General features: G+C 61.9%; 238 protein-coding genes, 5 tRNA genes and 4 pseudogenes (1 of these 247 cut by a window edge). 89 read left to right on the top strand and 158 right to left on the bottom strand.

Features of this window, described 5'->3' with window-relative positions; genetic code table 11:
- From EPO61_10095 to EPO61_10075, 5 genes and pseudogenes are all read right to left on the bottom strand, one after another.
- Window positions 1-168 (bottom strand): annotated as a pseudogene (locus EPO61_10095) (hypothetical protein) (it extends 234 nt beyond the left edge of the window).
- Window positions 169-178: 10 nt separating this feature from the next.
- Window positions 179-1,261, bottom strand: a complete 1,083-nt coding sequence (locus tag EPO61_10090) for an AI-2E family transporter (GenBank protein TAJ08441.1) — start codon at window positions 1,259-1,261, stop codon at window positions 179-181.
- Between the two features lie 44 nt (window positions 1,262-1,305).
- Entirely contained in the window at window positions 1,306-2,580 is a 1,275-nt protein-coding gene (locus EPO61_10085; GenBank protein TAJ08440.1) for a TIGR03862 family flavoprotein, read from the bottom strand.
- A 10-nt stretch (window positions 2,581-2,590) separates the two neighbouring features.
- On the bottom strand, window positions 2,591-2,911 hold the full coding sequence (locus tag EPO61_10080) for a hypothetical protein (protein TAJ08439.1): 321 nt from the start codon (window positions 2,909-2,911) through the stop codon (window positions 2,591-2,593).
- A complete protein-coding gene (locus EPO61_10075; protein TAJ08438.1) occupies window positions 2,908-3,129 on the bottom strand; it encodes a DUF433 domain-containing protein in 222 nt (73 codons plus the stop codon). Before EPO61_10075 ends, EPO61_10080 begins: the two co-directional genes overlap by 4 nt.
- A gap of 149 nt (window positions 3,130-3,278) precedes the next feature.
- Here EPO61_10075 and EPO61_10070 point away from each other — a divergent pair, with 149 nt between their 5' ends.
- Window positions 3,279-3,584, top strand: a complete 306-nt coding sequence (locus EPO61_10070; protein TAJ08437.1) for a hypothetical protein — start codon at window positions 3,279-3,281, stop codon at window positions 3,582-3,584.
- 15 nt (window positions 3,585-3,599) lie between these two features.
- On the opposite strand, the gene EPO61_10065 is transcribed toward EPO61_10070, so the two are convergent.
- Window positions 3,600-4,439, bottom strand: a complete 840-nt coding sequence (locus tag EPO61_10065; protein TAJ08436.1) for an aldo/keto reductase — start codon at window positions 4,437-4,439, stop codon at window positions 3,600-3,602.
- A gap of 1,086 nt (window positions 4,440-5,525) precedes the next feature.
- Between EPO61_10065 and EPO61_10060 the strand changes: the two genes are divergently transcribed.
- From EPO61_10060 to EPO61_10050, 3 genes are all read left to right on the top strand, one after another.
- A complete protein-coding gene (locus EPO61_10060) occupies window positions 5,526-6,692 on the top strand; it encodes a hypothetical protein (GenBank protein TAJ08435.1) in 1,167 nt (388 codons plus the stop codon).
- 244 nt (window positions 6,693-6,936) lie between these two features.
- A complete protein-coding gene (locus tag EPO61_10055) occupies window positions 6,937-7,185 on the top strand; it encodes an AbrB/MazE/SpoVT family DNA-binding domain-containing protein (GenBank protein TAJ08434.1) in 249 nt (82 codons plus the stop codon).
- Window positions 7,152-7,598 (top strand): putative toxin-antitoxin system toxin component, PIN family, encoded by a 447-nt coding sequence (locus EPO61_10050; protein ID TAJ08433.1) that lies wholly within the window; start codon window positions 7,152-7,154, stop codon window positions 7,596-7,598. The genes EPO61_10055 and EPO61_10050 overlap by 34 nt, the downstream gene beginning before the upstream one ends.
- A 691-nt stretch (window positions 7,599-8,289) precedes the next feature.
- On the opposite strand, the gene EPO61_10045 is transcribed toward EPO61_10050, so the two are convergent.
- The 9 genes from EPO61_10045 to EPO61_10005 all read right to left on the bottom strand — a co-directional run bounded on the left by EPO61_10045 (window position 8,290) and on the right by EPO61_10005 (window position 12,547).
- The gene (locus tag EPO61_10045; GenBank protein TAJ08432.1) at window positions 8,290-9,180 is read right to left on the bottom strand and encodes a hypothetical protein; all 891 of its coding nucleotides are present in this window, start codon (window positions 9,178-9,180) and stop codon (window positions 8,290-8,292) included.
- A 79-nt stretch (window positions 9,181-9,259) separates the two neighbouring features.
- Entirely contained in the window at window positions 9,260-9,769 is a 510-nt protein-coding gene (locus EPO61_10040) for a hypothetical protein (GenBank protein ID TAJ08431.1), read from the bottom strand.
- Window positions 9,750-9,974 (bottom strand): hypothetical protein, encoded by a 225-nt coding sequence (locus EPO61_10035; GenBank protein ID TAJ08430.1) that lies wholly within the window; start codon window positions 9,972-9,974, stop codon window positions 9,750-9,752. Before EPO61_10035 ends, EPO61_10040 begins: the two co-directional genes overlap by 20 nt.
- A 10-nt stretch (window positions 9,975-9,984) precedes the next feature.
- Window positions 9,985-10,200: a hypothetical protein gene (locus EPO61_10030; GenBank protein ID TAJ08429.1), complete on the bottom strand. Its 216-nt coding sequence runs from the start codon at window positions 10,198-10,200 to the stop codon at window positions 9,985-9,987.
- Between the two features lie 364 nt (window positions 10,201-10,564).
- Window positions 10,565-10,744 (bottom strand): hypothetical protein, encoded by a 180-nt coding sequence (locus EPO61_10025; GenBank protein TAJ08428.1) that lies wholly within the window; start codon window positions 10,742-10,744, stop codon window positions 10,565-10,567.
- Between the two features lie 24 nt (window positions 10,745-10,768).
- The gene (locus EPO61_10020) at window positions 10,769-11,008 is read right to left on the bottom strand and encodes a hypothetical protein (GenBank protein ID TAJ08427.1); all 240 of its coding nucleotides are present in this window, start codon (window positions 11,006-11,008) and stop codon (window positions 10,769-10,771) included.
- Between the two features lie 426 nt (window positions 11,009-11,434).
- Entirely contained in the window at window positions 11,435-11,752 is a 318-nt protein-coding gene (locus tag EPO61_10015) for a type II toxin-antitoxin system RelE/ParE family toxin (protein TAJ08426.1), read from the bottom strand.
- Entirely contained in the window at window positions 11,728-11,925 is a 198-nt protein-coding gene (locus EPO61_10010) for a hypothetical protein (protein ID TAJ08425.1), read from the bottom strand. Before EPO61_10010 ends, EPO61_10015 begins: the two co-directional genes overlap by 25 nt.
- Window positions 11,926-12,187: 262 nt before the next feature.
- Window positions 12,188-12,547 carry a hypothetical protein gene (locus EPO61_10005; GenBank protein ID TAJ08424.1) on the bottom strand — a complete coding sequence of 120 codons (360 nt, stop codon included), beginning with the start codon at window positions 12,545-12,547 and terminating at the stop codon, window positions 12,188-12,190.
- A gap of 176 nt (window positions 12,548-12,723) precedes the next feature.
- Here EPO61_10005 and EPO61_10000 point away from each other — a divergent pair, with 176 nt between their 5' ends.
- From EPO61_10000 to EPO61_09960, 9 genes are all read left to right on the top strand, one after another.
- Entirely contained in the window at window positions 12,724-13,005 is a 282-nt protein-coding gene (locus tag EPO61_10000) for a type II toxin-antitoxin system Phd/YefM family antitoxin (protein ID TAJ08423.1), read from the top strand.
- The gene (locus tag EPO61_09995) at window positions 12,995-13,369 is read left to right on the top strand and encodes a type II toxin-antitoxin system RelE/ParE family toxin (protein ID TAJ08422.1); all 375 of its coding nucleotides are present in this window, start codon (window positions 12,995-12,997) and stop codon (window positions 13,367-13,369) included. Before EPO61_10000 ends, EPO61_09995 begins: the two co-directional genes overlap by 11 nt.
- Window positions 13,370-13,457: 88 nt before the next feature.
- Window positions 13,458-14,039: a TetR/AcrR family transcriptional regulator gene (locus tag EPO61_09990; protein TAJ08421.1), complete on the top strand. Its 582-nt coding sequence runs from the start codon at window positions 13,458-13,460 to the stop codon at window positions 14,037-14,039.
- Window positions 14,040-14,245: 206 nt separating this feature from the next.
- Window positions 14,246-14,719 (top strand): VOC family protein, encoded by a 474-nt coding sequence (locus EPO61_09985; GenBank protein ID TAJ08586.1) that lies wholly within the window; start codon window positions 14,246-14,248, stop codon window positions 14,717-14,719.
- Between the two features lie 96 nt (window positions 14,720-14,815).
- Window positions 14,816-15,412, top strand: a complete 597-nt coding sequence (locus tag EPO61_09980; protein TAJ08420.1) for a DUF1579 domain-containing protein — start codon at window positions 14,816-14,818, stop codon at window positions 15,410-15,412.
- A gap of 54 nt (window positions 15,413-15,466) precedes the next feature.
- Complete coding sequence (locus EPO61_09975; GenBank protein ID TAJ08419.1) at window positions 15,467-15,838, top strand: nuclear transport factor 2 family protein; 372 nt, start codon at window positions 15,467-15,469, stop codon at window positions 15,836-15,838.
- Window positions 15,839-15,881: 43 nt separating this feature from the next.
- Window positions 15,882-17,045 (top strand): glycosyl hydrolase, encoded by a 1,164-nt coding sequence (locus tag EPO61_09970; GenBank protein TAJ08418.1) that lies wholly within the window; start codon window positions 15,882-15,884, stop codon window positions 17,043-17,045.
- A 2-nt stretch (window positions 17,046-17,047) separates the two neighbouring features.
- On the top strand, window positions 17,048-17,308 hold the full coding sequence (locus tag EPO61_09965; GenBank protein TAJ08417.1) for a MoaD/ThiS family protein: 261 nt from the start codon (window positions 17,048-17,050) through the stop codon (window positions 17,306-17,308).
- Between the two features lie 31 nt (window positions 17,309-17,339).
- A complete protein-coding gene (locus EPO61_09960; GenBank protein TAJ08416.1) occupies window positions 17,340-17,930 on the top strand; it encodes a hypothetical protein in 591 nt (196 codons plus the stop codon).
- Window positions 17,931-17,938: 8 nt separating this feature from the next.
- On the opposite strand, the gene EPO61_09955 is transcribed toward EPO61_09960, so the two are convergent.
- Window positions 17,939-19,219, bottom strand: a complete 1,281-nt coding sequence (locus tag EPO61_09955; GenBank protein ID TAJ08415.1) for a serine/threonine protein kinase — start codon at window positions 19,217-19,219, stop codon at window positions 17,939-17,941.
- Between EPO61_09955 and EPO61_09950 the strand changes: the two genes are divergently transcribed.
- From EPO61_09950 to EPO61_09935, 4 genes are all read left to right on the top strand, one after another.
- Window positions 19,138-19,824: a TfoX family protein gene (locus EPO61_09950; GenBank protein ID TAJ08414.1), complete on the top strand. Its 687-nt coding sequence runs from the start codon at window positions 19,138-19,140 to the stop codon at window positions 19,822-19,824. The genes EPO61_09955 and EPO61_09950 overlap by 82 nt on opposite strands.
- A gap of 10 nt (window positions 19,825-19,834) precedes the next feature.
- Complete coding sequence (locus EPO61_09945; GenBank protein ID TAJ08413.1) at window positions 19,835-20,803, top strand: hypothetical protein; 969 nt, start codon at window positions 19,835-19,837, stop codon at window positions 20,801-20,803.
- Window positions 20,793-21,356 (top strand): DUF488 domain-containing protein, encoded by a 564-nt coding sequence (locus tag EPO61_09940; protein TAJ08585.1) that lies wholly within the window; start codon window positions 20,793-20,795, stop codon window positions 21,354-21,356. Before EPO61_09945 ends, EPO61_09940 begins: the two co-directional genes overlap by 11 nt.
- A 77-nt stretch (window positions 21,357-21,433) precedes the next feature.
- Window positions 21,434-21,715, top strand: coding sequence for a hypothetical protein (locus EPO61_09935; GenBank protein ID TAJ08412.1), 282 nt, complete (start codon window positions 21,434-21,436; stop codon window positions 21,713-21,715).
- On the opposite strand, the gene EPO61_09930 is transcribed toward EPO61_09935, so the two are convergent.
- Window positions 21,716-22,417, bottom strand: a complete 702-nt coding sequence (locus EPO61_09930; GenBank protein ID TAJ08411.1) for a Crp/Fnr family transcriptional regulator — start codon at window positions 22,415-22,417, stop codon at window positions 21,716-21,718.
- A gap of 91 nt (window positions 22,418-22,508) precedes the next feature.
- On the opposite strand from EPO61_09930, the gene EPO61_09925 reads away from it, so the two are divergent.
- Window positions 22,509-23,900 (top strand): hypothetical protein, encoded by a 1,392-nt coding sequence (locus EPO61_09925; protein TAJ08410.1) that lies wholly within the window; start codon window positions 22,509-22,511, stop codon window positions 23,898-23,900.
- Window positions 23,901-23,905: 5 nt separating this feature from the next.
- Here EPO61_09925 and EPO61_09920 read toward each other — a convergent pair whose 3' ends face one another.
- From EPO61_09920 to EPO61_09895, 6 genes are all read right to left on the bottom strand, one after another.
- Window positions 23,906-24,415 carry a DoxX family protein gene (locus tag EPO61_09920; GenBank protein TAJ08409.1) on the bottom strand — a complete coding sequence of 170 codons (510 nt, stop codon included), beginning with the start codon at window positions 24,413-24,415 and terminating at the stop codon, window positions 23,906-23,908.
- On the bottom strand, window positions 24,412-25,188 hold the full coding sequence (locus tag EPO61_09915) for a hypothetical protein (protein ID TAJ08408.1): 777 nt from the start codon (window positions 25,186-25,188) through the stop codon (window positions 24,412-24,414). Before EPO61_09915 ends, EPO61_09920 begins: the two co-directional genes overlap by 4 nt.
- Window positions 25,172-26,017 carry a DUF692 domain-containing protein gene (locus tag EPO61_09910; GenBank protein ID TAJ08407.1) on the bottom strand — a complete coding sequence of 282 codons (846 nt, stop codon included), beginning with the start codon at window positions 26,015-26,017 and terminating at the stop codon, window positions 25,172-25,174. The genes EPO61_09915 and EPO61_09910 overlap by 17 nt, the downstream gene beginning before the upstream one ends.
- A 14-nt stretch (window positions 26,018-26,031) precedes the next feature.
- Complete coding sequence (locus EPO61_09905) at window positions 26,032-26,271, bottom strand: DUF2282 domain-containing protein (GenBank protein ID TAJ08584.1); 240 nt, start codon at window positions 26,269-26,271, stop codon at window positions 26,032-26,034.
- A gap of 671 nt (window positions 26,272-26,942) precedes the next feature.
- Window positions 26,943-27,506 (bottom strand): carboxymuconolactone decarboxylase family protein, encoded by a 564-nt coding sequence (locus EPO61_09900; GenBank protein ID TAJ08406.1) that lies wholly within the window; start codon window positions 27,504-27,506, stop codon window positions 26,943-26,945.
- A gap of 37 nt (window positions 27,507-27,543) precedes the next feature.
- Window positions 27,544-27,765, bottom strand: coding sequence for a 4-oxalocrotonate tautomerase family protein (locus tag EPO61_09895; protein TAJ08405.1), 222 nt, complete (start codon window positions 27,763-27,765; stop codon window positions 27,544-27,546).
- A gap of 279 nt (window positions 27,766-28,044) precedes the next feature.
- Between EPO61_09895 and EPO61_09890 the strand changes: the two genes are divergently transcribed.
- A complete protein-coding gene (locus EPO61_09890; GenBank protein ID TAJ08404.1) occupies window positions 28,045-28,257 on the top strand; it encodes a hypothetical protein in 213 nt (70 codons plus the stop codon).
- A complete protein-coding gene (locus EPO61_09885) occupies window positions 28,251-28,598 on the top strand; it encodes a hypothetical protein (GenBank protein ID TAJ08403.1) in 348 nt (115 codons plus the stop codon). The genes EPO61_09890 and EPO61_09885 overlap by 7 nt, the downstream gene beginning before the upstream one ends.
- Window positions 28,599-28,673: 75 nt before the next feature.
- On the opposite strand, the gene EPO61_09880 is transcribed toward EPO61_09885, so the two are convergent.
- From EPO61_09880 to EPO61_09870, 3 genes are read right to left on the bottom strand one after another with little or no spacing between them, the layout of a single operon-like run.
- Complete coding sequence (locus EPO61_09880; protein ID TAJ08402.1) at window positions 28,674-29,138, bottom strand: carboxymuconolactone decarboxylase family protein; 465 nt, start codon at window positions 29,136-29,138, stop codon at window positions 28,674-28,676.
- On the bottom strand, window positions 29,047-29,313 hold the full coding sequence (gene merF, locus EPO61_09875; GenBank protein ID TAJ08401.1) for a mercury resistance system transport protein MerF: 267 nt from the start codon (window positions 29,311-29,313) through the stop codon (window positions 29,047-29,049). Before merF ends, EPO61_09880 begins: the two co-directional genes overlap by 92 nt.
- A gap of 31 nt (window positions 29,314-29,344) precedes the next feature.
- The gene (locus EPO61_09870; protein ID TAJ08400.1) at window positions 29,345-29,815 is read right to left on the bottom strand and encodes a heavy metal-responsive transcriptional regulator; all 471 of its coding nucleotides are present in this window, start codon (window positions 29,813-29,815) and stop codon (window positions 29,345-29,347) included.
- Window positions 29,816-30,059: 244 nt separating this feature from the next.
- On the opposite strand from EPO61_09870, the gene EPO61_09865 reads away from it, so the two are divergent.
- From EPO61_09865 to hflC, 6 genes are all read left to right on the top strand, one after another.
- The gene (locus EPO61_09865; protein TAJ08399.1) at window positions 30,060-31,289 is read left to right on the top strand and encodes a methyltransferase domain-containing protein; all 1,230 of its coding nucleotides are present in this window, start codon (window positions 30,060-30,062) and stop codon (window positions 31,287-31,289) included.
- A 65-nt stretch (window positions 31,290-31,354) separates the two neighbouring features.
- Window positions 31,355-32,392, top strand: coding sequence for a radical SAM/Cys-rich domain protein (locus EPO61_09860; protein ID TAJ08398.1), 1,038 nt, complete (start codon window positions 31,355-31,357; stop codon window positions 32,390-32,392).
- A gap of 5 nt (window positions 32,393-32,397) precedes the next feature.
- Entirely contained in the window at window positions 32,398-33,531 is a 1,134-nt protein-coding gene (locus EPO61_09855) for an inorganic phosphate transporter (GenBank protein ID TAJ08397.1), read from the top strand.
- A gap of 63 nt (window positions 33,532-33,594) precedes the next feature.
- On the top strand, window positions 33,595-34,650 hold the full coding sequence (locus EPO61_09850) for a hypothetical protein (protein ID TAJ08396.1): 1,056 nt from the start codon (window positions 33,595-33,597) through the stop codon (window positions 34,648-34,650).
- 164 nt (window positions 34,651-34,814) lie between these two features.
- Window positions 34,815-35,849, top strand: coding sequence for an FtsH protease activity modulator HflK (gene hflK, locus EPO61_09845; GenBank protein TAJ08395.1), 1,035 nt, complete (start codon window positions 34,815-34,817; stop codon window positions 35,847-35,849).
- Window positions 35,846-36,706, top strand: a complete 861-nt coding sequence (hflC, locus tag EPO61_09840) for a protease modulator HflC (GenBank protein ID TAJ08394.1) — start codon at window positions 35,846-35,848, stop codon at window positions 36,704-36,706. The genes hflK and hflC overlap by 4 nt, the downstream gene beginning before the upstream one ends.
- Before the next feature lie 84 nt (window positions 36,707-36,790).
- Here the strand turns inward: hflC and EPO61_09835 are convergent, their stop codons facing one another.
- The 3 genes from EPO61_09835 to EPO61_09825 all read right to left on the bottom strand — a co-directional run bounded on the left by EPO61_09835 (window position 36,791) and on the right by EPO61_09825 (window position 40,007).
- Window positions 36,791-38,479, bottom strand: coding sequence for a formate--tetrahydrofolate ligase (locus EPO61_09835; protein ID TAJ08393.1), 1,689 nt, complete (start codon window positions 38,477-38,479; stop codon window positions 36,791-36,793).
- 91 nt (window positions 38,480-38,570) lie between these two features.
- A complete protein-coding gene (locus EPO61_09830) occupies window positions 38,571-39,629 on the bottom strand; it encodes a M23 family metallopeptidase (GenBank protein TAJ08392.1) in 1,059 nt (352 codons plus the stop codon).
- 6 nt (window positions 39,630-39,635) lie between these two features.
- Window positions 39,636-40,007, bottom strand: a complete 372-nt coding sequence (locus tag EPO61_09825; GenBank protein ID TAJ08391.1) for a divalent-cation tolerance protein CutA — start codon at window positions 40,005-40,007, stop codon at window positions 39,636-39,638.
- Window positions 40,008-40,132: 125 nt separating this feature from the next.
- Here EPO61_09825 and EPO61_09820 point away from each other — a divergent pair, with 125 nt between their 5' ends.
- Complete coding sequence (locus EPO61_09820; protein ID TAJ08390.1) at window positions 40,133-40,456, top strand: rhodanese; 324 nt, start codon at window positions 40,133-40,135, stop codon at window positions 40,454-40,456.
- 55 nt (window positions 40,457-40,511) lie between these two features.
- Here the strand turns inward: EPO61_09820 and EPO61_09815 are convergent, their stop codons facing one another.
- The 10 genes from EPO61_09815 to EPO61_09770 all read right to left on the bottom strand — a co-directional run bounded on the left by EPO61_09815 (window position 40,512) and on the right by EPO61_09770 (window position 51,417).
- Window positions 40,512-41,435: an NAD-dependent epimerase/dehydratase family protein gene (locus EPO61_09815; GenBank protein TAJ08389.1), complete on the bottom strand. Its 924-nt coding sequence runs from the start codon at window positions 41,433-41,435 to the stop codon at window positions 40,512-40,514.
- On the bottom strand, window positions 41,432-42,406 hold the full coding sequence (locus EPO61_09810) for an NAD-dependent epimerase/dehydratase family protein (protein ID TAJ08388.1): 975 nt from the start codon (window positions 42,404-42,406) through the stop codon (window positions 41,432-41,434). Before EPO61_09810 ends, EPO61_09815 begins: the two co-directional genes overlap by 4 nt.
- Window positions 42,407-42,414: 8 nt before the next feature.
- Window positions 42,415-43,176 (bottom strand): TlyA family RNA methyltransferase, encoded by a 762-nt coding sequence (locus tag EPO61_09805; protein ID TAJ08387.1) that lies wholly within the window; start codon window positions 43,174-43,176, stop codon window positions 42,415-42,417.
- Between the two features lie 92 nt (window positions 43,177-43,268).
- Window positions 43,269-43,532, bottom strand: a complete 264-nt coding sequence (gene xseB, locus EPO61_09800; protein ID TAJ08386.1) for an exodeoxyribonuclease VII small subunit — start codon at window positions 43,530-43,532, stop codon at window positions 43,269-43,271.
- Between the two features lie 61 nt (window positions 43,533-43,593).
- A complete protein-coding gene (locus EPO61_09795; GenBank protein ID TAJ08385.1) occupies window positions 43,594-44,943 on the bottom strand; it encodes an exodeoxyribonuclease VII large subunit in 1,350 nt (449 codons plus the stop codon).
- Window positions 44,944-44,984: 41 nt separating this feature from the next.
- Window positions 44,985-45,764, bottom strand: a complete 780-nt coding sequence (locus EPO61_09790) for a TIGR00282 family metallophosphoesterase (GenBank protein TAJ08384.1) — start codon at window positions 45,762-45,764, stop codon at window positions 44,985-44,987.
- Window positions 45,765-45,862: 98 nt separating this feature from the next.
- Entirely contained in the window at window positions 45,863-47,431 is a 1,569-nt protein-coding gene (rny, locus tag EPO61_09785; GenBank protein TAJ08583.1) for a ribonuclease Y, read from the bottom strand.
- 620 nt (window positions 47,432-48,051) lie between these two features.
- Window positions 48,052-48,408: a cell division protein ZapA gene (locus tag EPO61_09780; GenBank protein ID TAJ08383.1), complete on the bottom strand. Its 357-nt coding sequence runs from the start codon at window positions 48,406-48,408 to the stop codon at window positions 48,052-48,054.
- A gap of 274 nt (window positions 48,409-48,682) precedes the next feature.
- A complete protein-coding gene (gene zapB, locus EPO61_09775; GenBank protein TAJ08382.1) occupies window positions 48,683-48,952 on the bottom strand; it encodes a cell division protein ZapB in 270 nt (89 codons plus the stop codon).
- A gap of 83 nt (window positions 48,953-49,035) precedes the next feature.
- Window positions 49,036-51,417: a tetratricopeptide repeat protein gene (locus EPO61_09770; GenBank protein TAJ08381.1), complete on the bottom strand. Its 2,382-nt coding sequence runs from the start codon at window positions 51,415-51,417 to the stop codon at window positions 49,036-49,038.
- A gap of 71 nt (window positions 51,418-51,488) precedes the next feature.
- Here EPO61_09770 and rlmN point away from each other — a divergent pair, with 71 nt between their 5' ends.
- The 4 genes from rlmN (at window position 51,489) to larE (ending at window position 56,258) form a co-directional block, all read left to right on the top strand.
- Window positions 51,489-52,610, top strand: a complete 1,122-nt coding sequence (gene rlmN / locus EPO61_09765) for a 23S rRNA (adenine(2503)-C(2))-methyltransferase RlmN (GenBank protein TAJ08380.1) — start codon at window positions 51,489-51,491, stop codon at window positions 52,608-52,610.
- Window positions 52,611-52,645: 35 nt separating this feature from the next.
- The gene (locus EPO61_09760; GenBank protein ID TAJ08582.1) at window positions 52,646-54,028 is read left to right on the top strand and encodes an insulinase family protein; all 1,383 of its coding nucleotides are present in this window, start codon (window positions 52,646-52,648) and stop codon (window positions 54,026-54,028) included.
- On the top strand, window positions 54,028-55,428 hold the full coding sequence (locus EPO61_09755; protein ID TAJ08379.1) for an insulinase family protein: 1,401 nt from the start codon (window positions 54,028-54,030) through the stop codon (window positions 55,426-55,428). The genes EPO61_09760 and EPO61_09755 overlap by 1 nt, the downstream gene beginning before the upstream one ends.
- 83 nt (window positions 55,429-55,511) lie before the next feature.
- A complete protein-coding gene (gene larE / locus EPO61_09750) occupies window positions 55,512-56,258 on the top strand; it encodes an ATP-dependent sacrificial sulfur transferase LarE (protein TAJ08581.1) in 747 nt (248 codons plus the stop codon).
- A 66-nt stretch (window positions 56,259-56,324) separates the two neighbouring features.
- Here larE and atpF read toward each other — a convergent pair whose 3' ends face one another.
- The 4 genes from atpF to EPO61_09730 all read right to left on the bottom strand — a co-directional run bounded on the left by atpF (window position 56,325) and on the right by EPO61_09730 (window position 58,258).
- Window positions 56,325-56,834: an ATP synthase F0 subunit B gene (atpF, locus tag EPO61_09745; GenBank protein TAJ08378.1), complete on the bottom strand. Its 510-nt coding sequence runs from the start codon at window positions 56,832-56,834 to the stop codon at window positions 56,325-56,327.
- 137 nt (window positions 56,835-56,971) lie between these two features.
- Window positions 56,972-57,202 carry an ATP synthase F0 subunit C gene (gene atpE / locus EPO61_09740; protein TAJ08377.1) on the bottom strand — a complete coding sequence of 77 codons (231 nt, stop codon included), beginning with the start codon at window positions 57,200-57,202 and terminating at the stop codon, window positions 56,972-56,974.
- 65 nt (window positions 57,203-57,267) lie between these two features.
- On the bottom strand, window positions 57,268-58,020 hold the full coding sequence (locus tag EPO61_09735; GenBank protein ID TAJ08376.1) for a F0F1 ATP synthase subunit A: 753 nt from the start codon (window positions 58,018-58,020) through the stop codon (window positions 57,268-57,270).
- Between the two features lie 19 nt (window positions 58,021-58,039).
- Window positions 58,040-58,258 carry a hypothetical protein gene (locus EPO61_09730; GenBank protein TAJ08375.1) on the bottom strand — a complete coding sequence of 73 codons (219 nt, stop codon included), beginning with the start codon at window positions 58,256-58,258 and terminating at the stop codon, window positions 58,040-58,042.
- Window positions 58,259-58,431: 173 nt separating this feature from the next.
- On the opposite strand from EPO61_09730, the gene EPO61_09725 reads away from it, so the two are divergent.
- The 3 genes from EPO61_09725 to EPO61_09715 all read left to right on the top strand — a co-directional run bounded on the left by EPO61_09725 (window position 58,432) and on the right by EPO61_09715 (window position 61,764).
- Window positions 58,432-59,970: an anthranilate synthase component I family protein gene (locus EPO61_09725; protein TAJ08374.1), complete on the top strand. Its 1,539-nt coding sequence runs from the start codon at window positions 58,432-58,434 to the stop codon at window positions 59,968-59,970.
- 80 nt (window positions 59,971-60,050) lie between these two features.
- Window positions 60,051-60,911 (top strand): branched-chain amino acid aminotransferase, encoded by an 861-nt coding sequence (locus EPO61_09720; GenBank protein ID TAJ08373.1) that lies wholly within the window; start codon window positions 60,051-60,053, stop codon window positions 60,909-60,911.
- A 40-nt stretch (window positions 60,912-60,951) separates the two neighbouring features.
- Window positions 60,952-61,764, top strand: coding sequence for a lytic transglycosylase domain-containing protein (locus EPO61_09715; protein ID TAJ08372.1), 813 nt, complete (start codon window positions 60,952-60,954; stop codon window positions 61,762-61,764).
- 347 nt (window positions 61,765-62,111) lie between these two features.
- On the opposite strand, the gene nadB is transcribed toward EPO61_09715, so the two are convergent.
- On the bottom strand, window positions 62,112-63,797 hold the full coding sequence (nadB, locus tag EPO61_09710; GenBank protein TAJ08371.1) for an L-aspartate oxidase: 1,686 nt from the start codon (window positions 63,795-63,797) through the stop codon (window positions 62,112-62,114).
- Complete coding sequence (locus tag EPO61_09705; GenBank protein ID TAJ08370.1) at window positions 63,794-64,300, bottom strand: hypothetical protein; 507 nt, start codon at window positions 64,298-64,300, stop codon at window positions 63,794-63,796. The genes nadB and EPO61_09705 overlap by 4 nt, the downstream gene beginning before the upstream one ends.
- 335 nt (window positions 64,301-64,635) lie before the next feature.
- Between EPO61_09705 and EPO61_09700 the strand changes: the two genes are divergently transcribed.
- The 3 genes from EPO61_09700 to EPO61_09690 all read left to right on the top strand — a co-directional run bounded on the left by EPO61_09700 (window position 64,636) and on the right by EPO61_09690 (window position 66,822).
- Window positions 64,636-64,731: an AURKAIP1/COX24 domain-containing protein gene (locus EPO61_09700; GenBank protein ID TAJ08369.1), complete on the top strand. Its 96-nt coding sequence runs from the start codon at window positions 64,636-64,638 to the stop codon at window positions 64,729-64,731.
- 30 nt (window positions 64,732-64,761) lie between these two features.
- Window positions 64,762-64,980, top strand: a complete 219-nt coding sequence (locus EPO61_09695) for a hypothetical protein (GenBank protein ID TAJ08368.1) — start codon at window positions 64,762-64,764, stop codon at window positions 64,978-64,980.
- A 96-nt stretch (window positions 64,981-65,076) separates the two neighbouring features.
- Window positions 65,077-66,822 carry an ABC transporter ATP-binding protein gene (locus EPO61_09690; GenBank protein TAJ08367.1) on the top strand — a complete coding sequence of 582 codons (1,746 nt, stop codon included), beginning with the start codon at window positions 65,077-65,079 and terminating at the stop codon, window positions 66,820-66,822.
- 76 nt (window positions 66,823-66,898) lie between these two features.
- Here EPO61_09690 and EPO61_09685 read toward each other — a convergent pair whose 3' ends face one another.
- The 4 genes from EPO61_09685 to EPO61_09670 all read right to left on the bottom strand — a co-directional run bounded on the left by EPO61_09685 (window position 66,899) and on the right by EPO61_09670 (window position 70,967).
- On the bottom strand, window positions 66,899-67,570 hold the full coding sequence (locus tag EPO61_09685; GenBank protein ID TAJ08366.1) for a hypothetical protein: 672 nt from the start codon (window positions 67,568-67,570) through the stop codon (window positions 66,899-66,901).
- Between the two features lie 140 nt (window positions 67,571-67,710).
- Entirely contained in the window at window positions 67,711-68,343 is a 633-nt protein-coding gene (gene maf / locus EPO61_09680) for a septum formation protein Maf (protein ID TAJ08365.1), read from the bottom strand.
- A gap of 3 nt (window positions 68,344-68,346) precedes the next feature.
- Entirely contained in the window at window positions 68,347-69,519 is a 1,173-nt protein-coding gene (locus EPO61_09675; GenBank protein ID TAJ08364.1) for a tRNA-dihydrouridine synthase, read from the bottom strand.
- Window positions 69,516-70,967 (bottom strand): DUF692 family protein, encoded by a 1,452-nt coding sequence (locus tag EPO61_09670; protein TAJ08363.1) that lies wholly within the window; start codon window positions 70,965-70,967, stop codon window positions 69,516-69,518. Before EPO61_09670 ends, EPO61_09675 begins: the two co-directional genes overlap by 4 nt.
- A 115-nt stretch (window positions 70,968-71,082) precedes the next feature.
- Between EPO61_09670 and EPO61_09665 the strand changes: the two genes are divergently transcribed.
- Both EPO61_09665 and EPO61_09660 read left to right on the top strand, forming a co-directional pair.
- On the top strand, window positions 71,083-71,970 hold the full coding sequence (locus tag EPO61_09665; GenBank protein TAJ08362.1) for a phosphoesterase: 888 nt from the start codon (window positions 71,083-71,085) through the stop codon (window positions 71,968-71,970).
- Window positions 71,971-72,052: 82 nt separating this feature from the next.
- On the top strand, window positions 72,053-72,787 hold the full coding sequence (locus EPO61_09660) for a rhomboid family intramembrane serine protease (GenBank protein TAJ08361.1): 735 nt from the start codon (window positions 72,053-72,055) through the stop codon (window positions 72,785-72,787).
- Between the two features lie 27 nt (window positions 72,788-72,814).
- Here the strand turns inward: EPO61_09660 and EPO61_09655 are convergent, their stop codons facing one another.
- Entirely contained in the window at window positions 72,815-74,029 is a 1,215-nt protein-coding gene (locus EPO61_09655) for an alpha/beta fold hydrolase (protein TAJ08360.1), read from the bottom strand.
- Between the two features lie 454 nt (window positions 74,030-74,483).
- Between EPO61_09655 and EPO61_09650 the strand changes: the two genes are divergently transcribed.
- Window positions 74,484-75,215, top strand: coding sequence for a hypothetical protein (locus EPO61_09650; protein TAJ08359.1), 732 nt, complete (start codon window positions 74,484-74,486; stop codon window positions 75,213-75,215).
- A 338-nt stretch (window positions 75,216-75,553) separates the two neighbouring features.
- Here EPO61_09650 and EPO61_09645 read toward each other — a convergent pair whose 3' ends face one another.
- A complete protein-coding gene (locus EPO61_09645; protein TAJ08358.1) occupies window positions 75,554-76,726 on the bottom strand; it encodes a 5-(carboxyamino)imidazole ribonucleotide synthase in 1,173 nt (390 codons plus the stop codon).
- Window positions 76,727-76,745: 19 nt separating this feature from the next.
- A complete protein-coding gene (gene purE / locus EPO61_09640) occupies window positions 76,746-77,291 on the bottom strand; it encodes a 5-(carboxyamino)imidazole ribonucleotide mutase (protein TAJ08357.1) in 546 nt (181 codons plus the stop codon).
- A gap of 198 nt (window positions 77,292-77,489) precedes the next feature.
- On the opposite strand from purE, the gene EPO61_09635 reads away from it, so the two are divergent.
- The 5 genes from EPO61_09635 to EPO61_09615 all read left to right on the top strand — a co-directional run bounded on the left by EPO61_09635 (window position 77,490) and on the right by EPO61_09615 (window position 84,989).
- On the top strand, window positions 77,490-78,926 hold the full coding sequence (locus EPO61_09635) for an HlyD family secretion protein (GenBank protein ID TAJ08356.1): 1,437 nt from the start codon (window positions 77,490-77,492) through the stop codon (window positions 78,924-78,926).
- Window positions 78,927-79,078: 152 nt separating this feature from the next.
- Window positions 79,079-80,563: a TolC family protein gene (locus EPO61_09630; protein ID TAJ08580.1), complete on the top strand. Its 1,485-nt coding sequence runs from the start codon at window positions 79,079-79,081 to the stop codon at window positions 80,561-80,563.
- A 21-nt stretch (window positions 80,564-80,584) separates the two neighbouring features.
- On the top strand, window positions 80,585-82,276 hold the full coding sequence (locus tag EPO61_09625) for an ATP-binding cassette domain-containing protein (protein ID TAJ08355.1): 1,692 nt from the start codon (window positions 80,585-80,587) through the stop codon (window positions 82,274-82,276).
- Between the two features lie 155 nt (window positions 82,277-82,431).
- Window positions 82,432-84,108 (top strand): ABC transporter ATP-binding protein, encoded by a 1,677-nt coding sequence (locus tag EPO61_09620; GenBank protein TAJ08354.1) that lies wholly within the window; start codon window positions 82,432-82,434, stop codon window positions 84,106-84,108.
- Between the two features lie 89 nt (window positions 84,109-84,197).
- Window positions 84,198-84,989 carry a hypothetical protein gene (locus tag EPO61_09615; GenBank protein TAJ08353.1) on the top strand — a complete coding sequence of 264 codons (792 nt, stop codon included), beginning with the start codon at window positions 84,198-84,200 and terminating at the stop codon, window positions 84,987-84,989.
- A 9-nt stretch (window positions 84,990-84,998) separates the two neighbouring features.
- Here EPO61_09615 and EPO61_09610 read toward each other — a convergent pair whose 3' ends face one another.
- The 8 genes from EPO61_09610 to EPO61_09575 all read right to left on the bottom strand — a co-directional run bounded on the left by EPO61_09610 (window position 84,999) and on the right by EPO61_09575 (window position 91,903).
- Window positions 84,999-85,709 carry a pseudouridine synthase gene (locus EPO61_09610; protein ID TAJ08579.1) on the bottom strand — a complete coding sequence of 237 codons (711 nt, stop codon included), beginning with the start codon at window positions 85,707-85,709 and terminating at the stop codon, window positions 84,999-85,001.
- Window positions 85,710-86,095: 386 nt separating this feature from the next.
- Window positions 86,096-87,022 (bottom strand): agmatinase, encoded by a 927-nt coding sequence (gene speB / locus EPO61_09605; protein ID TAJ08352.1) that lies wholly within the window; start codon window positions 87,020-87,022, stop codon window positions 86,096-86,098.
- A gap of 8 nt (window positions 87,023-87,030) precedes the next feature.
- Window positions 87,031-87,606, bottom strand: coding sequence for an arginine decarboxylase, pyruvoyl-dependent (locus tag EPO61_09600; protein TAJ08351.1), 576 nt, complete (start codon window positions 87,604-87,606; stop codon window positions 87,031-87,033).
- A 204-nt stretch (window positions 87,607-87,810) separates the two neighbouring features.
- Entirely contained in the window at window positions 87,811-89,247 is a 1,437-nt protein-coding gene (locus tag EPO61_09595; GenBank protein ID TAJ08350.1) for an aldehyde dehydrogenase family protein, read from the bottom strand.
- Window positions 89,248-89,291: 44 nt separating this feature from the next.
- Window positions 89,292-89,570 carry a hypothetical protein gene (locus tag EPO61_09590; GenBank protein TAJ08349.1) on the bottom strand — a complete coding sequence of 93 codons (279 nt, stop codon included), beginning with the start codon at window positions 89,568-89,570 and terminating at the stop codon, window positions 89,292-89,294.
- Between the two features lie 88 nt (window positions 89,571-89,658).
- Window positions 89,659-90,255, bottom strand: a complete 597-nt coding sequence (locus EPO61_09585) for a hypothetical protein (GenBank protein TAJ08348.1) — start codon at window positions 90,253-90,255, stop codon at window positions 89,659-89,661.
- Window positions 90,256-90,388: 133 nt separating this feature from the next.
- Entirely contained in the window at window positions 90,389-90,757 is a 369-nt protein-coding gene (locus tag EPO61_09580; GenBank protein ID TAJ08347.1) for a peptide chain release factor-like protein, read from the bottom strand.
- A 48-nt stretch (window positions 90,758-90,805) separates the two neighbouring features.
- Window positions 90,806-91,903: a deoxyhypusine synthase gene (locus tag EPO61_09575; GenBank protein ID TAJ08346.1), complete on the bottom strand. Its 1,098-nt coding sequence runs from the start codon at window positions 91,901-91,903 to the stop codon at window positions 90,806-90,808.
- 176 nt (window positions 91,904-92,079) lie between these two features.
- Between EPO61_09575 and EPO61_09570 the strand changes: the two genes are divergently transcribed.
- Window positions 92,080-93,447, top strand: a complete 1,368-nt coding sequence (locus EPO61_09570; protein ID TAJ08345.1) for a DUF3365 domain-containing protein — start codon at window positions 92,080-92,082, stop codon at window positions 93,445-93,447.
- An 89-nt stretch (window positions 93,448-93,536) separates the two neighbouring features.
- Here the strand turns inward: EPO61_09570 and EPO61_09565 are convergent, their stop codons facing one another.
- The 16 genes from EPO61_09565 to EPO61_09490 form a co-directional block, all read right to left on the bottom strand.
- Entirely contained in the window at window positions 93,537-93,776 is a 240-nt protein-coding gene (locus EPO61_09565; GenBank protein ID TAJ08344.1) for an RNA-binding protein, read from the bottom strand.
- Window positions 93,777-93,928: 152 nt separating this feature from the next.
- Window positions 93,929-94,120: a hypothetical protein gene (locus EPO61_09560; GenBank protein TAJ08343.1), complete on the bottom strand. Its 192-nt coding sequence runs from the start codon at window positions 94,118-94,120 to the stop codon at window positions 93,929-93,931.
- Between the two features lie 115 nt (window positions 94,121-94,235).
- Window positions 94,236-94,649 (bottom strand): hypothetical protein, encoded by a 414-nt coding sequence (locus EPO61_09555; GenBank protein TAJ08342.1) that lies wholly within the window; start codon window positions 94,647-94,649, stop codon window positions 94,236-94,238.
- A 35-nt stretch (window positions 94,650-94,684) separates the two neighbouring features.
- Window positions 94,685-95,011 carry a hypothetical protein gene (locus EPO61_09550; GenBank protein TAJ08341.1) on the bottom strand — a complete coding sequence of 109 codons (327 nt, stop codon included), beginning with the start codon at window positions 95,009-95,011 and terminating at the stop codon, window positions 94,685-94,687.
- A 385-nt stretch (window positions 95,012-95,396) separates the two neighbouring features.
- Window positions 95,397-95,660, bottom strand: a complete 264-nt coding sequence (locus EPO61_09545) for a hypothetical protein (GenBank protein TAJ08340.1) — start codon at window positions 95,658-95,660, stop codon at window positions 95,397-95,399.
- Window positions 95,661-96,258: 598 nt separating this feature from the next.
- Complete coding sequence (locus tag EPO61_09540) at window positions 96,259-97,353, bottom strand: chemotaxis response regulator protein-glutamate methylesterase (protein ID TAJ08339.1); 1,095 nt, start codon at window positions 97,351-97,353, stop codon at window positions 96,259-96,261.
- 54 nt (window positions 97,354-97,407) lie between these two features.
- Window positions 97,408-100,599: an EAL domain-containing protein gene (locus EPO61_09535; protein ID TAJ08338.1), complete on the bottom strand. Its 3,192-nt coding sequence runs from the start codon at window positions 100,597-100,599 to the stop codon at window positions 97,408-97,410.
- A 12-nt stretch (window positions 100,600-100,611) separates the two neighbouring features.
- The gene (gene cheD, locus EPO61_09530) at window positions 100,612-101,340 is read right to left on the bottom strand and encodes a chemoreceptor glutamine deamidase CheD (protein ID TAJ08337.1); all 729 of its coding nucleotides are present in this window, start codon (window positions 101,338-101,340) and stop codon (window positions 100,612-100,614) included.
- The gene (locus EPO61_09525; protein ID TAJ08336.1) at window positions 101,286-102,101 is read right to left on the bottom strand and encodes a protein-glutamate O-methyltransferase CheR; all 816 of its coding nucleotides are present in this window, start codon (window positions 102,099-102,101) and stop codon (window positions 101,286-101,288) included. The genes cheD and EPO61_09525 overlap by 55 nt, the downstream gene beginning before the upstream one ends.
- 81 nt (window positions 102,102-102,182) lie before the next feature.
- Window positions 102,183-103,991, bottom strand: a complete 1,809-nt coding sequence (locus EPO61_09520) for a methyl-accepting chemotaxis protein (protein ID TAJ08335.1) — start codon at window positions 103,989-103,991, stop codon at window positions 102,183-102,185.
- Window positions 103,992-104,123: 132 nt separating this feature from the next.
- Entirely contained in the window at window positions 104,124-104,624 is a 501-nt protein-coding gene (locus tag EPO61_09515) for a DUF420 domain-containing protein (GenBank protein TAJ08334.1), read from the bottom strand.
- A 553-nt stretch (window positions 104,625-105,177) separates the two neighbouring features.
- Window positions 105,178-105,687: a purine-binding chemotaxis protein CheW gene (locus EPO61_09510; GenBank protein TAJ08333.1), complete on the bottom strand. Its 510-nt coding sequence runs from the start codon at window positions 105,685-105,687 to the stop codon at window positions 105,178-105,180.
- Between the two features lie 97 nt (window positions 105,688-105,784).
- The gene (locus EPO61_09505) at window positions 105,785-108,001 is read right to left on the bottom strand and encodes a chemotaxis protein CheA (GenBank protein TAJ08332.1); all 2,217 of its coding nucleotides are present in this window, start codon (window positions 107,999-108,001) and stop codon (window positions 105,785-105,787) included.
- A 79-nt stretch (window positions 108,002-108,080) separates the two neighbouring features.
- The gene (locus EPO61_09500) at window positions 108,081-108,452 is read right to left on the bottom strand and encodes a response regulator (GenBank protein TAJ08331.1); all 372 of its coding nucleotides are present in this window, start codon (window positions 108,450-108,452) and stop codon (window positions 108,081-108,083) included.
- Window positions 108,453-108,546: 94 nt separating this feature from the next.
- Complete coding sequence (locus EPO61_09495) at window positions 108,547-109,689, bottom strand: hypothetical protein (protein ID TAJ08330.1); 1,143 nt, start codon at window positions 109,687-109,689, stop codon at window positions 108,547-108,549.
- 263 nt (window positions 109,690-109,952) lie between these two features.
- Window positions 109,953-110,771, bottom strand: a complete 819-nt coding sequence (locus EPO61_09490; GenBank protein TAJ08329.1) for a response regulator — start codon at window positions 110,769-110,771, stop codon at window positions 109,953-109,955.
- A gap of 285 nt (window positions 110,772-111,056) precedes the next feature.
- Between EPO61_09490 and EPO61_09485 the strand changes: the two genes are divergently transcribed.
- The 5 genes from EPO61_09485 to higA all read left to right on the top strand — a co-directional run bounded on the left by EPO61_09485 (window position 111,057) and on the right by higA (window position 117,299).
- On the top strand, window positions 111,057-111,830 hold the full coding sequence (locus EPO61_09485; protein ID TAJ08328.1) for a LuxR family transcriptional regulator: 774 nt from the start codon (window positions 111,057-111,059) through the stop codon (window positions 111,828-111,830).
- A 48-nt stretch (window positions 111,831-111,878) separates the two neighbouring features.
- Window positions 111,879-113,111: a hypothetical protein gene (locus EPO61_09480; protein TAJ08327.1), complete on the top strand. Its 1,233-nt coding sequence runs from the start codon at window positions 111,879-111,881 to the stop codon at window positions 113,109-113,111.
- 36 nt (window positions 113,112-113,147) lie between these two features.
- Window positions 113,148-116,126: a PAS domain S-box protein gene (locus EPO61_09475; protein ID TAJ08326.1), complete on the top strand. Its 2,979-nt coding sequence runs from the start codon at window positions 113,148-113,150 to the stop codon at window positions 116,124-116,126.
- 560 nt (window positions 116,127-116,686) lie between these two features.
- A complete protein-coding gene (locus EPO61_09470) occupies window positions 116,687-116,965 on the top strand; it encodes an excinuclease ABC subunit A (GenBank protein ID TAJ08325.1) in 279 nt (92 codons plus the stop codon).
- 13 nt (window positions 116,966-116,978) lie between these two features.
- Window positions 116,979-117,299, top strand: a complete 321-nt coding sequence (higA, locus tag EPO61_09465; protein TAJ08324.1) for an addiction module antidote protein, HigA family — start codon at window positions 116,979-116,981, stop codon at window positions 117,297-117,299.
- A 124-nt stretch (window positions 117,300-117,423) separates the two neighbouring features.
- On the opposite strand, the gene EPO61_09460 is transcribed toward higA, so the two are convergent.
- The 3 genes from EPO61_09460 to EPO61_09450 all read right to left on the bottom strand — a co-directional run bounded on the left by EPO61_09460 (window position 117,424) and on the right by EPO61_09450 (window position 119,233).
- A complete protein-coding gene (locus EPO61_09460; GenBank protein TAJ08323.1) occupies window positions 117,424-117,828 on the bottom strand; it encodes a PIN domain-containing protein in 405 nt (134 codons plus the stop codon).
- Window positions 117,825-118,064: an AbrB/MazE/SpoVT family DNA-binding domain-containing protein gene (locus tag EPO61_09455; GenBank protein ID TAJ08322.1), complete on the bottom strand. Its 240-nt coding sequence runs from the start codon at window positions 118,062-118,064 to the stop codon at window positions 117,825-117,827. The genes EPO61_09460 and EPO61_09455 overlap by 4 nt, the downstream gene beginning before the upstream one ends.
- A gap of 212 nt (window positions 118,065-118,276) precedes the next feature.
- Window positions 118,277-119,233, bottom strand: coding sequence for a DUF4365 domain-containing protein (locus EPO61_09450; protein TAJ08321.1), 957 nt, complete (start codon window positions 119,231-119,233; stop codon window positions 118,277-118,279).
- Window positions 119,234-119,491: 258 nt separating this feature from the next.
- Here EPO61_09450 and EPO61_09445 point away from each other — a divergent pair, with 258 nt between their 5' ends.
- The 4 genes from EPO61_09445 to EPO61_09430 all read left to right on the top strand — a co-directional run bounded on the left by EPO61_09445 (window position 119,492) and on the right by EPO61_09430 (window position 122,084).
- Window positions 119,492-119,875, top strand: a complete 384-nt coding sequence (locus EPO61_09445) for a type II toxin-antitoxin system RelE/ParE family toxin (GenBank protein TAJ08320.1) — start codon at window positions 119,492-119,494, stop codon at window positions 119,873-119,875.
- Complete coding sequence (locus tag EPO61_09440) at window positions 119,814-120,218, top strand: XRE family transcriptional regulator (GenBank protein TAJ08319.1); 405 nt, start codon at window positions 119,814-119,816, stop codon at window positions 120,216-120,218. The genes EPO61_09445 and EPO61_09440 overlap by 62 nt, the downstream gene beginning before the upstream one ends.
- Before the next feature lie 328 nt (window positions 120,219-120,546).
- The gene (locus EPO61_09435) at window positions 120,547-121,674 is read left to right on the top strand and encodes a hypothetical protein (protein TAJ08318.1); all 1,128 of its coding nucleotides are present in this window, start codon (window positions 120,547-120,549) and stop codon (window positions 121,672-121,674) included.
- A 65-nt stretch (window positions 121,675-121,739) separates the two neighbouring features.
- Window positions 121,740-122,084 carry an XRE family transcriptional regulator gene (locus EPO61_09430; GenBank protein ID TAJ08317.1) on the top strand — a complete coding sequence of 115 codons (345 nt, stop codon included), beginning with the start codon at window positions 121,740-121,742 and terminating at the stop codon, window positions 122,082-122,084.
- Between the two features lie 103 nt (window positions 122,085-122,187).
- On the opposite strand, the gene EPO61_09425 is transcribed toward EPO61_09430, so the two are convergent.
- The gene (locus EPO61_09425; protein TAJ08316.1) at window positions 122,188-122,403 is read right to left on the bottom strand and encodes an AbrB/MazE/SpoVT family DNA-binding domain-containing protein; all 216 of its coding nucleotides are present in this window, start codon (window positions 122,401-122,403) and stop codon (window positions 122,188-122,190) included.
- 779 nt (window positions 122,404-123,182) lie between these two features.
- Between EPO61_09425 and EPO61_09420 the strand changes: the two genes are divergently transcribed.
- Both EPO61_09420 and EPO61_09415 read left to right on the top strand, forming a co-directional pair.
- On the top strand, window positions 123,183-124,181 hold the full coding sequence (locus EPO61_09420; protein TAJ08315.1) for a replication initiation factor domain-containing protein: 999 nt from the start codon (window positions 123,183-123,185) through the stop codon (window positions 124,179-124,181).
- 99 nt (window positions 124,182-124,280) lie between these two features.
- On the top strand, window positions 124,281-125,351 hold the full coding sequence (locus tag EPO61_09415; GenBank protein TAJ08314.1) for a hypothetical protein: 1,071 nt from the start codon (window positions 124,281-124,283) through the stop codon (window positions 125,349-125,351).
- A gap of 79 nt (window positions 125,352-125,430) precedes the next feature.
- On the opposite strand, the gene EPO61_09410 is transcribed toward EPO61_09415, so the two are convergent.
- A tRNA-Glu gene (locus EPO61_09410) sits at window positions 125,431-125,508 on the bottom strand.
- A 99-nt stretch (window positions 125,509-125,607) separates the two neighbouring features.
- On the opposite strand from EPO61_09410, the gene EPO61_09405 reads away from it, so the two are divergent.
- Window positions 125,608-125,940, top strand: a complete 333-nt coding sequence (locus EPO61_09405; protein ID TAJ08313.1) for a hypothetical protein — start codon at window positions 125,608-125,610, stop codon at window positions 125,938-125,940.
- Window positions 125,941-126,061: 121 nt separating this feature from the next.
- Here the strand turns inward: EPO61_09405 and EPO61_09400 are convergent.
- The 3 genes from EPO61_09400 to EPO61_09390 all read right to left on the bottom strand — a co-directional run bounded on the left by EPO61_09400 (window position 126,062) and on the right by EPO61_09390 (window position 128,056).
- Window positions 126,062-126,135, bottom strand: a tRNA-Gln gene (locus EPO61_09400).
- 38 nt (window positions 126,136-126,173) lie between these two features.
- The gene (locus EPO61_09395; protein ID TAJ08312.1) at window positions 126,174-127,595 is read right to left on the bottom strand and encodes a glutamate--tRNA ligase; all 1,422 of its coding nucleotides are present in this window, start codon (window positions 127,593-127,595) and stop codon (window positions 126,174-126,176) included.
- Between the two features lie 47 nt (window positions 127,596-127,642).
- Window positions 127,643-128,056, bottom strand: a complete 414-nt coding sequence (locus EPO61_09390) for a 2Fe-2S iron-sulfur cluster binding domain-containing protein (GenBank protein ID TAJ08311.1) — start codon at window positions 128,054-128,056, stop codon at window positions 127,643-127,645.
- A 214-nt stretch (window positions 128,057-128,270) separates the two neighbouring features.
- Here EPO61_09390 and EPO61_09385 point away from each other — a divergent pair, with 214 nt between their 5' ends.
- Genes EPO61_09385 through iscX form a run of 7 tightly spaced genes read left to right on the top strand, consistent with a single transcriptional unit; the run spans window position 128,271 to window position 133,702 of the window.
- Window positions 128,271-128,747: an Rrf2 family transcriptional regulator gene (locus tag EPO61_09385; GenBank protein TAJ08310.1), complete on the top strand. Its 477-nt coding sequence runs from the start codon at window positions 128,271-128,273 to the stop codon at window positions 128,745-128,747.
- The gene (locus EPO61_09380; GenBank protein ID TAJ08309.1) at window positions 128,744-129,961 is read left to right on the top strand and encodes an IscS subfamily cysteine desulfurase; all 1,218 of its coding nucleotides are present in this window, start codon (window positions 128,744-128,746) and stop codon (window positions 129,959-129,961) included. The genes EPO61_09385 and EPO61_09380 overlap by 4 nt, the downstream gene beginning before the upstream one ends.
- 39 nt (window positions 129,962-130,000) lie before the next feature.
- Window positions 130,001-130,387, top strand: a complete 387-nt coding sequence (iscU, locus tag EPO61_09375; protein TAJ08308.1) for a Fe-S cluster assembly scaffold IscU — start codon at window positions 130,001-130,003, stop codon at window positions 130,385-130,387.
- A gap of 26 nt (window positions 130,388-130,413) precedes the next feature.
- The gene (locus EPO61_09370; protein ID TAJ08307.1) at window positions 130,414-130,770 is read left to right on the top strand and encodes an iron-sulfur cluster assembly accessory protein; all 357 of its coding nucleotides are present in this window, start codon (window positions 130,414-130,416) and stop codon (window positions 130,768-130,770) included.
- A 21-nt stretch (window positions 130,771-130,791) separates the two neighbouring features.
- Window positions 130,792-131,589, top strand: coding sequence for a Fe-S protein assembly co-chaperone HscB (hscB, locus tag EPO61_09365; GenBank protein TAJ08306.1), 798 nt, complete (start codon window positions 130,792-130,794; stop codon window positions 131,587-131,589).
- A gap of 35 nt (window positions 131,590-131,624) precedes the next feature.
- On the top strand, window positions 131,625-133,445 hold the full coding sequence (gene dnaK, locus EPO61_09360; protein TAJ08305.1) for a molecular chaperone DnaK: 1,821 nt from the start codon (window positions 131,625-131,627) through the stop codon (window positions 133,443-133,445).
- 47 nt (window positions 133,446-133,492) lie between these two features.
- Window positions 133,493-133,702, top strand: a complete 210-nt coding sequence (iscX, locus tag EPO61_09355) for a Fe-S assembly protein IscX (GenBank protein TAJ08304.1) — start codon at window positions 133,493-133,495, stop codon at window positions 133,700-133,702.
- Window positions 133,703-133,827: 125 nt separating this feature from the next.
- Here the strand turns inward: iscX and EPO61_09350 are convergent, their stop codons facing one another.
- Complete coding sequence (locus EPO61_09350) at window positions 133,828-136,188, bottom strand: PBP1A family penicillin-binding protein (protein ID TAJ08303.1); 2,361 nt, start codon at window positions 136,186-136,188, stop codon at window positions 133,828-133,830.
- 254 nt (window positions 136,189-136,442) lie between these two features.
- On the opposite strand from EPO61_09350, the gene typA reads away from it, so the two are divergent.
- From typA to EPO61_09330, 4 genes are all read left to right on the top strand, one after another.
- Window positions 136,443-138,311 (top strand): translational GTPase TypA, encoded by a 1,869-nt coding sequence (gene typA / locus EPO61_09345; protein TAJ08302.1) that lies wholly within the window; start codon window positions 136,443-136,445, stop codon window positions 138,309-138,311.
- Between the two features lie 39 nt (window positions 138,312-138,350).
- Complete coding sequence (locus tag EPO61_09340) at window positions 138,351-139,112, top strand: hypothetical protein (protein ID TAJ08301.1); 762 nt, start codon at window positions 138,351-138,353, stop codon at window positions 139,110-139,112.
- Window positions 139,113-139,258: 146 nt separating this feature from the next.
- The gene (locus EPO61_09335) at window positions 139,259-139,732 is read left to right on the top strand and encodes a peroxiredoxin (GenBank protein ID TAJ08300.1); all 474 of its coding nucleotides are present in this window, start codon (window positions 139,259-139,261) and stop codon (window positions 139,730-139,732) included.
- A gap of 80 nt (window positions 139,733-139,812) precedes the next feature.
- Window positions 139,813-140,148, top strand: coding sequence for a thioredoxin (locus EPO61_09330; GenBank protein ID TAJ08299.1), 336 nt, complete (start codon window positions 139,813-139,815; stop codon window positions 140,146-140,148).
- Window positions 140,149-140,165: 17 nt separating this feature from the next.
- Here EPO61_09330 and EPO61_09325 read toward each other — a convergent pair whose 3' ends face one another.
- From EPO61_09325 to EPO61_09295, 7 genes and pseudogenes are all read right to left on the bottom strand, one after another.
- Window positions 140,166-140,981 carry a 6-pyruvoyl tetrahydropterin synthase gene (locus tag EPO61_09325; GenBank protein TAJ08298.1) on the bottom strand — a complete coding sequence of 272 codons (816 nt, stop codon included), beginning with the start codon at window positions 140,979-140,981 and terminating at the stop codon, window positions 140,166-140,168.
- A gap of 110 nt (window positions 140,982-141,091) precedes the next feature.
- The gene (gene erpA, locus EPO61_09320) at window positions 141,092-141,412 is read right to left on the bottom strand and encodes an iron-sulfur cluster insertion protein ErpA (protein ID TAJ08297.1); all 321 of its coding nucleotides are present in this window, start codon (window positions 141,410-141,412) and stop codon (window positions 141,092-141,094) included.
- 52 nt (window positions 141,413-141,464) lie between these two features.
- Window positions 141,465-142,067 carry a redoxin domain-containing protein gene (locus tag EPO61_09315; protein ID TAJ08296.1) on the bottom strand — a complete coding sequence of 201 codons (603 nt, stop codon included), beginning with the start codon at window positions 142,065-142,067 and terminating at the stop codon, window positions 141,465-141,467.
- Window positions 142,068-142,347: 280 nt separating this feature from the next.
- Entirely contained in the window at window positions 142,348-142,905 is a 558-nt protein-coding gene (gene rfbC, locus EPO61_09310; protein TAJ08295.1) for a dTDP-4-dehydrorhamnose 3,5-epimerase, read from the bottom strand.
- A gap of 35 nt (window positions 142,906-142,940) precedes the next feature.
- The gene (thrH, locus tag EPO61_09305) at window positions 142,941-143,561 is read right to left on the bottom strand and encodes a bifunctional phosphoserine phosphatase/homoserine phosphotransferase ThrH (GenBank protein TAJ08294.1); all 621 of its coding nucleotides are present in this window, start codon (window positions 143,559-143,561) and stop codon (window positions 142,941-142,943) included.
- A 168-nt stretch (window positions 143,562-143,729) separates the two neighbouring features.
- Window positions 143,730-144,008 (bottom strand): annotated as a pseudogene (locus EPO61_09300) (hypothetical protein).
- A gap of 40 nt (window positions 144,009-144,048) precedes the next feature.
- Window positions 144,049-144,885, bottom strand: a complete 837-nt coding sequence (locus EPO61_09295; protein ID TAJ08293.1) for a YkgJ family cysteine cluster protein — start codon at window positions 144,883-144,885, stop codon at window positions 144,049-144,051.
- A gap of 228 nt (window positions 144,886-145,113) precedes the next feature.
- Between EPO61_09295 and EPO61_09290 the strand changes: the two genes are divergently transcribed.
- Window positions 145,114-145,479, top strand: a complete 366-nt coding sequence (locus EPO61_09290) for a hypothetical protein (protein TAJ08292.1) — start codon at window positions 145,114-145,116, stop codon at window positions 145,477-145,479.
- Window positions 145,480-145,684: 205 nt separating this feature from the next.
- Here EPO61_09290 and EPO61_09285 read toward each other — a convergent pair whose 3' ends face one another.
- A complete protein-coding gene (locus tag EPO61_09285) occupies window positions 145,685-146,497 on the bottom strand; it encodes a YdcF family protein (GenBank protein ID TAJ08291.1) in 813 nt (270 codons plus the stop codon).
- A gap of 147 nt (window positions 146,498-146,644) precedes the next feature.
- Here EPO61_09285 and EPO61_09280 point away from each other — a divergent pair, with 147 nt between their 5' ends.
- Window positions 146,645-147,118: an EVE domain-containing protein gene (locus tag EPO61_09280; GenBank protein TAJ08290.1), complete on the top strand. Its 474-nt coding sequence runs from the start codon at window positions 146,645-146,647 to the stop codon at window positions 147,116-147,118.
- Window positions 147,119-147,183: 65 nt separating this feature from the next.
- Here the strand turns inward: EPO61_09280 and EPO61_09275 are convergent.
- The 4 genes from EPO61_09275 to EPO61_09260 form a co-directional block, all read right to left on the bottom strand.
- Window positions 147,184-147,259 (bottom strand) — tRNA-Lys (locus tag EPO61_09275).
- Window positions 147,260-147,327: 68 nt separating this feature from the next.
- Window positions 147,328-147,403 (bottom strand) — tRNA-Arg (locus tag EPO61_09270).
- A gap of 55 nt (window positions 147,404-147,458) precedes the next feature.
- Entirely contained in the window at window positions 147,459-148,085 is a 627-nt protein-coding gene (locus EPO61_09265; protein ID TAJ08289.1) for a hypothetical protein, read from the bottom strand.
- The gene (locus EPO61_09260) at window positions 148,082-148,669 is read right to left on the bottom strand and encodes a hypothetical protein (GenBank protein ID TAJ08288.1); all 588 of its coding nucleotides are present in this window, start codon (window positions 148,667-148,669) and stop codon (window positions 148,082-148,084) included. Before EPO61_09260 ends, EPO61_09265 begins: the two co-directional genes overlap by 4 nt.
- Window positions 148,670-148,979: 310 nt before the next feature.
- On the opposite strand from EPO61_09260, the gene EPO61_09255 reads away from it, so the two are divergent.
- Window positions 148,980-149,267, top strand: a complete 288-nt coding sequence (locus EPO61_09255) for an HU family DNA-binding protein (GenBank protein TAJ08287.1) — start codon at window positions 148,980-148,982, stop codon at window positions 149,265-149,267.
- A gap of 109 nt (window positions 149,268-149,376) precedes the next feature.
- On the opposite strand, the gene EPO61_09250 is transcribed toward EPO61_09255, so the two are convergent.
- Window positions 149,377-149,649: a hypothetical protein gene (locus tag EPO61_09250; GenBank protein ID TAJ08286.1), complete on the bottom strand. Its 273-nt coding sequence runs from the start codon at window positions 149,647-149,649 to the stop codon at window positions 149,377-149,379.
- A gap of 286 nt (window positions 149,650-149,935) precedes the next feature.
- Here EPO61_09250 and EPO61_09245 point away from each other — a divergent pair, with 286 nt between their 5' ends.
- Entirely contained in the window at window positions 149,936-150,148 is a 213-nt protein-coding gene (locus EPO61_09245) for a hypothetical protein (GenBank protein ID TAJ08285.1), read from the top strand.
- A gap of 33 nt (window positions 150,149-150,181) precedes the next feature.
- Here EPO61_09245 and EPO61_09240 read toward each other — a convergent pair whose 3' ends face one another.
- The 5 genes from EPO61_09240 to EPO61_09220 all read right to left on the bottom strand — a co-directional run bounded on the left by EPO61_09240 (window position 150,182) and on the right by EPO61_09220 (window position 154,390).
- Entirely contained in the window at window positions 150,182-150,418 is a 237-nt protein-coding gene (locus EPO61_09240; GenBank protein TAJ08284.1) for an allantoinase, read from the bottom strand.
- A 72-nt stretch (window positions 150,419-150,490) separates the two neighbouring features.
- Window positions 150,491-151,285, bottom strand: coding sequence for a cyclase family protein (locus EPO61_09235; protein TAJ08283.1), 795 nt, complete (start codon window positions 151,283-151,285; stop codon window positions 150,491-150,493).
- Between the two features lie 114 nt (window positions 151,286-151,399).
- Complete coding sequence (locus tag EPO61_09230) at window positions 151,400-151,831, bottom strand: hypothetical protein (GenBank protein TAJ08282.1); 432 nt, start codon at window positions 151,829-151,831, stop codon at window positions 151,400-151,402.
- Between the two features lie 111 nt (window positions 151,832-151,942).
- Window positions 151,943-153,760, bottom strand: a complete 1,818-nt coding sequence (locus EPO61_09225) for a hypothetical protein (protein ID TAJ08281.1) — start codon at window positions 153,758-153,760, stop codon at window positions 151,943-151,945.
- A 330-nt stretch (window positions 153,761-154,090) separates the two neighbouring features.
- Window positions 154,091-154,390, bottom strand: coding sequence for a twin-arginine translocase TatA/TatE family subunit (locus EPO61_09220; protein ID TAJ08280.1), 300 nt, complete (start codon window positions 154,388-154,390; stop codon window positions 154,091-154,093).
- Window positions 154,391-154,487: 97 nt separating this feature from the next.
- On the opposite strand from EPO61_09220, the pseudogene EPO61_09215 reads away from it, so the two are divergent.
- A pseudogene (locus tag EPO61_09215) lies at window positions 154,488-154,565 on the top strand (twin-arginine translocase TatA/TatE family subunit).
- 10 nt (window positions 154,566-154,575) lie between these two features.
- Here EPO61_09215 and tatA read toward each other — a convergent pair.
- Window positions 154,576-154,734: pseudogene (gene tatA, locus EPO61_09210) on the bottom strand (twin-arginine translocase TatA/TatE family subunit).
- Between the two features lie 180 nt (window positions 154,735-154,914).
- Window positions 154,915-156,351 carry a class I SAM-dependent methyltransferase gene (locus EPO61_09205; protein ID TAJ08279.1) on the bottom strand — a complete coding sequence of 479 codons (1,437 nt, stop codon included), beginning with the start codon at window positions 156,349-156,351 and terminating at the stop codon, window positions 154,915-154,917.
- Window positions 156,352-156,517: 166 nt separating this feature from the next.
- On the opposite strand from EPO61_09205, the gene EPO61_09200 reads away from it, so the two are divergent.
- The 4 genes from EPO61_09200 to EPO61_09185 all read left to right on the top strand — a co-directional run bounded on the left by EPO61_09200 (window position 156,518) and on the right by EPO61_09185 (window position 160,089).
- On the top strand, window positions 156,518-157,111 hold the full coding sequence (locus EPO61_09200) for a hypothetical protein (protein TAJ08278.1): 594 nt from the start codon (window positions 156,518-156,520) through the stop codon (window positions 157,109-157,111).
- 122 nt (window positions 157,112-157,233) lie between these two features.
- A complete protein-coding gene (locus tag EPO61_09195; protein TAJ08277.1) occupies window positions 157,234-157,992 on the top strand; it encodes a glycosyltransferase in 759 nt (252 codons plus the stop codon).
- A gap of 72 nt (window positions 157,993-158,064) precedes the next feature.
- The gene (locus EPO61_09190; GenBank protein ID TAJ08578.1) at window positions 158,065-158,364 is read left to right on the top strand and encodes a lipid A biosynthesis protein; all 300 of its coding nucleotides are present in this window, start codon (window positions 158,065-158,067) and stop codon (window positions 158,362-158,364) included.
- A gap of 3 nt (window positions 158,365-158,367) precedes the next feature.
- On the top strand, window positions 158,368-160,089 hold the full coding sequence (locus tag EPO61_09185; protein TAJ08276.1) for a glycosyltransferase family 39 protein: 1,722 nt from the start codon (window positions 158,368-158,370) through the stop codon (window positions 160,087-160,089).
- A gap of 16 nt (window positions 160,090-160,105) precedes the next feature.
- Here the strand turns inward: EPO61_09185 and EPO61_09180 are convergent, their stop codons facing one another.
- The 18 genes from EPO61_09180 to EPO61_09095 all read right to left on the bottom strand — a co-directional run bounded on the left by EPO61_09180 (window position 160,106) and on the right by EPO61_09095 (window position 180,074).
- Window positions 160,106-161,125, bottom strand: coding sequence for a phosphatase PAP2 family protein (locus EPO61_09180; protein TAJ08275.1), 1,020 nt, complete (start codon window positions 161,123-161,125; stop codon window positions 160,106-160,108).
- Window positions 161,126-161,204: 79 nt separating this feature from the next.
- Window positions 161,205-162,338 (bottom strand): hypothetical protein, encoded by a 1,134-nt coding sequence (locus EPO61_09175; GenBank protein ID TAJ08274.1) that lies wholly within the window; start codon window positions 162,336-162,338, stop codon window positions 161,205-161,207.
- Window positions 162,325-164,559 (bottom strand): M1 family peptidase, encoded by a 2,235-nt coding sequence (locus EPO61_09170; protein TAJ08273.1) that lies wholly within the window; start codon window positions 164,557-164,559, stop codon window positions 162,325-162,327. The genes EPO61_09175 and EPO61_09170 overlap by 14 nt, the downstream gene beginning before the upstream one ends.
- Before the next feature lie 7 nt (window positions 164,560-164,566).
- Entirely contained in the window at window positions 164,567-165,496 is a 930-nt protein-coding gene (gene ftsY, locus EPO61_09165) for a signal recognition particle-docking protein FtsY (GenBank protein TAJ08272.1), read from the bottom strand.
- Window positions 165,497-165,511: 15 nt separating this feature from the next.
- Window positions 165,512-165,994 carry an rRNA maturation RNase YbeY gene (gene ybeY, locus EPO61_09160; protein ID TAJ08271.1) on the bottom strand — a complete coding sequence of 161 codons (483 nt, stop codon included), beginning with the start codon at window positions 165,992-165,994 and terminating at the stop codon, window positions 165,512-165,514.
- A 138-nt stretch (window positions 165,995-166,132) separates the two neighbouring features.
- Window positions 166,133-167,107, bottom strand: a complete 975-nt coding sequence (locus EPO61_09155; protein TAJ08577.1) for a PhoH family protein — start codon at window positions 167,105-167,107, stop codon at window positions 166,133-166,135.
- A gap of 208 nt (window positions 167,108-167,315) precedes the next feature.
- On the bottom strand, window positions 167,316-168,107 hold the full coding sequence (locus tag EPO61_09150; GenBank protein ID TAJ08270.1) for a hypothetical protein: 792 nt from the start codon (window positions 168,105-168,107) through the stop codon (window positions 167,316-167,318).
- A gap of 250 nt (window positions 168,108-168,357) precedes the next feature.
- Complete coding sequence (locus EPO61_09145) at window positions 168,358-172,380, bottom strand: hypothetical protein (GenBank protein ID TAJ08269.1); 4,023 nt, start codon at window positions 172,378-172,380, stop codon at window positions 168,358-168,360.
- Between the two features lie 60 nt (window positions 172,381-172,440).
- The gene (locus EPO61_09140; GenBank protein ID TAJ08268.1) at window positions 172,441-172,788 is read right to left on the bottom strand and encodes a hypothetical protein; all 348 of its coding nucleotides are present in this window, start codon (window positions 172,786-172,788) and stop codon (window positions 172,441-172,443) included.
- Between the two features lie 13 nt (window positions 172,789-172,801).
- Window positions 172,802-173,443, bottom strand: coding sequence for a hypothetical protein (locus EPO61_09135; GenBank protein ID TAJ08267.1), 642 nt, complete (start codon window positions 173,441-173,443; stop codon window positions 172,802-172,804).
- Complete coding sequence (locus EPO61_09130) at window positions 173,440-174,654, bottom strand: hypothetical protein (protein ID TAJ08266.1); 1,215 nt, start codon at window positions 174,652-174,654, stop codon at window positions 173,440-173,442. The genes EPO61_09135 and EPO61_09130 overlap by 4 nt, the downstream gene beginning before the upstream one ends.
- On the bottom strand, window positions 174,474-175,013 hold the full coding sequence (gene pilV / locus EPO61_09125; protein TAJ08265.1) for a type IV pilus modification protein PilV: 540 nt from the start codon (window positions 175,011-175,013) through the stop codon (window positions 174,474-174,476). The genes EPO61_09130 and pilV overlap by 181 nt, the downstream gene beginning before the upstream one ends.
- Entirely contained in the window at window positions 174,989-175,486 is a 498-nt protein-coding gene (gene gspH / locus EPO61_09120) for a type II secretion system protein GspH (GenBank protein TAJ08264.1), read from the bottom strand. Before gspH ends, pilV begins: the two co-directional genes overlap by 25 nt.
- 261 nt (window positions 175,487-175,747) lie before the next feature.
- Window positions 175,748-177,271, bottom strand: a complete 1,524-nt coding sequence (locus tag EPO61_09115) for a hypothetical protein (GenBank protein TAJ08263.1) — start codon at window positions 177,269-177,271, stop codon at window positions 175,748-175,750.
- 13 nt (window positions 177,272-177,284) lie between these two features.
- Entirely contained in the window at window positions 177,285-178,016 is a 732-nt protein-coding gene (locus EPO61_09110; protein TAJ08262.1) for a hypothetical protein, read from the bottom strand.
- Between the two features lie 3 nt (window positions 178,017-178,019).
- Window positions 178,020-178,523, bottom strand: coding sequence for a prepilin-type N-terminal cleavage/methylation domain-containing protein (locus tag EPO61_09105; protein ID TAJ08261.1), 504 nt, complete (start codon window positions 178,521-178,523; stop codon window positions 178,020-178,022).
- A gap of 12 nt (window positions 178,524-178,535) precedes the next feature.
- Window positions 178,536-178,976 carry a hypothetical protein gene (locus EPO61_09100; protein ID TAJ08260.1) on the bottom strand — a complete coding sequence of 147 codons (441 nt, stop codon included), beginning with the start codon at window positions 178,974-178,976 and terminating at the stop codon, window positions 178,536-178,538.
- A 312-nt stretch (window positions 178,977-179,288) separates the two neighbouring features.
- A complete protein-coding gene (locus tag EPO61_09095; GenBank protein ID TAJ08259.1) occupies window positions 179,289-180,074 on the bottom strand; it encodes a prepilin peptidase in 786 nt (261 codons plus the stop codon).
- A gap of 232 nt (window positions 180,075-180,306) precedes the next feature.
- Here EPO61_09095 and EPO61_09090 point away from each other — a divergent pair, with 232 nt between their 5' ends.
- On the top strand, window positions 180,307-180,591 hold the full coding sequence (locus EPO61_09090; protein ID TAJ08258.1) for a response regulator transcription factor: 285 nt from the start codon (window positions 180,307-180,309) through the stop codon (window positions 180,589-180,591).
- On the opposite strand, the gene rlmB is transcribed toward EPO61_09090, so the two are convergent.
- From rlmB to EPO61_09030, 12 genes are all read right to left on the bottom strand, one after another.
- Window positions 180,578-181,333, bottom strand: coding sequence for a 23S rRNA (guanosine(2251)-2'-O)-methyltransferase RlmB (gene rlmB / locus EPO61_09085; GenBank protein ID TAJ08576.1), 756 nt, complete (start codon window positions 181,331-181,333; stop codon window positions 180,578-180,580). The genes EPO61_09090 and rlmB overlap by 14 nt on opposite strands.
- 10 nt (window positions 181,334-181,343) lie before the next feature.
- Window positions 181,344-182,819, bottom strand: a complete 1,476-nt coding sequence (locus tag EPO61_09080) for a cysteine--tRNA ligase (protein TAJ08257.1) — start codon at window positions 182,817-182,819, stop codon at window positions 181,344-181,346.
- Entirely contained in the window at window positions 182,813-183,646 is an 834-nt protein-coding gene (gene surE / locus EPO61_09075; GenBank protein ID TAJ08256.1) for a 5'/3'-nucleotidase SurE, read from the bottom strand. The genes EPO61_09080 and surE overlap by 7 nt, the downstream gene beginning before the upstream one ends.
- 207 nt (window positions 183,647-183,853) lie before the next feature.
- Window positions 183,854-183,930 (bottom strand) — tRNA-Pro (locus tag EPO61_09070).
- Window positions 183,931-183,992: 62 nt separating this feature from the next.
- On the bottom strand, window positions 183,993-184,343 hold the full coding sequence (locus tag EPO61_09065) for a MerR family transcriptional regulator (GenBank protein TAJ08255.1): 351 nt from the start codon (window positions 184,341-184,343) through the stop codon (window positions 183,993-183,995).
- 55 nt (window positions 184,344-184,398) lie between these two features.
- Window positions 184,399-184,677, bottom strand: coding sequence for an integration host factor subunit alpha (locus EPO61_09060; protein ID TAJ08254.1), 279 nt, complete (start codon window positions 184,675-184,677; stop codon window positions 184,399-184,401).
- A gap of 163 nt (window positions 184,678-184,840) precedes the next feature.
- The gene (locus EPO61_09055; GenBank protein TAJ08253.1) at window positions 184,841-186,430 is read right to left on the bottom strand and encodes a citramalate synthase; all 1,590 of its coding nucleotides are present in this window, start codon (window positions 186,428-186,430) and stop codon (window positions 184,841-184,843) included.
- Window positions 186,431-186,437: 7 nt separating this feature from the next.
- A complete protein-coding gene (locus EPO61_09050) occupies window positions 186,438-187,664 on the bottom strand; it encodes an aspartate kinase (GenBank protein ID TAJ08252.1) in 1,227 nt (408 codons plus the stop codon).
- A gap of 17 nt (window positions 187,665-187,681) precedes the next feature.
- Complete coding sequence (locus EPO61_09045; GenBank protein ID TAJ08251.1) at window positions 187,682-188,926, bottom strand: phosphoglycerate mutase; 1,245 nt, start codon at window positions 188,924-188,926, stop codon at window positions 187,682-187,684.
- A 53-nt stretch (window positions 188,927-188,979) separates the two neighbouring features.
- Entirely contained in the window at window positions 188,980-190,038 is a 1,059-nt protein-coding gene (locus tag EPO61_09040) for a threonine synthase (GenBank protein ID TAJ08250.1), read from the bottom strand.
- Between the two features lie 62 nt (window positions 190,039-190,100).
- A complete protein-coding gene (locus EPO61_09035) occupies window positions 190,101-191,426 on the bottom strand; it encodes a homoserine dehydrogenase (protein ID TAJ08249.1) in 1,326 nt (441 codons plus the stop codon).
- Complete coding sequence (locus EPO61_09030) at window positions 191,423-192,610, bottom strand: alanine transaminase (protein ID TAJ08248.1); 1,188 nt, start codon at window positions 192,608-192,610, stop codon at window positions 191,423-191,425. Before EPO61_09030 ends, EPO61_09035 begins: the two co-directional genes overlap by 4 nt.
- 278 nt (window positions 192,611-192,888) lie before the next feature.
- Between EPO61_09030 and EPO61_09025 the strand changes: the two genes are divergently transcribed.
- From EPO61_09025 to mutS, 7 genes are all read left to right on the top strand, one after another.
- Window positions 192,889-193,602, top strand: coding sequence for a pyridoxine 5'-phosphate synthase (locus EPO61_09025; protein TAJ08247.1), 714 nt, complete (start codon window positions 192,889-192,891; stop codon window positions 193,600-193,602).
- 91 nt (window positions 193,603-193,693) lie between these two features.
- The gene (locus EPO61_09020) at window positions 193,694-194,080 is read left to right on the top strand and encodes a holo-ACP synthase (protein TAJ08246.1); all 387 of its coding nucleotides are present in this window, start codon (window positions 193,694-193,696) and stop codon (window positions 194,078-194,080) included.
- A 70-nt stretch (window positions 194,081-194,150) separates the two neighbouring features.
- Entirely contained in the window at window positions 194,151-195,713 is a 1,563-nt protein-coding gene (locus EPO61_09015) for an NAD(P)H-hydrate dehydratase (GenBank protein ID TAJ08245.1), read from the top strand.
- On the top strand, window positions 195,676-196,338 hold the full coding sequence (gene tsaE / locus EPO61_09010) for a tRNA (adenosine(37)-N6)-threonylcarbamoyltransferase complex ATPase subunit type 1 TsaE (GenBank protein ID TAJ08244.1): 663 nt from the start codon (window positions 195,676-195,678) through the stop codon (window positions 196,336-196,338). Before EPO61_09015 ends, tsaE begins: the two co-directional genes overlap by 38 nt.
- Window positions 196,335-196,952, top strand: a complete 618-nt coding sequence (locus tag EPO61_09005) for an HIT domain-containing protein (protein ID TAJ08243.1) — start codon at window positions 196,335-196,337, stop codon at window positions 196,950-196,952. Before tsaE ends, EPO61_09005 begins: the two co-directional genes overlap by 4 nt.
- On the top strand, window positions 196,949-197,302 hold the full coding sequence (locus tag EPO61_09000; protein TAJ08242.1) for a LapA family protein: 354 nt from the start codon (window positions 196,949-196,951) through the stop codon (window positions 197,300-197,302). The genes EPO61_09005 and EPO61_09000 overlap by 4 nt, the downstream gene beginning before the upstream one ends.
- Window positions 197,295-199,964 carry a DNA mismatch repair protein MutS gene (gene mutS / locus EPO61_08995; GenBank protein ID TAJ08241.1) on the top strand — a complete coding sequence of 890 codons (2,670 nt, stop codon included), beginning with the start codon at window positions 197,295-197,297 and terminating at the stop codon, window positions 199,962-199,964. The genes EPO61_09000 and mutS overlap by 8 nt, the downstream gene beginning before the upstream one ends.
- A 54-nt stretch (window positions 199,965-200,018) precedes the next feature.
- Here mutS and EPO61_08990 read toward each other — a convergent pair whose 3' ends face one another.
- From EPO61_08990 to EPO61_08920, 15 genes are all read right to left on the bottom strand, one after another.
- Entirely contained in the window at window positions 200,019-200,693 is a 675-nt protein-coding gene (locus EPO61_08990) for a hypothetical protein (GenBank protein ID TAJ08240.1), read from the bottom strand.
- Between the two features lie 66 nt (window positions 200,694-200,759).
- A complete protein-coding gene (locus tag EPO61_08985; protein ID TAJ08239.1) occupies window positions 200,760-201,251 on the bottom strand; it encodes a hypothetical protein in 492 nt (163 codons plus the stop codon).
- 287 nt (window positions 201,252-201,538) lie between these two features.
- Window positions 201,539-202,792, bottom strand: a complete 1,254-nt coding sequence (locus tag EPO61_08980; GenBank protein ID TAJ08238.1) for an insulinase family protein — start codon at window positions 202,790-202,792, stop codon at window positions 201,539-201,541.
- A 14-nt stretch (window positions 202,793-202,806) separates the two neighbouring features.
- Window positions 202,807-204,915 (bottom strand): polyribonucleotide nucleotidyltransferase, encoded by a 2,109-nt coding sequence (pnp, locus tag EPO61_08975; GenBank protein ID TAJ08237.1) that lies wholly within the window; start codon window positions 204,913-204,915, stop codon window positions 202,807-202,809.
- Window positions 204,916-205,058: 143 nt separating this feature from the next.
- The gene (locus EPO61_08970; protein TAJ08236.1) at window positions 205,059-205,328 is read right to left on the bottom strand and encodes a 30S ribosomal protein S15; all 270 of its coding nucleotides are present in this window, start codon (window positions 205,326-205,328) and stop codon (window positions 205,059-205,061) included.
- Between the two features lie 78 nt (window positions 205,329-205,406).
- A complete protein-coding gene (gene truB, locus EPO61_08965) occupies window positions 205,407-206,465 on the bottom strand; it encodes a tRNA pseudouridine(55) synthase TruB (GenBank protein ID TAJ08235.1) in 1,059 nt (352 codons plus the stop codon).
- The gene (rbfA, locus tag EPO61_08960; protein ID TAJ08234.1) at window positions 206,449-206,817 is read right to left on the bottom strand and encodes a 30S ribosome-binding factor RbfA; all 369 of its coding nucleotides are present in this window, start codon (window positions 206,815-206,817) and stop codon (window positions 206,449-206,451) included. Before rbfA ends, truB begins: the two co-directional genes overlap by 17 nt.
- A 1-nt stretch (window position 206,818) precedes the next feature.
- The gene (locus EPO61_08955) at window positions 206,819-207,100 is read right to left on the bottom strand and encodes a DUF503 domain-containing protein (GenBank protein ID TAJ08233.1); all 282 of its coding nucleotides are present in this window, start codon (window positions 207,098-207,100) and stop codon (window positions 206,819-206,821) included.
- Window positions 207,101-207,152: 52 nt separating this feature from the next.
- Window positions 207,153-209,801, bottom strand: a complete 2,649-nt coding sequence (locus EPO61_08950) for a translation initiation factor IF-2 (GenBank protein ID TAJ08232.1) — start codon at window positions 209,799-209,801, stop codon at window positions 207,153-207,155.
- Window positions 209,802-209,819: 18 nt separating this feature from the next.
- Entirely contained in the window at window positions 209,820-210,989 is a 1,170-nt protein-coding gene (gene nusA / locus EPO61_08945) for a transcription termination/antitermination protein NusA (protein ID TAJ08231.1), read from the bottom strand.
- A gap of 55 nt (window positions 210,990-211,044) precedes the next feature.
- Entirely contained in the window at window positions 211,045-211,560 is a 516-nt protein-coding gene (locus EPO61_08940) for a ribosome maturation factor RimP (protein ID TAJ08230.1), read from the bottom strand.
- A gap of 216 nt (window positions 211,561-211,776) precedes the next feature.
- Window positions 211,777-212,607: a D-amino-acid transaminase gene (gene dat / locus EPO61_08935; protein ID TAJ08575.1), complete on the bottom strand. Its 831-nt coding sequence runs from the start codon at window positions 212,605-212,607 to the stop codon at window positions 211,777-211,779.
- Between the two features lie 20 nt (window positions 212,608-212,627).
- Complete coding sequence (locus tag EPO61_08930; GenBank protein ID TAJ08229.1) at window positions 212,628-212,978, bottom strand: hypothetical protein; 351 nt, start codon at window positions 212,976-212,978, stop codon at window positions 212,628-212,630.
- Window positions 212,979-212,994: 16 nt separating this feature from the next.
- A complete protein-coding gene (locus EPO61_08925) occupies window positions 212,995-213,318 on the bottom strand; it encodes a hypothetical protein (GenBank protein TAJ08574.1) in 324 nt (107 codons plus the stop codon).
- 76 nt (window positions 213,319-213,394) lie between these two features.
- Window positions 213,395-213,898 carry a DUF192 domain-containing protein gene (locus EPO61_08920; GenBank protein TAJ08228.1) on the bottom strand — a complete coding sequence of 168 codons (504 nt, stop codon included), beginning with the start codon at window positions 213,896-213,898 and terminating at the stop codon, window positions 213,395-213,397.
- A gap of 201 nt (window positions 213,899-214,099) precedes the next feature.
- On the opposite strand from EPO61_08920, the gene EPO61_08915 reads away from it, so the two are divergent.
- Both EPO61_08915 and EPO61_08910 read left to right on the top strand, forming a co-directional pair.
- Window positions 214,100-214,447, top strand: a complete 348-nt coding sequence (locus EPO61_08915; protein ID TAJ08227.1) for a 4Fe-4S dicluster domain-containing protein — start codon at window positions 214,100-214,102, stop codon at window positions 214,445-214,447.
- Between the two features lie 198 nt (window positions 214,448-214,645).
- Window positions 214,646-214,975 carry a hypothetical protein gene (locus EPO61_08910; GenBank protein ID TAJ08226.1) on the top strand — a complete coding sequence of 110 codons (330 nt, stop codon included), beginning with the start codon at window positions 214,646-214,648 and terminating at the stop codon, window positions 214,973-214,975.
- Between the two features lie 101 nt (window positions 214,976-215,076).
- On the opposite strand, the gene EPO61_08905 is transcribed toward EPO61_08910, so the two are convergent.
- The 3 genes from EPO61_08905 to EPO61_08895 all read right to left on the bottom strand — a co-directional run bounded on the left by EPO61_08905 (window position 215,077) and on the right by EPO61_08895 (window position 217,890).
- The gene (locus EPO61_08905; GenBank protein TAJ08225.1) at window positions 215,077-215,556 is read right to left on the bottom strand and encodes a hypothetical protein; all 480 of its coding nucleotides are present in this window, start codon (window positions 215,554-215,556) and stop codon (window positions 215,077-215,079) included.
- Between the two features lie 235 nt (window positions 215,557-215,791).
- Window positions 215,792-217,411 carry a methyltransferase domain-containing protein gene (locus EPO61_08900; protein ID TAJ08224.1) on the bottom strand — a complete coding sequence of 540 codons (1,620 nt, stop codon included), beginning with the start codon at window positions 217,409-217,411 and terminating at the stop codon, window positions 215,792-215,794.
- Between the two features lie 68 nt (window positions 217,412-217,479).
- On the bottom strand, window positions 217,480-217,890 hold the full coding sequence (locus EPO61_08895) for a CBS domain-containing protein (GenBank protein ID TAJ08223.1): 411 nt from the start codon (window positions 217,888-217,890) through the stop codon (window positions 217,480-217,482).
- 238 nt (window positions 217,891-218,128) lie between these two features.
- Between EPO61_08895 and EPO61_08890 the strand changes: the two genes are divergently transcribed.
- Window positions 218,129-219,457 (top strand): UDP-glucose/GDP-mannose dehydrogenase family protein, encoded by a 1,329-nt coding sequence (locus EPO61_08890; GenBank protein ID TAJ08222.1) that lies wholly within the window; start codon window positions 218,129-218,131, stop codon window positions 219,455-219,457.
- Window positions 219,458-219,464: 7 nt separating this feature from the next.
- On the opposite strand, the gene EPO61_08885 is transcribed toward EPO61_08890, so the two are convergent.
- From EPO61_08885 to EPO61_08865, 5 genes are all read right to left on the bottom strand, one after another.
- On the bottom strand, window positions 219,465-220,181 hold the full coding sequence (locus tag EPO61_08885) for a HEAT repeat domain-containing protein (GenBank protein TAJ08221.1): 717 nt from the start codon (window positions 220,179-220,181) through the stop codon (window positions 219,465-219,467).
- A 44-nt stretch (window positions 220,182-220,225) separates the two neighbouring features.
- Window positions 220,226-220,996 carry a HEAT repeat domain-containing protein gene (locus EPO61_08880; protein TAJ08220.1) on the bottom strand — a complete coding sequence of 257 codons (771 nt, stop codon included), beginning with the start codon at window positions 220,994-220,996 and terminating at the stop codon, window positions 220,226-220,228.
- A complete protein-coding gene (locus EPO61_08875) occupies window positions 220,989-222,092 on the bottom strand; it encodes a HEAT repeat domain-containing protein (GenBank protein TAJ08219.1) in 1,104 nt (367 codons plus the stop codon). Before EPO61_08875 ends, EPO61_08880 begins: the two co-directional genes overlap by 8 nt.
- 6 nt (window positions 222,093-222,098) lie before the next feature.
- Entirely contained in the window at window positions 222,099-223,181 is a 1,083-nt protein-coding gene (locus EPO61_08870; protein ID TAJ08218.1) for a HEAT repeat domain-containing protein, read from the bottom strand.
- Window positions 223,182-223,227: 46 nt separating this feature from the next.
- Window positions 223,228-223,798 (bottom strand): hypothetical protein (locus EPO61_08865; protein TAJ08217.1); only part of this gene is annotated, 571 nt, incomplete at its 5' end.

The raw sequence follows: 223,798 nt of genomic DNA, 5'->3' as shown, positions 1-223,798 counted from the left end.
CTTCAGAAGCCGGCGGACGTGATCGGTTTCGGACCAGAGGCGCGGATCGTCGGCGGAGATACCAAGTCGATGCGCCGCTTGCCTGGCCTGCCGGTAGCTCACCCCTGCGAGGGTCGCCACCGCGGCGATTCCACAGCCCGTTCGCTCTGCTTGCACGACCGGCTTCATAGGAGCGGAGCTAGGTTCCTGCGGATGGGGACGCCCCTTCGCCATACTCTTCGCGGTAGATGTGGATGGCCGTGTGCAAGAGCCCCACGATGATCGGCCCGAGGAACAACCCGACGATGCCGTAGACGGTCAGCCCGCCCACGATGCTGAAGAACATGAAGAGGACCGGAATCTGGGCGCCCTGCCCGATCAGCCAGGGTTTCAGCACCGTGTCCACCGTGGTCACGATGCCCACGCCCCAGGCCAGCATGACCAGGGCCTTCCACAGGGGTCCCACCCACCAGAGATAGAAAACGACCGGCACCCAGATCAGCGCCGTGCCGCCGACCGGCAGAGGCGCGAGCACCATCGTTAGCGCGGTCAGGAACATCGGGAACGGGACCCCGAGCACCGCATAGGCCAGCCCCGCGGCGAAGCCCTGGGCGACCGCCGCGACCAGGATGCCCTTGACGACCGCTCTCAGGGTCCTATCCAGCCGGGAAAAAATCCGCGTCTTGTGCGACCGGTCGAGCGGCACCATCCGGTAGAAGGCCTCGAACAGTTTCGCCCCGTCCTTGAACAGGAAGAACAGCACCAGGATCATGACGAGGAAATTGACGCCGAGCAGGAAGACGTTCGTAACGACGCCGGTGAACTCATCCACGAGAAACTGCTTGAGAGCTTTGGCGCTGCCCAGGAGGAGCTCGTCCAGGTTGCCCTGCGCCACGACGAACCACCCGACCCATTCCTGCGCCCGCTCCCCCATCAACGGCAGCGTGGCCAGCTGTTCCGGCAACCGCTGGACGCCGCCCGATTGGATCCAGGCGGTGATCGTCGTCTGCGCCGCCTGGACTTCATGGACCAGCAGAATCCCCATCGCGACGAGCGGCACCACCACCAGGAGCATGATGCCGACGGTCAGCAGGGAGGCCGACACAGCGACGCGCCCCTTGCAGAGGGTCGTCAGCCGGCCGTGCAGCGGAAACATCAGATGCGCCAGGATGATCGCCCAGACGGTCGGCAGCAGGAACGGCCGGAACATCAGCGCAATCTGCCAGAGCAGGACGAGCAGGACAGCGAAGAATCCGATGGTGAAGAAGTTCCGCTGGTTCATGGGGCCATCATGGACATGATTCACGGAAAAAATCCAGAGCCTTGTCACGTCTTGCGGGAAGAGCTGAGCCAGGCCGATGCCCCGGCGCCGGCCACCCTCCCGCTGGCAAAACAGGCGGTGAGGAGATAGCCGCCGGTCGGCGCCTCCCAATCCAGCATCTCCCCCGCGCAGAAGACCCCTGGCAGATCACGGATCATCAGCCGTTCATCCAGCGCCTCGAAGGCCACGCCGCCGGCCGTGCTGATGGCTTCCTCCAGCGGACGAGGTGCGACGAGCCGCAGCGGCAGCGCTTTGATGGAAGCAGCCAGACGAGCCGGGTCCGCAAAATCCTGTTTCGGCGCCACTTCACGGAGAAGCCCAGCCTTCACGCCGGTCATTCCAGCCCGGCTCTGGAGCTGTTTGGCCATCGAACGTTTGCCGCGCGGCTGCGACAGGTCTGCGATGAGGCGCGGCAAGTCCCGGTCGGGCGTCAGATCGAGGCGGATCGCCGCCCAGCCCTTGGCCTGAATTGCGTCGCGCAAGCTTGCGGAGAGGGCATAGACGACGCCGCCCTCGATGCCTGTCTCCGTGATCACGAACTCGCCCTGCTGCCGTCGCTCGATTCCCTCCGTGTCCGTCACGACGACGGCCACCGACTTCACCGGATGCCCGGCGAACTTCGCGCGAAAGTGGTCGGTCCATCCGATTGTTCCGACTTGGCCGATTGTTCCAACTTGGCCGGCTTGCCCCACGTCGAAGCCGCAGTTTGCCGGTTGCAGCGGCGCAATGGAGACCCCGCGCCCGGCGAGCAACGGCGCCCAGGCACCGTCGGAACCGAGCTTGGGCCAACTGCCGCCGCCCAGCGCCAGGATCACCGCATCGGCCTTGACCCTATGAGGGCCCTGTGGCGTGGCAAAGCGCAGGGCGCCGTCTTCATCCCAGCCGCACCAGCGGTGACGCACGTGGAACCGCACGCCGGCCTGGCGCAACCGGCGCAGCCAGGCGCGCAACAGAGGCGCGGCCTTGAGGTCGGTGGGGAACACACGTCCGGAGGTGCCCACGAAAGTCTCGACGCCAAGCCCCTCAGCCCAGGCGCGCAGTTCCTCCGGACCGAACGAAGCCAGCAGCGGAGCGATCTGCGCGCGACGCGCGCCATAGCGAGCCAGAAACGGCTCAATCGGTTCGGAATGGGTAAGGTTCAGCCCGCCCTTGCCGGCCAGCAGGAACTTGCGACCGACCGAGGCCATGGCATCGTAGAGATCAACGTGCGCCCCGGCGGCACCGGCCGTTTCCGCGGCCATGAGCCCTGCCGGTCCTCCGCCGATAATGGCAATCTTCAAGAAAACGCCTCTACTGGCGCACCCGGCGCACTTCTCCCTTGGGAGCCAGTGACAGCATCTGTTGAAGTTGAGGCAGCAAGGGGCGCAGGTCTTTCAATCGATTGGTCGGTGCCTCAAGTACGATGACAGCGATCGTGAAGTGCGGCAGGTGTTGTTGGAACGAAAGGTTGCGATCGGCGGTGATGAAGACATCAAACCGTTCTTGCGCGAGTCTGAGCAGGTCCCCATTCTTGATACCGGCCCAGCCGGCTTGCGGCACGGTGACCACGTCATGGCCCTCAATATCCTTGGCCAGGCGACGGTCGATGCATTCGTCGAGGAGCACTCTCACGAAGCGACGGCCACCATGCGGGCCTTGGCTTCTTCAAGGAAGGCAATCACTTGCTCACGGGTGACAGTCGGAAACCCTTCGAGGAAGTCGTCGATCGTCTGGCCTCCCTCCAAATATTCGATGAGGGTCTGCACGGGCACCCGTGTTCCACGAAAGACCGGCGTGCCGCCCAGAACGTCAGGGGTGGAGGTGATGAGAGGTTGTTTCTGCGCAGCCATAACGCATCCTGTAGGCCTGCGGAATTCTATGCCAGTAGGCGTGAGAAAGCAACGCGCAGCCACGGCGACCCACTGCAATCTTCATGGTTTGTGTCCGGTGAGGCAGCTCCGCTATCATACGAGCACCATGACGGCACTCAAGGTTTCCCATGTCGCTTGAACGCTCGTCCCATCTGCCGGGCGGGTTTCAGATCAGGCACCGCACCCTAGGGATTTACCAGGGGAGCGCGATCGAGCTGGCGTTCTGGCACCCTGCGTCCGGGATGCCCGAGTATGGCTTGTGCCGGTTTGCGACGGAAGGGAAGGCGCAGGCGCTCGTCGACTTTCTCTGCTCGCCCGCCTGTGCGGAGCCGATGGACCGGGCCGAGCTGACGATCGAGCCCTACGACCTCGCCGAGCATGAGCGGCTGATCAGCGAACACCCCTCCTCGTCCGCCTGGGAAATGCCCACCTAAAGCGAAGGGTTCACGCTACATCCCGATCGTTTCGATCAACCGGACGTCTTCCGGCGTGAGGGTGAGCTGTTCGACCCGGAGGTCTTCGGCCATGTGCTGGAGGTTCGTGGTGCCGGTCAAGGGAAGCATCCCGATCTGCATGGCAAACCGGAAGATAACTTGCGCGACTCCGGTTCCCAACCGCCGGGCAATGGCCCGCACGTCCGGCTCGACCAGGACTTCCCGATTGGCGGTCAACAGGGAAAAGCCTTGATAGATGATGCCCTGGGCCAGGCAAATCTCCCGCACCTCCTGGTCCCACCCAAACGCGGCATAGCAGCGGTTTTGCACCACCATGGGCTTCACCGTCGCCTGCGCGCAGAGCTGCGTCAGCTGGTCGGCCGTGACGTTGCTGATGCCGATCATTTTGGCTTTGCCCGATTGATAGAGCCCTTCCATGGCTTCCCACACCTCTCGATCCGCCTCCCCCAAGCCATAGCGGGAATAGGGCCCGTGGAGGACATAGGAGTCCACATAGTCCGTGTGCAGATGGGCCAACGAGCTGGCGAAGGACTGGCGAACCTGCGTGGTGAGGTCGGCCTTGGCATCATAGGGGGTGCGGTGGTCCTGGCCGTTGACCGGCGTAAACTTGGTTTGGAGAAACAGAGTCTCCCGCGCGATCCCCTGCTGCGCGAGCGCCAGCAGAGCCTCCCCCACCAGCGCTTCCTGGTAATGGATCAGCTGATTGGCCGTGTCGATGGCCCGGAAGCCGGCCGCCACGGCCTGCTGGACAAGCTGCGCCGTCGCCTCTTTTTTCCACGCCGTCCCATACATGAACGACGGCATCGTCACCTGGTTATAGGCAGTCACGGACATGATGGCTCCTCCCGGGCCTATGACTTACCCGGTGTCCCTGCCCCCTGTCCAGTCACCGGCGAGAAACCCATGCCGGTTCCGCCTCATTGCGTCACGGGCCCATTCGTGGTACAGTGCATCTCGATCGCGTAAGACCTCTTGTGCTCGGGGGCGGCAGTCTCCCGGAAACCAGGAAGTCTGACGCGATTTTTTATTCCCAGCTGTCGTAGCACGCACCGCCGAGTCGGCGCCGAAAGCGCCACCGTTTTTCACTCGCATTGCAACCCAACACAGCCGTAGGAATCGTTCCGTACAACTCTCAAGAGGTGCATCGTTGTTTCAAGAATCCTGGTCATCGGTCCGAACCCTCCTCCGCGACGCCGCGGGGAGTCTCTATCACATCGCCATCGTCGCCCTGAGCGCAGGCATTGCGCTCTTACTCCCGGCGGGGGCCAAACAGTTCCTGTCGTTCTGGTCTCGCGTGGAGCATGACAAGTTCTCGCTCATCGCCGTGGAAATGACGGCGGCGGTCGTGCTGATCGTCGGCCTCAACTACATCCATCGCAGCATCCGGGACCGGGCCCTCGCCTCGGCGGCGGCCGGAGCCGGCCTCGTTTCCTTTTTCCCCACGCGCACGCGCGCGGCCCACAAGCACATCAAGACGCTCAAGGAAGAACAGGGCACGGGCCGCACCATCATGGTGATGGGGTCCAGCGGCTACAGCACCTTCGTGGACCAGGTGGGCGACCTGTCGTCGGTCCTCGACAAGTGCCTCGGCGCAAAGATCATGCTGGTGAACCCCTACAGCCGGGAAGCCAGCCGGCGCATGCAGGCCATCGCCCATCCCGGGTACACGCTGCCCGCCTTTCGGGAAGAAGTCCGGCAGAGCATCGCGCTGCTCAAGCGGCTGAACGCCATGGGGAAGGCCGTCAAACTCAAGCTCTATTCGGACCCCCCGTTGATCAAAATGGTGATTCTCGGGGATTACCTCTGGCTCCAGCATTACCATGCCGATCTGGACGTGCAAACCATGCCGGAGTACGTCCTGCGGCACAACCGCAAGGACCACGGTCTCTACACCCTCTATGCCCACTATTTCGTGCAGCGATGGAAGAACCCCGAGATTCCGGAATACGATCTCGAGACGGACGAACTGGTCTATCGCAACGGAAGCGGCCACGAGATCCGAAGGGAGCGGTTTGCAATCGAGGCGGCGCCGGAAGAAGCAAAGGCCCTGGCAGAGTCGCTCGACCTCACCATCGAACCGGTTCACATCGGCTAAACCGGCATGACCGAGCGACGCACTTGACTGTCCGGCACCGGCCGGTCCGGTCTGGCGCTCGCCCCCTCTCCTCGGCTACACTCACCGGACTGGAACGGGAGAGACCGATGAAGGAAGAACGGCAGATCAACTATTACTCGGTGCTCGAGATCGCGCGGACCGCCACGGACGCGGACATCAAAAAAGCCTGGCATGAACAGATCCAGGTCTGGCATCCGGACCGCTTCAGCCATTCGCCGGCCCTGCACAAGAAGGCGGAAACCCGCACCCAACTGATCAACCAGGCCTATCAAACCCTCAGCGACCCGGCGTCGCGCGCCCGCTACGATGCCACCGCGCCGCCGGCCCCTTCCGCCGCGCCGCCCCCGCGCCCGGCCCAACACACATCCGCACACACGACCCCGCCGCCCCGTCCCCAGCCGGCCCAACGATCCCGCAGCGGCCCCCGCGGGCCCCAGGCGGCCGTGACCCTCTCCCGGGAAGGGCACCCCGTCGTCATGGTGCCGGCCTGCAACCTGCTCGTGGACCCCAAGGAGAACCTCCCCTACACGTTCGAAGGGTTCAGCCGGATCGCCGGCACCACCAGGCAAACCATCCCGGCGGGCGACTATATCATCGAGGAAGCCCCGGACATCTTTTGCGTCTTGCGCAAGCGGGTCGAAGAAGTCATGACGGCCTTCTCGAACCCCTCCGGCAATCGCGGGCGGTTTCTGGCGGAACTCAACCCGCTCCGCTCCTACCCGCACCGGTTTCTGGTGATCGAAGGGACGCTCCAGCACAACAAATCCGGGGGGCTGCTGGGCCAATATCAGAAAAACGGCTTGATGGATTTCCTGGACGCCATCACGGCGCGCTACGGCATCCAGATCATCTATACGGACAGTCGTGAGGAGGCGGAGGAACGGGTGGCGAACCTCGCGGCCATGCACTATGCCTACTACTTCGCCGAACAACAGAAACTGGGGCGCTGCCTGAAAGAAGACGACCTATAAAGGTAAGAGCGTATGGCTGATAGCTAATGGCGTATGGCCCAGATGGAAGAGCGGAGATCGTGACGCGCAACAAGTGATCGGCGGTCGGTTGACCGTGCCCAGTTTCCGGAACCGACCACTGAACACGGTTCACTGCAAGCGCCCCTCCCGCGCCTCGCGACCGACGACCATCGCGCACGCCTACTCTCTCCGCCTTGCCAAGATTCCTGGAAGTAAGGTATCCTTACTTCATTGTGAGGTGACCATGCTGGCGAAAAAGACGTCGAAGAATCAAGTCACGTTGCCCAAAAAGGCGCTGCTGGAGATTCCCGAGACCGACTACTTCGATGTGACGACCGAGGGCGGGGTGCTCATTCTCAGGCCGGTCACCGTGACGGAGCCCGGCTCTCGGCTGGCCACCGTGCGGAAGAAAATGAAAGCGCTCGGCATCGAGACGAAAGACGTGGAGCGCGCCATCGTCTGGGCGAGAGGACGCCGAGGACGCCGCCGGTGATCCGAGCCGTCCTCGACACGAACGTCGTCATCTCCGCGCTGCTCTTCTCCGGCCCCCCGTCGCAACTCGTCTCAGCCTGGCAATCCGGCCGACTCCGGCCGGTCGTCTCCGGTCCGATCTTCGACGAATACCTTCGCGTGCTGGCCTACCCGAAGTTCGAGCTGACACCAGCCGAGATCCGAGGCTTGGTCGAAGAAGAGCTCCTGCCCTTCATCGAAACCGTCACCGCGCTCCCCGCCGCCGTTCCCAAGCTGCGGGACCAGGACGATGCCAAGTTCATCGCCTGCGCAACGACCGCCGGGGTGCGCTGGCTCGTCAGCGGGGACGACGATCTCCTGAGCCTGCGCCGCATCAAATCGGTCGAGATCGTCTCCGTCAACGCATTCCTCCAGCATCTCAAGCGCAAACCGTAGAAAGCCGGCGGCTGACGAAGAGAAGGACGGAGGCACGAGGCCTCTCGCTTCCGCGCCTCTCGCGGCACCTCTTCCACGGCAGTCCGGCGTGGAGCCTTCTGGAATTCCCGCAGCCGTGCTCTGACGAGCACGGTGCTTTGGTCAGTTCCAGCTTTCCTTCGCCGGATGCCGGGTGAGGGCACCGCCGCTCCGGCGAACGTCGCTCGCCGCCCACATGCCTCCTGTGGGTACTATTGATCCAAGCTTATAAAAACTAGAAAGGCGACAGGCCGCTCATAGGCCTGTCGCCTTTAACGCTTCGCCACGTGTGATGGGCCGCTAGTTGTGCCGCATCGAAGATGATCGACGCGTGAAGCTCAGAAGAGACTCCCGCCACTCAACCCTTGGTCGCGTCCACCTTGACGAGCGGTGTGGTGGGTTTGCGTTGTGCGCGCTTCTCTTGCCTGGCGCTTTGCTTGAGCTTGGGCTTTTTGGGCACTTGGTATTTGTAGGTTTTCATCGCGTCTCCTTGGTGAGTGATTTGATTCATACTAGAACCATGGACGCGGATTGTCCATGTATCATTTGACACCGGCATCACTATTCAACGGCACATCGAAGATGATTGATGCCTAGTGAGAGGAAAATGTAGCGGTCAGCTTCTTGGCAGGCTCAACGCGTGCGTGGCTTCAAAACGGTTCCTGATACCTTACTATCTCCCATTAAAATGAACTCTATACGCCTGGTGGAGCCTATTTAGATCATCGCCATCAATGGTGCCGAAATAAATGGGCGTGCCTCCTATAGCTTTACCTAGAGCATATGCTTCCAGTTGTGATGTAATACTCTCATCAATTTTCCCGTGATACACGACAAAGAAGACTTGCGCAGCGCTTCCAACTAAACGTCCTATTTGGTCACCATTTTTCCCCATCTTGCTCGGTGTGAGGGTGCCTTGCGTTCCTCGGCCCTTTAAAGCGAACGCTGCCGTTCTACGCTTTCCTTTGTATTTAAGTTTATTGGTGTATAGATCGTTTTTTTCACCACCCCAATCGTTGAAATCATGTGTCTCGCCAAGAATGCTTTTCAATGCGGCTTTTATCTTACTTTCTGCCATGTTTCCAAGTCGCAGGGCTTCGTCATTGCCTTTAACTTTTCGGACGCCACTAAATGAGTCAACGTCATCAACTGTAATTGGGGTAACCTTAGGCTTCCTCCCGGGAACCTCTATTTTGTATGTAGTGGATGACGTGCGTGGAGATTGCTTGGTCGGATACCGAGATGCCTTGCTTGGGTTGTCAAGGATTGCCAATATTTTGTTCTTGTGAGCCGTATATATTTGCACCTTCCTATATGCAGTCCTATCGTCTTGCTTTATCTTTTCAACAATTTGATTGGCGTGAAGCGTACCTCCTTCCTGAAGAACTCTCATCCTCTTGAGGCCCGTCACCATGCAAATATCATCAACGGTCTTAACCTCTTTCTTGCCTCGATAGATGGCCTCAAATACCTTCCGGCGGTCTTTAGACTTTCCAATTATAGTTGCTGCGTGAAGAATGTTTTCGTTTAGGTTGGCGCGTATATCTGCAACGTTGATCGTCACAAGGCTATCCCCTGCTATTAACCGTCACGGGAATCCCCCGACTCACACCTTCGCAGTTTTTGGTCTTGGGTAGCTGTTTCTAAAGTTTCGTGTTGATGTGTAATGCGAGCGTGGCGATCTCCCGCTTTGCCGTTCGGCAATCTTCACGAGTAATACAAGGAAACATGTGAGAATATAAATTGCGTACTTTTTTAATTACTTCCATATGGCCCAGAAAGAACTCTATGGTTGGGAATAATTGCGGAATACAATCAGACTTGTATGCCTTAACGATCTCCTCCAATTGCCCAAGCGTTATAAGATGAATCCTTAGTATTTGAACTTTGGCTGATGCACCAATCCACGGCATAGAGTACCGTCTCGTCTCTTGATCCTCTGCATACTTATAAATTCCAGGTAACCGTACTTTAAGCGACAGATTCCACCAGTCTGCTCCATAACAAGTGATGAGAAATTTATTCACTGCGAGTCTCAAGCCATTTTCAAACTGAAAAAGTGACGGGAACAGCACATTGCCAAATTCGACGGCCTCAAGATACTCTCTAGGAACCTTGACGATTCTACGGATATTATTTCTTTTTCTTGCCATAAGGCTTCTTCTTCAGCATATGCCGCGCATTTCTTACAGCCTGTACTGCGCTGTCACATATTATTGCGATTTCAGCATCTCGAAAGTTAAACCGATCAAGGATTTGAACCTTTCTACTCAAACTTGCTTCCGACTCCTTGGCGATACAAAGGTAACCCAACATCAATCGAATAGCTGCGTCAGCATCTTTGTTATCATCCATCATCACACCCTCCTCAGCGTTTGCTTTTCTTTTTGAGATCAGATTTCACTGTACTAACGGTTCCTGATGTCGTATCACAAATCGCGGCAATCTCTGCATTCCCATAGCCCAGACGACTAAGAACTCTGATGCGATCAGGAAGAGTCTGAAGTTCTTTAACGGCGATGTATCCAAACACTAAGGCGAGACTTGGAAGGCCATGTTCTTCGGCTTTGTCTTTTTTAGCCATGAGTTATCCTTTCCATACAATAGTCTGCAGGAATTGTGTTGGGGCAGAATTTAGAATGGGCGCGGATTGGAGCAAACTTCGGCGAAGGCGTTGCAGTATATGATATCTCGTCGTTAAGACTCGACCTTGAGCCTAACGCAGCAATAGGTATCAACCTTCGCCTACCTTCCCAAGTCTATTTTTTTGATCTTGGTGGCCGGGATTATTTTTCGAACGGCACCAGCATGCATATCTAAGGCTAATGCAATTTCTTCAGATGTCGCCCCCAGCTTTAGCAAAAGTAGAATGAGGAGCCGCTTAATTGCTTCCAAGTCTTGATCTGGCTGCTCTGCCATATTGTCCTCCGTTCTACCCTATATCTTGATCATGCATCTTTCTTTTTCGTGAAAAACTTGGCTATTCCATTTACTCGATTAATACTCACTCCGATTACTTTTCGGATCTCTGCCTGAGGCGCACCAGTTTTTGCAAGTTCGACGATCAAAAGATCTCTGAGCAGTTCTGCTACTTCGTTCTTGTCTTTCTCATTTTTCTTGTTTGCCATGACCGCTTCTGCCTTGCTCCTGCCTTATTGTTTTGTTTTATTGGCTTTCTTGACCGCCTTTGCTTTTCTTATGGCTACAAGCTCAACCCTAACTGTGTTGCTACTAGTCCCTAATAATTCGGAAATGTCTTTAGGCTGAAATCCAGCCTGGCTCAAGAGTGCTATTTGTTCACGCTGCCTTAAACCTTTGGTAGCAAAAACTGCGATCAGACGGAGAAGTCCATTCAGTTTTCCAAGAATCAAGTCTTCGGTAGTTGGTTTCATGCGCGTACCAAGATGAGAAAGGCTACTTTTTCTATGCAATTGTGTCAACCAGCCGAGGGTAGGCAAGCCAAAAACAAGGGGCCAGGCTTGTGAGCGGCCTGGCCTCGTCGCTCCTCTTTTTAGCCGTGGCTGGTATCTCCGAGCGGGAACGGGTCCATGAGCGACGCGTTCCCGCCACCCTCTCTTTTTTTACGCGGATGGAACGGATGCGGGCCGAGGTGCGCGGTGTGGCGGAACCTGCCTGTCGGAAGCCGTGAGAGTGCCGCGAGCCGTTCTGCTTATCCGGTCAGGCGAGCGGCCAAGAGAGGGATTCGACGCAGCAGCCTGATACCAACGCATCACGCCGCCACCGAGCGCACGTACCGTTCGTCATCCGCGCCCTCTCCGGTTCTGCGAGCACAGGGCGGCCTCCGAGGACATTCTTGTTCATTCCTCAATCACCCACGGCTCACGCTCAGCCAGCGCAGCGAGGTTTCGTGCGCCATGCACCACACGGAGCACTATTATGGCTTCATCCTTGAGCAGATAGACGAGCCGGTATCCCTTGAAAAGCACTTCACGGATATCCGGACGCTCGAACTCCGGTACGACCCGTCCGACCTGCGGGGATTGTTGCAATTTTTCTGTGGATTTGATCAGCCGATCAATGAAATTGACGGCATGGAGAACGGAATCGCGGGCGATGAAATCTTCGATCTGTTGGAGGTCGTGACCGGCGGTCAGCGACCAGCGGACTTCCGCCATCGAGCGAGTCTTTCTTTCAGCTCTTGGTGGGTCAGGACTCGCCCCTCCGCCACATCCTGCAATCCTTTGTCCACCTGCTGCTTGAAGTACAGCTCTTCCATGATGGCATCGGTCGTCACATTGTCAGGCAGCTTGCGAATCAGCTCCAGTGCTTCTGTCTTCGGCTGTCCCATCGGCACCCTCCTCGGACCGCTATGCCCGCCTGCTCTCAACGGGATATAGTATAGCCCGTTTTCTTTTGGACGGGAAGCTCCCTGCACCCCGGCGGCCCATGCATGGAGCGAGCACCGTTTTTCAATGCTCCTTCCAAGCTTGCTCGTTTCTCTCTTCAAGGGGTGGACTGGTAGGTCCCTAACCGCGCGCATCGAGGGAGCACATTCTCTAATCGTGCGGCCTCTGCGAGCGAAAGGGACCACCAGGCCTCCCCGCCCCCCCTCACGTTTCCATCATCTCGAGCCGGGCATCGAACTCATGCCCGCAGACCGTGCAGCGGATGACATCCGATTCCACCGCCATTTCATCCGACCTGATCCCCATGCCGCCGCAATCCGGGCACCGGGCGAGGTGGACTTTGCGGTTGTCCACGGTCTCGTATTGCGAGCCATGGAGACAATAGACCGGCTTTCCGTCGAGCAGCCACGGCCGGCCCTGCTTGTCCGTCACCGGCAACGCGAGATAATGATGGTTCGCATAATCCTCGATGGCTTGCCGGCCCGCAAACCCGGCCTTGATCAGCTTGCCCCCCACCGCCTCATAGAGCGCGTGCTCTTTCACGATCGCCTTGGTCGGGCCCATGTCCCACCTCCTGTCGCTCGTGGATCGAGACCGGGAATAGCATCTGAAGCAGGCTACGTCTTGCAGGGAAGGGTGTCAACCAGCCGAGGGCACGCACCGTTCGTCAGCTTCCTTGCCACGAACCAGAGTTGACAGGATTTTGTACAAAATTTATACTCCTTGCCACGGAGGCGCCCATGGCCATTTCATCCAAAGACATCGTGCCCCTCTCCAAAGCCCGCGCCACCCTCACCGAACTGTGCGATGAGGTGACGTCCGAAGGCCATGAGAAAATCATCACCAAGAACGGCGAGAGTTGCGTGGCGCTGATCGACGCCAAGAGGCTTGACCACTACCACCGCTTGGAACGGGAGCATATTCACCTGACGCTCCTGGAAGAGGCCCTGCAGAGCCTCGACGATCTGAAAGCCGGCAAGACCTTGACGCTGGCTCAATTGAAATCCCGACATGGCCGGTAAACGGCCGATCTTCACCGAAAACTTCTCCACCAACCTCACCGTCGCGCAGACGTTTCTTGGCCCGGAGGGGACTGCTGCCTTCGAGCGACTCTTGGATCGCCTGTTCGACGACATTGTCCCGACCCTGTGCCGGTTCCCCTTGTCCGGCCGGGCCTTCCTCGCCCACCCGGTGCGATCCGCCGAAGCCAAAGCCCTTGTGAAGCAATTACGCCATCGCTTCCAGCCTGGCGAGGCGCTTCGCGAGTTTGTCGTAGACGACCACCTCGTCCTCTACCTCGTCCGAGGCAGGAGCCTCGCGTTCCTCTCCATCAAGCACCACCGCCAACTGTCCTTCGACTTTCGCCGGTTCTGGCAGGAATCCTAGCCGGACGCGCATATCGAGCGACCACCAATTTACATTCTTGACCGACCATTCCAATATATGATATTCAGTTCGCCGCACTGAAATTGCAATGGCCAGACCAAAAGAATTTGACCCCGATCAAGCCCTCGATAGAGCGACGGAAGTATTCTGGCGTCGGGGCTATGAGGCGACCTCGATCGAGGACCTCACGACGGCCATGGGCATCAACCGCGGGAGCCTCTACGATACGTTCGGCGGGAAGCAGAAACTGTTTCTGGCCTGCATGGATCGCTACTGTCACGGGACGGTTGCCAGCCGGCTCTCCATGCTCAACCACCCGGGCTCCGCTCTGGAGACGATTCGCACCTTCATTCAGATGATGCTGGAACTCGGCCTGTCCTATCCCGAAAGGAAAGGCTGCTTGATCGCCAACACCGTGATGGAGTTGGGGCCGCGCGAGCAGGAGATCGGCAACCGGACCGCCAAAGCCATGGGCGACCTCGAAGAGACGTTTTTCAAGACGTTGACGCGTGCCAAGGCACAGGGCGAGCTGCGGAGCGGCAAAGACCCGCGGTCGCTGGCCCGGTTCCTGACCACCATGATGCAAGGCGTGATCGTCATGTTGAAAGCCGGCACCCCGGCCGACGCGTTGCGCGACACGGTGCGAACCGGGCTGTCGGTGTTGGACTGAGGACGCTCTTTTTTTGGCTCATTCTGGAACGATCGGTCCACATACCAATCGGAGGAGGGCACGCATGACCGCGCACAATCATGCTCCCTGGCTCCGCCGCGTCCTGCGCGGCAACGCAGGACCGCCGCGCAATTGCGGAACTGGCTCGCGAAGGGGCTGGACCTCGCGGCGACTTGCCGCCGGTGAAACGAGAGGGGCATACCATGATGCAAAGAATCACCCCGTTCTTATGGTTCGACCATCAAGCCGAAGAGGCGGCGAAGTTTTATGCCTCGATTTTTAACAATTCGACGATCGGGCCCGTCACTCGTTATGGGGACGACGGGCCAAAACCGAAGGGAACGGTTATGACCGTTCCATTTCAGCTCGATGGGCAGGCCTTCGTCGCTTTGAACGGCGGGCCGGAATTCAGATTCACCGAGGCCGTCTCGTTCGTGGTGAACTGCGAGACACAGGAAGAAATCGACTGGTTTTGGGAGAAGCTGTCCGAGGGTGGGCAGATCGTCGAATGCGGCTGGATCAAAGACAAATTTGGGGTATCGTGGCAGATCGTCCCGACAGTGTTGAGCCAGATGTTGCAGGACAAAGATCCGGAGAAGACCAATCGAGTCATCAAGTCCGTCCTGAACATGAAGAAACTCGACGTGGCGCGCCTGCAACAAGCGTATGAGCGAGCATAGGTCGGCCTGGCCTATCGATTCCGGGATACACAGTGCGGCTATCGGGCAAAATCCGACTGGGGCTAGTCAACCGTAACTGACTACAAGGAGGGGACCATGCGTGTCATACAGCTCGCCATTACCACATTGTGCCTCATGCTGACCGTGTCGCCGGTCTTGGCCAAGGGCAAGAAGGCGGAGAAGCCGATAGACCAACAGGCGATGATGGAACTGTGGAAGAAACTGGCCATGCCCGGCGAGCCGCACAAGCTGTTCGCCGGCCTGGCCGGCAGTTGGGCAACGAGCACCAAAGAGTGGATGGAACCAGGCAAGCCCCCGACGGAATCGGCCGGCACGGCGGAGATGAAGATGCTGCTGGAGGGACGCTTTCTCTACCAGGAATACCACGGCCAGATGATGGGACAACCCTTCTCGGGCATCGGCATCGACGCCTACGACAACATGACCAAGAAATATGTCACGGCCTGGATCGATACGATGGGCACGGGGATTTTCATGATGGAAGGCACGGCCAGCGCCGACGGCAAGACCATCACGCTGAAGGGCTCGCACCCTGAACCGGGTGGCGGCCGGATGTCGCATCGCGCGGTCTGGGCCATCCTCGACAACAATACCCAGAGGTTCGACATGTACGGAGCGCACCACGGCGGCAAGGAATCGAAAATGCTGGAGATCACCTATGTACGGAAGTGATGCGGCGCCCACGGGCATGTTTCCCTACACCGCCGCTTCGAGGAGGGCTTCATCGTGACGGCTCAGGAAATCGGGAACGAACTGGTGGCCCTGTGCCGGCAGGGCAAGAACATGGAGGCCATCGAGAAATTCTACAGCCCCGCCATCGAAAGCGTGGAGGCCCTCGACCATCCCCAGGTCGGGAAAGTGCAGAAAGGCCTCGACGCGGTCAAGGGGAAGAACCGCTGGTGGGTGGACAATCACCAGATCCACAAGGCCGAGGCCGGCGGGCCGTTCGTCAACGGCGACCGGTTCATCGTCCACTTCACCTACGAGGTGACGCCCAAGCAGACGGGCCAGCGCATGACGATGTCGGAAACGGGGCTGTACCAGGTGCGGGACGGGAAGATCGTCAAGGAGGAATTCTTCTATGCGATGTGCAAATGACGAATCGCAGACTATCAAGTAGCCATCAGGAGGGAGAAGAATCATGGCACGATCGGTGACACCCGCACAGCGGCAGCGCGCCGCCGGTGCGGTCGGACTTCTCATCGGCACCCGCAAGGGCGCCTTCTTTCTGCGCGGCGACCGTTCCCGTCGAACCTGGAAACTGTCGCACCCGCTGTTCCTCGGCCAGATCGTGCATCACCTCGTGCTCGATCCGCGCGACCGGCGGACGATGCTGATGGCCGCGCGTACGGGCCACCTGGGACCGACGATCTTTCGCTCGACCGATACGGGCAGAACCTGGACGGAAGCGAAAACCCCGCCGGCCTTTCCGAAAGTGCCGGAAGGGCAGAACGGCCGGGTGGTGGATCACGTGTTCTGGCTCACGCCGGGGCACGCGAGCGAGCCGGGCGCCTGGTATGCGGGGACCTCGCCGCAGGGCCTCTTCCGCTCCGAGGACGGAGGCGCCACGTGGGCGCCCTTCTCCTACATCAACGACGATCCTCAGTACCGGGCCTGGATGGGCAGCGTGCAGGACGGCACGCCGGACGGGCCCAAACTGCACTCGATCCTCGTCGACCCGCGCGATCCCGCCCACCTCTACTTCGCCATGTCCGGCGGCGGAGTGCACGAATCGGTGGACGGCGGCAACGCCTGGACGACCCTCGTGCAAGGCCTCGACGTGGTCGAGGGGTTCGACCCGGTCAATGTCGCCTTCCACGACCCCCATTGCGTCCGGCTCTGTCCGAGCCATCCGGACCGGTTGTACCAGCAGAATCACTGCGGCATCTACCGGCTCGACCGGCCGTCGAACCAGTGGGTGCGCATCGGAAAGAACATGCCGGCACGCATCGGCGATGTCGGGTTTCCCATGGTGCTGCATCCGCGCGATCCGGATACCGCCTGGGTATTCCCGATGGACGGCACAGGCGTGTGGCCGCGCGTGAGCCCGGGCGGCAAACCCGCGGTTTACAAAACGCGCAATGCCGGAAAGACCTGGGCGCGGCTGAGCCGGGGCTTTCCGAAGGCGCAGGCCTGGTGGACCGTGAAGCGCCAGGCCATGACGGCCGACGCGCACGAACCGGTCGGCCTCTACTTCGGCACGACCAGCGGCGAGGTCTGGGCGAGCCGCAACGGCGGATCGAGCTGGACTTGCCTGGCCCGGCATCTGCCGGAAATCTACTCCGTGGAAGCGGCGGAGCTCTGATCGTGACCGTTCACATCCCCAGCGCGCTGCGTTCCTATACGGGGCAGAAGAGCCAGGTGGAGGCCGAAGGCCGGACCCTGGCCGAGGTCCTGGCGGCGCTGGAGCGGTGCCATCCAGGCCTGCGCTTCCGCATCGTCACCGAACAGGACCAGATCAGACCGCACATCCGGATCTTCGTGAACGAGACGCAGGTCCATGCACTGGAGACGGAACTCGAGCCCGACGATCAGATCCATATCGTCTGCGCGTTGAGCGGCGGATAACGGACACCGTTCTGTAGAGGAGGGCTTGCGCATGCGGAAACCTCTCATCCTCGGCGGGCTGTTCGGCGGGCTCGCGCTCTTCGTGTGGGGCGCGATTTCTTATATGGCTCTCCCCTGGCACGGCATGATGTTGGAGAAGTTCACCGACGAAGCGGTCGTCGCGCAGGCGCTCACGGCCAATGCGAGCCGCTCAGGCATGTATATCCTGCCGAATCCGCACAAGCATGAGCCCGGCATGACGGCGGCGCAACAACAAGCCGCCGAGGAGGGGGCCAAGGCGCGCATGATGAGCGGGCCGTTCCTGTTCGCCTCCGTGAGCCTTGGCGGCACGCGCGACATGGGCCAGGCGCTGCTGCTCAACGTGCTGAGCGACATCCTGGCTGCCGCACTCGCGACCTGGCTGCTGCTCCAGACCGCACACGTGAGCTATTGGCGCCGGGTCGGCTTCGTCGTCGTCATGGCGCTGACCGCCGGCGTGGTCGCCCACGTCCCCTCCTGGATTTGGTGGACGTTTTCGACGAGCTTCACGCTCGTCGAGTTCGCCGATCTGCTCATCGGTTGGGGCTTGGCCGGGCTGGTGATCGCCAAGGTCGCGGGGTCGTTGAAAGCGGGGCCTGGCTGAGGCTTCTCCTAAGCCCGGTCCTTCAGGGGCCCTTTGCCGGACGACGGTTCGACTTGGTAGGGCGGCGGCCAGACCGCCGGACGGCTGCCGGGCTTCTCCCCCGCCGCCTTCATCCGCAGACGCAGCGTGGTCAGTCGGAAGGTCCGTTGCGATTCCCTCTCCGGCGCCGTTCGCTCCGGCGTTCGGCACCGCTCACCGAGGTGTGGCGCGGTACGCGCCGCACCGGACATCACCCCCTTGGCCTGCTGGCCCACGTGCCGGGCCAACGGCGCCTCCAGGGTCCCCGGCGGGGCCTGGTCGAAGGGGGCGCGGGCCGGCGCGGCGAAGCCGCCCGTCAGGCTGGGATCGTCGTCAAGCAGGGCGTTGCGGAATTCGGCCACGTGTTGGGGGCGCCGCTGATCGTCCGGGTCGAGCGCCCAATCGATCGCCGTGAGCAACCCCGCCCCGTACTCCTTGAGATTGGCTGCTGCCGTGGCCGGCAGCAGCGGGTCGGTCGTGATGCGCGCCGGCGCGTCGACCGGCTTCCGGCCGGTGACCATGTAGTACATGACCGCGCCGAGGGAATAGAGGTCGTTCCAGGGGCCCAGCCGGCCCTCATCGTGGTACTGTTCGTACGGCGCATAGCCAGGGGTCAGAATCGTCGTGATCAGCCGGCCCCCGTCGGTCGTGAGGCGCCGCGCCGCGCCGAAATCCAGGAGGACCGAACTGCCGTCCGGTCGGATGACGATATTCGACGGCTTCATGTCCAGATGCAGAAACCCGGCGGCATGCACGGCTTCCAGCCCGTTCAGCAACTGCATGACAATCTCCAGGACCGTGCGACGATCGGGACAACCCCGCCCCGTTACCCACCGGAAGAGCGATTCGCCCTCTTCATACTCCATGACCATGTAGGCCGTACCGTTGGTTTCGAAGAAGCGGCGGACGCGCACGATGTTCGGGTGCCGGAACGAAGCCAGCGTCCGCGCCTCGGCCATAAACTGCTTCAGCCCGGTCCGGAAGGGGCCGCACCACGCGCTGGCCTGGGGATGCACGGCCTGATCGCGGGTGCGCGTCACGAGGCTGGGCGGGAAAAATTCTTTGATCGCGACCTTGCAGTCCAGGTTGAGGTCCTGGGCCAGGTAGGTCATGCCGAACCCCCCGCTTCCCAGCACCGAGAGGATGCGGTACTCGTGCAGGGTCGTGCCGGCCGGCAGTGCGCGGACCGATGCCTGGGGGTCCGCCTGGGCGCCCACGGGAGCTTCGTCCGTCGGGAGGCGAAGCGTGCGCGAGGGTTCCGATTGATTCATGCCCCAACCCCCGGGATGCCGTTACTTTCCTTCCAGGCCCAGCCTTGCATGCAATCGAACCTACTGCCCAACGTCGAGATTGCCTCCCAGATCATCATTCGTCTTATGCACTATGCAAGAAGCATGGTCAACCGGCGGCAAGGTCTGGAGATGTAGGGGACTTAATAGCCACGGGCGGTCTCGAGAGTTACCCCTCATGGATTCTCGCATCGGCTTGCGCAATGAACGTCCACTTTGACAAAATTCGTCCCTCACGGACGGCCCATGAAGCCATGAAGCATGACTCGTTCAAAGACTTCGTGCTGGATCAGCTGGACGGGCTCACCGCTGTGACCTGCCGTTCCATGTTCGGCGGCTACGGGCTCTACCGGGACGAGGTGTTCTTCGGGATCATCCACAAGGGCCGGCTCTACTTCAAAACGGACGAGGCGGCCCGGCAGGCCTACCGCGATCGGGGCATGACACCCTTCCGGCCCAATGCCAAGCAGCAACTCACGAGCTACTATGAAGTGCCGGTTGACATCCTCGAGGATCAGGAGCAGCTTACCGCTTGGGCCGAGCAGGCGATGCGGAGCCAGGGATCGGGACGCGGGCCACGCCCATGAGGGACTTGCCATGACCATCATGCTGCGCCGGTACAGCTGGATCGCCGTCCTGGGGTTGCTTTTCTCCACGGCCGGCTGCGACTCGCTGGCAATCCGCTTTGCGCCGGAGAAAACGGCGGATCCGGCGCCGACCTCCCTATCCAAACAGGCCAAGGACTTGTTCTGGGAAGCCCTGCACGGCGGACACTATGACCGCCTGCCGGAGGTACGGCGGCTCCTGACCGCCGCCTATCTGGAAAACCCGAGAAACCCGGAGATCAGCCTGCTCCTGGCCCATGCCCACCTCTGGACGATTGCCGAGCGGACCAGGCTGGCGGACGTGCCCCCGGGCATCACCGACCATGCGATCCTGGCGGAGAAATATTTCACGGAAGCCCACCGACTGAATCCCGGCGACGACCGGATTCCCGGTTGGCTGGGCGGCGTCAAGCTGGCCCTGGGCCAGATCCACCGGGACGAGCGGCTGACGCGCGAGGGCTACTTCATGCTCCACGACGCGATCCGGGCCTTCCCCGAGTTCAACGACTTCAGCGCCGGCTATGTGCTGAGCAGCAAGCCGAGGGACGACGACAAGTTCCGGGAGGGGCTGGACGACATGTGGGACAACCTGGACCGTTGCGCCGGCGAGCGGATCGACCGGATGAACCCGGACTACCGCAAGTACCTGGCGCAAGAGACGCAGAGCGGGCCCAAACGGGTCTGCTGGAACAGCCGGATCGCGCCCCACAACTTCGAGGGCTTCTTCCTGAACATGGGCGACATGCTGATGAAGAACGGCCAGCCGGCCGTCGCCGGTCGGATTTACGCGATCGCGACGCTATCGAAGTCGTATGCATCCTGGCCCTATCGGTCGCTGCTGGAGGCCCGTCTCACGCAGGCCGAGCCGCGGGCCAGGCTGTTTCAGGCTGCCGATCCGACGCCGCATCCGGAGATCATGTTCAACTCCGCCCATGCCTGCACCGCCTGCCATGCCCAATGAGGGCGACGAGACCCTCTGGACCATCGGCCATTCGACCAGGTCCATCGAGGAGTTTGTGGCGCTCCTGGAAACGCATGGCATCCGGCTGCTGATCGACGTGCGCACGACTCCCTATTCCCGCCATAATCCCCAGTTCAACAGCGAGTCCCTGGCCGCCGGGCTCAAGGCCGCGGGAATCGCATACCGCCACCTGCCGGAGCTGGGCGGGCGGAGGAAGCCGACGCCGGACTCGCGCAACCACGGCTGGCGGAATGCCAGCTTCCGCGGCTATGCCGACTACATGCAGACGGATGAATTCTGGAGAGCGCTAAACGAGCTGCTTGCTTATGGCAAGCAGGAACGGACTGCCATCATGTGCGCCGAGGCCGTGCCCTGGCGGTGCCACCGGTCTCTCATCTCCGATGCGCTGGTGAGCCGGGGCCGGACGGTCCGGCACATTCTTTCGTCCGCGCCGGCGAATCAACACAGCCTGACCTCCTTCGCCAGAGTAGACAACGGCTTGATCCGTTATCCCAAGGTCTCCGCCACGGAACCCACGCTCCGCTTGTTTTAGCACACGCCCGTACCTTCACGAGATCATGTGTAAGCCAACTCACAGAGTTCGCCGGAGCCTTCCCTTATCATCGCACCATGGCGGTATTGGAAATCTTCGTTCACCGTGGGTGCCTCTCCGAACTGTCGGCGTTCGGATTGGGCGACCAGATCCAAGAGGCATTTCCCGGCCTACAAGTCCGGGTGGTCGATGACCGGGAACGGGCACGGACGTTGGGGATCGTCGTGCTCCCGGCTTTTGTGCTGGACGGGAACCTGCTGGTGGTCGGCGTACCCAGAAGAGAGTGGCTGGTGCGCCTGCTCCGTGACCGGATGCAGCACGAGCCTGGGTCGTCGTCGAGTGAACACTCGCCGCTCTGATTAGGCGAGACGTTGGGACAGCCGCTGGACGTCGACGATCGTGATGGACCGGCCAGCCATCCGAATAAGCCCCTCCTCCCGAAACAGGCCGAGGGTCGCACTGACCGTCTCGCGGCTGCATCCGATCAGGTTCGCCATCTCCTGGTGCGTGAGCTTGGCCCGGATTCGGATGCCGGAGCCATCCGAATCCCCGTCCGTCTTGCTCAATTCGAACAGGAGATGGGCGAGACGGGCCGGGACATCCCGGAAGACCAAATCCTCCACTCGACTTTGGATCTTCCTGAGCCGGAGACCGATGAGCTTGGTCAACTGCACCGTGAGGTTCGGATGCCGGCTCAGATAGCGCTCGAAGTCTTCCCGACGGATGACGCAGATCAGCGTGTCATCGAGCGCTTCGGCGGTCGTCGTGCGCGGCGAATCGTCCAAGACGTCAAGCTCTCCGAATACTTCTCCCGGTTCCAGGATGTCGAAGGTGACTTCTTTCCCGCTGGGAGCGGTATTGGCGATTTTGACCCGTCCTTGCTTGAGCAGGTAGACATTGCTGCTCGGATCGCCCGGGAGATACAACGGTTGACGTTTCTTGACCTCCTCCATCCGGGTGATCCGTTCCATTTCCTGCATTTCGACCTGGCTCAGGCCGGAGAAGAGGCGGATATGCTTCAGGTACCAGAGCTTGCTCGATGAGGGGTTGTTCTCGGCCATGCCGTTGCTCCGGAGAATTGTTTGGGGTAGCCTACTGCACGCAAGACACGGAACGCAACGTCATCGAGCATGATCGCGGCACGGAGTCAGAATGACAAGATCGAGAGCGCGAGTACGCTTCAGAGGATACCTTGGCACGGGCCTCTCGATTCTACTGATCGCCGCGATACTCGGTGGCGTCGTGTGGTTTCAACTTCGTTACGACAATGCCCCGGAACAAACCGTCACGCTCAGGGCTTTCAGCAACGCCGAGTATCCAGAGGACCCCGAAGAGCGGAGCCAGGCCTTCGGGAATTATCCTCACCGAGCACTGCATATCCAACGGCTCGGAGACACGCGGTTTCGCTTGCTCCTTGAGCCAAGCTCCGGCCATGCGACCACCATCGAGTTGCCGGAGGTGGAGCTGGCACACTTCGTCGCCGCTGTGCCGACCTGGGTCAAGGCGGATTCCGACCTCATGAAGGTGGGGCTGATCGACCGCGAGTGGAATCGTCAGCAGGTGAGCTTTCGACGCGACTCTCCCCATGTCCGTCTCCATGAGGGAGGGGACGGCTTCGAACAACGTTCGTTCAGCCGTGTGGACCTTGCCCGGAACTGCCTGAATGCCGGACTGTGGGAGCTGCTGCTGTTCACCGTCGAGGAGGGACAGGAGCGGGTGTACGAGCATGTCTGGTTCACATTTCCTTTGGGTCTTTACAAGGACCTCTTCGAACGCGTGAATGGTCTGTCCTACTGGGATCATTGGTGGTCGCTCGAACACTGGGTCGATCCAGCCGGTACGCCGATCCGACTCAGTCTGATTCGGACCGTTGAACGAGAGTGGGCGCTGAACGCCAGCGCACGATGGAACGAAGCGCCCCTCTGGAGGAGCGAGCAACGGCTCAAGCGAAAGAACGTGTTGGCTCCTCCCGTCTACACCTATCGGGATTGGTACCGCCAGCCGGTTCAATTCGCGAGCTTCATTCCGCCTGGCCGCTATTCCGTCGCCCATCCACGGGACACGCAACTTCACTACCTGGCCGAGCTGACGGGAGCCACGCTTCGCCAGGTGCGAGCGCCGGCTGGTCCCCGTGCACTGTACGAAATCGAGCTGGCCTTCAAGAGCAGCCGCACGGGGGGGCCAACCCGCCTGATCTTCGGCGGCCTGGATCTTCGCTCGCTCCCCACCGCCTCTCCAGATCACTACGAACGGGGCTGGCAGGTCCCTATGGGGATCGGGAACCCGAGCTTCTTCGAGTCATACGAAGACTTGCGCGCCGAGTCCCCACTCCAGCGACCGTTTTATGGGTTTCATCTGGACACGCAGGACCGCTGGATCGATCACCACGCGGTCGGCGTGGACGGCCCCCTGCTGCACTGGGACTCAGACGATCCATCCACGCTGCACCTCTATCTGCTCGCCTACGAGCGTCACGCCTTGTTGAACCATGTCATTCTGACGGTTTCCCAGGATGCGCGAGATGACTTTTCTCTGTCCAAGTAGTCGCGTCAGAGGACATTGACCTCGGCACTGCCTGTCAACTTCCGTCGCTGAATCAGATGCCGCAACAGGGCGTCGGCGGAGAGCGGCCCCGGCCCGTGCAGGACGAAGTAGAGGAAGAACAGCCCCCAATAGAACGCCTCCTGTAAGGCGGCCTCGGACAACTGTCCGTATGAGATCGACGCGACGATATTGAGCCCGAAGAGCGACAGGGCCGCCCACCGTCCGGCCAGGCCGATCGCCAGCAGGAACGATCCGCCCAACTCGACGGCGGTGGCCGCATAGGCGGCGAGTTCGGGGGGCAGGAGCGGCACGTCGTAGACGAAGGTAAAGAGCATCACCGTCGACATCCAACTGGAGATTTTGACCATGCCGCCTGTCCAGAAGATGTGGGCAAGATACAGACGCACGGTCAGGTCGAACACCGGCAGCAGCGACTCCACCCCCCAGACAAGCCACCGATAGGCGGAGACTGCGGAAGGCACCACGCACCTAAGAAAACTGGCCTCACGCGTCATAACGTCTCCTTCACGGAAAAATCGCTGATCACGTGCAGATTCAGTACGGTGGGCCAGAACCGTTGGAAATCGAACTCCGGCTGAGATTCGATCGCCACCCGTTCAACTTCGGCCAAGGTCTTTCCCTGTACCATGGCCTCGATCAGGAGGTAATCACGCGCGTCCAGGGGCGTCACCCAAATCCTCCCCTCCCCCCGCGTCACCAGCAGACCGGTCTCTTCGTCCGGAAGCGGCAGGTCAACGACTTCGTGGGGCGGCGCATCCGGTTGCAGCGCCAGCCAGACACGATGCACCGGAAAGGGGACGCGCACCAGGCGCGCAGCCGCATGAACATGGACCGTCACTTGCGACGGATCGGCCGACGCGATGGCCAGGATCTGATCCTTGGACAGCCAGGGGGCATCGGCCGCCTGATGGACCTCATGGCAGGCCCATTCCAGCCGCGCCAGTTCCGCCAACAGAGGAGCCACCTGCAAGGCGGTCAGAAACGCGGGCAGATGGCGCCCGTAGGGAAACAGATCGCCGCTGGTCGAGGGATGCGCCTTGAAGTACCCTCGCGCGAGGATTCCGAAATATCGTTCACCGACGAACCGATGCAAGACCGGATAGGTCACCTGCAGGACCCGCGTATAATTGCCGCGAATCAGGCGGCGGTAGAGGGCCAGACTCCGCAGGGCCGACCCTCGCGGCGCAATCGCCTCCGCAAGAGCCCGGTGTTGTCCTTCGACGATCGCGCCGGAAAACCCTTGCTGAATCTCACGAAGCCGCGGCATGGCAGCCTCCGAGCAGGGCCTCCGCCTGTTTGGCCTGCGCCACCAGAACCGTCAGCGGCGGAAGATTGGTATCCCATTCGATGAGCGTCGGGCGCGGGCCGATGCGGTCGATCGTCCACTGGTACAGATCCCACACGTTCTGGTGCACCACGCGGCCATGGGTATCGACCAGCCGTCTCCCGAAGCGGTCGAAGCCGGCCAGATGGATTTCCGAGACGGCCTGGGCCGGAATCGCGTTCAGAAAATCATGGAGGTCCAGATGAAAGTTGATCGCGTTGACATAGGCGTTGTTCAGATCGAGCAAAATCCCGCAGCCGGTCGCCCGGGCCATCTCGGCCATGAACTCCCCCTCCGGCACCGTGGAATCCCGCCACGTCAGATACCGGGTGATATTCTCGATCAGCAGGGGCCTTTGCAGTACGTCCTGGACGTCCTCGACGCGCGAGCAGATGTGCTCCAGGCTTTCGGGCGTATAGGGGACCGGCAAGAGCTCGTTGAAGAACCGGCCACCCACGGAACTCCAGGCAAGATGCTCCGACACGAAGGCCGGCTCGAAGCGGTCGATCAATGTTTTGAGTTTGCGGAGATGGGCCCGGTCGATCGGATCGGTGGAGCCTAATGACAGCCCGACCCCGTGAAAGCTCAGCGGGTACTCGGTCCTGATTCGCTCAAGCATCCGAAGAGGGGCGCCCCCGTCCCCGAAATAGTTCTCCGGATGGGTTTCCATCCAGGCGACCGGGGGCGGCTCTTCCAGGATTTCGCGATAATGATGCGACCGCAGCCCGATCCCGGCTTGCGCCGGGATCGGGGCCTGCAATGGAAAAGACATCGGGGCGCGCCTCGCTACATCTTCTTCATCATCTTCGCTTTCATGTCGGCCATATCCTGCTTCGTGATGGCCAGCACGGCGCCGTTCGAGATCTTCGCGCACAACCCTTTCGGCAAGAACACGTAGGAATCGGGTTCCCCGTCCTTCTTGGCCATCCCCACGCAGGCATGGAGGCTGGTCTTGACCGCGCAATCGTTCATCCCGGCCTTGGCAACGCCTCCGCATGCTTCCCACCCGGAGGGCAATTCCGGCATGCGCGGCTCGGCCACCGCCGTCTGGGCTCCAACCAGGCTCAAGGCAACCAACAGCGCGGAGGGGACGATCGCGTTCTTTTTCGTATTGGCGTTCATTTGAGTCTCCTTTTGGATCCGTTCTTCGAGATGGCACTGGCGCCGAACATGACTGCGCGACCGGAACTCACGAATCGATCATGGGCATTCCTCCTTTCTGCGATGCGGGGCGCGTCATCCCCCTACATGGCATAAGCGTACCGCTGGACCGCACGGTCGCATTCAGTCAGAGACGCGCGTGCGACCGGGACCGGCACGAGTGGACCGCTCGACCATCGCGCGCTCACCCCAGAAGCCAGTAGGCCGCGCCGCCGACCATCAGCATTGCCATCATGACGAGCATCAGTTTTTCATGCCCGCACATTCCTGGCTTCCGGGTGCATCCCTCCATCCCACACATCATCGACATGATCTTCCTCCCTGGTATGGGGCACGCAACGGCCCCTGTTAGCCTCGGTCGTCGAGCACGGAGATTGACGCATCTATATTCCTCCATGTCTCATGGTTGACCCTACCGGTTCTCCAATGACAAATCTGTGACCTGCCTTACATTCCTACATTGACTGGCCGGAACCGGCCGAAAGGAGCCACCCACCGGCTGGGACCATCGACGGTCCCAGCCGGTTTTCCCATGGTCAGGCGGCCGAGGCGCCCTTGGCACTCCAGGCTTGCGACGCAAACTGCGGATCAAGCGGCGTCTGGACGATGTGATTCACATAATTGCTCAAGGTCTTGAGCGCAAGGAGCGTGATGACGTCCAAAACATGTCGCCCGGTGTACCCCGCCGCCGTAAAGCGCTCGAGGTCCCCCTCCGGCACCCATCCCCGATGATCCATGATCGACAGCACCAGGGTGCGGAGTGCATCGAGTTTCTTGTCGGGTAGCGGTCGCTGCTCGCGCAATGCCGCGAGCACGTCCTGGGGCATGTGCACCATGTGCGCCACCGTGGAGTGCGCCCCGACACAATAGGCGCAGTCGTTGGTGGTGCTGACCGTCAGCGCCACCACCTGCTGTTCCACGGGAGACAGCGTGCTCTGCTCAAGGGCCTTGTTGATGGCCGCATAGGCCTGCACCGCCGCCGGCGATTCCGCGAGCACTCCGAACAAATTGGGCAGAAACCCGTATTGCTTCGCCGTCGCGTCGAGCGTCGCGCGCGACGCCTCGGGAGCCGTCTCTTTCGTATGAATCTGGCACTGCATGGGTATCCTCCTTCGCGTCTTGGTTGATGGAAATCCGTTACGTGCCTTGCGCGGCCATCTTCTTCAGCGCGTCGGTCGTGACGGGTGTGCCGCCCACGCCCCATTCGCCCGAAGGAATCTCGTCGATGATGACCCAGGTCACCGGTCGCAGGCCTTCGCCTTCGACCGACACGATGGCGTCCGTGACTTTCCGAATCAGTTCGCCTTTCTGCTCCGCGCTCAAAAACCCGCTGAGCCCTTTCAATTGTGCCAGTGGCATCGTCTCACCTCCTTTCCGGATGCATGGAAACCGCCCACATCGCAGGTCCGCTGGCTCGCCATCAGACCGTTGCATCGTTCGCAGGTCATGGCGCACCTCCTTTGAATGAATGGCTTTTCCGATCCTGCACCCGATCATACGTGCTCGCAGGATTCCCTTCTGTAAGGCATCTCACAGGTATCGAAAGAAATCGCGTTGCCCATTTGTAAGCCAGCCCACAGACGGTCGTGTCGCCCTCCACGTATCGTGCTGCCTAGAAACCGGCTCGGAGGCGCACTTATGACCAGCCTTCACATCGCCCAGCTCAACGAGGCCCTGGAGGAGCGGCTCCGGGCCATCGAACAGCTCACCATCGACCTCGATGAGACCGCTGGGATCGTCATCGGTGATCCGGAGACGCGACGTCTGGCCAAATTGCGTCCCGGCGAGACACTCGGACAGGCGCTCCTGCGGCTTTCCACCCACATTCAAACGGAGGACCAACCATGGTGAAAGTGGCGATCCTCGTGTTAGCGGATACGCAGTCGCAGGGGGATCTCGCGCGCGTGGCCAATGCACTCGAGGCAGTGAAAGAGTTCAAGGAGGCCAAGGACGACGTCCGGCTGATCTTTGACGGAGCCGGGGTCAAGTGGCCTGTCGATTTCTCCAAGCCCGACCATACACTGAACGGCCTCTTTGAAGCGGTGAGGGATCGCGTAACCGGAGTCTGTGGCCTTTGTGCGCAGGCCTTCGGAGTTCAGGAGAGGATCTCGCTGTGTGGAATCCCTTTATTCGACCGACACCTAAGTCTCAGAAAATTCATCTCCGCTGGCTATCAGGTCATCACCTTCTAGCCGCCTTTCCGAGCAGGCTCAGCCGTCGAGTGTGGACAGCGGCTGAGCCCCGGCAGATTTGTCCTCAAGAGGCATTCACGGCGCGCAGCACGAAGACCTCTCGTTCGACGGTGTGCCACTCACGCATTCCTTATACGCTTGGTACGCGGTCAAGGCCCACTCTTCGCCGGGACAGCCTTGCATGGTCATGGCCACTTCGAGAAACTCGATCAACTCGTTTTGCGTGATGCCTTTCTCGCACGCCATCCGCACGTAGGCCCGGATGCAGGGTTCACAACGTATGGCGATGGAGATCGCCATCGCCGCCAACAACTTATATTTCGCCGCAACCGTCCCGTCCCGATAGGCTTCCTGCCGCATGCGCAACAGGCCACCGGTGACTTTCGGACTCAGACGGCGCAACTCCGCGAACAACTGTTCGTCATCCGATTGTATCTCTTTCCTCTCATCAGTCATCGTGTTCAGTCCTTCCAAATCTTGCCTGTTCTTTGCCTTTACAGCAGAGAGAGCCATCCTCCTGATCGCGCCGCGACAAACCATACAGGGCCAGACCAAGAAAGACGGTCAGGGCAGGGAGCAACACATAGTCCAGATAGCCGGTGACCGCTCCCAGCCCGACCAACCCCAGCAGCCCTACCAGAATCGGCGTGAAACAGCAGATGGCCGTCAAGCCTGTCCCTGCTAATCCGAACACCACAAGGCGTTTCGCGTTCAAGGGCTCCTCCTTCTGGTTTTCGCCGGCACCATTACGGCTGGCCGATGCCGGCGGCTCTCAAACGATCAGCCGCGTTGGGCTTGCCATCGTTGTGCCTCCTTGTCCGTTCGAGACTGTGTAGAATCGGACACCGGTCGGTAGGCTGGCCAGCCCGGCAGGCCCGAACCAATACGCGCAGGGCTTTGGCCAGAGCCCGCAAGTCTCGCACCTTGGCCTCCACTTGCTTCAACTTAGCCTGCGCCTTCCGCTGCACATCGCCGCAGCGGGCGGTGGACCTGACCCGCAGGCTCAGCAGTTCGCCGATCTCCTGCAGCGTAAAACCCAGCGCCTGGGCGTTCTTGATGAACCGCAGACGAGCGACTTCAGAAGGGCCATACAGCCGATAACCAGATGATTTCCGAGCGGACGGGGCCAGCAGCTTCAGACGTTCGTAGTACCGCACCGTCTGGATATTGACCCCGACCACCTTTGCCAATTGCCCAATCGTGTGCTCCGTCGCCATCGCGTCACCTCTTCATTGAGGACCCTACACCCTCTACCATGGTACCGAGTCAAGGGGGAAAAGAAGCCGTACGGGACTGTAAGAATTCCGCCCTTCGAACGACTCATCATCACAGGGAGCGGAAGGTTCTGCCAACCCGGCATTGTGAGCCAGCTTACAGAATCGGAGGCATCTCTTGCGTACACTACGCGCATATACACGCATCTACAGGGGAAGGTTGACGGGAAACGCCCGCGCCTGATACATGGAGATATCTTTAATGCCTTTGTCGAGTACCGAGGAGCTTATGGCTGACAAGACAATCACCCAGCACGTCAGCGAGCGCTATGCCAGGGCCGCGGCCACGGGCGAGCAGATGTGCTGCCCGACCGGCTATGACTTTGCGGACCTGCGCCGCTTCGTCCCGGACGAAGTCCTGAAGATTTCCTACGGCTGCGGCACGCCGGCCGGGTTGAACAGCGTGCAGCCGGGCGAGATGGTGCTCGACATCGGCTCGGGCGGCGGGATCGACTGTTTTGAAGCCTCCCGACGCGTCGGCCCGACGGGCAAGGTCATCGGCCTGGACATGACCGATACGATGCTGGCGATCGCCCGCCGCAATGCGCCGATCGTCGCGACGAACCTGGGCTATGCGACGACCAACGTGGAGTTTCGCAAGGGGATGGCCGAGACCATGCCGGTGGAGGGTGGCACGATCGACCTGATCATCTCCAACTGCGTGATCAACCTGGCGCCGGACAAGCGCAAGGTCTTCCGCGAGATGTACCGGGTGCTCAAGCCGGGGGGCCGCTTTACGATCTCCGACATTGTGGCCGACCAGACCGTGCCTCAATATCTGATCCACGACCGGGAAAAATGGGGCAACTGCCTCTCCGGCGCCCTGCCGGTCTGCGACTATGTCGGCGGGATGGTGGAGGCGGGGTTCCTGGGCGTACACCAGGTCAAGTTCCTGCCCTGGCAAGTGATCGACGGCATTCACTTCCTCTCCGTCACCTTGACCGGCTACAAGCTGCCGCAGACGGAGGGGCAGCAGGACGGCCGATTTGCCACGTTGTTGGGCCCCTTCAGCCGGGCGGTGGACGAACTGGGCCAGGTCTACCAGCGGGGGGTACCGCAAGCCGTTTCGGCCAGGACCGCCCGGTTGCTGAACGCGCCGCCGTTCGAGGGTTTGTTTCTGTTGTCCGAGGCCCCTGTGTCGCTGACTCAGTCCGATCCGCGACTCCTGGCGATCCTGCCGGACCAGGCCCCCTGCGTGTGGAAGGGCCATTTCGCCCTGTTCACCGGCCCGTTTCTGGAAGTCTGCGACGACGACCAACATCGCTATTACCGGGGCCAGCCGATGGAAATTTGCTCGAAGACGCTCGCGGTGCTCGGGCACGAGGCCTATGCGGGCAACTTCGCCGTCATCAACCGATCACAATCCTCCGTCAGTGGCACTGAAGTCTCCTGCGCCCCTGGCGGGAGCTGTTGCTAACTCGTGGGCCGTCAGCATTCAGCTTTTAGCTGATGGCTGAGAGCTGTGTGCCATCGGTAAATTTTATGGGCCTGAGCCTCCTCGCCAGACAGAGCCAGCTCGCCCCGGCCGCCACACAACTGCGCATCCTCGCGGACACGGATGCCTGCCCGCCCTTCGACGATCGCCTCGACCAAGCCGGCTTGGCTCCGCTGCACGCAGCCGGGATCACGGTCTTTCAGGTCAACCTGGGGAAGCTCTGCAACCAGACCTGCCGGCACTGCCACGTGGACGCTGGTCCGGACCGGCAGGAAAGCATGTCGCGCGAAACCGCCGACCTCTGCCTCGGCGCGCTGGCCAACACCGACATTCCGACGGTGGACATCACCGGCGGCGCGCCGGAACTGAACCCGAACTTCCGCCGGATCGTGGAAGAGGCCAAGGCCCTGGGCCGGCATGTGATGGACCGCTGCAACCTCACGGTGCTGCTGCTGCCGTCACAGGCCGACCTGGCCCATTTCCTGGCCCGGCACCAGGTCGAAGTCGTCGCCTCCCTGCCCTACTATCGGCCGTCCCAAACCGACGCCCAGCGGGGCGACGGAGTCTTCGAGAAGTCCATCCGCGCCCTGCAGCTCCTCAACCGGCTGGGCTATGGAATCGAGGGGAGCGGCCTCACCCTCAACCTGGTGCACAACCCGGTCGGGGCGTTCCTGCCGCCGAAGCAGGAGGCGACCGAGACTCAGTTCAAGCGCGAACTCAAGCGGGCGCACGGTCTGGACTTCAACCGTCTGTATACGATCACCAACATGCCCATCAGCCGCTTTCTGGAATTCCTCATCGAGAGCGGCAACTACGAAGGCTACATGGAGCGGCTGGCCAACGCCTTCAATCCGGCGGCCGCAGCCGGCGTCATGTGCCGCTACACCCTTTCGGTGGGCTGGGACGGCACGCTCTACGACTGCGACTTCAACCAGATGCTGGACCTGCCGATCGCGCACGGGGCGCCGCGACACATCCGGGACTTCGATGCCGCGCGGCTCCATCATCGCCGGATCGTGACCGGCAACCACTGCTACGGCTGCACCGCCGGCTCCGGTTCGTCCTGCGGCGGGTCGGTAACGTAGCCCGAATGGAGCCCTCCCTCCTCGCGTTCCTGCTCGTCGCCGCCTTGGCCTTCGCCAACGGTGCCAACGATGTCTCCAAAGCCATTGCCACCCTGGTTGGAAGCGGCATCACCGACTACCGGACCGCCATCTTCTGGGGCACGGCCTGGACCGTGATCGGCGCCGGGGCCTCCGCCTGGATTGCCACGGCCATGGTCAAGACCTTCAGCGCCGGTCTGATCCAACCAGGGTTAGCCATTCCGGTATCGGCGACGCTCGCCGTGATGAGCGGGGCCATGGCCTGGGTCCTGATTGCCTCGCGCACCGGCCTGCCCGTTTCCACCACTCACGCCCTCACCGGCGCCATCGTCGGCACGGGAACCATCGCCTTCGGTTCCGCCGGCCTCATTTGGCCAGCCATCATCGGCAAGATCGCGCTGCCTTTGTTAGTGAGTCCCGTGCTGGCGCTCACCCTGTCGGTGCTGCTCCATCCATTGATCCGGAGGGTGGCCGCGCGATGGGAAGGGGCCTGCCTGTGCCTGATGCCGGCCCAACGGGCGCTGGTGGCCATCGACGAGCGAGGCGCCACCAGAATCCTGTTCCGAGCCTCAAATTTCGGCCAACCGATCGCCGCAGTACCCTCGCAATGCGAGCGGGCCGGCTTGTCCGGACTCGTGATCGGCCTCGACAGCGTCCACTGGCTGTCCAGCGGGTTGGCGTCGTTAGCGCGCGGCGCGAACGACGCGCCCAAGATCGTCGCCATGTTGCTGTTGGGCAGCGCCACGTCCGTCTGGCCAAACCAGCGGATGCAGGTCCTGGCTTTCGCCGCCGTGACGCTGGCGATGGGGGCGGGCAGCTACCTCGGCGGACTCCGGGTCACCGAGGTTCTGGCCGAGAAGGTGACAAAAATGGACCACGCTGAAGGCCTCTCGGCGAACGTCACAACGTCATCGCTGGTCCTGGTGTCGGCATCCATGGGCTTGCCCGTCTCCACGACCCACGTGAGCGGGTCGGCGATCATCGGCATCGGCTTGCTGAAAGGCCGGCAGGCCGTCCGCTGGACGACGGTCCGCGACATGGTCTTGGCCTGGATCGTCACCCTGCCTGCCGCAGGGCTGCTCGCCGGTCTGGCCTATCTCATCCTGACCGCCATCTTCTAGCCCCGCCCAGATAACGACCGGGGCACACCCCGCCAGCAAGCCGAATCGAAGGAGGTTGAATCGATGCCACAGAAGTCGGGCGAAAGCGGATACCCTTGGATCGTAGGCTTGTGCGTTTTCATGCTGGCCACCGCCTGCCTCGTGCCCGCCGTCCTGGCTTTCGACTGGGTGCCCTCGGATGAAGAGATCAAAAAATATCGGAAGAGCTGGAACCCGATGGCCAACGGCCCGATCCTGATTTCCGGCGTGGACATCCAGCCCAAGGGGCAGTTTCTCTTCCAGCCCTTTGTCTTCGGCCAGATCGGGCACGAGCAATTCGGCAATCAGTTCTCCAGCGGCTCCAAGGATGCGACCACCCACCTGCGGGCCGTGGCCCCTACCGGCATCTTTGCCTACGGAATCAGCAACCACGTGGAACTCAATGTTGCCTTTTCCGGAATTTACTGGGAATCCAATAAAGCGACCGGCTCCGGCAGCCGAACCTACGACTCCGAAAGCGGGTTGGGGGACACGACCATCTATGTGAAATACCGCCCGATCGTGCAAGATCCGGACGGATGGCGTCCATCTATCACTATCTACAACCAGATCGCGCTGCCTTCCAGCCAATGGGCCGGAACCAGAGGCATTCCTGGCGGCTTCTCCCCGCTGGGACGGATTCCAGCGACCCGGTTCGGCGCCCTCTCGTTTACCGAAGGGGCCATGTTTCGGAAAAACCTCGAACCGTTCCGGATCAGCGGCGGCGTCTTCTATACCTATACCAACCCGGGTAGCACGGGCGGAATGAACACGTACACCGGCGACATCGTCAACACCCGCCTGGTGATCGAGCACATCCTCAACGATCAACAAGGATTCGGCTACAACCTGGAGTTCGTAACGCTCCACGGAGTCCCCTACCGGCTGGACGGGCACGCCGTCAACATCAACCCGACCAGCTTCTCGCTGGTGGGCGTCCAACCGTCGCTCCAGTACAAGTTCTTCCAAGACGAGGGGGGCGCGCTTGTGGGAGCGGCCGGAGTCCTCTTCACTGCAGCCGGACAAAACAACGTCAACGCCTTTTACCCCAACATCTCCCTCTATTACTATTGGGGCCGCGGCAAGGTTCTGATGCGATGATAAGCGTCCTTCCGAATTGCGCAGGCCCTAGACACGCCCACAACCGCCCGTGGTCCGCCGCGAACAAGAACGGCCCCTGACGATTCGCTTGTTGCTCCGGCTTCGGCATGTCTGCTATGGTGATTCGTCCTGCCTGATTCCCTGAGTCCAACGAGGAACGATTTATGGTCTGGGATCCCAAAGACCCCTGGGGCAAGAAGCAAGACCCGGTGGACGACCTGCTGCGGCAGGCGAAGGAAAAGCTCGGCCCAGGTTTGCCGATCAAGGGCCTCAGCCCCATCCTGCTGGCGGCCGCCGCCGTATTCCTGGTCTGGCAGGGCACCTACATCGTGGCCCCGGACGAAGAAGGAGTCGTCAAACGCTTCGGCGACATCGTCCGGAGCGAAGGCCCGGGCCCGCACATGAAGATTCCCCTCATCGAGACAGTCGAGCGCCCCAAGGTGGAAAAACTGCACCGGCTGGAGATCGGCTTCCGCACGGACCGGCAGGGCCGCCAGCAGATGATCCCCAAAGAAGCCCTGATGCTGACGGGGGACGAGAACATCCTGGGCGTGGAGTTCATCGTCCAGTACAAGATCAAGAACGCCAAGGACTACCTGTTCCGGGTGGATGAAATCGAAGAGACGATCCAGAAGGCCGCCGAGGCCGCCATGCGCGAGGTGGTCGGCAAGAGCAAGATCGACGAGGCCCTGACCAGCGGCAAGGCGCAGATCCAGCAGGACACCCAAACGCTGCTCCAGGGCATCCTGGACCAGTATCAGGCCGGGGTCCAGATCGCCGCCGTCCAATTGCAAGACGTCGATCCCCCCGAGGCGGTCGTGGCCGCGTTCAAGGACGTGGCCAGCGCCAAGGAGGACCGGGAGAAGCTCATCAACCAGTCCCAGGGCTACCGCAACGACATCATTCCCAAGGCCAAGGGCGAGGCGGCCCAGATCGTGAACCAGGCCAAGGGCTATGCGCAGGCCCGCATCACCCGCGCGGAAGGCGAAGCCAACCGCTTCACCAAGACGCTGAAGGAATACGAGCAGGCTAAGGACATCATCAGCAAGCGGATCTACATCGAAACGATGGAAGACGTGATGCCGGGGGTCGAAAAGATCATTCTCGACGGGAAGGCGGGGGACCGGATGCTCCCCTACCTGCCGCTGGACAAGAGCCACAAGCCGCCCAAAGCGGCGGCGGAAGAGAAGAAGCCATGAGCAGACAGAATATGATCGTCGGCGTGATCGGGGTCATCCTCCTGCTGTTCGTGCTGGGCGCCTCGCCGGTCTTCATCGTGGACATCACCCAGACGGCGATCGTCGTCCAGCTCGGCAAGCCGGTGCGGAACATCACCACCCCAGGCCTGGAGGTCAAGGTGCCCTTCATCCAGGAGGTCACCTACTTCGACAAGCGGCTGCTGGACTACGATTCGTCCGCCCAGGAAGTCATCACCCAGGACAAGAAGACGATCCTGATCGACAACTTCGCCAAGTGGCGGATCACCGACCCCTTGAAGGTCTACCAGGCCTTCCAGACCCAGCGCGGGGCTCTGCGCCGGTTGGACGACATCATCTATTCCGAGCTGCGGGTGGAAGTCGGACGCCACGACCTTTCCGACATCGTGTCCAAGACCCGCTCCGAGGTGATGTCGCTGGTGACGCAGCGGGCCAACGAGAAGGCGGCGGTCTACGGGATCGAGATTCAGGACGTGCGGATCAAGCGGGCGGACCTGCCAGAGCAGAACGAAAAGGCGGTTTTCGCCCGCATGCAGGCCGAGCGGGAACGGCAGGCCAAGCAGTATCGGGCCGAGGGGGCCGAGGAGGCGCAGAAGATCCGGTCCGAGGCGGAAAAAGACCGGGAAATCATCCTGGCCGGCGCCTACAAGACGTCGGAAGAGCTGCGCGGCGAGGGGGATGCGAAGGCGTTCAAACTCTACGCGACAGCCTACCGGCAGGACCCGAAGTTCTTCGAATTCACCCGCACGATGGAAGCCTACAAGAAGAGCTTCAAAGAGAACTCCACGATCGTCATGAGCCCCGACTCGGAATTCTTCAAGTACCTGAAGCAGCGCTGATCCGTGAAGGGTGAAACGTGAACGGTGAGAAGTAGGCAAGGCTCTGCTTCCGCCGTTCCCGTTTTACTTTTTACCGTTCGCTTTTCACGATAATCCCACGATCTCCCCCGTCTCCGGGTCCAGGTCCATCCGTTCGCCGGCCGGCTGTTTCGGCAAGCCCGGCATCAGTTGAATTCCCGAACAGACCGCCGTCAGGAACCCGGCCCCGGCCAGGATGCGCAGTTCCTTGATCGGCAGGGTGAACCCGGTCGGCCGCCCCTTCAACTGGGCGTCGTGCGACAGGGACAAGGGCGTCTTGGCCATGCAGACCGGGAACTCCCCGAAACCCAGCCGCACCGCCTGCTCGATCTGGGCCTCGGCCTGCGGCTCGTAGGACACCGCCGCCGCCCCGTAGATGCGCCTGGCCACCGTCTCGATCTTCTCTTTGATCGGCGCGTCGTCCTGATACAAGGGCTGGTAGGCGGATGGAGCCTGGCAGGCCGCCTCGACCGTCTTGGCCAACTCCATGGCCCCCCGGCCTCCGTCCATGAAGTGGGTAGAGACGGCCGAGCCCACCGCGCCGACCGAGAGGGCCCAGTTCCGCACATACTGCAACTCATCGGCCGGATCGTCCTTGAAGGCATTGATCGCCACTACGGCCGGCACCCCGAACGTCCGGACGTTGGCCAGATGCTGCTCCAGATTGGCCAGCCCCCTGGTCAGGGCCTCCCGGTTCGGACCGGTCAGTCCCCCGGGCAGCGGCACTCCCGCTTTCACGACCCCTCCGCCTCCGTGGAGTTTCAACGCCCGAAGCGTGGCCACGACCACCGCCGCAGCGGGACGCAGGCCGGATGTGCGGCATTTGATGTTGAAGAACTTCTCCGCGCCCAGGTCGCTCCCGAAGCCCGCTTCGGTCACCACATACTCGGCGGTCCGCAAGGCCAACTGGTCGGCCAGGATTGAAGAGTTTCCATGGGCAATGTTCCCGAATGGCCCCGTGTGGACCAAGGCCGGCGTCCCCTCGATCGTTTGGACGAGATTGGGACAGAGGGCGTCCCGGAGAAGAACCGCCATGGCCCCCGTGCATTTCAACTCCTCAGCAGTGACCGGTCTCCCCTCTTTGGTGAAGCCCACCAGAATGCGGCCCAGGCGGCGGCGAAGATCCTTGGCTCCCGAGACCAAGGCCAGGATCGCCATGATCTCGGAAGCCTCGGTCAGGACAAACTCTCCGTCCCGTCCGGGACGCCCCTCCGTCCCTCCCAAATGGACCTGCCGCAGGGCCCGGTCGCTGATCCCCATGGCCCTCGGCCAGGCGATCTTGGCCGGATCGAGATTGAGGCTGTTGCCCTGAAACAGATGGTTGTCGAGGAACGCCGAGAGGAGGTTGTGGGCGGAGGCGACGGCATGGGCATCGCCGGTGAAATGGAGGTTGATGTCCTCCATCGGAATGACTTGCGCCCGGCCCCCTCCCGTGCCGCCTCCCTTGATTCCGAAGACCGGGCCGAGCGACGGCTGCCTGAGCGTCACGACAGCCCGACGGCCGAGCCGGGAGAGGGCCATGGCCAGGCCGATCGAGGTCGTGGTCTTGCCTTCCCCCAGCGGCGTGGGGTTGATGGCCGTGACGAGCACGTAGCGGCCCAACGGACGGTCGGCCAGGCGTTCAAGGGCCAAGGGGGCCACCTTGGCTTTCCAAGGCCCGTAACGGATCAGATCCTCCGGCCGGAGCCCCAGCATGGCCCCGATCTGTTCGATCGGACGAGGGGAAACGGGGTGCGCAATTTCAAGGTCAGTCACTCTGCACCTCTTCGGTCAGAGCCTTACGAATGTTGGGATGGGCCGACAGCGCGGTAGGGGTGACGAGCAAGGGATGGGAGGGGGTTCGACTCTATTCCAGGATATAGCGCTGCGGGTTGACGGGCCGTTCGTTCACTTTGATCATGTAATGCAAATGAGGACCGGTTGAGAGGCCGCTGCTTCCAATCAGACCGATCAAGTCTCCTCGCTTCACCTTCTGTCCCTGCTTCACCATAGCCTTGGCCAAGTGTCCGTACTGGGTTTCAAGCCCAAACCCATGCTCGATCGCCACCATGTTCCCCATCTTGGCGTCGAAACCGACCACCGTCACCAAGCCGCCGGCCGGGGCATGGACCGGTGCATTCGGCGGAGCGCCGATGTCCAGCCCGTCGTGAATGGCGGGCAGTCCGGTGAAGGGAGAAATCCTTGGACCGAACCCGGAGGTGACCCAGCCCTTGACCGGCCAGACGGAAGGGGTCGAGCCCCAGCGGGTCCAACGTTCCTTGGCTGCTTCGGTCAATTCTTCCAAGGACCGTTCTTGAGAGATGGCCTCGCGCTGCAACCAGCCGATTTTCTTTTGGACTTTTGTCGCCAGGTCTTGTTCCCACAGTTGATTTTCTTCGGACAGCTTGGGAGTTTGGGGTTCGGCAACCTGGCCATCAACCGAGGCCCCGTCTGTCTTGTCGACAGGAGTCTGGCTGCTCTCAACCAACGGAGTCTCTTCGCCACCCTGGCCGTTCAGATAGTCCTCTGGTTTCAAGGATTCGATGCCCAGCATGACCCTCAGCTTTTCGTTCACTTCCTTCATGGCCAGGACCCGGCGCTTGAGGTCTTCAACCGCCGTGGAAAAAGCATTCGTCTGTTCCTTGGCGCTAATCAACTCCTGCCGAATTTCCTGTAATTCCCACACCTTGCCCGTTTGAATCACATATTGGGAGAGCAAGAGAATCTCCCCAATGATCAGCGCGACCCCCACCATCATCGCTTTACGCACGATGGCCCTGGGGAAGCTGAAGCGCAGGGGCTTCGCCGTGGTCCCCCGAAATATCACGATCGTATAGGCGTCGTCTTGTTGGCTCATCATCTGTACTCCAAAGTCCCCCACAGGGACTCTTTGCATCAAGGGGGCCAGTTTACTGAAACCGGCCATGACAGGTCAACATTTTTTAGATTTCCTGAGATTTTTCTTTGGCTTACTCGTCACAGTTTGAATCCAGGCCAGGTAATCGGTCGAGCCTTTTTTGATCGGGAGGGCAACAATTTCCGGCACTTGGTAGGAATGAAGTGCCCTCACCTCCCTGGCCAGGTCCCGAAAGAGGGAACTCCTGGTTTTCATGATCATCAGGGTTTCTCGCTCCTCGGACACCTTCCCCTCCCACCAAAACAAGGAACGGCCCCCCGGCAAGAGGGTGACGCAGGCAGCCAGTTTGTCCTTCACGAGTCTCTGCCCGATCCGGCTTGCCTCTTCCTCAGAGGAGGCCGTGACGAACACCACAATAGCCTCCCCGCCAGGGTGTCTCCTAGCCATGCCCGAGCCCCGACGCTCCGGACATCCACAAGTACGCGCAGGGATGCGGGCCGGCCCCCACCCCCGATTGACAGAGGCGGAAATCCAAGTTTATGATGCGCTCTCCATCCGTTATGGAGGTTGTCATGGGCTTTACGATCACCCCGCGCGAATTAAAAGAGCGGCTCGATAAAGGGGAACCCCTCTGTTTGCTGGACGTTCGGGAGGAGTGGGAGAATTCTCTCGCCAAGCTGGAAGGGTCCGTCCTTATCCCTCTCGGCACATTGCCTCAATCCCTGAACAAGCTGGATCGGAACGCCGAGATTATCGCCTACTGCCACCATGGGATGCGGAGCGCAGATGCGACCGGGTTCCTCCTCCAGCAGGGCTTCGCCAACGTGAAGAACCTGGTCGGGGGCATTGATGCCTGGTCCATCCAGGTAGACCCGAACGTCCCGCGCTACCGCTGAGCTCCATCGGGCAGCAGCCCACACTCAGGCGCAACGCGCCCCCGGTACGCACGACTTAAGCTCCGACGCCACGGAAGAAGTCGACCGTCCGGCTCAGGCCCTCCCGAATGGACACCTTGGAGTCCCAGCCCAGTTCGCGCCGCAGCTTGGTCGAGTCCACCACGCTGCGTAGTTGCTCGCCTTTCTTGGCCGGCCCATGCAGCTCCTTGGATTGCGGGTTGGTCAGGTCGGCCAGGATCCGGAACAGTTCGTTGACCGTCGTTTCCTCCCCCGTCCCGACGTTGTAGGTCCCCTGGACCTCCTTGCCCATGACCGCCAGATGGGCTTCCACGATATCGTCCACAAAGATGAAGTCCCGGGTCTGCCGGCCGTTGCCATTGATGATCGGCTGTTCGCCGTGCAAGAGCTTCTGGGCGAAAATCGAGACCACACCGGCCTCGCCCTCCGGGTCCTGGCGGGGCCCGTAGACGTTCGCGAACCGGAGGCTGACCGCCTGGATCCCGCTCATGGCCTGATAATAAAACAGATAGTGTTCGCCGCTGAGCTTGCTGATTCCATAAGGGGACATGGGTCTGAGGGGATGGGTCTCCGGAGCGGGAAACACCTCCTGCTCCCCATAGATGGCCCCGCCGGACGAGGCAAAGATCATCTTTCTGGTGCCGTGCTTCACCGCCTGGGCCAGGACATTCAAAGTGCCTAAAATATTGATCTGCGCGTCATAGGTCGGATCCGCCACGGAACGTCGCACGTCCATTTGAGCGGCCAGGTGCATCACCATCGTCGGCCGCTCCTTCCGAAACACCCGTTCGAGCCCGCTGCCCTGGATGTCCGTCTTGTAAAAATTTGCAGCCTTGTTGATGTTCTTGCGCTTGCCGGTGGAGAGATTGTCCACCACGACCACGTCGTAGCCTTCCTGTACCAGCCGGTCTACCAGATGGGATCCGATAAAGCCGGCGCCGCCCGTCACCAGAATCTTCATGCCCCCCCCCGCCTCATGGTCCGGAACCAGTCCACAAACCGTTGCACGCCCTCCACGACCGGCGTGGTGGGGCGATAGCCCAAGAGCGACCGGGCCTTGGTGATATCGGCATAGGTCACCGGCACGTCGCCGGGTTGATCCGGCAAGGCCTGGATCTTCGCCGTTTTGCCCAGGTACTGCTCGATCAGCTGAATGAGCGCCCGCAGCTCGATCGTGGCCGATTCGCCCAGATTGAAGACCTCGAAGGGAAAAGGCCGGTCCAAGGCCGCCACGACCCCCTGCACGATATCGTCGATGTAGGTGAAATCCCGCCTCGAACTCCCGTCGCCGAACATCGGCACCGGGTGCCCGTCTTCGATCTGCCGCACAAACTGATGGATCGCCATCTCCGGCCTCTGCCTGGGCCCATAGACCGTGAAAAATCGCAGACAGGTGATGGGAATCTTATGCAAGTGATGGTAGGTGTAACAGATCAGCTCGCCGGCCAGCTTTGTCGCCGCATAGGGAGAAATGGGCCGGCTCAACGCCGCCGTTTCCGAAAAGGGCACCATCGCCAGCCCTCCGTACACCGACGACGAAGAGGCAAACACGAAGGTCGTCAGCGGACGCCGGCGCGCCACCTCCAACAGCACGATCGTGCCCCGCATGTTCACGTCCTCGTAGAGGAGCGGGTCCTTGATCGAAGGTCGCACTCCGGCCCGGGCCGCCGCGTGGAAAATCCTGGTCACCCCTTCGGCCTCGCAGAGGGATTCCACCCGGGCCTGATCCCGGATATCCCCCTCGATCAGCTTGTATTTGGGGTTGGACAGGGCCGCGCGGACGTTCACGCGCTTGATGGCGGGGTCGTAGAACGAGTCGAAATTGTCCAGACACAGAACCCGCTCGCCGCGGGCGAGCAACGCTTCCACCACGTGGGAGCCGATAAATCCGGCGCCGCCGGTCACCAGCGTACAAGATTCCCTTGTGCCCATCCCCAACCCTAGCCTCGCGGTTGATACCGCCACCCAACCAGAATCTCGCGGTTTCCTTTTTGTCCCGGCACGGGCGAGTCCAGCACGCCGATCTTCACCAGGCCCAGACCCTCCGCGCAAGCCAGGACCTTCTCGGTCACGGCCTGCCGCTGCGCGTCGTCCCGGACAATCCCCCCGCGCCCGACCTGACCCTTGCCGACTTCGAACTGGGGCTTCACCAACGCAATCACCCAGGCCGGCTCGCGCAAAAACCGGACGACACAGGGCAAGACCAGCGTCAGCGAAATGAACGACACGTCGATTACGGCCAGGTCGATCGGCTCCGGAATCGCCGCCGGGTCCAGGTACCGGATATTGCACCGGTCCAGTACGACCACCCGCGGATCTTGCCGCAGCTTCCAGTCCAACTGCCCGAAGCCGACGTCCACCGCATAGACGATGCGGGCTCCGCCTTGCAGCAAGCAATCGGTGAACCCGCCGGTGGACGCGCCCACGTCCAGGGCGGCCAGCCCGGTCGGGACAACCTTGAACGAAGCCAACGCCGCGGCCAACTTGCCGCCCGCCCGGCTGGCGTAGGGCGGCCGGCTGGCCACCTCGATCCTGGCGTCGTGGGCCACCAGCTTCGCCTGCTTATCCACCGGGGCTCCATCCACCGTGACGGCTCCGGCCATGATGAGGCCGGCGGCTTGCTCACGGCTGGCGGCCAAGCCTCGCGCCACCAGGGCGCGATCCAACCGTTCCCGCACCGGCGCCTTCTTCTGAGCCGTCATGAAGGGGAGGCATCCAGCGAACGTGTGTCAGTCATGCCCGCCGCACCGCCGGCGGGCGCAGACGATCGGCTCGGCCAGGGAGCGCGGCCAGCTCAATCTGATTCCGGCGGAAGGACGTCGGCGTGCTCGTCGGCGTCGAAGGTGAAGGCGCGCAGGCGCTTCTTTCCATCCTTGTCCTGCACCAAGATTTCGACTTTCCGCTCCGCATCGTCCAGCATCTTGAGGCAAGTCTTGGACAATTTGATGCCCTCCTCGAAGATCTTCAAGGACTCATCGAGCGGGAGATCGCCTTTCTCCAACTCCGACACGATCGTTTCCAATCGCGACATGGCTTCTTCGAACTTCAGCGCGGGCACGGAACCTCCTTTTCGCCAGCGAAGGCGCTATTATACCTGGCCGCCCCTCTGGGTCAAGCGATCACGAATCGGGGGCCGCCTCGCGGACCACGCAGAGGAGCCGACCGCTGGCCAGCTTGGCGCTGACTTCATCCCCGACCCGCACCTGGTCGGCCCGCCTGACGACGAGCCCATCCGGCACGGTTTGCACGATGCTGTAGCCCCGCGCCAGGATGGCCAGGGGGCTGAGGCCGTCCAACGTTCCCATCAGCGACGTAACTGCCTGCCGGCGCCACGCCAACCGAGCGCGCGTCTGCTGCTCCAGACGTTTCATATACTGGGGCACCAGCACCAGGGTGGCCCGGACCCGGCCCACCGGGCTGGCCAATCCCAATCCATGGTGGACGGTCAGCCAACGCCGGCTGAGTTGGCCCAGCGATACCCGCAGCGACTGGCCGAGGCGATCCGAAAGATCATCCAGCCGCTGCGCCTGCCGCTGCACCGGCAGGAGCAATCGCGACACCACTTGTCGCGCGTCCTCCACGCGATGCCGGATCAGGATGAGGCGCGTCTCCATGGTCCGCTCCAGCCTGGCGCGGAGGTCCGCCACGGCCCTGACCAGATCCGCCAAGACCGGCGCGACCGCTTCCGCCGCGGCCGACGGCGTCGGGGCCCGGTAATCGGCGGCAAAATCGGCCAGCGTCACGTCGATCTCGTGCCCGACGGCGGAGACCACCGGCACCCTGGATGCGGCGATGGCGCGCACGACCACTTCTTCGTTGAAACACCAGAGGTCCTCCATGGACCCGCCGCCGCGGCCGACGATCATCACGTCCACCTTGCCGGACGCGCTGAGGGTGCGGATGGCCGCCGCGATCTTCGTGCCCGCTCCTTCGCCCTGGACCGGCACCGGGCAGATCAGCACATCCAGCGACGGGCAGCGGCGCCCCAGGACCACGAGCATGTCGCGGATGGCCGCGCCCGAGAGGGACGTGACGAGGCCGACCCGGCGCGGAAGGAACGGGAGCGGCCGTTTGCGCGACTCGTCGAACAGCCCTTCGCGCGCCAGCTTTTCCTTCAACTGTTCCAGCGCCAGCTGCAGAGCGCCGACCCCCTTGGGCTCCAGGTAGTCCAGCACCACCTGGTATTCTCCGCGCGGCTCGTAGACAGTCAGGCGCCCGCGCACGACGACCTGCAGCCCTTCGCGCAGCGCAAACCGCAGGCGCTGGGCCTGGCTCCGGAACAGGACCGTCCGGATCTGGCACTGGGCATCTTTGAGGGTGAAGTAGAGGTGGCCGGAGGCGGGGCTGCGAAGGGTGCTGATCTCTCCTTCGATCCAGACTTCGGGGAATCCCTGTTCGAGCCGGTCGCGGACGAGCAGGGTCAGTTCGCTGACGGTGAGGATCCGCTGTGGCTGGGCGCCAGGACGCATGCGGGATGCCTAATCCAGGCTCATTGCGGCCGAACCGTCGGTCACTCCGGAATGCGCAGGCGCTGAATGGTCAGCGCCTTCCCGAGCCGGTGATCCAATTCGATCAGCACGGCGCAAAACAGGGCCGGCCCCTGCGCCACTTCGAAGCGACGCGGCATGCCGGTCAGAAACTTTTCGATGGCCAGTTCCTTCTTGATTCCGATGACCCCCTGCACGGGGCCGGTCATGCCGATGTCGGTCAGGTAGGCCGTGCCGTTCGGCAAAATCTGCTCGTCGGCAGTCTGGACGTGGGTATGGGTGCCGACGACCGCCGTCACGTCTCCGTCCAGGAAATAGCCCATCGCCATCTTCTCGCTGCTCGCCTCGGCGTGCATGTCCACGATGATGGCGCTGGTCTTCTCCTTCAGCTTGGCCACCTCCCGCCTGGCGGTCTGGAAGGGACAGTCCAGCGCGGGCATGAAGACCCGGCCCATGAGCTGGAGCACCGCCACCTTCTCGCCGCTGGGGGTTTCGGCCACAATGCTGCCCTGGCCAGGCGTGCCGGCCGGATAGTTCGCGGGCCGCAGCAAGCGCGGCTCCTGCTTGATGAACTCGACGGTTTCTTTTTTGTCCCAGGCATGGTTGCCGGTCGTGATGACCGACAAGCCAAGACTGAACAGCTCGCGGGCCAGCTCATTGGTGATCCCGAACCCGGCTGCCGCGTTTTCCCCGTTCCCGATCACCAGATCGACGCCATGCTGGGCCACCACCTTGGGCAGTTGGCGGGCGATGGCCCGACGTCCCGGCTCCCCCATGATGTCGCCGATAAAAAGAACCTTCACCTTCCACCAAAGTTGCCACGCGTCGTAAAGTCGAAAAGTCTGAAAGTCAGCAAGTCTCGACTTGCGACATTACAACTTTCAAACTTTACGACTCACGCTTATTTCGCAAAATCCACGAAACGGCTTTCGCGGATCACGGTCACCTTGATCTGGCCCGGATAGGTCAGTTCGGCCTCGATCTTCTTGGCCAGTTCGCGGGAGATGTGGGAACACTCCACATCGTTCACTTCTTCCTGCCGGACGATCACCCGGATTTCGCGTCCGGCCTGAATGGCATAGGCCTTCTGGACGCCCTTGAAATCCACTGCCAGGGCTTCCAGCTTCTCCAGCCGCTTCACGTAGGACTCCAAAGCCTCCCGCCGCGCCCCGGGCCTGGCTGCGGACAGGGCCTCCGCCGCCGCGACCAGCACCGTCTCGGGGCAGATCGGCTCAACCTGCTCGTGGTGCGCGGCGATCGCGTTCACGACCTTGTCCGACTCCCCATAACGTTTCGCGATGTCGGCCCCCAGCATGGCGTGGGGCCCTTCCTCTTCGTGGCTCACGGCCTTGCCGATGTCGTGCAGCAAAGCGCCGCGCTTGGCCAGCTTGACGTCCAGCCCCAGCTCCGAGGCCATGATCCCGCAGATGTACGAAGCCTCCCGGGCATGGTACAGATTGTTCTGGCCGTAGCTGGTCCGGAACTTCAACCGCCCCAGGACCTTGATCAGCTCGGGATGGAACCCCGACAGGCCGACTTCGAAAATGATCTTTTCCGCCTCTTCGATCATCATCTTCTCGACGTCGGTCTTGGTCTTCTCGACGATCTCCTCGATGCGGGTCGGATGGATGCGGCCGTCCTGCATCAGCCGCTCCAACGAGATCTTGGCGATTTCCCGTCGCATCGGATCGAACCCCGAGATGATGACCGCTTCCGGCGTCTCGTCGATGATCAGGTCGATCCCCGTTGCGGCCTCGATCGCGCGGATGTTCCGCCCTTCGCGCCCGATGATGCGGCCTTTCATGCTGTCGTTGGGAATCGGCACCACGGAGATCGTGGCTTCGGAGACGTAGTCCCGCGTCACACGCTGGACCGACCGGGCGATGATTTCCCTGGCTTCGCGTTCGGCGTTTTCCTTGGCTTCGTCGATGATGCGTTTGGCGACGCCCGCGGCATCCAGCCGGGCTTCGGACTCGATCTCGCCGAGCAGCTGCCGCTTGGCCTCGTCCACCGTCATCCCGGCCACCCGCTCCAGCGCCTGCCGATGCTCTTTGACGGCCTTCTCGCAGGCCGCTTCCTTGTCGGCGAGCGCTTCCTCGCGCCGGACCAGCGTCTGCTCGCGTTTCTGTGATTCGGCCTCGCGCTTGTCTACTGCGCCGGCCTTCTTCTCAAGATTTTCCTCCCGCTGGAGCAACCGCTTCTCCTGCGCGGCGAGGTCCGCACGCACGTCCTTCTGTTCCTTCTCCAGCTCGGCTTTGGCTTGAAACAGCCGGTCCTTGGCCTCCAGCTTGGCTTCCTTGACCAGGTTCTCCGCCTCGCGCTCGGCCCCCTGTACGATCTGGCGGGACTGCTCTTCCGCTTGCTGATGCCGGGACGCCAGCAGGGTCCGACGCAAGGCTTCGGAGACGCCGAAGCCGACCAGGGCGCCCACGGCGCCGATGATCACGTAGATGGCAACGCTCGTAAGAATGGTCTCCACCCCCTTTACATGTTGGTGAGGCGTACCAACGCCTCGGTCTCACGTTCAGCAGGGAGAATCAGGCGGGGCTCACGCCCCGGGTGCGGCCAGAAGAAACTTGGGAGGGATACGACGCAGGAACTGTTGCCCTGGTGACGGCGAAGACAAGAGGTGCGGCGGACAACCCGCCGCGGACGGTCAGAAGGTCCCGAAGAGTGTCATGGCGGCAGACCGGTTTCCTGGTCGGCCTCGAGCGAGAGAAGACCGGCGAGCCAGCCCAGCCCCACCCAGTCGGGGAGACATGACCGACACCGGACACTGTCTCACGCCCCCGTCAAACCCAACCGGCGCCAGCAGGGCCGCTATCTCACCCGCGCTACGGTCCAAAGAAGCCACGAGTGCTCGCCCTGCATCCGCGCCCCATCGACACCACCACGCCATGACTGTCGCCAACATCTTCATCGCATTCCGCTGTGCCGGATCAGTCCGGCTCATCCAATCGCCTCTTGTGCTATCAATGTCGCCCCCGAGCCGCTCCGTCGTTCTCCTGTTCCGCTCAGGTTCTCCTTCTCAGATTGTGCGTACCGTATCAAATGGCGGGAGCCAATGCAAGCCCCGCACGCCGCCGTCCATTACCCCCGTCGGCCCGTTTGCAGAGTTTCCTCGATGGATTCCATCAAATGCTGGGCACGCCGCTCCACGTCCGCTACGCCCTGCTCTCGTTGGGCTTCCGCCTGGAACAGTTGATGGGCGACGTTGAGCGCCACCAGCACCGCCAGCTTTGACGGCGTGGCGGTTTTCATGCCCCGCGCCAGACTCCGCATCTGTTCGTCTACATAGGCGGCCACCCGCTGCATGTAGAGCTCGTCCGCCTCGGCCTTGACGGTGTACTTCTGGCCATAGATCTCGATCTCCAGAGTCTTAGCCACGCACCACCTCCATCCCTCGCTTGGCGTGTACCGTCGGCCTATTGATCGGTTTATCGTAATTGTGGCCGACGGGTAAACCCCTCATGTATCTTGCAGTTCTCTAAAATGCCGAGTTCGCTTGAGCCCGGCGCTTCGATCAGATGCGCCGGGGGAAGTTTTTTGCCACCAGTGACAATATGAACCAAGCTTGCTTGAACCGCCGCGTTCGATCAACTCGCGGCGGATAGTTACTTTGCCTCCAGTGGCTATTTCCCATCCCTCGCTTGGCGTGGGCCGCGCGCCTCATACATTGCGGCGCGCGGATACACACTTCAATGTGAACGCTTTAAACCTATCATTCCTCGCATGGTGCGCCCTCCGCGCACTCGAGGAGATCCAGTTCGCCCAAGACCTTTTCGATCCGTGACCGAACGTCGTCCCGCTCCTGTTCCCACCGGCGGTTCATTTCGTCCTGCTTCGAAAGACGTTCCCGCGCCGCACGCAACTCTCCCTCCAGCGACGCATTGGCCTTCTTCAGCGATTGAATCAACTCCACCATGCTGCGGATGCGCGCTTCCAGCGCCGCCATCTTATCCAGTGCCATAAAACCCCTCCAAGAAGCCATCAGCGTTCAGCGGTCAGCTCCGATTCCGAGCACTGCATGCTGATAACTGACGACTTCGTAACTGAGCGCTCCTTATAGGAGCTTCAACAGGCCTTGTCAAGAAAGCGAACCGCGCAGACGCTGCCGCCCAACCGGTGATATTCGCGGTAGCTCCGCAGCACGCGTTTCACGTACTGGCGCGTCTCCTGATAGGGGATCAATTCGACCCACTCGTCTGGGTCCCGCCCGTTGGATTTGGCGATCCATCCCGCCACCGCCTGAGGCCCGGCGTTGTAGGCGGCCACGGTATGCATAACATTTCCGTTGAATTGCTGGAGCAACTGCTCGACGTAGCGGGCGCCCACCCGGATGTTCGTGTCCTGATCGAACAGGTCGTCGCGCCCCACGTCCGGGAAACCATGTTTTCTGGCCACTTGTTGAGCCGTGACCGGCATGACCTGCATCAGCCCCACCGCTCCGACCCGTGACACGGCCCGCGGGTCATACTGGCTCTCCTCGCGAATGATCGCCGCGACGAGATAGGGGTCCACCGCCGAACCGGCATGCGTCCGGATGGTCGGCAGGTACACCATGGGATAGGCCACGCTCCAGAGGGCCAACGGAACCGTTTCCCCTCCGCGTTCCAGGCCGTCCCGGAAATACAGCCGAGCCAGGCGCAGGGCATGGTGGGTGGCGCCGGACTGGCCCAGCAGGGTCGAGAGCTCCACCAGCGCCGCTCGGTCTCGGGCGTACCGCTCGGGCAACGAAGCCCATTCCTTCGCCGCATCCTGATCCATTCCCACAAGCCTCAGTTCGACGGCGCGCAGATAGTGCGGGTCCCGCAAGACCGCCTCCCGGCCTTCCTCGCCCGTCGCCCCGCCGCCGGACGGAGGCCCGTCCACCGATGCCGGAACCGGCGGGGCCAAGGGAGACGAAGCCGCGTGCATCTGCGCAAGCTGACAGTAGTAGGTACGCGCATATTGCCGGCAGAGCTGGAGGTACAGGTCGGCGGACTGGCGATCGTTGGACTGATCCAGCGCCCGCGCGGCCCAATACAGCGCTTTGGGGGCGACTTGCGGATCGTCCTTGCCTTTCAACAGGTCGCGGAAGGCGTCCACCGCCTGCCCGTAGCGGCCGGTCCGGTACTGGAGCCAGCCGATCCGCCAGAGGGCTTCCGTTTTCTGCCCCGACGCTTCTCCCAGCTGCAGCACTTTTCGATATGTCGTCAAGGCCTGGTCGTATTGGCCCTGGTCATCCTGCCAACTCCCCACCAACAACTGGATGGCCGCCCGTTGTTCGGCGGACAGGGCGCGCCGCGGGGCCGCCGCAGCCAGGGCCAGCAATCGCTCCCCGTCGTTGAGCCGCAGATAGACTCGCGCCAGCCAGACGGTCGCCTCGTCCGATTCCGGCCCGGCCTCGTCGGCCAGGTCCTTGAATACGTGCCGGGCCTGCTCGTACCGCTTGAGACGGACCAGGGCCGTGCCTAATTTCAACTTAGCTTCGCCTTTGCGCGCATCGTGCGGGGCGCCGCCGAGGAATTTCTGGAGGTCGGCGACGGCTTCGTCGTGCAGGGCCAGGTTCAGGAACGAGAGGGCGCGGTTGTACGATTCATCCGGCGTCGGACGCCAGACCGTCTTCGTCATCTGGGACAAACGCCGCTCGGCCTCTTTTGCTTCCTGCGTCTGCGGGTAGCGCGCCCAGAGTTGCTTCAACGCCGCCTGGCTGTCGGCAAGGCGGTTGTCCTTGAACTGGCAATCGGCGAGATTCAACAGGGCGCCGGGTGCAGCCGGCTCCTGGGGCCCCAGCAGCACCGCCCGCGCCAGCGGGTCCACGGCTTTGGCGCACTGCCCCGCCTTGTACCAGGATTCGCCGGACCGGTAGGCGATGCGGACTCCCAGCAAGGTGTCCGGCACAGCCTCAGGAATGCGCTCGAGTTGGACCGCGGCATCCCGCGCATCCCCCATTTTGAGCAACGCTTCTCCCATCCAGAGGCGGGTGTAATCCTCGATCACCGGCAGGTCACGTTGGGCGGCTCTGAAGTATGGCAGGGACTCGGCCGGGTTCCGCTCCAGCAACAGCAGCCCGGTCACAAGGCCGGCGCGCTTGGCCCAGAGGGAGTCAGGAAACCGCTCGCGCACCTCCGTCAAGCGCTGCAATCGAGCCGCGAACTGGCTGGCCGTATCGGTGGCGGGCGGCGGCTTGGCGAACGCCGCGCGATAACAGTCCTCCGGGGACGCACAGGCTGAATCGGGAGGCTCGGCCTGGGCCGCGGATGCGCCGGCGCAAATCAGGAAGAGGGCAAGGGACAGGAGACCGGAGGGCGCGACGAGGTATTGGCGAGGAACGGACATGCGTTCGCTGTGAACCAGGTGAAAGGGACGCATGCAAGTGAAAGTAGTATACCACAATCCCACCAAGGCTGACGTAACGCCGAAGTATGAATGCTGAGTAATGCATTGAAGATTCTGCCATTCTACATTCATCATTCATCGTTCTGCCTTCATCGTTTGCTTCCCCGCTCCTTGTCAGGCATTTTCTCCCTGTGCTAGGCTGACTCATGCCATCCCATGAGCCCCGACAAGCGACGCCGGCTCCCGAGGCGCTCTCGCTGCTGACCCTGGATTGTCCGGCCGCCGAGCAATTCGTCCACCGTCTCGGCTGGCCCACATACCGAGCCCAGCAGATCCTCCGCTGGCTGTATCAAGGCCGAGTTCGCGAGGTCGAGCAGATGACGGACCTCTCGAAGGCGGAGCGGGCACTGCTCAACGACAAGACAACGGTCGGGCGATCGCGTCAGTGCCGGACGCTCCGGGCCGACGACGGAACCAGCAAGTTCCTGATCGGTCTCGAGGACGGGCTGACGGTGGAAACCGTGTTGATTCCCGATGGCAGACGCCTGACGCTCTGTCTCTCGACGCAAGTCGGCTGCACCCTCGATTGCGCCTTCTGCCTCACCGGCACCATGGGCTTGAAGCGGAACCTGAAAGCCCACGAGATCGTGGACCAAGTGCTCACGGTCCAGGACCGGCTTGAGCCGGGGCACACATTGACCAGCTTGGTGCTGATGGGCATGGGGGAACCGCTCGCCAACCTGGATGCCGTTTCGGACGCCATCACCAGGCTGACCAACAAACGATGGGGCCTGGGCATTTCAGCCCACCGGATCACCCTGTCCACGGCAGGGCTCGCCTCCCGGCTGGACGAGGTGGCGGCGCTGGGCGTCAACCTGGCCGTCTCCTTGAACGCGTCGAACCAGGAACAACGGGCCACGCTCATGCCGGCTGTGAACCGCCTGTTCCCCTTGAAGACATTGCTTGACGCCTGCCGGGCCTACCCTCTTCCGCCGCGCCGCCGCCTCACCTTTGAATATGTCCTCCTGGGAGAGGTGAACGATACGGACGCGGACGCCAAGCGGCTCGTCAAGCTCCTCGCCGGCATCCGGTGCAAGGTCAATTTGATTCCCTTCAATCCCTTTCCCGGCAGTGCCTACCAACGCCCGACCGACGACAGGGTCCTGCGGTTCCAGACGATCCTGAAGCAGGCCGGGGTGGATACCTTCATCCGCAAGAGCAAGGGCCGCGACGTGCTGGGCGCCTGCGGCCAGCTCGGCGATCTCCAGGGCCTGATCACGCCACAGACCCTGATCCCCGCCTTGACACCGGCGGAAGCCGGTTGTTAAGAAGTACGGCAACGATGAATGAGGAACGCTGCATGATGAATGTACGTCGGCCCTGCATCCCGCGAGCCTTTTTCCTGATTGCGCTGCTCCTCCTGTCCGCCTGGCCAAGCGCCGCCCGCTCGGCCGAGACCAAGGAATACATCCTGGCGAACGGGCTGAAAGTGCTGCTGGTCGAGTCCCCCAAGGCTCCCGTGGTGACGGTCCAGATCTGGTACAAGGTCGGCTCCCGCAACGAGATCATGGGGCGGGCCGGCCTGTCCCACATGCTCGAGCACATGATGTTCAAGGGCACCCCCAAGCACGGCAAAGGCCTCTTCTCCAAAATCATCCGCAAGAACGGGGGCAACGACAATGCCTTTACCAGCCAGGATTTCACCGGTTACTTTGAGAACCTGGCGGCGGACCGGACGGAGCTGGCGCTGGAGCTGGAAGCCGACCGGCTGCGCGGCCTGCTCCTGGACGACAAGGAATTCCAGCTCGAGCGGGAAGTGGTCAAGGAGGAGCGCCGGCTGAGAACGGAGGACGATCCGCAATCCTTCCTGGCCGAGTCCCTCTTCGCCCAGGCCTTCCTGATGCATCCCTATCACTGGCCGATCATCGGCTGGTTTCCGGACCTCAACGCCATGACCAGGGAAGACCTCCGGCAGCATTACGACACCTACTACGTGCCGAACAACGCGACCCTGGTCGTCGTCGGGGACATCAAGGCCGAGACCCTGCTCCCGACCATCACACGCCTGTTCGAGCCCATCCCGGCCAAACCCGTGCCGACCGCCCAGATCGTGGCCGAGCCGGAGCAGCGTGGGGAACGGCGGATCGTCGTGAAGCGCGACGCCCAACTGCCGTTCATCATGGCCGGGTACCGGGTACCGAACTTCAAGGACGAGGACGCCTATGCCCTCACGGTCCTGGAATCCATCCTGTCGCACGGCAAGAGCGCGCGGCTGTATCAGAGCCTGGTCTACGAGCAGAAGAAAGCCCTGGCCGTCGGGGCCGAGTACAACCTGCTGGCCACGGACCCGGAACTGTTTTATTGCTTCGTCGTGGTCAAGCCGGGCCAGAAGGTGGAGGACGTCGAGCAGGCCCTCTACAAGGAAATCGCCAAGCTGCAGGCCGCGCCGCCCACAGCCAAAGAGCTGGAGCGGGCCAAGAACCAAGTGGAGGCGGAATATATCTTCGGCCAGGACTCCAACTTCCGCCAGGCCATGCTCCTCGCCCAGGCCGAGACGGTGGGAGCGGGCTGGCGCCAAGTGGACCAGTTCGTGGAACGCCTCCGCCGCGTCACGGCCGCGGATGTCCAGCGGGTGGCCAAGCGCTACCTGATCCAGGACGCCCGCACGGTGGGCATCCTGATCCCGACGCCGACGCAACCTGCGGCGCCTTCACCGGCACCGACGCTCATGAGCGAGGCGCAGTGATGATGAAAACACGGAAGGCAGAACGCAGAATGCAGCGGGCAGCCTGCCTATTGGTCGCCAGCCTGCTGTTGATTGTTTGCGGCCCCCTGCTCCAAGCCGAAACGGCGCAAGCGGCCAACATCAATCCGGTCCGCTACGTCGCGCCGAACGGACTGACGGTGCTCGTATTGGAACAACCGGCGCTGCCGATCGTGCAAGTCCACGCGCTGGTCAAGACCGGCTCGGTCCAGGACCCGCCCGGCAAGGCCGGCCTTGCTAATCTCGTGGCCAGCCTGCTGGATGAAGGAACCGCCACCCGCAGCGCCACGCAATTGGCCGAGCAGATCGAGTTTGTGGGAGGCCAGTTGGTTATCAAAGGCGGAGACGATTTCACCACGGCGGCGGTGAAAGTCCTGAAGAAGGACCAGGCACTGGGCGTGTCGCTGCTGGCCGACGTTCTGCTACGCCCCTCCTTTCCGGAGAAAGAGCTCCGTCGTGTCCGCAGCCAGATCCTGGGCGAGATGCAAAGCGAGAAAGACGATCCCGGAACGATCGCCGCCAAGGCCTTCAACCAGCTCGTCTTCGACGGCCATCCCTACCGCTGGCCGGTGAACGGAACCGAAGCGACCCTGGCCACCGTCACGCGGAAGGACGTCCGGCAGTTCTACGGTCGCGAGTATCTGCCGAACCAGACGATCCTGACCATCGTGGGCGACATCACGGTCGAGCAGGCGAAGGCGCTGGTGGCCACACACTTCGGCTCCTGGAAGCGGGCGCAGCCGCCGCCCCGCGTCACGACCCCGGCGGCCCCGGTCACGAAGCCGGTGGTCAAGCTGATCCAGAAGGAGCTGTCGCAGGCCACGATCATGCTGGGCCACCAGGGCATCAGCCGAACCAACCCGGACTTTTACGCCGTGACGGTGATGAACTACATCCTGGGGGCCGGCGGGTTTTCCTCCCGCCTCATGAATTCCATTCGGGACAACCAGGGCCTGGCCTACGGGGTGATGAGCAACTTCGACGCGAACCTGATGCCGGGCGCCTTCATGATCAGCCTCCAGACGAGAAACGAAACAGCCAACCAGGCCATCGCCGGCGTGCTGGCCGAACTCAACGGGATTCGCGATGCCCCCGTGACCGACGAGGAACTGGCCGATGCCAAGGCCTATCTGATGGGGAGCTTTCCGCTCCGCTTGGACACAACCGGCAAACTGGCCGAGGTGCTCAGCCAGGTGGAATTCTACGGCCTGGGCATGGACTACTTCACCCGCTATCCGAGTTGGATCGAGAAAGTCACCAAGGAGGATGTCTTGCGGGTGGCGAAACAGTACTTGAATTCCACGAACTATGCCCTGGTCGTGGTGGCCAACCAGGCCAAGGCGCAGGTGAAGCCGACCGCCAACGCGACGCTGGCCAAGTAGCCCCCTGCGCTAATGACGCCGAGGAAGCCGTGACCCCCTCCCTCGCCCAGAAACATCGGACACTGGAGCAGCTTCTCAGGAAGATGGGCTCCGTGCTCGTCGCCTATTCGGGCGGGACCGACAGCACGGTGGTGATGAAAGTCGCGCACGACGCGCTGGGGGCCCGGGCGCTCGCCGTCACCGCCGTGTCCTCCACGCTTCCGGACGTGGAACTGGAACAGGCCAAGCAGGTCGCGGCCCAAGTCGGAGCCCGGCACCGCCTCGTGGAGACCGACCAACTCCTGATCCAGGACTTCGTCAAGAACGACGCGGGCCGCTGCTACCATTGCAAGACCGACCTCTACCAAGGATTGGCCAAGCTCCGGCAAGAAATGGCGATGGGCGCCGTGGTGGACGGCACCAACCTGGACGACCTGGGTGACGACCGGCCCGGCCTCCTGGCCGCCCGGGAATGGGGCGTGCGGAGTCCCCTGGTGGAAGCGAACCTCTCAAAGGAGGAAGTCCGTGCGCTGGCCAGGGAGCTGGGACTTTCGAACTGGGAGAAGCCGGCGGCGGCCTGTCTCTCATCCCGCATTCAGCGGGGGACCCCCGTCACCGCCGAAAAGCTGGCGCGCGTGGAACGGGCCGAGGCGTTTCTGATGGACCAGGGATTCCTGCAGGTCCGGGTGCGGGACCGGGAGGGCGCGGCGCGGGTGGAGGTGGAGCCCGAGGAAGTCTCCCGGCTGCTGGAGCCGGCCATGCAGCGCAGGGTCACCGAACAGTTGCGCCGTTTCGGCTTCACGACCGTCACCCTCGATCCGGCCGGCTATCGTCAGGGCGGCGGCAACTGACCCGACGCCAATAAAAAAGGCCCGGCTGGATGCCGGGCCTTTTCTCACTGCGCTCGCCGGGACCGATCAGTTTTTCTGGAACTGCTTGGCCGCGGCCGCCAGGGCTTCGTCGGCCAGCCGGCGGTGATCCGCATCGTTGAGGCTGCGCCCCAAGACCTTCTCCGCCACCAACAAGGCCAGGTCCGTCGTCTGGTTGCGGATGTCCTGAATCGCCTTGCGCCGCTCCGCATCGATCTCCCGCTGCGCATCCCCTTTGATCCGCTCCGCGTCGGCCTGCAAGCGCTGTTCGTTTTCTTCCTGCACCCGCTGAGCCCGCTCCCGGGCGGCTGCGAACAGGGCTTCGGCCTCCTTGGCCGCCGCCGCCAGCTTGGCCTCGTACTCGTGCATCTTCCGCTCGGCCTCGGCGCGGTGCCGGTCGGCTTGCTCCAGGCTCTCCCGAATCTTCCGCTCCCGCGCTTCCAGCGTTTCGAGAATCGGCGGGAAGGCATACTTGGCCAAGATCCAGAGCAGGATGGCGAAGGAAACGACCTCCCAGAACATCAACGACGAAAAGAAGTGGCTTTCAAACTGTGGCATGGCGTTACTCTTTCTACAGGATGCTCAAAACGGTCGCCCAACAAGGCCGCAGGGTGTGAGACCCCCGAGGCGTACTGGAAAAGTACGTTGAGGGGGTCGAGCGCCCGAGAACGAAGTTGGAGGCCGTTTTCAGCATCCTACTTGCGGAGGCCCATGATGATGAACGCAATGACCAGCCCGTACAGCGCGATCGCCTCGACCAGCGCGAAGCCGATCCACATGTACTTGCCAACCCGCCCTTCGGCCTCCGGCTGGCGCGCAACCGCTTCGATCATCTTGCCGAAAATATAGCCGATCCCGACGCCGGCGCCGGCAAATCCCGCCGCCGCCAAGCCCATTCCGACCAGTGCCGCTGCTGCTGCATCCATGTCCTTCGATCCTCCCTTGAAAAGCTATGAGCTGATGGCTGATAGCCGATGGCTGATTCTATTGTCTAGTGCGCGTGGGCATCGCCATGCCCATGCAACGTCACCGCATCGCCCAAGTACACGCAGGACAACACCGTAAAGATGTAGGCTTGGATGAAGGCAATGCCGACCTCCAGCGCATTCATTGCAATCGTAAAGGCGAAGGGCAGCCAGCCGATCAGCAACCCGCCGCCGATGGCCAAACCGAACAACACGCCCAAGATCGTATGGCCGGCGGTCATGTTGGCGAAGAGCCGGACGGCCAGCGACACGGGCCGGGCCAATTGGCTCACCAGCTCGATCGGAATCATCAGCGGCAGCAGCCACCCCGGCGTGCCCGGCGGGACCAGGATGCCCAGGAACTTGATCCCGTGCAGCATAAACCCCAGCGCCACGCTCAGCGCATAGACCGAGATGGCGAACACGGCCGTGACGATGATCTGGCTGGTCACCGTGTACGAACCGGGAATCAGCCCCAACAAGTTGGAAAAGAGGATGAAGACGAAGAGCGTCGCCACCAACGGAAAGAACTTCATCCCATCCTTGCCCATCGTGTCCAGGATGATCCCGCGGATGAAATCCACCAGCAACTCGGCCAGGCTTTGCAGCTTCGTGGGCACCATCTTGCGGGCCGAACCCCCGATCACCAGGAGCGCGGCCGCCACGCCGACCACGATCCACATCAGGATCACGGCCTTGTTGATGGAGATATCCAGGCCGAAGAGCGAGATCGGAATCCACTCGTGCAGTTCAAACGGATGGAGCGGACTTTCTTCCACGAAATTTCCTTCTTTCTTCTTATTTCGGCCAGTTTTGCGCGACCCGCATGACGTTGCGAATACCCGCAGCCACGCCCACCACCAGCCCGATCACCAGGCCCCAGGACCCGGACCCGAACAGGTAGGTATCCGCCGCCCAGCCCAGCCCGCCCCCCACCACCAGCGAGGCGAGCAGTTCGGTCCCCATCCGGACCGCCTGCCCCAAGCCCGCGTAGAACGGATCGTTCGAGGGCGGCATGTGAATACTGCTGAATGTAGAACGATGACTGATGAAGTTCGGACCGTTCAGCGCTCAGCATTCCGCATTCATCGTTTCGGAAGCGCGCTATTCAATCAAAACGGCGAGTGTATTGTCAAGGTGAACGATATGCGCCTGGCGCCGACCTCCAGGAAGAAAATCGATTCTTCCCCATGTCCAAGAACGGCAGCCCCCTTAAGTGGCCCCCCTGTAGCTGCTTGTGGTACAACCAAGCCATGATTCGCCCGTCCCGCGCGCGGTTTCTGATGGAGGAGCGGCCGGAGCCGCTGGCAGTGTCGCTGCCGCTGCCGGACGCCGATGCATTTGAACTGTATCGCCGCCTGGCTGTCTCCGGCCGGCTGTCGTTTCTGCTGGATAGCGGGAAGGGAGGCGAAGAGATCGCCCGTTGGTCGTTCATGGGCAGCGACCCCTATCTGGTCCTGACCGGCAAGGGATCCGGCTACACCCTCTGCTCGCGCGACCGGATGACCAGTCACGTGGGCAGTCCCTTCACGGCCCTGGCAGACCTCATGCGCGCCTCCCGCATGCCCAGGCCCGAAGGCCTGCCTCCGTTTTTCGGCGGCGCGGTCGGCTACCTGAGCTACGATGCAGTCCGGCAGTTCGAACGATTGCCCAGCCTGGCCACGGACGATCTTCTGGCTCCGGACATCCAATTTGCATTCGTGGACTTGCTCGCGGCCCTGGACCATCAGGAACGGACGCTCCACCTGATCTTCGCCCCTCCGATGGAACGCCTCCTGGGAGAGCCACGCGAAAAGCTCTACCGGGAGGGATGCGATCGCTTGGCTGAATTGGAGGCGCGGCTTTCCGTCCCCGCTCGCGCCCTCGACGCTCCGACGCCCGGTGCCTGCGCCATCGCCCCGGGCCAATCGCAGGCCGAGTACATGGCCCGCGTGGGACAAGTCCAGGACTACATCCGCACGGGGGACATCTACCAGGCCAACTTGTCGCATCGCTTTACGATCGATCTGGCCCGGAACCGGTCAGAAGCGGAGCAAGGCACCTTTCTCTATCGGCGGCTCCGGCAGGTGAATCCCTCCCCCTTCGCCGGACTCCTCGCGTTCGATGATCTCTGCCTGGTCAGTTCTTCGCCCGAGCGGCTGATCCGACTACAGGACCGACAGGTGGATACCCGCCCGATTGCCGGCACCAGGCCGCGCGGCCAGAGCCTAGCCGAGGACCGGCGGCTGGCGGAAGAGCTGCTGACCAACCAGAAAGAGCGGGCCGAGCATTTGATGCTCGTGGATTTGGAGCGCAATGACCTCGGACGTGTCTGCCGTTACGGCACGGTCCGGGCCGATGAGTTGATGGTCGTCGAGCGTTATTCCCACGTGAGCCACATCGTCTCCAACGTCACGGGCGAGTTGCGCGAGGGGCTGGACGGCTTCGACCTGATCCCGGCGGTATTTCCCGGCGGCACGATCACCGGAGTGCCCAAGATCCGCTGTATGGAGATTATCGAAGAACTGGAGCCGGTCCGGCGCGGGCCCTATACCGGTTCACTGGGGTATCTGAGCTGGTCCGGCGATCTGGATTTGAACATCATCATCCGGACGTTGGTATTGACCAAGGGGCGCGGCTACCTCCAGGTCGGCGCCGGCATCGTGGCGGATTCGGACCCGGCCCGCGAATATGAGGAAACGCTGTTCAAGGCCGAGGCGCTTTTCAAAGCCCTAGGAGCTGATAGCTGATAGCATATGGCCGGATAACCTAACAGCAAGCTCTTGCCATCGGCTCTTAGCCATACGCCATATGCTCTCCGTATAACACTATGTGGATCTATCTGAACGACCGGTTCGTGGACCGGAAAGAGGCGCTGGTCTCGGTCTTCGACCATGGCTTCCTCTATGGGGACGGGGTCTATGAGACGCTCCGCACCTATGGCGGACGCTTCTTCATGCTCCAGCAACACCTCGCCCGGTTGCAGCGCTCGGCACGCCTGATCGGGCTGACCGTTCCCATCCTCGAGCAAGAGTGGCCGGCGTTATTGCGGGAGTCGGTGGAGCGCAACCGCCTCGCGGACGCCCACTTGCGCATCACCCTCTCCCGCGGCGAAGGCGAGCTGGGCCTGGACCCGGCCCTCTGCCCGAGGCCCACCCTGGTCATCATGGCCAGGCCTATCGCCCAATATCCGGCCCACCTGTTTGAGGAGGGAGTCCCGCTGACGCTGGCCGTGACGAGACGCAACCTCGCCACAGCCCTGCCGCCCCAGATCAAGTCGCTGAATTTCCTGAACAACATCCTGGCGAAGCGGGAAGCGGGGCAGGCCGGGACCTTCGATGCCCTCATGCTCAATGCGGAGGGGCTGCTCACCGAATGTACGACGAGCAATTTCTTTTTCGTGTCCGGCGGTGGCCTCTACACGCCTTCCGTGGACTGCGGCATTCTGGACGGCATTACCAGGGAGGTCGTCCTGACCCTGGCCCGTGAGGACGGCATTTCCGTCGAAGAAGGCCGTTATCCGGCCGAGGCCCTGGCCCATGCCGAAGAGGTCTTTTTGACCAATACCTCGATGGAAATCATGCCGGTGCATTCGCTCGACCAAGCCCCCATCGGAGCCGGACGTCCAGGACCCGTGGCCAGGAGGCTCCGGGAGCTGTTCCACTCCAACCTCGCGCGATTCCTCACGTAGCCGGCCATTCAAGCTCCCCTCGCAGCCGGCCGATACAGCTATGATGGTATCTGCCCGGCACGATACGCCACGGACCGCCTGCGCGAAAGGGTCAAAGGTTTTGACAGGCTGGGGGGGCGGTGCTATGGTCGCCGGTATGTCGAAGGCTTGGGAACATGTCCGGGGAGCGTTGAGCAACGCGGCAAGCTTGGGCCTCGCCCTTGCGCTGCTCTCCGTCCAGCTCCTCTTCCCCGTCCAGCCGGTTGACGCCGGTGACGTGTTCTATTATGTGGATCGGGAGGGGACGATGCATTTCACCAATACCCCGACCGACTCCCGATTCCGCAAATTTCGCGGCCCGGCCTCCGCGGCCCGTTCCTCCACATCGGTCGCGCAGGGTGCCGATCTCACCGACACAATCCTCCGCCACTCCCGGCAGCACCGGGTAGACCCGGCGCTGGTCCGCGCGGTCATCAAGGCGGAATCCGACTTCGATCCCACGGCGGTGTCGCGGGCGGGAGCCATGGGGCTCATGCAATTGATGCCCCTCACGGCGCTGAGGCTGAATGTGCGGGACCCCTACAATCCGGAGGAGAATGTCAGAGGCGGGGCTCAGTACTTGCGCTACCTACTGGACCGCTTTCACGGCAACGTGCCGCTTGCCCTGGCGGCTTACAATGCGGGGGAAACCCGTGTGGAACGATACCGGAACCTGCCGCCCATCGAGGAGACACGCCACTACGTCAGCAAAGTACTCCGGTTCTACCATGCGTTCCTGTCCAGCGAGTCCGAGGCGCTGCTCCGATCGGCCGGGGCCGTCACGTCATCGAAAGCGTCCGCTCCCCTCGTCTTCGCCGCCCCGTCAGTCCGCTGACCAACGCCCCTTAGCAGGATGTTGAAAAAGTCCGCCAGCGTCGTTCTCGCATCGCTCAGAGACTCCACGTATTACCAAGATGGAAAAACAACCCCGGAATCACTGCAGGGGTTTATCCGTTTGCCAAGAACCATGAGTAAGGACGAACGGCTCAAACGAAGTTTGGTATGTCCTCCTCGCCACTCACTCGCTGCGGCCAAGCCGCGGGAACAGCGTGCGTTTGACGCACGCGGGGTGGGCGGGTGAGAAAGTGGCTTTTTGACCATCCTGCAGGGGAGCCTCATGTTATCCCAGACCATCGAGCCATTGATGCCCGAGTGGCTCCAAAATAGTTTTTCAACAGCCTTCTAGGCAGGCTTGGCCTTGCCGGCCCGCAACGGAACCACGCGCGGACGCTTGGATTCGTGGCCTGGGTCGGACAGAAGGCTGTCCTGTTGCATATGGCTGTGGACCTTCCAGCCCGGCCTCCGGTGATCGGGAAAATCCGCCCGGTAGTGGGCGCCGACGCTGTTCTCCCGCCAGAGCGCCGCCTCGGCGATGCAGCGTCCGACCTCCACCATGTTCTTGACTTCCAACGCCAGCCGCGTCGTGAAGGGCCGGTTGAACGCCCGCTCCCAACGGGACAACTGCCCGGTGGCGCTGACCAGCGAGTCCCGGGTGCGGACCAACCCCACCTTGCCCCACATGACCCGGCGCAGCGAACTGCGGAGCTTGTCGGCATCCTCCACCTCCGCCGGCGGACCTGCATCCAATTCCCGCAGTGACGGCACGGGCGCAGCCGCACGAGCCCCGCGCGCCGCATAGACGGTCGCCGCCTTGGCCGAACGCGCGCCGAACACCAGTCCCTCCAGCAGCGAGTTGCTGGCCAGCCGGTTGGCCCCGTGCACCCCGCTGCAAGCCACCTCTCCGGCGGCAAAGAGTCCGGGCAGGCTTGTCGCTCCCATCGTGTCCGTTTTGACCCCGCCCATCATATAATGGGCGCTCGGCGAGACGGGAATCCATTCCTCGGTCATGTCGATGTCATAGCGGAGGCAGGTGGAATAGATGGTCGGGAAACGCCGCTTGATGAAGGCCGCATCCAGGTGGGTTACATCCAGATACACATGCCGGGAGCGGGTCGCCGCCATCTCCGACCAGATCGCCCGGGCCACGATGTCCCGCGGCGCGAGCGTCCCGGCCGGATGGTACCGCTGCATGAACGGTTCCCCCTTGATGTTGCGCAGTTCGCCCCCCTCGCCACGGATGGCCTCGGACAAGAGAAACGGCGGGCTGGAGGGAAGGTACAGGGCGGTCGGATGGAACTGCACGAACTCCATGTCCTCCAGCGCGGCCCCGGCCCGATAGGCCATGGCCATTCCATCGCCGGTGGCGTTGGGGGGATTGGTCGTCCGCGCATAGACCTGGCCCGCGCCGCCGGTCGTCAGGATGACCGCCTGAGCCGGAAGGATGAACCGCGCCCCGGTCACTTCGTTCAGCACGAGCGCGCCCCGGCACCGGCCGTCCACCACCACCAGGTCCACGGTGAAGTGGCGCCCCAGGTGCTGGATCATCTTCCGCCGCCTGGCCTCGGCCAGGAGCACCCGGACCATTTCGTTGCCGGTGGCGTCCCCGCGCGCGCGGAGGATGCGGCTGCGGCTGTGCGCGGCCTCGCGCGCGAACGCGAATTTGTCCCCGACCTTGTCGAACCGAGCCCCCCAGGTGATCAACTCCTGGATGCGCGCCGGCCCCTCCTCCACCAACACCCGAACGGCTTCTTCGCGGCAGAGCCCGTGGCCGGCCTTGACCGTATCGGTCAGATGGATCGCCACATCGTCCTCTTCGCTGAGCGCCACGGCCACGCCCCCCTGGGCGTAGATCGAGCTGCTCTCCAGCGGGTGTCCCTTGGTCAGCATGATGACGCGCCCGTGGCGGCTCAACTCAATCGCGGCGCGGAGGCCGGCCACCCCGCTCCCGATGACCAGAAAGTCGGCGACGGGGCCCTCGGCCGCCCGGGCGGACTGGGCTGGCCGGCGAGTTGAGCGATCGGCGTTCATCGGGAGGATGCGCTCGGAGGAGCTGTCGAATCTTTATGGCGCGAGGAGATGCCGAACGGGATATCCCCGTCGAAACTGGACAGCAGAATGGATTGGGTCCCCAGCCAGCGAAGCATGCCATGCCCCCGCTCCCGCTGTTCGGTATCCTCTTGCTCTCGCTTCCACAGCCCCTGCCAGTGGACGAAGACATCGATCTGATCTCCGTCGATCACGATGCGTTCGATCGAGAGGTCGAGGGTGATGTCCTTGAACGTTTCGAAATCCTTGTTCGCCCCGGCTTCCATCTTGTCGATGCGATTGGAGGGGAGCAACAGGGCATGAAAGGCGGACGCGTCCTTCTTCACGTAGGCTTTGCCCAGCGCCTCGACGGCCTTGTCGATCCGCTGATAGCGCGCGTAGTCGGCCGGGTAGCGGGCCTCCTTGGTGGAACAGCCGACCGAGGCCGCCACGCACAGCACGGCGACAACGCCCAGGGACAGAACCCGCAAGAATCGGCGACGCATGGCACAGTATAGGAAGGGCCGATCGGACCCGTCAAGCTGCCTTGTTGAAAGAATCGCGGCAACTGCATGGAGGCGACCGGTTTGAACATCGCCGCGTCCTACCATCACGCCAGCGTCCCAGGCAGTCGGCTCTGTGACTTTCGGACTTTATAGACGTTCCACCGTGCAGGCATTCCTTGCCGCCGGCATCGTTTCCTTGACAGGTTTCCCGCCCCTGTGCTACGACACCCACTCCTGGCTGTGCGAGAAACCGTCATCCGCGCGATCAGCGCGCGCATCCGGCTTGCTTTTGGCCGACGATCTCTGTATACACTTTTTCATTCAGGAGACTACGCATGTCCAGTGTTCTCAAGAAGCGCAGGAAGAAGATGCGCAAACACAAGCACAAGAAACTGCGCAGAAAGCAAAAGTTCCTGAGGCGCCGGGCTTAGGCCCGGCGGCTCTGGCTCACGGAGGGCGCCGTGCCCGAGGCCAGAAAAGCTCGCGTAAAAGTCCGCACGATGAACAGCATCTACGTCGGGGATTTCGTCATTCCCCCGATGCGCAACCGCGTGTCGGACGTGCTCAACGAAGAGCAGCGGCTGTTCATCAATCTCACCGATGTCATGATCGACGACCGTGAACGGGCTGACTACGTCTCGCTCAACAAGAACCTGATCGAGTCGATCACGCAACTCTAAAAAGCGCTTTCAGCCGTCAGCATTCAGCCCTCAGCCTTCGGAGCTTTTCGCCCCCCTTCATGCTGATCGCTGATTGCTGAAAACAGACGGCTTTGCATGTCCTACTACTCCCGCTTTCTGCCGTTCCTCAGACCCTACCTGCCGCAGATGGCCGGGGCGGCCGTGCTGGTCATGGCCGTGGCCCTGTTGAACCTGGCCTTGCTGCGGCTGGCCGGCTTCCTGTGGGACATCATCACGGTCCGGCACGACGCCGCCGGCATGACCCGCACGATCGGCCTCTTTCTCGGTCTGGTCCTGGCCCAAGGCCTGCTTTCGATGGGCCATAGTTACCTCACCGCCTGGGTTTCCCAGCGCATCATGGCCGACTTCCGGACCCACCTGTTCGGCCACCTGCAGCGGCTCTCCCTCAGCTTCTTCGCCAAACGCCGCACCGGGGAAATCCTCTCCCGCCTCATGAACGACGTGGGCGTAATCCAGGCCACCGTGACCGAAACGCCGATCGACTCGGCCAAGCAGGTGGTCACCTTCATCGGCGGCGTCGCCTTCCTGCTCGTCATGAACTGGCGGCTCTGCCTGCTGATCTTGCTGCTGCTCCCCCTCCTGGTCCTGGTCGCCCGTTTCTTCGGGAAAAAACTCCGCGCGCTCTCGACCTCCATGCAAGACCAGACCGCCTCCGTCACGACGCTGGCGGAAGAGGTCCTGTCGGGTATCCGCGTGGTCAAGTCCTTCGTGCAGACCGCCAGGGAGGAGGCGCGGTTCGCCCGCTATTCGCAACAAGCCCTGCAGCTCGCCCTGCGCCGCGCAACGGTCCTGGCCCTGTTCGTCCCGACCATCACCCTGCTAACGTTCGCGGCCGCCGCGGCGGTCCTCTGGTACGGAGGCCGGCAGGTGATCGACGGGGCCGTGTCGCCGGGGGATCTGTTCGCCTTCGTCCTCTTCGCCGGCATCCTGATCGGCCCCTTCGGCTCCGCGGCCCGGGTCTTCGCCCAGATCAAGGAAGCCCAGGGCGCCATGCAACGGGTGTTCGAGATCCTCGACACCCAACCGGAGATTCACGACCGGCCTGATGCGATTGACCTGCCGCCCATCGCCGGCCATGTCAAGGCCGACGCGGTCAGCTTCGCCTACGACCCCAGGCAGCCGGTCCTCTCGGACGTCTCCTTCGAGGCGAAGCCGGGCGAAGTGATCGCCTTGGTCGGCCCGACCGGCTCGGGGAAAACGACCCTCGTGAACCTCCTGCATCGCTTTTACGACCCAACAATCGGCCGGCTGACGATCGACGGCTATGACCTCCGACATATCCGGCTGGACAGTTTGTACCGGCAGATTGCCCTGGTACCCCAGGAGACGGTCCTGTTCGGAGGGACCATCTTGGAGAATATCCGCTACGGGCGAGAAACGGCCACCGAGGCCGACATCATGGCCGCCAGCCGCGCCGCCAACGCCCACGACTTCATCACCGCCATGCCGGACGGGTATCAGACGGTGGTCGGCGAGAAGGGCGTCAACCTCTCCGGCGGGCAGAGACAGAGGCTGGCGATCGCGCGGGCGGTGCTGAAGAACCCGAGAATTCTGATGCTCGACGAAGCGACATCAGCTCTGGATGCCGAGTCCGAGCGGTTGGTGCAAGAGGCGCTGGACCGGTTGATGGCCGGACGGACCACGATCGTCGTGGCTCACCGCCTCACTACGATTCAAAAGGCCGACCGGATTTTAGTGCTGAGCAAGGGCCGGATCGTCGAGCAAGGCACCCACGCCTCGCTCATGGAGCAGAAGGGGCTCTACCACTACCTCTATACGCTGCGCGTGGAAGAAATGCAGGCAGAAAGTTGGAAAGTCTGAAAGTCCATCAAGCCAGCGGCCTAATCTTCGGACTTGAGGACTGTACGACTTTATAGACTTTTCGACACCAGCTCGACTACTTCACTTTTGAAAAATCCGACTCGAACTCCGACATCTTCCCGTCCGGGAAATAGATCTGCACCTTGGTCTTGGCGTTCGGGTCGAAGCTGTCGTAGGCGAACCGGGCCGTGAAGCGGGACCGGTAGGCCGGGCCCTGGCCCTCGTTCTTCCGCCCCTTGTCGGCCGGACTCACGTCGATCGGCTTGACGGTCTTCGAACCCTGTTGAAACGCCACCTGGGCGCCTTCCGCAAAATACTCGTCGTCCCCGCAGAGCTGCACTTCGACTTCGAGGTTCGGCATGTCCAGGTACTTCTGGATCTTATCCTCGGGCATGCGCACGTCTTTCTTCTGTTTCTTGGTCTCCGCCGCTTCTTTCCGGCCGAAGGATTCCAGCCAAAAGCGTTTGGTTCTTAAAATCGCGCTGGCCCCGCAGGGGTCCTTTTCCGGATCGGACCCGATCCGCGTCGCCAAGGACGCGTGCTGCATGACCTTTTTCACGTCTTCCGGAGTGTCGGCCTTCTCCATCGGTTCGCGGCCCGCCGCCAGGGCTTTCTTGGCGTCATCCATCGTGAGTTTGACGTCAATCGCCTGCGCCGGAGCCGCCGCCAACGCCACGAGCCCCAGCGCGGCCAGCACGGCCAGACTTCCGCCCCTGCCGCCCCACCCTGTCATCTCCTTGCACCGCATACGGGCCTCCCTCGATGAATGAGCCGATGGCGCGGCATTGTAAGGAAAGCGCCGCGTCAAAGCAATGCAGAATGATGAACGAAGAATGATGAATTGAAATAGGAGATGTCTGCCTCCTCCCCCCATCATTCATTCATCATTTATCGTTCAAACCTTCTCCAGTTCGGATAGGGCTTGGAGCGATACAGCTCATCCACGTCCACCGGAACGGCCAAGCCGCGCCCGCGGAGCAAGTCGGCCGTGAGCCTCAACGGCAGGCCGACGGCCGCCGTATAGTCGCCCTCGATCCGTTCGATGAACCGCCCGCCGATGCCCTGAATCGAATAGGCGCCGGCCTTCCCCAAACTTTCCCCCGTGTGCAGATAGGCTTCCAGTTCGGCTTCGTCGAAGGCCTTCATCCAGACCAAGACCGTTTCAACCGCCACATCCTGCACCGCATCGGCCTGCCGCCTGAGCGCCACGGCCGTATGAATCAAATGTCGGCGGCCGGACAGTTTCTGCAACATGGAACGGGCGTCCACAAGGTCGGCCGGCTTGCCCAACACCTCGCCGTTGAGCGCGATCAACGTGTCGCTCCCCAGAATCAGCCGATCCGGAAAACGCATCGCGCAGGATTGCGCTTTGCCGTCCGCGAATTGCCTGGCTTGTTCTTCCGGAGCCAGGTCCCCGCGCAGATGCTCGATGAAATGCGGCGCGGCGATCTCGAAGGGAATCCGGAGCAAGGCCAGCAAGTCTTTGCGGCGCGGCGAGGTCGAGGCCAGCACAAGAGCCATGGATCAGGCGCAGGACAGGCTGGTGGGCAGCGCAGGACGGGACGTTGCGACAGACGCCGCACCCGCCGAGGGGTCGGACGCCAGATGCTCCGCCACGATCCGTTCCACATCGGCGCTGCTGGAAGCCCGGACCATCCGTGCGCGCATGGCGGCGGCGTGGGGGAAGCCCTTGCAGTACCAGCCCAGGTGTTTCCGGATGTGCGGGAACCGGTCCGCCCGCTCGATGCCCTCGAACAGCCGGGCATGCTCCACCATCACGCGGAACCGATCCGCCAGACTCAACGCCTCATCCAAGGAGCTAGACGTGACCGGCGCGCCGTCACGGGCGGCCTGACGAGCCAGTTCCTTCCTCCGGAAGAACCAGGGATTGCCCAAGGCCCCACGGCCCACCAGCACGCCATGGACCTTGCTCTCCCGCACCCGCCGGACCACGTCGTCCATCGACTGCACGTCCCCATTGCCCAAGAGCAGCGTGGAGGTCCCGCGAACAATGGCGGCGGCCCGCTCGATGGCGTGCCAGTCCGCCTCGCCCCTGTACATCTGCTGGAGCGTGCGGCCATGGACCGAGATGACCGCCGGCTGTTCCTCCAGCAGATGCCCGATCCAATCCTCCACCACCACCGAGTCGTAGCCCAGTCTCGTCTTGACGGACAGGGGGATGGCGCGGCGGGGGGGCGAGGGCCGGCCATGGCGCTTCACGTTCATCGCCCGGATCAAGTCCACGCGCGAGGCCTTGAGGCCTGCCTGGGCCAGGGTTTGGCCGTTCGCCCAATCCAGGATGCCCTGTCGCGTTGCGCGCATGATGGCATGGGCCAGGTCCGGCGTCTTGATCAGGGCGGCGCCCGATCCGGACGAGGCCACGTTCTTGGAGGGACAACCCATGTTGATGTCCAATCCGTCGAACCCCAGTTCGCAGACCACATGAGCCGCCAGATAGAACAAGTCCGGGTGTTTCCCGTACAGCTGCGCGACCACGGGCCGTTCTTCTTCGCTGTAGAGGAAGGTCGAAAGCAGATGGTCGGGACCGCGGCAGACGTCGCCGACGCTCGTGAACTCGGTGAAGGTGACATCGGAGGGCCCTTGCCGCGCCACCGCCAGACGAAACGCCGCGTCCGTGACGCCATCCATCGGAGAGAGGCCGATGATCGGCCGGGGAAGAGTCTGCCAGAAGCTCATGTCAGAACCTGCACCGTATCGCTCGCCTGCCGGTAGGCCCCGCGCAACTCCGTTGCTTCTCGCAAGGCCGTCGCCTGGGCGCCGGGCAGGACCTCGCGCACAAATTCCACGAACCGCTCGATCTTCAACAAAAAGAAATCATAGGGGGCGTCGATTGGACGGGACTCCCGGAACCAGAATTGGATGAACCGCTCCAGAGCGAGGCCGGCTCGCTCCAATTCGCGGCAGGTGGCCGGAAACATATCCGTGAGTTCACCGCCCCAGTGGAGGATTTCATGGGGCAGATACTCGTGACGGTACCGATCCAGCCCGTTCGGTTCACCCACCAGCATGGGCATGAGCACGTCATTCTGTCCCGCCGCAAGCTGCGCGTAGGCTTCGTATTGCCGACGCAGGGCTGCGGCATCCCCGGAACACCCCAGCGCCGACGATGAAGAGGCCTCCACCGACGCCCCTTTCTCCTGCCGGCCAGGGCTCGGACAGGAGCTTCGCCCGAACCGTTCCCGGAACTGTCGGAATTCCTGGACGATCATCGGCACTGCTTTCGTATCCACTTCCAAGGCCAGGCCTTTGAGCTGCGTCAGATGGGGATGGGCCAGAACTTGCTCCAGCATGTCGAACAACACCGGCGGGATGGGAGCCCCATGCGTGTCGATCCAGAACGGAAGCCGATCGCTGCCCCCGCTCCTGCCGTGAGCCGATACGGCCGCCTCATGTTCGGCCAAGCCGGCCACGTGAATTTGCACGACCCGCTCAAGCGGAAACGCATTCAAGAACTCCGCGACAAATTCCTCAAGGGGCTGCCCGCGCCAAGCCCCGCTATAGCGATAGACCGTCCAGAGATGGCCGATGTCCAAGACCAGGCCGCAAGCAGTGCGATCCGTGACCGTTCGAAAGAAGTCGGGCACGGACAGGTCGCCCAAGCCGAAGTAGGTCCAGGGCGGCACCTCCAGCAGCAGCAAAGGGCTGTCCCCATGAGACAGGCCGGCATCCCGGTCGAGTCGAGCCTGGGCCAGCGTGACATTGTCCGCCGTTACCTCGGCGCCGGCTGTCGTGAACATGGGAGGGAGATAGGTGCCGAACGAATAGCCGGCCATCTGCTTGGCGGCACATTCGTGCGTCATCCACTGGCAGCCCAACGCCCGGAGCTGCAAGGCGAGCGCCTCCAGCTCCCGATCCGCCGGATAGGCCTGTTGCCAGTCCGGCTGCGTCAGCCACAACCCTTCGGCGTGGCATTCCAGCGGCAACGACGCGCACTGTTGCCGGACCGTTTGGAGCGCCGGGAGGGAAGCCCGGAAGATTTCCAAGTAGTCGGCTCGCGCCCCTGCTGCTTCCAGCGCGCCCAACAACTCGAACAAGTCCGGGGTGTAGACGTCCACGGACAGACCGAGGCCATGCGGCGCAATGTGCGCGGCGCGGCGGCGGAAGGCTTGCTCACCAACCGACATGGAATCTCCGATTCAGATTGCAATACGCCCTGGACGCTCGTCAGTGTAATCGGGCAGGCCTAGATTTGACAAGCGGAGGCAGCTGTTCGGTTTGGCTGTGGCCGGCTCTCGTGGTATGCTGCCCACCGTGACGACCTCCTCCCCACGAACGCCCGGCTCGGTCCAGGCTCCGGATATCGTCCTCTACCATGCCGAATGTACGGACGGTTTCGGGGCCGCCTGGGCCATCTGGAAAAAATTCCCCTCGGCGACATTCATCCCGGCCAAACACGGCTTTCCGCCCCCGCCGGGCCTGGCCGGCCGCCACGTCGTCATTGCGGATTTCAGCTACGTCCGGCCGATGCTCGAGGCCATGGCCCAAGAGGCGGCCAGTCTCCTGATCCTGGATCATCACATCACGGCCCAGCAGGCGCTGGAAGGATTTCCTCACGCCTATTTCGACCAGAAAAAGTCCGGCGCCGTGCTGGCCTGGGAATGGGCCCACCAGTCGCCGGCCCCCTGGCTGCTCCAGTACGTCCAGGACAAGGACTTGTGGCAATGGGCGCTCCCGGACAGCCGGGAAGTCACGGCGGCCCTTTCCTCCTATCCCTTCGACTTTGCCCTCTGGGACAGCTTCCACCGCGAGGCCCTGGTCGCCGAAGGCAAGGCCATCCTCCGGTACGAGCAGGAGATGATCGGCAAGATTCTCGCCGAAGCCGTCACGGTCATGTTCCACGGGCACAAGGTTCCCGCGGTGCAGAGCGCGATCTTGACCAGCCAGATCGGCGAGCGGCTGGCCAAGGGGCGGCCCTTCTGCCTTATCTGGCACGACAAGGACGGCCGGCGCTATTTCAGCATGCGGTCGGCTCCCGACGGGATCGACGTGGCGGCCATCGCCGTCCAGCATGGAGGTGGAGGCCATACCCATGCAGCCGGCTTCTCCGTGCCGCTGGGCGAGGCCGGCCCGGACCCGCTCGCGCCGCTCGCGCAAAGCGCCGGTGAAACGTCAACGGTGAAAAGTTAACGGCTGCCGTTCTGATCAGCCGTCGCGCTCTTGCCCCAAATTCTTACTGTTGACCGTTCACCTTTCACGATTCACATAAGCCATGATTCCGCTGCACGACGATAACCCGACCGAACTCACGCCGATCGTCACGATCGCGCTCATCGTGGCCTGCGCACTCGCATTTTTCTACGAAGTCTCGCTCCCTGAACAGATCGGAGAGGCGTTCATCTTCCAGTACGGCGCCATCCCCGCCGTCGTCCTGGGCCACCCGGCCGGACTGAAGGCCTTGCCGCCCGAGGCGGCAGGATTTCCCGCCTACCTCACCCTCCTCACCAGCATGTTCCTCCACGGAGGCTGGATGCACCTGATCGGCAACATGCTCTACCTCTGGATCTTCGGCAACAACATCGAAGACGTGATGGGACACGTCAAGTTCATCGTCTTCTACGTGACCTGCGGCATCCTGGCCGCGCTCAGCCATGCCCTGACCGATCCCGCCTCGACCGTGCCGATGGTCGGCGCCAGCGGCGCCATCTCAGGCGTGCTCGGCGCCTATCTGCTGCTCTTCCCGCGCGCGCAGGTGCTGGTGCTGATTCCGCTGGGCATGTTCACCAGGATGATGTATGTGCCGGCCGGGTTCGTGCTGGGGTTCTGGTTTGTGATGCAGATTCTCAGCGGCGGGATGAGTCTGGGCAGCAAAGGAGGCGGGGTGGCTTTCTTTGCTCACGTCGGCGGCTTTGTGGCGGGCATGGCCCTGATCGGACTGTTCAAACGCCCCGAGGTCCGTTTCTTCGCCCCGGCCAGGCATCAAGCCTGGCGCAGGTCCGAGTGGTGAGCACCGGCCCTGATCCATCGTTCTGTCTCAGGGCCTGATCTCCCAATATTTGAGCCCGCCCTGCTCTCGCACCGACAACCCGAAACGCTCGCCCGGCGGTTTGCCGTATCGCAGCAGGGCGAAGAGATCGAACAGCACCGACCGGCTGTCCGCGTAATAGGAGTGACCGGTGAAGCTGGTGTCCGCCGACGAGGCATCGATCGTATCCACGCCCTCCATGACCAGGGGCGACGGCTTGGCATCCCCCGCCCGAGGATAGCCATGGGCGGTTTTGGACCAGACGAGGGCCTTATCTTTGGCCGACGCATACAGCGTCACCCGCTCCACGACCCTTGCAATCCCCTGCACTTGGTTGGCAAACACGTCCGCATCCATATCCGGCGCCAGGAGCACCAACTCCTTGAACCGCGGCAGAGTCTCTCCTTGTTGGTTCTGGGCGACGCGGTGGAGCGCCGCCAGGAGCGCCCTCGTCCCCATGCTGTGGGCGATCAAGTAGACCGTCTGCGCGCCGGACTTGGCGGCTAATTGCAGGAGGAATGCCTGCAGGTGAGGCGCGGCCCATTCCACATTGGTCTCGTCGACCAGATAGCTCCCGAGACTGCCCTGCGAAGGCCAGCTATAGGCGATCGGCACGCCGGGAAAACCCAGGTCGTAGGCAAGCTGGGCGGTCCTGCGCACCGCGTCGTCGAACGTGCTGTTGTACCCGTGCACAAAGACCAAGAGCTCTCGTGAGTCGGCGTCCGCCAGCCGGTCCTGTACATGCTCGTAGAAGTCGCGGGCCGGCTTCGGTCTCACCAGGGTGTGCACGTCGAGCGTTCCGATGCGGTGATCGCGGGCAACACCAACCGTGCAGAGCCCCAACTGCGGCAGCCCTCGGTCGCTCCCGTAGAACTCGCCGGCATCCTCACTGGGACTCGCTCGTCGATCCGTCGCGTACATGACCCGCACAAGGGCATAGTCCGGAATATCTCTCCCATAGGCTTCCCTGGCCCGCCGCGCCAGCTCCTGGTCGGCGGCGCGGCGCTCCTCCTCGGCCATCGCACGGCGCTTCTGGAGCTCTGCGCGCTTCTGGGCCTCTGCGATCGAGGGAGCTTCCATCACAGGAGGAGGGAGCTCTGCCTGGCCGCCGGCACAGGCGGCCAGCACGCACGAACAGAAGAGAGCCACGGTCATGCTTCCGAAACGATCGCCCACGGATGCCCTCTGTTCAAACGACGGCGCGCACGCAACGACCGCCATCATAAGGCAAGGCAGGCCGGAGGTCCATGGAGGAATTCGAAGGCGCCGCACGAGGCGTCAGAGGCTTAGCGGCCAACACCAGGGCTGGCGCAGTTCGGAATGGTGAATGTCTCGGGCAAAGACCGAAAAGAGCGGGGTAGGACGCCCGCTCGCGTCCGCACCTCTCGGAGCGACCCATCCGGGCTCTCCGAGCAAGCGTGGGGCACTGGCTTCCTGGTTGGCTCGCCGTGCTCGCGCAACGCGCGGCCTCAGAAGGCCCTCGTTGGACGCGCGCAGTCGCGAGCCAACCACGTCGCCGCCGCCTAATTTATAAAGTGGAACGGGGACCGGTCGCTTGTAGACCGGTCCCCGTTCAACGCTTCGCCAAGCTCAACGGGTTATGGCAATATGGTTACCATATGAACGTTGACTCTCCCCGTTTCTCTTCCTCTAAATATTTTTGGGCTCTATAGCGATTATGCCAATTCCTCAGCATGCTATAGATCGCCTCGCTCCCTCCATTCAACCGCTAATCTTCGAAACGGGCGTTGAATACGCGCCCTACTCTTCTACACGCGGTACTGTTTTTTTGGTCGGCTACGAAGGCAAGCCCTATGTAATAACTGCGCGCCATGCGCTCCAACCCGATAATCTCGTGCCAATTTGCATATTTCCTTCTGACATTTCTCATCAACTCATTCCGCTGAAGGATGTGTTTTACGTCCCTCGATCACTCGAAGACGATGATTTTGTGGATCTTGCTGTAATAGCAATTGACACAAATCGGATAACTCACCCAGAGGTTGCGAGAGCAAGACTGATTGACCTTGCTCTCTCTTGCGGTGAGTGGAAGAGATACGCGAGTGAAGCACAGTTCTTTGTCCTTGGCTATCCTGAAGAACGGTCAATCTTCAATTATGAAACTCAAGAGTTTCGTGCAGACCGCATGATTTTGCTCGGGCACTACCGCGGCCTATCCAGGCCGCCGTACCTCCACCTTCTTTCTGTCCTCGACAACCTCTCACTAAAAACATTCAGTGGGTTGAGTGGAGCTCCTGTCTTCGCCTGGGTTGAGCTACCCATGCAACGGCCAAGACCAATCCTCTGTGGGATGGTGCTGCGAGGAAACCCGGAGTCCGGATTGATTCACTTCCTCGATCGGGACATGCTCTTAGACGCATTGCAGATCAAACGACAACATGAGCAATAAGCTGAATCGGGATAACTACCCGCCCATAGAGAGAAGAACAGGGACATCACGGTTGTAAGGTAATCACTGGTGGCATAGCCCGCTGAACATGGCGAAGCGTGAACGGTGACAGACTTTCAAGCGGTCTGTCACCGTTCACTTTTACAAAAGGGATTGGCGTGGCTGCGAGCTGACTTCGCCGAAGGAGCGGGGCACCCACTGAGCCTTTGCTGGGAAGGAAAACGGAAACTGACCGAGTCCGCGAGGGAATTTCCGAAGGCTTCCTCCTGGCAAAGGCCAGAAGGGTCGCTCCGAGAGGCGCGGAAGCGAGCGCCATGCCATCCCTTCCTACTCTTTGATCAGCCGAGCATCTGTTTCAGGGCACAGGCTGATTCCCACGCGACGGCGGCTTTCTCAGCCAAAAATGTGACGTGGCCCATTTTGCGGCCGGGGCGGACGGACTTCTTGCCATACAGATGCAGCATGGCGCCGGGTCGGCGAAGGAGATTCGCCAGTCCTTCGCCGGCGCTCACCTTGGTGAAGTCCGAGCCGATGAGGTTGACCATGACGGCCGGGCACAAGAGGCGTACTTCGCCGAGCGGCAACCCGCAGACGGCACGGACTTGCTGCTCGAATTGGGAGACGGTGCAGGCATCCAAGGTGTAGTGGCCCGAGTTATGCGGGCGCGGCGCGACCTCGTTGACGAACAGGCGGCCGTCGGACATCAGAAACAGCTCCACGCAGAAGACGCCCACTCCCTCCAGTGCCTCCACGACCGACGCAGCCAGGTCCTCTGCCTTCTGAGCGAGTCTCGGATCGATCTCGGCCGGCACCCTCGTGGTTCTTAGGATACCGGCTTCGTGGACATTCTCGACGGTCGGATAAACCCGTTTATCTCCATCCGCTCCGCGCACGACCAGCACGGAGAGTTCCTTCTCAAAGGCCAGGAACTGCTCGAGTACCCAAGGACTGTGGGCCTGCCTGTTCAACTGCTCTTGAACCGAGACAAGATCCTGCGCGCCGGCGAGCCGCCATTGGCCCTTGCCGTCATAGCCATGGGTGGCTGTTTTACAGAGGCAGGGAAAGCCGATGGATTCCGCAGCGGCGGGCAGATCGCCCGGCGCGGCAATCGGTCTGAAGGGGGCAACCGGGATGTTGTGGCTGGCGAGAAACTGTTTCTGTTCGACCCGATGTTGCAGGATGCGCAGGATGTTGCTGGCCGGCCTAACGGGCAGGCGTTGCTCCAATGCCTCGCCGAGCGCAACGGGAATGTTCTCCCATTCGTAGGTCGCGGCGCTGATGGAGCCGGCGAACCGATCGAAGGCGGCCGGGTCCGTAAAGGGGGCGCTGACCGGAAGGTCGGCGATCTTCAGCGCAGGCGCATCGGCGTCCTGGTCCCAGACCGCCACTCGATAGCCCAGGCGCCGGGCAGCCACGGCGAACATGGCGCCCAGTTGCCCGCCCCCCAGGACCCCCACCATCGAGCCCGGTTCAATCGCGGTTGGTGAGGGTGGCGTCGTCTTTCTGGCCATGGCGCCGCATCACCTCCCGCTAGCGCCGGCTGCGGGTCTTCGTCTGTTTGCGCTGATTTTCGGGGGAGGAGGCAATGGCCGCCCGGGTCTGCTCGGCGCGGAACCGGATCAGCCGGTCCCGGATAGTCTTGTACCGTCCGGCCAGAATCTGCGCGGCCAGCAGCCCGGCGTTCTCCGCTCCGCCGATGGCCACCGTGGCGACCGGAATACCGCGCGGCATTTGCACGATGGACAGGAGCGAATCGAGCCCGCGGAGATTTTCGGTCGGCATGGGCACGCCGATCACCGGCAGATGGGTCTTGGCCGCCAGCATGCCCGGCAGGTGCGCCGCGCCGCCCGCGCCGGCGATGAGGACTTCGATCCCCCGCCCCGGCGCTTGCTCCGCATAGGCAAAGAGGCGGTCCGGTGTCCGATGGGCCGACACGACGCGCAGCTCGTTCGGAACGCCCAGGTGGGTCAGGACCTCGACCGCCTTTTCGAGGATCGGCAGATCCGTCTTGCTGCCGCCGACCACCCCTACCAGCGGCCTTGCATGTCGTCGTGGCTGTTGACGCCGTTTGGCCATCCCCGTCCCCCTCTTCGATAGGCGGCCTTGCGCCGCACTGTCGCGTAGTAATGGGGCTCAACCTTAATCCTGTCCCCTCCGGGGGTCAAGCCCTACGGGATGTCGAAAAATGACGTAGGCGGCGGCCGGGCCGCAGGGAATTTGACCCGGCCCTAGCAAATCCACTATGATGCCGGGTATCTCTTCGCGAGGCCCCGGATGCCCGATCTGAAAGCCAGCATTAAGGGCCGGATGCAAGCCCTCGTCACGCATCCGACGGGACTGGAAGACATCCAGGTCGACGACCTCGCCACCTCCGCCAAGCTCCAATCCTGGGAAGCCGTCCAGATCCCCGAGCGGCTGAAGTTCAACGCCAGGCTGGCGATCAAGCTGATCCTGCTGTTTACCCTGGTCATCGCCTTCGTCCCCTGGACCCAGACGGTCACGGTGACCGGCCAGCTCTCCGCCTATTCGCCCTACGAACGGCCGCAAGACATCGAGGCGCAGATTGCGGCGCAGGTCAACAAGTGGCACGTCTTCGAGGGCAGCCGGGTGAAGCAAGGGGACATGATCGTGGAATTGCGCGATGTGGACCCGAGCTTCATGGCGCCCGACCTGCTGCCGCTGCTCGAACAACAGAAAGAAGCTTTGGCACAGAACCGAAAAGCGGCCTTGGAACGCGCCGACCAGTTGACCGACCGGATCAAAGAAATGCAGAACTTGGTCAGGGCGGCGGTTCCCTCGGCCGAAGCCCGCGTGCTCGAAGCTGAAAATAAAGTGCGGGCGTCCGAGCAGCGCGTCGTCTCCGCCAAGATCGCGGTGGACACCGCGGAACTGAACGTCAACCGGCACAAGGAACTGGCGACCCAGGGGCTCGTGTCGCAACGCGAGCTGGAACTGTCCATTCAAGGCGCCATCGCCAGCAAGGCCGATCTGCAGGGAGCGGAGGCCACGCTGAAGGAAGCCAAACAGGGCATGCGCGCCCTGAGCTTCGGCCGCGATCAGATCAGCGCCGAGGTCCTGCAACGCCTCATGGACGCCGAGGCCCAACGGGCCGGCGCCCTGGCGGAGGCGGCGCGGGCCGCCGACCAGCTCGCCAATGTGGGGCTGCGCCTCTCCAACGCCACACAGCGGCGCATCGCCAGCCGCGTGCTGGCCCCGATTGACGGCACAGTCGTCCGCATGGCGGAAGTCGGCCCCGGCGAGACCGTCAAGGTCGGCGACCGGCTCGTGCAAATCTCCCCCACCAGCGCGGATAAGGCCTGCGAGATGCTCGCGGACGGGCTCGACGCGCCGCTGTTGAACGCCGGCCGCAAAGTCCGCCTGCTCTTCTACGGCATCCCGGCCATCCCCCTCCCCGCCTGGCCCGAACTCATGGCCGGCACGTACGGCGGGATCATCAAAGTCGTGGACCAGGTGGACAACGGCAAGGGCAACTTCCGTTTCTGGGTCGTGCCGGACCCGGACGAGCGGCCCTGGCCGGAGCAAGCTCACGTCCGCCAAGGCACCAAAGTGATGGGCTGGGTGATTCTGAATCGGGTCCCCCTGTGGTATGAGCTGTGGCGGCGGTTCAATCTCTTCCCGCCCGATTATCAGGAGGGCCCGCCGACGTTGCTCGACACGCTCTTACCCAAAGCCGGTCGAGGTGCGAAGTAGGTTCTGCCGCTCACGTGCATGGTCGGCCTTCCTTCCCGGCCCCTCCACCGGCGCCGGCCCAGCCGCGTTCATTCCAGCTGCCCTCGGTCATCATCTCGGTTCCTCGTATGGAGAAAGGAGAACCTCCCATGATTCGCCTACGTACCGTCATCATGCTGGCGGCGCTGCTGTGCGCCGCTGCGTTCCTCGAACTCCCGGCGTTCGCGGCCGCGGCCGCAGCCGACGGGAAAACCAAGGCCTTGCCGCCGATTCCGCTCTCGCTCGACGAAGTGCTGGCCTGGGTGGACCGGTCTCACCCGCTGCTGAAAGGCGCGGGCACCGAAAAGGTCGTGGCCAGGGGCCGCATGCTGAAAGCTCTCGGCGCCTTCGAGCCCACGCTCGTGAACGATTCCGAAATCGAACGGTTCATTTCTTCCAGTGATCCGTCGAAATCCCTTCAGACCGCCGGGTTCAACGACACCTTCTTGGACTTTAGGGATCCTTCCGGCTTCAAGGGCATGGCCGGCTACCGGAAGGTGATCGGCAATGCGAGGATTCCGGATCTCGGATTCGACGGCAACCGGGAACAGATCCTCGTGGGAGCCTCCATGCCCTTACTCCGCGGGCTCATGGTGAATCCGGAGAATGCCGAACTCCAACGGTCCGGCCTCGCGGACCCGCGGGCGGACGTTCAAGTCGCCCAGACCAGGCAGGACCTGTTTCTGGCGGGGGCGAGCCAATACTGGGATTGGATCGCCGCCTGGAAATTCGCCGATGTCCACAAACGCGCGCTGAAGGTCGCGGAAGACCGGTACAAGCAGGTGGAGGGACGCGCCAAAGCCGGAGCGGTGGCGCCGCTGGATGTGGTCGAAGCCAACCAGGAAGTCCAGCGCCGGCGCGAGGCGTTCATCGCCGCCACCAGGCTTGTCGAACAGGAACAGTACAAGTTCTCCATGTTCCTCTGGGAACGGGATACCCCGATCGTCCCCGGCGGAGAACGGGTGGCCGATTTCCCCAGGGTGACGAGCCTCCCGTCGGCTGAAACGGTGCTGGCCGACAAGATCAACGCCAAGTCGGCGCGGCCCGAGATCCGGGCGATTTCGATCGAGGCCCAGCTGAACAACATCGATCTGGAACTGGCGAAAAACAACCTCCTGCCCAGCCTGGATGCGGAGGCTACGCCGTCCCGCACCCCGGAAAAATTCGTGCTGGGTCTCGGGTATAAATTCGGCCTGGAACTGCGGATACCGTTCATGCAGCGCCGCAGCAAGGGCGAGGTGCTCGAAGCCCAGGGGAAGGCGGACCGGCTCGTGTTGGTCCAGTTGTTCCGTCAGCAGCAGGTGGCGGTGGATGTGGACAATTCTCTCTCCGCCATGGAGCGGGCCAAGGAACGGATTACCGCCGCCCAACAGTCCCTCCAAATGGCCCGGACGTTGGAAGAAGGCGAACGGTTCCGGTTCAGCCTGGGTGCCACGAGCGTGCTCTTCGTGAATCTGCGCGAGCGCAACACCGTGGATTCGGAGGCCCAGTGGATCAGGGCGCAGTCCGATTACCAGAAAGCCCTCGCCATGTACCAGTGGGCCATTGGGGCCTGGGCCAAGGCTCCCGCCTCGGCCATCCCCGTGAGCTATCAACCGTCGCGCGCGTTCGATAAGTAAGGAGGCCGGAGAGAGTCAGGCATGAGCGTTCCTGGCCACGACGCGCCCTACGACGTTCCGATCGACCAGAGCGGCCTCCTCAAGGCCACGTTGGCCCGGCTCGGGTTGTTCCTGCGGATCGAGCGAAAGATCCTGGGCATCATCGTGGCCTATGCCCTGGGCATCGGGCTCTTCGCCCTGATCGTCCCGTTGACCGTCCAGGAGATGACCAACACCTTCGCCTTCGCCATCCAGCCGATCATGATCGTGACCCTGGCCGGCGTCATGGCGGTCACGCTGATCTTCATCGGCGCCCTCCGCGTGCTGCAAGCCCGCGCGGTCGAAATCCTGGTCCAACGTCTCTACACCCGCATCGCGCTGGCCCTCACCGAGCAATTGCCCAAGTTTCGCGAAGACCGTTTCCTTCCCCATCATGCCAACCGCTTTGCGGAGGCGGAGTTCCTGCCGCGGGCGCTGGTCGCCATGCTGACGGACTTGATCAACGTGGCGATCGGCGGATGCATCGGCATGACGATCCTGGTCATGTACCATCCCTATTTCCTGCTCTACAACGTCATCCTGATCGGCGGGTTTGCCTTCGTCGTCACCACGTTCGGCCGCGGCGGCCTGTTGATCACGATGAAAGTGTCGGACCTGCATTATCAGACCCTGAACTGGCTGCAGGACGTGGCCCACAATCAGCTGCACTTTAAATCCACCGCCAGCATGCCGCTCCTGCTCAAGAAGACGGACGAGGTGGTCCGGGCCTACGTCATGGCCCGCAAGACACGCTCCGACATCCTGACCGGGCGACAATACAAAGGGGCCGTGCTGTGGCAGGCCTTGGGACACAGCGGATTGATCGCCACGGCCGGCTGGCTGATGGCCGCCGGCCAATTGACGCTGGGGCAGTTCGTGGCGGCGGAGGTCATCGTCGGCGCCTTGCTCATCCACCTGGATACGCTGGCCCGGCGCATGTATGCGTTGATCTACGCCTTCACCTCCATGCATGAGCTCGCCACCCTCTTTGCCCATCCCCGGGACACGGAGCCGGGCCGGATGTCTGTCGCGCTTCCCGATCCCACCCTGCATGGCGTCCGGCTGACCTGCAAAGATTTGTCGTTTGCCTTCCCCTCTGCGCCCCCGATCTTCGAACACTTCAATCTGGACGTGGGGCCGGGCGAAAAAATCGCCCTCCTCTCCGGCACCAGCACGGGCAAAACCACGCTGGCATTGGTCCTGGCCGGGATCCATGCCCCCACCACGGGGGTGATTCGATACAACGACGTGGACCTGCGCGACCTGGACATGGAGAGTCTCAACACCTGCCGAGGGCTGGTGCTGGACTCCCGCCTCACCCTCTTCGGCGGGACCTTGGAAGAAAACATCACCATGGGACGGAAGGGCATTCAATACGAGGATATCCAATGGGCGCTCCGCTTCGCCGAACTGGATGAGGAGGTGGAAACCATGCCCTTGGGCCTGCACACGCCGATCCAGGCGCGCGGGAAGGCCTTCACGTCCAGCCAAATCCTGCGCATCCTGGTCGCGCGGGCCGTCATCACGCGCCCGCAGCTTCTGATCTTCGACGGAACCCTGCACAATATGGAGTCCACGACCCGCGACATCATCCTCCGGCGGCTCTGCTCCAAAGAGGAGCCCTGGTCCGTCATCTTCGTCTCCAACGATCCGCTGCTGATCGAGCATGTCGGCCGGCGCGTGACCGTGGCCTGACCGGCTCCCCTTCACTCCCCGCACGTCCTGTGGCTTTTTTCCGCCTCCTCTGCTAGTCTAGGGTCGTTTACGGGCCCCAGAGGCGGGGGTCCGAGGGAAGGCGAGAGTCCGCCCCGACGCCTCGGCGGCGACTCCGGCCTGGCACTGGGCAGCGTATGCACGCGGACGGGCCTGATAACCAGCCGGCTCACGGCGATTTGCTCCGCAGCATGATCGCCCGGTTGAGCCTGTTCTTCCGGCTCGAGCGGGATGTGTTCGGCCTGCTTGCCTCCTACGCTCTGGCCATCGGACTTTTCGCGCTCATCGTGCCGTTGACCGTGCAAGAACTGGTCAATACCTTCGCCTTCGCCATCCAGCCGATCATGATCGTCACCCTGGCCGCAATTCTGGTCTGCAGCCTCTTGTTCGTGGGCGCCTTTAAAGCCTTGCAGTTTTATGCGGTGGAAGTCCTCGAACGGCGACTCTTCGCCCGGGTGGCGCTCGGACTGACCCAGCAATTCCCCCGGTTCCGGGAAGAGACTTTCCCGCCCAAGTATACGAACTATTTCTTCGAGACCGTGCTCATGCAGCGGGCGCTCTCGGCCATGATCGTAGACATCATCAACGTGGTGGTCGGCGGAACCGTCGGCATGACGATCCTGGTCATGTACCATCCTTATTTTCTGCTCTACAACGTCCTGCTGGTCAGCGGCTTCGCGGTGGTGATCACCCTGCTCAGCCAAGGCGGGCTCCGCTCCACGCTCGCCATGTCCCACGCCAAGTACGAGACGTTCAACTGGTTGCAGGAAATCTCCGGCAACCTGACCCATTTCAAGTCCACCGTCAGCGCCCCGCTCCTGCTGCAGAAAACCGACGAACACGTGCAGGCCTACGTGGAAGCCAGAGGGACGCGCTTTACGATCCTGATGCGCCAGTACATGGGCTCGCTCGGCTGGCAAGCCGTGGCCCACGGCGGCCTGATCGCCACGGCCGGCTGGCTGCTCTCCATCGGCCAACTGACGCTCGGGCAGTTCGTGGCGGCGGAGGCGATCGTCGGCGGGTTACTGGTGAGTTTCGACGGGATCGTCAAGCGGATGGGCACCGTGTTCTACTTTTTCACCGCGCTGACCGAGTTGGATTACTTGTTCTCCCTGCCCAAAGATCAGGAAATCGCCAAGCTGACCGTGCCCCTGCCGGACCCGACGATCCATGGCGTCCGGCTCACGTGCAAAGACCTCTGCTTCGCCTATCCCGGCTCGGCCCCGATCTTCGATGGCTTCAGCATGGAACTCGTGCCCGGCGAAAAGATCGCCGTCTTTTCGAAGAACAGCACCGGCAAAACCACCCTGGCGCGGGTGCTGGCCGGGCTCTACCTTCCCACATCGGGCGTCATCCGATACAACGGCGTGGACATCCGCGATCTGGACCTGGAATCGTTGAACGCCTGCCGAGGCCTGATTCTCGACTCCCAACTCTCCCTGTTCGAGGGCACGCTGGAAGAGAACATCACGGTGGGGCGGCCCGGGATTCCCTATACCGACCTCTTGTGGGCACTTCGGTTCGTCGAGATGGAAGAAGAAGTGGATGCGCTGCCGATGGGGCTCCGCACGCCGGTCCAGGCCAAGGGACGGGGCTTCACCACCAGCCAGATCCTGCGCCTGCTCGTGGCGCGGGCGATCGTCACGCGCCCCCAGCTGCTGATCCTGGACGGCACGCTCCACAGCATGCAGCCCACCGTCCGCGACACGATCCTTCGGCGTCTGTGCAGCAAGGAAGAGCCCTGGTCGCTCATTTTCGTATCCAACGACCCGGCCCTGAGCGCGCACGTAGACCGGCGGCTCCAGCTGGATTGAGACTGGCCTCCGTCGGGCTTCTTTTGGTCGGGCCGATCTGATAGATTGACAGGTGCGGGCCGGAGTGATCGCCCGCAAGGAGAGGACGGATGTTCGGAGATCGCCTGACATGGAGGATGCTGCGCCCCACCTGGGGTCAGTTCCTGGTCAGCTTATCGGTCGCCAGCCTGGGCCTCTTGGGCGCCGAAGCGCTCAGCCAGGTGGACCGTGACCTGCGCATCATGTACACGGAGTACACGCTGGCCGCGACGGACCTCGCGCACATCTCGGCCGACGTCATCCGTTACCGCACGTCGGTCGTGCGCGCGCTGGAAGCCCCGAGCCAAAAGGAATTCGAGAAGATCACCAAGTCCCTGCCCGAGCGGCACGCCCGCATTCAGCATGCGGTGGACCGCTACGCCTCCGCCAGCCTGCGCGTGTCGCGCAGCGGTCGGAGCGAACCTCAGGATATTCAGGCGGTGCGGGAAAGCCTGGACGCCTACTTTTCGGCGGCCAGCCGGACCATCAACCTGCTGACGCAGGTGTGGATCGCCAAGTCGCCCCAAGAGGCGGCCGAGCTGCGGCATCAAGCCGAACTGCAGGCCGCGGACAACGCCGGCCCCAAGTTGATTCAGGTCAGTCTTGCGCTGGACCGCCTGCTCGAGACCGTGGCGGATGTGGCCAAGGACATGCGCGACGAAGGAACCCGCACGATCCGGAACACGAGCAGCTCCCTCTTGATCGGCAGTTTCGTGATTGCGTTGCTGAACCTCTTCGTCGGGCTCCGACCGGCTCCCACCTCCGTCTCGCCCAGCCAGCCCCTCATCCGCACCGAGCCCAAAGAGCCCACGCCTTTCTCCCTGCCGCTGGAAGGCACGGATCCGGGAGTCTCCCGAAACTAGTCCGCAGATTTATGAGGGCGCGCCTTTTTTGACGCCGAGCGTCTCCATCAGCAGGGCCTGTTCATGCGCGGAGAGATTTGCCCACTGTCCCACTCCGAGCCCCTGAATCGCAATGTGCATGATCCGGACCCGGTGGAGCGCCACGACCCGATAGCCGAGCGTCTGGCACATGCGGCGTATCTGCCGGTTGCGTCCCTCGGTGAGGACGATCCGAAACTTGCGCGGGCCGAGCCGTGCGATGGTGCAAGGTCTCGTGGGCTTGCCCAGGATGACGACTCCACGCGCCATCTGATCCAGAAACGCCTGGTCGAAGGGGCGATCCACGAGGACGAGGTATTCTTTCTCGTGGCCGTGCTCCGCGCGCAAGATCCGGTTGACGATATCGCCGTCGTTGGTCAGCAGAATCAACCCGGAAGAATCCTTGTCGAGCCGGCCGATGGGGAAAATCCTGGCCGGATGGCCGATGTAGGCGATGATGTTGTCCGGCACGTCCGGCTCGCTGGTCGTGGTCACCCCCACCGGCTTATGAAATTTGATGTAGACCGGCCGGTTTCCCCAGGGCACCACCAAGCCGTCCCGGGCAATGACATCGCCGGGACGGACCTGATCGCCCAGCACCGCCAGGCGCCCGTTGATGGTAATGTGCCCGCCCTCGATCAGCCGGTCCGCCTCCCGCCTGGAACACAGCCCCTGCTCCGTAAAGAACTTGTTGATCCGGATCGCGGCAAGCTCGCCCCCTTGTTTCTTCCGCTGGGCCGGTGTCGGCTCAGTGGCCGATGACCGGCCTGCCGTACGTTTGACCAGTTTCTTCATAGATCCTATGACGAGGTCGGAATAAACTACCGTCGCAGTTAGATAACAGCTGGCTTTCCCTCTAGGCTGCTGAAAAAGGCCGCCTTCTCACCCGCCCACCCCTGGCGCGCCAAGACGCGCCTTGCCCCGTGGCAAGGCCGCGGGGAGTGAGGCCCCCGAGGAGGTCCATACCAAGCTTCGCTTGAACCGCTCGCTTCGATCACCTGCGAGCGGATAGGTACGTTGCCTCTCGCCTTGCCGTACGTTGAGGGGTTCGAGCGACCGAGAACAAAGTTGGGGAGCGTTTTCCGCGCCTACCTGCGGCCGGCGCGGATGCGGCCCAGAATGCGATAGATCAGGCGAGCGATGGCAAACTGCGGCGCAGCGAACCCCTCGATCGGCGCGATCTCGCTCACATCCATGCCGACGATACCCGGCCCGTCGGCCAGGGCCGTGACCAGGGTCAGCGTGTCGTACCAGCCAAGCCCGCCCGGCTCGGGCGTGCCCAGCGCCGGCACCAGCGACGCATCCAGCCCATCGCAGTCAAACGTCAGATAGACGGGGCCGCGGCAGGCCTTGACGACCTCGGGCACCCAGTGGACCGCCTTGCCCTCATAGGGACCGGAGGGGTCCAGAATCTTCGCGGCGAAAAAGGTGCTGATGGACTCGGTCTTGGCGATCAGGGCGATCTCCTCGGGCGAGATCGAGCGAATCCCGACCTGCACGAGGGGAAGCCCGTCTTCCACGACCCGGGCCATGACGCTGGCGTGGCTGAAGGGGTTATCGTGATAGGCCTGGCGCAAGTCGCCGTGCGCGTCGATCTGGACCACGCAGAGGTCCGGGTATCGTTTGGCATGGGCGCGGATGGCGCCCAACGCGCCGGTATGCTCTCCCGTCAGTGTCAGCGCAAAGCGGCCTTCCCCGACGTGCGGCTGCACGAAAGCTTCGATCGCCTCCACCGCCGCCCGGTCTACCTTGCCGCCCAAATCCAGCGGAACCGCGGTAGCCACGCCGCCCCACTCGCGGTAGGGCTCGCGGTCGAGCGTTTCGTCGTAGAGCTCGACCTGCTGGGAGGCTTCAATGATCGCGGAAGGTCCCCGGTCCGATCCGAGAATGTAGCTGGAGGTATGTTCGTAGGGAGCGGGCAGGACGCGGACGCCGGCTCGGTCTGGGTGACACCAGGGCTCGTCGAGGCCGAGAAAATTCTCGTCCACCCCGAGCCACCCAGCGGGAAGCGCCATAGGCCGGCTTACCTCCGGGAACGCGTTTTCTTGGGCAGGTTTTCGAGCGGAATAAACACCGCCAAGGCCACGACCGTGGTCCAGCGATTGGCCTTGCCGATCGCCGACTGGGTGATGTTCATGGTCCGGACGATCTTGCCACCCATCTTGAACACCTGTTCCCGTTCTTTCCAGGCCAGGTTCGAATCGAACTCGATGCCCAACGTGGTGGCGAGCATCTGCGCCGCCAGATCTTCCGTGTACTCGCCGGTCTCTTCGTCCGTCTCGCCGTGGGCATGGTGTTCGGACAGATAGCCGTAGATGCGCCGATCCGTCGGGATGGCCAGGCCGATGGAGGCGGACACCAGCCGGTTGCGTTCGTTGGTCTCCGACCGGGCCATGACGCAATGGGTGATTTCACCGGGATTGAGCAGGGATTCGCCCCGTTTGCGCGGGATGATTTTGCACTCCGGCGGGAAAATGGAGGAGACGGTCACGAGATTGCAGTAGGCAACCCCGGCGCTCCGTAAGGCCAGCTCAAACGACGAGAGCTTTTCCTTGTGGACTCCCACGCCCCGCGTCAGGAACATATGCGATGGAACCATCGTGACTCCCTCCTGCCTCATGATCGGCACAGAAGCCCAGGCTCACAGCCCCGGCTTCCGTCTTCGCAGAACGGCCGAACGCCACGCCATTGATACAGACGCACAGGGTCGCAGTTGTATCAATTTGCCGAGGTTTCCGCAATACGGCGGGAAAGTTTTTTTCAGACCGGCGGCCAGACACAGACCGCGAGGCCGGGCAGGACATCAGATCGGCCCGGAATCTTTCAGATTGAGCACCAGCAGTTTGAGCTCGGTCATGTCCTCGATGGCGTAGCGGACCCCCTCGCGGCCGAGCCCGGAGGCTTTCACGCCGCCGTAGGGCATGTGGTCGGCCCGGAAGGTGGGAATTTCGTTGGCCAGCACGGCCCCCACGTCCAGATCGCGGTAGGCGCGAAAAATGCGGTCCACGTCCCTCGTAAAGACTCCGGCCTGCAGGCCGAACTCGGAATCGTTCAACGCCTCCAGCGCGTCCTCGAAGCGCTTGTACCGGGAGAGGGTCACGACCGGCCCGAACACTTCCCGGCAGGAAACTTTCATGTCGGGCGCCACATCGGCCAGCACCGTCGCCTCCACGAGCGCACCGGTTCGCCGCCCGCCCGCCAGCAACGATGCGCCTTGCGCCACCGCTTCGGCCACCCAGGCTTCCACCCGGCGGGCCGCCGCTTCGTCGATCAAGGGACCGATCACGGTGGCGTCATCCGACGGGTCCCCGACCGCCAGCGCCGCCACGCGATCGAGCAGCGCTTGCACGAACCGATCATAGGCCGCCTCGTGCACGAGGATCCGCTGCACCGAGATGCAGGTCTGCCCGGCATAGGCAAAGCCGCCGGTGGCACAGCGCTGGGCCGCCACCTCGAGGTCCGCATCCGGCTCGATGATCACGCCGGCATTGCCCCCCAACTCCAGCACCACCTTCTTGGTCCCGCACTTGGCCTTGAGCATCCAGCCCACGGCCGCGCTGCCGGTGAAGCTGAGCAGTTTCACGCGGGGATCCATCGCCATCTGCTCGGCGACGGCATTGTCGCAGGGCACGACGCTGAAGGCCCCACGGGGGAGCCCCGATTCCAGAATCACCTCGCCCAACAGCAGGGACGTGAGCGGGGTCTGGGGGGCCGGCTTCACCACAATCGGGTTGCCGCAAGCCAGGGCCGGCGCTACTTTGTGCGCGACGAGATTCAGCGGAAAATTAAAGGGGCAGATTCCAAGAATGGGGCCGATCGGCACGCGCCGGGTGATGCCGAGATAGGAGTCTGTGCCGGGAGTCAGGTCCAGGGGGAGCACGTCGCCGGGCAACCGCTTGGCTTCTTCTGCCGCGATCACAAAGGTCTGGATCGCCCGGCCCACTTCCCGTCGCGCATCCGCGATCGGTTTGCCGGCTTCCGCAGTGATGGTTCGGGCGAACTCCTCGCGCCGGACGGTCAGGCTTTCCGCGATCTTGTTCAGCGCGCCGGCCCGGGCATGCGACGGGAGGCGTCGCATGGAGGTACAGGCCACCATCGCCGCCCCAATGGCCTCGTCCGCCTCCGCCTTCCCGGCCAAACAGACGTCCGCCACCGGCGCGCCTGTGTACGGGTTCCGCACGGAAGCGGTCACGGCCGAGGAACGCCACTGTTGGCCGATCAGGAACGGACGCGCGCCCATCGCATCCTCACGGCACCCCCAGGAACAGGCCCGGAGGCAACCCGTTATTCAGGTAATTCGACCGCAGAGAAGTCGTTGGTCTGGACCGGAGGCAGACTCACATCCTGTTGCGCCACCCGCGCTTTGGCAATGAGTTCGTCGGTCCCCCAATCCTGGATCGAGTCCACGGTAAAGGCTTCATACGTGGAGACCCCGTGGCAGGTCGGACAGTCCGGCATCGGCACCTTGCGCCGAAAGACTTCGCTCAGGCAGGACATGCAGACCAGCAAATCCGGCTCCCCTTCTCCACATTCGACCGGCCAAAATGCTTGTTCGTGCGCCATGATTCCTTTCCCATGTGCTCCCGCGATGATGCGGGTCCTGCCGGAGAGCATAGGCTCCCCGCGCAGGGAATTCAACTCCCGAGCCGACTCAACGCTTCCCTTTTGCCCCTTCCCCCAACAGGCGATCGATCTGCTCCTCAAACACGTCGAACGGGAAGGCGCCAGGGATGACCACCGGCGGATCCTTCTCGGACGAGTCGGTCCGAACAAGAACGAATCCCGGCGTCCCCCGGAAACCCAAAATCGTCCCCTCCGCCCGATCCCGAAAGATGTCATCCGTGTGGCGCTCTTCGCGCATACATTTGGAGAAGGCCGGCAGATCCAGCTTGATAGCTTTGGCGTGGCGTTGCAGGTCTTCCGCGCCGAGCCGCCGGTCGCCCCACAACTCATCGTGCATGGCCCAGTACCGGTTCTGCTCGCCGGCACAACGGGATGCGAGCGCCCCGTCCAGTCCCGGCCCCTGGAACGCCCTCGGAAAGTCCCGATAGGAAAACCGGACCTTGCCGGTGTCCACATACTTGGCCTGAATGCGCGGCCAGGTTTCCTGAAACCACTTTTGGCAGAACCCGCAGGTGAAGTCGGAATATTCGATGAGAGTCACCGGCGCCTTGACGTTGCCTCGCAGCCGGCCGTCTTCGCGCAGCAGAAAATCCAGGCCCTCCCCGCGCACGTCCGCTGCGGTCATCAAGAGGACAACCGTCACAAGGCACAGGGAGCCATGCCACCGTGGCCGCCTCGGATGTAGGCGGGGTTTTGACAATGTCGTCGGTTCTGTTCTTTTCACGTGTCCCCTGTTACCGCTGCCTTAGTACCGTCTGTTATTCTTCGTTTCGCGCGGTGGTGCGCAGCCGCTTGGCCGCCTGGCGCCGTTTCTTTTCGGCCAACCGACGTTCGACCGCGCCTTTCGACCGCCGTGTCGGTACCCGCTTGGCCGGCACCCGGTTCAACCGCTCCAGCCTGGCGATCAGCCGCTCCCAGGCCACCGCCCGGTTGCGGTGCTGCGAGCGCGACTCGCTCGCCGTCACCTGCACACCCGAGGGTACATGCAGCAGCCGCACCGCCGAATCCGTCACGTTGCGATGCTGGCCGCCGGGCCCCCCGGCGCGACAGGTCTCCACGACCACCTCGCGCGCCAACCGCGCCGGGTCGGTACTGTACGGGGGTGGGACAGGGCGTGGTGCGGGCATCTTCATCCGGATCGAGGGTCCCGCCAGGCGCGTACCGCTTGGCTCGGCTCAGGACTGGGCCGGTTTGTGACGCAATCGTTCCAGCAGGCCCACCATCAAGAGCGGCCAGACCACCGTCGCATCGCTCAACACTTCCGCAAACCGGCCGCCTTCCTCGGGAGGCACGAACTTCCCCCAGGAAATGCCTTCCTGGTAGGTGCAGCCGCTGAGCCCCCCCCAGTAATCCGGCTCCGGGCAGATCCGGACCCCGTACTGGAAGCGCGGCGGCTTGACGTCCAGGCCCAACCGGACATTGCTGATCTCCACGTAGGGGGCGACTTGCTGGGCCCAATTCCTGGGCACCCCGCCGCCGATCGTCACGATGCCCAGCCGCTTGGCGGACAGCATCCGGTCGGCATAACTGTTCAAGTCCAGATAGGGATTGAAGGAGGGCTGCACCTGGTGCAAGGCGCGCAGCACCGCGGCATCGTCCTTGGCCTGGCTGCGGGCCCGATCCAGCGCCCGCCCCATCGCCCAGGTCGCCACGTCGAGCCCCATCTCGGAATCGGTAAACGCCGGGATATAGACCGGCACGTTCTTGATGTAGGCGCTCTTGAGGATGCCGGTTCCCTCATGCTCCTCGACCAGGGTCTGGCCCAACTCGCGGGTCAGCATCTCGGACGACAGCAGTTGATCGGGAGAAATCCGCTTGAGCGTCCGCGAAACGACCTGCTCGACATAATTCAGGTTGGATTCCATCTCCAGCGTGTCGTAGACGCGGTTGTAGCCTTTCTGAAACAGGTCCTGATCGGTCATGGCCGGATCGTGCCGGTAATGGGTCTTCCCCACCGACTCGCTGAGCCCATGCGCGATGAGCGCGCCGGTCGACACCACGGCCTGGACCATCCCGTGATCGATCATGCCGCTGATGATCTTGCCCATCTTGGCGATGGTCATCGCGCCGGACAGGGTCAGCACGACATGGCAGTCCGGGTCTTCGATCATGGCCCAGAGCACCTCGAACGCCTCGCCGAGACGGCGCCCGCCGAACGCGGTCTTCCGCATCGCGACCAGCAGGTCCGAAAACGATCGGATGCGTTCGGGATCGAGCGACTCCAGCGCTTCAAGCCCGTCTTGGGCCCCGTCGTGAAACTCTCGCGGTTGCATAGACAGCTGCTCCTCGAGTCCTGCTGCGCACACTGCGGCGCGTACATTCCTTATACACAACCCCTCTGCTGCGCGTCAATTCAACCCAACGCCGCACCGCAGGGTCATGCTCGTTACCGTGTCTTCGCTTGACAATACACCGGAACCTGCGATGATGCATCGCAGACCTGTGGTGAATGCTGATGCCCCTTCCCGGTCTTCAATGGGTGCGTGAACGGTCCGTCGGCACCAAGCTCGTCATTCTGCTCCTCCCGATCATTGCCGGATTCGTCCTCGCCCTCGAATGGTACTTTGCCTGGCACCGCGATATGGCCAGGGTGGAAGAGTCCGTCAGGCAACAGGCGCAGATGGTTGCCACCCAAATCATGGCGGACCGGACCTACTATGCCACGGTCGTGATTCCCCTCATCGCGCAAAACGGCGTCGCGGTGACGGATCGCTACCATGACATGCCCGGAGCCGTTCCCCTGCCGGTCACGTTTCTGCGGGAAGTGTCCGAAGCGATCCGCGACAGCCAGAAGCATTACACCGCGGCACTCCTGAGCCCCTGGCCCATCAATAAGAACCAGGGCCTTCGCGATCCGTTTCAGCAGGAAAGCTTCGCCTATCTCTCCCAGCACCGCGACGGCGTCTTCAGCCGGATCGAAGTGGTCAACGGACAACGGACCTTGCGGTTCATGAAGGGCGACTTCGCCTCCGCGCAAGTCTGTGTCGACTGCCACAACGCACACCCCGACAGCCCCAAGCATGATTTCCAATTGAACGATCTGATGGGCGGCATGGAGATCCAAATCCCCATCGAGTCCTGGCTCATCAAAGTGCGCCGAGACGAAGGCATGCTGTTGATGTGGGGGGCGGGCATCTGCATCTTGCTCGTGGGCGTGATCTGGTACGGGGTGCACCGGATTGTGACCAAGCCGCTGGGCGTGCTCACCCGGCTTATGAAAACACTGCTAACCGGATCGACCGGACTGCCGTCTTCGACCGAACCCCACGGCGCGCGGGGCTCGGAGTCACGCGACGAGGTCAAGTCTTTGTGGAAAGCGTTTGCCGAGATGGAACAGATCATCAAGCGGCAGCACGGCGAGTTGCAATGGACAAACGTGAAGCTCAAGGAGCAAGTGGCTGAACGCACCGCCTTGCTGCAACGGACCTTACACGCATGGCTGAAGACCGAACAGAGCGCCAGGGGGCTGATCCAGGCTTCCCCTATGCCCATCATTCTGACTCAGCCGGACGGCCGCATCGAGGCGATCAACGAACCCGCGTTGCAAGGATTTGAGTACGACGCGGTTGCGGTTGCGGGAAAACCGATCACCCTCTTGATCGCCGAGCCGGATTGGCTGCGCGTCGTGGCCCAACTTCGGCAGGAAGCCGACCCGCAAGGGACTTCGGGGAAACCTCTGGCCGTGCAACTGCAGGGACTGCGAAAAAGCGGCCGGCGGTTCCTGGTTCAGGCGGCCCTGTCCATCATCGGACAGACCGGCGACCAACGCCTGTTGATCACTATGCCCGACCTGAATGACATACGGCCGAGCGCCTGACGTCGTGCCTGCCAGACTGTGTCAACGTCGGGCACGGCGCCGCGCCCGACGAGATTCGACGGCAGACGGTCTGCGGCACCGGCATCGGATTAGGCCAAGAAACATCGCAGCCTCTGCCCCTCCAGCAGGATGGCATTGAGCGCGGCGACGACGTTTTGACTCTCCTCCGCCGATCCCATCTCGACAAACCCATACCCGCGTGACTTGCCTGTCCACTGATCGGTGATCACAAGCGCCGACTTGACCGTCCCGTGCGGAGCACACAGTTCGCCCAATTGCTTGTCCGTGACGAGGTCCGACAAGCCCCCCACATATATCCTCTCCGCCATGACGTTCCCCATCGAGCGCGCCTCGGCACTGCTCCGGTGCAGACCTCGGGTACACTGAGGACTGCGTGAAGATGTTCACCACGCTCGGTTGCTTGAGACCGCCGGATTCGGCTCGCGCGCACACGAGTCCGACCGGTCCTGTTCGTGACGTGCTATCCGATCGGTTGGCCGACTGGCTGGGCAGGCGGTTTGGGAGCCTGGTCCGATGACGCCTGCAGCGAGACCTTCAGCGCCTCAATCGCCCTCGCAACGTCGCCTTCCGTCGATCCGAACCGATCCCCCATCACCTTGATGGCTTGCTGGATCGCTTTCGTCATATTCGCGATGCGCTCTTCGGGTGTCATCACCCATCTCCTCGTCGTTCCCGCAAACTGGGGATCATCCTGTCCTGCGGCAGCGCTATGGCTTTCCGACGCCCGCAGGTCCTGCCCACACTGCAGGCGTCGGAGTTGGTCCGGCCTATTTCTCCTCGGTGTTGATGACCAAGCCAGAGCCGGCATCGATATGCACGACCATGAGGCCCTGCTCGGCCGTCAGGATCTCAACTTCCCACACCGTCTTGTCCTGTTTCTTCCCCAACTCGGCCTCGATCACCTTGCCGGGAAAGTTCTCGAGCGCAGTCTTGATGGCTTGCTCGACGGTGACGGTGGCCACCGTCGCCATCGCCACCACCTGCTTGTTCTCCTCCTGTTTATCCTGGCCTCGGTCCTTGCTCCAGACGAGCCCGCCCACGACCAATGTTACTCCCATGGCGATTCCTACCGCGATACGTGTCGTGTGCATCATGTCCTGCTCCTTGATGTGAGGCCGAAAGATGGAGGTCTGGTTGCGGGGCCCCCTGCAACCGGACCGTGGCGTATGGGGAAAAGCCATTCGGAGAACGGCCTTCCTCTTGCGCGAATCGACGGCTAGTTCTTGGGCATGCGCGTTGCTTCGGCGACCGGCGGCATGATTTTGATGTTGGGTCCTTGCACCGTCGGCAGTCGGCCGGCGCCTTGCGACTGCAGCTTTCTGCCGTTATTCGAGTCCGCGAGCGCCTGGCCCGTATGCGCATCCTCCGACGCGGCCGAAGCCTTGAGGGACTGCGTCTGCGTCAGGTTGACCTGCCCTGCATCATTGGCATTCCCGCGAGCCGGATAGCCGGGATGTTTGGGCAGCAGCGCCGGATTCGCCAGAACCAGCGAGGCCGTCCCGACCAACACGAGCCCTGTCAGCACGATCGTAGAGAGTTTCATGACTGGCACTCCTTTCAGCGACGTCGCCACACTTGGCTCGGCCAGGGACGATCCCGATGCGTCACCGGGAAGTCTGCCCGCCACAGCCGCGACTCGATGGGTCAGCATTCCATAGTCATAGACATACGTGTACAGCAACACCGCACCTATGGCCCCACCAAAGAGGATGGCGGAGGCCGACAAAGGATGGTGCGTGATCCAGGGAATTATCATCTGCGCATCGTTCACGATTGCCCTTTCTGCCGCCGCCCCAACAAAGCATGACGACACACGTGCCCTCGGAGCCTGCCGGCACAGGAAGATCCGCCGCCTGTCGGCCTCTCCTCAGCACAAGATGCCCCACGGCCACGTGCCTGGCCTCACCAGCAGGAGGCAACGCGCGTGCTCAGCGACCGGGCACGGCTTGGAACGATGCCCGGGCCGCCTCGTCCCGCTTGCAGCTTTCCTCGGCAAACATGCGTTGACCGGCGCTGGCGTCCTTGGGAATTCTGGCCAGACAGGCCGGCAGCGTATCTTCGACTGCACCGGACGCCACGAGGCCGAGCCCGCTCAACGGTTCCGCGGCTTGCGTCGGCCACGCGACGCTCCCCAGAATCAGCACGAGTGACGCGACGAAGACCGATTGTTTGATGTGGAATACGCTTTTCATGGTGCCTACCTCCCTTGTGTGGACTCGAACGTGGTTCCGCCCCTTGCTACCGCCGCACGATCAGCACTCTCGACGTTCCTGCCCCCAAACGGACGGTTGACGAGGCAGACATACGCCTCCATTCCCATGCCGGAGCGAGAAATGCGAATACCCTGGGACCTAGTGGTTACCCATGACGATCACGCCTCAGAGAGGCCCGACCGAGGAGCGGCGGAGACTGGGGAATCAGACGCGCAGGAAGAAACCAGAAGCGCGAGGGATAGGACAGTCAGCGAGGCTCAACACATTACGCGTTCACACTACAGGCAGAACGCAGCGGCGTCAATGCTGGTCGTACGCAGTGGTGCTGTAAGGCCATGATTCCGTGCGGTTTTATATTTCCGTGTTGGCAAGTCGACGGTCGGTTCGTCACCGGCTGGCTGCGGCCAGGCATCGGCTGACGCTCCGAGGTGCGGCACGATCGCTTCAACTTGCCTCCGTGCAATCGACGGTCCGTGCCTCCCAACAAGCCTGCGCCTCACCCGATATAGAGCACGCCGGGCAAATCTTTCATGTCTGCCTCGCCTGTGATGCGGACATCATCGGACCTTCCACGCAGTTATTGCGTGCGGACGTAAACCATGACGGACGAGGGAATCTGCGACAGAGGCAAGATCTTGTCCACGCCGCCCATCTTGATGGCTTCCTTGGGCATGCCGAACACCACGCAACTGTCCTCATCCTGCGCAATCGTATACGCGCCGGCCCGCTTCATCTCGAGCAGTCCGGCCGCGCCGTCTCCCCCCATGCCGGTCAGAATCACGCCGACGCTGTTGCCGCCCGCGTGTTGCGCCACCGACTGGAACATCACGTCCACCGAAGGACGGTGCCGGTTCACCGGCGGCTCCTGGTTGAGCCGAACCGAATAGCGGGCTCCGCTCCGCGTCAGCGTCATGTGGTAGTTCCCCGGGGCGATGAGCGCATGCCCGGGCAGGACGCTGTCGCCGTCCTCCGCCTCCTTCACCGAAATCCGGCAGAGGCTGTCCAGGCGATCGGCAAACGTCCGGGTGAACTTTTCGGGCATGTGCTGGGTGATCACGATCGGCGGCATGTTCGGCGGCAGGTCTTGCAACAGCTCCCGAATCGCCTCGGTTCCGCCGGTCGACGCCCCCACGGCAATGATCGTGTCGGTGGTCTTGAGCATGGCCGTCGGCACACCCGATGCGGAGACAGGGGGCCGGGGGGATGTGGGGCTCGCCCCAGCGCCGCATCGCCCCGTCGCGGTGTCGCCGCGCCGCCCCAGACGCCACACCTTGGCGCAGGCCGCCCCCTTGACCTTGGCGATCAAGTTCCGCGCCTGTTCTTCCATGCCGTCGCGCAGGTCGATCTTGGGCTTCGTAAAGAAATCCACCGCCCCCAGCTCCAACGCCCGGAGGGTCGTCTGACATCCGGTCTCGGTGAGGGAGCTGACCATGACCACCGGCATCGGGTGGCCGACCATCAGCTTTTCCAGGAACGTGAGCCCGTCCATCCGGGGCATCTCGACGTCCAGCGTCAGCACATCGGGACGGAGCGCCTTGATCTTCTCGCGCGCGATGTAGGGATCCGGCGCCGTCCCGATCACCTCGATCTCGGAGTCTTGCGACAGCAATTCCGTCAGAATTTGCCGCATCAGCGCCGAGTCGTCCACGATCAGAACCCTGATCTTCGCCATGTTCCGTTCCCTTGCCCGCCCGGCAAACCCCAGGGTACGCCTCGCGCCGTCGCGTCACGACACCAACGCATGTCCCTCGCGCTGGGTCAGCCACGCGGCCAGATCGCCGGCCGGCACCGGGCGACTGAAATAATAGCCTTGCATTTCGAAGCACTGCTCCGTTTGCAAGACGGCTCCCTGCTGTTCCGTTTCTACGCCCTCCGCGATCACCTCCATCTGGAGACTGCGCGCCAGCGCAATAATCGCCTTGACGATCGAGGCATCCTTGGCGCTGGTGGTGACATGCCGGACGAAGGACTGGTCGATTTTCAAGGCATTGACCGGCAGGTGCTTGAGATAGCCCAGCGAGGAATATCCGGTTCCGAAGTCATCGATCGACAGTCGAATGCCCAGCCCATGCAACGACTGCAAGACGTCGATCGTCCGTTCCATATTGCGGATCAGCAGGCTTTCGGTCAACTCCAACTCCAAGCAGTGCGGATCAAAGTCCGTTTCCTGCACGACGCGGCGGATCATCTCGACGAGGTCGGGCTGCAGGAACTGCCGGTTCGACAGGTTGACCGCCAGGCGCAGCGGCGGGTGCCCGCTCGCCTGCCAGGCCTTGACTTGCGCGCAGGCCGTGCGCAGGACCCATTCGCCGATCGGCACAATCAGGCCCGTGTCTTCGGCCAAGGGGATAAAATCGTTCGGCGGCACCAGCCCACGGTCCGGATGCTGCCAGCGGGCCAGGGCTTCGACGCCGACAATCTTCCCGCTCCGGACATCGATCTGGGGCTGGTAGTGCAGCACGAACTCCTGCCGTTGCAGCGCATGCCGCAGCCCCGTTTCCAACCGCAGCCGTTCATCCGCCCTATTATTCATGTCCGGCGCATAGAACTGGAACGATCCCCGGCGTTCTTTGGCGGCATACATGGCGGCATCGGCGTTGACCATGAGGCTGTCGGCATCCTTGGCGTCCGAGGGAAACAGTGCAATACCGATACTGCTGGCGACAAACACTTCGCGCCCTTCAATCGTGAACGGGAGCATCAGCGCGTCGAGGATGCGGCGGGCCACCAGCACGGCCTCATCCGAACAGGGAAGGTCTTCAAGGATGATGGTGAATTCATCGCCCCCCAGGCGGGACACCGTATCCGTCGTCCTCACACAGCCCTGCAGTTTGGCGCCAAACGCCTTCAGCAGGAGATCGGCGCAGGCATGGCCGAGCGTGTCGTTGATGAGTTTGAAGCGATCCAGATCCAGAAACAGCAAGGCCACCATCCGTTTCGACCTGCCGGCGCGTGCCAGTGCTTTCGGCAACAGGTTCGTGAACAGGCGGCGATTCGGCAAGCCGGTGAGCGCATCATAGTGAGCCAGGTCGTTGAGTTGCGCCTCCACCTGTTTGCGCCGGGCAATATCGGTGAACGCCACGACCGCCCCCGCGACACACCCATGCTCGGAGAGGGGCGCGGCCGAGTACTCTACCGGGAACACCGTCCCGTCCCTCCGCCAAAACACCTCATCATCCACCCGGCAGGCAACGCCGGCTTGGGATGCCTTGAAAATAGGACAGGCCTCGTCCGGATAGGGAGAGCCATCCTCCCGGCTGTGATGGAGCAGCGCATGCATGCTTCTGCCCAGGACTTCCTCCGGCCGATAGCCGAGCATCGCGGCGCCGGCTTTGTTGATAAAAATGCAGCCCCCCTCCCGATCAATCCCGTAAATGCCCTCGCTCGTGGATTCGAGCAGCGTGCGGGACCGGTTCTCGGCTGACCGGAGCCCGATGATCAGTCGATTCTTCTCGATCGCCGCGCCGGCCGCCAGGGCCAGCGTGGACATAATCTGCTCATCCAACTCCGTAAACTCATCGGCGCCCTGTTTTTCGGTCAGGTAGAATCGTCCCATGATCCGGCCGTGCACGCGCACGGACACGCCGAGGAAGCTGCGCATCATCGGATGGCCGTCCGGGAACCCCACCGAGGCCGGATGCCGGGTCAGGTCCTTCACGCGGAGCACGCCGTCTTGCTCCGCCAGATGCCCGAGCAGGCCTCGGCCTTCCGGCATCTTCCCGATTCGCTGTTTGAGCGCCTCGTCCATCCCCGACGTGATGAATCGCGCGAGCTCCCCTCCCGTTTCATCGAAGACGCCCAGCGCGGCATATTGGGATCCGGTGAGCGTCCGGGCCTCCTCCGTCATCCGCGTCAACAACACGTCGAGGTCCGGCTCGCAGGCAAGCTCTCTCATGGTCGCTTCCAGCGTCTGAATGGCCGTGGCCCGTCCTTCGCTCACGGTCCATTCCTGCCTCAGACGCCTGACGGTCCAGTACAGAAAACCGAGGATCGGCAGGACCACCAACGTCCCCACCACCCCCAGCCGCCACAGCAGCGCGCGAATCGGAGCCAGAATCTCCTCCCGATCCATGCGGACCAGGATGATCCAGTGGTGCCCCATAAAATCCGCGTACCCCTCGGTGCGGGCGTAGCCCGTCACCACCGGCGCGCCCCGACGCTCGTGGGGTTCTTCAACATAGCCCGTCGCTCCCGACAGGCCCAGCAACACCGACGGCACCTGCAGCTGTTGGAGATTGGCCTTGCCTTCTTCCCGCAACAGGGAATCGGCGATCAGCACCCCGTCGCGGCGAAGAAACTGCCATTCGATCGTCCCCGCTCCGCCCAACTGTTCCTTCAGCCTGGCAATGTTCCGCGCACAGATATCCTCCAATTCGGACAGCCCTACGCGTGTGGTCACCGCGCCGAGGAACGTGCCGTGCGCATCGAAGATCGGCGCGGAAAATCCCACCGTCCTGGCCGCGCCGGTCTCTTCCGACGTCGAAAAGTCCGTCACGTGCGCGCTCCGTCCGGCGCGAACAGCCTGGAACCACGCTTCTCCGCTCCGATCTAGCCCCACACTGCCCGGATCGGTGGCCGCCACAATGCGACCATGCGCATCGGTGACTCCGAGCCATCGGTAGAGGAGATAGCGCTCTTTCATCCGATTGAGGTACTGGGTCAAGGCTGCGGCATCGTGCATCTTGCCGGAAAAGGCATCGGCCATCATGTGGACGTCGCCGTACCGTTCAAAGAGAACCCGGTCCAGCGTGTCCGCGATGTCGGCAGCGGCCACAGCCAGACGCTCGCCTGCATCGACGAGAAGACGGTGCTGAACATAGACGAGGCAGGCGGCCGCGGTGACGAGGGTGACCGCGGCCAGCAGGACCACGAGACCGGACTGCCAGGCATAGCGCCCTTGCAAGAGTCGTGTTGCCACGTTCAACACTCCTTAGAACAGCATGATCTCGCCGTTCACGTGCCCCGGTCGCAAGGATGATTGATACCGCTCTTCCCGCTCCAAGATCGTCCGGTTCTTGATGCGCTCGATCTTCTTCATCAACACGCGGCCGGACTCCGTAAAGTAGTACACCTTCCTCGGATACAGGTCTCTCAGGTCGACCGTGACCGGCCGGAACCCTTCTCGTTCGAGATAGTCCAGCACCCACGCCGCATTGGCGGCGCCGATATCCATATTGCTGTCGTAGATCTTGCCTCCGCCGAACACCTTCACCTCCAGCCGGTCCCTGTGCCCTCCGCGCTTGAGGATCTCGTTGACCAGCAATTCCATGGCATAGCACCCGTACCGCGCCGATGCCCCCCACGAGTCGGACCGGCCCTCTCCGCTGGGAACCGGCAACATGAAGTGATTCATGCCGCCGACGCCCACCAGCGGGTCGCGCACACAGGCCGACACACACGAGCCGAGCACCGTGTAGACGATCATCGGCTCCCGGCTCACGAAGTACTCGCCGGGCAGAATGCTCGCGATCTCGTGCGGATACCGTTCGTCGCGCAGGCGCCGGATGTGCGGGAATTCGATGATGGGTGACGCGCGAAGGGTCATCGGTTCAGACACACTCCTCTCCTCACATGGCTCGCTGATCGCCCGCGACTTGTCGCGTCTCACGGCTTCTGATAGATCGTCGGCGCGACGGCAAGAAACGGATGGTCCACCCATTGCAGGCTTTCGGAATGACCGATGAACAGATGCCCGCCCGGCTTCAGATAACGATGGAACTTGTTCACCAGCCGTTGCTGCGTCGGACGGTCGAAATAGATCATGACGTTGCGACAGAAGATGACATCCAGGGGAGCCTTGATGGGATAGGCCTCGTCCATCAGATTGATCCGCCGGAACCGCACCATGTCGGCCAGGTACGGTTTGACCTTGACCATGCCGGCCAGCTCCCCCCGGCCCTTCAGGAAATGGCGCCGGACGGCCTCGGGCGGCAGTTCGCGCACCCGCTCCTCCTCATACACACCGGACGCGGCCTGGGCCAGCACGCGCGTCGAGAGATCCGACGCCAGGATCTTGGCGTCCCATTGGAGCGGCGCCGCCACCCCGTCGCACACCGTCATGGCAATCGTGTACGGCTCCTCGCCGGAGGAGCAGGCCGAGGACCAAATGCGGAGGCGTTTGTGAACGCCGAGCGCCGGCAGGATCCGATCGCGCAGGAACTCAAAGTGCAGGGGTTCGCGGAAAAAATCCGTCTTGTTCGTCGAGATGCAGTCCAGCATCTGCGTGAACTCATCGCCGCCCGGCGCCTCCGACACCTTGTGATAATAGTCACGAAAACTGGCCACCCCCAGGGCCCGCAGACGTTTGGACAGGCGCGCGACCAGCAAGGACTTCTTGCCGTCGCTGAGGCTGATCCCGCTTTCCTCGTAGACCAGCGAGCGAAACCGCTCGAATTCTTCATCCGTGATTGCGTATTCCATCGCGCAAGCCTCGACGATCAACCGGCCGTCAGCGGTCAGCCGGAAACCGGAGGCTGACCGCTGCACGCCGACTGTTCGTGACTAAAACTCCTCGAAGGCGTCCTTCACGGATGGGTGCGCCGTTTTGTGGCCGTTGCCGTTGCCATTGACCCTGTCGGACCCGACTCCCACCAGCTCTTCTTTCGGCGCAGCCGGTTTCTTGCCCGCAGAGGCATGGCCGGCCGCTTTGCTCCCGGACGCATGCGCAGCCGCATGAGGCACAGGCTTGGCGCCCCCCGCCGGACGCTCCTGCGACGGGCCCCGATGAAGCCCTCCCTCCCGGCCGTCGGACACCTTGAAAAACTCCACCACCTGCAACAATTCCGCCGACTGCTGCTGGAGACTTTCCGCAGCCGAGGCGGACTCTTCGACCAGCGCCGCGTTCTGCTGGGTCGTTTCGTCCATCTGCATGACGGCCTTGTTCACCTGCTCGATGCCGCTCGCCTGCTCCTGCGACGCAGCCGCCATTTCCGAGACAATGTCGGTCACCCGCTTGACCGAGGTGACGATCTCCTCCAGCGATTTGCCGCACTGGTTCACCAGTTCGGCGCCGCCGGCCACCTTCTGGACGGACTCGTTGATCAGCCCCTTGATCTCCTTGGCCGCCGTCGCGGAGCGCTGCGCCAGGTTCCGCACCTCCGCGGCCACTACCGCAAAGCCGCGCCCCTGCTCGCCGGCCCGCGCGGCTTCCACGGCCGCGTTGAGCGCCAGCAGGTTGGTCTGGAACGCGATCTCGTCGATGACCCCGATGATGTCGGCGATCTTTTTGCTGCTCTTGTTGATCTCCTCCATGGACGTGACCGCCTGGGTCACGACGTGGCTGCCTTTTTCGGCCGTCTCGCGGGCTGCAATCCCCAGTTGATTGGCCTGCTTGGCGTTGTCGGCGTTCTGCTTGACCGTCGAGGTCATCTCCTCCATGGCCGACGACGTCTCTTCGAGCGCCGAGGCCTGCTCGGAGGTCCGCTGCGACAGGTCCTGGGTGCCCACACTGATCTGGCCGGAGGCGGACGACACCTGCTCGGACCCGTTCCGCACCTCGCCCACCACCCGGGCGATATTGTCCATCATCTGGTTGAAGGCGGCGCCCATCAACCCGATCTCGTCCTTGGTGTCGATCGACACCCGTTTGGTGAGGTCGCCTTCCGCCGCCTTCTGGGCCACGTCATTGACCTGGCTCAACCCGCTCGCGATCATCCGGGCGATCACCCAGCCCAGGAACAGGCCCAGGCCGATCCCGCCAAGGACGATGCCGGTGAGCAGCGCTTTGGAATCGGCATAAACTTTGTTCGCGTCGTCGTACTTCCGCTGCGCCACCTTCATTTTGATGTCGGCCAGCGCATTGATGGCTTCCACCGAGGCCTTGAATCTCCCGGCCACTTCCCCCTTCATCGCGGCCAGCGCGCTCGTCTGATCCCCGGCGAGCAGGGGTTTCAAAATCACATTGTCGCGGGCCGTCAGATAGTCGCCGTAGATCTTGACGAAGTCGTCGTACCCTTTCTGGACCTCCTCCGCCTTGATGGTCTTCGCAAAGACTTCCCGAGATTCATCGATCTGCTTATTGAATTCCCTGACTCTGGCCAACGCCTCCTCCCGGTCCGACGGACTGGTCGTCAGCACCGCGGTCACGGTCTGCGCCCGCATCTGATGGACGAGGCCGCGCAGCTTGGTGAGGGTCATCAGCGGCCTGAGCTGCACGTTGTAGATGTTGTCGGTGCTGTCGTTGATGCGGCCCATGTTCGTGAGGCCCGTGTACCCCACGAAGGCCATGATGCCGCCGACCAGCGCGAAGCCCAGCATGAGCTTCGCCATCGTCTTCATATTGCCGAACCAGGTAAACATGTTCGCCTCCATAGTTGAAGAATTGAAAAACGCTGCTATGAGTTGAACCCCGTTCGAACGCTGCGCCCTCGCTACCCTCGATCACGTCTCCGCCCGGCGCCCCGGTCAGCCTTCCCGCCCTCCAGCATCCGTTTCCGACCTCGCTCAGCTCGCCGGATACCAGACAAACAACAGCAGATAGACCAGATAGGCGGTCAGCATCGTGCCCGTGAAGCTCCAGACCAGGAACTTGCCCAAGCGGCGATGCACCGACATGCCGGCCGCCATCGCGCCGACGCTCCCGTACCGCAGCCGCGTCAGGCCGGTATACAAGTTGTAGGCTCCCACCGCGATCGTGGAGACCGCCAGGGCCATGTGCACGGAGAAGACCGGCACATAGAGCCGCCAGTATTCGCCGTCCGTCCCTCCGAACCGCTCGCGCCCGAAGAGCAGTTGCTTCATGACGTAGGCCACGAGCCAGATGCCGACGATCGTGCACGCGCGGACCATCAAACGCGAATGGTAGCCCACGTCGTGCTGCCGGGCGGATCGCACGCCGGCCAAGGCGACCAGGTAGGCCGCCGTGATGCTGAAGAGCACGCCGTACCAGAGGATCGTTTTGCCGTCCATGCCGCCCTCCATACCGCGCTTGCGTGAGCCGCTCACTTCGATCACCTGTGAGCGGAGAGGTTTTTGCCTCCAGTGCAATCTCCATCAACCTTCGGTTGAACCGCCGCGTTCGATCACATCGCGGCGGAGAGGTCTTGCTCCACCAGTGAAATCTCGAACGCGCTTGCGTGAGCCGCCCTACCAACCTCAGTTGAACGGCGCGCTCTGTTATGTCGTATCGAGTTGACGCGCGCCGAGAAAACCCTTCGATGACTCCTCCTCGATGTAGCCGCGTGCAGACCACCCTTCGTCCCGCGTCGCTCCCTTCGCGCCAGACCTCCCGACGCTCTTTCCTCGCCCCGGGGGGGGAAGGGCGAGGAAAGAGGCAGGAGACGCGCTTCCGGTCTTTCCCTTGAGGGAAGGGGAAGGGAAAGAAAGGAAACGCGTCATGAGGCAGCCCTCAGAACTCCTCGAACCCGTCTTTCGAACCCGAGCCGTTCCCGTTCCCCGCATGGGCGCCGACGAACGCACCGGCCTTCAACCTGTTCCTCCCTGAGTCTCTCGTCGCTTATGAAGCGGAGTTCGGTGAACCGTTCACGAATCCCGCGCGTCACGCGCTGGTAACCGTCTGTTCGAATTCATCCACCGACAACACCCGATCGATGTCCAGGAGCGTAATGAGCTTATCCCCGGACTTGGCCATGCTGTGGATAAAGCCGGTGTCCACCCTGGCGCCGAAGTTCGGCGGCGGCTGGATATCCTTCGTGGCGATGTCCAGCACGTCCGACACCGCATCCACGACGATCCCCATGACGCGGTCCCGGACCACGACGACCACGATGACGGTAAACATGGTCGCTTCCACCTTCGCCATCCCGAACTTGTTCCGCAGGTCCACGATCGGCACGATCGTGCCCCGGAGGTTCAGCACCCCCTTGATGAAGTCCGGCGTATTGGGAATCCGGGTGACGGCCGTGTAGCCTTTGATCTCCTGCACCCGGAGAATGTCCACCCCGTAATGTTCCTCCCCCAGCGTGAAGGTCAGATACTGGCTGCCGGCCGCCGACAACCCCGCCTGCTGATCCGCTTCGCTCGCCGCTGTATCCACTGCCGTTGCCATTACTTCCTCCTCTCGTTATTCGTCGTTCGCCTCTCGGGAAGCGTATCCCGTCGTTCATGACGCAACGTTCGTAGGGAGCTCCCTCTTTCTTCACCTTTCACGCCGCCACGACTTCGCCTCGGCGGGCCACTTCGAGCAGCCCCCGCACGTCCAGGATGAAGGCGACGGTGCCGTCGCCCAGGATCGTCGCCCCGGCCATGCCGTCCACTTTCCGGAAGTTCTTCTCCAAACTCTTGATCACGACCTGCTGCTGGCCCAGCAGTTCATCCACCATCACCGCCGCCCGCTCGCCCTCGGTCTCGAGAATCACCAGGATCGCCCTGGTCGGGTCGGTGCAATCCGGCTGCACGCCGAAGACATCGCCGAGGCGCACCACGGGACAATAGGCGCCGCGCACGTTCACGATCTCGCCCCGGCCTGCGACCGGCTTGACGGCGGACGGCCCGGGCTGGATGGACTCCACGATCGACACCAGCGGCACGATGTAGGTTTCCGGCCCGACGCGCACCGTCATGCCTTCGATGATGGCCAGGGTCAGCGGCAGCTTGAGCGTGAAGGTGGTGCCCTTCCCGAGCTCGGTTGTGATGGTAACGGTTCCGCCCAGCCCCTCGATGTTCCGCTTCACCACATCCATGCCGACGCCCCGGCCGGACACGTCCGTGATCTTGTCGGCGGTCGAGAAACCAGGCCGGAAGATCAGCGGCCACACCTGCTCGTCCGAGAGTTTGTCCGCCTCGTTGACCAGGCCTTGCTGGATCGCCTTGGCCAGAATCTTGTCGCGATTGAGTCCCCGCCCGTCGTCGGTCACCGCGATGCAGATGCTGCCGCCTTCATGGAACGCGTTGAGCGTGATCGTCCCCTGCTCCGGCTTGCCGGCGGCCCTCCGTTCCTCAGGCGTCTCCAGGCCGTGATCCGCCGAATTTCTGACCAGATGCGTCAGCGGATCCCCGATGGACTCCATCACGGTCTTATCCAGCTCGGTTTCCTCACCGGACATGAGCAATTGGATCTGCTTGCTGTTCCTGGCGGCGAGGTCTCGGACCAGCCGCGGGAACCGGTTGAACGCCGTCCCGATGGGCAGCATCCGAACCGCCATCACCCGCTCCTGAATCTCGCGGGTGTTCCGTTCCAACTGGCTGATGCGCTCCTGCAACACGGGGAGCCGGTCCATGGCGAACCGCGCACCCAGATCGCTCAGCATGGATTGGGTGATCACGAGTTCGCCGACCAGATTGATCAGTTTGTCGATCTTCTCCGTATCCACCCGGATCGACGCGGTTTCAACCTTTTTGGGCTGGGCGGCCTGCTCCAGCTTCCGCTGTTTGTCCAGGGCCTGGGCGATCTGCTGCGGGGTGGCGGCCTTCTGTTCGACGAGGATCTCGCCCAATCGCTTCTGCTGCGAGAGGGCGTGCCGCAGCACGTCCGGAGAAATCACCCCTTCTTCCAGCAGAATTTCGCCGAGGGGCTTGGGACCTCCGTCCGACGTGGAGCCCATGCCCGCCGTGGCGACAGGGCGAGGGGGAGACGCGGCGATCTCCGTGTCTCCGCGTCCCCGCGTCCCCGGCTCACTGCTCGTTGTTTCTTCAATCGTCAGCTCGCTGTCGTCCTGGACGAACAGGAAGACGGCCTCGACCTCCCGCCTGGGATGTTCGGTGATGAGCGTGCAGGTCAGGGGCAGAGAACGTCCTTCGGCATGCAAGCGTTCCAGGGGCGGCAGGCGGTCGATATCCGCCGAGGACGTCAACTCGCCGAGGTCTCGGAGTTCGCGCAGAATCTGACCCGGATGAATCCCTCGCGCAAAGACCGCGGGGGTCGGAACCCAGTGAATCTCGTACCGTATGCGGCGCATCTCGTCCGGCGCTTCACGCTTCACGGGCGACGCATCGTGCGCCGGAGACGGCGCACCCTTCACGGGCCCCACGGCGCGCGACTCCGTGCAAGCCAGCAACCGCTCGCGCAACGGGCCCACGACGTCCTCGTCCGGATCCGCATTCGTTTGGGCCGCCTCCAGAAGCCCCTTCAGCCCGTCGGTAGCCTCCAACAACAGATCGATCAACGGCTTATCGGCCTGCATCTGGCCGGTACGGAGCGCATCCAAGATGTTCTCCATCTTGTGGGTAAACTCGCCGACCGCGGCAAAGCCGAACATGCCGGCGTTGCCTTTGATGGAATGGGCGGCGCGGAAGATGCGGTTGAGCAGGTCGAGGTCGTCCGCGCACTGCTCGAGCTGCAGCAACCCCTCTTCCATGGTCGCCACGTGTTCGGCGCTCTCCTCGAAAAACGCGCTTTGAAATTTCGACAGATCGACGCTCATCTCTTAACCCCCGGTCGAAAAGTCCTCAAGTTTGCAAGTCTGAAAGTTGCAAGCTCCCGGACTAAACACTTTCACATCCTTACGCCGGCAGCACCTTGGCGATCACTTTCAACATTTGTTCCGGGTTGAACGGCTTCACAATCCAGCCGGTCGCACCGGCCGCTTGGCCTTCCTTCTTTTTGCCCTCGTCGGACTCCGTCGTCAGCATCAGCACCGGCGTGAACTTGAAGGACGGCATGGCCCGCACGGCTTTGATCAACGAGATACCGTCCATGTTGGGCATGTTCAGATCCGTGATCACCAGGTTCGGCTTGACCCCGCCATTCAGCTTGCCGACCGCCTCCTTGCCGTCTCCCGCCTCGACCACGTCGAAGCCGGCGCTGGTCAGGGTGAAACTGACCATCTGCCGCATGGTCGCCGAATCGTCCACGATGAGAATCTGCTTGCCCATATCAACCTCCAAAAGAATGAACGATGAACGCGGAATGATGAGTGTTGGACTTCGGATCTCGACCGTTCGGCACTCATCGTTCCGCCTTCTGCATTTAGAAAAGCGTGACGTTGTCGTCCGGCGCCCCCCCGGCCGTCACCGCAGAAGAGATACCGGCGCCGTCGCGCACCGCGCGCATGATGGCCCGCTCCGATTCCATGGTGTAACTCCGATCCAGGCCCCGCAGATCCCGAAACGCGTCGGCTGTCGGCATCGGCAGATTTCCCTTGGCCAACGCCAGCCCGGCCATGTGTTCATGCACTTTGAGGAGCGGGGCATTGACATGCTCGATCATCTGCCGTGTCATGTCCTGGAACTGCATGGACATCACGATCTGAGAGATATCATGCACGAGTTCCTCTGCCTGGCTGCCGGCTTGGGACACCCGGGACCGCAACTCGGCGTTCCGCTCCACCATGATACGGGCCCGCTGCTCCACCCGTTCCTTGGCCGACAGGGTCTCGTTCAGGTTCACCGAGGCGAGCTCCGCCAGTTCCTTCATCGCCCGTTCCGTGCTGTCCCGCACGGTGTCGATGAGCGTGCGGATATTCGTGGCCGCGCCGCCCGAGCGATTCGCCAATTTCGCGACCTCGTCGGCGACGACCGCGAAGCCCCGTCCATGTTCCCCCGCCCGCGCCGCCTCGATCGCGGCATTGAGCGCGAGCAGGCGCGTCTGGTCGGCGATGAACTCCACCTCCACCAGGCTCCCGACGATGGCCTTGGTGCTGCGGTCCACTTCATTCATGACCACGGCGACGCCCGCCGATACCTGGGCGGTCCTTTGGACGTCCTGGACGAACCGGCTGAGCGTCAGGCCGATTTCCTGGAGAATCGTCTCGACGGTGATCTGGCTCCCGCCGTTCTCGCGGCCGGCTCCGGAGACCAGATGCTCCGCCTGGCCGGCCTGGGCCTGCGCCCGCTGCGAAATCCGCTGAAATCTCCCGCAGAGTTCAAGGGCCGCCGACTCGGTCTGCTGAATGACCGCCTTGAGCTGCTCGACCAGAACGGGCAGCAGCGGCGAGGCGCAGTTGGCAAATTCCTCCCACGCCCGGCAACGCGCTTCGATAGCGGCCTGCTCGGCCTGGGCCTGCGCGCGCTCGGCCTCCAAGCGTTGCCGCCAGACTCTCCACACCAGACCGGCGGCGAGTCCCCCGCCGGCCAGCAGGCCGATGATCATCCCCATCCATCCCACGACCATGCCGTTCCCCCTTCGACGCGCCGCTCAGACTCGTGGCATGTCGCGACGCGCATCCGTCTGGCGCTTCATGCCCCGACGAAGCCAATAAAAAAGGCGCAATCAGCGTCCTCCCACGGCATGGGAGACAACCGGATTGCGCCTTCAACTTGCAGGTCTGGTATCCTGCCCGCTAAGACGATCGCTCGCCGAGTCGGTATGACCCTCGAGCTTCAGTAGCTGTTAAGCAAGATATCGGCCGACCGCCGGATATCTTGAGCCCGACCTCACGACTGGCGGCCGTCTTTCAGGATCCCCGCCAGTAGTTTCCGCAAATCGCCAAGCTCTTTGGACTTGAACGCACTCTTGGTATTCGCGAGCACCTCCACCGATTGGCGCAAGGCCTCCTCATAGACCGCCAATTTCGTGCACCCGACCGCCGTGCACAAGTCCATTTTCCTGTAGTCCGAGCGACCGCTCTTCGTGGCATCGAGCGTGGTCTTGAGACTTACCACGATCTGGCGGAAGAGGATCACCGTCTGATCCAGCACATGCTCCGTAGGTTCTGCGCCCTTTGCCCCGGCCGCCAGGGACTGTTCCAGGCCGTCCATCGCTTCGCCCCAGAGGCGCATCTCTTCACGGGCCTTGCGCAAGGTCCGCAAGACCCGCCCTTTGCCGATCGCGAGGCCGACGCTCCGGCACAACGCCTCGACATCCACCGGTTTGACCAGATAATCGACGACGGCGTGGCGAACGGCTTCCACGGCGGTCCCCACGGACGGATAGCCGGTGATGACGATGACCGGCACCGCCAGCGCCCCGCTCCGACAAGCCTGGAGCCACTCCAACGTCTCGTTGTCCGGGAGACGAATGTCGGTGATCAGGAGATCATAGGCATCGGTCGCCAGCGCCGCGACGGCCTCCTTGGCGGTGCCGACGCACTCGCACTGGTACCCCTCCTCGCGCAGCCATTCCGCGATCAGCCGGCGAACCGGCTCCTCATCCTCCGCGACTAGGATGCGGCCCCAGGCACGACGGTCCCTGTTCAAGGCAGGTGCGGGCTTTGCGCCACGCCGGCTGTCAACCATGCACAAGTCGGTCATCATCCTCGTCCTGTCTGTTCGAGATGCCAACGCTTTGTTCCGACAAGAGCTTGTTTTTCAGGTACGTCCTGGCTAAATTAGGCGCACATTCACCATCGAACGGCACTTGCTATCTGCGAACCTTATCGGACAGCAACGGACAAGCCTTAACGCGTGCTCACACCTAAATCTTAAGGTACTCCTACGCTTTCCTTGTACCTTTGTTATGGTATGCTCAGAGCCCTTTGCGTTGGAATTTCACGGCGGAGCCTCTCGAATGGTCACTAAGTAACAGCGAGCGCCTCACCGATGTCGCATCCGCCCAAACGCCTCGATCAACAAGAATCGCCTTCTCCCTCCCTGACTTTCACCCAACATACTCTGGGTCAACTCATGGATTCGGTCGAGGGGATGCTCCATCCGTCGCTCTATAAGAAAACATTGCGTCAGATCGGAGTGAATATCGGCCGGAGCGCAAGTCTCCACCATCTGGAGACTCACAAGACCGGCAAGCCTTACTCCGCGCAGGACTATATCGCCTGCATTGAAGGCTTGAAAGAACACTTGGGGTTGGAGTGCTCGGCTACGGAAGCGACCGAGAACTCGATCACGTTTCAGATTCCCGTCTGCGCGTTTGGGCAATGCGCCGCCAACACCGATATCTGCCTGGTGGAATCCGGGATTCTGGGTGGGATCGCAGGGGATTACTTTGGAGAAAGTAAAGTCTCCATCCACCGCGGCAAGGGCTCACCGCCCCAAAACTGCCATGCCGTGGTCTACCTCCGCCGGTCCGAGCAGAGCGTCACCGCGGAGGGAACGGTCTATCCGGAAGAGTTCGATTCACCGAACGACAGGGTTTCGGGAACCAAGCCCCACCTTTCCTTGGCGCGGCTCTCCCTGCGCGAACGTCAAATTCTCAGACTCGTCGGGGAAGGGTTGTCCAACAGACACATTGCCGCAGCGGTCCATCTCAGCGTGCGGACCGTGGAGGGCCATCTCAGCCGGATCCACGCCAAACTAGAGATCAAGGGACGTACCGATCTCATTCGGTTGGCACTGCGCAGCGATCTGTCTCGCCTCTAGCGACGCCCGGCATGGCACGCCTCCTGCTCTCCTCTTCTCTTCTCGGCGATAAGAGGAGGCAACAATATCCCGAATCGCCGGCTCACCGTCAATCAGACAGAGGTCCTTGTGAGACCCCATGAAGAAGCGCCTGCCCACCAACGCCACCGGCCGTACCGGTGGCTTCCCCTCCTCATTGCCGCCATCACGGTCATTGCTCTAGGCATCGGCATCCTGGCCCTCCACCGTCTCGAGACCCGCTTGGTCGCCACGACGGGGGAAAGCCTGGCTCTGTTGGCCGCCGACATTGCGGACAAGCTGGATCATGTCCTCTTCGAACGATACGGCGATGTCCAAATCATGGCGGGCACCTTTTCTACCAAGCTGCACGATGCCGCAGCCCTGACCCAGGACCTCAACCGAATGAAGGAGCGATATCTGCTCTACCGATGGCTCGGCGTCACCGACGCAAGCGGCCGGATTATCGCCTCCACCGACCCGGTCAGTGTGGGACAAGACCGCCATAAGACGGTGTGGTTTCAAGCCGTGCGTGACGGGAAAAGCATCCATCTGATGGACGTATCAGATTCTTCGGAGACAGGCGGGAGTCCTGCCATCGGATTCTCCGCTCCGATCACGGGGCCCGACGGGACAGTCCTCGGAGTGGTGACGACACGCGTCGGGCTCCTCGAGTTGGAGGATGTCTTTGGGAGAACCGTCTCCGCCTTTCAGTCGCTGCGCGGCAACAGAGCCAGGATCGAATGGCAGTTCCTGATGCGCGACGGCACCCTGGCCGCCGACTCCCTGCTGCGGGAGGAAGGGAAGACCAACCTCAAACAACAGGGATTGCCATCCGCCCTGTTGAGCGGGGCCACGGAGCCAGGCTACGTCGAGGAACTCCATGCCCGCCGGCAGGTCCCCGTCATCACCGGCTACGCGCGGACCGAAGGATACGGAGAATTTCCCGGCTTTCCCTGGGGCATTCTCGTGCGCGTGGATCGGAGCGAGATCTTGGGCCCTATCCGATCCATGGTGTGGCAGCTGGGCTTGGCAGGGAGCCTCGTGTTGGGCCCCCTGATCGGACTCCTGCTGTGGACGACCAGGCGCGTGCAGCAAGAATGGGCCAACTCGGCGGGGCAGCTTTCTCGGCTCAGGGGGCTCCACACCGTCAGCCAGGCGTTGCAGCAGGAGACTTCCTCGCTGAACGCCGACTTCGCGTTGATCCAATTTCTTCAGTTGCTTGTGGACATTGCCACGCAAGTCACCGGAGCCAAGTATGGCGCTTTCGGCCTCTTCGACTAAACAGGCAAACACCTCATCCGGTTTATTACGACCGGGATGGATCAGGCGACCCAGCAAACGATCGGAACCTCCCCGACCGGAAAAGGCCTGCTGGGCTTTCTGGCCCAGGAAGCCGACGTGCTCCGCCTGAAGGATCTGACGCGCCACCCCACCTTCACCGGCTTTCCGCCGCACCACCCTCCGATGCACTCGTTCCTGGGCGCATCGGTGCGGGCGCACGGCCGGGTGTTTGGACGGCTCTACCTCACCGAGAAATGCGGGGCCGACGAGTTCACGGAGATCGACGAGGAGGTCATTGCCTCCCTCGCCGCCCAGGCCGGAATCGCCATCGAAAACGGCTATTTCTTGAACCAGATCCGTGCCGCCGAAGCCCAATACCGGACCACCATGACCGCGCTGCCGGTGGCGGTGGTCCGGTTGGACCAACATAACACCATCCGATTCGCCAACCGGCTGTTCTACGAGTTCGTCCAGCGCAACGAGACGGACACGATCGGCCAACCCATCGAGACGCTCTTGCCCGTTGAGGGTCTTTCGGAACTGTTGCGTTCCGTGCGCGCGAACGAGGCCCACCCGGTCCAGGAACGGGAGTGTCGCATCCCCGGCGTCGATCCGACGACTTGCAATGTCATAGCCCAGAACCTGCGCGAAACGAGCGAACTCGTCCTCGTGATCGAGGACATCACCGAACGCAAGCACTCGGAGCAGGCTTTGCGCGCGAGCGAAGAGCGGTTCCGCCAGATGGCCGAACATATCAAAGAGGTCATCTGGATGACGGATACGACCAAGAACCAAATGCTCTATATCAATCCCGCCTATGAAAAAATCTGGGGACGCGCCTGCGAGAGCCTCTACCGCAACCCTCTTTCGTTTCTCGAAGCGATTCATCCGGATGACCGCGAGCGAGTGCACGCCGCCTTATCGAAGCAGCCCAGCGGCGAGTATGACGTGGAATACCGAATCATCACGCCCGATGGCTCACCGCGTTGGATCTGCGATCGGGCTTTTCCGATCCGCGACGCATCCGGGCAGGTCTATCGGATCGTCGGCATCGCGGAGGACATCAGCGAGCGCAAATTGGCGCAGGAAGCCATTCAGCACTCGCGCGATTTCTACCTGAAGCTGCTCGACGAGTTTCCGACTCCGATCTGGAAATCCGGCCTCGACACCAAGTGTGACTACTTCAACAAGAGCTGGCTCAGCTTCACCGGGCGAACCGCGGAGCAAGAGCTGGGCGACGGATGGGCCGAAGGGGTCCATCCCGAAGACCTGGCGCGATGCGTCGACACGTACCGGGAGGCATTCCGCTCCAAGCGGCCGTTTGAGATGGAGTATCGCCTGCGCCGGCACGATAACGTCTATCGATCCATTATCGACATAGGACGGCCGTTTTGCGATCTCACCGGCAGCTTCGCCGGCTACATCGGCGTGTGCTACGACATCACCGAGCGAAAGAATGCCGAAGACGCGCTGCGGAGAAGTGAGGCCAATCTCAACCGTGCGCAGATAGTCGCCCACATCGGAAGTTGGCACCTGAATATCGGAAAGAACGAGCTCACCTGGACCGACGAAGCGTACCGCATTTTCGACGTGCCGATGGGCACGCCCCTGACCTATGAACGGTTCCTGGAATGCGTCCACCCGGACGACACAGCCTACGTACATCAGGCCTGGACCGCCGCTCTGCGCGGGGCCCCTTACGACATCGAGCACCGGATTGTGACCGGGAGCGAAGTGCGATGGGTCAGAGAAAAAGCCGATCTCGAATTCGACGAACAGGGCCGTGTCGTCGCCGGCATCGGCATCACACAGGACATCACCGAACGCAAACGGGCGGAAGCGGCGCTACAGGCGAGCGAAGAGCAGCTCCGTCAAGCTCAGAAGATGGAGGCGGTCGGCCGGCTGGCCGGAGGCATTGCGCACGATTTCAACAATCTGTTGATGGTCATGCTTGGGTACAGCGACACCCTATTGCATCGGCTCGAGGACGATAGCCCCCTGCGTCGCTACCCGTTGGAAATCAAAAAAGCCAGCGACCGGGCATCCAGCCTGACCCATCAACTCCTGGCCTTCAGCCGACAGCAGGCGCTGGAGCCGAAAGTGCTCGACTTGAACGACAGCGTGGCCTCCATGAGCGAGATGCTCCAACGGCTGATCGGGGAACATATCGAGTTGGTCACTGCGCTGCAAATGGGGATAGGATGCGTGAAAGCCGATCCGGGGCAGATCGAGCAGGTCATCATGAACCTGGTGATCAATGCCCGGGACGCCATGCCGGAGGGAGGCACGCTGACCGTGGCAACGGACGCCGTCGACGTTGACGAAACGCTTGCCGATGTACTCGATCGCATCCCCCCCGGTTCCTATGTCATGCTGGCCGTAAGCGATACGGGGCACGGCATGGATGCAGAAACCCAAGCCCATATCTTCGAACCGTTCTTTACCACCAAGGAGCAAGGCAAGGGGACGGGGTTGGGGCTGGCCAGCGTCTACGGCATTGTAAAACAGAGCGGCGGGGCCATTTTGGTCAAGAGTGCCCCGGCCCATGGCACAACCTTGACCGTCTATCTCCCTCGCGCGGCGGACCTTGCCGTCACCGCCACAGGGACGGAACCGGTCAGGGAGCCTGCCGGAGGATCGGAGACCATTTTGCTGGCTGAAGATGAAGAAATGGTCAGGACGCTGGTGCGGGAGTCCTTGGAGGAAGCCGGCTATCGTGTATTGGAAGCCCGAGACGGCCCCGAGGCCCTCGCGCTCAGCGCCCGCCACGCGAAACCGATTCATCTTCTCCTCACCGATGTCGTGATGCCCCACATCAAAGGACGCGAGTTGGCGGAGCAACTGATAGATACCCGTCCGGACATGAAGATCCTGTACCTCACCGGCTACACGGACGACATCGTCCTGCAACAAGGACACCTGCAAGAAAATGCGTCCGTGCTCCATAAGCCGTTTCTGCCGGAAACGCTGCTCCGCAAGGTGCGCGAACTGCTGGATATGCAGCACCCCGAGTAGGTTCCCTCGAGACTCTCTCGCCAACCACCCAGGCTGGAAAGCACCAGGCGGAGGCAAGAAGATGTTTCCGCCTAAGGTGTTGCTCCGTCGCCCTTTGAATCTTGAGGGCACCGGCACACGCAAGCGAGGGATGAAATCTAAGCCTACTTGAGGCAAAGTAACTATCCGCCGCGATTTGATCAAACGCGGCGGCTCACACGAAGAACACTTGAGGTATCTCGCGGATCGCCTCTCAAATGAGAAGAGGCTCCCGCCAAGCAAGCTCGGGGTGGTGGCCCCAACGGGATTCGAACCCGTGATTGAACTACGACCACGCCTTCGCCATTTATTTCGTGACGTTCGATGACATAGTTAAAGTAGCGGGAGGGCGCAACTAAAACACCAAGGGGCACTTATACCTTGCAGATCAATGGGTTGAAGACGGAAGCGGCCTTGAGTCCTTGTGCGAGATGAGTGGCCCCCTCATGAAGACATCGAAAGCGTATTTTCTCATTCTACTTTCATGAGAAATGCATTATAATCATACTCGTTACGTAAATCATAAAATATGACACCCGAGCATGATAAGGCATTTTAGCGACAAGAAGACGGAACGGTTCTTTTCAGGGGATACGGTGAAGGAGTTCTCCGGCTTCAGGAAGGCAGCTGAACGGAAATTGACCATGCTCGACAATGCATCGGACATCAAAGACCTGCTCTCACCGCCAGGAAACCGACTGGAAAGGCTGAAGGGGGATCGATCCGGGCAGCACAGCATCCGGATCAACGATCAGTGGCGGATTTGCTTTGCCTGGAAGACTGACGGACCCTATGAGGTCGAAATTACCGATTATCACTGAAGGAGTGCCCATCATGATCAAGAACGGAATGCGGCCGGTCCATCCCGGGGAAATCCTCTTCGAGGAGTTCATGAAGCCGTCAGACCCGCCGATCAATGCCAATATGCTCGCCAAGGCCATTGACGTGCCGGCGAACCGGATTACGGCGATTATCAAGGGGCAGCGTGGCATTACAGGGGATACCGCGGTCCGCCTGGCGGCATTTTTCAACACCACCGCTGAATTCTGGATGAACCTGCAGAAGACTTATGAGTTGCGTCTTGCCGAACGGGCTCTGTCGAGCAAGGTCAGGAAGCATATCGAGCAACACAGGGATGCGCTTGTACCGGCATGAGAATGGTGTGGCCACACTCGATTGAGCCAGAAGTCAGAGGATCATACGGCAACCACGGGATGATTAAGGCGGCGACTTGTGCATCGAAGGCAGGCGCGGATATCCTCCGCCTCCAAATAGAGAATTAAGCTCCGGCCAGAAATTCGAATCCTTCCAGCTTGCCGGCCTGCTGGTCAAAGGTCATCGTACGATCGCACCCCTGTTGGTGATTGACGGCACCGAGGAGACAATCGGCAAAGTCCGCCTTCCCCTTCTGGTACAGACGAAAAGCGGTCCAGGCTACCGGTAAGTCCTCGACTTGAAACTGACTTGTCCTCAGAACCTTCTCCAAAACACCGGCGATAGTCTCCTTTGAGTACCCGTAAGCGCTCTCCAATACCCACACCAGTTCACAGAGCACAATCCGGTTGATGAAACCGGGGCTTTCTTTGGTACATTCCCGCGCGATCAGCCGAGCGGCCCGCCTGGATTGGGTCGGATCGTCCTGTACGAGAAAGCGAACGAGCACGTTCGTATCCAGGCCGATCACCGACGGCCTCCCCGCTTCCGTATGGCCTGCTTCATCGCCTCCACGGTGACCGGTCGAGCCGGTGCTTTGAGGATGCCCCTCAACTCCGTCGCATCCACCGTGGCCGGCAACACCATCACCCGCCCGTCATCTTCCACCACAAATTCCAAGCGATCCCCCGGCTGCAGGTGCAAGCGTGCGCGAATCTCCTTGGGGATCGTGGTCTGCCCTTTGCTGGTCACCGTTGATGTTGGCATGAAAGAACTCCTTGCAAATACTATTTTTCCTTACTATAAGGTAAGGACTTATCAAATGCAAATAGTGCCAAACGCAAGTATGCGCCGGCGCACAGGTGCGCCTTAGCTAACCATTGCTAGCATCAGCTGTGAGCGGCGCGTTCTCCATTGCACCACGGGCTTTTACACCATGGCACCGTTCGGCAGTTGCATACCGCAGTTATGTACCAACTCTAATGTGTATGCGCCAGTGCCGACAGTTTGCCTTCCGGCAAGGTTGAACAAAGCGCATATACTGCCGGATCTGTGGACTGCCAATAGGCCGCCTGCGTCCGAGTCACGTATCTCTTAACTTCATTGAGACACCGTGTAAAGGCCGGGTGGAGCAACCGCAAAGTAGCGCGATACACTTGCCCATTGGGCTCGGGATTCCGAAGTACATTCACCTTTGGGAGTCTAGCTATTTCCATCTCGAGACGGAGAACTGCGCTGTTTCCACCCAGGTATTTGAGGATTGCAATGCACGTTTGAGCGAGATGGGCAGACGCTGCCCAATCGGTGTGTGGAACAATCGCATCCGGCGCGATCCCATGAGCCGATCGAAACATCTCAGCATAACGAGCATGATGCGCCACTAAATCATGGACTCGATAAACGAAGCGCTCATATCCTCTCTCGCGAACATATTCAGTCTGAAGACCCTGACACCCAAAAGAATTCGTCAGATCGGTGATACGGAAGAAGCGGAATCCGAAGGATTCATATCTGAGAAATCGGTCGTAGCGCGCTCGCACTTGGCTCTTCACAGCGGCAAAAAAGACTTTTCGGCTGCTGATCTCAGCCAAGCAGAGAAAGACGGGTACTTGAAGGGCCATCCAATACCTGATTGTCTTTGCCGAAACGCCCGAGAACAGTATCCAGTCAACCAAGCCATGGCGCGTTCTCCCGCGCCAACGTATCTTCTGCCTTGCTTTCAACTGGACTGCGATGAGATGGCCCGTAAGCAGACCCTTCTTACCGACCATCTCGATGTACAGATCGACGCCATAATCTCGCTCCAGAACATCTCGGCAGAGCCATTCAGGTGGCAGCGCCTGAAGGAGGATATTTCTTGATAGGGTTTCAAAGACATGTGACCTATCACGTTTCGGTAGCATTGCATGCGATCTTTCTATCCGCAGGCCTTCCACCTTAGCACCTGTGGGTATAATCAATAAACATACCGCGAGGCCCCTCGCAGCAGATAACTTAATGCCTCCGTCTCTAGAGAAAGAAAGGCTACTCCCACGTCCAATAAGTGTCAAATCAGGGGGAAGCCAAGCGGTTGCGCGGGGGCTGCAGGTTAGTCATTAACTGTCTTTCCTTCGTAACTTTTCCCGCCGGCGGCCACGCGGGCGTATTCATTTACACATTGACAGTTGTGATAACACCAATGTTATCATGTACCCGTGGGCTGGGAGGTCTGGCTCTATCAATCTGTGCGTGGCGATAGCCCGATCGAGGCTTTTCTCGACGACCTCCCTATCAAGGCAAGGGCGAAATGCATTGCCTACTTGGAGGCGTTGGAAGAGCACGGTTTTGAGTTGCCCCGTTCGTTTATAGCCAAGCTCCGGGGAAATATCTGGGAACTTCGCCCCGAATGGGCTGGAACGGAGTACCGATTGTTCTATGTGGCAATGGTGGGCCGGCGCTTTGTCGTGCTTCATGCCATTACCAAAAAGTCACAGAAAGTGAAAGCGAAGGATATCGAGCTGGCCGAAGCACGTCACAATGAGATACTCGAGAGGTGGCATCATGAAACGACTCCGCCAATACGTCCTCGAACAGAGTAAACACCATTCGGCGTTCGATACCCATCTCGACCAAGCACGCTCAGAGGTTCGCCTGGCTGTGGCCGTCGCACAATTGCGCGAGCGCCGGGGGATGAGCCAGCGGGATCTGGCGCGGGAGACCGGGATCAAACAGCCCCAGATTGCCCGTTTGGAGAAAGGCGATCAGTTACCAACTCTCGACACGCTGTGGCGGCTTCTGAATGCATTAGATGCACGGATGGAGCTTGGTCCGGATGGAAAGGTCTCGGTACATCCGCTTCAACGGACTTCACGCTCATCCACGATCAGGCCGCGCTCAAGAAAGGCCACCCGGTCCCACCGCTTGGCAACTGCAGCTCGGTGACAGCCTTTCACTGAGGCTCTGTTATTTCACGCTACCCTTCCCATAAGCACCCCTACCTTTGCCTGAAATAAGCTAGGCCTTCTGATCATGTCGTCATAGTTGTCCCAGGCTCTCCCGAGCCATTCCTAATCGATTCGGGCAAAGACATGGGCTCACCCTTTGTGGAAATGGGGCGTCACAAGACTCCCCTCTCTCATTTTCAAGGATAGCTGTATGTGCTATGCCCTGTACAGCTAGGCCAGCCCCATCTTCGGAGGAGATCATGCTTAATGACGCGTCTGTCCGTGTAGAACGGAGTGTGCTTTATCAACAAGTATGGGCAGAGGCTATGGTCAACGTGGCAAAGAAATACGGCGTTTCGGACGTTGCGCTTGCCAAGATTTGCCGTAAGTTGACGATCCCTGTGCCTGGACGAGGATACTGGCGAAGAAAACACACGGGGAAGCGGGTGCCGCCGCAACCTCCCCTGCCATCTCTACCGACCGGTGCGCCAACAGCGGCGACCATCCACAGTCCCCTCCCAAAGCCAATAAGTGAACCGGCCTCGGAGGCCGTGCAAAAACAGGTTGCGTATGAAGCCGAGCACCCGATCGAGGTTCCCGATCGCATCAGTCGTGTCCATCCACTCCTGACTGACCTCTCTAGCGCATTGAAAACTGCCTCAGCCGACACCTACGGTGCGCTAGTGTCCCACGAGGCCAAACGGTTCAACCTACGGGTCAGTAAGCAGGCCGCGAGTCGAGCGATCCGTATTCTCCATGCTTTTATTACAGCCACTTCCCAGCGCGGCTTCGCCCCTGTTGCCGGTCCCGATAAGAAGGTCTTTTCCGTAACGGTCTTGGGCGAATCATTGGAGATCGCGCTGGAGGAACGATTCAAACAGGTGCCGCATGTCCCCACTCGCCAGCCAAGTGCGACGCCGTGGTATACGCCCCGCTTCGATTACGAATCTACCGGCCAACTCAGCATCCGCATCAAGTCCATCTGGGGTGGAGAAGTGCGCAAAGTTTGGCGGGATACGAAGACCGCCAGGCTGGAAGAGGTGCTGAACGACGTAATGGTCGGGCTGGTCAAAGCTGCGGAAGCCCAGCGGGTCGCCACCCTAGAACGAGACCGCCAGCGCCAGGAATGGCAAGCGGAACGGAAACGGAAAGAGCTCGAAGAACAGCGCCGACAAGAGGAGCTGGCCCGCCGGCAGGCTCTTGAGGCTGAGTCAGCCAAGTGGGCCAAGGCTATCGAGATTCGCGGTTATGTCGCGGCGCTACGGACCGCAGCCGAACAGCAGAGCATTCCCAGCGGCGACGACCGACTGACAAGCTGGCTGGCTTGGGCGGCAGAGCATGCCAACCGGCTCGATCCTGTCCCACGGATTCTGTCTCTTCTGACACAACCTGCGACCATATCCGCTGAGGAAGAGCCGGATTCCATGCAGGAAGAAATGGAGACTGAGTGGTAATTGCCCAACCTAGACAACCTGCCGATTGATCCCATACCCATTTAGGTATAATATGTTTCCCACTGATGAGAAGGCGCAAATCCATTCGTAAAATTGAGATCACGGAAGGCAGCGGGAATGTCTATGCCGACATTGGAGTACGTGATCCTGAAGCGATGGCGATGAAAGCCAAGCTCGTCATGAAAATTGATGAGCTGATCAAAGACAAGGGCCTGACCCAAATACAAGCGGGCCAGCTTCTAGGCATGCCTCAGCCTAAAGTCTCCGCTCTCCTAAAAGGACACTTTCGCGGCATCTCGGAACGCCGCCTGATGGATTGCCTCATGCGACTTGGACGTGACATCCAGGTTGTGGTGAAAGCCGCACCCCGGAACCGTCAGCACGGGAAGATTTCCGTCGAGTTTGCCTAGGTACGTGGCTATCTCAGCAACTTGAGATAACGAGCTCGCGGTCGCCGTGCAATAGACCCCATCCTGACCCGCTAATAAAAAAACCCGAGCCAGCTGCTTGAGTCTATAAGGACAAGCGGTTCTTCTTTTCTCGAATCCCCTCCTTGGACATGCCCCTCAGGACCCCCTTGAGCGACTTCAGGGGCACCTCGGGCACCAGGGTAATCACTCCTCCCTTTTCCAGCACCTGAAGCTTCTGCTTGGGGATCAAGTGCAATTTGTCCCGGACTTCCTTGGGGATCACGATCTGAAACTTCGGGGAGATCGTTATGGTCGCCATGATGCACTCCTCTCGTACAGGGTCTTGATCGATCCTCATACCGTCATATGCTGCCCTAGTCAAGATTCGCCCCACGATCACCGGCCAATTCTCAGCGTGACGCAAAATTCACAAAATTGGATGCGCACGGTCCGCATGAGCACGAGAGGGTACAGACGGGTGCGAGAGGGCGCACATGGGTCATTGTCTGCTCGCAACCAGCTCCATACAATCGCAGGCATGAATTGCGATGGCATCAGGAGACATGGCGAGACACCATCCGGCCTCATAACTCCACTTCCCGGAGGTTTTTGGCAGGAAGCTGCTCACATGAGCCACCACAAGCATACATCAGCATACATATGCCTAATGGCCATTCGAAGAAAAGCGGATTAAGACTAAGGACACGGCGTGCATATCTCGACAACGACCACTGTGACCACCGATGACCACAACAGACCCAAACTGGCCACAACAGTCCACTTCTGGCCAATTCCTTCTCCTGACTACTATCCGTAAAGTGGACACCGACATGAAGGGGGCTAATCGTGGAACGATTCAGAATGTCGTCACATGCTGCTGTAGCGCACAACTGCCTATATCTGCCTGCATCTGCCTAATGGACCATCACTCTGGGACGGCGTAGAAGGAATGCATGATACAGACCGAGCGCTCAGACACGACTTGCGGAGGCGCAGCCCGAGTGCCAACAGGCACCGGGCAGAGCCGAGCATATAGCCCCCGGACAGGTAACACGGGGGCACAAACTGCAACCTCTTTCTAGGGAGCCTAGTGATTCTATGGATTCGATCTCTCCAACCGTCCCCCACTTCACCATGACTACCGATTGGCTGGCCTTTACCCTGCCTTCGAGCTCCGTGCATGACGTGACGCAGGTGCTCGGAGGAGACTGGACCAAAGGCAACGGAGGCTATCGCGGGTATCCCCTGTCCTGGGTCTTGGCCGGCGGGACCAGGGGCACCGGAAAAATTGGAATCGGCGCTCCGCGCAGCCCCAGAGAGGTACACGTGGACCTCTCCGCCGGCATTGTCTCAGCCTGGCCGGTCGACAAAATCAAGGCCATCCTCCAATGGGTCTTCGACCACAAGGGGCACCTGACCCGGATCGATTGCGCCCTGGACGATCGGCACAGCCATGTGCCGATCGAGCAAGTCAGGCACGCCATCCTCGCCGGCCAAATGGTGGGGCGCCCACACAAATCCAAAAGCGTGGATGGGCTCGACATCCACAAGACCGAATCTACGGGCGCAACCCTCTACCTGGGAAGCCCGCACAGTCAGACCATGCTCCGCATCTATGACAAGCGTCTCGAGCTCAAAGAAAAGCACCAGGCGAATTGGCAGGACTATGGCATCCGCTGGGAGCTGCAATTTAGAGACGACCGGGCCAACTTATGCGGCCGGTTGTTGCGGCTGCTCGAACCTGAGGAATGGGTCCGATTCATCGTGAGCGTCCTCCGGGGCTATGTCGACTTCCGCGATACCTCCAAGGATGAGCCCAACTGGGCACGTTGCCGGGCTCCGTTGCTGCCCTGGTGGATGGAGCTGACAAACGGGTTAGCGCAATGCCGCCTGACCGTCGAGAAGCAAGCGCGCACGATTGAACAGGTGAAAATTTGGGCCAAGCAATCACTTGGTCCCATGCTCGCGGTCCTGAACGAAGCCGCAGGCAAGGACTGGTTCAACGAGCTTTTGGATGACGGGAAGCGCCGCTGGAAGTCACGTCACCGGGACCTGCTCAACCATGAGGAGTCACCCAAAGACCGATCCGACTCGTGACGCCTCCCTCCCATCGCCGGCGGTCACGCGGGCGCATCCTGGGGGGACCAGGGGGGTGTCGCAAGACTCCCCCCTCTCCGAACGGACATACCGGGACCCATGAACGAAGAATTGGGAAAAGATAGCGCCCTCGTTCCTGCCGGAAGCCTTGACGGCTGGCTTGTGCCGCCGCATACTCCCGATCGGCGAAGTCGTGGTCGTGGTGGGGGCCGGAGGGCCAATGCCATGACTCAAACGTTAGTCGAGTGGGTGGAACGGTTTTGTCAGTATCAACTCAAACAACGGGGCAAAACGGAAGGAGGGGTGAGAGCTTACCGTTGGGTGTTAGAACAGTTCCTGGTGTTCATGCGCCATCGCCATGGGCGTCTGGCAAGGGTCGGAGACCTCACGCGGGCCGAAGTTCAGGCCTGGATGGATCATATGGCCGCAGCTGATCTCACGTTAAACACCATGCGATGCCGTCAGTCGGCGTTGTCGAGCCTCTGCGCGTGGCTGGTAAAGCGGGATCTGCTGGCAGCTAACCCTATTGCCGGAATGGATCGACCGCCCCATCGGTCGGAACCGCCCAAACAGATCCCAACCCCTGCCCTCATGGATGCGCTCGTCTCGGCGGCCAAACGGCGGCAGCGACCTCGTGACCTGGCACTGTTCCTGATTCTGCGCTACACGGGCATGCGCCGAGAGTCGGTGGCAACCTTGCAGGTTCGTCACTTGGATGCCGGTTGGGGATTTCGGGGGGTCCGGGTCAAGGGTGGGCAGACGAGGGATATCCCCGTCCCGGAGCCTGTCATGGCCTACCTGCAGTGGTATGTCGAGCGAGTCTTGTCCGTAGAGCAAACCACGATCTGCCCGGAGACACCTCTCTTTTGGTCAACCTGGGGACGCCGGGTCAAAGGCAAGACTTCGGCTCCCATGACCGGAAAGAACCTCTGGCGGTTGTGCAAGGTCTATGGGCGGCTCATCGGCTACCCGATGTTGAAGCCTCATGACCTGCGGCATGGTGTGGCGATGGAGGTCCTGGAACAACAGCATGACCTGGAGCAAGTGCGGGCGTTGCTCGGGCATAAGCGGATCGAGACGACGCAGACCTATGCCCGGATTCGTCCGCCGCAACTCAAGCGCGCGGTCGCGTTTTACGAGGATCAGGCCAGGCAGATTCTGGCAGATTAGGACAAGGCTTCGAAACTTGGTTTAAGGACCCAGACGGGACTATTAAAACCAAGGGCTAAAACCTTCAACAAAAACAATGTGGTGGTCCCAACGGGATTCGAACCCGTGTTTGAGCCTTGAGAGGGCTCCGTCCTAGGCCAGGCTAGACGATGGGACCAGCCGGTCGTTGGCAGTGAGAGGCAATGGCAGACGGCCCGGAACCATACCACAGGGTTTGTATGATTGCAATGCGCGAGGGAAGGGAATCGCTGTACCCATGAAAGCCTTGCTTACAGTCTCGCTCGCTCTGTTTCTGCTGCTGGGTTGTGCCACGGATCGCGATCGTCTGATGCGGGACAAGTACCCCTCATATCCCGACAACATCAAGCGGGCCATCGACGAGAGCTACCTCTTGACCGGTATGGACCAGGAACAAGTCTATCTGGTCCTGGGACCAGCGATGTGCAAAAAGACCGTTCAACGCAAGGGTAAACAGGTTGAAGTATGGCTCTATCCTCCGGGCGGGAGGGAGCCCTGCCTCACCGCCAGGCACCGGGTCTACTTTGATCAGGGCTTGGTCACGGAGTGGGAAGTCAAAGACGTACGGTGAGTGTTGCGACTGGCATTCGTCGGATAAATCCGCGACAGGCCCCCTAACCGTCCCCAAACACCACGAGCCTCCTCCGATCGGAGGAGGCTCGTAAGTGTTTGAGAAGGTAATTAAAAAGAAGTGGCTGGGGGACTAGGATTCGAACCTAGGTAGTCAGATCCAGAGTCTGACGTCCTACCACTAGACGATCCCCCAACCGTGGGAAGCAGCCTAATATAAGGTCCGCAGGAGAGTCAAGCACTGCTGCGGTTGGCCCATGCGATCCCCTTCCGCAGCCGGGCTAGCGTCCGGTCGCGGCCCAGCAGTTCGATCACTTCGAAGAGGCCGGGACTGGCGGTCCGTCCGGTCACGGCCAGCCGCACCGGTTGCGCCAGTTGCCCCATCTTCAATCCCTGTTCCTCGATAACCTGCTTGAACGCCCCTTCCAGCGGTATATGTGAAAAATCCGGCGCGGCCTGGAACCGCTCCGCGAGTTTCTCAAGCGCGGGTACGATGGCCGGTGTCAGCAACTTGGTCGCCGCATCTGCGTCCATCTCGATCTGCTCCTGCAGATAGGGCACGGCCGCCTGCGCCATCTCCACCAACGTGCGCGCCCGCTCCTGAAACAGCGTGACCAGCCGCGCCAGCCACCCGTCGGGGGCCTTGCGTACCGCGTCACCGACGCCGACTTGATCCAGGAACGGGAGCAGCAACGCGGCAATCCTCGCCGGCTCGCTCTGCTTGATGTACTGGGCGTTCATCCAGAGGAGCTTCTCCGGATTGAATACCGCCGCGGACTTCTGCACATGGCCAAAGGAGAAGTTGTCAATCATCTCCTGCAACGAGAAAATTTCCTGGTCTCCGTGGGACCAGCCGAGGCGCACCAAATAGTTGATCAGCGCCTCCGGCAGATAGCCCATCTCTTTGTAGGCCAAGACCGACGTGGCGCCGTGCCGTTTGGACAGTTTGGCTTTGTCCGCTCCCATGATCATCGAGAGATGCCCGAAGCGCGGGATCGGATAGCCCAGGGCCTGGAAGATCGGAATCTGGCGCGGGGTATTGTTCAGATGATCGTCGCCACGGATGACATGGGTAATACCCATCAAGGCATCGTCCACCACGACGGAAAAATTATAGGTCGGGTAGCCGTTGGACCGTAGGATGATCAGATCGTCCAGCACGTTGTTGTCGAAGACCACCCGCCCCTTGATCAGGTCCTCGACCACTGTCTGACCTTCCTGGGGCGCCTTGAACCGCAGCGCCGCTTCTCCTGTCGGCTGCGTAATGCCACGGGCACGGCAGCGGCCGTCATATTTCGGAGTGAGCCCCTTGGCTTGAGCCTCTTTGCGACGCGTTTCGAGCTCCTCGGCGCTGCAGATACACCAATAGGCCTGCCCTCGCTCAAGCAGCTGCATCGCCCGCTCCCGATACAAGTCCATCCGCTCGGTCTGCCGATAGGGTCCTTCATCCCAATCCAGCCCGACCCACTTCATGCCGTCCAGAATGATCTGGATCGCTTCGTCGGTAGAACGGTCCTGATCGGTGTCCTCGATCCGAAGGATAAAGGTGCCCCGTTCATGGCGCGCCCAAAGCCAATTGAACAGAGCGGTCCTGACCCCGCCGATGTGGAGGTAGCCGGTTGGACTGGGCGCAAATCGTACTTTGACGTGGCTCACGGCATAGACTCGCTGAAGGTCGGATATGATCAGGGAAAGGAGACCGGTTAATGACCTTCTTTGACGAGGTTCTTGTTGACAGCCGGAATTTGCACGACCAGATCCATGGTCCCGTTCGGCACGCACTGGCAGGCCAGGCGCGAATTCAAAGTGATCTCCGGCGCCTCTTCCAACTGGTCGAACTCGTCATCCGTACCCTCGTTGCAGGACTGCAGTCCTTCTTTCACGATGACATGGCAGGTGGAGCAGGCGCAGACTCCCCCGCAGGCATGCTCCAGATCAATGCCCGCTCCCAATGCAATATCCAACAGGCTGCCGGGCAACCCCGTCTCTCCATAAGGGACCTTCGTCGGATCAACTTGCACCTGGGCCGTCTTGTCCGTTGAGACAAACGTCACGGTATAGGGCTTCGTCGGACGCTCGTATTCGGCTTTTTCGATGTAGGGATTCGTTCCACCCATGAGATAGAGCCTCGCGTCAACCGCTCAATTGGACGTCTGATTCACTCTACCATAGGAGAGTGAGCATCTGCATCTAATATTTAAGTCGCACAACTCAATGGAATAATTAGACTAATTATTAATTGACAGCGAAAGCACGGCAGTGGTAAATTTAGTGCGACTCTTTTGATCGGCGATTGAATTAGTCCCCGATCTACCTAGTCGGAGGTCTACGTTGTTGAAGCTCTCGAAGAAAGCAGACTATGGGCTCATGGCCCTGCAGTACATTGCCTCGGTGCAGTACGGCGATGTCGCCCGCGCGCGGATCGTGAACACGAAGGAAATCGCAGAAGAGTACCACATTCCGGTTGAACTCCTGGCCAAGGTCCTCCAGACACTGGCCAAGCACGGGATCGTCGAAAGTCAAAACGGACCCAAGGGCGGCTACCTGCTCGCCCGCCACGCAGGAAGCATCACGATCGCCCAGGTGCTGGAGGCCATCGAAGGCCCCCTCGGCATTGCTGACTGCTATCACGACAAAGACACCGCCTCCTGTTCGCAACGCGAGCATTGCAACATCAGGACCCCCCTCCTGAAAGTGCAAAGCAGCATTTACCAGCTACTAAACAGTATGACCGTCGAAGCTATGATGGGCGGGACCCCCTTGATCACGGTCCAGTCGATCACCACTGCCGAAGGAGTTGCGCGATGAAGTTCCCGATTTTCCTTGATAATCATTCGACGACCCCGATGGACCCGCGGGTCCTGGAGACCATGCTGCCCTACTTCTGCGAGAAGTTCGGCAACGCCGCCAGCCGGAACCATCCCTTCGGGTGGGAAGCCGAGGAGGCGGTCGAGGCGGCGCGCCAACAGATCGCCAAGCTGATCCACGCCGACGCCAAGGAGCTGGTCTTCACCAGCGGCGCCACGGAGTCCGACAACCTGGCGATCAAGGGCGTCCTGGAGATGTACAAGGAGAAAGGCGATCACATCATCACCAGCGCGACCGAGCATCGTGCCGTCCTGGACACGGCCAAGAGCCTGGAGTCGAAGAAAGGCATCAAAGTCACCTACCTGCCGGTGGACAAGTACGGGATGGTCAACCCGGATGACGTGCGGAACGCCATCACCGACAAGACCATCCTGATTTCGATCATGATGGCCAACAACGAAATCGGGACCATCAACCCGATCAAGGAGATCGGCAAGATCGCCAAGGAAAAGGGCGTCTTGTTCCATTGCGACGCCACCCAGGGGGTGGGGAAAATCCCCGTGAACGTGCAGGAGATGGGCATTGATTTGATGGCCTTTTCCGCCCACAAGATCTACGGACCCAAGGGCGTCGGCGCTCTCTATGTTCGCAAAAAGGCGCCGCGTGTGCGGCTGGCCCCGATCATCGACGGAGGAGGCCATGAGCGAGGCATGCGGTCCGGCACCCTGCCCGTTCCCCTGATCGTCGGCTTCGGGAAGGCCTGCGAATTGTGCGAGCAGGAGATGCCGACCGAATCGGTGAAACTGGCGGCCCTTCGGGATCGGCTCCAAGACGGCATCATGAAGCATTTGGATGAGGCCTATCTCAACGGCCACCCGACCCAGCGGTTGCCGCACAACCTCAATATTTCCTTCGCTTATGTCGAGGGTGAATCGCTATTGATGGGCGTTAAGGAGATCGCCCTCTCCTCCGGGTCCGCCTGCACCTCCGCGACCCTGGAACCCTCCTATGTGCTCCGGGCCCTGGGCGTGGGGTCCGACCTGGCCCATTCCTCGATCCGGTTCGGACTGGGGCGCTTCAACACGGTGGAAGAAGTTGACTATACGGCGAAACGGATTATTGAAATCGTGACCAAGCTGCGAGAGATGTCGCCTCTGTACGAAATGGCCAAAGAAGGGATCGACTTGAAGTCGGTCCAGTGGAGCGCTCATTAATTCACCCCGATAGAGACCGACGCAGAGGAGGATTGCACCATGGCATACAGCGAAAAAGTGGTCGATCATTTCAACAATCCCCGCAACATGGGATCGTTCAAGAAGGATGAGGACGGCGTGGGCACCGGGATCGTCGGCGCGCCGGAGTGCGGCGACGTCATGAAGCTGCAAATCAAAGTGCAGAACGATACGATCGTGGACGCCAAGTTCAAGACCTTCGGCTGCGGCTCCGCCATTGCCAGCTCGAGCCTGGCCACCGAGTGGCTCAAGGGCAAGACGGTCGAGCAGGCGCAGCAGATCAAGAACACGGATATCGTTCAGGAGTTGAATCTGCCGCCGGTCAAGATCCACTGCTCGGTATTGGCCGAAGACGCGATCAAGGCGGCGTTGAACGACTACAAGAAAAAGACGGAAGAAACCAAGTAAGGCCCCGGCACACCAAGGAGTCAGCGATGGAATCAACGGATACGACGACCTCCGGTCCGGTCATCACCCTGAGCGAAGCGGCCGTCAAGGAAGTCAAGCGCTTGCTTAACGTCCAAGGGATCACGGAAGGCGGCCTGCGCGTGGGCGTCAAAGGCGGTGGCTGCTCGGGCTTGAGCTACACCGTCAACTTCGACGACAAGATCGGCCCCTACGACAGCGTCTACGAGATCGAAGGGATCAAGGTGATCGTGGACGCCAAGAGCGCCATTTACCTGCAGGGCACCCAGTTGGATTTCCACAAGGACTTGATCGGAGGATCGTTCAAGTTCGTCAACCCCAACGCCAACAAGACCTGCGGCTGCGGCGAGTCCTTCTCGGCCTGATCTTCTTTCACATCTGTCACAATGCCCGCAGGGTACGCCTCGCGCGCGCGAGGCGTACCCTGCGGCTCGAAAAGCGAAACAGGGCCCATGGAACAGAAGCCGACGGCACTCCCAAAACGCACCGAACTCCACATGGCCCGGAGCATGTGCTGGCATTGCCAGTCCGAGATCACCGGGGAGTATTTCTGCGAGCAATGCGTCAAGGTCCAACCCCTCTCGAAGGAGTTGGACTACTTCACCTGCCTCGGCCTGCCGCGCCTGTTGAACATCGACTTGGAGGCCTTGGAGGCTAAGTTTTACGCGCTCAGCCGGAGTTTCCACCCCGACTTCTATCACAATAAGACCGAATCCGAGCAGACGATCAGTCTGGGCAATTCCGCCCTGTTGAATATCGCCTACCGGACCCTGAAAGATCCCGTCCAGCGAGCGGAATATCTGCTGAAACTGGAAGCCGGATCGGCCAAAGACATCCGGAGCTCGCCCCCGGCGGATTTGTTCGAGGAAATCCTGGCCCTGCAGGAAGATCTGGAGGAGTACCGCCAAGCCTCACCGGATCAGGCGCCGGCCGCGCTGGAGCCATTGAAGGCCAAGCTGTCGTCGGACCGGGACCGGCTCGAGCGCCGGCAGCGCGACATGGACGCCCGGCTGCCCGAACTCTTCGACGCCTGGGATCACCTCCAAACTCGAGCGGGTGCCGCTCCCGTGGACGACCGGCTCAGGAAAGAACGCGAGGCGATCCTGAAGGATCTCCGGGAACTGCTGTCGAACCGGACCTACCTCCGCAACATCATCACAGACCTCGCGGCCGCCATGGCCTGACCGCATTCGTCACGGCAAAAGGTAGCACCACAGACATGGCACGGATTCTCGGCATCGACCTCGGCACCACCAACTCGCTGATCGCCTACATGGATGGGCAGACACCCCGTGTGATCACCGGCAAGCAGGGCCGGGCCATGGTCCCCTCGGTGGTCGCGATGACGGACAGCGGGCTGATCGTCGGCGATCCGGCCAAGGAACATCTCGTCCGCAACCCCGAACGGACGATCTATTCCGTCAAGCGCTTCATGGGCAAAAGCCTGGCGGATGTGTCGGAAGAATTGAAGTACTTCCCCTACAAGCTGCACGAGCAGGGCGGCGTCATCCGCATCCAAGTCGGTGAGAAGACCTACTCGCCCCCCCAAATCTCGGCCATGATCCTGAAGGAGCTCAAGCTCCGGGCCGAGGCTCACCTGGGGGAAGACGTCCGGAGCGTGGTGATCACCGTCCCGGCCTATTTCAACGACAGCCAACGGCAGGCGACCAAGGACGCCGGCATGATCGCGGGGCTGGAGGTGCTGCGGATCATCAACGAACCGACCGCCGCCTCGCTGGCCTACGGACTCCAGCGGAAGACCCAGGGCACCATCGCCGTCTATGATTTGGGCGGCGGCACCTTCGACATTTCAATCCTGAAGCTCAAGCAAGGGATCTTCGAGGTCCTGGCCACGAACGGCAATACCCACCTGGGCGGAGACGATTTCGACCGGACGATCCTGGACCTGCTGCTGCAGGAGATCCGCGCCGAGTCCGGGCTGGACCTGGGCCAGCACCCGGACCAGATGCAAGCGCTCCGGCTGGAAGCCGAACAGGTCAAGATCCGCCTCTCCGACGAACTCAAGACTCAGGCGACCATCGAGCTGCCGGACGGCAAGGGAGTCTTCCGGCGCGAGATCACGCGCGATCAGTTGGAGGCCCTCGTCGGCGACTTGGTCGAACGGACCCTGGGCCCCTGCCGCCTGGCCCTCAAGGATGCCGCCTTGCAGCCCGCGCAGATCGATGAAGTGGTGCTGGTCGGCGGCTCCACCCGCATGCCCTTGGTACGGCAACGCGTGCAGGAACTGTTCGGGAGGGTCCCGCACTGTGAACTGAATCCGGATGAGGTCGTGGCCCTCGGCGCGGCGGTCCAGGCGGACATCCTGAGCGGTGGCACTCAGGACATGTTGTTGCTGGACGTGACTCCGCTCTCTCTCGGCATCGAAACCATGGGGGGGGTGATGAGCCCGCTCATCCGGCGGAACACCACCATCCCCACCAGCGCCAAGGAAATGTTTACGACCTACGTGGACGGCCAGACCTCCGTGGACATCCACATCCTGCAAGGCGAGCGGGAACTGGCCAAGGACAACCGCAGCCTCGCCCGCTTTCAACTCAAGCTCCCGCCCCTTCCGGCCGGTGTGCCACGCGTGGAGGTTCAGTTCCTGACCGACGCCAACGGCATTCTGAACGTCACGGCGAAAGACGTGCGCACCAACCAGACCCAGTCCATCGAGGTCAAACCCTCGCACGGGCTCACGGACGAGGAAGTGGAGCGGATGATCGGCGAATCGTTCAAATTCGCCGCGGAGGACCTCAAGGCCCGCCAATTGATCGAAGCCCGCACAGAAGCCGAGGCCATTCGGAAGGCGACGGAGAAAGCCCTGGGGCTGGGAGGCCGTTTGATCGGACCGGAGGAAACCGAGACGATCCGAGCCTCGCTGACTTCCCTCGTCGCCGCAACAGCCGGCGACGACCATCGGGCCATCCGGGCCCGCATCGCCGACGTGGAAAAAGCCACGCATCACCTGGCCGAGGTGTTGATGGACACCTCGTTGAAGGAAGCGCTGCAGAACAAGAAGCTTGAAGAACTGCCGTAGCTGAAAGCCGACAACCGGCCATCAGCCATTAGACGCAAGGAGCCGCAATGGACGTGAAATGGCAGGATACGGAAGAGATCGCCATCAGGCTAGTGGAAGCGCACCCGGAGACGGACCCGCTGACCGTCCGGTTCACGGACATGCATGCCTGGATCGTCGCCTTGCCCGGCTTCACGGACGATCCCAAGAAATCCAACGAGAAGATCCTGGAAGCCATTCAGATGGCCTGGCACGAGGAGTACCAGGGCTCCAAGTGATTCCTGCTCGACCGGGGGCAATCGCGATCCAACGACCGGCGCTCGCAGACCCGTATTACATGTCGTGAACGGCTCACCCGGAAGTGGAGGCGGCCCCCCTCTATAAAGAAGAGCGGCCTGACAAATCAGGAGGGGCCTTCGCTTCCCTGGTCGAACTTGTAGAAATCCGCCGGATCGCTGTGCACAGGGGCCGGCTCCGTCGGCTCCGTCCCCTTGGCAAAGATCTCGACGGTTCCCTGGCTGCTCTGGGCAGGCGCCAGCAGGCCGGTCTCCGGGTCCACCTTCACGAACACAATGTCATCCGGGATTTCGAAGGACTCCACCGGCAGCGCCGACAGGGCCTCGCGCATGAAGTCGATCCAGATCGGCAGGGCCGCGTGGGCCCCGGACTCCGTATCGCCCAAGGTCCGGATATCGTCGAACCCCACCCAGACCCCCACGACCAAGTTCGGGGTATAGCCGACGAACCAGGCATCGGTATAGTCGTTGGTCGTCCCGGTCTTGCCGGCGACGGGCCGTTCGATGACTTTGGCCGCCTGCCCCGTGCCTCGCTGGATCACGTCCTCCAGCACGTTCGTAATCAGGTAGGCCGTTTCTTTCGTGAGGACCTGGCGCGGCTCGAAGAGGGTCTGCTCCAATACCTGCGCATTGGGATCCTCCACCCTCGTCACCATGTAGGGGTCCAGCTTGAGGCCCTGGTTGGCGAACACCCCGTAGGCCGACGTCAGTTCCACCAGCGTCACGCTGGACGAGCCCAAAGCCAGCGAGAGGTCGTGGTTCAGGGGACTGGTGATCCCCAGCGTCTTGGCGAATTCGATGACCGGCTTGACTCCGATCCGGTCCAGTAAGCGCACCGTGGCCACATTGCGGGAGTGGATCAACGCGTCGCGCAAGCTGGTCAACCCGAAGAATTTTTTCTCATAGTTCTCCGGCTTCCAGGTCTTCTCCGGATCCTCGTTCTCGTACACCACCGGCGCGTCCAACACCGGCGTGGCGGGGCTCAGGCCCTCGCTCATCGCCGTCGCATAGATAATCGGTTTGAAGGCGGACCCAGGCTGCCGGTGGGCGCTGACCGCCCGGTTGTACTCGCTCCGTACGAAGTCCAACCCTCCGACCATCGCCCTGATCGCCCCGGTCCGCGGGTCAATCGCGACCAATCCCCCTTCCACGATCGGGGTCTGTTCCAAGCGAAACTGCGCTCCGTCCTTGTCCAGCTTCTTGACCGCGACCTCGATCACGTCCCCCGGCTTGAGCAGCGCCTTCACGTTTTGCAGCACCGCCGCGTCCTTGCTCGGATCCTTGCCCTTCAAGCGGCGCTTGGCCCAGGCTATGTCGTCAAAGGCCAGTTTGCCGGCGGTCGGCCCCGCCTGCACGGCCACGTAATCCTTGGTCACCTTGGTGACGACCCCCTGCAGCAGGTCCCCTTCGTGCAACACGGGAGCCGGAACATTCGGCTTGTCCATCACCGCCGTGGGGTCTTGCTTGCCGATGGGCCCTCGCCAGCCCTGCCGCTTGTCGAGTTCACGAAGCCCTTTCTGGACCGCCCGCTCGGCCGCCTTTTGCATCTCCACATTGAGCGTGGTCGCAACCGAAAGGCCGCCTTTGTAGACCATCGACTCCCCATATTGAGCCACCAGGTGCAGGCGGACGGTCTCGATGAAATGCGGCGCAATCTGCTCCGAGACCGCATGGCGGAAGGTAAGCGGTTGTGCGGCGGCTTCTTCCCGCTGCTCGGACGTCAAGAACCCGGCTTCCTCCATGCGGGCGAGCACATGCTCCTGCCGCCGCTTGGCTCGCTCCGGATTCTTGGTGGGCGAATAGTTGTTGGGGGACTTGGGTAACCCGGCGAGCAAGGCCGATTCGGCCACCGTCAGATCCCGCAACTCCTTGCCGAAATAGGTCTGGGCTGCCGCGCCGACCCCGTAGGCCCCCTGGCCGAAGTAAATCTGGTTCAGGTACAGTTCCAGGATCTGCTCCTTGCTCAGGATCAGCTCCATCTTATAGGCTAGGATCAACTCTTTGACCTTCCTCCCATAGGTCCGTTCCGGCGACAGAAAGAGGGAGCGGGTCAATTGCTGCGTGATGGTGCTGGCCCCCTCGACCTTGCCCCCCCGCCGCAGGTTGGTCCAAAACGCCCGCAGAATCCCGACCACGTCGAGACCCGGATGCTCAAAGAACCGCGCATCCTCCACGGCAATCACGGCGTTGATCAGCGAGGGGGGGACATCGGCCAGCGTAGCCAGGATCCGCCGTTCGACATAGTATTGTCCGATGATCTGATGATCGTCCGAGTAGACCCGGCTGACCTGGCTGGGCTGATACCCTTGCAAAGAATCCAGCGAGGGCAGGTCTTGCGACACAAACCAGAAGGAGCCGGCCACAGCTCCCCCCAGCAACCCGAACACGATGATCACGAACAGCAGCAGGGTGCGCCCCCAGCGTCTACCGGGGCGTCGCGGGGCCAGGCCGAGGCTAGGAGCGGACATAGGCGCAGGACTCCACGATCATGCTCCACAAATGGGGAAACGCAGCGGCGGGCAATGGATTACCATACAATGCAGTCCCCCAAAACTCAAGCCACGCCGGGTGATTCTTTCAGTCCGGCCATACCGACAAACTGAAGCCCGGCTTGTATTTACACCGCGCCTTCCCGTATACTGTCTTGCAACGCCGCCCTCGTGCGGCGTCTTTTTTTGCTGAAAGGCTCACATTCCCCATGGACCAACAAACGGCACTACCCATGTCAGCGCACATCGCTCATCGCCCGGCATCCGATCGGCGGCAGGACATCCGGAACATCGCGATCATTGCCCACGTCGACCACGGCAAGACCACTCTGGTGGATGCCGTCCTGAGACAAACCCACGTCCATCGCAAGATCAACGACATGGGCGAGCGGATCATGGATTCCATGGATCAGGAACGGGAACGGGGCATCACGATCCGCGCGAAGAATGCCAGCGTCACCTATCAGGGCGTCAAGATCAACATCGTGGACACCCCCGGCCACGCCGATTTCGGCGGCGAGGTCGAACGGACGCTGCGGATGGTTGACGGGGTCCTGCTGGTGGTGGATGCCAAAGAAGGCCCCATGCCGCAGACCACGTTTGTGCTGCGCAAGGCGCTGGCGCTCGGGCACAAGGCCATTGTGGTCATCAATAAGATCGATCGGCCCGATGCCGTGATAGACGACGTGCTCAACCGGACGTTCGATCTGTTCGTCCATCTGGGGGCGACCAACGAGCAGCTCGATTTCCCGATCGTCTATGCCTCGGCGATCAACGGCATTGCGACGTTGGACCTCACCCAGCCGGGCACCGACATCTCCCCGCTGTTGGACACGATCCTCAACCAGATCCCGGCGCCCGCCATCAGAGCCAACGCGCCGCTTCAAATGCTGGTACTCGCACTGGCCTACGATGCCTATAAAGGCAAGATGGGCATCGGGAAAATCCTGGCCGGTTCGATCGCCAAACGCCAAACCGTCGCACAGATGAAGCGAGACGGAAGCCAGGTCAACGGGCGGGTGACGGAACTCGCCGTTTTCTCGGGCCTGGAACGGACCGAAGTGGACAAGGCCGAGGCGGGCGAAATCGTCGCCGTGGCGGGCATCCCCGACATCAGCATCGGCGAGACGATCGCCGATCCGGAGCAGCCGATTGCGCTGTCGCCGGTCGCCATCGACGAACCGACCGTGCAGATGACCTTTTCGGTGAACAACAGCCCCTTCGCCGGGCGGGAGGGGAAGTTCCTCACCTCCCGGCATCTGCGCGAGCGCCTGTTCAAAGAGTTGGAGACCAACGTGTCCCTGCGCGTCCAGGAAACGGACAGCACCGATCGATTCCTGGTGGCGGGACGGGGCGAACTCCACTTGTCGGTCTTGATCGAGCAGATGCGCCGGGAAGGCTATGAGCTTCAGGTCTCCCAACCGGAAGTCATTCTTCACGAAGACAACGGCGTCCTCACGGAACCGTTCGAGGAATTGACCATCGACGTGCCCACCGAATATCAAGGGACGGTCATCGAGGAGGTGGGCCAGCGCCGGGGCCAACTCCGGCACATGAAGCTGGCCCAGTCGGACGGCAGCGCCGGCGAGATGCACCTGGAATATTACATCCCGACCCGCGGCGTGATCGGACTCAAGAACGTCCTGTTGGCTAAGACCCGTGGCACCGTGATCATGCACCATGTCTTTCAACGGTACGAACCGGCCGACAAGCAGACGTTGCAAGTCGCTCCGCACGGCTCCCTGGTGGCCTTCGAAGACGGCACCAGCAACGCCTACGGCCTGTTCATGATCCAGGAGCGCGGCACCCTGATCATCGGCCCCGGCGTGGAGGTATACCAGGGCATGGTGGTCGGCCAGAACAGCCGGGACGAAGATCTGGACGTGAACATCTGCAAAGCCAAACAGCTCAGCAACATGCGGGCCTCCGGATCGGATGAAGCCCTGACCCTGACCCCGCCCCGCGCCATGACGTTGGAATATGCCCTCGAGTATATCGGCCAGGACGAACTGTTGGAAGTGACGCCGACCAACCTCCGCATCCGGAAACGCTTGCTCAATCCCGAGGAGCGTCGTAGGGCCCGCAAAGATCGCAAGGGCTGAGCAGGTCGTTTCGCGTACGACTTCCCGAGTCCCGCACCGATGAAGATCCGCCGCAAGGCCGCCAAGCTTCCGCCCTCCGCGCCCCCCTTGTACATCGTTGGGTACCGGAGCTCGCCGCCGCCCCCTGAAGAGCTCGCGATCTGGTTTAATTTGGAATACGGGGGTCCGCTCCGCCTCCAGGCAGACCCAGGACCGTCGCTTGGAGGCTCCTCGCAGCTCCGCGCCGCCCACGGACCCTGGGAAGCCGCGATCCGACTGCTCCTCCCCGCGGCTGACGCTGAGGCCTGGCAGGAATCGCTCGCCTGGGGACATCCCAACGCCGGACAGGTCCTATTGATGCGCACCTCGCCGAGCAAGGCCATTGATCTGGTGCTGCACGCAGCCCGTCTGGCCAGGGGCTTGACTCTGCTGACCGGAGGCACCGCTTACGATCTCCGCACCCAGACTTACCTAAACCCGTCCGACTGGCAAGACCGTCCGCTGACACAATTCGCCGCTTGTGACCACATGACCGTGGAGCAGAGCGACGCGGACGAGGCGGGACGTGAACGGTTCTACACCAAGGGCTTGGCCAAATTCGGCCTGGATGAGCTGGAAGTCTTTCGCCCCATGGGTCTGCCCGGCCGCCCCACCTCTGAACGGCTCACAGACATCGCCGAGATGATCATCAGGCTCGGGCAGTCCCCGAAGGTCGGGGCCTCGCTCACCGTGCCGGACATCGGGCTGACTCTGTCCATTACCAAACACCGGACCGTCCCTGCGGCCGAAGGGCCCGTGGCCTTCCGTGAAGTCGCCTGGTGACGCCCCGCAGGGCCCATCCGCCCGAAACTTTCCTGGGCCTTTTGGGCCGATTGACAAACTTTCTGAGCGCATGCTACCAATGATGGCTTCCGAGTGATGCCTGTTCATCCCAACTCAATCCACCCAATCCAATAGAGGAGGTTTCCATGGCCACAGATGTCGCCCCCGAGATAAAAGCAGGGGACACCGCCCCTGATTTCACGCTGAAAGACCAGGACCAGAAGGATGTCAAGCTCAGCGATTTCCGCGGCAAGAAGAACGTCGTACTGGCGTTTTACCCGCTGGATTGGAGCCCCGTCTGCACCGGAGAGAACAAGTGCCTGACCGACGATTTTCCGAAGTTCGATCAAATGAACGCGGTGGTCTTCGGTATCAGCACGGACAGCTTCTTTTCCCACAAAGCCTGGGCCGACTCGTTGGGGCTCAAGCAGCAACTGCTCGCCGATTTCAATCGCGAAGTTGTGAAGAAGTATGGCCTGTATTTCGAGCCGCTGAATTGCGGCAAGCGCGCGACGGTGATCGTGGACAAGAACGGGAAAGTGGCCTACGTGAAGGTCCAGGAAATCAAGGTCGCTCGGGACGACAAGGATATCCTCGAGGCGCTCAAGAAGCTCAACTAAACCGCGGTCGAAAAGCCCGAAAGTCGGAAAGTCTTCAAGACGAGGCTTTCTGACTTTCGGACTTTCGACGTTACGACCTTATGGCTGGTTCAGTCGAAGACGTCAACGACGAGAATTACGAGGAGTTCGTGCAAGCCCCGGCTGCCGTCGTGGCCTACGGAATCGCCTCCTGCGAGCCCTGCAACGCCTACGACCCGATTCTCCAGGAAACGGCCGCCCGCTTTGCCACGATCCGGATCGGCAAGGCCAAGATGCACGTGCCTGGCCGGTGCCGAGAGATCAAAAAACGCCACCAGTTCGAGACCTATCCGACCACCCACCTCTTTTCCCAAGGGAAGCTGCTGATCACGCGGGAAGGCAAGGTGGAGGCGGACGAACTGGCGGCGCTCATCAACGACCATCTGCTCAAGAGCTAGCTCGCGCTCGGCTGCCCTTAGCCGCGATATTCGTAGTAGGCCCCGCGCGTTTCGGACAGGCCGATCCGTTCCAAGCGGCCGGCCGGAAGTCCTTTTATCAAGAGATCCCACAGGAACCGGGCCAGGTTTTCGCCGCTGGTGATACGACGGGCCAGCTCCGGGTCCCGATCGATATCCTGATGGTCGAGTCGCCGGAGGATCTGTTCGGTCACGATACGGTCCAGCGTCGGAATATCCACCAGCATGCCGGTGATCGGATCAATCGCGCCCTGCACGGTCACGTGCAACACATAATTATGCCCGTGGGAGCCAGGGCTGTGGCACTTTCCGAACAACCGCCGGCTCTGCTCCTCGGATAGCCCCTTGCTCTGCAGGCGATGGGCCGCCGCAAAGTGGTACCGCTTGGTCAACCCGGCCTGGCCTTCGCCCCCCATGAACTCCGCGGACAGGTCTTCATCTTCGAATAGCCTGACCTTTTCGAGGCGGCCGATCTCAGAACGGGCCGCCAGGACGCGCCAGAGCACGACCGCAATGTTTTCGGTGGTCGGAATCCTGTCGTGAAAGTAGGGGGTATCCAGGTTGAGATGCTTGTGATCGAATTCTTCCAGAATTTCTTTTAGCACCCGCTTGAGATCGTAGAGGTTGACCACCATGCCGGTCTGGGGGTCCACCTGTCCAGCCACGGTGACTTCGAGCATGTAATTGTGGCCATGCCCCGGCTCGTTGAAGCAGGCCCCGAACGTCGCCCGGTTGCGCGCTTCGTCCCAGGCTGGGTTGCAATAGCGATGCGCGGCGGAAAACTCAATCCGTTTGGTCAATCGGACTTCCGGCATAGCCACTCCATCAGGCACAGAAAGGGCAATAACAGCAAGGGCCGGGATCGCGCCTCACCGCTGCGGTGAGCGACCCCAGCCCTTCTATTCAAAACCGGACCGAAGACAAATCAGGCGCTAAAGGAGCTGCCGCAGCCGCATGTGGTTTTGGCTTGGGGGTTCTTGATGGAAAACCCGGACCCCTGCACGCTGTCCACATAGTCCACTTCAGCCCCGCTCAGGAGCGGCGCGCTCTGGGAATCCATGATGACTTTCACGATCCCCTTTTCGACCACGGTGTCGTCGTCGCCCATTTTGGATTCGAAGGCCATTCCATACTGGTACCCATGGCAGCCGCCTCCGCGCACGTAGATGCGCAGGCCGACCACATCCTTCTCCTCCGTCATCAATTCCTTGATCTTCTCCTCGGCCTTCTGCGTGATTGTCACCATGGCCCCCTCCCTCATACGTTGCGTCTATCCTACACAGGGCGCAAGAGGATCGTCAACGTCCCAGCGCCTCGGCCACTCGCCCGACCAGCCCCGCCCCCGGCTTCAAGGTTTTCCCGCCCTCGCTCCAGTTGGCCGGACAGGCTTCTTCGGGATGAGCCGCGCAGTAGACATTCGCCTTGACCTTCCGGAGAAGCTCCGCTGCGCTTCGGCCCACATTGTAGAAATGCACCTCGGCGACCACGAGCTTGCCCTCGGGGCTGATGATGAAGGTTCCTCTGAGCGCAAGTCCTGTCGCTTCGTCATACACACCGAACAGCCGCGACACTTTGCCTGTCGGGTCCGCTCCCATCGGATAGGCGAGCCCCTTCAGCAGCTTCTCCTCCCGCTGCCAGGCCATATGGACGAACTTGGTGTCGGTCGACACCGCGATCACCTCGGCCCCCGAGCCCGCCAGGTCTTTGTACTTCTCCGCCACGTCAGCCAGCTCGGTGGGACAGACGAAGGTATAGTCGGCTGGGTAAAACACAAGAACGGTCCACTTCTTTGCCTGTTTGAGAGATTCCAACGACACCTTGCCGAACTCCCCCTTGCGGGGATCATACGTTTCCAGCTCAAAATTCGGAACCAGCTCGCCGACATGTATGCTCTCACCCATTGGGATGTCTCCTTCCTTGTAAGTTTCTGATCAGGCGCCGTGGCGGCCCATCAGCTCATTGTCGTTCCGCCTGCTCCGACTGATGCCGGAGCTCCTTCACAATGCATGCCTCGCGACCCGCAGCCATACCATCGAACCCATGGAGTTCATCGCGCACCCAGACTCTGTGGACGACCCGACAGTCCGGAGCGGGCGCATGATGACCAGAGGTGAGCTTATATACTATGCTGCGGCAAGACCCGTCAACGGTGCGCCAGGATGGAAGGCAAGGCTCTCGATGTCAGGCGGGCTGGTAGACCGGCAACTCCCCGGCCATGTCCGCAAGGGTCTTGTAGGCGGCATCCTTGGGCGAGAGCAGCGGCTGGGACACCGGCCAGGGAATCCCGATCTCCGGATCGCTCCAGATGAGTCCCCGTTCGCCCTTGGGCGAGTAGAAATCCGTGCAGTTGTAAACGACGCCAACCGTGTCGGTCAGGGCGCAGAACCCATGGGCGTAGCCGGACGGGATATAGAGTTGTCGCTTGTTCTCTACGGACAGCTCATAGCACACGAATCGGCCGAACGTCGGAGAGCCCACCTGGATATCCACCGCCACGTCGAAGATCGTTCCCTCCACGACGGTCACCAGCTTGCCTTGCGGCTGAATCAGTTGATAGTGCAACCCGCGCAGGGTGCCGCGGCTGGAACGGGAAAAGTTGGACTGGACGAAGGGGGCCGTGATCCCGCCCTCCGCGTATTTCTTGGCGTGGCTGATCTCGAAGAAATGGCCGCGTGCATCGGGAAAGACATCAATTTCGATGAGGATCACGCCCCGTAACGCCGTGTCAACAAACCGCACGCATGGCCTCCTTCGAGTTCCGATCCGCCACGTTCCTAGGGGGCCAACCCGCCCGCCAGGCGGAATTGTTGCTTCAGCTCGGAATAGGTTTGGGTCACGGGGAACTGTGGAAACTGTTGGCTGATCGTGCTGGGAGGCCGGAAGAAGATCCCCGCATCTGCCGCGGCCAGCATGGCGGTATCGTTATAGGAGTCGCCCGCCGCGACGATTTTGAACCGCAGACTCCTCAACGCCATCACGGATTCCTGTTTTTGATTCGGCTGTCGAAGGCAGTAGTCGGTGATCCGCCCGGTCCCGTCCACCTCCAGCCTATGGCAAAAGAGCGTGGGATAGCCGAGCTGCCTCATGAGCGGAAGCGCAAACTCGTAGAACGTGTCCGAGAGAATAATGAGCTGGCACCGCTCCCGCAGCCAGTCCAGAAACTCGCCCGCTCCCTCCAACGGAGCCATGGTCGCAATGACGGCCTGAATATCCTGCAGTCGTAGACCATGCCGGTCGAGAATGCCCAAGCGCCGCTTCATCAGCACATCATAGTCGGGAATGTCTCGCGTGGTCAGACGGAGCTCGCTGATGCCGGTCCGTTCGGCGACATTGATCCAAATCTCCGGGACCAAGACCCCTTCCAAATCCAAACAGGCTAGCACCGGTTGCGTCATGAGCTTCGCGGTCTCCTTGCGGGTCAGGCACCGGGACGTTCCGGATCGGCGGCGACCCGTCCTCAAACGAGGCCGGATCATATCGCAAACGACGCGGCGGTACAATCACGGAACGTGAGGCGGCTCGGAATTCTCGGGCCGAACCGGCATGGAACCGGCCGGACCCGTTCTCCGCACTCGCCGCTGATCCAGCCACCAAGCCAGCAACGGAAGAGTGACAGGGGCGGCCGGGAGAATCAAGGCGACAAAGTACGGACTCACGGCGGCAAGACGACGCACACGGCTGCGAATCTGAACGCGATCATCCCGAGTCCATGGCTGCCCGTTGCGAGGCTTCATCAGAAGGGGCATCAGCCCTCGGACTTGCATGACCTCGGCGACGATCCGAGTCCGCTCCCGCCGCTCCAAGTCCATCATGACGCGTATCCAGCGAGGCGGCGAGGGCATATAAATTGGTCCAGATCTCGATGGTCCGTGGGATGGATCGTCAGGGCTGCGGGCGCTCCTGCCCGCGTGACGAAGAACTGTGGGAGACACGTTGGCGGGCCGTAACCTCGCGACTTAAATACCACCACACCTTGTCGAGCGCCCGTTCCAGCATCTCCCTTCCCTGCCAGGATCGGCCACCCTTCTGTCTATGACGCTCAGCCCATTCCAGCGCCAACGGCAAGGGAATGAATCGGGCCGGCCCACCGATAAGGTCGGCCCAGAGCAGAGCCAGCACCGTCCCGACGCGCAGGGGGATGGGGACAGGCCTGACGGGGTTTCGTTCCAAATCCTGGCACAATTCTGCCGGCGACGTCACCAACAGTTCTCGGCAGGCAGCCGGGCGATCGTCATAGATGGAGCACACTTCCTCGACCAGGAATGGACAGGGCAGCCGGAGCGCATAATAGGCACGGTTGATCGGTTCGAAGGTGTCGTCATCGAGCTGGCGTTCCGATTCGGCAATCTCGTAGAGGTGCGGAAGGACCCCGGTTCGCTCCAGTTGCGCACGCGCATCCGCCAGACTGGTCAGGACTGCCTCCCGCTGCTCCGCAGGCCAGGCCCTGATCGCATCCGCCAACGCAAACGCTTCCGGAGCCGCCAACGGAATCAACATCCGGCAGCAGGCGGCGCAGCCTTTCTTGCAGGAAATCGCCGCGCCATGCATAACGACGTCACGCTCCTCCAGCGCCTGCGCCGCCTCGCCAATGCGGCGAATGGAGGGAACAATCGCCGCGACAGGCACGAAGTGGAGCGGTACCTCCACAGGCACCGTGACCGGACCGGCGGGCGTATTCACCGAAACATCAAGCCGTTCAACTGTCCGGTCTTCCGTCATGCTCCGTCTCCATGCCTGCACGGATGCCGCCGCTGAGCATTCGGTCCCGCCGCAGGGTTCGTCCGGCTCATCTTAAAAGAGGCGTTCGGGAACGGTCAAGCAGGGCGTCCGCTCAAGGGCGCCTCTTTCGGCAAGTCATTCCCTCCCTCTACTCCTTCCGCACGACTTTGGGCTTGCCAGGCCGAACCACGCTGCTGATAATGGCGCAAGACCGGTCGGAGGATGACGATGCGGCTCACAGGACATCTCGTCGGCTTGCTGAAAGTTTATATGGTCGACTTGGTCGACCAGGCCCGCCAGGAAGCCCAGGCCCATGAGTCTTTTGGATTCACCCCGGCCCCCTACCGGCCCGACCAAGCGCTCTCCGATCTCTTGGCCATTCTGGACGATCGCATTGAGTCGGAGGGCGTTCAAGTCGGACTTCCCGAGGAGTTCCTCCATCAGATGTGGACGGTCTGCAATGAAGCCCAGGCGCATATCCGGGAGCAGGTGTGGCTGGAGTCCGGTATCGCCCAGGGCGCGGCGTCCAAAGCCAGGACACGCGAGATGACCTACCAGGCGCTGCTGGCTTATATCGAGCACCAGGCAGACTGAGCGGCCCGCCCATGGCACAGACAATTCCTCAGATCTTTAAGACACTGTTTCTCTTGCTATGGCACATGGAGCGTCCTGCTCTCGACCGGCAGCAGGATTTTTCCTTCGGGCAGGATATGAATGGAGAACTGTATAGCCTCGGATTACAGAGAGCCATTTACCGGATCATCGAGGCGCAGCCGTAACCAGTTTGTGGAGCGATGGATCAGATCTTTCCGCTGATGCGGTAGATCAGAGTTCCGACCAGCTCATTGATGGCCACAGTGCTTCTGCGCAAGGATTCGACCTCTGGAATCAGGTCTAAGAGATCACCATTCCATCCGGCTTCGATCCGGTCCCGAGCGATGTAGGTACAGGGGTAAGGGGTGGCATCTACGCCTTGTTTGCGGAACAAGCCGATGGCTCGCGGTACGTGATAAGCGGATGTAACCATCAGGACTGCGCCTGCGCCCACGATCTGTTTGGTTGCGACAGCGTTCTCGTAAGTCGTGCGCGAACGACCTTCGACAACCGTAACTTCTTCAGGTATGCCGAGCCGAAGCGCTAACCCTTGCATTTCCACTCCTTCTTGAGCGCCCTCGCCAAAAATGCTCGCATCACCTCCGGCAAAGATGATACGCGGCGCAAATCCTTTGGCGTAAAGATCGGCTCCGCACATTGTCCGTTGCATGCTGGAAGGGGAAAGTTCATTGGTTGGCCGTAATGTGCCTTTGCTGGCCACTCCGCCTCCAAGCACCACAATGGCGTCAAATCGCTTTGACGTAGTGAGGTCAAACGGTGGAGCTTGCTCTTCAATCAGCCCCACCAGCCGATTTGCCACAAACGGTGCGCCCAATATATACAGGATAAGAAATGCGGCGATCGCAAGAGAATGCCTCCAGCGGAGCCTTCGTGGCGAGGGCTGAAGCCATGTCAGTGGAATCAACAGACCAAGAATGAGTAATATCCAGGTCAGCGGGTACAGCCCGTACTTCGCCAGCTTGTAGAGACCGAACAGAAACGGCGACATGTCCATCATGTTTCCTCTTGGATCGAGGGAACAACCTTGCGTGTCGGCAGGGAGAGCATACCCTCAAGACATGGATCAAACAAGACACGGGGTCCGACGAGCCAACGACGAGACAGGGATCCCGCCTAGGCCTGGCCGGCGGAACAAGGAGGGATGATGTCACCAAATCGCCCGTATTGGCTGATGAAATCCGAGCCCGGCGCTTTTTCAATTGACGATCTGCGCAAGGCCCCGGGTCGCAAGACTTGCTGGGACGGGGTGCGCAATTATCAAGCCCGTAATTACATGCGGGCGATGAAGGCAGGAGACCAGGTGTTCTTTTACCATAGCAATGCCGATCCGCCGGCGATCGTCGGCATCGCGGAAGTGGTGCGCGAGGCCTATCCCGATCCCACCGCCTTCGACCAGCAGCACCGCCACTACGACCCCAAGAGCAAGCTGGAGAAGCCCCTGTGGGACATGGTGGATATCCGGCTGGTCAAGATCCTGACCAGACCCTTGTCGTTGGAGCGGCTCAGACAGGAGCCTGGCCTCAAAAGGATGGAACTCCTGCGGAAGGGGTCCCGGCTGTCGGTCCAACCGGTACAAGCAGCCGAGTGGGCTCTGATCCTGAGGCTGGCCAAGGAATAGCCTCAGGCCCCCTCTTCCCTGAAACAAAATGCCCTCCTCGGCACATCACCGGGAAGGGCATTTTTTGGTGGGCCGTGTAGGGGTCGAACCTACGGCCCGCTGATTAAGAGTCAGCTGCTCTACCAACTGAGCTAACGGCCCACCGGATTTGTTTTATTGAAACGAGTCCTACCTCTTTCTCACGGATCAATAAGCTTGTGCTCATTGGATGGTGCGCCTGACAGGATTTGAACCTGTGGCCCCTAGCTCCGGAGGCTAGTGCTCTATCCGCTGAGCTACAGGCGCATCCGTTCAGCGAGGTGACCGTGACATTATCACACCGCTTGCAAGCCTGTCTAGATTACCGCGTGAGGGGATTGCGGTCCGGCAGAAAACCGTACGGAAGAAGCACTTCCTCCCCAAGCCCAGGGGTTGCTCCAAGGCAGACCTCAAGCTCTGCCCTCTCTTGCTCCGCCAGCCGCTGTTCTTCCTGTCGCAATATCAGCGGAACCCGCTGGACGGGCACAGCCGTTTGAACTGCGCAGGCGCCAGCCACCAGGCCATCGGCTTCAACAGGAATCCCCATCATCCGGCAGGTCACCGGCCGAAACGAGTAGACGCGACAGCTGCCGTCCTCGGACAGAGCCGGACACGGCAGGTCCTGGAATCGTTCCACCAACTCGTCCACCTCGTGGTCGCTCCACCGATCAAGCGCTGTATCCGCTTTGAGGCGGGGGAAGACTGCCTCGAAAGCCTCCACCTGACTACGCGCGCTTACCTCAATGGCCAGACGGACCGACGGCGCCAGCGAAGTCAGCCCCCGTTGCAAGGAAGCCACGTCAAGCCTAGTGATGGCAAAAGGACCGATGCAGCACCGGCTGCAGCCTCGCCGGCAGGGCAAGTTGCCCAGGAGCGAAGCCCGCGCACGTTCGAACCATTGGTCGCAGCGAACCATGAAACGGCGGGGCCCGTCTGCAAGGGCAGTCATGGCTGCTTGTTGTCTGGCAGCGCGTCTACGTCGGAACTGGTATCCTGCATGTCAACGATGAGGTCGCCCTTGGGCGAAAAGAAGCCTTGCCCATCTATATATACGATACCATTGCAGTTTTCCTGAAAAAACTCCAGGATCCAGCCATTGAAGTCATAGCCCTCGTCGGTCATATCGGCTTGGACGAACCGGGTCGTAGCGATAAACCGGGCTCGCGCCACGAATTCGCGGACCAATTGGGCCTCGACGTCGTCGTAAATCGACAGGCGTTCAAGAAAATCCTTCCGTTCCTGTTCGAACGCATCCTGGTAACTCCCGCGATCTCTCAGGCAAAAGAGCTGGATAGGCTTGCGTTCGCGGTGATACCCGATCCCGATTTGGACCCAGGCCCAATCATCGAGCGCCTCTTGGTCCATCTTGGGCACCAAGGGAACCTGTCCTTTGGACTTGAGGAAATCCAGGAGGAGACGCAGGGGAGGCGAGTTCTCCCTCGTACAGAATACGCGCGAGTAGACGACCGCCTCGGCCGCCTCCGGTTGAGACGGCTGCGCACCGGACGAAATGATTGGCAGCTCTTTTCCCATCTGATGACGTACTGCCCGCCCCCCTGAATTGAACCGACTCTTGCCCGCAATCGCAGCCCCTTACTTTACACACTGCCCGGCCAGGGTTCAAGTCGAGACCGAGAAACACCGCTGGCTGCCTAGTCATATTTCACTTTTTGTGGTTGACACGTTAGGGAGCTTTCGCTACACTCACCTCCGATCTGACGGAGCTGGCTGATGCGTTGTCCCCTCTGTAAAGAGAGGCGTACCCCCAGTCACCGTGGGCCCAACCAATTTTGGATACAGGCTGTCAGCAGTTCACCTTTCATGACATGTTGAGGAGGTCCGTATGGCAAAAGCGATGACCAAGTCCCAGATTGCCGATCACGTGGCGGGAAAAGCCGGCATCACCAAGAAGGCTGCGGCGCAGCTCCTGGATGATTTGGCGGCCCTGGCCTATAAGGAAGCGAAGAACACCTTCGCACTGCCGGGAATCGGCAAGCTGGTGTTGGCAAACCGAAAGGCTCGGATGGGACGCAATCCCCAAACCGGCGAGGCGATCAAGATCCCGGCCAAGCGCGTGGTGAAGTTCCGCGTGGCCAAGGCTGCGAAGGATGCCATCCTCGGGAAGCGGTAATCTCGTCGCCTCACCTTCCCACTGAGGCGTTGTTCATTAAAAGGGCCGGTCCCGCAAGGGACCGGCCCTTTCTCATCCCCCCCCCCACCAAGACGCGGGCGGCACAAGGCTAGAAGGTCGGGGCCAGGCCGCTGCCCCCCATGCCATCGTGTGCGACCAGCTTGATCGCATCCCCGTCCTGAATCCTCGTATCCTCGCTGGCAATCCGCTTGTTGACGGTCACCAGAAGCTTCTTCTGCTTCATCAGGGTGAGCACCGGCTCCATGGTCTCGCCCTGCCGCTGGATCAATTGGCGCACGGTCATCGGCTCGGGAAGCTGGCAGGCGACATCCCGTTCACCCTCCGTCGTCTGGAGTTGTCCCATTAGCATGATGGTCACCATACAGTCCACCTCATGGCCGGCAAGCGCCTCGCGATTCGAGTCGGCCGCCGGAATGCGCCTCTTGTTGACTCCCCTGTCTCAGTCTGATAAAGGACCTGCTTATGCAATCGCTCAACGTCCATGATCCGGGCATGCCCGATCTCCAGTTCGTCCTGATGGTCATTGCCCTCTGCACCTCGGGCCTGCCGTCCCTCAACGTACCGGAGCCGACCCGGACCGGATCTTCGACCGCTGCTGGGCGCTCGTCAACGACGGGCCGCCGCCCGCTCGGCCTGAGGACCGTGTCTTGGATCTTCGGACGGGCACGGACGTGACGCTCGAGGCGATGGTCGCGACGATCCGCGGCGTGCTGGGCGAGGCCGGGATCACGCGCCTGACCTGGGACCATCCGCCCAGCGAGCCCTCCAGGTCCAGCACCCCAGAAGCGCTGCCGTTGCTCAAGCGGCTTCAGCGACTCTACCCGGAGCCTCCCGATGTCGCGGATGGCGGCCGAACCTGACCAGGCCTCGCGCAAGCCTGGGCCCGGCTTCCCTCAGGACTCTCCGTAGATCTCAAAGAACGCGTCCACACTTTGCAGCAACCGCGCCTTGATCTCCCCGACCGACCCGTTGATGACATGCAGGGCCATCGTGTCGCGCGAGCCATCCGGCAACATCACGGGCACATGGGGATGGACCAGCTCAGGCGCCGCCCCCCGGTCCAACCGCATCCCGTAGCAGAGGGTGTACTGGGGCTGCACCAGCTTCAGATGCCGCTTTCGTTCCGTCATGTCTCACTCCTCGACGCAACCATCCCCTGCCGCCGGATCATGAACCGACCAGCCGGGAAGGGGACCGGCTGATTAGGGAACTTGGGCCACAATGCGCACCGGGCTGCCGGTTCCTCCGTTGATCTTGATCGGCAAGGCCCAGAGGGTTGCGCCGCGAGGTGGCAGCCGCTCGAGCGAGGCCACGTTCTCCAGGGCATAGACATCGGCCTCCCCCAGCACTCGGTGCACGGGAAAATCCCGCGAACGCCCCGGATCGATGCTCGCCGTATCGATGCCCAGCCCACGAACGGCCCGCTGCGCAACCAGGAACGTGGCCGCTTCACGTGAAAATCCAGGGAAATGAAGGGTCAGGGGATCGTCCGAGGTCTGGCTTCCCAGATACCGCTGCCGGTCCGGCCACCGTTGCCCCCAGCCGGAAAACATCAGGACGATGGCCCCGTCTGGGATTCGCCCGTACCGGGACTCCCAGGCCTGGAGATCCTCAACGGTCAACTCGAAGTCCGGCTGCTCCTCGCAGCGGGGCCGAACATCCACTACAATCGCTGGCCCGGTCAGCTGTTCGAGTGGAATCTGGTCCACCGTGCGACGCCCCCGACCAAAATGAATGGGGGCATCCAGATGAGTGCCTCCATGTTCCGACGCCGAAAATGTCGCGGAGGCATACCAGTACCCGCCGGAAGTCATTCCCCAATCGGTCCGTTCCCACTGGAAGGGTTTGTTATGGGGCCAGTAAATCGTGTCCTGACCGAAGGGATAGGTCAGATCAACCAACAGCCCCGTCCGAGCCGGTGTACAAGCCACCAGCAGACCGGCCACGAAAACCGCCCACAAGGCCGTCAGCCGGAAGAAGCCATCGCACTTCCGCATGGTCAATGCTCCAGTTAGACGTTCACCAGGCACAGGCCGGATAAAAAATCCCCGCCTGGGCATGAACCCAGGCGGGGATCTTTTCACAGTGCCGTAGCTGAGAGCGAGTCTCGGTTACGGTGCGACGTAGCTCCCGAACTTGGGAACCGTGTCGCAGGTTTCCTTCGGATCGCCGTTGTTCTGCTTGCAGAGATAGAACAGGGCCCCCTCACCGGACAAACGGGCTTCCTTGTGCTGGCGGGTCTTGGCATAGCCATAGGCCATTTCCAGCTGGTGGATCGCCTTGGCATCGGCGCTCCCAGACTTGGCCGAAGCCAGGGCCTCCTGATACAGGCCTGCTGCCTTGCCCATCTGCCCCACGTCCGCGCCGCCGCGAGCGGTTACATCCACCGTCGTCCGCTTACCTTGGGCCGGGAAATCCGTCAGTTCTTTAACCGCTTGAGCGGTCTTCGACAACGCATCGCTGACCTGAGCCTTGGCCACTGGAGGCTGGCTCAGCATGGCCAGCGCGACCCCGCTCAGGGCCAGCAGCATGAACTTCTTCATGGTTCGTCTCCTTTCTCTTAGCATAGTCGAATTCGAGGCCTCGGGGCCAGGACAAGAGCAGCACTCCTGTCCATCAGCCCCGATACCTCTCATGCCGATAGGCGCGGTCACTTAGAAGTTCATCCAGAGCTGGGCATAGGCCCAATCCTGGGCGCCGCCCGTGCCTAAGTTCTGAGCGATATATTCACCGGCAAAGAGGTGGCTGAAGGTCGTCTGGAACGCCACCTTCCCGTCCGCGAACATACGCGTCCAGGTGAAGTCGAACTCATCACCGATATGGGTCGCCTTGTTGTCCGTCCGCGACCAGACATAGACGCCCTGCGCGCCACGGTACCAGTTGTCCTTGGCGTTCGCCAAACGCAGGTGGCTGTACCAGAACTCGATGTGGTCCCGTTCCGTCGGCCGCGCCTGATAGTTGAACTGCGGGCTCATCATGTTCTTCCAGGCGATCACGTCCATGTAGCCCATGTGGATGTGGTTCGTCGGGTACATGTTCTCGAACGTGTTGGCGGTCGAACAACGCATCCCGGTCGTGGCCGTCGGCCCACCGTTTGTGGAGCCCGTACCGGTGGCACAGTTCGCGTTTCCGTCGCCGGAGGCATAGTCAAACCCGACCGCGTAACGCGGTTTCCACTTGCTGTCGTAATTGGTATAGCCGATCCAGTTACGAGTCGCCCAGGCATTGATGGTCAGCCGGCGCTGGTTGTTATCCGAGAACAAGCCGCTGTCCATCCGGCCTGTCTGCCAGTCGGTTTCGTTGATCAGATCCCAATTCCCTTTCCGCATTTCAATCCGGTTGCCGAAGTTGTGCCGGATCTGATTCGAGTGCTTGGCGGTTCCAAGACCCTGGGCGGCGTTTACATTGCCATTCATATTGTTGATGTACAGGAAGTAGTAGGGTTCGATCAGAAACCCTGGGACCGATTTGATCTGGTTGTAGAAGATGAACATGTTCGCGTCGGCGAAGCCGTCCGAGCCGGCCCGCTGCGTCGCGGAGCAGTTGGCCGTTGTCGGGGCCGCAACAGAAGTTGGGGAACCGCCGGCGCTCGAGCATCCGGCAACATTGGCACCGAGACTCCCTACCGGCGCACCCTGAGCAATATCCGTCTCCGCAGTCACGAACCAGCCCAAGTAGGAATCGAAGCTCTTGGTGCTGTACTGGAGCATGATACCGTCATGCGAATAGCCGGTATTGGCCCAGTCGAAGTGGCCGAACAGAGAGTGGTTGCCGAAAATGATGTACTGGCGGCCCGCCTTCATGCTCAGACCCTGGACATCGCCCAGGTTCCGGATCAGCATGTAGGCAGCCCGGACGCCCAGTCCGCAATTGGCTTGCCCGCCCGTGACACCGACGCCGCAATTGTGGTTCAGCGCATCGCCGGAATTCCCCGCGTTATTGGGGTTGCCGTTGCCGCCCCAGGTCGCGCTGTCGATGATTTCCATGTAGAAGTTCACGTCCGGCGAGAGGTCGTAACCGATACCCAGCCGCGCCCACTGTTGGACGTAGAAGTCGCTGGCATTCCTACCCGCGTTCGCCCGGGAGGCCTGGTTGGTCCCGTTCAGATTCTTGCCGCCGACGGCAGACCCCGTCGAGTTTGCGTTCGAAAACGTGTTACAGGCCCCGCCCACCGGCGCGCCGCCGCCGAAGCAGACGCCGGACCGCCACTCAGGCCTGACGCGCAAGTCGGCGCGCAGCCAGAGGTTCTTCAGGTCGAAGTTCCGACCGATGACCGGATCGTAGTTCTCGTAGGCTTCCTTCTGCGGGATCGCTCGCGGGATCGGGGGCAAGTTAGTGATGCGCTCGCCCGGCGGCAACTCGTACCCGGCGAAGGCCGGAGATGCGAGCAACTGCAGACCGGCGGCCAAAACGGCCACCGTCAACGCAATCGGGCGGCCCAGCCACCCTTTCAACGAACTGATGCGGTTCATAACGTTCCTCCTGTGAGTTGGGCTTCACAGCAACGGCGGCTCTCCCTTGCCACTGCTGCTTCCTCCTCCCTGCTGGACGTCGCGCTCACTTTTACCGTGTCGCTGCGACAATCGCAAGAACTATCGCTCTGTCCATGCCCGCGAAAGCTTGTACGCTTCGGTATCTGCCTGTTGTGCCACAGGCGTTGAACCTTTCAACGAGGCGCGCCACTTCCGTTCGCAATACTGCGCCCCTTGCCCGAAGAATCTGCTCTGCTCCGTCACCCCCTTTCGACAGCGTTCAGAATTAAAGAATTAAACGGTCGCCCGTTCGGGCCGAGTCCTGCATCTCTAGCTATTGGTGGACGACGGTTGGCTATCGACACCTTGTTCCGGTTTGTTCGTCACTCGTTCGATCTCTTCTTCCGCTTCTTTCATCGAGGCCTGCAGGTCCTGTTCCACCATCTTGACTTCCTGCTGAATCAGGTTGACTTCCGGCTCCACCGACTTCCGGAGATCGTCCGCCGTCTCTTTGAATCCCTTGACCGCCTTGCCGACCTGCCGTCCGATTTCAGGAAGCTGCTTGGGACCGAACAAAAGAAAGGCAATGACCAGAATGATCAGCACCTCTCCTGCTCCCAGCCCGAACATCGTGCATATCCTTGCTCTCCGCGCCCACCCTCTCCCCCGGGGGCGAAGGGAGGGTTCAGAGGCTCTCAGCCTTGCCTGGTCGGCTCCGGTTGCGCTGGCGTCGATTGCAGCACCGGCTGGGCCGCCTGCCCCGCCGGCGCCAACTGCGGCACCGGCGCCGCTTGCTCCGGCGCCGCCGGAACCGCTGTCACGTCCACTGGGTCCGGTTCATGGACGGACTTCTTGAACCCCTTGATCGCCTTGCCCAGCCCTTCCCCCAACTGGGGAATCTTACCGGCCCCAAAGATAATGAGGACGATGATCAAGATCAGTACAAGTTCCATCCAACCGAACGAACCGAACATGTTTCCTCTTTTCGCGCCCTATGAAAACAGGGCGAACAAAGCTCTTTCCCTCATGAAACCGCCCTCTTCCCGATTGACGGAGGAGGAGCCTAGCACGAGAAACCGCGCCAGGCTACAAAAATTTCCATATCAAGTCAAGGAATTCCTTTGAAAATTTCGCTGGGTCCTGCAAGGACACCGCTAATAGTTTAAGTAGAGGTGCAAATAGTCCACAGATTGTGGGTGGACACGCAGAGCCGCCTGCACCATATGCGGGTCATAGCCCAAGGTTTCCAGCTCTCCAAGCACTCCCGTCACTTCCTCCTCGCTCACGTAAGCCACTGTGTCGGGGATGCCATCCCGCTTCAACGAGCCCAGCATGCCTTCGAGCTCCGCCCGCTCCGCCGCCGGCATATCCTGCCGCAACGCAAACTCCATGGGCCGCCCATAGGGACTCTGGTATCGCTGATTTAGGAGCAGAATCGTTTTGATGATCAGCCGGTCCTGCTCCCACGGTGCCAACCGGTCGGCCCTGGGAAAAGCAGCGAGTAAATCCATCAAACTCAGCACATTCGTGCCCAGGTTCCGCCCCACAAACTCCCGCTGGGATTCAAGGGTCACCGTGGCCATGCCAAGATGCCTGGACACCGCTTCCACGAGGGCGAAATTGACCATAAAGCTGTACTGCCCGCCAAACTGACCGTAGCAGGGCTTGTCCGGATCGTTGAGCACGGTCAGGTCTTCCGTCCCCGCGTCGAAGCTGCTGAATCCGATGGCCCCGTCGGCAAGCACCCGCTTCGCTTCCTTGACCGTGGCGAAGGCGCCCAAATTTACCGGAACCAAAACCTGCTCGTCGATTTTCTTGAGGAACTCCGTGATCGTCTTCCGATAGGGCACCGCTTTCCACTCGGCCTTGCGGTACTCTTTTTCCCAGACGATATCCTCCAGGAATGGAGGGAACCGGCTGAGCGCCTGGCTGTCCTTCGCCTCGAAGGCCTGGACGAACCCGGGCCAGTCCTGAATCTCCTCGTGCTTGGCCTCGCTCAGATTGGGGCGTAGATATTCCTCCTCCACCTCGCTCGCATTCCGAAGCATCAGTTTCGTCGGCAACTCATTCCACAGCTCGTTGCAGATGATGCGATCCACCGTCCGGTCCTTGACCGATGCCAGGTCTCCGGCATCGGCGCAGAGGACCTCCAGCCGATCCTGATGGCCGGCCAGGTCCGGGTGGTTTCTGGCCGCGTCCAGCACGCTGGATTGATCGTCGACCAGCACGTAGCGGACGCGCGGATAGACGGTTCCCGCTTGATCCAGCTTCCGGAGGTGACTGAGGAAGCAGGCAGCCAGGTTCCCGTTCCCGCAGCCCCATTCGTGAACCACCAACGGCGCACCTAGCGCCTGACCTGTTTGGCCAGCCTGTTGCTTGTCCCGCTTCTGAACCCGTTCGTAATAGTCCGCCGCCAGCGCGTGGGCCAGGCGATAGTCTGCGCTGGCAAAGGTCTGATAGTAGTCGCGGATGCGCCCGGCACGGAGACCGTAAAAGATCTGACTGATGTGGGCCTGCCATTCATCCAGCGGCTCAAATTCGCCGATGAGTTGAGGGAGGGAATCGGGATTCTTGGAGAACGTCGTGGGCATAACAATCCTTGCCTTGCCAAACCAGCCTATTGCGCGAAGGGGGTGGATTCTAGCAAAACCCCCATCCCCCCGCAACCGCCCCCCATGGCGACCAAACCGCCAAACCGCGACAAGCCGCTGCTTGCCTCCGTTGACAGCCAGGTAACCGCCTGTGTATCAATGGAGGATGACGGTCTTCTCTCGCATGCTCCTGGCCGGCGCGGCCGCGCTGGTCCTGCCGTGGCCCGTGCCGGCTCCAGCCGAAGAGATCCCCCTCACGCGCGACGTGCCGATTCAAGAATTTCAAAACAAGGCGGACCAGCCCTCGTACAACTTCGACGCCCCGCCACAAGGAGTTTTCCGTTCGATCCAGACCTCGGAGGGATACGAAGAGGAGATTGGCTTCCGCCGGACACATGAAATTGTCCCCGTCAGCCCGACAGACGTTTTTCGACCCGAGGCCCCGTCCGTCTTCATCGTCTTCACCGTCTTCCCCCACTACCAGTCCTACCAGGTCATCGGCATCTGCTATCCCGAACAGGTAGACGGCTTGGACCCCAAGACACCGGTTACCAAAGACTCCATGTACCTGGCGCTCGAAGATGAGAGCGGCTACCTCAAGCTCTTCCCACCCGCGGACCGCTGGAGGCCCGGCAAGTACAAAGTCGAGATTCACATCGGTTGGGAAGCCACCGAGATCAGCCTGATCGGCACCATGCGCTTCACCGTGGCCCGGGCCGGAACGGGACCTACCGGCATACCGCCCGGCCAGCCGAATTAATCCGCATCCGGCGGCGCAGAGCCGCTCACGGCGGGATTCGTTTGACCCTCGGGAGGGGATTCGTTACAATGCGCTCCTGACCCTGCGATCAGCCGACCCAGCAAGGAGCACCCCACACCGACATGACAGAGCAGCCCCGCCCCTGGGTGTCCGTCGTCATTCCCATCAAGGATGAACGGGACAACCTGCCCACGCTCACCGAGCAGTTGCTCAAGGTCCTGGCCGGGCAGGACGAGTCACGCAGAGCGCCTTTTGAAATCCTGTATGTGGACGACGGCAGCACGGACGGCAGCAGCGCCTTCCTGGACACCCTGGCGGCACAGCACCCGGAGGTCGCCGTCCTGCACTTCGATCGCAATTACGGGCAGACCGCGGCCTTCGATGCGGGCTTCCGCCACGCAGCCGGCGAGTTGATCGTGACGATGGACGGAGACCTCCAGTTCGATCCGGCGGATATTCCGAAGCTGCTGCCGCTGGCGGCCCGGTACGATCTCGTCTGCGGCTGGCGCAAGGACCGGCATGACAACCTCGTCCGGAAGCTCTCCTCGCGCATCGCGTTTCTGGCCCGGAGCACGGTAACCGGCGACCGGATCCACGATACCGGCTGCTCCCTGAAAGTCTTCCGGCGGCGGGTGGTCGAGCGGATGCCGCTCTTCGAGGGCATGCACCGCTTCTTCCCCGCCCTGGCGCAGATGCAAGGGTTCACCGTCACGGAAATCCCGGTGCGCCACTTGCCGCGCGCGCATGGACAATCCAAGTATGGGATCGGCAACCGGCTGTTCAAAAGCCTCTACGATCTCCTCGCCGTGCGCTGGATGCAGCGCCGGTGCCTGCGATACCGGCTTCGTGATCGGCAGGCGACGCATGGGGATCGCACATGAGCCGTCGGCACCGAATTGACGGCCCCAACACTTCACACTTCACGTTTCACGCCTGACGTATTGCCCATGAGCATGACGGAAAAAATCTGGCTGGGCATCGGATTCTTCGGCCAAACGGTTTTCTTTATGCGCTGGGTCGTCCAGTGGTTCGCCTCCGAGCGCAGTGCACGGAGCCATGTACCCGTCGCCTTCTGGCACATGAGCCTGATCGGTGGACTGATTACCCTGGCCTACGCCATCTACCGGGAAGACCCGGTGTTCATCGCGGGACAGAGCGTCGGGGCCTTCGTCTACATCCGCAACCTGATACTGATTCGCCGCAATCCTCACCAAGAACCGGCCTCCCCTGCGGCTCCGGACTCCAACGGGTGACCGGTGCTGAAGGAACCTAAGCTGCTGCTGCTCCTGGCGCTGGCCGGACTCCTGTTCCTCCTGGGTCTCGGCACCTTAGGATTGACGGACCGGGATGAAGGCAGCAACGCCGAAGCCGCCCGGGAGATGGTCGAGAGCGGCGATTGGATCACCCCCACCTTGAACGGGGAGCCTCGCTTCGCCAAGCCGGTCTTCCTGTACTGGCTGATCAGCGGCGCGTACCGCCTGTTCGGCGTCGGCGAGTTCACCGCCCGCCTCCCCTCGGCCCTCTTCGGCCTGGCGTTGATTCTCCTGCAGTACTGGTTCCTCGCGCGCGTGCGGGGGGCAACGCTGGGCTTTCTCGGCGCGCTGATGCTGCTCCTGAACGTGGAAATTGTCGCGATCGGCCGGCTGGTGCTCACCGACAGCGTGCTGATCTTTTTCACCACTCTCGCCTTGTTCGGGTTCTGGCTGGGGTTCCACGGAACGGGCAAGGCCCGTCATTATCTCTGGCTCCTGTACATCGGCATGGCGCTGGGCACGCTCACCAAGGGCCCGATCGGTTTTGCCGTGCCGCTCCTGGCCATCGTGCCCTACCTCACGATCACGCACCGCTGGCGCCGGTTCTGGCAGACCGGATTCCCGCTGGCCGGGTCCCTGCTCTTCCTCGCCCTGGCGCTTCCCTGGTACGGCATGATGCTGGCCATTCACGGCGCGCGCTATACGGCCTCGGCCCAGGCGGACACGATCGGGCGTTTCCTGAACGTGATCGGCGGACACGGGGGCACCCTGTTCTTCTATGTGCCGGTTCTGCTCTTCGGGTTCTTTCCCTGGAGCGGATTCTTGCCCGTGGCGCTCTATCAGGGGTTACGCAACTGGCGGGGCTATTGGACGGATCGTCGCGCGGAAAAGGAAGAGGGCGCCAAGGAACTGGAGTTGTTCGCCTCCCTGTGGATCGTCGCCACCTTTGTGTTCTTCAGCGCCTCGGCCACGCGGCTCCCCCATTATATCGGCCCGCTCTTTCCGGCCGCCGCCCTGCTGACAGCCGCCTACTGGCACCGGTGCCTGCTGGACCAAGCCACTGCGGGGCTCCGCGCCTCGCTGCGCCTCCTGATCGTCACCGGCTCTCTGCTGGGCTTCGGCCTAGCCGCCTCTCCGTCGCTCTACGCCCATTTCGTGGACAAGATGACCAAGGAATTCCCGATGGCCGCCCAAGTGGACCCGGGACTCGGCCCGCCGGCAGTCGGGTTCATCCTGATCATCGGCACGGTTCTGGTGGGCTACTTCGGACTCCTGCGGGAGCGGCGCGGCGCGGCCTTCTGGGCGGCGAGTGTCACGATCAGCCTCGTGCTTCTGGTCTCGCTTCAGATCACCGTCCCCCGTTTCAGCCGGTACTTCGTCTCTCCTCCGCAGGAACTGGCCTTCACCGCCGGGGTGAATTTGGGTCCGGACGACCGGTTGATCCTGTACGGTCCTCCGAGACCCTCGTTGATTTTTTACGCGAAGCGGAAAGCCATCCTCATCAAGCCGGGAGAAGAGGCCAAGATGCAGCCGCACCTGACCCAGCCGGGACGGACCATGATCATGATGCCTTCCCGCTTGAAACCCCAGCTTCCGCCCGAGGCCAAGGAGTACCAGGTCATTCTGGAACGGTACGGGTACAGCCTCCTATCCAACGAGCCGATGGTCAAAGGACTCCCCGACAAGCCTCCGGTTCCGATCCCCCGGTTCGGCCCGCACGGATAAGATTCGTGATGGGCAGTCAAAGAAGGGGAAGAAGACCCTGCACCATGTGGAGGAAACCAGCCACAAGCCCCACGCCGATCGTCACGCCAGTCTCCATCAAGAACCGCGGCTGACACGGAGCCGGCTCACATTCCCGACCGGATAGGATGCCCTTGTCCGTCCGGCTCACCCCCCATGCCACGAGCGCCAGCATGGCCGCCGCTGAGACCAGCCAGAAGCCGGTGCTCAAGGCCAGCCCGGCCCCGAGCAGAAGCCCTGACCAGGGACGGACATCCGCAGATTGGCCGGCGAACATTGCTCTCCAACGCAGTCCGAGGCCGACGAGAATCGCGACAAACCCAGCCCCTGTGAGCCACAGGGCCCCCCGGTGATCGGAAGAGGACTGCACCATGGGCCAGAACAGCGCAAAGACCGCCGACAGGGCCAGCGCCAGCTTGGTGAGCATCCGCGAGCAGACCGTGAGCCAGTCCAGATACGAATAGGCCAGCAACGCCCCGATCAAGACCCCGATCGCCGCCCCCCCGACCGCATCGGTCGGAAAGTGCGAGCCACGCCAGACGCGGCTGCAGGCGATCAGCGCCGCGGCCAGATAGCCGATCCAGCCGAGCCGGGGAAAATGGCGGGCCAGCACCGTGGCCACGGCGAAGGACGCCGAAGTATGGCCGGAGGGGAATGAGTCGAATCCGCTGACAAACGACGGTTCGAACTGAAATTCTCCCTCCTGGGTCACACGCGGTCTGGGCCGGCCGATCGTATGTTTGAGCAGTTGGGTCACCAGCGCCGACGCGCCGTGGGCCACCAGCCCCTGCAAGCCGGCATGAAAGAGAGCCGGCTGCATCCGCAGGCGGCCGGCGACGAGCAAGGCCGCGCTGAACGCCACCAGGACCGCACCGCTGCCAAGGCGCGCCAGCAGATCGCCGCTCTGTTCAAGCCAGGGTTGGTGCACCGAACGCATGAACCGGATCAAGGGCATGTCGAGTTGATGCAGGCCCCAAAAGATGAGGCCCAGTGCCGTGCAGGAAAGGACAATGGACATGAGGCGTGAGGCGTGACACAAGGCTGACGCTTTCTCTCTGGACTCACCCCTCACGTTTTACGCCTCACGTCTCTCGGCATTACGGCACCCAGTCGGCCAGGAAGATATTGAACTCGCCGCGGGCGCCGGCCCCCCGGTCGGAGATCCAGACCAGCTGGGTGCCGTCCGGCGAGAACATCGGGAAGCTGTTGAAGCCGCCCGCAAAGGTCACTTGCTCCAAGCCGGTTCCATCCTCGCCGATGAGGTGGAGGTGGAACGTCGGCGGGCCTTTGGGCTGGTCGGCCGACGTCCCGGCCTGCCGCTCCGGCAGGTTGGACGAAAAGATGATCCGGCGGCCGTCCGGGTGAAAGAAGGGGGCGAAGTTCGACGCGCCGTTGGCTGTCACCGGCCGCTTGCCGGTCCCGTCGGCGTTCATAACGAAGATCTCCAACTGACCCGGCTCAACCAGATTTTGCGCCAGCAAGGTTTTGTATTGGGCGACGGCCTCCGGTTCCTTGGGATGCGATGCCCGATAGACAATCCGCTTGCTGTCGGGCGAGAAGAATGCACCCCCGTCATAGCCCAATTCGTCGGTCAGGCGCCGGACGTGGGTCCCGTCCATGTTCATGGCATAGAGGTCGAGATCCCCGTCCCGCACCGAGGTAAAGACGATGGTCTTGCCGTCCGGCGAGATCGTCGCCTCCGCGTCATAGCCTGGCGTGGTCGTCATCCGATGGGGCTGCTGGCCGTCCACCTTGAACGAAAAGATGTCGTAGTTGTCCAAGGCCCAGCGGTACCGGCCTTCGATCTTGGGCTTGGGCGGGCAGTTCGGACTCGTGAGATGTGTGGAGGAAAAGAGAATCCGGCGATCGCCGGGAAAGAAATAACCGCAAGTCGTCGTCCCAAGCCCGGTGCTGACCCGTCTGACGGCCTTGCTCTGCAGATCCAGCACGTACATTTGATAACAGCCCAGACTGGAGCCTTCCCTGGGCTTGTCGATCATCTGCGGCCCATCCCCGTAATCGGTCGTGGACTGAAAGATCAACTTCGTCCCGTCGAAGGAGAAATAGGCCTCGGCATTCTTGTTGCCGAACGTCAGTTGCCGAATATTCGTCAAATGATGTTCTGACGGATCGGCCTTCACAGGCACCGGCCAGGGTTCGGCCATTGCCGTTCCGGTCAGGATCGACAAGGAGAGCGCCAGAGCGGCCACCACATGATCACGGCATTTCAACGGACACCTCCAGTTCGTCTTGCACGGAAGAGAAATCTCCCCGCGTCACCACGGCCCCATCCCGAAACACCACATAACTCTGCCATCCGTAGAAAAATAGCAAGCGCGCAACCTTGGCCGCCGCCTGTGGCGACAGGCCGTAAAACAGCGTCGTAACGCTGCCCGGACGGTCCGGACGCCGGCAGGACAAGAGGAGCGCAAAGCCCTGCCCCTCGTAGACGGTCCCGTCGAGCGTGAAGCGGTCGCGCTCCAACCGGACCCTCTCGCCGCAGGCCTGCCGCATGAGCGCCGTTCCCTCGTTGAGCATCGGCCCTCCCAGAATGAGCAGCGATCCCTCGGCCGGGACCGGCTCTCGATCGGTGAGCTGCGTTATGGCCGGTTCGCGGGCGGCCACCTGCCGCCCCAGCTCCCGATAGGGGGCCGTTTCCGTCGCGGGCTCGGCGACCGGCAGCACCAGGGTCCGGTTCCGGTCGGTCACATAGAGGTTGAGCATCGGAGGGAGCTGCTCCCTGGGCAGGCGCCTGAACGTGTCGAAGTCCGGATCGAGACGGAGCCGAACCGGCGCGCCCGGCATGAGAACGCTCAGGGTTTGCTCGGCGCCCTGTACCTCCAGCCAGGCCTCGTGGGTCCGCCCTCCCGCCAAATCCGCCACCAGCCGGAGACGAAGCCGGTACGGCTCCCCACTTTGACCGATCCGAACGGTGAGCCGGAATCCGGATTCCGGCTCGGCCTCGGGAGGTCGGTCGGCTCGCACAGCCGCAATCGTCACCAGCGGCGCGCCGGGCCGTTCGACCCATTGGGCGAAAAACCAGCGCAGCTCCTTCCCGCTGGCCGCGGCGAAAACCCGCTCCAAGTCGGCCCATCCGGCATAGGTCCCGCCATAGCCGGCCACCAGCTTGCGGATCGCCGACCAAAAGACTTCCTCGCCCAGCTCCCGGCGGAGCTGGTGAAAGATCATCGCGGTTTTTTGATACCCGATGGCGTTGTCCTTCTGGTCGGTCTTCTGCCGAAAGGCCGCCACCGGATAATCCTCCTCCGGCCGCACGTAGACCGCATAGCTCAACAGCATCAAGCGACGCTGGTCTCGGGCCTGGTCTGGTTTGCCGGTGAGCTCATCGTAATAATAGTTGGCCAGATAGGTCGTCAGCCCCTCCACCCAATTGCCCTGCTCCCGTTGGTTCAACACCCAGTTGCCGATCCAGGAATGGACGATCTCATGCCCGAGGGCATAGGGCTGGACATAGTGCCGCTTCACCACGCCGCTGCCCAGCAGGGTAAACGAGGGCATGCCCAACCCGCTGGCAAAAAAATTCTCGACCACGGCGAACTTCGGAAAGGGATAGGGCCCCAACAGACGACTGTAGGCGTCGAGGTAGCGGACGGTCGCGGCCAGATACTCCTCGGCCAGCTGGGCTTCTTCGGGGAACAAATAGGTCGCCACGTCCACCGTCCGCCCGTCCGGAGCCTTCCACGCCCGATGAGCCTGCACGAAACGGTTTGCGACCAGTGACAGCGCTTCGGTCTTCGCGGTTACCTCCCAATCCTCGACCACGTGACCGTTCTGGACCCGCCGCGCGACCTGCAGACCATGCGTCACCGCCGACCAGCCTTCGGGCAGCGTGACGTGCACCGCGAAGGTCGGCAGCGAGCCCTCGACATCCGGATACCAATGGGTCTCGCCGCTCAGGTAGACGCCTTCGCTCCCGATATGGCCCTCTGTGTCGCTGGGCGTCACGAACCGGAGCTGGCGAGATTCGCGGGGCGGATCGTCGAGCAGGCCCTCGTACCGGACTTCCAGTTTCAGTTCCCTCCGTTCCGCCACGGGGGCAGCCAGGGGGACCGTCACCTGCCGCAGCCGATCCCGTCCGGCCTGGCCCTCTCCGGTCGGCGGCTGAACGTCCCAGCGGAGCGGCCGCCCTTCATGCATCACCGCGGTTACGTGCAAGGCAGGATTGAGCGACCAGGAGAAAGACGGCGGAGCGCCTGCCGGGACCGTGACGGTCATCCGGTCGGTCACGCGCAGCCGATGTTGCTGCGGCAGCAACTCGACGGAGAGTTCATGGTGCCGGAGATCCGCTGAACGAGCGGCCCCCTCGGCCATCGCCCCGTCGGCCAAGGCCAGCCCATCCGCCAGGAGCAATGCCGCAATGATCACGAGAGGCGCGTGTGCCATGCTGTTCCGCAAAACTTGAACCGACGGACCGATGCCGGGAGAATACATCTGGAGGTCAGGAGGTCGCGACCAAGGCGTCCACGAACTCTTCGGCGTGAAAATCCTGCAAGTCCTCGATCCCCTCTCCCACGCCGACGAGGCGGACCGGAATCTTCAGCTCCTCGGCGATCGCAACGACGATTCCGCCGCGCGCCGTCCCGTCCAGTTTGGTCACGGCCAGCCCGGTCACCCCCACCGCCTCGTGGAACTGCCGGGCCTGGGACAGCGCATTCTGACCCGCCGTCCCGTCCAGCACCAAGAGCACCTCGTGCGGCGCGCCCGGCAGTTCGCGGGCCAGAACCCGCTTCATTTTTTTTAGCTCGTCCATCAGGTTCGACTTGGTATGGAGCCGGCCGGCCGTGTCGATCAGCAGCACGTCGGCGTGTCGGGCCTTCGCCGCAGCCAACCCGTCGAACACCACGGCGGAGGGATCGGACCCCTGTTGTTGCCGCACGACATCCACCCCGACGCGACCGCCCCAGACCAGCAATTGCTCGATCGCCGCCGCGCGAAACGTGTCCGCCGCCACCAGCACCGGCTGATGCCCGGCAGTCTTCAATCGCTGCGCCAGCTTGGCCACCGTGGTGGTCTTGCCCACCCCATTGACCCCCACCGCCAGCAGGACATATGGCTTCGGCCCCTGCCGGACCAAGGCTTCGAGCGGCCGGCTCTCGCAACGCTGCAAGGTTTCCAGAAGGGTGCCTTTCAACACCTCCAGGATATGCCTTGCATCGGGCCCCGAAGAGGCGAGGCGCCCCCGTTCCGCCTGCAGCCGCTCGATCAGCCGCGTGACCGTATGCACGCCCAGATCAGCCGCGATCAGCGTTTCTTCCAATTCTTCCAGCACCGCCGGGTCCGGGCCGCGGCTGACCAGCCGCACAAGCGAGTCCTTCACCCGCTCCCTGGTCTTGGCCAACCCCTGACTGAGCCTCGCGAGCCATCCCATGGAATGGTTGCCCGATTACCCTTTCCGCTTCACCAACGCCGGCACGGGGCTGACGGCCCGCAGAACGGCCCGCTCCTTCCGCTGCATACGTTGGGCTTCGCGCACATTTCGTTCATGGTCGTACCCGAGGAGATGGAGCATCCCGTGGATGAGCAGCGTGGCGAGTTCATGATGCAACGGGAGGCCGCGCTCGCGCGCCTGGCGGACCGCCTGCGGGAGTGAGATCACCACGTCGCCGAGCATGGAAGACGTGAAACGTGAAGCGTGAGGCATGAAGCGTGGTCGGATATGTCGCATCGGGAACGCCAGCACGTCGGTGGTGGCATCCTTGCGGCGATACTGCCGGTTGAGGCGGCGCATGGACGCATCGCCGATGAACGACAGGCTCACGTCGGCTCGGACCTCGCCCGTCGCATCCAAAATACGCTGCGCCAACTGTTCGATTCCGGCGCGGCGCAGCGGGATGCGCCGGACCGAACAACGCACCGTCACCGGCATCAGCAAACCGTCTCCAGGATGTTCAAAAAGGCTGTCCAGCGAGGCCGCAGCGAACAAAGAGGCGAGTCGTACTCCGCGCCGTACGGCGAGCCTCTGCGTGATGCGAGAACAAAGCTGGCAACATTTTTCAACATCCTGTCAGTGGGGCTGCTCCCCGTTGCCGGCCCGGCCTCGCTGCCCACGGAGTGGCCCTCGGCTCGCTCCCCGTCCCGACTTGTCGTCCCGGATTCCGCCATGGCGGATCGGGCTGTGCCGGTCGTAGGCCTCGATGATCTCCTGGACCAGACGGTGACGCACGACGTCCCGCTGGTCGAAGTAGACGAACTGGATGCCGGGAATTTCCTGGAGAATCTCCCGCGCTTCGATCAGCCCGGACACCCGGTCGGAGGGCAGATCCACTTGCGTGATGTCGCCGGTCACAACCGCTTTGGAATTGAAGCCCAGTCGGGTCAGAAACATCTTCATCTGCTCGGCGGTGGCGTTCTGCGCCTCGTCCAGGATCACGAACGAATCGTTGAGCGTGCGGCCGCGCATGAAGGCCAGCGGCGCGATCTCGATCTCGCCCCGTTCCACCAGCCGATTGGCCCGCTCCATATCCATCATGTCGTAGAGGGCGTCATAGAGGGGCCGCAGATAGGGATTCACCTTGGCGTACATGTCGCCGGGCAGAAACCCCAGCTTCTCCCCCGCCTCCACCGCCGGCCGGGCCAGGATGATGCGGCTGACCTCCTTGCGCGTCAGCGCGGCCACCGCCATGGCCATGGCCAAATACGTTTTCCCGGTCCCGGCCGGGCCGATCCCGATGACAATATCGTAAGTCTGAATCGCTTCCAGGTAAGCCTTCTGCGCCGCCGACTTGGGTGCGACAAAACGTTTGGCCGTGGCGATGGGCACGGAGCTGAGGAGCAGTTCCTTGAGCGGGACTTCCCCGGGCCCGCGCGACGCCTTGAGGGCCACGGCCACGTCTTCGGCCTTCAGCTCGTAGCCTTCGGCGGTCAGAGCCGCCAGCTCGGTCACGAGGCGTTCGGCTTTCCGCACCGCCTCCTGGGAACCGGTCAGAATCAGCTCGTCGCCGCGGGCCGCCAGCTGCACCCCCAGATCGCTTTCGATCATTTTCAGGTGCAGATCGCGCGAGCCGAACAGGCTGGCGGTATTGGTGCCCTCTCGCAGCTTGAGTTTACGCACGCTGGGGGTGTGGGATCCTCCGAAAGAATCGATTCATTGAACCATTGAGTCAATCTTACGGCTTACGGACGCATTCTAGCAGAGGGTCGAAGAGGGAGACAAGGCGGGGTTCGACCGGGAAGGGCCGACGGCAAAGCTAGCCCATGTCCAATTCGAATTCCTGAAACCCCAGGCCTTCGTGATCATCACGCACCACCACACGGACCCGCTGCACGCCTTTGGCCCCGGGGGGCACCTGCCACAGAATCCGGCCGGTCGCCTTGTCGATGGTCATGCCGGGCGGCGCAGCCTCGAGGCTATAGGTCAAGGGATCGCCTTCTTGATCGACAGCCGTCACCCCGTACTCGAACCGCCCTTCTTTCAGCGCCGATGGCGGCGTGGAGGTAATCGTCGGCTGGTTGTTGACGATCGTGAGTTGGGGCGAACGGAACGTCCGGCCCTTATCCGTTCCGTCGTGAGGAGTCACATCCACCAGGAGCACATCACCCCGCGCGAATCCGATGGTGTCCAGACTCGGCTGGTCTCCCCTGCTCCCCTCCACCGGCACGTTGTTCCTGAACCAGCGATAGGTGTAGGTGATCGCGTCTCCGTCCTGATCCCTGCCCTCGACTTCCACGTCCGCTCGGTCTCCGATATGTGCGGGGCTCGGCCCCAAGGTCAATCGCTGCGCCTCCGGCGGACTATTGGGCATCGTCACGGATGCACTGCGAACCGGGAGCCCCTCCGCCTTCCCATCCAGCGGCGTCACTTCCACAGCCAGTTGATCGCCCCGCTTCAACATCGTGGGCAAGAGGGTGGAGGTGACCGCCCCGGGGATCGGCGCGCCGTTGGCGAACCACTGGTGGCGAAAGAGGATCGAATCGCCGTCCTGGTCCTCCGCATCCACCTGCGCCTCTACCGGCGCGCCGGGCAGAATCGGCTCTGGCATCAATTTCACGGCGCGGATGACCGGAGGATGGTTGGACCCAGCGTTCCCGGGCGGTTTGGCCTGGGCAACAGGAGCAGGAGAGGCCGACGGGGCCGGCTGGGAGGACTCGGAGGAACAGCCAAGTGGCCAGAGGCCGAGCAAGAAGAGGGCGAGGAGCATCCCTCGCAGGACACCCCCCACCCGACACACGCACTCACTTAACACAGACACCTATTCATTCACTTCGACGACCGTGATGGTTCATGCTGCCTCAATCCCGCTGGTTGATCCAGGAGATCATCCGACTCCAGGACGACAGTGCCGGACTGGCCGATATCTTGGTAACGGCGCCGCTGCTGGACTGGCCGATCAGGCTCACCCGCCCGGAACTCCCCCCCCCGCCGGAAGACCCGGCATCGCCGCTTCCCTGGGCCCCGATATGCACCGCCATTTGTGACGACAACCCGGTTCCCAACGACATCGAGCGTTTTACGTTGACATTGCTCCCGACGGTCTCCGTCCCGATGATCGACGACTTGTAGGCGGAGCCGGTCTTGTAGAAGAGCGCGTAGAGGGATCCGTTGCCGGACGAACTGCACACATCGCTGGTCGGAGTAAAGGTCGGGAAGAATACCGTTCCTCCGATGATGATCGGGGTGCTCACGTCCCGTTCACCGAGCGTCGGCAAGGTTGAATACCAGCCGTCCATGCCTGGCGCAGAGGATGTTCCCTCAATCTTGGCTTGGAGCCCGTCGAACGTGGTGACACCCGAAAGGCCCGTAACCTGGGTCGTTCCTGTGGCACAGGTCGAACAAACCGTGATATTGGACACATTGAGAAGATTGTTTTTCACGCAACTCGTCACGCTGGATTCTGTGCAGCCCCCTGTCACGACCGGATCCTTCACCCCGAAGAAGTACTGGGTGTCGGTATTGGTCTTATCGGCCACGGCGTAAAATCGTCCGCTCCCGAAATAGACCCAGATATTGTTGACATCGTCCGCTGCGACGGTGGGCGCGGCAGTGATCGGTCCCACCTTAAGACTGTTGTCCGATGGAAACGTGCTCAACAGAACGGTCGGCGCCCGGTTGGACCCGTTGAGTATCCCCCACGTGCTGGGATCCACGTTCCCGCCGTTGGTCGTCAGCCGATAGAGCTTGCCGATCCATTTCGGGTTGGTCGAGGTGATGACATTTCCGGCATAGGCCACATCCGCGCGATAATCCAATTGCGCGTCGAGACTGATGAGGTCGCCGAAGAACGAATTCGAGTCGCTGGTCGTAAAGGTCGTCACCAGACTGACCCCGCTGCTCGCATCGACGGGTCCGGTCTTGAGATCGACGGCAAAAAACTTGCTCGTCTGGGCGCTGCTTCCAGCATACCCGGTGACGCCGGATCCGACTAGCATGAGCCACTTGGCATTGGTATTGTCGATCTTGCAATTGTCCCCACTGCAAGCCGGTTTCACACGCAGGATCGTCGGATAGTTCGTGGACAGGCCAAGATCGGACTGGCTGAAGGACCAGAGCAAGACCGGGTCCTGCTCCGGATCGGTGATGTCCAGCACGAAATAGGCGGTATAAAAGGTTCGAGTCGTGGACGTGCCGCTGCCGGTGAAGTCAGCCGTCACCTGCATCGACGGTCCGCCCGTGCTCGCCACGCAAGCCCCGCAACTTCCGCCCATCCGGAATCCGCCGATCAGGATCGTCCCCCATCCGCCCGGATGGGTCGCATCATCGGCAAAAATGCGCGCATCCGTAATCTTTGGTTTCAAGTCCACATAGTAGACGTGGGTATAGTCTGTCTGCGTCAGCCACTTGAGGTGGGGCAGGAGTTGATAGGGCACGAAACCCCAGAGCTCGTCGCCTAAGGCCGCTCCGCTGCTGTTGTCCGTGGCATTTTTCGTAAAATAGCCGTGCTCGGTCACGCTGCTCGTCGCGCTGTTGTCGCCGCGATGATAAAAGCCCGCGTTGAAGGCGTGGAGCATCCCGTCGTTGGACCCGACGTAGGCCACCTGCCGGCGGCTCTTGTACTTCTGGAAGAAGGCCGTGTAGCTCGTGTCGCCGTAGATCACGTCATACCGTTCTTTGGGCGCTCCCACGATGGTGGGGGTGCTGTGGATCGGGTCCCCGAGTTTCCATACCTTCAAGGTGCCGCTTCCGGCCGGAACTTGCATTTGGCGATCACGCATCCCCGAAACCTGCGTTCCGCGGATGAAATCGATGATGTTGGTCGCCGTGTAGGGTGCGGTCGAACTGGCCCTGAGGTACGGGCTCAGCGTCGTTGCGTTGGCTGTGATGAACGCGATCTGTTCCCCGGCGTCCACGAATCCGTCGTTGTCGCCATCCACCCATGTCAGGATTTTCCGGTCGGCGGCGTTTTTCAGCGCCAGCTGCTTGCCGGCCTCCCAGATAGCCATCGTCTCTCTCAAAGTGACGGTCTCGAAGGCAGTCGTCGTGTCCGCCTTGCCGTCGCCGTCAAGATCCTTGAACCGGTCCAGCTTCACGTCACCGCTGGCCGTGTCGTAACGGGTCTGGATGATATAGTCCTTGGAATAAACGAGCGTGGCGTCGCCGTCTGTGTCTTCGCGCAAGTTGCCGAATTCGTCGATGAACAGGCCTTGCGTATACCCGGTCCACTTGATTTCGTTGAGGCCTTCGAAAGTGCTGGGGAAGAAATAGGCCTGGTACAGAGAGCCGTCGCCGGTTGACGAACTGGCCAGCACCGACACGGAGGTTCCGGAAGCGCTCCGCTGGAGGATACTGGTAATGGCGGCCAAGAGCCGGTCCTGCAACTCATCGGCATTGGCCGATTCAAAATAGGTGTCCGGGATACCGTCGGCCCCTGCCGCGCCGGTGTTGTTGTTGACCCGATCCCATTCTTCCGTGAGGTCCGGAAGGTTGTTGCCGTTTCGATCCTCGAACCCTCCGGCCTTGGCCGTCGTTTGAAGGATTTCGCGCCCGATGTCTTCTCCGAACGCATAGAAGGTGTAGATGATCAGGTTCTGGTTGCCGGACAGGTCCTTCCCCGATTCGTTGATCACGGGGATGGTCGCCTGACGCAAGTCCGTGGTATGGGCCCAATAGGCCACGTCGTCCAGGTAGTGGGACCCGTTGTTGGCATAGTTGGTCTTGTGGGGGGTGCAGGTGGTCGCCGTCGTCACGCCGGTGCAGTGGGTCCCGTGGACAGCATGGGCATAGTCCTGCAACGCAGAGGGGATGTTCGTGTCTTGCGTCGGCTCCCCGTCGGTGAAGATGATCACGAAGCTCTTGCAGCAGGTCACATATTGGGAAGAATCCGCCCAGGTCGGGCTCTGGAAATAAAAGGGATCCTTCGTCGTGACGTTGTACGAATAGTCGCTGTTGGTGTAGGCCGGCGCGAGCTGGGCGAAGTAGCGAGTGGATTCGTAGAGGGACTCCGCCAGCGGAGTCCACGTGGAGGGAGTGGTGCTCTCGATTCCCGTGATCATGTCGGTCGTGTTGCCGCCGATATTGTTCAGCACCTTGCCCCCGTCCCCCGCGCCCTTGAACTCCATCAGCCCGAAGCGGGCCTTGGACCCAACCTGTTGAATGACGCCGGACGCGTCCTGCAGAAGATTGACTTGAATCTGCCAGTTGCTCTCCGCAAAACTGTCCGAATCGGAGCAGCTCGTACCCCCCGGCTGGGTACTGTCGTTATCCACGCAGATGCTCCCCTTCAGCGAGGAAATGCTGCCCATATTGTGGAAATAGACGTTGCCGGATGACGGGATGTTGGCGGAAGGCATGCGTCCCGTGGCCTGGGCCACTGTGACGGAGACGGTTTGGTTCGCGCAACAGGCTCCGCTGTCGAACGTACTCTGTCCGATCAATTGCCGGCAAACCCCGTTCGTCGAGCGTCCTCCGACCGAGCAGGTCCCCCCCATCATGACCCATTTGACGATGTCGACCCGCCGCATGGTTGCGTAATTGAGGAGGCTTCCGCTCCAGGGATAGGATGTCCCGCAAGTTCCCACTGTCGTTGGGTTGTCCGACGAATCAGGCTGAAACGAATTGGTTGAGTAGGTATAGCACTCGTAGGGGTCGAACAGCCCGAAGTAGGCCTTGGCGGTATCAAACGCTGTCTGATAGGCTGCTTCGTTCATGCTGCCCGAGTTGTCCAGGATCAGCAGGATATTGGGCGGCACGACGTTGCTGATGAAGGGGGGGGTGCCCGTATAGTCGGCCATGGCCTGTGCTCGTATCTCGACCGGCTGGAGCAACGCTCCGAGCATCACCAGCATGCATGCGGCGCCCGCGATCATTTTGCGTTCCATATTCGCCTACCTCCTAGAAGTCTCCTGCCTGCAACCGTGTTCGTGTTCGCCCATGTTTCTTCACTTCGGCAGGATCAAGACCAACTGGTCGATGCGGTCACGCTTCAGGTGAAACAACACCTCAGCCCCTTCATTGATATCTTTCAACTCGCGCGGACGATCCTCATCGTCTTTCACCGTCACCTCTTTGTCCAACAGATACTCCCGTTGGTTGATCTGGATGGAAGAGCCCCGTTTCCCCGTGACCTGGCCAGACTGGAATCCGGTTCTGGGTTGCGGACTGCTCATCTCGGCCAAAGATCGGGCGCTGCCTGAAACATCGAGTCCGGACGCGCACAGGAAGACGACAAGCCCTGCCCCGATCGCTCCCGCGTTCCAAGAGCCCTTGCGCAGATTTCGCCTGCCCATCGTTTTCTTCCTCCTATATCTTTTTCTGGCAGGACTCGCCGGTCGCCGTACATGCATAGATTGCTGTGATCCGGTTCGTCGTGCTAGTCGCCGCGTTGGTCGCCGTGCAGTCGATCCGATAATAGATATCCACACCGCCGCCGCTGGCCCCGCCGGCCGTTCCTTCATAGCCTCCGGCAAATTGCAGGGACCCACCGGCTTTCGGAACCGCGTAGAGCCGATCGATGTCACCCCGAACCGTATGATTATCCACTGTAACGAGGGTATTCGGAGCCGTCCCTGAGGCATCGCTGTTGTTGTCGGAGGCGCCGATGATCTCGGACTGCAAGACGGCACTATTGCTCGACGGGATCGGCCCCGGCGGATTGGCATTGTCCAGAAACGCAGAGGAAAGCGAGCCGTCGTCGATCGTCTGCTGGATGATCTTCACCGCCGTCTGCACGCAGGCTTCGGCGGCGCTGGCCCCCGACTCGCCGGTCCGTCCGAACCAGGCCATGCGATTCCCCACACCGGTGACCGTAATGGACATGATGCCGACGATCGTCATGATCATCAGGAGCAGCATGACCGTGATAAGGGCGATGCCGCGTTGCGACCTGACTCCGTCTCCCGTCGCGCGCCCCTGCCGCTCCGCCACGACCGCCGGTCGGTTCATGATCCGAGCCCCACATTCCTCAGCTGGATCGTCCGCGTGACGATACGCCGGCGGATCTTGGAGTAGTCGGACGCGTTGTACCCGCTGTCGCTCGTCGGATTGTGGTCTTCCACCGTCGTGGGAGAGGTGCCCTTCCAGTCCAGGTCGCTGCGCGTCTGCCGGGCCACCACCGTAACCCGCACGAGCCGGATCGTGTCCGGGGTCATCGGAGACGTTGTCCAGGCGCTGTTGGAGATGAAGTCCGACGCATCGAACGTCCCGGAGGCGTTTTGATCATCCACCACCCCATCCGGCACCCCGGTTCCGGTGCACCCGTCGCAGGCATAGGCCATTTGTATATCTTCAATCCCTTCCGTGATCGGCACCCCGCCACGCCGCAGGCAGGGCGTCAGCCCTGAACAGAGGGCCGTGGTCGTCGCAATGTCATAGGTGATGCACCGCAGCCAGTAGACCTGAGTCCCGGCCTGGTAGACCGCGGGGGCCGCGATGGACGTCCCCAGGGTCAACACGTCGCCCGAAATGGCGCTCACCGTGCTCGTATGGATGCCGCCGACCGAGATGGTGGAGGCGGTGCCGAACCCGTCCGGGGCCATGGCCGCCACCGCGCCGCTCACCAGAGTGATCGTACTGACGGTGCCCGTGGCCGCCGCAGCCAGAGTCGACAAGTTGGTCGGCACGGCCACGGAAAACGAGTCTGATCCTGTGTCCGCCCCCGTCGGCGCGTTGTCGGCGGGGACGATCGCATTGTTGCAGGTCCCGATGGTACCGTTCATGCCGAACCCGGCCGCCTTGAGGTCCTGCGAGATCAGCTCGATCGCGATCCGTCCGTTCTGCTGCAGCTCCACCGTCTGGTCGTTGATCTGAGCGGTTTTCTCCCCCGAGGCCAGCACCGTGTACCCGGCCGCCGTGACGATCATCGAAATGGCGAGGCCGAACATCAGCTCGACCAGCGACGCGCCTCGTTCGGCCCGACCGCCCTCGGTCGAGAACCATGGTTGCACATGTCTCGCGTGTCTCGCGCAGCGGCGTGTCATAAGGCGTCCGAGATAAGGACGGTATTCAGGGTCACGGTATGGGTAAGCACCTTGCCGCTCCAGGTGACTTGCACGGCCACCAGACTCTGGTTCAAGTTCGTCGGGCCTGACGCGGTGACTGTCACCCGTCCCTTGGCGTTTCTCAACTGCGTCGTGGCGGCCAGCCGCGCCTGCCATTGATCGTAGTCGCCCCGGGCCATGGTTTGCGTGCTGGCCGGCCTGGTCGCGCTGTTCGACGTGTCGATGCTGTTGTAGGCCGTCACGTTTCTGGTGTTGTAGCGGATACGCTCGACCATTTCCGTCGCCAGGCTCGTGGCAAACCCCAACTCGTTGGCATCCACGTTGCCGCGCAGCGCCATGTCCTGCATGGCCGCCGTCGCCAGCAGTCCGACCGAGAGAATCGAGAGGGCGAGCATGGCTTCCAACAGGGTGAAGCCGCGGTCCTGCAGTCCCCTCTTCTTGCCTCCGCAGCTCATCGCGTTCCACATCCAATCGCAATCGCGTCCGTCGCTTACGGGCAGGGCGATGTCGTGCACCAACGAATCCTACCCGCCGGCGTGACCTGAATCTCATAGGTGAGCCCGGCCCGATCCATAAGTTGGAGTGCCTGATTGGCCGTTCCCCCACCCACCCGCAACCCCAGGGAATTGAATTGAAACGTGGTCGTCCCTCCGATCGCCGTGACTTCGGTAGGCATGTTTTGCGTTTCTATCGCGCAGAGCCTCGTATCCGCCAGGCAGGCCGCCGAGGTATTGGCCGAAGTCGTATAGGTGGCCCTGGCCTGGCCATTCGTGATGGCCACCGTCACCGTGATCGTCGTATTGCGATTTTTCGCCACCGTCCGCGCCACGTTCATGTTACTGTTCAATTCGAGCAAGGCTGACTTGAGTTTGGACTTGGCATACCAAGCCTGGTAACTGGGAATGGCGATGGCGGTAGCCAAGGCCATGATGGCCACGACCGTCATTACCTCGACAAGCGAGAATCCCTGCTCTGACCCCGGTCTCATTCCCCATCGATTCACCGCAAACCTCTTGCCTGTCACCACCAAAGTGAGCAAGTGCTGTGCCCCTTTCTGAGAACGTTCAAATTTCGTCTAACCTCTTGATTATAAAATTCAAATTACACAAAAGAAGGGTACACCTCTGCCAGTTGGAATGCAAAGATTTGACAATTTTTGGCACGATAGCCCTTCTATAGTCAACGTCACGAGGAGACTCAGAAAGGATAGAACCTGTCGGCCAGGCGGGATTCCCTCAGGCAGGGATGGCTAGAATAGCTCCTGGAAAGATCCGGGCACCAGTGAAACGAGGGGCATTCCTTTCACAAGCCCCTCGGCGAGCTCGTGGTTGTACCAGAGTTCGACCGGACCAGAAGATGCGGAGGCGGCCATCAATTTTCCGCCGGCGACGAGCGCGCCATAGATTCTCGGATACCCTTCGACCACGACATCTCCCGCCGCGTACACCACCCCGTTGAGATGGATTCCGGTCAATTGAACCGGCACGCGCGTGTGAGACCAGTCCGGATCAGCCGGGCTTCCTGAAGGAGGAGTGAACGCCGATACCGGGCGGCCGCTTCCTTTTGGTTTGAGTTGGAGGTGGGCATTGATGAAGAAGACTCCGTCCAGGTACTCGGTCTCCAGCGATAGAGTCCCCAAGTTGGTGGGCTCCGGCTGGCGGCCATCCAGGGTATCGATGAAGACGAACCCAGGGTGGTCCCCGCCGGACTCGGAGCTGAACAGTTCCTCCGGCCTGAGTCCAGTCCCCGGTGTGACCGTCCCGTTTCGATAGAGGAGGCCCTGCCGATCCATGGCATAGTAGGTCCCATACCGACGCGCCTGTTTTTTCATGCGATCATAGTCCCAGCGATCCAGGCGCAATCCCGGATAAGGATCTTGCCTGGGCAGGACGTTCGTCGGGTCCGGGTCCGGCTGCGTTACAACGCCGGGCGCAGCAGGGGGAAAGTAGGCGTCCCCGCCGACTTTGATCTCCAGCCAGCGGTCTTCCCGGCGCAGCATGTCCGCATAGGACCATCCGGACAAAGAGGCCAATGACGTCTTGGCCGGAATCTGTTTACGGTTGGGCAGATGGACGTCTCCCTTCACCTGCACCTCGCCCCAATGGACCCAGAGAGGCAAGGGTCCGTCCGCGGCCTGTGGTTCGCCGTTCACACCAACTTCGACCGCCGACCTGAGCGACGGCATGTCGTTGGCCGCCAGTTGGAATGCCAGGGTCTTCGTCAACTTCCCCACCGACGCCGTCACCGCCACCGTGCAGAGCAAGCCGGGGCGAGAGGGTCCGTAGACTTTCAGCTTTCGGACCTCTCCCAAGCCACGCAACCCTCGAAACCACCCCGATGCCGGATCATTCAAGAGCCGGTGGTCTGCGGCACGCGCGGCGTCGAACACAAGATCGGGCCGATCGGCTGTGCCGGTGAACTGGGACCGCCCCTGCGCATCGAAAAAGGAGGGGCCGCTGTCCGGTCGGTCGTATCGCTTCTTGAACAGTTCGCCTGCCCCGGCTGGTTCAGCCGCGGAATTGTGAAACCAAGTCGTCACGAGATCGGCTCCTGCCTCCGCCAGATGCCGGGCAATGGCCGCGTCCCTCATCCCTTGCACGCTTTCGATCTCCTGAACGGCCAGGTTGACGGAGACCGTTCCCACCATGGACAGGATCAAGACTCCCAGAACCGCGCCGATGAGGGCGGCGCCTCGCTCACGCCTGGGAAACCGATTCAGATCGGCATCCGTCCGAGAAAAGGAACGGCCGGACTTGTCGGTGAACTCTCCCATCAGGCGCCTCCTCTCAGATGGCACGCAACCCGACTTCCTTGACGATGAGCCGTTGCTCCCCGCCGACCCCCAGCTCCAGGCGAACCCTGGCCACCAGGCTCAATTCTTCAGTCGGCTTCCCATCCCTGTCCAAGTAGCGGAACCGCATCGACGAGGTTTCGCCGATCAGAGGATTCGCCCCTCCATCAACCTGACGCATCAGAGCCGGCCTTCCCCGACCATCCTTGCCTAGGTAGTAACGCAGATAGCTGGCCTGCCACACCTTGCTGCCGGCCGGGAAGGCTCGATCCAGGGGCTGGCTCACGGAAAGTGTTTTTCGTTGGCCATCATGAGCCAGTCTGGTCTCCGCACAGTCGTCCTCCGCGCATAAGACGATGCGCTTGCCCTTCGTCCAGTCGGCGCCCCCATCCACGCACAGTTCCAGCTGTCCTGGATGCGCCGCTTCGGTGAGGACGGCCGTCCCGCCCTCAAGATTGGCCAGAAACGCCACCTCTTGCTGATTCGCCGTCAACAAGAACGTTCCGGATGCCCCCGCATCCGCCAGACGCAACTCGTCCTCGATGATGGAGAGCCCGACCCGCAGGTCCTGGTGGCGACCCATCGCAACCTGCTGCGCGGAAAGCCGCCGCTCAAAATGCGTCAAGCTCTGCATTGCAGCCGCCAGCACCACGGCTCCGGCCGTCAGCGCGATCATCAATTCGGCCAGACAGACGCCCCGGTTATTACAAAGCAGTCGATGAGTCATGGCTCACCTCGAGCCCGCATAGTTCGGGTTTGCCCGCATGGTGCCGAGACTGACGTCACGCCGTCGGTCCTGGCCGGACGGGAAACTGGCATGGACCAACAGCACCGCCGAGCCTGCATCCCGAAGCGTCCCGGGACGATCCGGCTGAACGGTCCAGACCAGCCGGATGCCGCCGGCCTCGGAGGACGCCGTGTAAATCCCGTCGCCCGCCCGTTCATCCGCTCCCTCCCCGTCATCCTGCATCGTGACCTCTGCAATCCCATCGGCATCCAGATCATCCCGGAGCAGCGCTTCCCAGGGCATCGCCCGTTTGGCCTCCAGCCTGGATTCCGCCATGGCCAGCGCCCTGGTCCCGTTGGCTCCGTATTGCATCCCTTGTTCGCCCCATTGATGCATACCCATCACGCCAACCACCGCAAAGGCCAGAATCACCATCGCCAGCATGACTTCGATCAGGCTGAAGCCTCTGTCGTTCATGTTCATCATCGCCATGTCCCTAGCTCTCATAAATAATGCGGGCTATAGGAGCGACACCCGTCCCGTCATACTGACGGTGAGCTGCCACCGTTCCATTTGCCTGTTGCGGAAGATGATGGTTGCCGGGGTCGCGGCCCGCCCGCTGGGGTAGAACACCAGGGAAGGGCCATTGGACAGGCGCTCGAACACAATGCCCTTGCCTTGATAGTCATACTGCCGGATCGCCTCGTTCGGCCGGTCCGCCGGTTCCGTCCGGATCTTCATCCGCTCGGGCTCGAAGACGACCCGCACCCGCTCCCGCCGCACCAACGCCAAGTAGCGCGCCGCGCGCAGTTCCGCCGCCAGCTCGGTTGCCACCGCCTTGCCCTGGTAGCGGGCCGCAGCCGCCACCGCACTGACCCCGACGAGGCCCGCCAGCAGGCCGGCCAACCCGAGGACCACGATCAGTTCAACCAAGCTGGTTCCTCGTTCGTTTCTCACCATGGCATCCTCCCCGGTTTTGGCTCTCCGCTTCCCTGTCGAACCAGCCGGAGTCCATTCCAAGACTCGTGCCCAAACGAGACATGCACCGGAGGCTTGCAGAAGAATCGGCGAGAAAGTCCTGCGAGAACTAAGCAAGAGCTAGGATTGACCGATGCTTGCGTACTATTCTGGGAGTTAACGAATGGGCCGGTGCCCAAAGAACGGCTGTACCAAAGGGCTGATGGACCTCGCCCCGAATGGCCAATCGGATACCGGATTCGTTCTAGTTGGATACAGGGGAAGAGTACTCAGCAGGCACGGGACTTCGAGCGCCTAGCGTGCCCCTATCATCAGCGTTTCATACCAGGAAAAAATATCCTGGTGAAAGAACAGGGCAATCAGCGCGCCGAAAGCCAGAAAAGGGCCGAAGGGTATATATTGATCGCGCCGGAGCAGCTTGAATGAGAGCAAGCTGATCCCCACCAGCGAGCCGGTCATGGCCCCCACCATAATGGTCAGGAGAGTCGGTTTCCAACCCAGAAAGGCGCCGACCATGGCCAATAGCTTGATATCTCCCCCACCCATCCCTTCTTTCCCGAAAAGATAGGGACTGGCCCAGGCGATGAACCACAAAAGCCCTCCACCCACTAGCAGACCAAGGACCGAGTCCAGCAAACTGATCGGGAGGATCGTAGCCGCCAGGACAAGCCCCACCGGAATCCCGGGCAAGGTAATCACATCCGGAATGATCTGGTGGGTCAGATCGATGGCGGTGATCACGAGCAACGAAGAAAACAGCACCGCATAGGCCGCCGCGGGCCAGCCGGCACCAAACCACCAGAGGATCAACCCGTAACCGGCCGCATTTACCGCCTCGACGACGGGATAGCGGGGCGAGATCGGCGCGCGGCAGACGCGGCACCGCCCCCTGAGGAACAGAAAGCTGAGGATCGGCAGATTATCGTAGGGAGCGATCGGCGCGTTACAGGTCGGACAATGAGAAGACGGCCAGACGATCGATTCACGCCGCGGGAGTCGGTGGATGCAAACATTCAAAAAACTGCCGACCAGCGACCCGAACAGGCAGACCGTGGCATAGAGAAACAGGGTTGAACCCATGGGCTATTGTATCCCGATTGGCCGGCCTCGAGCCGCCCGCGCGCGATCCGCAGCCTCCAGCCCCCGGCGACCGAAGCCGGGAAGAGGCTGTGGGCACGTTTCGAGAACGGTATTTCTATTTACAAGCCGACCCTCTCCTGTTACTATTGCGTATTCGTTTTGTCCTGTCGATTGTTCATGACTTTTACCCTCATCGATCAGATTTGGCTCGGTTAAGGAGGAGTTGGCGGCAATGGGAACCACGAAGTCCACCCTGACTAAACGCCCAAAGAAACGAAAATCCCAGGCTACTCCTCCTGTCACACGCAAACGCCCCGAGAGCCTGACCGGTCGGGAGCACGAGATTCTTCAGCTCATTTGGACCGGCCTGAAGAACAAGGAAATCGGACAACGCCTCAAGATCAGCGTGAAGACCGTGGAAGCCCATCGCGCCAACATGATGAAGAAAGTGCGCGTCTCCAACACCGCCCAGTTGCTGAAGGCGGCCATCCAGGGAGGCATGATCAAGCTCCGCTAGGCCCCTTCGACGATCCGCGCCGCTCTCCGCGTTGCCGCACCGCTTCATACAAGACAATGGCCGCCGCAGCCGAGACGTTCAATGAGGCGACACGGCCTCGCATCGGGATCGTGGCCCGCTCGTCGCAATGCTCCAGCACTCCGGGACGCACCCCCTTCCCCTCTCCTCCCAGCACCAACGCCACGGCCCCTCGGAAGTCCAAATCCGTATAAGGTTTGGAGGCGCGAGGATCCAGCGCATAGACCCAGACACCCTCCGCCTTGAGCGCCTCGATCAACTGGCTGACATTGCCCGCCCGGCCGACCCGCAGGTGCTCCAGCGCGCCGGCGGAGACTTTCGCCACCGTGCCCGTGAGCCCGACCGAACGACGCTCCGGAAGAAAGACCCCATGCACACCGGCACCCTCCGCCGTCCTCAGGATCGCGCCTAGATTGTGCGGATCCTCGACCCCGTCCAGCACCACCAGAAAGGGCGCTTCGCTCCGCTGCCGCGCACAGTCGAGAATATCTGCTTGGTCCGTATAAGTTTTGGCCGAGATAACCCCGATCACCCCTTGATGCCGCCCCTCCGGCACCAGACGGTCCAGGACCGGGCGCGGTTCGACATGGACCGGAATCCCTTCGCTGCGGGCCAACCCCACCAACTCGGCGAATTGCCGATCCTGCTTCACAACCAAGAGCCGGATCAGCGGCCTGGTCTTGGCCCGGAGCGCCTCCCGGACCGCATGCAGCCCGAAAATGATGTCGTCGGACTCACCGCTTCCAGCGGGTCGTGCCATCGGGACGGTCCTCAAGTGTGATTCCTTGCGCTGTGAGAGCTTGCCGAATTTCATCCGCACGCACAAAGTCTTTTCGTTTCCTAGCGTCGATCCGTTCAGCAAGCAATCGGTCTACTTCTGTATCGGGAAGCAACTGGAAGGCTTCCAGCTTGATCGCACGGTCTTGAAATTGCCATCCCCTGACAGGCAATTGAAACAGGCCAAGTACCTTGCCAAAAGATCGAATTGTTTCTCTAGCCTTAAGACAATCCTCTGAAAATCCTATCTCCAAACGAATATTGATTAACGTCAAAAGCTTATGAAACATTGCTATGGCATCGGGCGTATTAAAGTCGTCATCCATCCGATTACAAAAGTCTTCCTGGAAGTCCTTTACCGCTTTCGGCAGCTCTTTGGCTGCCTTTCGCAGAGGGTCATCGTCTGATATTTCGCGCGACTTCTTGCTGGGCGGCTCATCCAAAATCATGAACAGATTATAAAAATCATCGAGTGCTCGTTTGGCTTCCAACAATGCTTGATCGGAAAAATTCAGCGGGCTCCGATAATGGCTGGACAGGAGGAAGTATCTCAGTGCCTCTGCGGTAACCGCCTCTTGGTAGCCCCATTTCTCGAAGATTTCCCGGATCGTGAAAAAGTTCCCCAGCGACTTGGACATCTTCTCCTGATTGATCTGCACAAAGCCGTTGTGGAGCCAGTAGCGGGCGAATTCTTTTCCGGTGGCGCCGCAGGATTGGGCGATCTCATTTTCGTGGTGCGGGAAAATGAGATCCATCCCGCCTCCGTGAATGTCGAAGGTCTCGCCGAGGTGCTTCATGGCCATGGCCGAACATTCGATGTGCCAGCCGGGCCGGCCAGGGCCCCAGGGGCTGGGCCATGAGGGCTCGCCCGGCTTCGCGCCCTTCCAGAGGGCGAAGTCCATCGGATGACGCTTGCGCTCATCCACCTCAACCCGGGCGCCGGCCTGCATGTCGTCCAATTTTCGCTTCGAGAGCCGGCCATACGATCCATACCGATCGACCTGAAAATACACGTCCCCGTTCACTTGATAGGCCATGCCTTTTTGGATCAGCGCCCAGACCAACTCAACGATCTCGGCCATATGTTCCGTGGCCTTCGGCTCCACGGTTGCCGGTTTGATGCCAAGCCGCCCCATGTCGCGGTAATAGGCATCGATGTACGTCGCCGTGATTTCCTGCCAAGGCTTGCCAAGTTCATTGGCTCGCTTGATGATCTTGTCGTCCACATCCGTGAAGTTTTTTACGAACGTGACGGAGAATCCGCTGTGTTCGAGGTAGCGCCGAACCACGTCGAAGACGAGCGCGCTACGCGCGTGGCCGAGGTGACATTCGTCGTAGACCGTCACGCCACAGACATACATCCGGACGGCGCCGGGTACGAGCGGCTCGAAGGCCTCCTTCTTGCCCGACAGCGTGTTGTAGACCTTCAGCATCGGTCCCTGCCCCGCAACGCGGCCTTGACGCCAGCGCCTTTTTTGACGGTCCCCTTCGGACTGGTTCGGCGCGTCAACATGGGCTCCCACTGGCGGAGCTGATCGAGCGCTCCATAGTTGGTAATGTCCAAGTGAATGGGCGTGACCGACACGAATCCCCGCCGCACGGCCTCATGGTCCGCGTCTTTTCGCCGCTCCCACGAGACTCTGGTCCCGGCAATCCAATAGTACTTCCGCCCATGCGGGTCCACCTTCTCGACGATAGGGTCGTGAAACCATCGGCGGCTGAGCGAGGTGACCTTGACGCCCTTGACCTGGCTCTTCGGACGATCCGGCACGTTCACATTCACCAGCGTTTCGGCCGGCAGCCCATGAATCAGGACAACCCTGGCCACGCGCACCGCATAGGACGCGGCAACGTCGAAGCGAAAGGTCCCGCCGCCCCGCCCGGATTCCTGCGACACTGCGATCGAGGGAATACCCAGGATGGTCCCCTCCAGTGCCGCCGACACGGTGCCCGAATAGGTCACGTCATCGCCGAGGTTGACGCCGCGATTGATGCCGGAAACGATCAGGGCCGGCTGCGCCGGCAGGACTTTTTTGAGCGCCAGGTTCACGCAATCGCTGGGCGTGCCGTTGACGGAGAAAGTCTGCCGTTTCAATCGGTTCAGGCGCAGCGGCTTGTGCAAAGTCAGCGCATGAGCCACGGCCGTCCGCTCCCGATCCGGCGCCACCACCCAAACATCCCCCAGAACACGCAGGGCCTGGGCCAGCGCATGCAGGCCAGGCGAATCGATGCCATCGTCGTTGGTGACCAGGATTTTCATAATAAAAAAGCTGCCGAGGGGGCAGCTTGGGGAAAGCAGGGAATCATCTAATGTTTAGGAACATGACAAGACCAACTTGTGGTTTTCTCCGACCGCCATCTCACTCAGAGGCGGTCGGCTCCAGCAAGCTGGATTCCAAACCTAACTTGCGGCAAAAAACTTCTCCGCCCGCATTTGATCGAAGCGGGCGGCTCAGCAAGCTCGGTATGGTCGGGGCGGCGGGATTTGAACCCACGACCTCTCGCACCCCAAGCGAGTGCGCTACCAGTCTGCGCTACGCCCCGACCCATGTGATGTCAACTTGCCGGCACCAGCCGAGGCAACGATGACTGAACGTCCGATCACGTTACCGGTCGTAAGAGTCCATGATTCTGAGAATGGCCTGCAGTTTGCCTTTCAAACGCTTTGCCACCTCGCGGGGAGAAACCGGTTGTCCTCCACGTCGCCCCCGCCGCCCCCAGAAACGCTTCACACCCTCGATCGTATGCCCCTCTTCGTACAGCAGGCGCTTGACCTCCAGGACGGTCTCGATATCACGCTGCACATAGAGACGCTGCCGGCCTCGGCTTTTCTTGGGCTTGAGAAAACCGAACTGGGATTCCCAGAAGCGCAAGACATAGGCCGGAAGCTTGGCGATCTCACTGACTTCTCCGATCTTGTAGAAGAGCTTGCTGCCCAGCCTCGGCTCAGCCGCCATCAACGACCCTCTTGTCGCCCGTACAACCGGCAGTCCGGCGAACAGGGGTCCGCCGTCAGGAATGGTTCACGTATTTCTTAAACACCTGGCTGGGCCGGAAGGTGACCACGCGGCGCGGCGTGATGCCGATCTCTTCGCCGGTCCTGGGGTTTCGCCCTTTTCTGGCTCCTTTGCTCCGCACCACAAAATTGCCGAATCCGGCGATCTTGACCGACTCGCCCTTGTGGAGGACTTCCTTGAGCAGATTCAAGATGAACTCGACGATGTCCGCCGCTTCTTTCTTGGAGACCCCAACCTTCTCATAGATCTCGTTGGCGATATCAGCCTTTCTCATGCCTTCCCCCTGGGCAACGCTCCGAATCTCCACTTAGGTGCGCGTTCTTGTCGTCCGGACTACTGCGTCAAATTTTCCCCATAAATTACGTGAGGTTACCTCTGGTGTCAAGCAAATTCACGGACGCATCGCCCACCGGAATATTCCGCGCGGCGGCCGCCGGTCAGGGCTCATGCGGCATCAACTTGTACTCGATGCTGTCCGCCAACGCCTGCCAGCTGGCCTCCATGATGTTTTCCGAAACACCGACCGTCCCCCATTTTTCCTTGTGGTCGCCGGATTCGAGCAACACCCGCACTTTGGCCGCCGTGCCTTGGGTGGCCGCCAGCACCCGCACTTTATAATCCAGCAACTTGACCTCGGCCAGTTGGGGATAGAATTTTTCGAGCGCCTTGCGGAGCGCATGGTCCAGCGCATTGACCGGCCCGGCGCCGACCGCGGCCGTGTGCTCGATCACGTCCCCGACTTTGACCATGACGGTGGCCTCCGAGATGGACGGCTCCTTGGCATGGCGTTTTTCCACAATGACGCGGAACCCCAGCAATTCGAACGACGGTTTGTGCTTGCCGACCGCCTTGCGCAGCAACAACTCGAACGATCCCTCCGCGCCTTCGAATTGGTAGCCCTCGTTTTCCAAATCCTTCAGGGTCGCCACCAGTTCCTGCAGCTTGGGATTGTCTTTCGAAAGCTTGATCCCGTAATCTTCAGCCTTGCCCACCAGGCCGCTGCGGCCCGAGTAGTCGGAAACGAGCATGCGCTGGCGGTTCCCAACCTTCTCGGGAATGATGTGCTCGTAGGTGGCCGGGTTTTTCTGGACGGCGTGGATGTGCACCCCGCCCTTGTGCGCAAAGGCGGCGTCCCCGACATAAGGTTGATGTTTGTTCGGCATGAGGTTCGCGATCTCGGAGACGAACCCGGACACCTCGCGCAAATGCCGCAAGCGCTTCTCTCCCAGCACCGACCGCTTCATCTTCAGTTCCAGGTTGGGCACGATCGAACAGAGGTTCGCGTTGCCGCACCGTTCACCGATCCCGTTGATCGTGCCCTGCACCTGGAGGATACCGGCTTCGATGGCGACCAGCGAGTTGGCCACCGCCATCTCGGTGTCATTGTGGGCATGGATGCCGAGCGGCACCGAACAGTGCTGCTTGACCGCTTTGCAAATGTCTTTGATCTCCCAGGGCATCGTGCCGCCGTTGGTGTCGCAGAGAATCACGCGCTCGGCGCCAGCCTCCGCCGCGCGGCGCAGCGTCTCGATGGCGTAGTCGGGATTGGCCTTGTAGCCGTCGAAGAAATGCTCCGCGTCGTAGAAGACCCGCCGGCCCTTCTCCTTCAAATACGCGATCGAGTCCCCGATGAGTTCCAGGTTCTTGGCGAGCGTGATGCCGAGCGCGTCCGTCACGTGCAGATTCCAACTCTTCCCGAACAGCGTGATCGTCTCGGTCTCAGCCGTCAGCAGCGCCTGGAGGTTGGGGTCCTTCTGCACCGGGTTGCTGGCCTTGCGGGTCGCACCGAAGGCCACCACCGTCGCGTGCTTGAAGGGAATGGTCTTGATGATCCGGAAAAACTCGATGTCCTTTGGGTTGGCGCCCGGCCAACCGCCCTCGATATAGTGCACCCCCAACTCGTCGAGTTTTTGCGCCACGCGGACTTTGTCATCCACGGAGAAGCTGACGTCCTCCGCCTGCGCCCCGTCGCGCAGAGTCGTGTCGTAGACCTCCAGATGCCGCTCGGATTTATTCCCGTCTTTCACTCAGCCCTCACGATGCCGGCGACTGGTCCAGGCCGAAGGCCCCGTGGAGGGTGCGCATGGCCAGTTCCAGGTATTTTTCTTCGATCACGCAGGAGATCTTGATCTCGCTGGTGCTGATCATCATGATGTTGATCCCCTCCTTGGAGAGGACCTCGAACATCCGCGCCGCCACGCCGGAGTGGGACCGCATCCCGACCCCGACCAGCGACACCTTGGCGATGGCCTCGGTGACCGCCACGGACTTGGCCTCGATCTCTTTGGCGATGCGCTGCACCAGGCCGACGGCCTTGTGCAAGTCTGCGCGCGGCACCGTGAACGAAATGTCGGTGAGCGAGGCCTGGCTCACGTTCTGAATGATCATGTCCACGATGATGTTGGCCTCGGCCACCGGTCCGAAAATCCTGGCCGCCACGCCGGGACGATCCGGAACCCCGATGATCGTGATCTTGGCTTGGTTCCGATCGCCGGACACGCCGGAGACCGCGACTCGCTCCATATCGGCATCTTCGGTAACCACAAGCGTTCCCTGCCCCTCCTTGAAACTGGATTTCACTTCCAGCGGCACCCCGTGCTTGGCCGCGAATTCCACCGACCGGCTCTGCAACACCTTGGCGCCCAGGCTGGCCAGCTCGAGCATCTCCTCATAGGAGACCCGGTCCAGACGCTTGGCCGACGGCACGATATTGGGATCGGCCGTGTAGACTCCGTCCACGTCGGTATAGATGACGCACCGATCCGCTTTGAGTGCGGCCGCCAGCGCGACCGCGGTCAGATCGGACCCGCCTCGGCCCAGGGTCGTCACGTCGTTCCGTTCGTTGATCCCCTGGAATCCCGCCACGACCGGAATGATTCCCTCGGCCAAGGCTTCCCGAATCCGCTCCGCCGTCACCCGCGCGATGCGCGCCTTGGTGTGGCTGCTGTCCGTGATGATCCCCACCTGGCGGCCGGTAAACGACTGCGCATTGATTCCGCGCCCGCGCAGGTCCATCGCCAGCAGCGCGATCGTCACCCGCTCACCGGTGGACAGCAACATGTCCAATTCACGCTCGTCCGGCGAGGCGGTCACTTCTTGCGCCAGACGCAACAGCCGGTCGGTCTCCCCGCTCATGGCGGACAAGACCACCACCAAGTCATGCCCGGCCTTCTTGGCGTCCGCCACGCGGTCGGCCACGCGATGGATGCGCTCGACGGTGCCGACGGACGTGCCGCCGTATTTCTGGACGATCAGGGACACCGGGCTGTCTTCCTTCCTCAGCCCTTGTTGAAAAGCCAGCTCATCAGCCGCGACGCAGGCTTCGTTCCGCCCCCTGCAGCTTCGGCCTCGACTTCATTGAAGCTCCCCGTGGCGCGCCCCTTGGAGCCGGTCCCATCGAACAGGACATAGGGGGCGAGCGGAAGACTGGTTTGACCCCGCTCGGCCACGACATGGTCGCAGATCAGCGCCACCCGGTGGGGGCCCAGCTTGGCCAGCCCATCCAGGATCGGACCCACGGTTTTCCGGTCGAACGCCTCCAGCAAGTTCACCTTAGCCTTGGCATCGGCCCCGCGCGCCACCTCGCCCGGCACTTTCACGTGTACGTAGACGAAATCCTTCTGCCCCAACTCGCCCAGCGCAGCCTTGGCCAGCCCTTCAAAATCAGGGCCTCCCCCGCCCGGAAGATCGGCAGGATTGACCGTCTCGAATCCCGCGCAAATCCCGATCCCGCGGAGCAGCTCCCTGGCCGATACGACCGATCCTGTCTTCTGGTACTTGTCGGTCAGCTTCGGCAGCAGCGCCGCCTTGCCTTGCCCCCAGAGCCACAGACAGTTGGCCGGCTTCTGGCCCGCCTCCCGCCGTTGGTCGTTCACCGGATGATCCTGCAGGATGAGCAGCGAAGCCTCCATCACTTGCTTCAAAATATCGGCTCCGTCTCCGGCCGGAAGGAAGGCTCCGATCGGCTGGCCGACCGCGGCGCGAGGGTCGTGCGTGATCGCCCGTGCCTTGCCTCCGACCCAGACCAGCAGGTGCCGATGGTCCGATCCCGGATAGAACTGGAGCGTCTCGGACCCGAGCTGCTCATTGACCGACTCAAGCAATTCCCGCGCCTCCTCGATGCCGATCCCACCCGCCGCCGCATCATCAAGCACAACCTGCGGCCCGAGCTTTTTGATCTCATCGGTGGCGGCCGCCTTCCCTTTGGGCGCGCCCGGACGGAGCGTCACCATACTGCAGCGGAACGCCACGTCTTGTTCTCCCAGCGCCACTCCCTGGCTCGCCGCCTCATAGGGTGCCGGCCCGCCCGGATACTTGCGCAGGTCATACCCGAAAATCGCCAACTGCCTGACGGTTCCGCTCGGCGCCAGCCCTTCCGGCAGCATCGCGATCAGCCCCAGCTCCCCCTTGCGGGCCAACTCGTCCATGCGCGGCGTGGCCGCAGCCTGCAGCGGAGTCTTTCCCCCGAGGTCCGGATGGGGCGTCCCCGCCATCCGCTCGCCATGCAGAATCACGTATTTCACAGGCAACCTTCCCTCTCTGATCTCATGCCACCCTCACCATGGACCGACTTTCATTACAGGTTCAGCAGACGGACCACTTCATCCCGACTGGCCTTGATCGTGCGGGGCTGGCGCGACACGCTGATGGCCGTGTCCGCATCCTTGAGCCCATGCCCCGTCAACGTGCACACGACCCGGTCTCCTTCTTTCAGCTCCCCCTTGCCGTTCAACTTGATCACGCCCGCCACGGACGCAGCCGAAGCCGGCTCGCAGAAGACCCCTTCTTCCGCCGCCACCATGCCATAGGCCTTGAGGATTTCCTCGTCCGTCACCAGGTCGATGCAACCCCGCGACTCCTCCACCGCCTGCAGCGCCCCCTTCCAGCTGGCGGGGTTGCCGATCCTGATTGCCGTGGCCACAGTCTGGGGATCTTCGACGACACGACCCAGCACGATCGGCGCGGCGCCGGCGGCTTGAAAGCCCATCATTCTCGGCGCCTGCGCAATCTGGCCGGCGCTCCGGTACTCCTTGTAGCCTTTCCAATAGGCGGTGATGTTGCCGGCGTTGCCCACGGGCAGAACATGGACCGTCGGCGCCCCGCCCAACTGATCGCAGACTTCCATCGCGGCCGTCTTCTGTCCCTCGATGCGGAAGGGATTAATCGAGTTGACCAGCTCGATCGGGTGCGTCGCGGCCACGTCCTTGACGATGGCCAGAGCTTGGTCGAAATTCCCTTCGATCTGGATGACCGTGGCCTGGTGCATCATCGCTTGCGACAACTTGCCCAGCGCGATCTTGCCGGCGGGGATCAAGACATAGACCGCCAGGCCGGCGCGGGCACCATAGGCGGCCGCGGACGCGGACGTATTGCCCGTCGAAGCGCAGATGACCGCGCGGGCCCCCGCTTCCAGCGCCTTGGAAATCGCCAGGGTCATCCCCCGGTCCTTGAACGACCCGGTGGGGTTCGCGCCTTCAAACTTGAGATAGAGCTCGATCCGCGGATTAATCCTGGCAGCCAGGCGCTTGGCCGCGATCAAGGGCGTGTTCCCCTCGCCCAGGGTCACGATGGGCGTTGCCTCCGTGACCGGTAGAAATTTCCGATACTCCTCGATCACCCCGCGCCAGGGCCTCATGATCGACCTCGGCGGGAATGGCGCGAACCTGGATGGAGCTGGCAGAAAGGGGCTTGCATGGATTACTCGTCATGCCCCTCGACACGAATCAACGTGGTGGGCTCCGAAATGAATGCCATGCGATCGATCTCGCGCAGAGCCGCCTGCACGTGCCGCTCCGCCGCCGTATGGGTCATGATCACAACAGGCACGGTCTGCCCTTCCTTCCGTCCCTTCTGCAGCACGGAGGAAATGCTGATCCCCTGCTGCCCCAAGACCCCGGCGATCTGAGAGAGCACCCCGGGTCGATCCAGGACCATGAAGCGCAGGTAATAGAGGCTCGTGATGTCCTCGATCGGGCGCAGGCGTAGCGGGCGGCGCTGTTCCCGCTGAAAGGACGCGGGCGGCACCCGTCCGGACGCGCCGCGCAGTAGATTCCGCGCGATGTCGATGACGTCGCTGACCACCGCGCTGCCGGTGGGCATCGACCCGGCGCCCTGCCCATAGAGCACCACGTCGTTCACGGCGTCGCCGACGAGCTGGATGGCATTGTACACGCCATCCACCCGGGCAATCGGCGAGTCCGAAGGGATCATCGTCGGATGGACCCGGGCTTCGATCTCGCCCTCATGGTCGCCGCGCAGGAATTTGGCGATGCCCAGCAGCTTGATCGTGTAGCCGAACTCTTTCGCATAGGCGATATCGAGCGGCGTGAGCTTGGCGATCCCTTCCACGAACAGATCCTTAAAGTTGACCGGGGTGCCATAGGCCAGGTTCACCATGATGGCCAGCTTGTGGGCACTGTCGGTGCCCGCTACATCGAACGTGGGATCGGCTTCCGCATACCCGGCTCGCTGCGCCTCCGCCAGAACATCCTGAAACCCGTGGCCTTCCTTCGTCATCCGGCTCAGGATATAGTTGGACGTCCCGTTGATGATGCCGTAAATGGACAGGATCGTATTGGCGGCCAAGCCCTCGGTCAGCGCGCGGATGACGGGAATGCCGCCGCCGACGCTCGCCTCGAACCCCAGATCCACGCCATGTCTGGCCGCCGCCTCGAATATCTCTTCGCCGTGAACCGCCAGCAGGGCCTTGTTGGCCGTGACGACCGACTTGCCGCCCGCCATGGCGCCCAGGATCACGCGCTTGGCCGTCTCGTAGCCGCCGATGAGCTCCAACACGATGTCGACGTCCGGATCCTCCAGGACCTGGCGCAGATCCGTCGTCAGTACGCCAGGCGGCACAACCACGCCACGATCGCGCGCAATGTCCAGGTCCGCGATGCGGACCAGTTCGACCGGCACGCCCACACGCCGCTGGATCAGCGCGGCGTTCTGCTGAAGAATTTTCGCCGCGCCAGCCCCAACCGTGCCGAACCCCACCAGCCCTACGCCGATGCGCCGCTTCATTTGGGGGCCTCTTCGTGGTGCAGGACCCGCTTGATCCCGCGAACCGCCTGACGGATGCGCTGTTCGTTCTCGACCAGTGCGAACCGGACATACTCGTCCCCGCCTTCCCCGAAACCGATCCCCGGCGAGACCGCCACTTTAGCTTCCCGCAGCAGCAGCTTCGAGAACTCCAACGAGCCCATCCCCCGGAACGGAGCCGGAATGCGGGCCCAGAGGAACATCGTCGCGCGGGGCTTGTCCACAAGCCACCCGATGCGGTTCAGCCCGTCCACCAGTTCGTTCCGGCGCCGCTCGTAACGGGCCACGGTTTCCTTCACGCAGTCCTGCGGTCCGTTGAGGGCAATGATGCTGGCGATCTGCACCGGCTGAAAAATTCCGTAGTCCAGGTAGCTCTTGATCTTGGCCAGGGCCCCGATGACTTCACGGTTGCCCACGCAAAATCCCACACGCCAGCCTGGCATGTTGTAGCTCTTCGACAGGGTGTAGAACTCCACCCCGACATCTTTGGCCTCCGGGACCTGCAAGAGACTGGGGGCCTTGTAGCCGTCGAACACCAGATCTGCATAGGCCAAGTCGTGAATCACGATCACGTTGTGTTCCTTGGCGAAGGCCACCACTTTCTTGAAAAACTCCAGATCCACCACCGCCGTCGTCGGATTGTGGGGAAAGTTGATGACCAGGATGCGCGGCCGCGGCTGGGTCTGCCGGTAGACCTGCGTCAAGTCATGAAAAAAATCGCTGTCGGGGCGCAGCTCGATGCCCCGCACTTCCCCTCCCGCAATGATCATGCTGTACATGTGGATGGGATAGGTCGGGGTCGGCGTCAATACAACGTCGCCTGGGCCTACCAACGCCAGCGCCAGATGCGCGATCCCCTCCTTGGAGCCGATGGTCACGATGGCTTCGGTTTCCGGGTCCAGATCCACATCGTAGTTCCGCTTGTACCAACCCGTGATCGCATGGCGCAGTTTGGTGATGCCTTTCGAAGCGGAATACCGATGGTTCTTGGGATTCCGGCAGGCTTCCACAAGTTTGTCGACGATATGGTCCGGCGTCGGCTGGTCCGGGTTCCCCATGCCGAAGTCAATAATGTCTTCTCCCCTGTGTCTGGCATCCAGCTTCAACGCCTGGACTTGCGCGAACACGTAGGGAGGAAGTCGCTTGATACGGTAGAACCCTTCCACTATCTCCTCAGTTTTTCAATATGTTGCGAGTGCGCCTTCGCAAGTCTGTGCAAGGCGTGAAAGAACTAATTTTAATGCAGTGCGCCAAAACAGTCAATTTTAATCCGGAGTTGGATGATTTTTTTAGGTCAACAAGTTTGTTGCCGGCCTTACGGTCCAGCCAGGCAGTTTGTTTCTTGCTACCTCCCCGTCATTTTTGCAATAATAATCTAACCTTTTGCAAACTCATGCATTCTGCCATCGTCTGAACCAAGGGACGCCGGCAGATGGGAGGTTCTGTGGCACGATTGGGTGTGAATATCGATCATGTCGCCACCCTCCGGCAAGCCAGGGGTGGAAGCGAACCGGACCCTGTGGCGGCGGCCGTATTGGTGGAACTCGCGGGGGCCGAGGGCATCGTCGTGCACCTGCGCGAAGATCGACGGCATATCCAGGACCGGGACCTGAACCTGCTGAAGGATGTGATCCAGACCAAGCTGGACCTGGAAATGGGCGCAGATGAAGCGATGGTCAAGGTCGCGCTCAGCGTCAAGCCCCATCTCGTCACATTGGTGCCGGAACGTCGGCAGGAGCTGACGACGGAGGGTGGCTTGGAGGTGGCGGGACAGAGGGACCGGATCAAAGCCATCGTGGATATGCTCCACGATGGCGGCATCCCGGTCAGCCTCTTCATCGAACCGGACCCGGTCCAGATCAAAGCGGCCCATAAGATCGCCGCCGACTATGTCGAGCTGCACACCGGCCGCTATGCCAATGCCCGCCGCCTCAAAGAGGAGCAGGCCGAGTTGGAGGCCATCACCCATGCGGCCAAGCTGGCCTACAAGTTGGGCATGGGCGTGAACGCAGGGCATGGCTTGACCTACCGCAATGTGAAACGCCTCATCCAGATTCCTGAGATCGTGGAGTACAACATCGGCCACAGCATCATGGCCCGCGCCATCCTCGTCGGTCTTGACCGCGCCGTTCGAGAAATGAAGCAGCTCGTGGGTTGACAGCCCTTGCGATCGCTTCGGCAGGCGGACAATAACCGCCGAGCCCCTGTGTCAACCCTCAACCCTTCGTGTCTGACACCCAGGTGAGCCCATGCGCATCGTAGGAATCGGCTTGGACCTCGTAAAGATCGAGCGGATTCGCGCCCTGGCGGATCGGTGGCAGGAACGGTTTCTGGAGCGGCTCTATACGGAAGCCGAACGCCGCTATTGTTTCGAACGGGCTTCGCCCTATGCCTCGCTCGCCGGACGATTTGCCGCCAAGGAAGCGGTCTTGAAAGCGATCGGGACCGGCTGGTCGGCGGGAATCAGCTGGCAGGACATCCAGGTGTTGAACGACGGCAGCGGGAAGCCGGTCGCCCAGGTGCAAGGTCGTGCCGGAGCCCTGCTGCAGGAAGCCGGCGTCACCGACATCCACATCAGCCTCTCGCACGATGCCGACTATGCCATCGCGCAGGTGGTGCTGACAAAGGAGAGCTAATGGCTGATAGCTCATGGCCGGAACCATCAGCTAATTGCTATACGCTATCGGCCATACGCTCTTGTCTCCCATGAAAATCGTCACCGCAGCCCAGATGCAAGCCCTCGACCGGCGCGCTATTCAGGAAGCGCAAATCCCCAGCCTCACCCTGATGGAGCAAGCCGGAGCTGGTTTGGTCGCCTCCATGGAACAGGTGTTCGGGTCGCTGGCCGGTAAGGCGGTCACCATCTTATGCGGGAAGGGCAACAACGGAGGCGACGGGTTCGTCGTGGCCCGCCTGCTTACGCGCAAACGGGCGCGCACGAAGGTCCTGCTGATGGCCCAACCATCGTCCATGACGGGGGACGCCAAGATCATGTATCGCCGGTTCGTGAAGGTGGCCGGCGCCACTGCCGTCCAACCCTATCGGCCCGATGAACGCTGTCGCGCGATTGTCAACAGCAGCCAGGTGATCGTAGATGCCCTGCTGGGAACCGGCTTGGCTGCTCCGGTCGAAGGGCTCTATCGCAGCGCCATCGACGCCATCAATGAGTCCTGCGTGCCCGTCGCTTCGGCAGATCTCCCCTCGGGCATTCATGCGGACACGGGAGCGGTCATGGGCTCCGCCGTACGGGCCGCCTTGACGGTCACCTTCGCCCAGCCCAAGCTGGGACTCTATCTCGGCCAGGGCATCGACCATGCCGGCACGATCCATATCGCCGACATCGGGATTCCGCGCTCCTTCGAGGAGGCGGTGGATAGCCCAATCTCGCTGCTGACATTGGGCGAATGTCGCCGCTTGTTGCCGGCCCGGACGCCGTCGGCCCACAAGGGCACGTTCGGACATGCAGGGATCATCGCCGGCTCGGTCGGCAAGACCGGGGCCGCGGCGCTGGCCGCGAACGCCGCGCTGCGGAGCGGCGCCGGCCTGGTTACCGTCGCCACCCCGACCAGCGTCAACGACATCCTCGAAAGCAAACTCCTGGAAGCCATGACCGTGCCAATGCCGGAAACCAAGGCCAGGACCTTGGCGCGTTCGGGCCTTGACCGGCTTCTTGCGTTTGCGCAGGCCCGGGACGCCGTAGCCCTGGGGCCCGGACTCACGACCCACCCGGAAACCGTCGAGGTGATGCAGGCGCTGATCCCGCGACTGGAACGCCCGTCCGTCTTGGACGCCGATGCCCTGAACGCGCTGGCCGGACGCCCGGCCCTGCTGGCGGATTGCAAGGTCCCGCCTATCTTGACCCCCCACCCCGGCGAAATGGCCAGGCTGGAAGAAGACGCTTCGCCCCGGTCGATCAATGCCGATCGAATCGGCACCGCCTCGCGGTTCGCGCGACGGCGAAGAGTCTTTCTGATTCTGAAGGGAGCCAGAACCGTGGTGGCCCACCCGGACGGGCGCGTGGCCGTCTGTCCGACGGGCAACCCCGGCATGGCGACGGCGGGCAGCGGCGACGTCCTGACCGGCATGATCGTCGGGCTGCTGGCCCAGAAGCTCGAGCCCTGGGCCGCCGCCTGCGTTGGCACCTATTTTCATGGACTGGCCGGAGACCTGGCAGCGGCCGATCAAGGACCCATCGGGATGACGGCCGGCGACATCATCGAGCACATTCCCTATGCCTTCACCCAGACCACGACATCCGTCGGCTACTAACAGTCCCAAGGGCTCCCGCGTTGGGCGGGCTACCTCGGACACCCGCGCGGCACAGTCCTCTGCCAAACCGACCGGACGCACACCGGACCAGTCCCATCTGCCCGCCGACATCTGGCAGACGGTCACGCGATCAGCCGCAGAGACCGAACGGCTCGGCCGCGCCACCGGCCAAGCCCTGCGGGGAGGTGAAACCCTCGCGTTATACGGAGAGCTGGGAAGCGGGAAGACGGTGTTCGTGCGCGGATTGGCCGTAGGACTCGGGGCTCCGTCCCGGGCCGTCAGCAGCCCCACGTTCGTGCTGGTCCACGAGTATCCAGGCCGTCTGCGGCTGGTCCATGCAGACTTCTACCGGATTGAACAGGAGTCGGATCTACGACACCTGGGCCTACCCGACTACCAGGATGGCTTGACCGTCCTGGCCATCGAATGGGCCGAGAAGGCCGGCGCGGAGTTGCCGCAAGACCGGCTCGAGATCCGCTTGGGCCATGTGACCGCGACATCCCGTTCCATCGTCATGCAGGCCACCGGCCCAAGCGCGCGAGCCTGCCTGACCCGGATAGCCACCCAGGCAAAGACCGTCCGCGATCCGGTTTCCGCGGAACGGAGGGAGCGGCCTCGTCGATGAACGTCATCTGGGCTCCTTGGCGCATGGCCTATGTGAAGAACGCGCGCAAGCCCGCGCGCTGCATCTTCTGCTTGGAACATGGCACCTGCCGCGATGGTGCACGTCTGATCCTCCACCGGGGCCGGTATGGATTTGTCATCATGAACCGGTACCCGTACAATAGCGGACACCTCCTCGTCGCGCCCTACGCGCACGTCAAAAGCCTGGAATTGCTCCCGGCCGACTGCGCCTTGGATCTGATCCGGATGACGAACCTCTCGATCCAGGCTCTGCAACTGGCCGTCAGGCCTGAAGGGTTTAACGTGGGATTCAACCTGGGCCAGGTCAGCGGCGCCGGAATCGAGGCCCACCTCCATCTCCATATCGTCCCTCGCTGGAACGGCGACACGAATTTCATGTCTGTGCTGGCCGAGACTCGTGTCATTCCCGAACACTTGCGGTCCACTTATCGGACGCTCCGTGCGGCGTTCCGATCGGCGCTCGCAAGCCACCGACCTGCGGCGGGCCTCCGCCGCGTCCGTTCGCCGGAGGCTGGCGCCAAACGGAGGACGAAGGTCCAGCGGCAATCCCTTCCAACAAACGCCTCAAGAAGGAGTGCGAAAGCAAACCCATGATTCGTCTCATCCTGGTCGGCATCTTGTTGTTGCTATCACTCACCTTCTTTCTCCAGAACCAGGAGCAGGAGGTCACTCTCCGCTATTTCTTCGGGCTCCGCGAAGCGACGACCGAGCTGTGGAGACCGGTACTCAGCGCCTTCGCCGTCGGCTTGTTGGTCGCATCCATTTTGCTCTTTCCGGCCTGGGTCCAGGTGCGGCTGGAGTTGCGGCGAAAAGTTAAGGCCCTGCAGGAGGCTGAAGCCGACCTTGAGCGGTTGCGGCGGCCGCTGCAGGCCACTGACGATTCCCTCCCTCTGACCGGAGCGCGGCCCTCCGAGAAGTCAACCGGGGAACTGCCCGATGAATGACAGCGACCTGACTCCCCTGATGCGCCAGTACCGGGAGATCAAGCAGGCGTACCAAGAGGCCATCCTCTTTTTCCGGGTCGGCGATTTCTACGAAATGTTCTATGAGGACGCGGAAGAGGCCTCGCGGCTGCTCTCGATCGCACTGACTTCCAGGGACAAAGCGAAGGCTGATCCGGTCCCGCTTTGCGGCGTACCACACCATGCGGCCACCGGCTACATCGCCAAACTCCTCAAGGCCGGGCGCACCGTGGCCCTCTGCGATCAGGTAGAAGATCCCAAGCTGGCCAAGGGCCTCGTTCGTCGCGAGGTGGTTCGTCTCTATACGCCCGGCACCCTGATCGACACCGAATTCCTGCCAGCCACCGAATCAAATTTTTTGGCCTCCGTGGCAACGGCCGAGGCGACGACCCGTACCTCGGACCGGGGCGCTCAATCAGCCAGGCTGGGGCTGGCGGCGCTGGACCTTTCGACCGGGGAATTTTGGATCAGGGAGTTTGAAGGGGTCGGCGCTACGACCGAGCTGCTGGATGAGCTGTCCAGACTGGAGCCCCGCGAGGTATTACACCGAGCAGGGCTCGCGGAAGAGCCCCTGGCCTGGCTGGCTCAACTGAAGGGTCCCCGCCTCTGCTCCCAAGACCCCTCCCGGTTCCTCCTGGCAACGGCGGAGCGCACCCTCCGGGAACAGTTCGGCGTAGGTTCGCTGGAAGCCTTCGGTTGCCAGGGCTTGACGCTCGGCTTGCAAGCAGCCGGGGCTGCGGTGCGGTACCTGCGGGAGACCCAACCCTCAGCCTGCTTGACCCATGTCCGCCGCCTCCGGATACGCCGTCCCGGACACGAGATGCATCTGGACAGCGCGACCATTCGCAACCTTGAATTGGTCAGACCGTTGGGCTCCGACCCGGGCCAACAGATCCAGGCCACGCTCCTATCGGTGCTCGACCGGACGGTCTCCGTCATGGGAAGCCGGCTGCTGCGGGAATGGATCCTGCGCCCCCTCGTGGAGCCAGGGCCGATCCAGGCCCGCTTGGAGGCCGTTGCGGAACTGCTGCACAACCTGCCGGCCCGCACGGGGATCAGGACGGCTCTCCGGACGGTCCAGGATATCGTGCGGCTGAGCAGCAGAATCTCGCTGGGTGCAGCCCAGCCGCGTGAACTGCTGGCGCTCAAACAGTCAGTCGCAGCCCTCCCGGCCATCCGAGGGCTGTTGACACCGCTACGCGCCTCCCTCTTGCAGGAACTCACCAACACATGGGACGACCTGGGCGACGTCCATGAGCTGATCGAACGTTCGATCCTCCCGGATGCGCCCGCCTCGATCCGGGACGGCGGAATCATCAAGGATGGCTGCGATGCCGCTCTGGACGAATTGCGCAAGACCGCCAAGGAGGGAAAGAGCTGGATCGCAAAGCTCGAAGCGCAAGAACGAGAGCGCACCGGAATCGAGTCGCTCAAGGTGCGCTTCAATCAGGTCTTCGGTTACTACATCGAGGTGACCAAAGCCAACCTGTCCCGGATCCCCCCCCACTACCATCGCAAGCAAACCCTGGCCAATGCGGAACGGTTTACCACGGCCGACCTGAAAGAGCTGGAAGACCGGGTAATGGGGGCCGAGACCCAGTTGACGTCGCTCGAACAGGAGTTGTTCGAGCGGATCCGCGCCAGGCTCGCCGAGGAGACGCAACGTTTGCATGCCATGGGACAGGCCATCGCCATCCTAGACGTGCTCGCGGCCTTGGCGGAAACCGCCGGCATCAACGGCTACGTCCGCCCGGTCATTGACGATGGAGGCACCCTTGCGATTACAGAGGGGCGTCACCCGGTGGTAGAGCGGCTGGACCTGCCGAGCGGATTCATCGCCAACGATACCAGACTGGACCTGACGCAGAATCGTCTCCTGATCATCACCGGTCCGAATATGGCCGGCAAAAGCACCTATCTCCGGCAGGTGGCGCTGATCGCCCTGATGGCGCAGATGGGCAGCTTCGTACCGGCCCGTGCCGCCACCATCGGCTTGGTCGACCGCATCTTCACGCGCGTCGGAGCCTCCGACAATCTGGCAGCCGGCCAGAGCACGTTCATGGTTGAAATGACCGAGACGGCTCAAATCCTCAACTGTGCGACCGCTCGCAGCCTCATCCTGCTCGATGAAATCGGACGAGGAACCAGCACCTACGACGGCCTCAGTATTGCCTGGGCGGTCGCCGAATACATCCAGGACCAGCGTCAGTTGGGCGCGCGCACGCTCTTTGCCACCCATTACCATGAAATGACGGAACTGGCCACTTTGCGCGAGGGAATCAAGAACTATTCGGTGGCTGTCCGCGAGCAAAATGACGACGTGCTATTCCTCCGCAAGATCGTAGAAGGCGGGGCGGATCGTAGTTATGGGATTCATGTCGCCAGGCTGGCCGGACTTCCGCCTGCGGTGATCAACCGATCTCGCGAGGTCTTGGCCCAACTGGAACGGTCGTCGGCCCAACCAACACAACCCGATCTGTTCACGGCCGCACTCGCCGCGCCTCTTCCCGATCCCATGCTCCCTCATCCCCACCCGATTATCGAGGAAGTCCGGCAGATGGACCTCTTTTCAATGACCCCGCTGGAAGCGTTGAATCGGCTCGCCGAACTCCAGCGCCGCCTTGGCGAGAGCCAAGACAAATAAAAAGGGCGGTGTGCTGATTAGCACACCGCCCTTTTCAGACTCGACGCCGGCTACTCAGTGACCGTGACCGCCCTCGTTATATTCGGCTGTCCACGGAATCAAACCGCCGGCAAACTGCTTCCCGCCGGGGATCATCACGTCATACTGCATGATGACACTACCCTCGCCTTTGGGCGAGGTATTGAGCGCCTGTTTGGCCTTGTAGCAATCCCCTTCGAACTCGTGCTTGCTCGCGCAGGCCGCTTCCTTCAGCGCGCGAATGCCGCGGGGCTTGCCCATCTCACCCGCATTGTCCGCGAGCTTCTTCACGGAAGAGATCACCCGACGGTTCTGCTCGACCTCCTGGACCGTGAACTCCACCAGGGTGGTCGCCGACGCAGGCGGGACTTCCTTCGCTGCGGCCGGCCCCGCATGCGGGCGGGCCATGGACTTCAGCTGATCCCACACTTCCTTGTTGGCGGCGTAGAACTTCAAGTTTTTGCCCGGATGGATCCGCTGCCAGAACAGGCCGCTTTCGGCATTGCCGCCGAACACGGCGACATTGATCCAGACCGCTTCATCGTACGGGTCAAGGATGATCACCCGACCCTGCAACGTGGTCGGCTTGCTCAGATCTCCCCATTCGAACCGCTCCTGGAACGCCTCGATGGCCAACGCGGCCGAGGCCATGCCCACGACCAAGGCCAAGGCGACCACGAACGTCCAGCCTTTCTTATGAAGTCCCATCATTGCCATCCTCCTTCACGCCGACTATGTGAATAAGAATATCGTATCAATCGACCCCAAATGCGGTGCTTAGTCCTTCTTCAAAAGCTTGTAGCCAGTGATCGTACGGCCGTCCAGCGTGACCTCCATGGCCACCAACTCCTGGGAGTCCTTGATCATCTTGTCCATGAGCGCCTTGTCTTTGACCTTCAAACGGACCGTGGTCGCCGCATGGTACCACCCTGAGTAGGGGTTGTTCCGCTCCGCCCCGCCGGTGAAACCCCAAGCGCAGCAGGTGAACAAGGGATCGGGAGGACGCACGTCCAAGTCGGAAGAAGCCCGTCCGCTGGGGGTGCCGGAAGCGGGATCGCCCGTGTTCCAATACTGGATGCCGAACAGGATCTCCTGCTCGGGATTGTCGGCCCACTGTGACCAGATCCGCCCTTTCAGCGTCTTCATGGCCTCGCCCTTCATCAAAGGGGCTCCGCCAGCCGGCGCATCGGCCGCCATCACGATGCCGGACATTGCCAGTCCGGCAACAAAAAAGACAGACACCATGGCAATGATTACTCGCTTGCTCATGCCCCGCACCTCCTTCATGAAAAATCAGACCCTGTGTATTAGCGAATCGTCAGACAAGAAAGAAAACGAATAGACGCACTTCACGGAATGAGAAAGCTCGCGGCCACCCCCTTTCCTTCCCTGAAGCAACATTCTGTACGCTCGTACCAAGAAATAAGGGCAAAAGAGGTCCCAATCGTACTGAATCGTCCGAACCTTGTCAAGGAAATATTTGGCATAAGACCAAGGGCGGCCATCCTAAAAAATCCCTTGCTTAGCAATGACTTGCACGTGCAACCGCAGGGCCACTAATTTACGGCCGACTGGAGAGACTTACGCGAGACCGGCCCCAGCACCGTGACTGACAACCGGCCTAAATCCAACATCTCCCGGCTCAGCCTGAGCAACTGCGCCACATTGACTCGCTCAATCTCGGCCAACATCTCCTCAAGAGATGTATGGCGCCCTTGATGCAGCTCGTCTTTGGCCAACTTGCTCATACGGCTCTGAGAGTTTTCCAGACTCAACATCAGGTTGCCCTTCATCTGGTTTTTTGTCCGTTCGAGTTCCTCACCGCTAACACCGCGGCGCTGGAGACGGCGGAGTTCCCGGCTGACCACTTCCACCACGCGGACCGCTTCGCGCGGGCGGGTGGCGGCATAGATCGTAAACGTCCCGCTGTCCGAAAACGACGAGAGGTAGGAGTAAATACTGTATGCCAGCCCACGCCTCTCTCGAACCTCCTGAAAGAGACGTGAGCTGACGCTCCCGCCCAACAAGGCATTCAGTGCATGGGCGCCATACCGGTCCTTGTGGTCCAGGGCGACTCCCGGAAGCCCCAGGCACAGATGAGCCTGTTCGAGCGTCTTCTTGCGGACGACCAGGCCCCCGCTCACTTCCGACGGCCAACGATGCAGGCGCGGGGCACCGGGTTGCGTGAAGGTGCCGAATGACTTTTCCAGCAGAGGCGCCAATTCCTTGAGATTGAAACTCCCCGCCACAGCCACAACCGTCTGCTGCGGATGGTAGTGGGTCCGGACGTATCGGAGCAGCTGCCCACGACGCAGCTCCTGGATGGTTCGTGCAGACCCGAGAATCGAACGACCCAGCGGATGCCGCTTCATGGCCTGCTCCGCATGAAGCTCCTGGACAAGGTCCTCGGGGTCGTCCTGGACCATCCGGATCTCCTCCAGAACCACCTGCTTCTCTTTTTCCACTTCCTTGGGGGCAAATCGGGACTGGCGGAAGATGTCGGACAGAAGGGCCACGGCGGGCTTGATGTGCTGATCCAACACCTTCACGTAAAAGGTGGTGGTCTCGCGAGACGTGAACGCGTTTAATTCGCCGCCCAGCGCATCGATCTCACGGGATATTTGCGTGGCGGACCGGGATTTCGTCCCCTTGAAGAACATGTGCTCGAGGAAGTGGGACAGGCCTTCCTCGCCCGTCCCTTCATCCCTCGACCCCACATTGACCCAGATGCCGACCGTCACCGACTTGAGCGCCGGCATCCGTTCGGTCACGACCCGGAGACCGTTGTCCAGAACCAGCTTGCGGTACACAGACTCCCCGATCGTTACGAGGCGGCCGGCTCCTTGGCGTCCGAGGGCGGCGCCATCGCTTCCTTGCGGCTGAGCCGGATCTTCCCTTGCTTGTCGATCTCCAGCACCTTGACCATGATCTGGTCGCCCTCTGCGACCTCGTCGGCCACTGCCTTGACCCGATGGTGCGCGAGCTGAGAAATGTGGACCAGGCCGTCGGTCCCCGGAATGATCTCCACGAACGCGCCAAAGTCCATGATCTTGCGGACGGTGCCCAGGTACAGCTTGCCGACCTCGACCTCCTCGGTCAGCTGGTTGATCCGCTCGATCGCTTTCTTGGCGGAGGCCTCGTCCACGGCTGCGATCGAGATCGCCCCCGTGTCCTCCACGTTGATCTTCACGCCGCAGTCGGCGATGATGCTCCGGATCATCTTGCCGCCCGGCCCGATCACGTCGCGGATCTTGTCCTGCTTGATCTTCAACGTAAAGATGCGGGGGGCAAAGGCGGAGAGGTTCGTCCTCGGCGCGGCCAACGCGGCGGCCATCCGGTCCAGGATGTAGAGTCGGCCCTTCCGGGCCTGATCAAGGGCCTGACGCATCAACTGCGGCGTGATGCCGGCGATCTTGATATCCATCTGCAAGGCCGTCACCCCGTTCTTGGTGCCGGTCACCTTGAAATCCATGTCTCCGAGATGATCCTCCAGGCCCAGGATATCGCTGAGCACCATCACCCGCTCGCCCTCTTTGATCAGCCCCATCGCAATGCCGGCCACCGGCTCCTTGATCGGCACCCCCGCGTCCATCAGCGCCAGCGTCCCGCCGCAGACCGTGGCCATGGAAGAAGACCCGTTGGACTCCAGGATGTCCGACACCAGGCGCAGCGTGTAGGGGAACTCCTCCTTGGTCGGAAGCACCGACTTGATCGCCCGCTCCGCCAAGGCCCCGTGCCCCACTTCACGGCGGCCAGGAGAACGGAGCGGCCGCGCCTCGCCGACGCTGAAGGGGGGGAAGTTGTAGTGCAGCATGAACGTCCGGTAGTACTGCCCCTCGAGGGCGTCGATCCGCTGCTCATCCTCCGTCGTGCCCAGCGTGACCACCGCCAGACTCTGCGTTTCACCCCGGGTAAACAAGGCGGACCCGTGAGTGCGCGGCAGGACCCCGACCTCGCAGGTCACGGTACGAATGTCCGCAGGCCCCCGGCCGTCGGCCCGCACCCCGCGCTCCAGGATCATGTCCCGGACTTCCGTATATTCAAGCCCGTGAAAGACCAGCTTGATGTGCCGGCTGCGATTCGGATCGTCGGTCTTCAGCTTGTCGACCGTCTCCGCGAGGACCTGATCCAGCCGCTCCTGGCGGGCGGACTTGTTGGGAATCATGATGGCGTCCCGGATCGGTCCCGCCACCAGCTTGCGGACCTCTTCGGTCAAGACCGGGTCGATCTGCTCGGCTTGCACTTTCCGCTTCGGCTTGCCCGCCTTCGCCTGCAGTTCCAGAATCTTGGCCACGATCTTCTTGATCTCGGCGTGGGCCAGCTCGATCGCATCGATCATGACCGACTCAGGCAGCTCGCTGCCGCCGCCCTCCACCATCATGACGGCATCAGCCGTGCCGGCCACCGTCAGGTTCAGGTCGCTGGTTTCCAGCGCCGTCAGGTCAGGGTTGATCACGAACTGCCCGTTCACCCGGCCGATCTTGATCCCGGCCACGGGGCCGCCGAAGGGAACATCCGAGAGCGTCAAGGCAGCAGAGGCCGCGGTGATTCCCACGATGTCCGAGGAACCGGTCTGGTCCGCCGACAGGACCGACGCGATGACCTGCGTCTCGTAGTAGTAGCCTTCCGGAAAGAGCGGCCGCATCGGACGATCGATTAGCCGGCTGGTCAGCACTTCCTTTTCGGAGGGCCGGCCCTCGCGCTTGAAATAGCCGCCCGGAATCTTGCCGGCCGCATAGGCCTTTTCCTGGTAATCAACCGTGAGAGGCAGGAAATCGATGCCGGGCTTGACGGTCTGGGAAGCCACGGCCGTAGCCAGAATCACCGTGTCCCCATAAGAGGCCAATACCGACCCGCCGGCCTGTTTGGCCATGCGGCCGGTCTCCAGCCGCAACGTCCGGCCGGCCACGTCAATGTCAATTGTGTGCACCATGGTTACAGTCTCCTTCCGTTCCTGCCCCACAGATGCCCACAGAGATAGGTTGTGCGCCGACGGGCACAGCCCATGTCCGTGTTCACCTGTGGCGACAGTGCCCCGGCGCCCCCCTAACTAGGATAGGCGCCGGGGATCTGGTGTTACTTCCGGATGCCCAGTCTCTCGAGGACAGCCCGGTACCGTCCGTCATCCACTCCGCGCAGGTAATCCAGCAGGCGGCGGCGGCGGCCGACCAACTCCAAGAGTCCCCTCCGCGAATGGTGATCCTTCTTATGCAGTTTGAAATGCTCCGTTAGGTAGGTAATCCGGTTGGTAAGCACGGCGATCTGGACTTCCGGAGAACCCGTATCGGTCCCGTGCCGCCTGTACCCCTGAATCACCTCGGTCTTCGCTTCCTTGGTCAACGCCATGTCCTTCCCTCCGATCAATACGTCTTTCCGTGCGAGCCCTTGTCCCTTTTACTGCCCCACCCTCTGATACACACACCGCTATGCCGGCTGCGGATTCACCTCCGCCAACACCTTGAGAATCGCGATCTCGGCCCCTGCTTCCTGCGGCACCCGGCCCAGCGCCAACAGGCGGCCCACTCGGTCCTTCACGCGCACCGTCTGGCCGCCACGTCCATTCGCCACTCCGACATTGTCCGCCCACTGGGCCGCCCGCCAAGGCACCGGGACCCCATGCAGGGTCCGCAACGCGGTGGCCTCGTCTACAATGACGGCGGGCACAGCGGCCAGCGCGGCGTCCAGCGAAATCACCTCGTCTTCCAGATGTCCGAACGGGAACCGAGCTTCGACCTCTTCCACGGTCAGCGCGCGCTCAATTGTCAGCGGGCCCACGCGCCGTCGCTCCAGCGTCAAGAGGTGCCCGCCAACGCCCAGCGCCTCCCCGATATCCGCGCAGAGCGTCCGGATGTAGGTCCCCTTGGAGCAGCGGACCGAGAGCGAGACATCCCGCCCGGCAATACCCTGCACCTCGATCCCGTGCACCGTGACTTCCCGGGACTCCCGTTCCACCGTCCGTCCGGCTCGAGCCGCCTTGTACAGCGGCACCCCCCCGACCTTGACCGCCGAGTACATCGGCGGCACCTGCGCCACCCGTCCTTGAAAGCGCCCGATCGTCGACCGGATCGCCTCCTCCGTCAACCCCGCCGTTGAGCGTGCTTCCAAGATCGTCCCGGTGGCATCCTGTGTATCCGTGGTTTCGCCCAAACGCAACACCGCCCGGTATTCTTTGTCCCAGTCCATCAGGTACTCGGCGATGCGCGTCCCCTTGCCCAGCAGGATCGGCAGCACCCCGGTCGCCGCAGGATCAAGCGTGCCGGCATGCCCGACTTTCCGCCCCCGAAACAGTCCCCGCAGCTTCGCCACCACGTCATGGGACGTCCAACCCGGCGCTTTGTTGACCACCAACACCCCATCAACAGACTTGGCGACGGCCCTGGGCCTTGCGACGGACTGCTCGACCAAACGCTCTACTCGCGCACCGACCACGGCATCCCTCACAAGAACCGCACACAACGAAGGGCCTTCAGTCCTGAGGTGTATCCTTGACCTCGACTTGTTCCAAGAGGGCCAGAATCCGGTCTCCCCTGGGGCCGCTCACGTCCTTCTGGAAAATCAATTCCGGCGTGTACCGCAAGTGCAGCCGCCGTCCGAGTTCGGCGCGAATAAACCCGCCCGCCTTGGCCAGGCCAGCCAACGCCTCGGCCTCATGTTGGCCATCGGCCCCTGTCGTCACGAACACCCGCGCCAACCGGAGATCATCGGTCAGCTTCACATCCGTCACCGTCACCGAGGCCACGCGGGGATCCTTGGTCTTCCGCATGATGATCTCGGCCACTTCCATCCGAATCTGGTCGGCTACGCGGTTGGCCCGCTTGTATGCCGTTTTGGCCATCTCAGAGCAGCTCGATGCGGACTTGCACCAGTTCCACCAGCGGGACCGACCGGATCACATTGACCGCTTGGTCCAGTACCTGATTCACGTGCTTTCCCTCGTTGGCCACGCAGACGATACCGAGCACCGCCTTTTGCCACAAATCCTGTTCGTCCACTTCCGCAACCGACACGTTGAATTTGTCGCGCAGGCGATCCTTGAGGCTCAGGAGCACCTGCCGCTTCGCCTTCAGGGAGTGGGCGTCAGGGATGTACAGCTCAACCGTGCACAGCCCGACGATCATATCGACGACGCAGCGGTGAGAGAGGCGGCAAGCGCCGGACGAGGGGGCCGGCTCACAACTTCGTAGCCACCTTGTCCACGACGTAGACTTCGAGCACGTCGCCGGTTTTCAGGTCCCCGAAATTCTCGACCCCGATTCCGCATTCATAGCCCTGCTGCACTTCGCGCACGTCGTCCTTGAACCGGCGGAGCGACCCGAGTCGCCCTTCATAGACCGTGGTATGGTCGCGGATGACACGGACGCCGGCGCTGGCCCTGCTGATCGTCCCGTCGATCACGTAGCAGCCTCCGATCACCCCGATTTTGGGGATTGAGAAGACCTGCCGCACTTCGGCCCGGCCCAGCACCCGCTCCTTCAACGTCGGCTCCAATAATCCTTCCATCGCCGCCTTGATGTCCGCGATCGCGTCATAGATGATCGTGTAGAGCCGGACGTCCACGCCTTCGCGTTCGGCCAACGCGGCGGCTTTGGGTTCGGGGCGGATGTTGAACCCGATGATGATGGCCCGAGACGCCGAGGCCAGGAGCACATCGGTTTCGGTGATGCCTCCGACGCCCTGGTGAATCACGCGCAGCTTCACGGCTGGCGTGGAAAGCTTCTCCACCGCTTCGGAGAGCGCTTCCGCCGAACCCTGTACGTCGGACTTGATGACCAGAGCCAGTTCCTTGACCTCTCCCTCTTTGATCCGCGAAAACAGATCGTCCAGCGTCACCCGCGTGGACCCGGCGGCCAAGTCGGCGCTCCGCTGTTTCTGTTGACGGGATTCGGCGATCTCGCGAGCCACGCGCTCGTCCTGCACCACGATGAACGGGTCGCCGGCCGCCGGCACGCCCGGCAAACCGATGACTTCCACCGGCGTCGACGGCCCGGCTTCGGACACTTTCTCGCCCTTGTCGGAAACCAGCGCCCGCACCCGTCCGCTGAACGTCCCCACGACGAACGCATCGCCGACCTTGAGTGTGCCGCCCTGCACCAAGACCGTGGCGACAGGTCCGCGGCCCCGATCCAGCTTCGCCTCCACCACCGCGCCCTTGGCGGGACGGGTGGGGTCCGCTTTCAACTCGAGCACCTCGGATTGGAGCAGGATCATTTCCAGCAACGACTCCAAGCCGGTTTTCTGTTTCGCGGAGACTTCCGCAAAGATCGTTTGCCCGCCCCAGGATTCCGGGATCAGGTTGTGCTCCGCCAAGGCATGCTTCACCCGCTCGGAGTTGGCGCCCGGTTTGTCGATCTTGTTGATCGCCACGATGATCGGAACGTTCGCCGCCACCGCATGGTTGATCGCTTCCACGGTCTGGGGCATCACGCCGTCATCCGCTGCCACCACCAGCACGACGAGATCGGTGATCTTGGCGCCGCGGGCCCGCATCGCGGTAAATGCCTCGTGGCCGGGAGTGTCCAAAAACGTCACCTGCTTGCCGTGGACGGTGACCGTGTAAGCTCCGATATGCTGGGTGATTCCCCCCGCCTCCTGCGCCGTGACGTTCGTCTGTCGAATGGCGTCCAGGAGCGAGGTCTTGCCGTGGTCCACGTGGCCCATGATCGTGACCACGGGCGGCCGCGGCGCCAACTGCTCCTCTTCGGCCCACTCGGTGGCTTCTTGCAGCAGTTCCTCGCCCTCCTTTTCACCCGCGGCTTCGGTCTTCAACCCCAGCCCTTCGGCAATCAACATGGCGGCTTCCAGGTTCATCGCCTGGTTGAGCGTGAGCATCTGCCCCATTTCCATGAGCTTCCGGATGATGTCCCCAGGCCGTTGCCCGACGAGCTCTGAAAATTCCTTCACTGTCAGACCCGGGGACAGCTTGATTACTTTTTTCCGTGGCTTGGTAACCTCGGTTGACGGGGAGGGCTCCAGGTGGCGGGACCGGCTCTCACGACGATGCACCGGGATCGCCCGCAAGTCTTGCCAGCGGGCCGCGTCTTCCCTGGACTTCAGCGCTTCGTCGTCGCGGACACGCCCCGGCTTCTTGGCTTTCTTGAGTTTATCCTTCAGGCCCGCCTCACCCACCAAGGGCTCCAGCATGATCCCCTTCTTCTTTTCTGCGCGCAACTCGGCCGGTGCTCCCCCCGTGGGGACAGGCGGCACGACGCCACCGAGGGCGGGAGGCACAGGCGCCGTCGGAATCGGCGCAACAGGGGAAGTCGGCTCATGCGAGAGCCCGAGTTGGTCTGCCTTGAGGTCGGCTGGACTCGAAACAGCGGGCGCCTCCGGCTCAACCGCTCCGGGCCCCGCTTGGGCAACTGGATGAGCCAGCCCTGGCTCAGAGACCGGCGGCGGCGGCCCGCTGACCACCTGGGCAAGCTCGCTCGCCAGACTGGCCGCTGCAGCATCGTCCGCGGCAATTTCCTCATCCGTCTTCTTGCGTTTGAACAGAATGCGCTTTTTATCGAGCTTGGGCGACTCGTCCGTGACGGCCGGCTCCGCTTTGGCGCTCGCCTGTTTAGGAAGCGTTGCCCCCGTCTTGCGAAGCCCCGGCTCCTTCTTCGTCTCTTCCTTGCGACCAGCCTCCGCCTTCTTCTCCTCCGGCTTGGCCGATGACTTAACCTTGCCCTTCGGCGCCAGCTTGTCCAGCACCTTCTGGACCACGTCTTCCTCGAGCGCACTGCTGTGCGAAGCCACCGCAATGCCCAGCCGCTTGAGCTCGGGGATAAGCTCCTTGTTTTCCATTCCGAGCTTCTTCGCCAGTTCGTACACCCGCATAAGCAATCCTGTCACACCTCAGTTGGCTGTCGGCTGGGCCGACTCGTCGGACGCTTCCCGTTGTGCCTTCGCCGCTTCATCCTGCTCACGCTGCGCCTCGGCTTCTTCAGCCAGAGCCGCCTTGATTTCCTTGTCCCGCTCGACTTTTTCCTTTTCGTATTCCGTGGCGCTGATGATATCGATCTTCCACCCGGTCAACTTGGCGGCCAGACGCACGTTCTGACCGTTCTTGCCGATGGCCAACGACAACTGGGAGTCGGCCACGACGACGAGCGCCGACTTCTTTTCCTCGTCGATCCCCACCTTCTCGATGCTGGCCGGATTCAGCGCCTCGGCGATGAACACGCGGGGATCGGAGGTCCAGGCGATGATGTCGATCTTTTCTCCGCGGAGTTCCCGCACAACCGCCTGCACGCGGGACCCCTTGATACCCACGCAGGCCCCGACCGGATCGACGGCCTTATCCCGCGACGACACCGCAATCTTGGTCCGGTCCCCAGGTTCCCGCACGATCCCCTTGATCTCGACGATCTTCTCGCTCACTTCCGGGACCTCCAATTCGAACAGCTTCGACACGAATTGGGGATGGGTTCGAGACAGGATCACCTGCACATCCTTGGGCGTCCTCCGGACTTCCAGCAAGTAGGCCTTGACCCGATCCCCGCGTCGGTAGGACTCGCGCGGGATTTGCTCCTGGATCGGCAAAATGGCTTCGGTTTTGCCGAGGTCCACCAGGTAGTTACGCCGCTCTTGGCCGAGAATGATCCCGTTGATCAGGTCACCCTGGCGCGTAGCATACTCGCGCTGTACCGCTTCCCATTCGGCTTCGCGGACCTTCTGACAAATCACCTGCTTGGCCGTCTGGGCGGCGATCCGGCCCAGTTCCTCGATGCCGATCGTATCGCCGATTTCGTCCCCGACTTCGGCGCCGCTGTCCACTTTGCGAGCCTCCAGGAGCGAGACCTCGGTCTTGGGATTGGTGACGGTTTCGACGATGGTCTTGAGCGAAACGACGGCGATTTCGCCCGTCTTCGGATCAATTTGAACTTGAATATTCTCGCTCTGTCCGAAGCGTTTCTTGGCCGCCGTCTGGAGCGCCGCCTCAACGGCACCGATGACCTTAGCTTTGTCGATGCCCTTTTCCCGCCCCATCTGATCGATCTGTGCGATCACGTCTCGATAGTTCATACAAATTCCCCGTCCTGGTGACTCCTCGTCCCCTTCTCCGTATGCACTGCGGCTCCTACCATTCGACTTCCAGCCGACCTGCCGCAATGGACTCCCATTCCAGCTGCGTCTGCAACGCCGGTGAGGGGCTCGCCCGACGGCGATGGCCAGGCGGCTTTGCGGCCGGCACGACCAAGGTCAGCCCCTGCTCATCGACGGCAAGGAGTCGGCCGACCAAGCGCCACTGTCCCTCCCGAGGCTGCCTGAGCTTCAGGTTGACCTGTTTCCCCAACACCCGGGCGTAATCCTCGCGCCGCTTCAGCGGACGGTCCAGACCCGGCGATGAGACTTCCAACGTATAGGCATGCGCCACCAGGTCTTCAACATCTAGCGCGTGCCCGAGCGAGAGATGAACCTGCTCGCAATCATGCACGGTCACGCCGCCGGGCTTGTCGATAAAAACCCGCAGAACCATGCCTTGCCCCTGGCCGGCGCATTCCACATCCACGAGTTCAAGCGCCAGGGCGCGAACGATCGGCGCGGCGACAGCCCGAATCCGATCCAAATCGTCCCGGAATTCACCCGGTTCCATGCTGCCCGCTTATGTCGGTCAGAGGAGGTCGCACGACAAGGCGGCTCCCTCGGGGATCGATCCAAACAAAAAAGTGGGCCAGAGCCCACTTCCAATCGCCGTACGTTACCACTTTTGCACACAGCCGCGCAAGAGAGATGGCGAGATTCCCGGTCGGTCCCCCGCTCGCTGCTCGCGGACCTGGTTGAATGGCTGGTAACGAGGACCGTTCGCTGGCTAAGTAACGGCCTGTTTGAACCGCTCGCTTAGTCGGCCGGTGAGCGGCCCGGGCTTCCCCGTGCCGACGACCTGGCCATCGATTCGCACCACCGGCAGTACTTCCACCGTGGTGCCGCAAAGGAACACTTCGTCGGCGTGACGCAACTCGTCCAGCGACACCGGCCGCTCTTCAACCGACAGCTTTTCCTTACGGGCCAAGGCCAACACCAGGGCCCGCGTCACACCCGACAGGATGCACGGCCCTTCCGGAGCCGTGGCCAAGGTCCCATGACGAACCACAAACACGTTGCTGACCGACCCTTCGGTCACCACCCCATCCCGGACGAAGATCGCTTCGAAGACCCCGGCCTCCTTGGCCCGTTGCCGGGCCAAGACATTGGCCAGCAGATTCACGCTCTTGATGTCGCACCGTCCCCACCGGATATCGTCGAACGTGATCGCCTCAACCCCGGCATCACAGATGGCCTGGGCCAGAGGCCGCAACTCCCGGATAGTCATCACCACCGTCGGTCGACTCTCGGGGGGAAAGGCATGGTCTCTCGGAGCCACGCCGCGCGTAAGCTGGATGTAGACCTTGCTCTCGGCAAAGCCGGCCCGCTTGAGCCCTTCCGTAACCAGTTCATTCCACTCACGATTCGAGTAGGGCATGGGTAGTCCGATGGCCTGTGCGCTCCGCGCCAATCTGGACAGGTGCGCGTCGGTCTGAAACGGCGCGCCACGGTACGTACGGATCACCTCGTAGACCCCGTCACCGAACTGATATCCGCGATCCTCCACGGAGACCGTCGCCTGCTCCAGCGGCATGAACGTTCCATTGACGAACCCGATTGCCGGCATCCCTACCACTCCTATCGGCTTGTCGACTGAGCGGCGCCGTCCCGGGCGGATACCAGGTAGACCCGGCGATCCTCGGCCGTAAATTTCCAGCCCATGCGCTTTTCGAACAGCAGCCGGTATTCGCCGGGCGCCAGCGCGCGGAATTCGAACGTCCGTGTGCCGGTATCCACCGCATTGTTGCTTGCAGTCCGCAAAAAATCGTCGCTGATCAACGCCACCGCGTCGGCATCGTAAGTGGGCACCCACAACTCGCCGCGCGTACGGTCTTCCCACAAGTGCAGCGCAAACGGCTGCCCAACCAGGACCGAAAGGTGCTTGGTGTCCCGGTCCGTCTCACCTGCTGTGCCATCGTGACTCACCATTATCGTAACCTGGCCATCAATCCTGGACTTTTCGGCGAGGTCCGACAAAAACCTCGCCGTCGTTCACCCGCACCTGGTAGCTGCCCACGCAATTGCCTCCGCCGTCCGTCGCGAGGCCGCTCCGCACGTCGAACGCCAGGTCGTGCCATGGGCAAGACACGACGTGTCCTTTGAGTCTTCCTTCGCCCAACGGACCGCCCTGATGCGGGCAGATATTATAAATGGCGTGAAACGTGCCGTTGACGTTGAACACGGCGATCTCCCGCGCATTGACTTCGACAACCTTGGAGCCGCCTACGGGAATCTCCTCCGCGCGCGCAACCAACTGAAACCCTTCCATGGACCTCTGTTTCATCCCGAGCTTTCCATCTCTCTCCGAACTTTACCTCGTCCGCATGGCCGCTACAACCGCCTAGTCACGGAAGCCGAAGCGTGAACTTCATCTCGCCTCCCGGCGCCACTTGGTTCTCCTTCGCGAAGCCGGCCGGCGCTTGAATCAAGTACCGGACCTTCTCGGGTGGCGGACCGAAGTATGGACAGGGATCTTGCGAACAGGGTGGCGCGCCGGCAATGACTTGCACCACATGCCGGCTCTCGTCCGCCCAAATCATGTCCACCGGAAACCGGAGCCCCTTGGTCTTGACGCGATGGCGATCAGAGGTTTCGAAGATATACAGCATCCCCTGGTCCGGCGGCAATCCTTCCCTGAACGCAAGCCCGAAGAGAAGTTTTTCAGGCGTATCGGCCACTTCTGTTTCAAGGATTTTCCCGTTGGGGAACGTCACCAGAATCGTGTGCGATTCGTTCTGCTGATCGGTTAAAAACCAACTGGCCGTGACCAAACCCAAGGCCAACACGATCAGGATCACAACGCGGGTTCGCTTGGGAGCCTGCGACGGCGGAGCCGACGATTCCGACATGATTCTCTTATTCTTCTCCGCTCTTGTTTGAGCGGCGCCAATCTAGGCCCAATGGCCCATACAGATCAATCAGATAGGCCTTCTGATCGCCGTTTTCCTTGTTGACTTGCAAGAAAGTAGCGTTCTAGAATGTGCCCTCCTGCGATGCGCACTATGGTCAGTGTCGCAGGTGGTTGTCAATACTCGAAGGAGGCTGATGTCATGGCTCTTTTAATTACGAGTGAATGTATCTCCTGCGGCGCGTGCCTGCCGGAATGTCCCAACGAGGCGATTTTCGAGACCCGGGGCGACGCAGAGGGTAAGGGATATCATGTGGGCGAGGGCCAGGGGGAAGGGGACAGCATCTATGTGATCACCCACGACCGGTGCACGGAATGCGTCGGTCACTTCGACGAGCCCCAGTGCGCGGCCGTGTGTCCGGTGGATAACTGTTGCATCGCCGATCCGGCCTATCCCGAGACCACGGAAGTCCTGCTTGGAAAAGCCAAGACCCTGAACCCGGAAAAGGCCATCGATCCGGCCAAAGTGTGGAGCGGCGTGCGGAACTAAGTAGAGCCACCCCGAACCAGACCGTCAGTCTTGCCAAACCCCCATCCCAGCCGGGATGGGGGTTTTTCTTCGCCCGTTTCCCGTCATGATATAATAAACATCGTCGGCTAAGCTGCGGTGCTGGTCTGCCTCCCTGTCAACACATTTCAGGGCCGGCTCCGGCTGCTGCGCTTCACCTCTTTGCACGGAGGTCCTGCCATGCCACTCCGACGGACAATCCTGATTTGCCTCGCAGTAAGTCTGTGGATCACGGCGCCCCTACACGCCGGGTCCGGAGACATTTCCAACGTGATCGAAAGCTTCATGGCCAAACAATTCCCCGACGCCCTTGGACACCTGTGGGTGGTGAACGGTACGCAGTGGCAGACGGAGAATGAACTGGTCATAGACCTGCACACTATCGTGAGAGGGCAATCCGGTTCATCCCCGACCGAAAATCGGTTTTTGCTCCTGATCGTGTCGGGAAAACTGGCCGCGGCACAGAACATCCCGCTTGAGGGGGGGGACTGTCAGCCCGAGCAAACCTGAGCCGACAAGGTCCTCACGGTCGGCCTGAAAAGAGAACGCCCCGTCCGCCAGTTACGGCGGACGGGGCGTATCTGTATTGGAACCAGGAAATACCGGAAAGGCTACTTAATCATCAACAGCTTCCCGCCGACATGCCCCGGATGCAGGTGACACTTGTAGACCAGCGTCACGCCCTGAGTCGCGTAGAAGAGGTCGCTGGTCGGCACACCGATGTACTTGGTTTCTCCCGGTTTCAGAACCACCTGGGCCTTCAGCACGGTCGGAGCACCGAACGACTCGTCCGCCGTCAGCAAGAACCCGTGTTCCGCGCTGGACTTGTTCGTCACCTTCAGGACCACCGGACGTCCGGGCCGCACCTTGAAGTCGATGACCGTCACAGGCGGATACCAGACCTTGGTTTCACCGAGCTCGATGGCAAAGAGTTCCTGATCCACCGTCAATTCCTTGAACGCCTGGCCGACCACGGAGCCCGTGTCCAGGTCGCCGATTTCGACGCCGCCTGAATGGTGGGCGAACGAGACCGACGTCCCGGCCACCAAGACCACGAGGCCGAAAAATACCGACAACAACATCTTACCCATAGCCTACCTCCCTTGGAAGAAAAGAGCTGTGATTAGGTTAGTGAATGAGGAAGACCCCGCCCGGCACAACAATGACTAGAGCCAACACCGACGAATCGGCGACCACCACCTGACCGGTGCCCCTTATAGCATAGGCGGTAGTGGGAAGCAAGAATGTTCTTTGCCCAACACGAGCCTGCACAATAGCTCGAATTGTTTACGATTATTCTCCATGCCGATCATGCTGTGCCTCACGCTAACGGCCAAGCACTATCCCGCCTGTGGCCATTGCCATCCCCGCTTCGCCCCGCCCCATCAGCAAGTCAAACGGCGCATAGTCATCGGTGAGCACCACTCCTTCCGGCCAGGCCTCTTCTCGTCTCGTGGCCAAGAGCACGGAGGCTTCGGCCGGCATCCGTCGCCCTTCAATCAAACGGTTGACCCGGTCCGCAAATTCTGGATGGCGTATCGTCGCTGCGGGAGCCCCGGCAAAAAAAATCAGGTTGTCCGCCCCCTTCGATCCCTTTACCGCAAAGGACTCGATGACGGGAAAGGACGTCCGCATCGTCGCGACCACCGCCTGGGAGCGTTGGCGGTCCGGCCCGCTCCCCGAGGACGCCAAATTAACCGCCAGTACCCCATCGGGCTTGAGATGCGACCGGACCTCCGCGAAAAACTCTTTGGTGGTGAGGTGGAAGGGCACGAGATGCCGCGCAAAGGCATCCACCCAGATCACATCATAATACTGGTCGGCCGCCGTGCGCAGAAACAAGCGTGCATCCCTCACATAGACATGGTGCGACGGCGGCGGGGTATAGTTGAAATACTGCTCGGCGGCCCGGACTACGGAGGGATCAACCTCCACGACGTCCAGGGTCAGCTCAGGCCAGTATCGAGCCAGCCACTTCGCGATTGAGCCTCCCCCGTGCCCCAGGATCAACCCCCGCCTGGGAGGATCATTCGCCGCCGTTCCCTGGTCCTGCGGCTCCGGCATCAAGGCCAACGCCGCCATCATCATATGGCTGTAAGGCAAGACCAATTCCACCGGCTCGACAAGCCACATGACTGCATGGAAGGTGCGATCCAAAATCAGAATCCGCAATAGGTCCGTATCACGGACTCTGAGCTGCTGATATGGACTGTCCTCTTGATAGACCGGCGCGGGCAGCACCAAATCCGGATGCCAGGCCAACCATGCCAGGCCAAGCCCGCCCCCCACCAACACCAGGCTCCCGATGGTCCTCACGGCCGCACGCGCCTGAACAGCCACCGAACGCCACCACCAGAAGAGCCCGAGCAGGACCTGAACGGCTCCCAGCAGGGCCACCAAAGTCACGCTGCCCAGCCAACTCAGCAAGAAAAACGCGGTTCCCCAAGTCCCGACCAGGCTGCCGACTGTGGAGACTGCGATCATGCGGCCCGTGTGCCTCCCCAGGTGTCCCATATCGCCGATGGAGAGCCGCAATAACGCCGGCAAGACCCCGCTGAGCCCAAGTGCCGGAGGGGCGAGCAGAATACTGGCGGCCAGACAAGGCCCCCAGCGCGGATCCTGAACCCAGTCGGCGACCTGGAACATCACGGGATCGCCTTTCCAGGCCAACAGAAACGTCCAGGCCCCGGACGTCAGCAACAGCCCGGCCAACACCGAACCGCCGTGATGGCGATCCGCCAGCCAGCCTCCCAGCGCATAACCGCTGCTCATGGCGGCCAGGATGACACCGATTAAAGCGCCCCAGACGTAGAGGGAATTGCCGAATACCGGGGCCAGCAGGCGGCTGCCCAAAATCTCAAGCGCCATCACCACGGCGCCGGTCAGAAACGCGGTCGCGAATAGCGAGATGGGGGACGAGGCAACAGAAACGGATGGAGCGGTCATGCGAGGGACATTCCAACGGTCGGACGATGAACAGAAGAGAGTCGCATGGAAGTCGTAGGGTGGATGAGCTAGACCGTACCCCAGTTCTTGAAGTATCGCAGAAGGCCGCGCACGGAAATCATTCCGACGACCTGTCCATCTTGGGTAACGGCCAGGTGTCGGATGCCCTTGTCGGCCATGAGATCGCTGGCATCGTGGGCGGAACAGTCGCTCTCAATCGTGATAACGGGGCTGCTCATGACGGCGCGGACCGGTACCTGCGCCGGGTCGAGCCCCTGGGCCATGGCTTTCCGGACCAGATCCGTCTCACTGACCACGCCCAGGTAGGCCCCCTCACGTACGACGAACAGCGCCCCGACTTGCGCCTCCCGCATCAACCGCGCGGCTTCGGCCAGCGTCGCGTCCGGACCGACCGTCCGAATCGCCCGGTTCATCATTACCGCCAAGGGCCGCAGCATTGCGCCGCTTTGAAGCGCCATGGACCTCCTACCTCAGCTTCACACGCCACTGCCTGCAACGAGGCAAAATTGTACTGGACCCTTGCGGGGGAGTCAACCGGAGCATCGACGCAGACAGTCTCTGCCCGTCGTCATCACGCAATCTTCAACTGATTTCCTTGCGACCCCCCGAGGTGCCTTGCTATACTTCGCTGCAAGAAAGCCGTTTCCGTCAAATTTCTGAATTATTGAACAGGTTGTGACTCTACAAGGATCCCCCATGCACATTAGCGTCATTGGAACCGGCTACGTCGGACTGGTCACGGGAGCCTGCTTCGCGGAATTCGGGCTGAACGTGACTTGTATGGACACGGATGCCAAACGGATCGGGAAGTTGGAGAAAGGCGAGGTGCCGTTTTTCGAGCCGGGGCTCACCGAACTGGTCCACAAGGGCATCAAGGAAAACCACCTGACGTTTACATCCAACTTGCCCAAAGCGGTTGAGGACGCCCTGGTCATTTTCATCGCCGTGGGGACGCCGCCCCGCGCAGACGGGTCCGCCGACCTCTCCTATGTGGAAGAAGTGGGCCGCGGCATCGCCCAGCACATGAAGAGCTATAAAGTCATTGCCACCAAGTCCACCGTCCCAGTGGGGACAGGCGAGAGGATTCGCCAGGTCATCAAGACCAACCAGGCAGCCCCCTGTCGTTTCGACATGGTATCCAATCCGGAGTTCCTGAGGGAAGGATCTGCCATCGAAGACTTTCTCAGACCCAACCGCGTGGTGATCGGGGCGGACAGCGACCAAGCCGTCGCGATCATGAAGGATCTCTATCGCCCGCTCTACCTCATCGAAACCCCGTTCGTCATCACGGATATTACTTCGGCGGAGATGATCAAGTACGCCTCCAACGCCTTCTTGGCCACCAAGATCTCCTTTATCAACGAGATCGCCAACCTCTGCGAGAAAGTCGGCGCGGATGTGCAAGTGGTCGCCAAAGGCATGGGCCTGGACCGGCGCATCGGGCCCAAGTTCCTGCACGCGGGCCCCGGCTTCGGCGGCTCCTGTTTTCCCAAAGACCTGGCCGCGCTGGTTCAGATCGGGCGGGAAGCAGGGGAGAACATGGAGATCGCGGCCAAGGCCGCAGAGGTGAACGAGCGGCAACGACAGCGGATGGTGGAGAAGATTCAGGTTGCGCTCGGCGGCCTGAAAGGAAAGACCGTCGGCCTTTTGGGACTCTCGTTCAAGCCGAATACGAACGACTTGCGGGAATCCCCGGCGCTGGCCATCGCGGAACAATTGGTCGAGAAGGGCGCCGCCATCCGAGCCTACGATCCGGAAGGGTTGGAAGAAGCGACCAAGCTCCTGCCCACGTTGCAGGCTTGCAAGGACGCCTATGACGCGGCCCAGGGAGCGGACGCACTGATCCTGATGACCGAATGGAACCAGTTCCGGAACTTGGATTTTGAGCGCGTCAAGCGGGTGATGCGCCGGCCCATTTTCGTGGACTTGCGCAACGTCTACGAACCGGATCGAATCGGGGCGCTGGGGTTGCGCTACATCTCCGTCGGAAGACCGCCCTGCGGGCCTGAACCGGCAACCTCGTAACGTTCGGTCAGCTTTGGGCGCTGATCTGCCTGGCCCCCTCCTCTTTCGGCTTGGGCTTGTATCCCATCCGGTCCAGCACCTTCATGATCCGGCTCTTGAGCCGATCGTCCGCCTCGTTCAACGCCACCGCCAGGGGCTCGACGGCCGGCTTCCCGATCTTGCGGATGATCTCGGTGGCGAACTGACGCAGTTCGTCCTCTTCCGAGACCAACAAGGGGATGAGCGTCGGCACGGACACGGCGCCCAACTTGATGAGTGAGTCGTAGGCCCGCTGCCGAACATCCCCGACTTCGTCGCCCAGCGCCTCCACCAAGGGACCGACCGCCCGCTCGGCCTTCAGGTCGCCCAAGGACTCCGCCGCATATTTCCGATTGAGCCAATGGGTATCCTTGAGATCCACCAGCATCGCGTCCGCCTTCGCGGCGTTCGGATCTTTGGATCGGATACGGAAGCTCTTCGCGACGCGCTTGCCGCCTTCTTCCACCACCCGGATGGTCGCCCCGTCGCCCGGTTTGATCTTCTGGAGATCTTCGAGCGCCTCTTCGGCCACATCCAGGACGACCGTCTTGCCGTCGTAAGCCAGCAACTCCACTTCCAATTGCTTGAGCGCGAGATTCACCGAGACGACTTTTTCGGTGACCAAGTTGAAGCCGTCCTTCTTGGCGCCTCCCTTGGGGCCGATCTGGATGAGCTTGGGCGGTTGCTGCGGTGTTTCGTCTGCCATAGGGTCCTCTTTTCTGTGTCGCGATGACGTGAATGAAGCCGACGTTACTTAGTCGCCTGCGGTTTCCAGCCGAGGCTGGCCAGGGCGCCCTCCACGGTCTCCTGCACCATCTCGTTCTCGTCTTCCAGCAGCGGTACGAGCGAGTCCACCGCCCGCCGGTCCCCCAACCGCGCCAGGGATTCGACCGCGTTGCGCCGCACCAGCCAGTCTTCGTCCTTCAGCGCCTCGATCAGCGAGGGCATGGCCCGCACATCCCCGATCTTACCCAAAGCTTCCGCCGCATGCCGGCGGACCATCCAGTTGTTGCCGAGCAGACCCTCGATGAGCGCCTCAACGGCCCTCACGTCCCCGATCTTCTTGAGCACCCGCGCCGCATCCTCCCGGAGCGTCCCGTCGTTCAACGCCTCCACCAGCCCGGGCACGGCGCGGGGATCCCCCACCCGTTCCAAGGCCCAGACCGCCGAACTGCGGACGGCGCCATCTTTGTCCTTGAGGGCTTTGATCAATGGCTCGACGCCGCGCGGGTCCTTGAGCTTGCCCAGGACATTGGCGGCCTGTTCCCGCACCGCCCATTCGTCGTCCGCCAGCGCTTCGATCATCGGCTCCACCGCCGCCGGCCCGATCCGCACGATCGCGCTCGCCGCAGCCTCGCGAATGACCGTGTCCTCATCGGCCAACATGCCGATCAAGCCCGACAAGGCCTCCAGGCCCATCTGCCCCAGGCTGGCGGCCGCATGGTCCCGCAACGCCTCATTTTCGTCCCGCAGGGCCGAGAGCAATTGGTTGACTCGCTCGTGATACTGCTCCTCACTCATCCTCGCCCCCCTCTGTCGCGGCGGCCTGTTCGGCCTGCATCGCCGCGGCCTGAAGCTTGTCCACGATCATGCCGGCATTGTACGAGACCAGCCCGTCCCGGTCGGTCTTGAGCTGTTCAAACAAGTCCTGATACGGGCGCAACACCTCCACGTCCTTGATCTTGGCCAGGGCCTCCATGGCCAGCGGCCGGAGCGGGCGGATCGGCAAGCCGTCGATATAGAGCTGCATGGGGCGGGCATCGCCAATCAAGCCCAGCGACTTCATGGCCAGCTCCTTGACACCCGTATCCTTGTCCTGCCGCAGCCGCTCCATGAGCGGATCCACGGAACGGAGATCGCCGATCTTGCCCAGCAAGTCGGCCGCCGCTTCGCGCACCACCCAATCCTCGTCCTCCAAATACTCGATCAGGATCTCCACCATCGGGCGTCCGATGCCGAGCAAATCTACGACCGCGGCCATTCTGGCCTCCTCACGTTCGCCGCTCCCCTCGACATCGCGCAAGGCATTAAAAATCTGATCGATCCGATCCCGGATCGCGCCCAGCTTCTTCAGCGTGCGCATGGCAATGACGGCCACAGCCTGGTCGGTTATCGCATCCACCAACGCATCGGCCGAGCGAGGGTCCAGCAAATGTTCCAAAATGATGGCGGCGGTTTCCCGGGCTGCGGCATCCTGGTGCTTCAGCATGGCGCACAAGGGCTGGATCGCGTTGGGGATGACTCCGAGGAGGGCGATCACCGTGGCCCGTTGCCCCTCGTCCGCCATCGTATGGAGGTCTTCCACCAATGCCTGGGCCGCAGCCTGATCCAGCACGCCGGCCAGCTGCTCCAGTGCCAAAGCCCCTGCCTTGCAAACCGTCGGGTCCTCGTCTCGGAGCAGCCGCACCAGCGGCACGCCTCCATGGGGGTCCTTGATCCGGGCCAGCATACCCGCGGCTTCGATTTTCAGAGCCGCGCTCCCGGTCTCCAGCACATGGATCAGCGCCTGGACCGCCTTGGGCCCGCCCTTCAGACAGGCGGCCGTGGCGCGCATCCGCCGCCAGTCCTCTTCATGGACCAGCTCGGAGATCAGCGTCTCAAGCGACTCCTTGGGCATACCCGCTCAGATTCTCCCCGAGCGCCAGCCCAGTTGCGCCAGCGTATCTTTGGCGTGGAAGAGAATGTTCTCGTCCCGCTCGCTCTTGAGCACCCCCAACAAAAACGGGATGGCCGGCGGCCCGAACGAAACGAGCGCGGCGGCGGCTTCCGCCCGCACCACCGTATTCTGCAGCGCGCCCACTAAGGTCGGAATCGTGGCTTCTTCCCGGATCAACGCCAATGCCCGCACCGCCGCTTCCATGGCATGCATTTCCGTATCCCACCGATCGCCGCACCCGGCAATCGCACGGCTGTCGGCCGGCCGGCTGGCTCCCGTGACCACCTCCACCAGAACCGAAACCGCCCGCCGATCGCCGATCTTGCCCAGCGCCTCGATAGCCAAATGGCGCAGGCCCACGTCCTTCATCGCCAGGAAGAGAAAATCCACCGCCCGCGCATCGCCGATCTCCCCCAGCGACCGGACCGCGTCTTCGCGAATCGCCTGGTCCTGGTCGTTGAAGAGGAGCCACAGGAGCGGCTCCACCGACTCGGTGGATTTCAGCCGTCCCAGCGCCTCCACCGCATGCAGCCGGACCACCCATTCTTCATGCTTGATCGCGTCCAGCAAGTGGGGCACGGAGGGTTGACCGATGGCCACCAGCGCCTGGGCCGCATCCACCCGCACCGCCTTGACCTTGTCCTGCAGGAGCGGCATGAGGACGTCCACCGCCCCGGCATCCCCGATCCGGCCCAGCGCCTGGGCCGCATGCATCCGGACGATCCAATCGGGACTCCCCAGCGCGGCGCGCAGGGGTTCCAAGACGCGGCGGTCGGCGATCCCGGACAGGATCGACGCGGCGGACTCCTGCACGTTTAAATCGGGAGCCGCCAGGCAGGCTCCCAGCGCCGGCACCGCCGCCTCCCCGATGGCGGTCAAGGCGGCGATCGCGGCCTGACGCACCGCCCGATCGCCGTCGCTCAGCAGCGCCACCAAAGGTGCCACGGCCCGCGCATCCCGGCTGGCCCCCAGCGCGGAAGCCGCCTCTTCGCGGACCGCCCAATCCTCATCCTTGAGCGCGGCAATCTGTTCGCCAACGTAATCGGCCATCGTGCTCGGCTCGCACGCCAGTCTCGCCGGAACTCCACCGCGCGGATTACGTGCCGATCGTATCGCCGGAGGGGCCGAACCGCCCGGTGTCTCCCAGCGGCATGTCCACCCGGAGGTTATCGGTCTGGCTGGAACTCACTTCTCGTTCGTCTTCCAGCGGCACGTCCCAGCCCAGCTTATGGAGCGTTTCAAGGGTCAGCTTCCGCAGCGCATCGGTGGCGCTCAACCGGCTGGTGGCAAAAGAGAGAGCCCGTTCGTTGGACTCCACCTCCGACGCCTTGGGATCGTGCAAAAAGGCGACGAGGGGCTCGATGGCCGTGTCGCCGATCAGCACCAGAGAGGCAGCGGCCCGTTCACGCAAGACCCCGTCCTTGAGCATCATAATCAACTCCGGGATCACGCGCGGGTCCCGGAAGTGACCCAAGGCGGTCGCCGCCGCTTCCTTGATGAAGGCTTCCTCGCTTACGATACAACCGGGAGTCGGCGTGCCGTCCTGGCGGATGCCCTTCCCGCGCATCGCATCCAACACCACCGGCAGGGCCCTGGCGTCCCCGATCATCCCCAGCGACATGATGGCGTGCCGCTTGACGGCCCCGTCCTTCATCGCCTCGATCAAC

It is taken from the genome of Nitrospirota bacterium (assembly GCA_004296885.1).
GTDB lineage: Bacteria > Nitrospirota > Nitrospiria > Nitrospirales > Nitrospiraceae > SYGV01.
The sequence above is the reverse complement of the archived record's forward strand: the minus strand, read 5'-3'. Positions and strand labels throughout refer to the sequence as shown.

Bases quoted from the DNA above. Each gene is read 5' to 3' on its own strand.
- EPO61_10040 (TAJ08431.1), bottom strand. From the start codon at position 9,769: ATGGCAAGAAAAAGAAATAATATCCGTAGAATCGTCAAGGTTCCTAGA.
- EPO61_09285 (TAJ08291.1), bottom strand. From the start codon at position 146,497: ATGATGGACATGTCGCCGTTTCTGTTCGGTCTCTACAAGCTGGCGAAG.
- hflK (TAJ08395.1), top strand. From the start codon at position 34,815: ATGGTCTGGGATCCCAAAGACCCCTGGGGCAAGAAGCAAGACCCGGTG.
- EPO61_09225 (TAJ08281.1), bottom strand. From the start codon at position 153,760: ATGAACCGCATCAGTTCGTTGAAAGGGTGGCTGGGCCGCCCGATTGCG.
- EPO61_09265 (TAJ08289.1), bottom strand. From the start codon at position 148,085: ATGACTGCCCTTGCAGACGGGCCCCGCCGTTTCATGGTTCGCTGCGAC.
- rbfA (TAJ08234.1), bottom strand. From the start codon at position 206,817: ATGGCCAAAACGGCATACAAGCGGGCCAACCGCGTAGCCGACCAGATT.
- ybeY (TAJ08271.1), bottom strand. From the start codon at position 165,994: ATGCCGGTGACGGTGCGTTGTTCGGTCCGGCGCATCCCGCTGCGCCGC.
- EPO61_09795 (TAJ08385.1), bottom strand. From the start codon at position 44,943: ATGCGTCCTGGCGCCCAGCCACAGCGGATCCTCACCGTCAGCGAACTG.
- EPO61_09990 (TAJ08421.1), top strand. From the start codon at position 13,458: ATGGCCAGACCAAAAGAATTTGACCCCGATCAAGCCCTCGATAGAGCG.
- EPO61_09865 (TAJ08399.1), top strand. From the start codon at position 30,060: ATGGAGATATCTTTAATGCCTTTGTCGAGTACCGAGGAGCTTATGGCT.
- EPO61_09065 (TAJ08255.1), bottom strand. From the start codon at position 184,343: ATGGCGGCTGAGCCGAGGCTGGGCAGCAAGCTCTTCTACAAGATCGGA.
- EPO61_09435 (TAJ08318.1), top strand. From the start codon at position 120,547: ATGGTCAACGTGGCAAAGAAATACGGCGTTTCGGACGTTGCGCTTGCC.
- EPO61_09615 (TAJ08353.1), top strand. From the start codon at position 84,198: ATGTTCGGAGATCGCCTGACATGGAGGATGCTGCGCCCCACCTGGGGT.
- EPO61_09720 (TAJ08373.1), top strand. From the start codon at position 60,051: ATGTGGATCTATCTGAACGACCGGTTCGTGGACCGGAAAGAGGCGCTG.
- EPO61_08910 (TAJ08226.1), top strand. From the start codon at position 214,646: ATGCCACTCCGACGGACAATCCTGATTTGCCTCGCAGTAAGTCTGTGG.
- EPO61_09290 (TAJ08292.1), top strand. From the start codon at position 145,114: ATGCGGCTCACAGGACATCTCGTCGGCTTGCTGAAAGTTTATATGGTC.
- EPO61_09625 (TAJ08355.1), top strand. From the start codon at position 80,585: ATGAGCGTTCCTGGCCACGACGCGCCCTACGACGTTCCGATCGACCAG.
- EPO61_09335 (TAJ08300.1), top strand. From the start codon at position 139,259: ATGGCCACAGATGTCGCCCCCGAGATAAAAGCAGGGGACACCGCCCCT.
- EPO61_09170 (TAJ08273.1), bottom strand. From the start codon at position 164,559: ATGTATTCTCCCGGCATCGGTCCGTCGGTTCAAGTTTTGCGGAACAGC.
- speB (TAJ08352.1), bottom strand. From the start codon at position 87,022: ATGGCGCTTCCCGCTGGGTGGCTCGGGGTGGACGAGAATTTTCTCGGC.
- EPO61_08905 (TAJ08225.1), bottom strand. From the start codon at position 215,556: ATGGGTAAGATGTTGTTGTCGGTATTTTTCGGCCTCGTGGTCTTGGTG.
- EPO61_08870 (TAJ08218.1), bottom strand. From the start codon at position 223,181: ATGGCCGATTACGTTGGCGAACAGATTGCCGCGCTCAAGGATGAGGAT.
- purE (TAJ08357.1), bottom strand. From the start codon at position 77,291: ATGGCCAAACGGCGTCAACAGCCACGACGACATGCAAGGCCGCTGGTA.
- EPO61_10025 (TAJ08428.1), bottom strand. From the start codon at position 10,744: ATGGCAAACAAGAAAAATGAGAAAGACAAGAACGAAGTAGCAGAACTG.
- EPO61_10000 (TAJ08423.1), top strand. From the start codon at position 12,724: ATGGCCATTTCATCCAAAGACATCGTGCCCCTCTCCAAAGCCCGCGCC.
- EPO61_10065 (TAJ08436.1), bottom strand. From the start codon at position 4,439: ATGTCCGTGACTGCCTATAACCAGGTGACGATGCCGTCGTTCATGTAT.
- EPO61_10030 (TAJ08429.1), bottom strand. From the start codon at position 10,200: ATGGCTAAAAAAGACAAAGCCGAAGAACATGGCCTTCCAAGTCTCGCC.
- EPO61_09950 (TAJ08414.1), top strand. From the start codon at position 19,138: ATGCCTGGGGGTCCGCCTGGGCGCCCACGGGAGCTTCGTCCGTCGGGA.
- EPO61_09240 (TAJ08284.1), bottom strand. From the start codon at position 150,418: ATGACGGAACGAAAGCGGCATCTGAAGCTGGTGCAGCCCCAGTACACC.
- EPO61_09580 (TAJ08347.1), bottom strand. From the start codon at position 90,757: ATGCCCGCACCACGCCCTGTCCCACCCCCGTACAGTACCGACCCGGCG.
- EPO61_09620 (TAJ08354.1), top strand. From the start codon at position 82,432: ATGCACGCGGACGGGCCTGATAACCAGCCGGCTCACGGCGATTTGCTC.
- EPO61_09080 (TAJ08257.1), bottom strand. From the start codon at position 182,819: ATGCTGAAGGTCTACAACACGCTGTCGGGCAAGAAGGAGGCCTTCGAG.
- EPO61_09925 (TAJ08410.1), top strand. From the start codon at position 22,509: ATGACAAGATCGAGAGCGCGAGTACGCTTCAGAGGATACCTTGGCACG.
- EPO61_09135 (TAJ08267.1), bottom strand. From the start codon at position 173,443: ATGAACCGACCGGCGGTCGTGGCGGAGCGGCAGGGGCGCGCGACGGGA.
- hflC (TAJ08394.1), top strand. From the start codon at position 35,846: ATGAGCAGACAGAATATGATCGTCGGCGTGATCGGGGTCATCCTCCTG.
- EPO61_08875 (TAJ08219.1), bottom strand. From the start codon at position 222,092: ATGCCCAAGGAGTCGCTTGAGACGCTGATCTCCGAGCTGGTCCATGAA.
- EPO61_09380 (TAJ08309.1), top strand. From the start codon at position 128,744: ATGAAGTTCCCGATTTTCCTTGATAATCATTCGACGACCCCGATGGAC.
- EPO61_09960 (TAJ08416.1), top strand. From the start codon at position 17,340: ATGCGGAAACCTCTCATCCTCGGCGGGCTGTTCGGCGGGCTCGCGCTC.
- EPO61_08885 (TAJ08221.1), bottom strand. From the start codon at position 220,181: ATGGCAGACGAAACACCGCAGCAACCGCCCAAGCTCATCCAGATCGGC.
- EPO61_09870 (TAJ08400.1), bottom strand. From the start codon at position 29,815: ATGGCGACGGAGCACACGATTGGGCAATTGGCAAAGGTGGTCGGGGTC.
- EPO61_09200 (TAJ08278.1), top strand. From the start codon at position 156,518: ATGACGGTCTTCTCTCGCATGCTCCTGGCCGGCGCGGCCGCGCTGGTC.
- EPO61_09685 (TAJ08366.1), bottom strand. From the start codon at position 67,570: ATGCGGTGCAAGGAGATGACAGGGTGGGGCGGCAGGGGCGGAAGTCTG.
- EPO61_09725 (TAJ08374.1), top strand. From the start codon at position 58,432: ATGTCCAAGAACGGCAGCCCCCTTAAGTGGCCCCCCTGTAGCTGCTTG.
- EPO61_09020 (TAJ08246.1), top strand. From the start codon at position 193,694: ATGCGCATCGTAGGAATCGGCTTGGACCTCGTAAAGATCGAGCGGATT.
- EPO61_09595 (TAJ08350.1), bottom strand. From the start codon at position 89,247: ATGGGCGCGCGTCCGTTCCTGATCGGCCAACAGTGGCGTTCCTCGGCC.
- EPO61_09495 (TAJ08330.1), bottom strand. From the start codon at position 109,689: ATGGTCGTGGGATGGATGGGGATGATCATCGGCCTGCTGGCCGGCGGG.
- EPO61_09060 (TAJ08254.1), bottom strand. From the start codon at position 184,677: ATGAGAAAGGCTGATATCGCCAACGAGATCTATGAGAAGGTTGGGGTC.
- EPO61_09475 (TAJ08326.1), top strand. From the start codon at position 113,148: ATGGATCAGGCGACCCAGCAAACGATCGGAACCTCCCCGACCGGAAAA.
- EPO61_09005 (TAJ08243.1), top strand. From the start codon at position 196,335: ATGAACGTCATCTGGGCTCCTTGGCGCATGGCCTATGTGAAGAACGCG.
- EPO61_08990 (TAJ08240.1), bottom strand. From the start codon at position 200,693: ATGATGGGACTTCATAAGAAAGGCTGGACGTTCGTGGTCGCCTTGGCC.
- hscB (TAJ08306.1), top strand. From the start codon at position 130,792: ATGCCCGCAGGGTACGCCTCGCGCGCGCGAGGCGTACCCTGCGGCTCG.
- EPO61_09970 (TAJ08418.1), top strand. From the start codon at position 15,882: ATGGCACGATCGGTGACACCCGCACAGCGGCAGCGCGCCGCCGGTGCG.
- atpF (TAJ08378.1), bottom strand. From the start codon at position 56,834: ATGCCACAGTTTGAAAGCCACTTCTTTTCGTCGTTGATGTTCTGGGAG.
- EPO61_09905 (TAJ08584.1), bottom strand. From the start codon at position 26,271: ATGCCGGAATTGCCCTCCGGGTGGGAAGCATGCGGAGGCGTTGCCAAG.
- EPO61_09140 (TAJ08268.1), bottom strand. From the start codon at position 172,788: ATGGGCAGGCGAAATCTGCGCAAGGGCTCTTGGAACGCGGGAGCGATC.
- EPO61_09550 (TAJ08341.1), bottom strand. From the start codon at position 95,011: ATGAAACTCTCTACGATCGTGCTGACAGGGCTCGTGTTGGTCGGGACG.
- EPO61_09180 (TAJ08275.1), bottom strand. From the start codon at position 161,125: ATGTCCATTGTCCTTTCCTGCACGGCACTGGGCCTCATCTTTTGGGGC.
- EPO61_09325 (TAJ08298.1), bottom strand. From the start codon at position 140,981: ATGCCGGAAGTCCGATTGACCAAACGGATTGAGTTTTCCGCCGCGCAT.
- EPO61_08985 (TAJ08239.1), bottom strand. From the start codon at position 201,251: ATGAGCAAGCGAGTAATCATTGCCATGGTGTCTGTCTTTTTTGTTGCC.
- EPO61_09770 (TAJ08381.1), bottom strand. From the start codon at position 51,417: ATGATGAATGTAGAATGGCAGAATCTTCAATGCATTACTCAGCATTCA.
- EPO61_10005 (TAJ08424.1), bottom strand. From the start codon at position 12,547: ATGGGCCCGACCAAGGCGATCGTGAAAGAGCACGCGCTCTATGAGGCG.
- EPO61_09850 (TAJ08396.1), top strand. From the start codon at position 33,595: ATGCCACAGAAGTCGGGCGAAAGCGGATACCCTTGGATCGTAGGCTTG.
- EPO61_09915 (TAJ08408.1), bottom strand. From the start codon at position 25,188: ATGCCGCGGCTTCGTGAGATTCAGCAAGGGTTTTCCGGCGCGATCGTC.
- EPO61_09220 (TAJ08280.1), bottom strand. From the start codon at position 154,390: ATGTTCGGGCTGGGAGCAGGAGAGGTGCTGATCATTCTGGTCATTGCC.
- EPO61_09100 (TAJ08260.1), bottom strand. From the start codon at position 178,976: ATGGTGAGAAACGAACGAGGAACCAGCTTGGTTGAACTGATCGTGGTC.
- EPO61_09690 (TAJ08367.1), top strand. From the start codon at position 65,077: ATGTCCTACTACTCCCGCTTTCTGCCGTTCCTCAGACCCTACCTGCCG.
- EPO61_09830 (TAJ08392.1), bottom strand. From the start codon at position 39,629: ATGGCCGGTTTCAGTAAACTGGCCCCCTTGATGCAAAGAGTCCCTGTG.
- EPO61_10020 (TAJ08427.1), bottom strand. From the start codon at position 11,008: ATGAAACCAACTACCGAAGACTTGATTCTTGGAAAACTGAATGGACTT.
- EPO61_09660 (TAJ08361.1), top strand. From the start codon at position 72,053: ATGATTCCGCTGCACGACGATAACCCGACCGAACTCACGCCGATCGTC.
- EPO61_10015 (TAJ08426.1), bottom strand. From the start codon at position 11,752: ATGGCGGAAGTCCGCTGGTCGCTGACCGCCGGTCACGACCTCCAACAG.
- EPO61_09590 (TAJ08349.1), bottom strand. From the start codon at position 89,570: ATGGCGCACGAACAAGCATTTTGGCCGGTCGAATGTGGAGAAGGGGAG.
- EPO61_09390 (TAJ08311.1), bottom strand. From the start codon at position 128,056: ATGGGTGGAACGAATCCCTACATCGAAAAAGCCGAATACGAGCGTCCG.
- typA (TAJ08302.1), top strand. From the start codon at position 136,443: ATGTCAGCGCACATCGCTCATCGCCCGGCATCCGATCGGCGGCAGGAC.
- EPO61_09650 (TAJ08359.1), top strand. From the start codon at position 74,484: ATGCCAATTCCTCAGCATGCTATAGATCGCCTCGCTCCCTCCATTCAA.
- EPO61_09825 (TAJ08391.1), bottom strand. From the start codon at position 40,007: ATGGCTAGGAGACACCCTGGCGGGGAGGCTATTGTGGTGTTCGTCACG.
- nusA (TAJ08231.1), bottom strand. From the start codon at position 210,989: ATGAACTATCGAGACGTGATCGCACAGATCGATCAGATGGGGCGGGAA.
- EPO61_08900 (TAJ08224.1), bottom strand. From the start codon at position 217,411: ATGACCGCTCCATCCGTTTCTGTTGCCTCGTCCCCCATCTCGCTATTC.
- EPO61_09340 (TAJ08301.1), top strand. From the start codon at position 138,351: ATGAAGATCCGCCGCAAGGCCGCCAAGCTTCCGCCCTCCGCGCCCCCC.
- EPO61_09945 (TAJ08413.1), top strand. From the start codon at position 19,835: ATGACCATCATGCTGCGCCGGTACAGCTGGATCGCCGTCCTGGGGTTG.
- EPO61_09890 (TAJ08404.1), top strand. From the start codon at position 28,045: ATGACCAGCCTTCACATCGCCCAGCTCAACGAGGCCCTGGAGGAGCGG.
- nadB (TAJ08371.1), bottom strand. From the start codon at position 63,797: ATGAACGCCGATCGCTCAACTCGCCGGCCAGCCCAGTCCGCCCGGGCG.
- EPO61_09805 (TAJ08387.1), bottom strand. From the start codon at position 43,176: ATGACGGCTCAGAAGAAGGCGCCGGTGCGGGAACGGTTGGATCGCGCC.
- EPO61_09520 (TAJ08335.1), bottom strand. From the start codon at position 103,991: ATGGAGGCGAACATGTTTACCTGGTTCGGCAATATGAAGACGATGGCG.
- EPO61_09545 (TAJ08340.1), bottom strand. From the start codon at position 95,660: ATGAAAAGCGTATTCCACATCAAACAATCGGTCTTCGTCGCGTCACTC.
- EPO61_09645 (TAJ08358.1), bottom strand. From the start codon at position 76,726: ATGGCCAGAAAGACGACGCCACCCTCACCAACCGCGATTGAACCGGGC.
- EPO61_09105 (TAJ08261.1), bottom strand. From the start codon at position 178,523: ATGAGAGCTAGGGACATGGCGATGATGAACATGAACGACAGAGGCTTC.
- erpA (TAJ08297.1), bottom strand. From the start codon at position 141,412: ATGGTGACAATCACGCAGAAGGCCGAGGAGAAGATCAAGGAATTGATG.
- EPO61_09490 (TAJ08329.1), bottom strand. From the start codon at position 110,771: ATGATGACCGACTTGTGCATGGTTGACAGCCGGCGTGGCGCAAAGCCC.
- EPO61_09230 (TAJ08282.1), bottom strand. From the start codon at position 151,831: ATGAAGAAGTTCATGCTGCTGGCCCTGAGCGGGGTCGCGCTGGCCATG.
- EPO61_09115 (TAJ08263.1), bottom strand. From the start codon at position 177,271: ATGGGAGAGTTCACCGACAAGTCCGGCCGTTCCTTTTCTCGGACGGAT.
- EPO61_09205 (TAJ08279.1), bottom strand. From the start codon at position 156,351: ATGCCCACGACGTTCTCCAAGAATCCCGATTCCCTCCCTCAACTCATC.
- EPO61_09260 (TAJ08288.1), bottom strand. From the start codon at position 148,669: ATGGGAAAAGAGCTGCCAATCATTTCGTCCGGTGCGCAGCCGTCTCAA.
- ftsY (TAJ08272.1), bottom strand. From the start codon at position 165,496: ATGGGATGGCTCGCGAGGCTCAGTCAGGGGTTGGCCAAGACCAGGGAG.
- EPO61_08915 (TAJ08227.1), top strand. From the start codon at position 214,100: ATGGCTCTTTTAATTACGAGTGAATGTATCTCCTGCGGCGCGTGCCTG.
- EPO61_09430 (TAJ08317.1), top strand. From the start codon at position 121,740: ATGAGAAGGCGCAAATCCATTCGTAAAATTGAGATCACGGAAGGCAGC.
- maf (TAJ08365.1), bottom strand. From the start codon at position 68,343: ATGGCTCTTGTGCTGGCCTCGACCTCGCCGCGCCGCAAAGACTTGCTG.
- EPO61_09940 (TAJ08585.1), top strand. From the start codon at position 20,793: ATGCCCAATGAGGGCGACGAGACCCTCTGGACCATCGGCCATTCGACC.
- mutS (TAJ08241.1), top strand. From the start codon at position 197,295: ATGAATGACAGCGACCTGACTCCCCTGATGCGCCAGTACCGGGAGATC.
- EPO61_08930 (TAJ08229.1), bottom strand. From the start codon at position 212,978: ATGGTGAGTCACGATGGCACAGCAGGTGAGACGGACCGGGACACCAAG.
- EPO61_09820 (TAJ08390.1), top strand. From the start codon at position 40,133: ATGGGCTTTACGATCACCCCGCGCGAATTAAAAGAGCGGCTCGATAAA.
- EPO61_09910 (TAJ08407.1), bottom strand. From the start codon at position 26,017: ATGTCTTTTCCATTGCAGGCCCCGATCCCGGCGCAAGCCGGGATCGGG.
- EPO61_09985 (TAJ08586.1), top strand. From the start codon at position 14,246: ATGCAAAGAATCACCCCGTTCTTATGGTTCGACCATCAAGCCGAAGAG.
- EPO61_10070 (TAJ08437.1), top strand. From the start codon at position 3,279: ATGTCGCTTGAACGCTCGTCCCATCTGCCGGGCGGGTTTCAGATCAGG.
- pnp (TAJ08237.1), bottom strand. From the start codon at position 204,915: ATGGTGCACACAATTGACATTGACGTGGCCGGCCGGACGTTGCGGCTG.
- EPO61_09150 (TAJ08270.1), bottom strand. From the start codon at position 168,107: ATGCCAGAGCCGATTCTGCCCGGCGCGCCGGTAGAGGCGCAGGTGGAT.
- EPO61_09540 (TAJ08339.1), bottom strand. From the start codon at position 97,353: ATGGCGAAGATCAGGGTTCTGATCGTGGACGACTCGGCGCTGATGCGG.
- EPO61_09760 (TAJ08582.1), top strand. From the start codon at position 52,646: ATGAATGTACGTCGGCCCTGCATCCCGCGAGCCTTTTTCCTGATTGCG.
- atpE (TAJ08377.1), bottom strand. From the start codon at position 57,202: ATGGATGCAGCAGCAGCGGCACTGGTCGGAATGGGCTTGGCGGCGGCG.
- EPO61_09155 (TAJ08577.1), bottom strand. From the start codon at position 167,107: ATGATCGAAAGCGATCTGGGGGTGCAGCTGGCGGCCCGCGGCGACGAG.
- EPO61_08950 (TAJ08232.1), bottom strand. From the start codon at position 209,801: ATGCGGGTGTACGAACTGGCGAAGAAGCTCGGAATGGAAAACAAGGAG.
- EPO61_09570 (TAJ08345.1), top strand. From the start codon at position 92,080: ATGCTGATGCCCCTTCCCGGTCTTCAATGGGTGCGTGAACGGTCCGTC.
- EPO61_09000 (TAJ08242.1), top strand. From the start codon at position 196,949: ATGATTCGTCTCATCCTGGTCGGCATCTTGTTGTTGCTATCACTCACC.
- EPO61_09425 (TAJ08316.1), bottom strand. From the start codon at position 122,403: ATGGCGACCATAACGATCTCCCCGAAGTTTCAGATCGTGATCCCCAAG.
- EPO61_09980 (TAJ08420.1), top strand. From the start codon at position 14,816: ATGCGTGTCATACAGCTCGCCATTACCACATTGTGCCTCATGCTGACC.
- EPO61_09195 (TAJ08277.1), top strand. From the start codon at position 157,234: ATGACAGAGCAGCCCCGCCCCTGGGTGTCCGTCGTCATTCCCATCAAG.
- EPO61_09505 (TAJ08332.1), bottom strand. From the start codon at position 108,001: ATGAGCGTCGATCTGTCGAAATTTCAAAGCGCGTTTTTCGAGGAGAGC.
- EPO61_10075 (TAJ08438.1), bottom strand. From the start codon at position 3,129: ATGGCTGCGCAGAAACAACCTCTCATCACCTCCACCCCTGACGTTCTG.
- EPO61_09955 (TAJ08415.1), bottom strand. From the start codon at position 19,219: ATGAATCAATCGGAACCCTCGCGCACGCTTCGCCTCCCGACGGACGAA.
- EPO61_09880 (TAJ08402.1), bottom strand. From the start codon at position 29,138: ATGGTTTGTCGCGGCGCGATCAGGAGGATGGCTCTCTCTGCTGTAAAG.
- EPO61_09665 (TAJ08362.1), top strand. From the start codon at position 71,083: ATGCTGCCCACCGTGACGACCTCCTCCCCACGAACGCCCGGCTCGGTC.
- EPO61_09470 (TAJ08325.1), top strand. From the start codon at position 116,687: ATGATAAGGCATTTTAGCGACAAGAAGACGGAACGGTTCTTTTCAGGG.
- EPO61_09235 (TAJ08283.1), bottom strand. From the start codon at position 151,285: ATGCGGAAGTGCGATGGCTTCTTCCGGCTGACGGCCTTGTGGGCGGTT.
- gspH (TAJ08264.1), bottom strand. From the start codon at position 175,486: ATGAGACCGGGGTCAGAGCAGGGATTCTCGCTTGTCGAGGTAATGACG.
- EPO61_09900 (TAJ08406.1), bottom strand. From the start codon at position 27,506: ATGCAGTGCCAGATTCATACGAAAGAGACGGCTCCCGAGGCGTCGCGC.
- EPO61_09190 (TAJ08578.1), top strand. From the start codon at position 158,065: ATGACGGAAAAAATCTGGCTGGGCATCGGATTCTTCGGCCAAACGGTT.
- EPO61_09995 (TAJ08422.1), top strand. From the start codon at position 12,995: ATGGCCGGTAAACGGCCGATCTTCACCGAAAACTTCTCCACCAACCTC.
- EPO61_08890 (TAJ08222.1), top strand. From the start codon at position 218,129: ATGCACATTAGCGTCATTGGAACCGGCTACGTCGGACTGGTCACGGGA.
- EPO61_09440 (TAJ08319.1), top strand. From the start codon at position 119,814: ATGAGATACTCGAGAGGTGGCATCATGAAACGACTCCGCCAATACGTC.
- EPO61_09585 (TAJ08348.1), bottom strand. From the start codon at position 90,255: ATGACCGCAGCGGACGTGCGCGGGGAGGGCCTGGATTTTCTGCTGCGC.
- EPO61_08920 (TAJ08228.1), bottom strand. From the start codon at position 213,898: ATGTCGGAATCGTCGGCTCCGCCGTCGCAGGCTCCCAAGCGAACCCGC.
- EPO61_09885 (TAJ08403.1), top strand. From the start codon at position 28,251: ATGGTGAAAGTGGCGATCCTCGTGTTAGCGGATACGCAGTCGCAGGGG.
- EPO61_09730 (TAJ08375.1), bottom strand. From the start codon at position 58,258: ATGCCGCCCTCGAACGATCCGTTCTACGCGGGCTTGGGGCAGGCGGTC.
- EPO61_09565 (TAJ08344.1), bottom strand. From the start codon at position 93,776: ATGGCGGAGAGGATATATGTGGGGGGCTTGTCGGACCTCGTCACGGAC.
- EPO61_09455 (TAJ08322.1), bottom strand. From the start codon at position 118,064: ATGCCAACATCAACGGTGACCAGCAAAGGGCAGACCACGATCCCCAAG.
- EPO61_08880 (TAJ08220.1), bottom strand. From the start codon at position 220,996: ATGAGTGAGGAGCAGTATCACGAGCGAGTCAACCAATTGCTCTCGGCC.
- EPO61_09035 (TAJ08249.1), bottom strand. From the start codon at position 191,426: ATGAAGCGGCGCATCGGCGTAGGGCTGGTGGGGTTCGGCACGGTTGGG.
- EPO61_10090 (TAJ08441.1), bottom strand. From the start codon at position 1,261: ATGAACCAGCGGAACTTCTTCACCATCGGATTCTTCGCTGTCCTGCTC.
- EPO61_09895 (TAJ08405.1), bottom strand. From the start codon at position 27,765: ATGCCACTGGCACAATTGAAAGGGCTCAGCGGGTTTTTGAGCGCGGAG.
- EPO61_09815 (TAJ08389.1), bottom strand. From the start codon at position 41,435: ATGAAGATTCTGGTGACGGGCGGCGCCGGCTTTATCGGATCCCATCTG.
- EPO61_09855 (TAJ08397.1), top strand. From the start codon at position 32,398: ATGGAGCCCTCCCTCCTCGCGTTCCTGCTCGTCGCCGCCTTGGCCTTC.
- EPO61_10035 (TAJ08430.1), bottom strand. From the start codon at position 9,974: ATGATGGATGATAACAAAGATGCTGACGCAGCTATTCGATTGATGTTG.
- EPO61_09110 (TAJ08262.1), bottom strand. From the start codon at position 178,016: ATGACTCATCGACTGCTTTGTAATAACCGGGGCGTCTGTCTGGCCGAA.
- EPO61_09860 (TAJ08398.1), top strand. From the start codon at position 31,355: ATGGGCCTGAGCCTCCTCGCCAGACAGAGCCAGCTCGCCCCGGCCGCC.
- EPO61_10010 (TAJ08425.1), bottom strand. From the start codon at position 11,925: ATGGGACAGCCGAAGACAGAAGCACTGGAGCTGATTCGCAAGCTGCCT.
- EPO61_09485 (TAJ08328.1), top strand. From the start codon at position 111,057: ATGTCGCATCCGCCCAAACGCCTCGATCAACAAGAATCGCCTTCTCCC.
- EPO61_09715 (TAJ08372.1), top strand. From the start codon at position 60,952: ATGATGGTATCTGCCCGGCACGATACGCCACGGACCGCCTGCGCGAAA.
- EPO61_09810 (TAJ08388.1), bottom strand. From the start codon at position 42,406: ATGGGCACAAGGGAATCTTGTACGCTGGTGACCGGCGGCGCCGGATTT.
- EPO61_09330 (TAJ08299.1), top strand. From the start codon at position 139,813: ATGGCTGGTTCAGTCGAAGACGTCAACGACGAGAATTACGAGGAGTTC.
- surE (TAJ08256.1), bottom strand. From the start codon at position 183,646: ATGAAAATCCTGGTCACCAACGACGATGGCATCGATTCGCCTGGCCTG.
- EPO61_09575 (TAJ08346.1), bottom strand. From the start codon at position 91,903: ATGCAACCGCGAGAGTTTCACGACGGGGCCCAAGACGGGCTTGAAGCG.
- EPO61_09635 (TAJ08356.1), top strand. From the start codon at position 77,490: ATGCCCGATCTGAAAGCCAGCATTAAGGGCCGGATGCAAGCCCTCGTC.
- EPO61_09370 (TAJ08307.1), top strand. From the start codon at position 130,414: ATGGAATCAACGGATACGACGACCTCCGGTCCGGTCATCACCCTGAGC.
- EPO61_09255 (TAJ08287.1), top strand. From the start codon at position 148,980: ATGGCAAAAGCGATGACCAAGTCCCAGATTGCCGATCACGTGGCGGGA.
- EPO61_09655 (TAJ08360.1), bottom strand. From the start codon at position 74,029: ATGATGGCGGTCGTTGCGTGCGCGCCGTCGTTTGAACAGAGGGCATCC.
- EPO61_10055 (TAJ08434.1), top strand. From the start codon at position 6,937: ATGCTGGCGAAAAAGACGTCGAAGAATCAAGTCACGTTGCCCAAAAAG.
- EPO61_09525 (TAJ08336.1), bottom strand. From the start codon at position 102,101: ATGGAATACGCAATCACGGATGAAGAATTCGAGCGGTTTCGCTCGCTG.
- EPO61_09935 (TAJ08412.1), top strand. From the start codon at position 21,434: ATGGCGGTATTGGAAATCTTCGTTCACCGTGGGTGCCTCTCCGAACTG.
- EPO61_09315 (TAJ08296.1), bottom strand. From the start codon at position 142,067: ATGGGTGAGAGCATACATGTCGGCGAGCTGGTTCCGAATTTTGAGCTG.
- EPO61_09930 (TAJ08411.1), bottom strand. From the start codon at position 22,417: ATGGCCGAGAACAACCCCTCATCGAGCAAGCTCTGGTACCTGAAGCAT.
- EPO61_09560 (TAJ08343.1), bottom strand. From the start codon at position 94,120: ATGACACCCGAAGAGCGCATCGCGAATATGACGAAAGCGATCCAGCAA.
- EPO61_09555 (TAJ08342.1), bottom strand. From the start codon at position 94,649: ATGGCTTTTCCCCATACGCCACGGTCCGGTTGCAGGGGGCCCCGCAAC.
- EPO61_09920 (TAJ08409.1), bottom strand. From the start codon at position 24,415: ATGACGCGTGAGGCCAGTTTTCTTAGGTGCGTGGTGCCTTCCGCAGTC.
- EPO61_09630 (TAJ08580.1), top strand. From the start codon at position 79,079: ATGCTGGCGGCGCTGCTGTGCGCCGCTGCGTTCCTCGAACTCCCGGCG.
- iscX (TAJ08304.1), top strand. From the start codon at position 133,493: ATGGACGTGAAATGGCAGGATACGGAAGAGATCGCCATCAGGCTAGTG.
- cheD (TAJ08337.1), bottom strand. From the start codon at position 101,340: ATGGGTGGACCATCCGTTTCTTGCCGTCGCGCCGACGATCTATCAGAA.
- EPO61_10060 (TAJ08435.1), top strand. From the start codon at position 5,526: ATGGAAGAACCCCGAGATTCCGGAATACGATCTCGAGACGGACGAACT.
- EPO61_09095 (TAJ08259.1), bottom strand. From the start codon at position 180,074: ATGGGTTCAACCCTGTTTCTCTATGCCACGGTCTGCCTGTTCGGGTCG.
- EPO61_08955 (TAJ08233.1), bottom strand. From the start codon at position 207,100: ATGATCGTCGGGCTGTGCACGGTTGAGCTGTACATCCCTGACGCCCAC.
- EPO61_09350 (TAJ08303.1), bottom strand. From the start codon at position 136,188: ATGTCCGCTCCTAGCCTCGGCCTGGCCCCGCGACGCCCCGGTAGACGC.
- EPO61_09670 (TAJ08363.1), bottom strand. From the start codon at position 70,967: ATGTCGGTTGGTGAGCAAGCCTTCCGCCGCCGCGCCGCGCACATTGCG.
- EPO61_09040 (TAJ08250.1), bottom strand. From the start codon at position 190,038: ATGAGGCCCTGGCGCGGGGTGATCGAGGAGTATCGGAAATTTCTACCG.
- EPO61_09705 (TAJ08370.1), bottom strand. From the start codon at position 64,300: ATGCGTCGCCGATTCTTGCGGGTTCTGTCCCTGGGCGTTGTCGCCGTG.
- tsaE (TAJ08244.1), top strand. From the start codon at position 195,676: ATGCCTTCACCCAGACCACGACATCCGTCGGCTACTAACAGTCCCAAG.
- EPO61_09130 (TAJ08266.1), bottom strand. From the start codon at position 174,654: ATGGCAGGCGCGGCTGGCCGCCACGACGCAGTTGAGAAACGCCAAGGG.
- EPO61_08970 (TAJ08236.1), bottom strand. From the start codon at position 205,328: ATGGCGTTGACCAAGGAAGCGAAGACCGAGGTGATTCAGGGGTACAGG.
- EPO61_09500 (TAJ08331.1), bottom strand. From the start codon at position 108,452: ATGGGCAAGCAGATTCTCATCGTGGACGATTCGGCGACCATGCGGCAG.
- EPO61_09420 (TAJ08315.1), top strand. From the start codon at position 123,183: ATGGATTCGATCTCTCCAACCGTCCCCCACTTCACCATGACTACCGAT.
- larE (TAJ08581.1), top strand. From the start codon at position 55,512: ATGGGCTCCGTGCTCGTCGCCTATTCGGGCGGGACCGACAGCACGGTG.
- EPO61_09090 (TAJ08258.1), top strand. From the start codon at position 180,307: ATGGGAACCACGAAGTCCACCCTGACTAAACGCCCAAAGAAACGAAAA.
- EPO61_08940 (TAJ08230.1), bottom strand. From the start codon at position 211,560: ATGGAACCGGGTGAATTCCGGGACGATTTGGATCGGATTCGGGCTGTC.
- EPO61_08925 (TAJ08574.1), bottom strand. From the start codon at position 213,318: ATGGAAGGGTTTCAGTTGGTTGCGCGCGCGGAGGAGATTCCCGTAGGC.
- EPO61_09280 (TAJ08290.1), top strand. From the start codon at position 146,645: ATGTCACCAAATCGCCCGTATTGGCTGATGAAATCCGAGCCCGGCGCT.
- EPO61_09015 (TAJ08245.1), top strand. From the start codon at position 194,151: ATGAAAATCGTCACCGCAGCCCAGATGCAAGCCCTCGACCGGCGCGCT.
- EPO61_09250 (TAJ08286.1), bottom strand. From the start codon at position 149,649: ATGGTGACCATCATGCTAATGGGACAACTCCAGACGACGGAGGGTGAA.
- EPO61_09295 (TAJ08293.1), bottom strand. From the start codon at position 144,885: ATGACGGAAGACCGGACAGTTGAACGGCTTGATGTTTCGGTGAATACG.
- EPO61_09415 (TAJ08314.1), top strand. From the start codon at position 124,281: ATGAACGAAGAATTGGGAAAAGATAGCGCCCTCGTTCCTGCCGGAAGC.
- zapB (TAJ08382.1), bottom strand. From the start codon at position 48,952: ATGGCTTCTTGGAGGGGTTTTATGGCACTGGATAAGATGGCGGCGCTG.
- EPO61_09145 (TAJ08269.1), bottom strand. From the start codon at position 172,380: ATGGAACGCAAAATGATCGCGGGCGCCGCATGCATGCTGGTGATGCTC.
- EPO61_09700 (TAJ08369.1), top strand. From the start codon at position 64,636: ATGTCCAGTGTTCTCAAGAAGCGCAGGAAGAAGATGCGCAAACACAAG.
- rlmN (TAJ08380.1), top strand. From the start codon at position 51,489: ATGCCATCCCATGAGCCCCGACAAGCGACGCCGGCTCCCGAGGCGCTC.
- EPO61_09755 (TAJ08379.1), top strand. From the start codon at position 54,028: ATGATGAAAACACGGAAGGCAGAACGCAGAATGCAGCGGGCAGCCTGC.
- EPO61_09675 (TAJ08364.1), bottom strand. From the start codon at position 69,519: ATGAGCTTCTGGCAGACTCTTCCCCGGCCGATCATCGGCCTCTCTCCG.
- iscU (TAJ08308.1), top strand. From the start codon at position 130,001: ATGGCATACAGCGAAAAAGTGGTCGATCATTTCAACAATCCCCGCAAC.
- EPO61_09405 (TAJ08313.1), top strand. From the start codon at position 125,608: ATGAAAGCCTTGCTTACAGTCTCGCTCGCTCTGTTTCTGCTGCTGGGT.
- dnaK (TAJ08305.1), top strand. From the start codon at position 131,625: ATGGCACGGATTCTCGGCATCGACCTCGGCACCACCAACTCGCTGATC.
- higA (TAJ08324.1), top strand. From the start codon at position 116,979: ATGATCAAGAACGGAATGCGGCCGGTCCATCCCGGGGAAATCCTCTTC.
- EPO61_09510 (TAJ08333.1), bottom strand. From the start codon at position 105,687: ATGGCAACGGCAGTGGATACAGCGGCGAGCGAAGCGGATCAGCAGGCG.
- thrH (TAJ08294.1), bottom strand. From the start codon at position 143,561: ATGACGCAACCGGTGCTAGCCTGTTTGGATTTGGAAGGGGTCTTGGTC.
- EPO61_09600 (TAJ08351.1), bottom strand. From the start codon at position 87,606: ATGGTTCCATCGCATATGTTCCTGACGCGGGGCGTGGGAGTCCACAAG.
- EPO61_08895 (TAJ08223.1), bottom strand. From the start codon at position 217,890: ATGGCGCTTCAAAGCGGCGCAATGCTGCGGCCCTTGGCGGTAATGATG.